This is a genomic window from Saccharomonospora piscinae (assembly GCF_005862235.1).
GTDB lineage: Bacteria > Actinomycetota > Actinomycetes > Mycobacteriales > Pseudonocardiaceae > Saccharomonospora > Saccharomonospora piscinae.
The window spans coordinates 861,685-1,088,574 of sequence record NZ_VCEK01000002.1; the positions used below are offsets into that span (position 1 = coordinate 861,685).

Consider the following 226,890-nt stretch of genomic DNA (forward strand, 5'->3'; position numbering starts at 1 on the left):
GCGCGGGACCGTGGCAGGCCACCGACACCGGTGTCGGTGTCGTTCTGGCTGTACGTGCTCGCCGGGTTGGTGCTGGTGGCCGCGTTCGGCTTCACGCTCACCCAGCAGGAGGACGTCTCCGAGGCGTTGATCGACCTCAACACCACCGACGGTCTCGACGAGGAGCAGATCCGTTCGGGTGTCACCACGTTGCTGTGGACCCTGTTCGTCGGCGCCGTGGCGTTCGCGGTGATGTTCGCGCTGTTCGGGTGGAAGGCCAGGGAGGGCACGCGGTCGGCGCGCACGACGCTGACCGTGCTGGCGGCGATCACCCTGCTGCTCCAGGTGCTGCTGTTCCCGACGAGCCTGCCGATGCTGGCCGCCTCGTTCCTGGCGGTGGTGGCGACCGCGCTGCTGTATCTGCCGAGTGTGGCCCACTACTTCCCCAGGGCGACGGGCGGAGGATCGCGGCGCTGAGCGAGTCGACCGACGTCCGCTACCACGAGCCCGGTGCGAGCGGCTGGGCCCTCACCTGGGGCCCGCTGTTCGCGTTGCTCGGCTACGGGGGCGAACTGCTGGCGGGTGGCCCCACGACTCCGCTGCTGTGGCTGCTGACCGGGGCCGGGCTGGGGGCGCTGTCGGCGCTGTGGGTGTACGCGCGACGCCGCTTCCTCCGCGTCCGCCTCACTCCGGCCGAGTTGTGGCAGGGCACCGAGTGCCTGCCGCTGGACCGGGTGGCCGGGCTGGACGAGACCGAGGCGCCGTTCGGGACGCGCGTGCTGGGCGGCGGCCTGAGCGCGCCCCGCCGCTACGCCGAGGTCGCGCTGCGGCTGGACGACGACTCGGTCGTCGTGGCGTGGGCCAAGGACGGGCGGGCCCTGCGGGAGGCGCTGCGTGCCGTCCTGCGAGATCGGGCATGAGAAACTGCCCGCCGTGACCGACGTCCCGCCCGCCCCGCCCGCGACCACCCGCGGCCAGGACCGGCTGCACCAGCCGCTGCGACTGGTCGTGGCCGTGGTGGAACTGCTGCTGGCCGCCGTGGCGGGCTGGGCCGCCACCCGGTGCTGGGACCTCGCTGTCGCCCCTCTCACGGTGCGCAGCGACGATGGCGCCACGCTGGTGTCCCGGGTGTACGAGGGCAACTGGGTGGGGTTGGCGTTCCTGCTCGCGGCCGTCGCCGGGGTGCTGCTGGTGGACGCTGCGCGACAGAGCGTGCTCGGAGTGCGCACACGGCGGCGGCGAAGGCGACGTGCGTCTCGCGGGACGCGGGCAGCCGACGCGCGGTGACGTGTCTTTGCGAGACTGGCGGATGTGACAGGAGCAGTCGAGCAGTCCAAGTCCTGGTTCGAGCGCGCCACGGCGGCCACGCCGGGCGGCGTGAACTCTCCGGTGCGGGCCTTCGCGGCGGTCGGCGGTACCCCGCGGTTCATGGTGCGCGGTGAGGGAGCGTACCTGTGGGACGCCGATGGCAGCCGCTACGTCGACCTGGTGTCGTCGTGGGGGCCGATGATCCTGGGTCACGCGCATCCCGAGGTGGTGCGGGCGGCGCGGGACGCGGCGTCGTCGGGGCTGTCCTTCGGCACCCCGACCACCGGTGAGGTCGAACTCGCCGAGGAGATCATCCGGCGGGTGGAGCCGGTGGAGCAGGTGCGCCTGGTGAACTCCGGCACCGAGGCCACGATGAGCGCCATCCGGCTGGCCCGCGGATTCACCGGCCGCAGCAAGATCATCAAGTTCGCCGGGTGCTACCACGGCCACGTCGACGCCCTGCTGGCGCAGGCGGGCTCGGGGGTGGCCACGCTGGGCCTGCCGACGACTCCGGGGGTCACCGGAGCCTCGGCGGCCGACACGCTGGTGCTGCCGTACAACGACATCGAGGCCGTGCGGGCGGCGTTCGCCGACAACCCCGGCTCGATCGCCGCGGTGATCACCGAGGCGGCGGCGGGCAACATGGGTGCCGTCGCTCCCCACGACGGCTTCAACGCCGCACTGCGCGACCTCGCGCACGAGAACGGCGCGCTGCTGATCATGGACGAGGTGATGACCGGCTTCCGGGTCTCGGCCGCGGGCTGGTACGGCCGCGAGGGAGTGGCAGGCGACCTCTACACCTTCGGCAAGGTCATGTCCGGCGGGCTGCCCGCCGCCGCGTTCGGGGGCAGGGCGGACGTCATGGAGCGGCTCGCCCCGACCGGACCCGTGTACCAGGCCGGCACGCTGTCGGGAAACCCCGTCGCCGTGGCCGCGGGGCTGACCACGTTGCGCCTGGCCGACGACGCCACCTACCGCGCGCTGGACACCCACGCGCGGCGGCTCGGCGACCTGCTGGGGCGGGCGCTGTCCGCCGAGGGCGTCGCGCACACCGTCGCGTACGCGGGCAACCTCGTCAGCGTGTTCTTCACCGAGAACCCGGTGACCGACTACGCCGGTGCGGCGGCGGCACAGACCTGGCGGTTCGCGCCGTTCTTCCACGCCCTGCTGGCCGCGGGCATCTACCCGCCGCCGAGCGCGTTCGAGGCGTGGTTCGTCAACGCGGCGATGGACGACGCCGCGTTCGAGGCCATCGAGGCGGCACTGCCCGCGGCGGCGCGGGCCGCGGCGGCGGCGGAGCGGCCGTGAGTTCCGTACGCAGAGGTACCCGGACCGTCGTCCACCTGTTGCGGCACGGCGAGGTACACAACCCGGAGGGCGTTCTCTACGGCAGGATGCCGGGCTACCGGCTGTCCGAACGCGGGCGGCAGCAGGCCCTGCTGGTCGCGCAGGAACTGTCGTCGCATGCGCTGACCCACGTCGTGTCCTCGCCGCTGGAACGGGCGCAGGAGACCGCGGCGCCCATCGCCGCGGCCCACCGGCTCGACGTGGCCACCGACGAGCGGCTGATCGAGGCCGACAACCAGTTCGAGGGACTGAAGGTCAGCGTCGGTGACGGGGCGCTGCGGCAGCCGAGGCACTGGTCCAAGCTGCACAACCCCGCGCTGCCGTCGTGGGGCGAGCCCTATCTGGAGATCGCCCACCGCATGCTGGGCGCCGTCCACGCCGCCCGCGCCGCCGCCGAGGGCCACGAGGCGCTGTGCGTGTCGCACCAGCTTCCCGTCTGGACGCTGCGCCGGTACCTGGAGGGCAGGCGGCTGTGGCATGACCCGAGGAGGCGGCAGTGCTCACTGGCGTCGCTGACCAGCCTGGTGTTCGCCGACGAGCAACTCGTCGACGTCGTGTACACCGAGCCCGCCGGCTCCACCGATCCCCGGGTGACCGGCGCATGAGCACGCGGGCGCGGCTGGGTGCCCTGCTGGCGGCCGTCGCCGTCGCCGCCGTCGCCGTGACGGGCTGCGCGACCGGCGACGACGCCGTGTCCCAGGGCGGCGACTTCAGTTTCGTCTCGCCCGGCGGCCAGACCGACATCTACTACGAGGATGAGCAGCGTCAGGACCTGCCCGAGGTGGCGGGCGAGGACCTGTTCGACCCGGACGAGCGCATCGCGGCCTCCGACTACGAGGGCCGGGTTCTGGTGCTCAACATCTGGGGCCAGTGGTGCAACCCGTGCCGCAGCGAAGCGCCCGAGTTGCAGAAGCTCTACGAGCAGACCCGGGACGCCGGGGTGACGGTGCTCGGCATCGACGTGCGCGACTACAACCGCGCCGCGCCCCGGGACTTCATGCGCGACCGCGGCCTCACCTACCCGTCGATCTACGACCCGTCGGGACGGTCGCTGGTGCATCTGTCCGGTTACCCGCGCAACATCGTGCCGTCCACTCTCGTCGTGGACCGCCAGGGCCGGGTGGCGGCGGTGTTCCTGCGCGAGCTGCTGGCCGCGGACCTGCGCCCGCTGGTGGACCGCCTCGCGGCGGAGGAACCTCCCGCCGCGTCGTGACCACGGGTGCGTTCAGGGATGTTTGTCCGGCCCGCACTGCTTCATGGCACGGCACGGATGAGATACCTTGAGCTTGTACTCCCCGGGTAAGCCTCTGCTGCGGCACACACCCGGGGTTTTCTCATCTTGGCTTGTGGTCGCCTGGCTCACTCGTCGTCCCGGCCCGTGGCCTTCACAGAAACCCCATTCCCTACTCTGAACGCCGTGGATGCGGTACAAGAGCTGGCGGTCTCCGGGCCGTTGCTGCTCGCCGCGGGCCTGTCGATGCTCGCGGGCCTGATCTCGTTCGCCTCGCCGTGTGTGGTGCCGCTGGTGCCCGGCTACCTCGCGTACCTGGCCGCCCTGGTCGGGGCCGACGCGCCCGCCGTGAGTGCGGACGAGGACCGCAAGCGCGGCCGGTTCGCCGTCGTGGGTGCGGCGGGGCTGTTCGTGCTGGGATTCACCGTCGTGTTCACGGGCACGGTCGGCAGCCTGGTGTGGCTGGCGGACGCGCTGTGGGTCAACCAGGAGTTGCTGCAGCGCATCGGCGGGGTGGTCATCATCGCGATGGCCTTCGTCTTTCTCGGGTTCGTCCCGCTGTTGCAGCGCGATGCCCGGCTGCACCCCGCGCCGAGGGCGGGCATCTGGGGCGCGCCCGTGCTGGGGGCCGTGTTCGGGCTCGGCTGGACGCCCTGCATCGGGCCCACGCTGTCCGGCGTGCTCATGATCGCCACCGCGAGCGGCGGTGCGGGCGCGCGGGGCTTTCTCCTGGTGCTGCTGTACTGCCTCGGGCTCGGTATCCCGTTCCTGCTGCTCGCCGCCGGGGCCCGCTGGGCCGTCGGGGCGACGGCGTGGTTGCGCCGCCACGGTCGCCAGGTGCAGATCTTCGGCGGGGTGTTGCTGCTCGTCGTCGGTGTGCTGCTGGTGACGGGCCTGTGGGCCGAGTTGGTGGGCTGGATGCGTGACGCCTTCATCTCCGACTGGAAGCTGCCGCTGTGACCCACACCGAGACCGCCAGTCGGCCCACCCCGCCACGGCCCAACCCGCACCGGACGCCGCTGCGGCGCGCCCTCGCCTTCGTGCGCAACACCTGGCGTGGTCTCACGTCGATGCGGACCGCGCTGGTGCTGCTGTTCCTGCTCGCGCTGGCCGCGCTGCCCGGCGCGCTGCTGCCGCAGTGGGACCTCAACGCCGAGAAGACCCGGTCCTACATCACCGAAAACGGCTGGTGGGGGCAGTTGCTCGACCGGTTGCAGCTGTTCGACGTCTACAGCAGTGTGTGGTTCTCGGCGGTCTACCTGCTGCTGATGGTGTCGCTGATCGGCTGCCTCGTGCCGAGGACGGGCGACTACGTGCGCGCCATGCGCGCGGGGCCGGTGCGCACGCCCCGGAACCTCTCGCGCCTGCCACACCACGTGCGCACCGAGGTGGCCGCCGCCCCCGACGACGTCGTCGCGACGGCGCGGCGCAGGCTGCGCGGCTGGCGGGTGGCCGAGCGCACGGAGGCCGACGGCGCGCGCACGCTCAGCGCCGAACGCGGCTACCTGCGCGAGACCGGCAACCTCGTCTTCCACTTCGGCATGCTGGGCATCGTCATCGCCTTCGCGGGTGGGGCGCTGTACTCGTACGAGGGCCAGGTCATCGTCCATGCCGACGGGCAGGAGTTCTGCAACTCCGGGATCTTCGCCTACGACTCGTTCAATCCCGGCCTGCGGGTGGACGGCACGGGCCTGACGCCGTTCTGCGTGCGGGTCGACGACTTCGAGCCCACGTACACCGACGCGGGCCAGCCGATCAGCTACGACGCCGACATCCGGTACCAGTCCGGCGCCGACCTGGAGTCGGGTACCTGGCGGGAGCACCACCTCGAGGTCAACGAGCCGCTGCGCACCGAGGGCGACCGCGTGTACCTGCTGGGGCACGGCTACGCGCCGACGTTCACGGTGACCTGGCCCGACGGCGAGTCGCGAACCCAGACGATCCAGTGGCGGCCGACCGACCAGACCACCCTGCTGTCGCAGGGGGCGACGAAGTTCGACCCGCCCGGGATCACCGACTCCGAGGTGCGCCGGGACAACCAGCTCGCCGTGACGGGACTGTTCGCGCCGACCGCCGCGCTGCACGGCAACATCCTGACGTCGGCGTTTCCGAACCTGACCGACCCCGCCGCCGCGGTGGACGTCATGCGCGGCGATCTCGGGATCGACAGTGGCCAGCCTCAGTCGATCTTCGAGATCGATCAGTCGATGGTCGACAGCGGCAGGCTGGAGCGCGTGGCCCGGGAGAACCTGCGCGTCGGCGAGAGCGTCACGCTCGACGACGGCACGCGGGTCAGCTTCGACGGCGTGCGGCGATGGGTGTCGTTGCAGGTGTCGCACGATCCGACACAGGGGTGGATGCTGGGCTTCGCCATCGCGATGTTCGTCGGCCTGGGGGCCTCGCTCGCGGTGAAACGCCGCCGCTTCTGGGTGCGGGTGACGCCGGCCGGTGACGCCGGAAATGATCTGCGACGCTCTGTAGTAGAGTTGGGCGGCCTGGCCCGCACGGACCAGGCCGGTTACGGCGAGGAGTTCTCCGCCCTCGCGCGGGACGTCCTCGACCGCACGCCCCGGGAAAGGAAGGCGCCCTGATGCCGGTGAACGAGACGCTGTCGCAGTACAGCGACTGGTCGTACACCACGGCCGTGGCGGTGTACGTGCTGGCGATGATCTTCTTCCTCGTGGAGCAGTCGTTCGGCAGGCACGGAACCGTAGCGGCCGAGCGCACCCGCACGCGGCAACTCGTCGGGGCCGGTGCGCAGGCGGGCTCGACCGTGGTGGGGGACGGGGCCGAGCCGCCCGCAGCCGTCAGGCCCGCCCGTTCCCGGGCCGAACGCATGGGCCGCACGGGACTGGCGCTGACCGTGCTCGCGGCGGCGTTGCACCTCGCGGCGCTGGTGCTGCGCGGGCTGGCCACCAGCCGCGTGCCCTGGGGCAACATGTACGAGTACATCATGGCGATCACGTTGTTCGCCGTGGTCACCTGGATCGTCATGGCCCGCAAGTACCCCGTGCGCCATCTCTCGGCGTTCGTGCTGCTGCCCGTGGTCATCCTCATGTTCGTCGGCGGCACCATGCTCTACGCGGTGGCCGCCCCGGTGCAGCCCGCGTTGCAGTCGTACTGGCTCGTCATCCACGTCGTCGCCGCCGCGGTGGCCTCGGGGGTCTTCCTGATCCCCGGCGTGGCCAGCGTGCTCTACCTCGTCCGCGCGGCCCACGACCGCGACTCCGGGCGGTTCACCCGGCTCGCCCCGAAGCTGCCGAGCGCCGACATCCTCGACCGCATCGCGTACCGGACGACCGTGTTCGCGTTTCCCGTGTTCACCTTCGGCGTCCTCTGCGGCGCGGTGTGGGCCGAGGCCGCGTGGGGTCGCTTCTGGGGCTGGGACCCCAAGGAGACCGTCGCGTTCGTCTCGTGGGTTGTCTACGCCGCCTACCTGCACTCGCGCGCGACGGCGGGCTGGCGCGGTACCCGCGCCGCCGCCATCAACGTGGTCGGCTTCGTGCTCACGGTGTTCAACCTGTTCTTCGTCAACCTCGTGTCGGTGGGCCTTCACTCGTATGCCGGAGTGGGCTGACGTTCTTCGCTCGCTGCGGCTACCGTCGCACCTGTGATGCGTGAGGGGGACACTCGGCAACCCATCGGAGGCTTGACGCGGTGACCGGACCCAACGAACGCGGCGGGCAGGATCATCCGCTCTATTCCGAGGCGAGTACGGACTCGACGCCCTACCCCGCCCAGGGCGAGCCCGGGTGGCAGGGTCGGCAACCGGCGCGGCCCGCGCCGCCGCAGGGCTGGCCGGGCGCGGCCGTGCCACCCTCGCAACCGCACCCGGCACCGCCCCCCGGCTCCCCCAGCTACGGCGGGCAGTACGGCGGGCCGCCCCTGCCGCAACCGCAGCACCCCGGCCACCCGTATCCGGGGCTCGACAGCGGGAACTACGTGCGGACGCCGAAGCGCGAGCCCAAGTCGGGGTGGCGCAAGGCCGTCTACCTGGCGACCGGCAAGCTCGTCAATCCCGGCGAGAGCCCGGCGGACCGGCAGCGGCGGGATCTGGTGCAGCGGGTCAACCAGCCGTTGCGCGGCTGCTACCGCATCGCGATGCTGAGCCTCAAGGGCGGCGTCGGCAAGACCACGACCACGACCACGCTGGGGTCCACCTTCGCGTCCCTGCGCGGCGACCGGGTGATCGCCGTCGACGCGAACCCCGACGCGGGCACGTTGTCGCAGAAGATCCCCATCGAGACCGCCGCGACGGTGCGCCACCTCCTGCGCGACGCCGACCGCATCACGCGGTACAGCGACGTGCGCGCCTACACGTCACAGGGCCCGAGCAGGCTGGAGATCCTGGCCTCCGACACCGATCCGGCCGTGTCGGAGGCGTTCTCGGAGTACGACTACCTGCGCGTGGTGTCGGTGCTGGAGCGCTTCTACAACATCGTGCTGACCGACTGCGGGACCGGTCTGATGCACTCCGCGATGAAGGGGGTGCTCGATTCGGCCGACACGCTCGTGCTGGTCTCGTCGGGCTCGCTCGACGGGGCGCGGAGCGCGTCGGCGACGCTGGACTGGCTCGACGCGCACGGTTACGGCGACGTCGTGGCGCGGTCGGTGGCTGTGATCAACTCGGTGCGGCCCAGGGCGGGGTCCGTGGATCTGGACAAGCTCGCCGCTCATTTCGCCGCGCGGGTGCGTGCGGTGGTGCGAATCCCGTTCGACCCTCACCTCGAGGAAGGCGCGGAGATCGACCTGGACCGGCTGGCCGAACCGACACGGCAGGCGCTGCGGGAACTCGCCGCGACGATCGCCGACGGGTTCGCGACACCGCCGCTGCGCTGAGCCGCCCCGCGACGGCGCTCAGCCGCTGGTGTCGTCGTCGGAATCCCGTTGCTTGCGCTGTTCCTCGCTGAGCCGCCGCAGGAAGTCCGGGTCGTCGTCGGGTGCGACGGTGGTCGTCGGCTGGCGAGTGGACGCCCCGACTCGGTCGGCGCCCAGCGTCCGCCAGAGCACGACCGCGACAGTGATGGCGCCGATCGCGGCGAGCAGGTAGATCATGCTCGCTCCTTCCCGGGTTTGCCGACCACACTACCGCACCAGAGGTTAACCCTTTTGTCCGTTGCGTCGTGCGGGGCGGGGGCGGCCACGCGGTCGGCCGCCCCCGGCATGCCCGCTCCTCGTAGGCGGCGCGGCTCAGTTCCGAGGGTGCGCGCTCGCGTCGGTGGTCAGTTCGGACAGGAGCTGGTTGACTTCCGCCTCGCGGAATCTCCGGTGGCCTCCAGGGGTCCTGATGGAGCCGATTCGCCCCGCCGTCGCCCAGCGCGTCACCGTCTTCGGGTCGACACGGAACAGTGCGGCGACCTCGCCCGGCGTCAGGAGCCGTCCTCCAGTGCTCGTGGTCACTCTTCGCCCTCCCTTGCAACTCGGAGGTCACAATCGTGTCACTTCACCTGCCGGGTACTCGAACGGTTGTGCGTGAGTAAAGAGGTAGTAAGGGACAAACGGCGTCGATTCGGGCGGGACGGGCGTGACCCGTGGCACGGCGTAGGCTCGGGAGTCGTGAGCGAACGCCCCACCGACACGCTGCCCCGCGACCTCGCGCTCTACGTACTCGCCCGGTTCGCGCTCGTCGCGGTGGTCGCCGCCGCACTGGTGCTGGCCGGGGTTCCGCTGCTCGTCGCGCTGGTCATCGCGCTCGTGCTGGGTCTGCCGCTCGGGCTGCTGCTGTTCCGTTCGCTCAACTCCAGGGTCACGGCGGGCCTCGCGGCTCGGAACGAGCGCAGGGCCACCGAACGCGCCCGGCTGCGCGCCCGGTTGCGCGGTGAGGAACTCGACAGCGGTGACGACTCCCGTGAGACTGGGGCGTCCGGCAAGAGCACCGACACCACCTCGGGGGACGAGTGAACGACACGTGGGTGCGGGAGGCCGTCCGCATCATCGAGGCCGATGCCAACCGCAGCGCCGACACGCACCTGCACGTCTTCCCGCTGCCCGTCGAGTGGGGCATCGACCTGTATCTCAAGGACGAGTCCGTGCATCCCACGGGGTCGCTCAAACACCGGCTCGCGCGGTCGCTGCTGCTGTATGGCCTGGTCAACGGCCAGATCGGCCCCAAGACCGTGCTGGTGGAGGCGTCCAGCGGGTCCACGGCGGTGTCGGAGGCGTACTTCGCCCGGATGCTGGGGCTGGACTTCGTCACGGTGGTGCCGCGCCGGACCAGCCGGGAGAAGATCGACCTCATCGAGTTCTACGGCGGGCGCTGCCACTTCGTCGACCGGGCGCCCGACATGTACCCCGAGGCGGAGCGCCTCGCGGCCGAGTGCGGCGGGCACTACCTCGACCAGTTCACCTACGCGGAGCGGGCGACCGACTGGCGCGGCAACAACAACATCGCCGAGTCGGTGTTCTCCCAACTGCGCTCCGAGCGGCACCCCGTGCCGTCCTGGATCGTGGTCGGCGCGGGTACCGGCGGCACCAGCGCCACGTTCGGCCGGTATGTGCGCTACCGCAGGCACGAGACGAAGGTCGCCGTGGTGGACCCGGAGAACTCCGCGTTCTACGGCGCGTGGGAGACCGGTGAGCGGGACTACCAGACCGGGATGCCGTCCCGGATCGAGGGCATCGGGCGGCCCAGGGTGGAACCGTCGTTCGTGCCCGAGGTGATCGACGAGATGATCCGGGTTCCGGACGCGGCGTCGATGGCGGCGATCCGGTTCCTGCGCGGGCACACCGGCCACTGGGCAGGCGGTTCCACGGGAACCAACCTCTACGGCGCGTTCACGCTGCTGGCACGGATGCTGGCCACCGGGCAGCGGGGCAGCGTGGTGACGTTGTTGTGCGACGGCGGCGAGCGCTACGCCGGGACGTACTACGACGACGCCTGGCTGGCCGAGCGCGATCTCGACATCGAGCCGTATCTGAAGGCGTTCGAGCGCTTCCTCGACACCGGGGTCTTCCCCGGCTGAGCGGGTACCCGGTCAGGCCGCGAACGCCAGCGCCGCGCCGGTGAGCACCGCCCAGGCCAGCATCGCGAACCCCGTGTCGCGCAGCACCGGGATCAGTCGCCTTCCCCGCGCCCCGCCCGCGACGGTCCGCACCGGCGTCACCAGCAGCGCGGCCGCGAGCAGTCCCGCCACGGCAGCGGGATGCGCCACCGCCAGTGCCAGCGTGATCGCGAACGGAACGGCCGCGAGCACGAGATAGAACCGCCGGGTGCCCCGCTCGCCCAGCCGTACCGCCAACGTGACTTTGCCGACCTCGCGGTCGGTGGGGATGTCGCGCAGGTTGTTGGCCACCAGCACCGCCATCGACAGGCAGCCGACGGCCACCGCGCAGCCCAGCGCCTCCCAGCTCACCCGCCCCGCCTGCACGTACACGGTGCCGAGTACGGCGGCGAGCCCAAAGAAGACGAACACCGAGACCTCGCCGAGGCCCGCGTAGCCGTAGGGTCGCGTGCCGCCGGTGTAGAACCAGGCTCCCGCCACGCACGCCGCACCGAGGGCCAGCAGCCACCACTGCCCGGACACCGCCACCAGCACCAGCCCCAGCACACCCGCCGCCGCCAGCGCCGTCAGCGCCGCAGCGAGCACGGTCCTGGCCGGTGCGGCGCCGGAGCCGACGAGGCGCAGCGGACCCACCCGCTGATCGTCGGTGCCCCGGACGCCGTCGGAGTAGTCGTTGGCGTAGTTGACCCCCACGATCAGCGACAGCGCGACCAGCAGCGCCAGCAGCGAGCGCCACCACGACAGCGCGTCCAGCTGTGCGGCGGCGCCCATGCCCGCCAACACGGGTGCGACGGCGTTGGGCAACGTGCGTGGCCGTGCCCCCTCGATCCACTCCGCGACTGTCGCCATGCGGTCATTCTTCGGCATCGCGAGCGCGGGGCGTGTCGAGGTCGGCGAGCAGGCGGCGTACGGCCGCCCGGTCCACCTTGCCAGGGCCGAGCTCCGGCAGCGTGTCCACGGGGCGCAGCAGCCTGGGCACGGCGGCCCCGCCGAGTTCGGCCCTGACCGCGTCGCGGAGCCGCTCGGGGCTCACCGCACCGGTGGTGACCACGGCGGCGGCCACGCGCTGGCCCCACTCGGGGTCCGGCAGTCCGACCACGCAGGCGGCACGCACGCCGTCCTGGCCGGTGAGCACGTCCTCAACGCGCTGGGCCGCCACCTTCACCCCACCGGTGTTGACGACGTCGTCCAGCCGGCCCAGGACGTCCAGCATGCCGTCCGCGGACACCCTGCCGACATCGCCGGTGGCGAACCAGCCGTCCCGGAACGCCGCCGCCGTGGGCTCGGGGGCGAGCCGGTAGCCGTGGGCCAGCACCGGTCCGGCGATCTCGATCCGGTCCCGCGGGCCGAGCCGCACCCGCACACCGTCGAGCGGCACGCCGTCGTACACGCAACCGCCCGCGGTCTCGCTCATGCCGTAGGAGGCCACCACGGCGATCCCGGCGCGCTCGGCCCGGAGCCGCAACGCACCCGGCAGCGCGGCGCCTCCGATCACGATGGCGTCGAGTGCCGCCGCTGCGGCCGCCGCCTCCCCGCCCGCGTCCAGCAGCCGGGCCAGCTGGGTGGGTACCAGCGCGGTGTAGTGCGGGCCCGGCGTCGTCAGCAGGTCCCGCACGGCGGCGGCGAAGGCGTCCGCCCGGAAGCCACGCGAGGTGTCGAGCACCACGGGCTCGGTCCCCGCGACCCGTGAGCGCACCAGCACCTGGAGCCCCCCGACGTAGCAGGCCGGGGTGGCCAGCAGCCACCGGCCGTCGCCGCCGAGGCGGGCGTGCGTGGCGCGGGCGGAGGCCAGCAGTGCCCGTGCCGACAGCAGCGTGCCCTTGGGCCGCCCGGTGGAACCCGACGTGGGAACGACCACGGCGGTGTCCGCCTCGACGGGCTCGCCGGGCCGGAGGGCGTCGCGAACCTCGCCCGCCGTGGGGCTGCGGGGGTCGAGCGGAAGCACGGCGGGGCCACCGTCGAGCGCGGCCAGGAGTGCGCGGCGCAGCTCGGCGACGGAGGCCGGGTCACCGCCTACCCAGACCACCCGCATTGCCGTCACCTCACTGGTCGGTGGGTCAGTAGTAGTACGGGTAGGGCGTCCAGTCCGGGTCGCGCTTCTGCAGGAACGCGTCCCGGCCCTCCACCGCCTCGTCCTGGAGATACGCCAGCCGGGTCGTCTCGCCCGCGAACACCTGCTGCCCGACCAGGCCGTCGTCGATCAGGTTGAACGAGTACTTGAGCATGCGCTGCGCGGTGGGGGACTTGCCCAGCACCTCCCACGCCCACTCCAGCGCCTCGCTCTCCAGCCGCTCGTGCGGTACCGCGCGGTTCACCGCGCCCATGGCGTGAGCCTCCTCGGCGGTGTAGGCGCGCCCGAGGAAGAAAATCTCCCGCGCGAACTTCTGCCCGGTCTGCCGTGCCAGGTAGGCCGAGCCGAACCCGCCGTCGAAGGAACCGACGTCGGCGTCGGTCTGCTTGAACCGCGCGTGCTCGGCCGAGGCCAGCGTGAGGTCGCACACGACGTGCAGCGAGTGGCCGCCGCCCGCGGCCCAGCCGGGCACCACCGCGATCACGACCTTCGGCAGGAACCGGATGAGCCGCTGCACCTCAAGGATGTGCAACCTGCCCGCCCGCGCCGGGTCGATCGTGTCGGAGGTCTCGCCGTCGGCGTACTGATAGCCGGACCGGCCGCGAATACGCTGGTCACCACCGGAGCAGAACGCCCAGCCGCCGTCCTTGGGGGAGGGGCCGTTGCCGGTGAGCAGGACGCAACCCACGTCGGAGCTCATCCGGGCGTGGTCCAGTGCGCGGTACAGCTCGTCGACCGTGTGCGGCCGGAACGCGTTGCGCACCTCCGGCCGGTCGAAGGCCACGCGGACGACGCGCTTGCCGGACCGGGTCCTCGTCGAGCGGTGGTAGGTGATGTCGGTGAAGTCGAAGCCTTCGACCTCGTCCCATTCCGCGGGGTCGAACAGCTCCGAAACCTGGGCTTCTCGCACGCCTGGGAGAATAGGCCGTGTGCTCTCACCCTTCGACACCGTGGCGCGCCTGTGGCGGCGAGGGCCGTCACACACCGGCAGCGAGGCCGAGGAGGTCGCCGGGTGAACCCGTCCACAGCGCAGGCCAGGGTCCTCGTGGACGAGCTGGTGCGCAACACCGTCTCCCACGTGGTGCTGAGCCCCGGCTCCCGCAACGCGCCGCTGTCGTTCGCGCTGCACGAGGCCGCGACGGCGGGCAGGTTGACGCTGCACGTGCGCATCGACGAGCGCAGCGCGGCGTTCCTCGCGCTCGGGATCGCCGCCCGCACCGGCCGTCCCGTCCCGGTGGTGTGTACGTCGGGCACGGCGGCGGCGAACTTCCACCCCGCGGTGCTGGAGGCCGACCGGGCCGGAGTGCCGCTGGTCGTGCTGACCGCCGACCGGCCACCCGAGCTGCGGGCGTCCGGGGCGAACCAGGTGATCGACCAGCGTGAGCTGTACGGCTCCGCCGTGCGGTATTTCGACGAACTCGCCGTCGCGGAACGCAGGTCCGGTCAGAACGCCTACTGGCGCAGCCAGATCTGCCGGGTGTGGAACGCGGCCTACGGCGAGTGGCGCAGCGGTCCCGTGCATCTCAACATCCCGTTCCGCGAACCGCTGGTCCCCGACGGCAGTGCCGGTGACGACGGTGACGGCGAGGACACCACGTGGCCCGAGTCGCTGGACGGCAGGCCGCGGGGCGCCCGCTGGACGGAGCTGCCGGACTTCGGGGCGCTGCCCTCGTTCGTCGTGCCGTCGGCCCGGCACGGCCTCGTCATCGCCTGCGACGCGGGTGTGCGGGCCGCGGGGGAGTGGGCGGAGCTGCACGGCTGGCCCGTGGTGTCGGAGACCGGTGGGCTGGGGATCGGCGGCACGACGGCCATCGCGGGCGGCGTGTGGCTGCTGGGGTTGGAGGAGTTCCTCACCGAACACACACCGGAGCAGGTGCTGTGCATCGGACGGCCGACCGTGTTCCGTCAGGTGCAACGGTTGCTGTCCAACACCGACGTCGAGGTCCTGCTCGTGCGGCCCGACTCGGACTGGCCAGCCCCGGCGCACAACGTCCGGCAGGTGGGGCAGTGGTTCGACGAACCCACCAAACCCGCCGATCCGGAGTGGCTGCTGAAGTGGCGCCGCGCCGACGCCGCCGCCACCGCGGCGGTGCGCGACACGCTGGCCGCGCAGCCGTGGCCCAGCGGACTGAGCGTCGCGAGCGAGCTGGCCGCGTGCCTGCCCGCCGACTCGCTGCTGGTGGTCGGCTCCTCCAACCCGACCCGGGACGTCGCGCTGGCCGGGGTGCGCAGGCCCGACGTCCTGGTACACCGCAACCGCGGGGTCGCGGGCATCGACGGGACGCTGTCCACCGCGATCGGGGCCGCCACGGTGCATCCGGGGCCGTCGTACGCGTTCGTCGGCGACCTGACCTTCCTGCACGACCTCAACGGCCTGCTCACCGGGCAGGCCGAGACCAGGCCGGACCTGACGATCGTGGTGCTCAACGACGACGGTGGCGGCATCTTCTCGCTGCTGGAACAGGGCGAGCAGCAGCACAGCGGCAGTTTCGAACGGATCTTCGGCACCCCGCACGGGGCGGATCTGTCGGCGTTGTGCGCGGGCTACGGCGTGCCGCACACGCTCGCGTCGTCGCGCGTGGCGCTGCGGGAGGCGCTGCGCCCGGAGCCGGGCCTGCGGGTGGTGGAGGTCCGGGCCGACCGCTCGGGCCACCGGGACCTGCACGCGCGGCTGCGCGCGGCCGTCGCCAGGTCGGTGGGCGCCCGATAGGGTGCTCCGCCCGCCTCGCCGACCAACGTCCGTGTTCGGAAAGTGCCGACGGCGCTACCTTTCGTGAGCATGCGTATTCGAACCCGAGCATGCCTGCGCGGTGCCGCGGCCGGGCTGGCCACCGTGTTGCTCGCCGGCACGGCGAGCGCGGCGCCCGCAAACCCCTCCAATCCCGGAGCACCCGGCGTCGGCGACCCTTACTACCCCGGTGACGGCAACGGTGGCTACGACGTCACCCACTACGACATCCGGCTGACCTACGAGCCGGACACCGACCGGCTGTCCGGAACCACCACGCTGCTCGCCACCCCCACCACCGACCTCACCAGCTTCAACCTCGACTTCGCCCTCGACGTGGAGTCGGTGCGGGTGGCCCACCGCCCCGCCGAGGTGACCCGGGCCGAGGACGACCCCACCGAGGTCGTGGTGACGCCCCGCCGCCCGCTGCGGGAGGGCACGCCGGTGCCGGTCGTCGTGCGGTACGCCGACACCCCGTCGGAGGTCGAGGTGGACGGCCGCACGGCGTGGAAGCGCACCGAGACGGGTGCGCTGGCGGTCGACCAGCCCCACATCGCCGAGTGGTGGTTCCCGTCCAACGACCACCCCACCGACAAGGCGACCTTCGACGTGTCGGTGGCGGTGCCCGACGACGTCTCGGCGCTGTCGAACGGGGTGCTCGCGAGCCGGACCCCGCAGCGGGCCGGATGGACGCGGTGGAACTGGCGCAGCACCCAGCCCCAGGCCACTTACCTCGCGTTCCTCGCCGTCGGCGACTACGACGTACGCCACGCCACCACCCCGAGCGGGCTGCCGATGACCAACGCCTACGACACCGGGCTCGCCGCCGCCGACCGCGCGGCGGCCGAGGCGAGTGTCGAACGCACCCCCGAGGTCGTCGAGTTCCTGGAGGAGTCGTTCGGCCCCTACCCGTTCGAGGCGCTGGGCGGGGTCGTGACGAACGGGCTGGGCTTCGCGCTGGAGAACCAGACCCGCTCGGTCTACGACGCGGGCTTCTTCCGCTACGGCTCCAACCTGTCGGTCGTGGTCCACGAGAACGCCCACCAGTGGTTCGGCGACTCGGTGGCGGTGGCGGGCTGGGACGACATCTGGCTCAACGAGGGCTTCGCCACCTACGCGGAGTACCTGTGGTCGGAGCACGCGGGCGAGGGCACCGCGGCCGAGCTGGCGCAGTACGTCTACGACTCGATCCCGGCCGACGACCCGTTCTGGCGGGTGACGCCCGGTGACCCCGGCGCGGAGCACCAGTTCCATCCCGCTGTGTACGACCGGGGAGCGCTGGCGGCCCACGCGCTGCGCACCGCCGTCGGCGACGACGTGTTCTTCGAGCTGCTGCGCACGTGGCTGGACGAGCGCCAGGGCGGCCACGGCAGTATCGAGGAGTTCGCCGCGCTGGCCGAACGGCTTTCCGGTGAGCGGCTCGACCCGGTGTTCGACACCTGGCTGTTCACCCCGGAAAAGCCCGGGTCCGGACCGAACGGCGCCGCGTCGCGCGCGACGGCGGGTGTCGCCGAACCGGAGTCCTACCGCGAGATCGCCTTCACTCACCGGCAGCTGGCACGCCACTGACGAGCAGGTCGATATGCTCGCCCTGTGACGAGCGGCGACCACCCCGAGCGAGGCACGGCCACCACGGCCGCCACGTTCACCGCCCGGCGCGTCCACGCGCTGCGGATCGGTGTGTGGACCGCGCTCGGGGTGGCGTCGGTCATCACGTTGCTGGGTGTGGTGCTCGTGCTGGGAGCACTGCGCAACGACCAGCTGATCGCCGACAATCGGGGCATGGCCACGGCGCAGGTGGAGCAGGTCATGTTCAACCGCACCCTGATCCGCTACGAGACCCCGGACGGCGTGATGCACAGTCCCGAGAACGGGGTGCTCTATCCCGACGGCCTCGTGGCGGGCCAGCTGGTGCGCATCGAGTACGACACCACGGACCCGGAGCTCGCGAAGATCGCCGGGCGCACGTGGCTGCTGACGTTGCTGCCCGTGTCGACCACCGTGTTGGCGACCTGGCTGATCGCCGCTCCGCTGGTGTGGTGGCAGCGGTCCCGGCTGCGCGCTCTGCGACCCCGGCAGGACGAACCCGGCCCCTGACGCCTCACGTGGCCAGCCAGGCCGCCACCTCCCCAGCCACGCCCGGCGCCGCGACCAGCAGTCCGTCGCCCGGCGTGGCCACCACCGCTCCGGTCTCGACGGCCAGCGCGAGCGCACCCGCCACCACGGGTTCGCGGTAGCGGGGCAGCACCGCCGCGGCGGCGCGCCCCAATGCCACCTGCGTCACCGCCGTCGCCGCCGAGCCCAGCACCCGCACCGCGGCACCGGCCCCGGTCGCACGCCGGACGAACTCGGCAGGACCCGGCACCGGAGGAACCCCGCCGTCCGCGAACTCGGTACACACGAGCGCCCCCGCGAGCGCGGTGCCACCGGCCGCGCCGCCGTGGTGGCGGGACACCCGCACCGGACCGTCCTCGGTGCGCACTCCCCGGCCCCGCGCGGCGGCGTAGCTCCGCCCGGCAGCCGGGTCGGCCACCACTCCCACGACAGGCCCCGTGCGGTCCACGAGCGCGAGACTGTAGGCGTAGCCGGGCAGCCCCGCGAAGTAGTTGGCCCTGCCGTCGAGGGCGGCGACCAGCCAGCGATACGGCGTGGACGGTGCGGGGTCGCCGGTGACCGGGATGCCGGGGAACTCGGCGGACAGCACCCGCCGGGTGTGGCGTTCGAGGGTGGCGCCGGTGTCGCGCACCCACGCGAACGGCGAGTCCCCGCCGTCGGCCCCGGCCGCGCGGCCCGCCGTCGCGGCGAGGACGTCGCCCGCGTCTCCCGCGAGCCGGACGGCGACCTCCAGGGCACGGGACACGAGGCCGTCATCGAGGGGCCGGGCCGGTGACGGCGAGGGAGGGGCCATGCCGGTCCAGCGTGGCCCGCACGGGTGTCCGCCGTGCGACACCGAGGTGACACCCCGGCGCGACCGGCGTGAACGTTGCGGCCCGCGTTCGCCCGCACGGGTGAACGCCGTGCTCGCCACCGTCGAGCGACGGCGTGGCAGTCTCACCGGAGACGCCGGACGGGCCGACTACACTCCCGGCATGGCCCGAGCGAGCCTCGACAAGGACCCAGCCGACGTCGCGGCGATGTTCGACGGCGTCGCCCACCGCTACGACCGCGCGAACTCCGTGATGACGTTCGGCTTCGACCGCCGCTGGCGCGTCACCACCGGCAGGGCGCTCGACGCCCGGCCCGGGGAGAAGGTGCTCGACCTGGCGGCGGGCACGGGCGTGTCCACGGAGGAGTACGCCAGGGGCGGGGCGTGGTGCGTGGCCGCCGACTTCTCGCTCGGGATGCTGCGCGGCGGCAGGCACCGGAACGTGCCGATGGTGGCCGCCGACGCGCTGCGGCTGCCGTTCGCCGACGGGGTCTTCGACGCGGTCACGATCACCTTCGGGCTCCGCAACTTCGTCGACACCCGTGCGGCGCTCGCCGAGATCGCCAGGGTGGTGCGACCCGGCGGCAGGCTCGTGGTCTGCGAGGTGTCGACGCCCACCTTCGGGCCGATCCGCTACGTCTACCGGCGGTTCGCGCTGCGGCTGATGACGTGGTTCGGCCGCAGGGTGTCGTCCAATCCGGACGCCTACTCGTACCTGTTCGAATCGATGCTCACCTGGCCGGCCCAGCGGCGGCTCGCCGAGATCATCGCCGACTCCGGCTGGAAGAGCGTCGAGTGGATGAACGTCACATTCGGCGTGGTGGCCATCCACCGCGCATGGAAGCCACACGCCGACTCGTAGACTCGCGGCATGACTCACGACGCCGAGGTCATCGTCGTCGGCGCGGGCCCGGCGGGCTCCACGGCGGCCACCTATCTCGCCCGCGCGGGCGTCGACGTACTCCTGCTGGAGAAGACGAGCTTCCCGCGCGAGAAGGTGTGCGGTGACGGGCTGACGCCCCGGGGGGTGAAGCAGCTCATCGACCTCGGTATCGACACGAGCCCGGAGGCGGGCTGGGTCCACAGCAGGGGACTGCGCATCCTCACCGGGGACCTGACGCTGGAACTCGACTGGCCGGAGCTGACCGCCTACCCGCCCTACGGCGTGGCGCGCACGCGCCAGGACTTCGACGACCTGCTCGCCAGAACGGCGGTGAAGGCGGGGGCGCGGCTGCGCGAACGCACCACGGTGACCGGCGCGATCACGGACGAGCGCACCGGCAGGGTCGTCGGCGTCGAGGCGAAGGAGGGCCCCGACCGCAGGCCGGTCCGCTACCGCGCGCCGCTGGTGCTGGCGTGTGACGGGGTCTCGGCGCGGCTGGCGCTGTCCGTCGGGATCGCCAAGCACGACAAGCGCCCCATGGGCGTCGCGGTCCGCCGGTACTACCGCAGCCCCCGGCACGACGACGCCTACATCGAGGGGCACCTGGAGCTGTGGGATCGCAGCGATCCCCGCGAACCGAAGCTGCTGCCCGGCTACGGCTGGGCCTTCCCGCTGGGCGACGGCACCGTGAACGTCGGGCTCGGCATGCTGTCCACGTCGAAGTCGTTCCGCAGCATCGACTACCGGTCGCTGCTGCGTTCGTGGCTCGACTCGACTCCGCAGGAGTGGGGATACCGCGAGGACAACGCCGTGGGCCGCATCGGTGGGGCCGGGATTCCGATGGGCTTCAACCGCACCCCGCACTACCGCGACGGGCTGCTGTTGCTCGGCGACGCGGGCGGCATGGTGAGCCCCTTCAACGGCGAGGGCATCGCGGCGGCGATGGAGTCGGCGCGTGCCGCGTCGGAACACGTGGTGCAGGCACTGGCCCGGCCCGAGGGGGCCTCGCGGGAGCGCGCGTTGCACGGGTACCCGCGCGCGGTCGCCGAGGCGATGGGCGGCTACTACCGGCTCGGCAACCTGTTCGCGAAGGCCATCGGACACCCGAAGGTGATGCGGGTGGCCACGAAGTACGGGCTCAGGGTGAAGCCGTTGATCCCGCTGGTGTTCAAGGGCCTGTCCGGTTGCTACGACCCGAAGGGCGGCGACGCCGTGGACCGGCTCGTGGCGACGCTGTCGAAGGTGACACCGACCCCGCGCTGACCGGCCGGCCAGCCAGTGGGAAACATCACAGTACGTCCGTACTGAAAGGCGCCCGCCGCCGGTCCGGAGTCGGCTTTGCCCAGCTCTGCCCGGTGCCCTCGCGATACGCGGGCAGTGCCCAACGTTCGTGAGCGCGCGCGGGTTCCTTCGGGGGGCTAGCGACAACGTGTGAGGTGCGTCTTACACTGCACCCATGTTTTGTGAAGGGCTTCACAACCGCGCAGCATCGTTTGTGAACTCTTTCACAAGCAGGGTCGGTTGCGTCGGGTGTGACAGAGGTGGTCGAGGACACAAGGTAAGGCGGTCCTTATCCACAGGGGTCCCAGGTAGGTCCCTTAGGGTCTCGCCACGGTGAGTGTTCAGGCAGTAGTCAGCAGTCTCGACCATGTCCGTTACGCAGCGGCGCGTGAAAGGATGGTGCCGCAGTGAACGCTGTGAACGCGGTGAGTACGCCGATGGCCGCGGTGGAGGTTCTCGCGCAGGATGGCGCGGACTCCGGCCTCGGTGTCTTCCTCCCGCTGGTGTTGCTGTTCGGGCTCGCGCTCGCGTTCGCGCTCTTCTCGGTGCTGCTGGGTCCGCTACTCGGCCCCAGCCGCTACAACAAGGCCAAGCTCTCCGCCTACGAGTGCGGCATCGAACCGTCGCCCCAGCCGCTGGTCGGCGGTGGCCGCATGCCCATCGCCTACTACGTCACGGCGATGCTGTTCATCCTCTTCGACATCGAGATGGTGTTCCTCTTCCCCTACGCCGTGTCGGCGGACTTCCTGGGGTTGTGGGGAGTCGCGGCCATCACGCTGTTCATCGCGACGTTCTTCATCGCCGACATCTACGTGTGGCGGCGCGGCGGGCTGGATTGGAACTGACGAACCATGGGTCTCGAAGAGAAACTCCCGAACGGAATCCTGCTGACGACGCTGGAGGGCGTGGTCAACTGGGCTCGTAAGAACTCGCTGTGGCCCGCGACGTTCGGCCTCGCCTGCTGCGCGATCGAGATGATGACCACCGGCGGCTCCCGCTACGACATCTCGCGGTTCGGCATGGAGCGCTTCAGCGCCACGCCACGGCAGGCCGACCTCATGATCGTCGCGGGAAGGGTCACGCAGAAGATGGCGCCCGTCCTGCGCCAGATCTACGACCAGATGGCCGAGCCGCGCTGGGTCATCGCGATGGGCGTGTGCGCGTCCTCGGGCGGCATGTTCAACAACTACGCGGTCGTGCAGGGCGTCGACCACATCGTTCCCGTGGACATGTACCTGCCGGGCTGCCCGCCGAGGCCGGAGATGCTGCTCGACGCGATCCTCAAGCTGCACGCGAAGATCCAGGACGAGCCCATGGGGCCGCGCCGTGCCGCACTGCGCGCGGAGAGCGGCCAGCAGACGGAGATCGTCCCGTCGTCGATCAAGTTCGCGAAGAAGTGATGGGCATGTCTGACGAGAAGCCACAGACCGGCGCCGAGATGTCGAGCGCCGAGCGCGAGAACGGGCTGCGCCCCGAGGGCTCGCGGCCCGCCGCGCCCGCCGAACCCGTGGTCGCGGGCCGCGAGCGCCGCGGCATGTTCGGCGTCTCCGGTACCGGGGACACCTCGGGATACGGTGGCCTGCGGCTGCCCGCCTACTCCCCGCCGCCCGCCGAGCGCCCCTACGGCGGCTGGTTCGACGACTTCGCCGACGAGTTCTTCGCGGCCCTGTCAGACAACGGGATTCCCGCCGAGTCGATCCAGCAGGTCACGGTCGACCGCGGCGAGATCACCTTCTACGTGCGGCGCGAGCACCTGGTGGAGGTCTGCCGCACCCTGCGCGACGACGCTGGCCTGCGGTTCGAGATGTGCGTCTCGGTGTCCGGTGTGGACTACGGCGAGGACGTCCCGCAGCGGCTGCACTCCGTGTACCACCTGCTGTCGATGACCTACCGCCGCCGCATCCGGCTCGAGGTCGCCGTCGACGTCGACGACCCGCACCTGCCGTCGGTCGTGGAGGTGTACCCGACCGCCGACTGGCACGAGCGCGAGGCCTACGACATGTTCGGCATCGTCTACGACGGCCATCCCGCCCTCACCCGCATCCTCATGCCGGACGACTGGGACGGCCACCCGCAGCGCAAGGACTACCCGCTGGGCGGAATCCCGGTGGAGTACAAGGGCGCGGAGATCCCGCCGCCCGACACGCGGAGGTCCTACTCATGACCACGAGCGACCGCATCGCCGACGCGAGCACCGGCACCGACACCACGGCCGAGGGCGCCGAGAGCGCCCGCTACGCCGACCACCGCGAGACCACCGAGGGCCGGGTCTACACGGTCAGCGGCGGCGACTGGGACGACGTGCTCTCCGACGCCACCCAGTCCGAGCGCATGGTCATCAACATGGGCCCGCAGCACCCGTCCACGCACGGCGTGCTGCGGCTCGTGCTGGAGATGGAGGGCGAGACCGTCACCCAGCTCCGCTCGGTCATCGGGTACCTGCACACCGGGATCGAAAAGAACTGCGAGTACCGGACGTGGACCCAGGGCGTCACGTTCGTGACGCGCATGGACTACCTCTCGCCGCTGTTCAACGAGATGGGCTACTGCATGGCGGTGGAGAAGCTCCTCGGGATCGAGGTGCCCCGCCGCGCGCAGCTGCTGCGCGTCATGCTCATGGAGATCAACCGCATCGCCTCCCACCTGGTCTACATCGCCACCGGCGGCATGGAGCTCGGCGCCACCACCGCGATGACGATCGGCTTCCGGGAGCGTGAGGAGGTCCTCCACCTGCTCGAACACCTCACGGGCCTGCGCATGAACCACGCGTTCATCCGGCCCGGCGGGCTCGCGCAGGACATGCCGGAGGACTTCCACGCCAAGGTCACCGAGTTCTGCAAGGTGATGGACAAGCGGCTGCCGCTCTACGACAAGCTGTTCACCGGGCAGCCGATCTGGCGCAACCGCCTCAAGGGCGTCGGGTTCCTGCCCGTGGACGCGTGCCTCGCGCTCGGGATCACCGGCCCCGTCCTGCGGTCCGCCGGGCTGGCGTGGGACCTGCGCAAGCAGGAGCCGTACTCCGGTTACGACGAGATCGACTTCGAGGTGCCGACCGCCACCGACGCCGACTGCTGGGCCCGCTACCTCCTGCGCGTCGAGGAGATGCACCAGTCGCTGCGGATCGTGCGGCAGGTGCTGACGATGCTGGAACCCGGTCCCGTCATGGTCGAGGACAAGAAGGTCGCCTGGCCCGCGCAGCTCTCGATCTCCAGCGACGGGATGGGCAACTCGCTCGACCACGTCCGCAAGATCATGGGTCAGTCGATGGAGTCGCTGATCCACCACTTCAAGCTCGTGACCGAGGGCTTCTCCGTTCCGCCCGGCCAGGCGTACTCGCCGGTCGAGTCACCGCGTGGCGAGCTGGGTTTCCACCTCGTGTCCGACGGAGGCACGAGGCCGCTGCGGGTCCACGCCAGGGAACCGAGTTTCGTGAACCTGCAATCGATGCCCGCGATGTCCGAGGGCGGTCTCGTCGCCGACGTCATCGCGGCCGTCGCCTCGATCGACCCTGTGATGGGGGGAGTGGACCGATGACCACGCCGTCGCAGCACCCGTCGGACACGCCGGAACACGGGGCGCGGCCCGCGGAGCGGACCTACGCCGCCGCGTCGCCGGACGTCGACGTGAAGGCCATCGCGCCGGAGTCCGACGACGAGATGCTGGTGGAGTCGCGGACCGCCGACGTGTTCGACGCCGACATCGAGGCGAAGGCCGCCGAGCTGGCGGCGCGCTACCCGCAAGCGCGCTCGGCGCTGCTGCCGATGCTGCACCTGGTGCAGTCGGTGCAGGGTTTCGTCAGCCAGGAGGGCATCGCGTTCTGCGCCCGGCAGCTCGACCTCTCCGAGGCCGAGGTCAGCGCGGTCGCGACCTTCTACACGATGTACAAGCGCAGGCCGTGCGGGCAGCACCTGGTGAGTGTGTGTACCAACACGCTGTGCGCCGTGCTGGGCGGCGACGCGATCTATGCGCGACTGTCCGAGCACCTGGGTTCCGACGGCGAGAAGCTCGGGCACGAGCAGACTGCCGGCGAACCGGGCGATCCCGGCTCGATCACGCTGGAACACGCCGAGTGCCTCGCCGCCTGCGACCTCGGGCCCGTGTTGCAGGTGAACTACGAGTACTTCGACAACCAGACGCCGGAGCAGGCGGTGGAACTCGTGGACGCGCTGCGGCGCGGTGAGAAGCCGCAGCCCACCAGGGGCGCGCCGCTGACCGACTTCAAGTCGGTGGAGCGTCAGCTCGCGGGCTTCTTCCCGGAGGCGGACGACGTGTTCCGGTCCGATGTGGACTCCCCGTCCCAGGCGGTGGAGACGCTGCGCGGCGCTCAGGTGGCCGCGGACCGAGGGTGGACGGCGCCGGTGATGCCGGAGAACGCACCACTGCCGGATCTGGAGGCGAAATGACGGCCGATTCCCTGACCCCGGTGCTGACGAAGCGGTGGCTCTCGCCGCAGTCGTGGCGGCTGGCGACCTACGAGAAGCTGGAGGGCTACACGGCGGTGCGCAAGGCGCTCGCCGGAACCCCCGAGCAGCTCGTGCAGCTCGTCAAGGCGGCGGGACTGCGCGGTCGCGGCGGTGCGGGCTTCCCGGCGGGCGTGAAGTGGTCCTTCATGCCACCCAACGAGGACAAGCCCCACTACCTCGTGATCAACGCCGACGAGGGCGAGCCGGGCACCTGCAAGGACATCCCGCTGATGATGGCGGACCCGCACTCGCTGATCGAGGGCTGCATCATCGCCTCCTACGCGATGCGGGCGCACCGGTGCTTCATCTACGTGCGGGGTGAGGCGCTGCACCCGATCCGCAGGCTGACCGCTGCCGTGCGGGAGGCCTACGACGCGGGCTATCTCGGTCGGGACGTGCTGGGCTCGGGGTTCGACATCGACATCACCGTCCACGCGGGAGCGGGTGCCTACATCTGCGGCGAGGAGACCGCGCTGCTCGACTCGCTGGAGGGGCGCCGCGGTCAGCCCAGGCTCAAGCCGCCGTTCCCCGCCGCCGCCGGGCTGTACGCCGCGCCCACCACGGTGAACAACGTCGAGACCATCGCCAGCGTGCCCTACATCGTCAACGGCGGTGCCGACTGGTTCCGCGAGATGGGCACGGAGAAGTCGCCGGGCCCGAAGATCTTCTCGATCTCCGGGCACGTCGAGCGTCCCGGCCAGTACGAGGCGCCGCTCGGCACCACGCTGCGCGAGTTGCTGGAGCTGGCCGGCGGCATGAAGGGCGGTGTGCCGCTGAAGTTCTGGACACCGGGCGGGTCGTCGACACCGCTGTTCACCGCCGAGCACCTGGACGTGCCGCTGGACTTCGAGGGCGCGGCCGAGGCGGGTTCCATGCTCGGCACCACGGCCGTGCAGGTGTTCAACGAGACCGTGTCGGTGCCGTGGGCCGTGATGAAGTGGACGCAGTTCTACGAGCACGAGTCGTGCGGCAAGTGCACGCCGTGCCGGGAGGGCACCTTCTGGCTGGCGCAGATCCTGGAGCGGATGGTCGACGGGCACGGCACCGAGGCCGACATCGACACGCTGCTCGACGTCTGCGACAACATCCTCGGCCGGTCGTTCTGCGCGCTCGGCGACGGTGCCACGAGCCCCATCACCAGCGCCATCAAGTACTTCCGCGACGAGTTCGTGGACCTGTGTGAGAAGAACCGGGCGAGCTCGCCCGAACTGGTGGGAGCATCATGACCATCGCACCCGAGGCGGCCTCGAAGGACGAGACCCCGGTTCCGGAGGGCCACGTCAAGCTCACCATCGACGGTGAAGAGGTCATCGCCCCCAAGGGCGAGCTGCTGATCCGGACGGCGGAGCGGCTCGGCACCGTGATCCCGCGCTTCTGCGACCATCCGCTGCTGGACCCGGCTGGCGCGTGCCGCCAGTGCCTGGTCGAGGTGGAGATGAACGGCCGTCCGATGCCGAAGCCGCAGGCGTCGTGCACGATGACGGTCGCCGACGGCATGGTCGTGAAGACGCAGCGCACGTCGCCGGTCGCCGACAAGGCACAGCAGGGCGTGATGGAGCTGCTGCTCATCAACCACCCGCTGGACTGCCCGATCTGCGACAAGGGCGGCGAGTGCCCGCTGCAGAACCAGGCGATGGCACACGGCAGGGCGGAGTCGCGGTTCCACGACCGGAAGCGGACGTTCCCGAAGCCGTTGCCGATCTCGACGCAGGTGCTGCTGGACCGCGAACGCTGCGTGCTGTGCCAGCGCTGCACCCGGTTCTCGGACCAGATCGCGGGCGACCCGTTCATCGAGTTGCTGGAGCGGGGCGCGCACCAGCAGATCGGCACCTCGGAGACCGCCGACGTGCTGGACCTCGCCTCGCGGACCACGGGCGGCACGCCGTTCCAGTCGTACTTCTCGGGCAACACCATCCAGATCTGTCCCGTGGGAGCGCTGACCAGCGCCCAGTACCGGTTCCGGTCGCGGCCCTTCGACCTCGTGTCCTCGCCGAGCGTGTGCGAGCACTGCTCGGTGGGGTGCTCGATGCGCACCGACTTCCGGCGCGGCAAGGTGATGCGCAGGCTCGCGGGCGACGATCCCGAGGTCAACGAGGAGTGGCTCTGCGACAAGGGCCGGTTCGCCTTCCGGTACCCGGGCTCGGCCGACCGTCTGCGCACCCCGCTCGTCCGCAACGCCGACACCGGCGAGCTGGAGCAGGCGTCGTGGACCGAGGCGCTGCGGGCCGCGGCCGACGGGCTCGCGAAGGCCCGCGACGGCCGGGGTGCCGGGGTTCTGCCGGGCGGCAGGCTCACGGTCGAGGACGCCTACGCCTACAGCAAGTTCGCCAGGGTGGCGCTTCGCACCCACGACGTCGACTTCCGCGCGCGGGCGCACTCGGCGGAGGAACTCGACTTCCTCGCCTCCCACGTGGTGGGCACGACGCCGGCCGACGGGGTCACGTTCCGCCAGTTGGAGGCCGCGCCGCTGGTGCTGTGTGTGGCCTTCGAGCCGGAGGAGGAAGCTCCGGTCGTCTACCTGCGGCTGCGCAAGGGCGCCCGGGACAGCGACACCAAGGTCGTCCACATCGGGCAGTGGAGCACGCCCGCGGTGCGCAGGACCTTCGGCGAACTGCTGGCGTGCGAGCCGGGTGCCGAGCCCTCGGCCGTGGACGGGCTCGCCGACGGCGCGCCGGACGTGGACGAGCTGCTGCGGGCCGAGGGGTCCGTGGTGCTCGTCGGCGAGCGCGCGGCCGAGATCCCCGGGCTTTTCTCCGCGCTGCACCGGCTCTCGGAGCGCACGGGCGCGCCGGTGGCCTGGGTGCCGCGCAGGGCCGGCGAGCGGGGTGCGCTCGAAGCTGGCGCGGTCCCGAACCTGCTGCCCGGCGGGGTGCCCGTGGCCGACGCCGAGTCGCGGGCCGCGCTGGAGCGGACGTGGGGGCTCGACGCCGGGACGCTGCCCCCGCGACCGGGCCGCGACACGGGCGCGATCCTCACGGCCGTGCGCAACGGCGACCTGGACGGCCTGCTCGTCGGCGGTGTGGAACTCGCCGATCTGCCCGATCCGGAGCTGGCGCGCGAGGCGCTGCGGCGTTGCGGTTTCGTGGTGAGTCTCGAACTGCTGCACAGCGAGGTCACCGAGTACGCCGACGTCGTGTTGCCGATCGCGCCGGTCGACGAGAAGTCGGGCACGTTCCTCAACTGGGAGGGCCGCCGCCGCGAGTTCTCGGTGACGCTCGACGGCACCGGGGCGCTGCCCGACTGCCGGGTGCTGGACACGCTGGGCGTCGAGATGGACGCCGACCTGTTCACCCAGACTCCGGCCGCCGCGGCCGGCGAGCTGGTGCGGGTCAGCGGCCAGCTCACTCCGGTGAAATCTCCCGGTCCCGACGTCCCCGCCGCCGCTGTGGTGAAACCCGGGCCGGGCGAGGCATTGCTCGCCACCTGGCGGCAGTTGCTCGACGTGGGCGCGTTGCAGGCCGACGAGCCGCATCTCGCCGGCACGGCGCGGCGCGTCGTGGCCCGGATCTCGCGGGCCACGGCCACCGCGCTCGGCACGCCGGGGACCGTGACCGTCTCGACCGGGCGCGGTGCGGTGACGCTGCCCGTGGAGATCACCGACCTTCCCGACGGCGTGGTGTGGCTGCCGGGCAACTCACCGGACTCGACGGTGCGCAACACGCTCGGCGTGGGGCACGGCGCCGTGGTCTCGATCGCTGCCGGAGGTGAACGGTGAGCCCCGCGATGGTGCCCTTCCTCGCGCAGGCGCAGGAGCCGATGACGCGGGCGGAGCTGCTGGCGGACGACCCGCTGTGGCTGATCCTGCTCAAGGCCGTCGTCGTCCTGCTGATCGGGCCGCTGCTGACCGTGCTTCTCATCGTGGGGGAGCGCAAGATCATCGGCCGGATGCAGAACCGGCCCGGCCCGAACCGCGTTGGCCCCGGCGGCTGGTTCCAGTCGCTGGCCGACGCGATCAAACTGCCGTTCAAGGAACAGATCATCCCGGACACGGCCGACCGGAAGGTGTACTTCCTGGCGCCGATCATCGTGGTGGTGCCAGCCCTGATCGGGCTCGCCGCGATCCCGTTCGGTCCCGAGGTGTCCATCTTCGGGGAACGCACGGTGCTGCAGCTGATCGAGCTGCCGGTCAGCGTGCTGCTGATCCTCGCCGGCGCGTCCATCGGGGTGTACGGCATCGTGCTGGCGGGCTGGTCGTCCGGCTCGCCGTACCCGCTGCTCGGCGGCCTGCGGTCCGCGGCCCAGGTGATCTCCTACGAGATCGCGATGGGGCTCTCGATCATCGGGGTGGCGCTGTACGCGCAGTCGCTGTCCACCGGCGACATCGTCGAGGCACAGGCGAGTGGGTGGTACTTCTACCTGCTGTTGCCCAGCTTCCTGATCTACGTGGTCTCGATGGTCGGGGAGACCAACCGCGCGCCGTTCGACCTCCCCGAGGCCGAGTCGGAGCTGGTCGGTGGCTTCCACACCGAGTACAGCTCGATGAAGTTCGCGATGTTCTTCCTCGCCGAGTACACCAACATGGTGATCGTCTCGGCGTTCGCGACCACGCTGTTCCTCGGCGGGTGGATGTTCCCGTTCGTCGGCCTCGACTCGCCGCTCAACCAGGGCTGGTGGCCCGTCCTCTGGTTCTTCGCCAAGATGGCGGTCGTCCTCTTCGGCTTCATCTGGCTGCGCGGGACGTTGCCTCGGTTCCGCTACGACCAGTTCATGAAGCTCGGCTGGAAGGTGCTCATTCCCGTCGGGCTGATCTGGGTCGTGGTGATCTCGGCGATCCGGGCCATCCGCACCGACGGCAACGTCTCCACCACGCAGATCATCATTGTCGGTGCCGTCGTCATCGCGGTGCTCGTGCTGCTCACCCTCCTGCTGCCGGAGAAGGAGGTGCCGTACGAGGACTCGGTGCCGGTCACCGGCAGCGACTACCCGCTGCCGCCGCTCGACCTCGCCGTGCCGAAGACGACACCGCGACAGAAGGCCCTGCGCGCCAGGCAACGGTCCGAACAGCAGGCCGTGCGGTCCGAGCGGGCCGAACCGGCGTCGGTCACCTCAGGTAAGGAGAACGCCGATGGGGATGTTTGATCCCATCAAGGGATTCGGTGTCACCTTCTCGACGATGTTCAAGAAGGTGGCCACCGAGGAGTACCCGGAGATCGGGGCCCCCGCCGCGCCGCGCTACCACGGCCGTCACCAGCTCAACCGTCATCCCGACGGGCTGGAGAAGTGCGTGGGTTGCGAGCTGTGCGCCTGGGCGTGCCCCGCCGACGCGATCTTCGTCGAGGGCGGCGACAACACCGAGGAGGCCCGGTACTCGCCCGGTGAGCGGTACGGCAAGGACTATCAGATCAACTACCTGCGGTGCATCGGCTGCGGGTTGTGCGTCGAGGCGTGCCCCACCCGGTCCCTCACGATGATCAACTTCTACGAGCTGGCCGACGACGACCGCCAGAAGCTGATCTACACGAAGGAGGACCTGCTCGCGCCGCTGCTCGAGGGCATGGAGCAACCGCCGCACCCGATGCGGCTCGGTGACGACGAGCAGGACTACTACGTCAGGGGCCCGGAGCTGGCTCGCACGCGTGGTGTGCCCTCCGGCGAGGCGGTCGAGACGTCCGAAGAGAAGGCAATGGGATGACTGGGATGACTGTGCCGACTGTGCCGACTGGGCCGTTCGAGATCACGGGGTCCGCCGCGTTCGCGACGGTGCAGCCGGTGCTCGCACAGGCCGAGGCCGCGGCCACCGTGTCCACCGGTGAGGCGATCGCGTTCTGGGTTCTCGGCCCGATCGCCCTCGCCGGCGCGCTCGGCATGGTGTTCGCCCGCAACGCGGTCCACTCGGCACTGTGGCTCGTGCTGACGATGCTCTCGCTCGGGTTGCTGTACCTCACGCAGCAGGCGCAGTTCCTCGGCTTCACGCAGATCATCGTCTACACCGGCGCGATCATGATGCTGTTCCTGTTCGTGCTCATGCTGGTGGGTCGTGAGTCGTCCGACTCCGTGGTGGAAGTGCTGCGCGGGCAACGCCTGCTCGCGGGCCTCGTCGGTGTGGGGGTGGCCGTGCTGCTCGCCGCCGCGCTGACCCGCTCCGTCGCGGAGGTCACCCCGGCGCAGCCGCTCGACCCGTGGAGCGCCGAGGGCGGCGGTGCGGGCGGCCTCGGCCGTGTCATCTTCAGCGACTACCTGTTCCCGTTCGAGCTGACCGCCGCGTTGCTGATCACGGCGGCGATGGCCGGCATGCTGCTGTCGTTCACCTCCCGCAACATCCAGGGCGGCAAGCGCACGCAGAAGGAACTCGTGCTCGCCAGGTTCCGGGGTGAGTACGAGCGGCCGTCCCCGAAGCCGGGGCCCGGCGTGTTCGCCACGTCGAACTCGGTGGCCACACCGGCACTGCTGCCCGACGGGTCCGTGGCGCCGGAGTCGCTGTCCGAGCTGATCGAGACCACGCCCACGGCGAAGTTGCAGGCGCACCGCGAGCGGATGAGCGGTGCGGAGCCGGGCCCGGACGCGCGGGCGCTCGTCGGCGGCGCTCCCGAAGCGGCCGGTTCCGACGGCGCTGACGGCGCTGCCGGCGCCGACCTGGACGATCCCGACGGCAAGGGCCGCGGCGGTTCCGACAAGGGGGAGGACGAGTCGTGACCCCGACGTACTACCTGCTGTTGTCGGCGTTGCTGTTCACGATCGGCGCCGTCGGCGTCCTCGTGCGCCGCAACGCCATCGTGGTCTTCATGTGCATCGAGCTGATGCTCAACGCCGTGAACCTGTCACTGGTCACGTTCGCGCGGATCAACGGCTCCATCGACGGTCAGGTGATGGCGTTCTTCGTCATGGTCGTGGCCGCGGCGGAGGTCGTCGTCGGGTTGGCGATCATCATGTCGATCTTCCGGACCCGCCGGTCGGCCTCGGTCGACGACACCAACCTGCTGAAGTACTAGCTACCAACCACAGGGAACTACCTTGATCGCATCATCGTGGCTGCTGGTCGCGTTTCCCGCGCTCGGCGCCCTCGTCCTGTTGGTCGGTGGGAACCGCACCAACGCGTGGGGGCACCTGCTCGGGTGCGCGACGGTCATCGCGTCGTTCGTCTACGGCTTGGCACTGTTCTTCAGCGAGTCGCTGTCGGAGGCCACCGACACCACGGTCTACTCGTGGATCCCGGTCGAGGCGTTGCAGGTCGACTTCGGACTGCGCGTCGACCCGCTGTCGGTGACGTTCGTCCTGCTGATCACCGGTGTCGGATCACTGATCCACATCTACTCGATCGGCTACATGTCCGACGACGCCGCCCGGCGCCGCTTCTTCGGCTACCTCAACCTGTTCGTCGCCGCCATGCTCGTGCTGGTGCTCGGCAACAGCTTCGTGATGCTGTACCTGGGCTGGGAGGGCGTCGGTCTCGCGTCCTACCTGCTGATCGGCTGGTACCAGGACCGGCCGTCGGCGGCCACGGCCGCGAAGAAGGCGTTCCTCATGAACCGCGTCGGTGACGTGGGGCTGGCGCTGGCGATCTTCCTGATGTTCAAGTACATCGGCAGCACGAGCTACGCCGAGGTGTTCGCGGGCATCGGCGACCTGTCGCCCGGTGTGATCACCGCGATCGCGTTGCTGCTGCTGCTCGGCGCGTGCGGCAAGTCGGGCCAGTTCCCGCTCCAGGCGTGGTTGCCCGACGCGATGGAGGGCCCCACTCCGGTGTCGGCGCTCATCCACGCCGCCACGATGGTCACGGCGGGCGTCTACCTGATCGCCCGCGCCGCGCCGATCTACAACCTCACCGAGGACGGCAGGCTGGTCGTCACGATCATCGGCGCGTTCACGCTGCTGCTCGGCGCGATCATCGGCTGTGCCTACGACGACATCAAGAAGGTGCTCGCCTACTCCACGGTGAGCCAGATCGGTTACATGATGCTCGCCGTGGGGCTGGGGCCCGTCGGCTACGCACTGGGCATCGCCCACCTGCTCACCCACGGCTTCTTCAAGGCGGGACTCTTCCTCGGGGCCGGGTCGGTCATGCACGCCATGAACGACGAGGTCGACATGCGCAAGTTCGGTGGCCTCGCGAAGAAGATGCCCATCACCGCGGGCACCTTCGTGATCGGCTACCTCGCGATCATCGGCTTTCCGTTCCTGTCCGGCTTCTACACCAAGGACGCCATCATCGAGGCCGCGTTCGGGCAGGAGGGCTGGCGCGGCTGGGTCTTCGGCGGCGCCGCACTGCTCGCGGCGGGCATCACCGGCTTCTACATGACCCGACTCGTGCTGCTGACGTTCTTCGGCAAGCAGCGGTGGCGGGAGACGACCTCGGCCGACGGCAGGGAGTTCCACCCGCACGAGTCCCCGGCGGTGATGACCGGGCCGATGATCGTCCTCGCGGTCGGCTCGGTGATCGCGGGCTTCCTGCTCATCTCCGGCGACACGCTCGCGGAGTTCCTGACTCCCTCGGTGGGCGCACTCGCCGAGTCCGAACACGGCGTCCTGCCGCATGCGCTGGTGCCCTGGCTGACGGTGGGCCTGTCCGGGCTCGGCGTGCTGCTCGCCTGGGCGCTGTTCGGCCGGCGCCCGACGCCGGTCGAGCGGCCCGAGCGCGTGTCGTGGCCCGTGCGGGCCGCCCGTAAGGACCTGTACGGCAACGCGCTCAACGAGACGCTCGTCGCCACGCCGGGGCTGTGGCTCACCCGCTTCTCCGTGTTCCTCGACAACCGGGGTGTCGACGGCGCGGTGAACGGGCTCGCGGCCTCACTCGGCGGCGGATCGAGCCGCCTGCGCCGCCTCCAGACCGGGTTCGTGCGGTCGTACGCGTTGTCGATGCTCGGCGGGTCGTTCCTGCTCGTCGCCGCACTGCTGTTGGTGAGGTTCTCATGAGTTGGCTCGTTGCCCTGATCCTGCTGCCGCTGGCCGGCGCCCTCGCGGTCGCCGGGCTGCGCTCGAACGACCGGGCGGCGACGCTGACGGCGTTGGGCGTGTCCGTGGCCGAGTTGCTGCTGGTCGTGCCCACCTGGCTGGCCTACGACCCCGGTGGGGAGCGCATCCAGCAGGTCACGTCGTTCGACTGGATCCCGGCGCTGGGCGTCCACGTCTCGTTCGGCATCGACGGCATCGCACTCGTGATGATCGCGGTGATCGCGCTGCTGGTTCCCGTGGTGATCGGCCTGCTGAACTCCACCGACCGGCTGCCCGAGGGGCGCACCGCGGGCGGGTTCCTGTCGCTGATCCTGCTGCAGCAGGCACTGACCGTCGCCGTGTTCGCCGCGACCGACGTGTTCCTGTTCTACGTGCTGTTCGAGGTCATGCTGGTGCCGATGTACTTCCTCATCGGCTTCTACGGCGGGCCGAGGCGGCAGTACGCGGCCGTCAAGTTCTTCCTCTACTCGTTCCTCGGCGGGCTGATCATGCTCGCCTCCGCCATCGGCGCCTACTCGCTGGCCTCCGAGGAGCTGGGCAGCGGCACGTTCGACTGGGCCACGCTGGTCTCGGTGGTCAGCGAGGCCCCGCTGGACACGCAGATCTGGCTGTTCCTCGGGTTCTTCCTCGCGTTCGCCATCAAGGCACCGCTGGTGCCGTTCCACACATGGCTGCCGGACGCGGCGGGGCAGGCACCGATCGCGGTCACCGTGCTGCTGGTCGGCGTGCTCGACAAGGTCGGCACGTTCGGGTTCCTCCGCTACAGCGTGCCGATGTTCCCCGACGCGAGTGCGCAACTCGCGCCGCTGGTTCTGGTGCTCGCCGTGCTCGGCGTGATCTACGGCTCGATCCTCGCGGCGGGCCAGCAGGACATGAAGCGGTTCGTGGCGTACGTGTCGATCGCCCACTTCGGATTCATCGCGCTCGGCATCTTCGCGTTCACGCCGCAGGCCACGGTCGGCGCGGCGACGTACATGCTCAACCACAGCCTCGCCACCGGCATGCTGATCCTCGTGGTCGGCCTGGTCGCCGCGCGCGGCGGCTCCACCCGGATCTCCGACTACGGCGGCATGTTCAAGGTGACGCCGATCCTCGGTGGAATGCTGTTGCTCGCGGGGATGTCCACCATCTCGCTGCCCGGGACCAACTCGTTCGTGAGCGAGTTCCTGGTGCTGCTGGGCGCGTTCGACTCCCGGCCCGTCTTCGCGATCATCGCGACGGTGGGCATGGTGCTCGCCGCCGCGTACGTGCTGTGGCTGTACCAGCGGATCATGACCGGGCCCGTCGGGGGCAATGCCCTGGTCGGGGTCGGTGGGGGCCCGGGTACGGCCGTGGCGCCCGAGGCCGGGGCCCGCAAAGCCATCCGTGACCTCTCCGGCAGGGAAATCGCGGTGCTCGCACCGCTCGTCGTGTTGATCGTCGGCCTCGGCTTCTACCCGGAGCCGGTGCTCGACACGGTGACGCCGTCGGTGGAAGCGACACTGCAAGCGGTGCAGGAAAGGTAATGCCAGCCGTGTTGAACCTTCATCTCGCCCAGCAGGGGCCGATCGAGGCGCCCGCCATCGACTACGCGGCCGTCATGCCGCTGCTGATCGTGCTCGGCGTGGCGTGCCTCGGTGTGCTGCTGGAGGCGTTCCTGTCACCCGAGCGGCGCTGGACGGCGCAGGTGACGCTGAGCCTGCTGGCCGTGGTCGGCGCCGGTCTCGCCCTGGCCCTCTACGTGCCCGACGCGCCCGAACGCGGCACCACGACGCTGAGCGGCACGCTGGCGATCGACGGACCGGCCCTGTTCCTCTGGGGCACGCTGCTAGCGCTGGCGGTGGCCGCGCTGCTGCTGATCGCCGACCGCACGGTCGAGCAGGGCGGGGCGTTCGTGGCCGAGGCGGGCATCAGCCCCGGCACCTACCAGGACGCCGAGCAGGCGGCGACCAAGCCGATGCAGACCGAGATCTTCCCGCTGACGCTGTTCGCGCTCGGCGGCATGATGGCGTTCACCGCGGCCAACGACCTGCTCACGATGTTCGTCGCACTGGAAGTGCTGAGCCTGCCGCTGTATCTGATGTGCGCGCTGGCGCGCAGGCGGCGGCTGCTGTCGCAGGAGGCGGCGGTCAAGTACTTCCTGCTCGGCGCCTTCGCCAGTGCCTTCTTCCTGTACGGCCTCGCGCTGCTCTACGGCTACGCCGGGTCGGTGCGGCTTTCCGACATCGCCAACGCCACGGCGGGCACCGACCGGTCGGACACGCTGCTGTTCGCGGGACTGGGCCTGCTCATGGTCGGCCTGCTGTTCAAGGCGTCCGTCGGTCCCTTCCACACGTGGACGCCGGACGTCTACCAGGGCGCGCCGACGCCGGTCACCGCGTTCATGGCCGCGTGCACCAAGGTCGCCGCGTTCGGCGGCATGCTGCGGGTGCTCACCGTGGGCTTCGAGTCGACGAACTGGGAGTGGCGCGGGGTGCTGTGGGGCGTCGCCATCGTGTCGATGGCGATCGGCGCGGTGCTGGGGCTCACCCAGACCGACGTCAAGCGCATGATCGCCTACTCGTCGATCGCCCACGCCGGGTTCCTGCTGGTGGGCACCATGGCGCTGACCGAAGAGGGCCTGTCGGGCACGCTGTTCTACCTCCTCGCCTACGGCTTCACGACGCTGGCCGCGTTCGGCGTCGTCTCGCTGGTGCGCGACGCGGGCGGTGAGGCCACGCACCTGTCGGCGTGGGCGGGCCTGGCGAAGCGGTCCCCGTTGCTGGCGGCGGTGTTCACGTTCCTGCTGTTCGCGCTCGCCGGCATTCCGCTCACGAGCGGGTTCGTCGGGAAGTTCGTGGTGTTCTCGGCGGCACTGTCCGACGGTATGGCGCCGCTCGTGGTGATCGGGCTGGTGTTCAGCGCCGTGGCCGCTTTCTTCTACCTGCGTGTCGTGGTGCTGATGTACTTCTCGAAGCCCGCGGACGACGGCCCCACGGTCAGCGTGCCGGGGACGTTCACCACCGCCGCTATCACGCTGGGCGTGGTGATCACGCTGCTGCTCGGGATCGCGCCGACGTTCGCTCTCGACTGGGCCGGTGCCGGAGGCTTCGCGATCGCGTCGTGACGAGGCGCGGCTGTCGGAGGTGGCGGCTAGCCTGCGGTCATGGTCCAGATCACGGTCACGCCGGACTGCGGTAACGCCCCCAGGAAACAGGTGCTGCGCGACTACGTCATCGCGCTGGTGGAGCACGACACGGAAGCGCTGCGCTCGGCCGTCGCCGACGATGTCGAGTGGGAGATCGTCGGAGCGCGCACTGTTCGAGGGTGGGCCGACTTCGCCGCCGCGGTGGAGTCGGCCTTCGAGCAGCGGCCGGAGACGGTGCGGTTGGACAGCATCCTCACGCACGGGAGCGAGGGAGCGGTCAGCAGCCGCATGATCTTCACTGGGCGAGGCGAGTTGCGCTGCTGTGACGTCTACCGGTTCAGCGGCCACAGCAAAACCGCGAAGATCAAGCGCAGCACGTCCTACTGGATCGAGCTGTGAGCGGTCCTCAGTCCAGGGTGGCGCGGAGCGCGGCCACTCTGGACGCCAACCGGGACGGGCTGCCGGGGAACACGGCGATGTGCTCTCCGGCCCGGTGCAACCCGACCCGCCCGATGTCGAGATCGAGGTAGCAGACCACGCCTTCCGCACTGACGCGCTCACCGCCGTCGGGCCGCCGTGCCACACGGAGGTAGCCGATTCCGTGTTCGGGCCGGGACAGCAGGTCGTGCAGCACGTGTGCCTCCTGCGCGTCGCCGTCCCGAAGTCGTTGCGCGGGGACGGTGAACGGCTCGAACTCCTCCGGCTCGTCCCAGCCGGGCAGCGTGTCGACCAGGAGGTCCGGCAACAGGTGCGCGGTGGCGGTGTCGAGGCGAACCCGTGTGTCGCACCGGACCGCGACGACCACCGACCGGCCGCGAGCGGCCACCAGCGCACTGTGTTCGGCCCGCGCCGAGCGCGTGTGGGCGATGTACTCGGTGTGCGGTCGGGCGAGGACGTGGAGCACGTCCTCGAACTCGGGTGTGAGCCGCTCGCCCCGCGTGAGTCCGGCGGCGGCGAGTTCGTCCAGCGTGCCCGCGGCGACGCGGGCGGCGGCGGACGGCGGAACGTAGCGAGCACCGCCTGCGAACACGGGGTGCGGGGTGTGGCAACCGATTCTCGACAGCGCGTCGAGCACCGTGTGCAGGGTCAACTCGGCCGCCACCCGACTACCTCGACGGTCGCTCACCGATGACCGGTGGTGCCGCCGTGGGCAGCGGGTCGCGGAACGTGTCGTCCGGGTCGGCCTCGCGCAGGTAGTCCGGGCGGCGGCGATCCTTGTCCTCGCCCGCACCGCGCGTGGCGCCCGCCGCGGGTATCCCGGCCGCGCCCCTGGGCGCGGCGCCCGTCGTGCCGGCCGGGGACGCAGTGCCGCCACGGGACGCGGCCGGCCGGCCGACCGCCCCCGCCCCGCTTCGGCGGCCCGGGGGCGGCGGCGAGCCGGTCCGGGGTGTGGTGGGTGTCCGACCCGGGGCGTCCGTGCGCGGGGCCGGGCGCGGAGGGGCGCCTCCCACGGCAGGGGCGGACGCGGGCGAGCCGGTGTGCTGTGCCGATGGCGCAGGCGCGGTCGGCCGTCCTGGTTGTTGCTGCTCGTGGGACGGATTGGTGACCACCGGCGACGAGGTGTGGGAGGCCGCCGCCTGCGTGCCGTCGGAGCGCTCCCGGGATGCCGGTAGTTCCGGCCGGCCGGCGTCCACCGCCGACCGGGACGAGGGCGCGCGGGAGTCGGGGGACGCGGAGGATTCGGTGTCGGCGGTGCCGGAGGCGGCCGGGCCCGTGCCGGGATCGGCGGCCCGCGCGTGCTCCTCCACCCGCGTGATCTCGATGCCCTCGCCGCGCAGTGGGGTGTAGTGCACCGGCACCGTGTCACCGTTGGCGGTGCTGGCCTGGTGGTAGGAGCGGAACGCGGCGACGTTGTGCCAGGCGTCGCGCTCGTAGCCGTCCAGCTTCGCCTCGAAGGAGTCGCCGCCGAGCAGATCCACGATCAGGTCTTCCTTGGTGGGTGCCGGTGGTTGCGGCGGTACGGGCACCACGCTGTCGCGGACGGTGCCGAAGGCGGTGATCTGGTCCGTCACGGCGCGGTCGGTGTCGCGCAGCAGCGCGCTGTCGGTTTCCACCGTGTGAGACAAGGGCCATGCAAGCAGTGCGGCTCGCTCACCAGCTCCGCCCTGCCAGCCGAGCCCGGTATCGGCGGTGGCTCGCACGTCGGCCGAGAGGTCCTCGAGCAGCCGTGTCAGTTGCTGCGCGGAAGCGGCGGCGGTTGCCAGGCTGTCGGAACCGTGGCCGCCGGTGACCTGCTCGTAGATCTGGGCCGCCGTGAGCGGAGTTTCGTTGACCATGACCCTCCCGCCGTCAGTCGGTTGCCTTGATGTTGTCGATCACGTCGGTGGCGACCTCGTGCGCCGCGTCGCAGGGATCTTTCCTACCGACGGAATGGTGACCGAGGTAGACGTCGACGTTGACGTAGTCGGAGTCGCTGGTGCCGACGGTGATGAGGCACTCGCCCTTATCTCGGTTGTCCAGGATGCCGTAGGAGATGGCGGGGTAGCCGCTCACGGATGGCGCTTCCAAGAAGTAGGCATGCTTGTAACTGTTCCGGTACAGGGCGGCCAAGCCGTCGTCGGTGAGCTGTGGGTAGGTGACCGCTATTTCGGCGTCGCTGCCCATATCGGCGTGCCAGGAGCAGGAAGGTCCGGCGATCTCTGATTCGCTGCGTTTGGTTTCCGCGTTCTCGCCGAGATATTCGATGATCTGGTCGGCGGTGAGCGATGAGCAGGGTTCGTCGAGCAGGGCGTCGATCTCCAAGGGATCGCTCACTGCGGGGACGCGGGGAGCGGTGCTCTCGGAGGAGAGTGCTGTCGGGATAGAGGTCGGGACGGCCGGTGTGGGCGCTCCACTGCTGGTGGGTGTCGAGCATCCTGTGATGAGCGCGGCGACGCTGACCAGCGCTATGGCGGCCGAGAAGTGCTTCATTCCAGCGCGCCCATTCGCGCCGTCTCGGCTGCAGCCTCGTCCTCGGCGCCGACGTACCCGCCAAGAGCTGCGCGGAGTCGGTCCCGCATGTCCACGCAGTACCCGAGGCGTTCCTCCAGTGCGAGCTGCAATTCCGCGCCGGAAGCCCGCACCTTCTCGGCGTGTCCGACACTTGCGAAGTCCAGCCCCGGCTCCTGCGCGGAAGCGATGTCACGCGCCGCTCGGATCGCTTCCCGGTAGTGGTCGGCGAAGTCGCCCCACTTGCGGACGAGCTGTTCGAGGACTTGGGTCTCGAGGGCGAACCCGTCGTCGTCGAGGGATGCTTGCGCGGCTGCGGTGCTGATGCGGGCTGCGCGGGCGAGAGGGGCGCCCTCCGTGTCCGGGGCGCCGGACGCTGTGGCATCCGGGGGTGGCCGGTAGATCGCTTCGCCACCCGGACGGGCTATTCCTCGAATCTCTCTCGCCACTATTGCCCCGCATCCAGTCTGCGTGAATCCCTTGTGTCGAGCGGAACGAAATTAGCAACATCGATCCCATCTCGCACCCCGTCCCATTCGATGTGATGAAAACGTAAGTGAATTCCTTGTTCCAATTTCGCGATTTCCGACCCGTGTTGACGTCACTGTTGCGTCACAGCGCTGCGTGACGCGGTGGCTAGCACGCTACCTCAGTGCATCCGGACGTGTCGCGAGTGTCACCGAGGGTGCTCTACCTGCGGGTCATCGGTGCGTGACCTCGGCCCATTAGGCTTGTGAGGACCGTGTGCCGAGGGTCGAAAGGGCGGAGCCGACGTGTCAGTGCGTGATGGCACCATCGACGAGTTGCGCGCTGCAGTCGGGCTGCAGATCGCGGACGAGCAGTTGCTGCGGACACTCGTCGCCGGGCTCGACGACGTGGAGGACGTGCTGCGCGGCGTGGTGAGCAGCGACGTCGCCGCCATCGACGAGGCCGCGCGTCACCTGGTCGACGCGGGGGGCAAGCGGTTCCGTCCCATGTTCACGCTGCTGGCGTCCCAGTTCGGGCCTGGAGGGCGGCACGAGGCCGTGGTCACCGCGGCCGCCGCGGTCGAGCTGGTCCACCTCGCCACGCTCTACCACGACGACGTGATGGACGAGGCCACGATGCGCCGGGGCGCTCCCAGCGTCAACGCCCGGTGGGACAACAGCGTGGCGATCCTGACGGGTGACTACCTGTTCGCGCACGCCTCCCTGCTGGTGGCGGACCTGGGCACCGACGCGGCGCGCATCATCGCGGAGACGTTCGGGGAGCTGGTCACCGGGCAGATGCGCGAGACGGTCGGCCCGCAGCACGGTGACGATCCCGTGGACCACTACCTCTCGGTCATCGGGCAGAAGACCGGATCGCTGATCGCGACGGCGGGCCGGTTCGGCGGCATGTTCTCCGGGGCCGGTGCCGAGCGCATCGAGGCGCTGCACCGCTTCGGCTCCATCGTCGGCACGGCGTTCCAGATCTCCGACGACATCATCGACATCGCCTCGCCCTCCGACACGTCCGGCAAGCCACAGGGCACCGATCTGCGGGAAGGCGTGCGCACGCTGCCCATGCACTACGCCCTGTCGGAGCGGGCGCCGGAACCCCGGCTCGTGGAGTTGCTGAGCGGCCCGCTGACGGACGATGACTCGGTGGCGGAGGCGCTGGAGTTGCTCCGTCGTTCGGGTGGCCTCGAACGCACCAGGGCGACACTGGCCGACTACGCTCGGCGCGCACGGGAGGAGCTCGCCGGACTGCCCGCGTCGCCGGCGAGGGAAGCCTGCGAGTCGGTCGCCGACTACCTCGTCGCCCGGACCCACTAGCAAGCCCAGCAGGAAGGCAGCCGTCATGTCGGTTTTCGGTCAGGTGTGGGTCTTCAGCGCGGTGGCGTTCGTGCTGGGTGCGTTCCTCTCCTGGCTCTTCCTCGCCCGTCCCGCGCAGCGCCGCGCCGCCGAGCTGCAACGCAGTCTGACCTCGGCGCCGTCGGCGGCCCGGTCCGGGCGGGCCGGTGGCGCAGAACGCACCCGGATCGCTCCGGCAGCCGGATCGCGGGAGGACGAGGACGACCCCGTCGCGCCGGCCACCCGGCAGGTCGAGCCCGCTTCGTCGGCGCCCGACTCCGCCACGCCGCAGGAGGTGACCGAACACCTCGCTCCCGCGCCGGGCTGGCTGGAGCAGGACAGCCTCCAGGGCCGGGGGGCTTCGGCCCGGCCGGAGGCGTCCCAGGTCGACGACATCGACGAGGACTTCTCCCGGCTCGACGCACTGGAGCCCGACTACCCGGAGTACGGCGACGAGGCCGACGCCGACGAGCCCACGCAGTATCGCGGCGCGTACGGCGGGCTCGGCACCGGTTCCTCCGAGGACGATCGGGGCGGACGTCGGGGCGGCAGCCTGTTCGAACCAGCGCCCGACGCCGATCCCGGTGATTCCGCGACCTACGCGTACGGCGACGGACCCGAGAGCGAGGACACTCCCGAGCCCGGGGAGCGCACCACCCTGCTGCCCAAGCGGCAGCCGGGCAGGTCGGCGGAGAGCTTCGACGCTCCCCGGCCGGTGGAGCCGTCGATGCGGCCCGTGGCGCGCCGGGGGCAGGACTCGGGCGGCGGCCACGGTGGTTCCCTGTTCGAACCGTCCGACACCCCGCCCCCCGTCCGGTCACAGGCGGGGGAGGGCGCGTTGCCGCCCGGCCCGTTCGGCCCCGGCTCCGCCATGCCGAAACCGGGTGGCGAACGACCGTCGGAGGACTTCACGGTGAAGGCGAGCGTCACCGCTCTGCGCTACTGCGCCGAGGGCTCGGAGCAGTACCCCCGCATGGTGGCCGAGGTGTGGTTCCGCACCCCGGCCGATGCCGAGCGGGTCGGGTTCCGCCCGCTGTCCTCCTGAACTGCCCGACCCGACTGGCGCCCTCCCGGGCCCGGACCTACCCGACGGTCCAGGTGTCCTTGCCGGTGATCAGTGCCTGAAGGTCGGCGGGCCTGCTCGCCGCCTCCTGCTCCACCTGCGCGCGGGCGAGGTCGTCGTAGGTGGGGCGAGTGACCTGCCGGAAGATGCCGGTGGCGGTGTAGCTGAGGGTCTCGTCGTTCAGCCGCGACAGTGCGAACGCGTACGAGCTGTCGGCGATGGTCGGGTCGTGGGTCACCACGTTGTCCTCACCGATCTCGGAGACCTTGCCCGCTTCCAGGCCACCCCAGCCGCTGCGGCCGACGCCGAACTCGCGTTCGGGGCCGAACCGGATCGGCTCGCCCGGCGAGAGCGGGATGATTCGGCGGGACGCCTCGTCGGCGTCCTTGAGGACGTCGAAGGCGCCGTCGTTGAAGATCGGGCAGTTCTGGTAGATCTCCACGAACGCCGAACCGCGGTGCTGGGCCGCCGCCGTCAGCACCTCGGTGAGGCCCTTGCGGTCGGAGTCGAGTGCCCGCCCCACGAAGGTGGCCTCGGCTCCCACCGCGAGCGAGATGGGGTTGAAGGGCGTGTCGAGCGAACCCAGCGGGGTGGACTTGGTGACCTTGCCCGGTTCGCTGGTGGGCGAGTACTGCCCCTTGGTCAGCCCGTAGATCTGGTTGTTGAACAGCAGGATCTTGAGGTTGACGTTGCGCCGCAGCGCGTGGATGAGGTGGTTGCCGCCGATCGACAGCGCGTCGCCGTCCCCGGTGACCACCCACACCGACAGGTCCGGCCGGGTGGTGGCCAGCCCGGTCGCGATGGCGGGTGCCCTGCCGTGGATGGAGTGCATCCCGTAGGTGTTCATGTAGTACGGGAAGCGGCTGGAGCAGCCGATGCCCGAGACGAACACGATGTTCTCGCGCTTGAGTCCCAGGGTCGGCAGGAAGGACTGCATGGTGTTGAGCACCACGTAGTCGCCGCAGCCCGGGCACCACCGGACCTCCTGGTCGGACTTGTAGTCCTTCGCCTTCTGCTTGTCGTCGGTCGTGGGTACCAGGTCGAGCCCGCCGAGGGACGGCAGGCCCAGGTCGACTTGGGTCACTTGACCACGACCTCCTTGTTCGCACCGGAAGTGCGGTCGGTGATGTCGGTGAACACGTGTTCCAACTCCTCCGCCTTGAAGGGAAGGCCGGCGATCTTGGTGTGGGAGTGGACGTCCACGAGGTACTTCGCGCGCAGCAGTGCCGCGAGCTGCCCCATGTTCATCTCGGGCACCACGACGGTGTCGTACGCGGCGAGCACCTCGCCGAGGTTCGCGGGGAACGGGTTCAGGTGCCGCAGGTGTGCCTGCGCGATGGGAACACCCTTGCCTCGCACGCGGCGGCAGGCCGCCCCGATCGGGCCGTACGTGGAGCCCCACCCGAGCGCGAGGACCCTGGCCTCGCCGTTGCTCGGGTCGTCGACCTCCAGGTCCGGCACGTCGATCCCGTCGATCTTGGCTTGGCGCAGCCGGACCATCGCGTCGTGGTTGTCGGGGTCGTAGGAGATGTTGCCCTTGCCGTCGGCCTTCTCCAGCCCGCCGACCCGGTGCTGGAGACCGGCTGTGCCGGGCACGGCCCACTCGCGGGCCAGGGTCTCCGGGTCGCGCACGTAGGGCCAGAACTCGCCGGATCCGTCGGCGGCGTTGGGTTCGGACGCGAAGCTCACGCGCAGGTCGGGCAGCGTGGTGACGTCCGGGATCAGCCACGGTTCCGAGCCGTTCGCGATGGCGCCGTCGGAGAGCAGCAGCACCGGGGTGCGGTAGGTCAACGCGATGCGCGTGGCCTCCAGCGCGGCGTCGAAGCAGTCGGACGGGGAGCACGGGGCCACGATCGGCACCGGCGACTCGCTGTTGCGGCCGTACATGGCCTGCAGCAGGTCCGCCTGCTCGGTTTTGGTGGGCAGGCCCGTGGAGGGGCCACCGCGTTGCACGTCGATCACCACGAGCGGCAGCTCGATCATCACGCCGAGCCCGACGGTCTCCGACTTGAGAGCCAGCCCGGGGCCGGAGGTGGACGTGACCCCGAGCGCGCCGCCGTAGGACGCTCCGAGCGCCGCGCCGATGCCCGCGATCTCGTCCTCGGCCTGGAAGGTGAGCACACCGAAGTTCTTGTGCTTCGACAGCTCGTGCAGGATGTCCGACGCCGGGGTGATGGGGTAGGTGCCGAGCAGGACCGGCAGTTCGGAGCGCTGGCCCGCCGCCACGATGCCGTACGCGAGTGCGGTGTTGCCCGTGATCTGGCGGTAGGTGCCCTGGGGTAGTTTCGCGGGCGCGACCTCGAAGGTGGTCTTGAACGCCTCGGTGGTCTCGCCGTAGTTCCACCCCGCGCGAAACGCCAGGATGTTGGCCTCCGCGATGGGCGGTTTCGCGGCGAACTTCTCCCGCAGGAACGCCTCGGTGCCCTCGGTGGGGCGGTGGTACATCCACGACAGCAGGCCGAGGGCGAACATGTTCTTGCAGCGTTCGGCGTCCTTCTTGCCGAGGCCGGTGTCGGCGAGGGCGCCCTGGGTGAGGGTGGACATCGCCACCTCGTACACCTCGAAGGCCGAGAGCGAGTCGTCGCCGAGCGGGTCGGCCTCGTAGCCGACCTTGCTGAGGTTGCGTTTGGTGAACTCGTCGGTGTTGACGATCACCATGCCGCCCCGGGGCACGTCGCCAAGGTTGGCCTTCAGCGCGGCCGGGTTCATGGCGACGAGGACGTCGGGCCGGTCGCCCGGGGTCAGGATGTCGTAGTCGGCGAAGTGGACCTGGAAGCTGGAGACCCCGGGGATGGTGCCCTGGGGTGCCCGGATCTCGGCGGGGTAGTTCGGCAGGGTGGCGAGGTCGTTGCCGAACGCGGCGGCCTCGGAGGTGAAGCGGTCGCCGGTCAGCTGCATCCCGTCGCCGGAGTCACCGGCGAACCGGATGACCACCCGGTCGAGCCGACTGACCTCGGTCGGCCTGGTGGCCGACAGTTCCTGTTCCCCCGTGACTTCACCGTCACCGCCGTTGCCGCCTTCGATTGTGCTCATGGGCCAGCAAATCCCTCTCTCCCGACTCCGGCGCGCGGCGCGCTTATACTTCGAGATTACTTGTCATTTTCGGGGCCCGTCGGGGCGTGTGATCCGACTTACCTGTAACCGGCGGTAACAGGGTACCTCCGTCTCAGCCTCTGGAATCACCGGCCGGGTCCGGCGGTCGTTCCAGCAACGTCGACAACACGACGGTGGACACGGTCCGGTCGATGATCTCCAAGCCTCGCAGGCGCTCCAGCGCGTCCTCCAGGTGGTGGATGTCGGCGGCGCGCAGATGCACGATCGCGTCGGCCGCGCCCGACACCGTGTACGCGGCCACGATCTCGGGCAACGGCTCCAGGTGTGCCCTGATGCGCGCGGGGGAGACGTTGCCGTGGCAGTGCACCTCGACGAACGCCTCCGTGCCCCACCCGAGCGCCTCCGGGTCGACGACCGCGGTGAAGCCCCGCAACACCCCGGTCTCCAGCAGCCGGTCGACCCGCCGCTTCACGGCGGGCGCCGACAGTCCCACCACCTTGCCGATCTCGGCGTAGCTCTGCCGCGCGTGGGCGACCAGGCACGAAACGATACGTTGATCCAGCGTGTTCACACGCAACGTTTAGCACACCAATGCGCAAGCAATGACAATTGATAGCCGGATTACGGTACGCATACATTCGAAGCATGCGCGTACCCATGCCCCGCCGCTACGTGATGTGCCCGCCGCGCCACTTCGCCGTCGACTACGCCATCAACCCGTGGATGGACCCCAACGCACCCGTGGACCCGGCCCTGGCCCTGCGGCAGTGGAGCGAGCTGCGGGACACCTACCGCAGGCTCGGCCACCTCGTCGACGAGGTGGAACCGCAGCCCGGCCTGCCCGACATGGTGTTCGCCGCCAACTCCGGCACGGTTGTGGACGGCCGGGTGCTGGGGTCGCGGTTCGCGACCCGGGAGCGGGCCGCCGAGGCCGAGCACTTCCGCCGCTGGTTCGTCGAGAACGGCTTCCGCGACGTCACGATGCCCCGCGAGGTCAACGAGGCCGAGGGCGACTTCGCCTGGACGGGCCGGGTGCTGCTCGCGGGCACCGGGTTCCGCACCGACCCGCGCGCGCACGCCGAGGCCCAGGAGGTCCTGGGAGTCCCCGTGGTGTCTCTGAAACTGCTCGATCCGCGCTACTACCACCTCGACACGGCGCTGTTCGTCCTGTCGGAGGCCACCGACGACCGGGCGGCGCACGTCGCGTACTACCCGGAGGCGTTCTCGCCCGGATCGAGGCGGGCGCTGGAGCGGCTGTTCCCCGACGCGGTCCTCGCCGACGCGGCGGATGCGAGCTGCCTCGGGCTCAACGCGGTGTCGGACGGCCGCAACGTCGTGCTGCCGGTCGAGGCGGGGGCACTGGCGGAGAAGGTGGCCGCGCACGGCTACGAGCCGGTGTTCGTGGACATCTCCGAGCTGCGCAAGGCCGGTGGCGGACCCAAGTGCTGCACCATGGAGATCCGCAAGTAGGGCGCACTCAACGCACCCGGCGGCGGCGGGCGAGCCTGCCCGCGGCGAGAGCGAGCGCGAACAGCGCCGCGCTCGTGAGCCCGATCGAGCCCGCCACCGACGAGTCCAGCGCCAGCGCCACCCGGTGACCCGCCAGCGAGCTGACCCACCCCGCCCCGACCGCGACCAGGAGCATGGGGGCGAGCCGGTGGGTCAGCAGGCGGGCGGTGGCGGCCGGCACGACGAAGAACGTGATCACCAGCACGGCACCGACACTGTCGAACGCGACGACCGCCGTGCCCGACACGACCACCAGCAGCATCCGGGCCGCCACCGCACCCCGCAGCCCGGACAGCTCGGCGAAGTCGGGATCGAAGGCCGCCGCCTGCAACGGCCGCCACAGCAGCACCACGAACAGCACCGTGCAGACAGCCGCGATGCCCGTGACCAGCAACGACGTCGGAACGGGTGCGCCGCCGACCTCGACGGTGCGCAGCGGCGCGAACGTGATGTCGCCGAACAGGGCCGAGTCGAGGTCGATGTGCGCGCCCGAGGCGTAGGCGCCGATGCCGAGCACTCCCAGCGAGAACAGCGCGGGAAACACCAGCGCCAGCGCGGCGTCGGAGGCCACCACTCCGGTTCGCCGCAACCACTCGGACCCGGCCACGCACGCGACCCCGAACGCGGTGGCTCCCAGGACGGTCGCGGCCGAGGCTCGCTCGCCGGTCAGCAGGAACACCAGCACGATGCCGGGCAGCACCGCGTGGCTCACCGCGTCCGGCAGCAGGGCCTGCCGCCGCAGCAGCAGGAAGCTGCCGAGCACCGCGCACGACGTCGACAGCAGTCCGGCCACGAGCACGATCAGCACGTCGTCCGGGGTCACCGGGCGCGCTCCGCACGTCGTGCCCTGCGCAGGCGCGCCAGGACTCCGCGGCGCGGTGCGCACACCACCGAGACCAGGGCCGCCGCCGTGGCGAGCAGCACGATCACCGGGCCCGCCGGCAGCTCGGCGCGGCCGGAGAGCACCCCGCCGAGCGCGCCGCACACCGCACCCACCGCCCCGGAGAGCGGCACCAGCGTCGCGAGCCGCCTCGTCACCTGCCTGGCCGCGACCACCGGGGCCACCAGCAGCGCCACCATGAGGATCGCGCCGACGGTGCGGACCCCGAGTACCACCGCGAGCGCCAGCAGCCCGGTGCTCGTCGTGTCCACCGCCCACGTCGGCACGCCCGCCACCGCCGTGAAGCCCGGGTCGAACGCGGCACTGCGCAGGAGCCGGAACCCCGCCGCCAGCACGACCAGCGCCCCGGCACCCAGCGCCAGCGTGAGAGCGATGTCGCGTTCCGACATGCCTGCAGGCTGCCCCAGCAGGTAGCCGGTGAGCCCGGCCTGGCCGCTGTCCCCGGTTCCGCCGATGTGGGTGATCAGCACGATTCCCGACGCGAGCGACACCGACAGCACGACTCCGATGGCCGCGTCGGGCCGCAGCCTTCCCGAGCGCTCCAGCATGATCATCGCGGCGGCGGCCAGCGCCGCCGACACCGCGGCGCCGAACAGCAGGACCTCGGGCACGGCCGCACCGGTGGCGAGGAACGCGACGGCGACACCGGCGAGGGTGCCGTGGCTCATCGCGTCGCCGAACATGCTGCGGCCCCGCAACACCGCCAGCGGCCCCAGCGCGCCTGCCACGAACCCCACGGCGGCGGTGCCGACCACGACGACGGCGTCGGGGTAGGGCAGCGGCAGCCACGCCAGCAGTTCGCCGATCACGAGTCGAGCACCAGCGGAGCCATGCCGTAGGCGCGTTCCAGGTGCGCGGCCGTGAGGACCCCGGAGACCGGGCCCGCCGCCACCACCTCACCGGCGAGCAGCACGGCGTGGTCGAACCGGCGCAGCACCGTGCGCAGGTCGTGGTGTACCGCGATCACCGAGGCGCCCCTGGCGCACAGCCCGGTCAGCACGTCCAGCAGCGCCGACTCCGTGCGCGCGTCCACGGCCGTGAACGGCTCGTCGAGAATGACCAGCTCGGCGCGCTGAGCCAGCGCCCTGGCCAGGAACACCCGTTGCCGCTGCCCGCCGGAGAGCTCGTCGAGCGGGCGGTTCGCGAGATCCACCACGCCGACCTGGTCCATCGCCTCGGCGACCAGTTCGTCGTCGGCCTCGCGCAGGCGCCGCCACCAACCCCGGTGCGGATAGCGGCCCATCTCCACGACCTGCACGGCCGTGATGGGGAAGTCGCTGGTCACCGCGTCCTGCTGCGGCACGTAGGCCACGCGGCGCCGCACCCCGGACAGCGGCTCGCCCAGCAGCCGCACCCGTCCCCGCACGGCCGGGATCAGCCCCAGGGCTGCCTTGACCAGTGTGGACTTCCCGGCTCCGTTGGGTCCGACCACCGCCGACAGGGTGGCCGCGGGCACGTCGACGCTCACGTCCGCCAGGACCGTCCGGCCACCGTAGGACGCCGTGACGCCCCGCAGGCTGAGTGCGGGCGTCGTCTCGCCGAGTCCCGAATCCGCCGCCCCGCGGCGCGACGTGGCCGTCATCGCAGTCCCTCCGCGATGCGCCGGGCGTTGGCCAGCAGCATGCCGGCGTAACCGCCCTCAGGGGTGCCGTCGGCGCCGGTGGAGTCCGAGTACAGCGGGGCACCGAGCCGCGCCTCGCCGCCCCGCGCGCGCACCGCGGCGAGGACGGCGTCCAGGGTGCGGCCCGGCATGCTCGTCTCCACGAACACCGACGGCACGCGCCGCTCGGCCACCACGTCGGCGACCCGGTCGAGGTCGGCGGTGCTCGCCTCCTGCTGCGTCGAGATGCCCTGGATGGCCACCACCTCCAGCTCGAAGGCCCTGCCGAAGTACCGGAAGGCGTCGTGGGAGGTCACCAGCACACGCCGCTGCTCGGGGATGTCCGCGAGTTCGGCGCGCACCTGGCCCGCCAGCTCCAGTACCCGCTCGCGGTAGTCCGCGCCGCGCCGCCGGTAGTCGTCGGCGTGCGCGGGGTCGAGGGCGGCGAGCCGGGCCGTGATCGCGTTGACGACGTGGACCCACAGGCGCGGCTCGAACCACACGTGCGGGTCGTACTCCTCCTCGGGCGCCGAGCCCGGCGGTGGCGACAGCAGGTCCTCCGGCGGGACGGCCTCACCCGCGTACAGCACCGGCGTCGACTCCGACACCGCGTCGAGCGTCCGCATCAGCGAACCCTCCAGGTACAGCCCGACGGCCACGACCGCGTCGGCGCGCCGCAGCTCCCGCAGGTCACTCGCCTTCGCCTGGTAGAGGTGCGGATCGACACCGGGGCCCATCAGCCGCACGGTGGAGACGTCGCGGCCTCCGACGGCCCTGACCGCGTCGTCGACGAAGGTGGTGGTGGTCACCACCCGCAACGCCGAGCCGGGACCGGCTCCCGCCGTCGCGGGGCGCAGCGCATGGGCGGCGGCAAGGGACACGGCGAGCGTGGCGGTGAGCACGAGCGCCACCAGGGCACGCCGGTCGCGGGCGCGAGCGCGCCCGCGCCCCAGCGCCAGCGAGCGCGCGTCGTCCAGGCTCACCGGTCCTCCTTTTTCGCCGTGCCGAAATTCAGGATAAGGACTACCCAACATCGCTGTCGAGGTGGGCCCGCCCGGCGGCGCCGTGGCCGATCCCGGCGGGTACCCGGCAGGGCACCCGCTCACCGCGGCCGCAGCCGCGACCCCCGGACCGGGCGAGGTGGGGCACACCCCGGAACACGCCCGCGACCGGCATCGTTTTCCTTGCGGGGAGGTCGGCCGGTCGAGCCGGACCAGACCCCGCGACTAGGAGGCAGAGCACGTGCACAGCCACCGCAACGGGTTGAAGACGGCGTTGCTGCTCGGTCTGCTCAGCGCCATGATCGTGGCGATCAGCGGACTGTTCGGCAGGGGCGCGCTGGTCATCGGCCTGCTCATCGCGCTCGCCGTCAACGGCTACGCCTACTTCAACTCCGACAAGCTCGCGCTGCGCGCCATGCGGGCCCGCGCGGTCTCCGAAGCGGAACAGCCCGCGATGTACCGGATCGTGCGAGAACTCGCCACGTCCGCGCGGCAGCCCATGCCCCGCCTCTACGTCAGCCCCACCCAGGCACCCAACGCGTTCGCCACCGGCCGTAACCCCCGCAACGCGGCGGTGTGCTGCACCACCGGCATCCTGCAGCTGCTCGACGAGCGCGAGCTGCGGGCGGTCCTCGGCCACGAGCTGTCCCACGTCTACAACCGCGACATCCTCATCTCCAGTGTCGCGGGCGCACTGGCCAGCGTGGTCAGCTTCCTCGCCAACATGGCGTTGTTCGCCGGGCTGTTCGGCGGCAACCGCGACGGCGGCAACCCCATCGCCACGCTGCTGCTCGTGTTCCTCGGGCCGGTGGCCGCCGGGATCGTGCGCATGAGCGTCAGCCGGTCGCGCGAGTACCAGGCCGATGCCTCGGGTGCCGAGCTGACCGGCGACCCGCTGGCGCTGGCGTCCGCGCTGCGGAAGCTGCAGCGGGGCACGCAGGCGCTCCCGCTCGCGCCCGAGCCGAAGGTGGTGTCGCAGTCGCACCTCATGATCGCGAATCCGTTCCGGCCCGGTGAGCGGCTCTCCCACCTGTTCTCCACCCACCCGCCGATGGACGAGCGGGTACGCAGGCTGGAGGAGATGGCCAAGCGCCCGTTCCGGCCCTGACCAGGAGCCGGGACCGCGCGCGGCCGGTTCGGCCGTGTCAGGCGTTCAGCCTTCGGCGCCCGAGTCCCGCGCCACGGCCATCACGTAGTCGCCGTAGCCGCTCTTGGCGAGTTTCGCGCCGAGCCGGTGACACTCGTCGGCCGTGATGAACCCCATCCGCAGCGCCACCTCCTCCAGACAGGCGATGCGGACCCCGGTGCGGTGCTCCAGCACCTGCACGAACTGGGCGGCTTCCAGCAGCGAGTCGTGAGTGCCGGTGTCCAGCCACGCGAATCCCCGGCTCAGCGTGGTCATGCGTGCCCGCCCCCGCCGCAGGTAGGTGAGGTTCACGTCGGTGATCTCCAGCTCACCCCGCGGTGACGGCGCGAGACTCCGCGCGATGTCGACGACCTCGTTGTCGTAGAAGTACAGGCCCGTGATGGCGAGATTCGAGCGCGGCGAGACCGGCTTCTCCTCGATCGAGAGCAGGGTGCCCTCGGCGTCCACCTCGCCGACGCCGTAGCGCTGCGGGTCCTTCACCGCGTAGCCGAACAGCGCGCAGCCGTCGAGGCCGGAGGACTGCTCGCGCAACAGACCGGAGAAACCCCGGCCGTAGAAGATGTTGTCACCCAGGATGAGCGCCACGTCGTCGTCGCCAACGAAGTCGGCGCCGATCACGAACGCCTCGGCCAGCCCGTTGGGGCTGGGCTGTTCCGCGTAACGCAGGTCGAGGCCCCACTGGCTGCCGTCACCGAGCAGGCGCCGGAAGTTCGGCAGGTCGCTCGGGGTGGAGATGACGAGGATCTCCCTGATCCCGGCCAGCATCAGCACCGACAGCGGGTAGTAGATCATCGGCTTGTCGTAGACGGGCAGCAGTTGCTTGGACGTCGCCTGGGTGATCGGGTGCAACCGCGTCCCACTGCCGCCTGCCAGCACGATGCCTTTCATGCCGGACACGGTATCGCGCCCCGCCGCCCCGCCATCGTGTCCGCAGCCCCCGTAGCCGTGTCCGCACTTCCCGTAGCCGTGTCCGCACCTCAGGGGGCGCGTGACGATCCGCGTACGGCATATACCCCCAGGGGTTTGCTAGGCTCCCCGGTGGAGGTGTTGGCGATGCAGATGAAACCCGAACTCGTGGGGGACGCGCTGACGCGGCTGCGCAGGGCGCAGGGGCAACTCGCCGCGTTGATCGAGGACATTGAGGAGGGCGGTGACTGCGCTCAGGTGCTGACCCAGCTCGCGGCCGTGTCCAGGGCCCTTGATCGCGCTGGTTTCCGGATCGTGGCCAGTGGTATGCGGTACTGCCAGCAGTCTCGCGACAACGACGAGGAGCCGGAGATGACGGAGCAGGAATTGGAGCGCCTGTTCCTGTCGTTGGCCTGAGAGAAGTTTCGGTACCCCCTGGGGTATCCACAACCACGTCGAAAGGCGAGCACGATGACACGCACTGAAACCCGCGACACCGACTCGGCACTGCCCGGCGGTCTCGCGGTCGAGATCGTCGAGACCTCGTCGCTGGGCGATCGCAGCTATGTCGCCTCGGACGGCGAGCTGGCCGTGGTCGTCGACCCGCAACGCGACGTCGACCGCGTACTCGCGGCGGCGGGACGGCTCGGCTCGCGCGTGGCGCTGGTGCTGGAGACCCACGTCCACAACGACTACGTCTCCGGTGGCCTGGAACTCTCGCGTCTGACCGGCGCCGAGTACGCGCTGTCGGCCGACGACGAGGTGCCGTTCGCGCACCGCGGGCTGAGCGACGGCGAGGTCGTCGAGGTCTCTCCGCGCCTGCGGGTGCGCGCCGTGGCCACGCCCGGGCACACCTTCCACCACCTGTCCTACGTCCTGGAGGGTGACGAGGGCCCGGTCGGCGTGTTCACCGGCGGTTCCCTCCTCTACGGCACCACGGGCCGCACGGATCTGCTGGGCGACGAGCACAGCGAGGTCCTGGCCCGCCACCAGCACGCCTCCGCGCGCAGGCTCGGCGACGAACTCCCCGACGGCACCCGGATCTGGCCCACCCACGGATTCGGGAGTTTCTGCTCGGCGGGACAGGCGGAGGGTGATTCCTCGACCATCGGCGACCAGCGCCGCTCGAATCCCGCGTTCACCCTGGCCGAGCACGAGTTCGTGGAGCAGACCCTCGCCGGTCTCGACGCCTACCCGGCCTACTACGCGCACATGGGGGTGCGCAACACCGCGGGACCGGAGCCGCTGGACCTGCGGGCGCCGACGCGGGCCGACGCGGACGAACTGCGGCACCGGCTCGAATCCGGCGAATGGGTCGTCGACCTGCGGTCGCGCAAGGCCTACGTGAAGTCGCACCTCGCCGGCACCGTGGGGCTCGGGCTCGACGGCCCGATGGCGACGTGGCTCGGCTGGATGATCGACTGGGGCGCTCCGGTCACCCTGCTCGGCGAGACGTCGGACCAGGTGGCGCAGGCACAGCGGGAACTCGCCCGGATCGGCATCGACCGGATCGCCGCCTCGGCCGCCGGAACGCCGGAGGAGCTGGCGGCCGACGCGGATCAGCTCCGCACCCTGCCGGTGGCCACGTTCGCCGACCTCGCCGCCGCCCGCGACGGCGGCGCGCGGGACCTGCCCGCCCCCGAGGTGGTGCTGGACGTGCGCACCACCAACGAGTTCACCGCCGCGCACGTGCCGGACGCGGTCCACATCCCGCTCTACGACATCGCGAGGCGGGTCGACGAGGTGCCACCCGGCGCGGTGTGGGTTCACTGCGGCAGCGGCTACCGCGCGACCGCCGCAGCGTCGGTGCTGGCCAACGCGGGCCGCACCGTGGTCCTGATCGACGACAAGTTCGACAACGCCTCCGACGCGGGCGTCCCCCTGGAATCCTGACCCCTCCCCGAGGAGCCCTTTCACCGATGACACAGATCGACACGACCCGGCTGCGCACCCTGCTGACCGGGAAGACATCCCTGCGGCTGATCGACGTCCGCAGCCCGGGCGAGTTCGCCGCCGAGCACATCCCCGGCTCGGCCAACGTCCCGCTCGACGTGCTCCGCGCGCGCCAGGACGAGTTGACCGTGCGCCACGACGACCCGATCGTGCTGGTATGCGCGTCCGGGGGCCGGGCCGAGCAGGCGAGGACGTTGCTGCACCAGGCAGGAGCCGAGCCGACCGTCCTCGCCGGTGGCCTCGGCCAGTGGGAACGCGACGGCGGTGACGTCCGGCGCGGGCGCGGCGCCTGGGCGATGGAGCGCCAGGTGCGGCTCGCGGCGGGCACGCTCGTGCTCAGCGGCGTGCTCGGCAGCATCGCCTACCGGCCCCTGAAGTGGCTCGCCGGGTTCGTCGGCGCCGGCCTCACCGTCGCGGCGGTGACGAACACGTGCGCGATGTCGCGCGTGCTGGCGCTGCTGCCGGTGAACCGCCGCGCGGCCGGCGCACCGGACGCGCACGTGGCCGAGGTGACGGAGCCCCGAAGCCCCCTGAGCCGATGACGGTGGTGCTGCCCGCGGCGCTGGCTGGCGCCGGTATCGGCGCCGTGCTGGGCGCGTTGGGCGCGGGCGGCGCCATCCTCGCCGTGCCCGCCCTGGTCTACGGGGTGGGCCAGCCGCTGGCGGTGGCGATTCCGACCTCGCTCGCGGTGGTGGCCTTGTCGTCGCTGGCCGCGTTGCTGCCGAAAAGCCGGCGCGCGGTGGTGCGGTGGCCGGTGGCACTGGTGTTCGGTGCCGCCGGAGTGCCCGCCACGTTCGCGGGCGCGGCGCTGGGCGGCCTGCTCCCGCAGCGCTGGCTGCTGCTGGCGTTCGCCGCGCTCATGGTGGTCGTCGCCGTGCGCATGCTGCGCGGCGGCGGCGACCACGCGGGTGCGTGCCGCACCAGCGACGGCAGCGTCAACTGGCGCAGCTGCCTGCCGAAGGCCGTCGCCGCGGGCGCCGCCGTCGGCCTCCTCACGGGCCTGTTCGGCGTCGGCGGCGGCTTCGTCATCGTCCCCGCGCTGGGCCTGTTGCTGGGCCTCACCTCCCACGAGGCCGTCGCGACCTCGCTGGTCGTGGTGGTGCTCAACTCCCTGTCCGGGCTCGTCGCGCACGCCGACGCCGTCGGCGACATCGACCCCGGCGTGTTCGCGGCGTTCGCCACGGCGGCTCTCGTGGTGGCCGCCGGGGCCGCCACCGTGTCGAGCCGCGTTCCCGCCCGCGTGCTGCGCACCGGCTTCGCCGTCGTGGTGCTCGCGGTGGCGGCGTTCGTGGCTGTCGCCGCCACCGTCGCTCCGGAGTCGCTGGGTTAGCGCCCGCCCGCACCGGCCTCGATCGTCGAGACCGAGAGCTGGTCGCGCACAGCGCCGCTCGCGCACCCCGTCCCCGGCGACTCGACGAACAGCGAGGCGGTCTCCTGCGGCGGGTAGATCCGCAGCCCGCGCACGTCCGTCGGGTGGCAGGTGGACTCGTCGTAGTTGCGCACCTGCGTGAAGCCGACATCGGCGTGGGCCACCTCGCCCGGGCGCAACGTCAGCGCCGCGCCCTTGCCGCCCGTGTGCATGGCGGCCTCGCCGACCTGGTGCCCGTCGTCGCCCGCGACGTACGACACGCCGGGGAACCCGTGCAGCACGCACGGCACGTCTCCGACGTTGGTGAACCGCAGCGGCCGGTACACCGTGCCCGCCGCGCCACCGCCCTCGCCCAGGGTCAGGGACAGATTGCCGGACGCGCAGTAGTCGGGATCCTGCGGTGGTCGCGGAGGAGCCTGCGTGCGCTCCGGTTCCGCCGATTCCGGCTCGGCGGCGGGCGTGCCGGGCGGCGCGGTGTCCGGGGTCGACCCGACCTGCGCCCTCAGCTCCGAGGGCGACTCCGACACCGGCTCGGCCACCGGTGCCTCCGACGTCGCGCCGGTGCCCTCGGCCGCGCCGGTGTCGGATGCCTCGGTCCCGCTGCCGCACGCGGTCAGCGCCAGCGCCGTACCCACCGCGACCAGCAGTCTGCGAACTCTCGTGTCACGTGTCATCACGGCCACACCCCCATCTACTCGTGGGTTCTGGCCGGAGGACGTCACAACCCCTCGACGGGGTTGCTCGCCGTGCCGACGACCCCCCGATCGGAGGCGGCTCGTAGGGCTGACCCCCTCGCGGGTCCGGGGGTCTGCGGGCGTGTGTGGCAGCTCCCGGAACACGATCATGAGTGGCGATCCCGATGTTCGACGAAGGACCACCATGACCGGCTCTGTCACCACCGCACCCACCGCCGCCGTCCCACGCCCCGTGCTGACCGCATCCCGAATGTGGCTGGTCGCCGTCGCGGCAGGCGTCTTCGAGACGGTCCTGGCGGTCGCCGACCTGCTCGCGGAGGGGACGGCCTCGCCCGGCGAGATCGTGGCGGGGGTGGGGGTGCGGCTCGTCGTCTTCGCCGTGGCCGTCTACCTCGTCGGGTGGCTGCGCCGAGGCCGGAACTGGGCCCGGCTCACGCTGGCGGCGATGCTGGGAGTGATCGGCACGGTGACGCTGCTGATCAACCCGATCCAGTCGCTGCTCCAGGGCCACGATCCCGTCGCCGCACTCGCGGGCCTCACTCTGGCGGAGTGGCTGTTCACGGCGAGCCGGATCGTGCACCTCGGCGCCGTGGTCGCCGCGATGGTGCTGATGTTCCGGCCCGCCGCCAACACGTACTTCCGCCGCGACCGTCAGCGGTAGTTCGTGAACTGCAGCGCGATCCCGAAGTCCTTCTCCTTCAGCAACGCGATGACGTCCTGCAGGTGGTCCTTCTTCTTCGCGGACACCCGCAGCTGGTCGCCCTGGATCTGCGCCTGCACACCCTTCGGGCCCTCGTCGCGGATGAACTTGGCGATCTTCTTCGCCTTGTCGGTCTCGATGCCCTCCAGGATCGTGCCCGCCACCTTGTAGATCTTGCCGGACACGGCGGGCTCACCGGCCTCGAACGCCTTCAGCGAGATGCCGCGCTTGACCAGCTTCTCCTTGAAGACCTCGACCGCGGCCTCCACGCGCTTGTCGGTCTCGGCCTCGATCACCACCGTGTGCTCGCCGGACCAGTCGATCTTGGCCCCGGTGCCGCGGAAGTCGAACCGGGTGGACAGCTCCTTGCCCGCCTGCTTCACCGCGTTGTCCACCTCCTGGCGGTCGACCTTGCTCACGACGTCGAAAGAGGGATCGGCCACGTCACACACCTCGTTGTTTCGGCAGTTGGGATGGCTCCACCCTAGTCACTGCCAACCCCGCCGACCGGGCAAGGAAGGTGTTCGCTATCCTGGACGCCGACCGGGACGACCGGTCCTGGCGGGTTACCCGAGTGGCCAAAGGGATCTGACTGTAAATCAGACGGCTCAGCCTACGGGGGTTCGAATCCCTCACCCGCCACAACAGCCGAAACGCCCCGCTGACCACCAGGTCGGCGGGGCGTTTGCCGTGTGAGGCCCGGACACGCCGCTAGGGTGCTCGCCATGCGACTGCACCTGGCCGCGCTGGTGGTGGACGACTACGACCCCGCCATCCGGTTCTTCGTCGATGCGCTGGGCTTCGAACTCGTCGAGGACACGCCGTCGCTCACGAACGACGGCCGCCCGAAGCGGTGGGTCGTCGTCCGGCCGCCCGGCGCGGAGACCGGCATCCTGCTCGCCCGCGCCGACGGCGCACGCCAGCAGGCCGTGGTGGGAGACCAGTTCGCGGGCAGGGTGGGGTTCTTCCTGCAGGTGGACGACTTCGACGCCGCGTACGAGCGGATGGTCGCGGCCGGAGTCGAGTTCGCCACGGAACCCCGCACCGAGGACTACGGGCGGGTGGCGGTGTTCCTGGACATCGCGGGCAACCGGTGGGACCTGCTCGGCCCCGCGTGAGCCCGGTCGAGCGCCGCTGTCACAACGCCGGTTCGGCGTCCGCCCAGGCGTGTTCGGCCTCCAGTTGCGTCGCCAGCGCCAGCAGGGTCGGCTCCCCACCGAGCCTGCCCACGAACTGCACCCCTAGTGGCAGGTCCTCGGCTGTGCGGTGCAGCGGCAGCGACATCGCGGGCCTGCCGGTGATGTTGGCCAGCTGGGTGAACGGAACGGGCGCGAGGTTGGCGAGGACCTGGTCGTTCCACGCTTTCGTCTTCGTGAAGGGGCCGGTGAGCCGGAGCCGCAGCAGGAGCTCACCGCCGAGACGCAACAGCGGCGGCGTGGCCAGTTCGCCGATGCGCACGGGCGGGCGTGCCAGCGTCGGGGTGAGCAGCAGGTCGTAGCGCTCGTGGAAGTCGGCGAGCGCGCGCGTGTAGCCGTTCCAGCGCGCCCGTGCCTCGGCGTGATCCACGGCGCGCACGGTGCGTGCTGACGCGGCGAGCAGGCGGTTGTCCACCTCGAACTCCCGGTCGCGGGCACCGGTGTCACGCTTGATCGTCGCGATGGTCAGCGCGGTCTGCGCCGACCACATCGTCATGAAGTCCCGGGCGAGCGCCACCCCGTCGATGTCCGGTTCGGCGGGCTCGACGTCGTGGCCGAGCTTGCCGAGCAGCGTGGCCGCGTGCTCCACCGCGGCGACGGCCTCCGCGTGGACGGGCGTGCCGAGGGGAGAGCGGGTGGTGAAGCCGATCCGCAGCTTCGGCGGTGTCCGGCCGGCGAGCTCGGCGTACGAGGTGCCGGGGACGGCGGCCAGGTACGGTCCGCCGGGGTCGGGAGTCCGCGCCAGCACGTCCAGCATCGCGGCGGTGTCGCGGACGGTGCGCGACACCACTCCGTCCGTGGCGGCGCCCGCCAGGTGCTCGTCGTGGTCGGGCCCCGCGGGCACCAGACCACGGCCGGGCTTGAGCCCGACCAGGCCGCAGCAGGCGGCGGGGATGCGGATGGACCCTCCGCCGTCGCTGGCGCCCGCCACCGGCACCACGCCCGCCGCCACCGCCGCAGCCGAACCCCCGGACGAGCCACCGGGTGTGTGGTCGAGGTTCCAGGGGTTGCGACTCGCACCGGTGGCCGCGGACTCGGTGATGCCCTTGGTGCCGAACTCGGGCGTGGCCGTCCTGCCGAACGGCACGAGCCCGGCGTCGAGCCAGCGCCGGACCACCTCGCTGTGCCGCGCGGCCGCGTGGCCGCGCAGGGCCCGGGTGCCGCTGCCGGTCGGCACGCCCGCGTAGTCCTGCTTGAGGTCCTTGAGCAGGAACGGAACTCCCGCGAACGGGCCCGACAACTCCGTGGCCGCCCTCCGCCTGGCGATCTCGTGCATCGGGTACACGATCGCGTTCAACCGCCCGTTGACCTGATCGGCCCGGAGCATCGCCGTCGCCAGCAGCTCGGCGGGCGACACCTCCCGCCGAGCCACCAGCTCGGCCAGGCCCACCGCGTCGTAGCGCCGGTACTCGCCGTACTCGATCGCCGCCATGCACACCGCCCCGCTCGAAGTTCCTCTCGACAGTGACAACGCGCCAGCCGTCCGTGCGTCACGTTCGACCGCTGCCGTGACAGTTCGTGAGTCGGCTCGATACCCGGGCTCACCTAATACCGGCCGCTGTGATCCCCGCCGTCGGGCTCTGGCACGGTGCGGTGGAGGACTTCGCGCTCCTCTGCCGGTGTCAGACCGGCGGCGCGAGGCCGATCGAGGCCGCGCGCTTGTTCATCGGCGAAAGCGGAGCGCACGGTGTCGGCCAGGGAGCGCGGTCGGAGTCCGGCGGCGAGCGCGGGGCGCGGGTCGTGGGCGACGAGGCCGTGTTTGTCGGCGGGCAGCCAGAGGGGCAGCGACCGTGGCCCGCCCCACGGGTTGACTCCGGCTTCGACCAGGACCTCCGGGGAGAAAGGCACCAAACGCAGATCGGCGGCTCCGACGAGTTCCGAGGCCTCGCGCAGTACCGCTCCGAGTTCGAGGACGGGGCCGACTGCGTCGTAGGTGCCCGCGAGGCGCTGTTCGCAGGCGGTGACGATCCAGGCGGCGAGGTCGCGGACATCGATGTGCTGGATCGGTGGGTGCGGTGTGTCGGGAACGATGGCCTGCCCGCCGCGGGCGAACCGGGCCGTCCAGTAGCCGAAACGGTCCATCTCGTCACCGGGACCACTGATGATGCCGGGGCGAACCACGAAGCTTCGGTCCGGACCCATCCGCTCTCGCACCGCGTTCTCACTGGCGACCTTGGTCCCGCCGTACCGTTCGACGGTGAGGTCGGACAGCGCGAAATGCTGCGTTTCCAGGACCGGCTCACAGAGCGGGGCCTTCGTGGTCTGGCCCGGAGTGCCGGTGTCGGCGTAGGCGTTGATGCTGGAGACGAAGGTCCAGTGCTCGACACGGTCGGCCAGTACGGCCAGGGCATCGAGCACCCAACCCAGCGCCCCGGTCGCCACGTCGACCACCGCGTCGAACCGCTCACCAGTCAACACGTCGACAGCACCCGGTTCGTCGCGGTCCAGGGCGAGAAGCCGAGCACCCTCGGGCACCGAACCCGAGCGGCCACGCGCCGCACACACCACGTCGTGACGGCGCGTGACGGCGTCGTAAGCGATCTGCCTGGACAGAAACGAGGTGCCGCCGAGCACGAGAAGACGCATGGAAATCATCCTGTGCGCCCCTCGTGACAGCGGACCACCCGCGTTCGCCGTCGGCGAGATCGCCAGAGGCGAACACGGCAGTGCGATTCACCGGTCGGGGTGTGGCCCGTCCTGATCGCCGTTCTCAAGATCCGACTGATCCGCCAGCGCACACCACAGGTGGTAGTCCACCGTGACGTCGCGGTAGGTCTGCCCGGCCCGCACCCGCTCCGGCAGGTTGTCGCGCTCGCTTCGGGACTCGCTGCGGTGGCCGGGGGAGCCGTGGAACGACACCGACGTGTCCGGGTCCTCGTGCCAGCGCAGCCGCCGGGCCGTCACGCGGGTGGTGAACGCGATATCCGGGTCCTCGCTCACGTCGGCCCCGGCCTGCGGCGTGGGGGGCGCGATCGCCTCCGGGGTTCCCGCTCGGTGCCGCGCGTCCGGCGCGGTGCGCGTTCCGGCTCGGGTTCCGACTCCTGCTCCGACTCGTCGGCCTCCTCGGTCTCGCCGTCATCGCCGTCCTCGTCGTCCGCGCTGTCTTCCGACCCGGCCAGGTCGTCGACCGCACCACTCGCGGTCCCGGCGATCCGCCGCGCACCGGCGGCGACGTCCTCCACGGCTTCGCCCGCGCTCCCGGCCGCCTCGCCCGCACCACGCCCGACGTCCTCGACCGCGCCGCCCGCGCCACGGCCCACCTCACCGACCGCGTCGCCCGCGCCGCGCCCGACGTCCTCCACCGCACGGCGGCCTCCCGCGCTGAGCTCGCCGACGGCGCCACCGGCCTCCCGCAGCACGGGTTCCGCGGCTTTCACCACGTGTTCGAGGATGTCGGGATTGCGGTCGATGGTGGTGAGCACCCGCTCGATGATCTGCGCGACGCGGTCGAGCCGCACCTTGAGCAGTGCCTCCGCCTGCACGCCGGTGATCCGCAGCGACACCCTGCCCAGGTCCACGTCGGCGCCCACGTGCAATTTCACCAGCTCCAGGACCTCGGCCTGGACGGAGACGCGCGCCCGCAGGTTCTCGACCTCCAGGTCGATCTCCTCCACGGAGAGGTTCGGCACGTCGAGCAGCACGTCCGGTGCCGTCTCCTCACCCGCCCCGGTCGTCGTCTCGGCGGGCTCGGGCTCGCGCGGCTCGTCGCTCTCGTTCCACTCGCTCACGCTGATGAGTACCCGCTGAAACCCGCCTACACGGCCTCTCTCACGGTGTGAGCCGGGGCGCGAGTGCGGCGGGGTCGGGCGGCCGCTCATGCCGGGGCACGCTCTCGGCCAGCGTCGTCGCCCACTCACACAACGCGGGCACCGCGATACCGTGCGGCGGCCGGTCGGCGAACGGTGCCAGGTTCTCCGCGCCCCGGTGCAGCAGCGACGCGGCCCCGTTGCGGTTGCCCCGCGCCGCGTGGGTCAGGCCGACGGCCAGTTGCGCCAGGCCGCGCCACAGTTCCCGTTCCTCGTCAGGTCCCGACTTCCACGCGTCCTCGAACACCTCGTGCGCGTGGAACGGTTTTCCCTCGTCGAGCAGCCGCTGGGCCTCCCGCAGCGTCTCGTCCACGGTGCGCGGCACGCCTTCGGGCTGCCGGGGCACGCCCTCCGCGCCGTACGGCAGGGGCCTGCCGAGACCGTCCCTCGGCCTGGCGTTGCGGGCGCGTCCCTCGTCGTCTCGGTCGCGTTCGGCCACCCGCCGAGTGTCGCACGGTGCCGGGCTCAGCCGGTCTCGCCCTTCGTGGCTTCGGAAGCCTTCACCTCCGGCGGCGTCACCGTAGACTCCTCCACCGGCTTCGCCTTACCCGTGAAGCTGATGTGCCCCTCGGCCTGCATCCGTTCGGTCATGTGCGGGTAGTGCAGCTCGAACGCCGGGCGCTCGGAGCGGATGCGGGGCAGCTCGGTGAAGTTGTGCCGCGGGGGCGGGCAGCTCGTGGCCCACTCCAGCGAGTTGCCGTAGCCCCAAGGGTCGTCCACCGTCACCGGGTCGCCGAACCGGTAGCTGCGGACCACGTTCCACAGGAACGGCAACATCGACAGGCCCAGCACGAACGCGCCGATCGACGACACCACGTGCAGCGTGGTGAACCCGTCGGTGGGCAGGTAGTCGGCGTAGCGGCGGGGCATCCCCTCGCCGCCCAGCCAGTGCTGCACGAGAAACGCGGTGTGGAAGCCGACGAACGTGAGCCAGAAGTGCAGCTTGCCCAGCGGCTCGTTCATCATCCGGCCGGTGAACTTCGGGAACCAGAAGTAGATTCCCGCGAAGGTGGCGAACACGATGGTTCCGAACAGCACGTAGTGGAAGTGCGCCACCACGAAGTACGAGTCGTGGACGTGCCAGTCCAGCGGCGGCGCCGCGAGGATCACGCCCGTCAGCCCACCCAGCAGGAACGTGATCAAAAAGCCGATCGAGAACAGCATCGGCGTCTCGAACGTGAGCTGGCCCTTCCACATGGTGCCGATCCAGTTGAAGAACTTGATCCCCGTGGGCACGGCGATGAGGAAGGTCGTCATCGCGAAGAACGGCAGCAGCACCGCGCCGGTGGCGTACATGTGGTGGGCCCACACCACGAATGACAGACCGGTGATGGCCAGCGTCGCGAACACCATCAACCGGTAGCCGAACAGCGGTTTCCGGCTGAACACCGGGATGATCTCGGTGATGATCCCGAAGAACGGCAGCGCCACGATGTAGACCTCGGGATGCCCGAAGAACCAGAACATGTGCTGGTAGAGGATCGCGCCGCCGTTGGCGGGGTCGAAGACGTGCGCGCCGACGAGCCGGTCGGCGGCCAGGCCCATCAGCGCGGCCGTGAGGATCGGGAACGCGATGATCACGAGGATGCTGGTGAACAGGATGTTCCACGTGAAGATCGGCATTCGCCACATCGTCATGCCCGGCGCCCGCAGGCACGCGATGGTGGTGATCATGTTGACGGCGCCCAGGATGGTTCCGAGCCCGGAGACCACCAGCCCGAACACCCACAGATCGCCGCCGATGCCGGGGGAGTACACGGAGCGCGACAGCGGCGTGTACGCCGTCCACCCGAAGTCGGCGCCGCCCGCCGGAGTCAGCAGCGAGCCGAGCACGATCAGACCGCCGAACAGGAACAGCCAGTACGAGAACGCGTTGAGCCGGGGAAACGCCACGTCGGGCGACCCGATCTGCAGCGGCAGCACGAGGTTGGCGAACGCGAACAGCACCGGCGTCGCGTACAGCAGCAGCATCAGCGTGCCGTGCAGGGTGAACATCTGGTTGTACTGCTCGGTGGACAGGAAATGCAGGCCCGGCTGCGCCAGCTCGGCGCGGATGACCAGCGCCATCACCCCGCCGATCATGAAGAAGACCATCGAGGTGACCAGGTACATCGAGCCGATCACCTTGTGATCGGTGGTACGCAGCAGGTTCAGCGCGGTCTGCCCCCGCTTCCGGGGGGAGGGGGCCGGTTGCTGGATTCGGGTCGGGCGCAAGCCGACCTGCGTGTCCACGGTAAGCACCTCCGCTGGCCACGGTGCGAACCCGAGCACCGCTCGGCTACGTCGAGCTGACCCGGGCGGTCACGACTTACGCTAGACCGCCCCCACCGGCCGCGCATGTCGGCGATCGGCGCCGCTCGCGACCGCGTTGTCGCTGGTCACTGCTGGTACGACTCGACCTCGCTGATCGGCCGGGGTGTCACCTGATCAGGGTCGGCACCGAACTCGGCGTTGGCCCGCCGCCTGCGCAGCAGATCCCAGCACTGGTCGAGTCGCTGCTGCACCAGAGTGAGCCGCCGCCGACCGTCATCGTCGAGTCCGGTGCCGGTGGCGCGCGCCCGCAGCTCCTTCTCCTCGGCGATGAGGTCGTCGATCCGGGCCAGGGTGTCGTCTCGCGTCATGGCTGCTCCTTCCACCCTCCGTGGTGCCCGTTGGTGAACCGGCCAAACTCCCGACACCGTGTCCGCAGCCTGCGTAGCCGTGTCCGCAGTCCGCGTAGCCGTGTTCGCACTTCGCGTAGTCGGCCCCCGGCAATTCACCGGGGGAATGTGGTATAGATCACTACTCCGGAGTGTGGGTCGGCTACCATATGCAACAAGGGCGGGACCGTGCGATTCACCCGCCTCGCTGTCCTGAGGTCGCGTGCGGTGACGTTTGTTAACACAGCGCTGATCTCATAGCCGCGATAAGCGGTCCTGATACGCCCTCCGGGGGTAAAGTGACCCGTCGTTCGTGGGTCGGGGCCAGATCGGTGCCTGCGCGTACGCAAGGAGGTTGCATGCCGGACGCATACGGCGACTCCGCCGGTGCCGGTACGGCGACGGGGGACGACATACCGAGAGCCGCCCCCACGCCGCCCGAGGACACCCAGCCCTCGGCCGAGGCGCGCGCGGACGAGCGCCGGTTCCGGATCTACACGATGGCGGTGCTCACCCTCGGCCTCGCCGCGGCGGGCGCGGTCTCGGTGTGGCTGCCTTTCGACGGCTCCTCGCATCTGTGGTGGATCGGCCCGCTGCTCGCCGTGGCCTTCCTCGGCGCGGAGCAGCTCGGTGTCAACGTGGACGTCCGCAGCGGCATCTCCTGGACCATCTCCTTCACCGAGATCCCGCTGGTCATCGGCCTGCTCGTCGCACCGTTCGAGGTCGTGCTCGCCGCGCACGTCATCGCGGGCGTCGCCACGCTGCTCGCGCGCAAGGTCACCGGCCGCGTCCTCTACAACGCGGGTGCGTTCCTGCTGGAGGTCACCAGCGCGTTCGCGGTCGCCGGCGTGGTGCGGCAGGCGCTCGGCAGCCCCGAGTACATGCCGTGGCTCGCCGCGCTCGCCGGGACGCTGACCGCGCCGCTCGCCAGCACCCTGCTGGCCATGGCGGCCGTGCGGGTGCTGCGCAGGCGGATGCGGGTGGGCACCGTCGTCCGGCTCGCGGGCCGCATCCTCGTGGTCGGCTTCGTCAACGCCTCCGTCGGCCTCACCGGCTATCTCGTCATCTCGAAGACGCCCGAGGCGTGGCCGATCGTGCTGGCCGTCAGCCTGGGGCTCGCCGCTCTCTACTGGGCGTACTCCGACCTGCTGCGCGAGCAGCGCGACATGGAGGCGCTGACCGACGTCAGCCTCATGGTCGCCCGCTCCGGCCAGCAGGCCGCGGCCCGGCCTGCGGGCAAGGTCGACGACATCGCCGACGACGTCGATCTCGACGAGTGGTCCACCATCGCCGAACGTATCCGCGACCAGCTCGCGGCGGCCCGCATCGTGCTGCGCCTGCGCCTGGAGCCGGACGAGCCCATGCGCACCGTCGTGGTGGGTGACGAGCCCGCGACACCGACGCCGGAACCCGGTTCCGACGACCCGCTGCTGCGGCTGCCCGGCTCCCACGTCCGGCACCTGCGAGCCACCGAGGCCAACCCCCAGATCAGGTCGGCACTGCTGGATCGCGGCGCCAGCGAGGCGCTGGCCGTGCCGCTGCGCAGCGCCAACCAGCTACTCGGCATCGTGGAGGCCCATGACCGGTTGTCGCGGTGGCGTGGCTTCGGCAAGTACGACGTGCAACTGCTCGGCACGATGGCGAGTCATCTCGCGACCGCGCTCGACAACCGCAGGCTGCTCGCCACACTGCGCCACGACGCGTACCACGATCCCCTCACGGGGCTGCTGAACCGGCCCGGCTTCCGGCAGGTCGCCGCCGAGCCGTTGCGCGAGGCGGAGCACTCCGTGGTGCTGCGCGTGGACCTCGACGTGTTCTCCACGGTCAGCGATGCCCTCGGCTACACCTGGGCCGACCGCATGTTGATGGCCGCGGGAAGGCGCATGCGCGACAGCCTCGGCCCGGCCGTGCCGCTGGCCAGGCTGGAGGGCGCGTCGTTCGCGGTGCTGCTCACCGACGGCGACGCCCGGCGCGCGCAGGAGGTCGCCCAGCGGTTGCGCGCGCATATCGCCGCGCCCTACCCGGTGGACCGCCTCACGGTGGAGGCCAACGCCGTCGTCGGTTACGTCGCCACCAGCGCCGGGGAGAACGCCGAACGCGTCGACGTCGACAGCCTGCTGCAACGCGCCGACATGGCGGTGCGGGCCACGCGCGGCGGCGAGGAGGTCAAGGCGTACGTGCCGAGCATGGGGCAGATCTTCCTGCGCCGGTTCCAGATGGTGACCCAGTTCCGCCAGGCCATCGAGGAGGGGCAGGTCACCGTCCACTACCAGCCCAAGGTGGCGCTGCCCGGCAAGCAGGTGCTCGGCGTCGAGGCACTCGTGCGGTGGCAGCATCCCGAGTTCGGCAGGGTCGATCCCGACGAGTTCGTGCCCGCGGTCGAGGCGGCCGGGCTGGTGGGTGTGCTCACCTCGTTCGTGCTGGACACCGCGTTGGACCGGGTGCGGCGCTGGCTCGACGAGGGGCTGCGCATCTCCGTGGCGGTGAACCTGTCGGTGCGCAATCTCGCCGACGCGGACTTCCCCTCGCGGGTGGCGGAGTCGCTGGAGCGGTTCGGCGTGCCCGGTGAACTGCTGACGCTGGAGCTGACCGAGTCCGGCGTGATGCAGGACCCCGAGCGGGCGTTGCCGATCCTGCGGGGACTCAGTGCGCTGGGGATCGAGCTGGCGGTCGACGACTTCGGAACGGGGTACTCGTCGCTGGCCTACCTGCGGCAACTGCCGGTCGATCAGGTGAAGATCGACAAGAGCTTCGTGTTCGGGATGGGCACCGACCTTGGCGATCTCGCCGTGGTGCGCTCGATCGTGGAACTCGGGCACTCGCTGGGGCTCACGGTGGTGGCCGAGGGTGTCGAGGAGGACCTGGCGCGGGATCAGCTGGAGGCGATGGGCTGCGATGTGGCGCAGGGCTACCTGATCTCCCGGCCGTTGGCGGAGGACCGGCTGGAAGCGTGGTTGCAGGCGAGGACGGTGCGGTCACTCGATCGCACCTCAGAAGCTGTGCTGACCCTGCTGACCTGAGGTTTTAGGGAGTGGACCCCCGGCTCCGGCCGGGTGAGGAGGTGCTGTACTCTTGTCTTCAGCCCAGTGAGGCAGGCCCCTTTAGCTCAGTCGGCAGAGCGTCTCCATGGTAAGGAGAAGGTCTACGGTTCGATTCCGTAAAGGGGCTCGACGTATGTACGAGGCGGTGTAGCTCAGTCGGTAGAGCAAGCGGCTCATAATCGCTGTGTCGCCGGTTCAAGTCCGGCCACCGCTACGCTGTTTCTATGAGAGAGTAAGGAGCCGTTGTGGCTGCCACCGACGTACGACCCAAGATCACGATGGCGTGCGAGGAGTGCAAGCACCGCAACTACATCACCAGGAAGAACCGTAGGAACAACCCGGATCGCCTGGAGATGAAGAAGTTCTGCCCGAACTGCGGGACGCACCGGGTGCACAAGGAGACGCGCTGAGACGCGCCGCCCCCTGAATTCGACGAAGCCGCCCCTGGCCATGCCGGGGGCGGCTTCGTCGTGTGTGGCCCCCCGCAGTGTAGTACACGGCACGTTGGAAAAAACCCAACGAACGGTCCTACCGTTTTTCACCATCCAGATTCACTCTGTCGTGGACCCATTTCCAACCCTGCGGAAGTGAGGACGACATGAGGAAGCTGATGAGGGCGACCGTCGCCGCGGGCGCGTGTGCGCTGGCGTTCGGTGCGGTGGCACCGGTGGCCGGGGCGACGTCGGGGCCGGAGATCGAGGGCTATTCGGCCGACGTCCAGTCCGAGGCGGTGTCCGCGCTCGGTGCCGAGCGCGGCATCACCGACACGGCCGCGTCGAGAATCCTGGACACTCAGGACGACAGCGTGCGTGCCCTGGATGCGGCGCTGGCCAAGCTCGGTGACCGCGCGGCGGGCGGGTATCTGGACGCCTCCGGCGCGCCGGTCGTGAACGTCGTGAGCGAGGTGGCCGCGAGCCAGGCGCGCACGGCCCAGGCCGGTGTGGTGACGCGGGTCGTTGAGCACTCGACCGCCGATCTGGAGGCCGCGCGTGACGCGTTGCCCTCGGTGGCGGACACCAGCGTCGCCACCGATCCGACGAGCAACCAGCTGGTCGTGACGGTCGGCAGCGACGCCCCTGCCGCCGAGGTGGCCGACCTGAGGGCTGCGGCGGACCGGCTGGGTGACGCGGTCCGTGTCGAGCAGGTCGCGGGCGGCTTCGACGCGGCGATCTACGGCGGCGAGGCCATCACCGGTGGCGGGAGCCGCTGCTCGGCGGGCTTCAACGCGAACTCGGGCGGCCAGAACTACATCGTCGACGCGGGTCACTGCACCGGCGCGGTGTCGCAGTGGAACGTCGGCCCGTCCGTCGGCGCCAGCTTCCCCGGCAACGACTACGGCCTCATCCGCAACGACACCGGCAGTGCGCCCGGCGCGGTGAGCCTGTACAACGGCTCGGCCCAGGCGATCAACTCGGCCGCGAACGCCTACGTCGGCCAGTCGATCTGCAAGAGCGGTAGCACCACGGGTCTGACCTGCGGCACCGTTCAGGCCACGAACGTGACCGTCAACTACCCGCAGGGTGCGGTGTACCAGCTGGTGCAGACGTCGGCCTCGGTCAACTCGGGTGACTCGGGCGGTGCGCTGTTCGCCGGCAGCACCGGCCTCGGCATCACCTCCGGCATGGGCGGCGGCAGCTCCTTCTTCCAGCCGCTGACCGAGGCGCTGAGCGCCTACGGCGTCACGCTGAACTGACGCTCCGGTCCCGGGTTGTGCCGCGAAGGCCACCTTCACTGCGCGAGACGCGGCGAAGGTGGCCTTCGCGGCGGCACACCCGCGCGGCCGGTACTCTGCCGGGCGTGCCACTGGATCCGAGTTTCGCCGGGCGCAGCTACCCGCCCACCACCACGTACGAGGTCAGCCGGGCCAAGATCGCTGAGTTCGCCGACGCCATCGGCGACGACAACCCGCTCTACCGCGACCCGGAGGCCGCGAAGGCGGCGGGCCACCCCGACGTGATCGCGCCACCGACGTTTCTCACCGTCGTCAACCTCGCCTCGATCAACTCGATCGTCGCGGACCCCGAACTCGGACTCGACTACTCGCGGATGGTTCACGGCGACCAGCGATTCACCCACCACCGCCCGGTCAGGGCGGGTGACGAGCTGCGGCTCACCACGCACATCGACGAGGTCTTCGCCCGGGCGGGCAACGACTTCCTCGTCATGCGCGCCGACGTCGAGACCACGGCGGGGGAGCCGGTGTGTACCACCAGGGCCCAGCTCGTGGTGAGGGGGGAATGAGCGTGCCGACCACTCCCGCGCTGACCGTGGGCGACGAGGTGCCGCCGCTGTCCGTGCGTGTGACGCGCGAGCAGCTCGTGCGCTACGCGGGCGCCTCCCTCGACTTCAACCCGATTCACTGGAACGAGCGGTTCGCCCACGAGGTCGGCCTGCCCGGCGTCATCGCCCACGGCATGCTCACCATGGCCCTCGGGGGCAGGCTCGTCACCGACTGGCTGGGTGATCCCGGCAGGCTCGTCGAGTACGGCGCCCGATTCACCCGGCCGGTGGTCGTGCCCGACGACGACACCGGCGCTCTCGTCGAGTTCACCGGCAAGGTCGCCGAGATCCGCGACGACGGCACGGCGCGCGTCGACATCACGGCCCGGTTCGACGGCAGGACGGTGCTGGGCAAGGCGCAGGCCGTCGTGCGTCCGTAACCGCTTCAGCAGCTTAGGCTCAGTTCCGGACGGCGTTCAGCACGGCGTCGGCCATGGCACGCTGTCCCCGCGCCGTCGGGTGTAGCGGGGCCGCGCCGGTCGTCGAGTCGAGCCCCTCGACCCACCGCTCGCCCTCGGGCGTGCACACGTGGTGGCCGCGGGTGGGTCCGGCCGTGTCGACGAACCGGGCGCCGTGCGCGTTGGCCTGCTCCTCCAGCACCCGGTTCAGCAGATCGAGACCCTCGTGCAGGGCCGCGAGGTCGGCGGGATCGTGGGGGAGTGTCCCGGCGCAGCGTGCGGGGTCGGCGGGCAGGATGCTCGGATATCCCACGACCAGCACCTGCGCGGCGGGTGCCTCGGCCGAGATCTGTTCCACCACCGACGCCACGGGTGACACGAGGTCACCGATGCGGTCGCCGACCTCGGCGCCCTCACCGCAGGAACCGCCCTCACCGGCGAGCTCGGCGCACTGGGTGGCGAGCTCGACGAGTCCGAGGTCGTTGCCGCCGATGCCCACGGTCACCAGCGTGGTTCGCGACGTCACCGCTGTGAGCTGCGGCGGGTTGGTGCCCTCGGCGGTCTCCTGCGGCGCCGTCAGGTGCTCGGTGGTCGCCCCGCCGCAACTGGCGTCGGTGAAGTCCTCGGCGGCCAGCTCGGTCGCCACCAGCCGGGGGTAGTTGTTGTCGGACCTGGCGCAGCCCGGCGGTGTTCCCACAGCGCGGCCCGCGCCGGGCGCCGACGTGTACGAGTCGCCCAGCGCGACGTACCGGACGGGCTCGGCGCCCTGCCCGTCCGGATCGTTGTCCGCTCGTATCGGGTCGCCGCCCGCGCAGGCCGAGACCAGCGCCAGGGCGGCGACCGCGGGCAGGATCGCTCGTGGGCGCACCTGTCGAGTTGTATCAGCCTTCGCGGCTCACGTCCTGCCGAAGCAGGTCGTTGACGAGGCCCGCCGCGTCGGCGGGGTGGTCGACGGTGGCGTACACCCGCCGGTTCGACCGCAGGGTCAGCACGAGCGCCTCGCCGGCACGGCACTTGAACGACACATCGCCCGACGGGTTCAACCGGACGCCCAGCCCACCGGTTCCGAACACCGAGAGCTGCTCCGTCGTCGCGGACGTGACCTCCGACAGCGGGATGGTGCGGTGCGGGTAGCCGAGCACGCCCATGCGGATGGTGACCGCCGAGGCGTCCACCCGGACCGCGACCCGGCAGATGCCCAGTGCCGCGAGCAACCCCACGCCGGTCGGCACCAGGTACACCAGCCACGGTGCCGGAGCGCCACTCAGCAGGATCGCGACGGCCGTGATCGCGGTCGTACCGAGCACACACAGCAGCGCGAGTCCGCCGTTGGTGGCCTCGCCGACCCAGACGGCCCGCTCACCGGGGGCCAGGCCGACGCTCTCCGTGCCGATCTCGCTGTCGGCCCGCCTCGGTGCCACGGCGGGGGCGAGAAGCCCGGCGATCACCCCGGCGAGCAGGCAGGACCCCAGCAGCAGCGGAACGACCAGCATCGGGCCCCCGGCCTGCTCCCACGAGCTCGTGTCGAGCGCCGCGACCACGGAGCCCAGCAGTCCCGCGGCGGGCACCACCGCGATGCCCGCCGCGAGCCCGGAGAACGCGCGGTGCGAGCCGCGGCCCGTGCGAAGCAGTGCCACGGCGCCCACGGCGGCCACGGCGGCGAGCGCGAGAGTGATCCCGGTCGCCCAGCCGGTCAGGGCGGCGAGATCGGTCGCATCGTCCGGATCGCCCGAACCGCCCCAGTGGGTCGCCACCACCTCGGGCAGTCGGGGCGCCCACATCGAGCGCAGAACGAGCACCGCCGCGACGAACGCGGCCGGGACGACGAACGTGGCCGTGACCACGCGTACGTAGGCAGCTTTCATGAGTAGGCCCTCCTGACGATCCCCACCAGTTCCTCCGCATCCACACCGGTGCGACGGGCCTCAGCGACGATGTCCTTCGCCATCGTGGCCAGTCGCGCATGTCCGTCGGCCTCTCCCGTGACCACGGCGCCGCGCCTGCGGCGGAGGTCGATCAGCCCTTCGTCTCTGAGCTGTGCGTAGGCGCGCAGGACCGTATGCACGTTGATCTCCAGTGACGCCGCCAGCTGACGCGCGGGCGGCAGGTGGTCGCCGGGAGCGAGCCGCTGTTCGGCCAGCGCGCGCCGGACCGAGGCGGTTACCTGTTCGTACAGCGGCACCGTCGACGACGGGTCGATGCGGATCAGCATAGTTCTAACTGTACTAGAACAATGAAAACTTAAACCAGGCGCTGCGCACGACGAAGCCCCCGTGGCCTCGGGGCGCACGGGGGCTCTGGGTTCTTGGGTTCGGGTGTCGTCCGCCTCGACCGAGGTCAGCGGGCCTCCGCCAGGAGGTCGGCCACGCGGGTCACGCCCTCGACCAGGTCCTTCTCCGCCAGTGCGTAGGAGAAGCGGAAGTAGCCCGGAGTGCCGAACGCCTCACCGGGCACCACGGCCACCTCGGCCTCCCGCAGGATCAGGTCGGCCAGCTCCACCGTGTCCTTCGGCCGCTGTCCGCGGATCTCCTTGCCGAGCACGGCCTTGACCGAGGGGTAGGCGTAGAACGCGCCCTCCGGAGTCGGGCACTCCACACCCGGGATCTCCGAGAGCAGCGACACGATCCTGCGACGGCGCGCGTCGAACGCCTCGCGCATCTCGTGGACCACGTCGAGCGGGCCCGCGACCGCGGCGAGCGCGGCCCGCTGGGAGATGTTCGCGACGTTGCCGCACAGGTGCGACTGGAAGCTGGCCGCCGCCTTGATCACGTCCTGCGGGCCCACGATCCAGCCCACGCGCCAGCCGGTCATGGAGTAGGTCTTGGCGACGCCGTTGAGGATCAGAGTCCGGTCGGCCATCTCCGGCACCACCGCGGGCAGCGACTCGGCCTTCACGTCGTCGTAGACCAGGTGCTCGTAGATCTCGTCCGTGATGACCCAGATGTCGTGTTCGGCGGCCCACCGGCCGATGGCCTCGACCTGCTCACGCGGGTACACGGCTCCGGTGGGGTTGGAGGGCGAGTTGAACAGCAGCACCTTGGTGCGCTCGGTGCGCGCGGCCTCCAGCTGGTCCACCGTCACCCGGTAACCGGTGGACTCGTCGGCCGTGACCTGGACCGGAACCCCACCCGCGAGAGTGATCGACTCGGGATACGTCGTCCAGTACGGCGCCAGCAGCAGCACCTCGTCGCCCGGGTCCAGCAGCGTGGCGAACGCCGAGTAGACGGCCTGCTTTCCGCCGTTGGTCACGAGCACCTGCGAGGCGGCACACTGGAAGCCGGAGTCGCGCAGCGTCTTGGCCGCGATCGCCTCACGGAGCTCGGGAAGCCCGGCCGCGGCCGTGTAGCCGTGGTTGCTCCGGTCGTGTACCGCCGCCGCGGCGGCCTCGACGACGTGGTCCGGCGTCGGGAAGTCGGGCTGGCCCGCGCCGAAGCCGATCACCGGTCGCCCTTCGGCCTTGAGGGCCTTCGCCTTCGCGTCGACGGCGAGCGTCGCGGAGGGCGTGATGCCCGCGATCCGGGCGGACACGCGGGGGCGGGAGCTGGCGGCGGTACTGTCGGATGTGGCCATGCCGACATTTTTTCACGCGGCCCGTCGTGCCTGGCAGTAGCCCTCCCGAACCACGCCGGGGGGCCAGGTCGGCACCGGATTCCGGATCGGCGAAACGCCGGAGTAGGGCGTGGTTGCGAGTGCCCCACAGGCTTGCCGTAGACTGCTGAACTTGGAACGTACGGAACGGACCCCACAGCGCCCTGCGGGGTCCGTGAAGGGCGTCCGTGTGAGTGGGTCACCGCTCGAAGGGGTGTAGCTCAACTGGCAGAGCAGCGGCCTCCAAAGCCGCAGGTTGCAGGTTCAAGTCCTGTCACCCCTGCGTTGACGTGTCAGGTGGAGCGGAGGAGTAGCTCGTGAGCGAGGACGGGGAGAAGGACCAGGAGAGGGCCGACAAGCGCCCTTCCCGTCCGGACACCGCCGCGGCTCGGCGCGCACGGCGTGCCTCCGCCAACCAAGCGGGTGCATCGAACGGATCCGGCTCCGCGTCGGACGCCGGGACGAACACGGGGTCCGCCAAGCGGTCCGCACCGCAGGGCAAGGCGTCCGAGCGGAAGCCGGCTGCCAAGCCCGACGGCAAGGGCAAGCCTACGCCGAAGCGGAACAACCGCACGGAGACCAAGCAGCGTTCGCCGTTCGCGCGGATCGGGCGGTTCGTCCGTGAGGTGTGGGGCGAGCTCCGCAAGGTCATCTGGCCGACGCGGAAGCAGATGGTCACCTACACCAGCGTGGTGCTGGTGTTCCTGGTGTTCATGGTGGCGCTGGTTGCCGGGCTCGACTACGTGTTCCTCGAGGGCGTGGACGTCGTCTTCGGCGACTAGGCCGACGGGAGCCGTGCGAGCCGGGCCGGCCCGCACTTCCTCGCGGGTCGCGGTGCCTCGCGGTGCCCGTGACCACACACGCGATCAACTGAGAGGACGGAACGTGACCTCCGAGAACGGCTCAGGAGCCGGTCAGGACCTGACCGGCGTCTCCGAGGAGCAGGTCCTCGCGGCCACCGGTGACGAGAACACGGACGCCGCGCAGACCGCCGAGGTCGCCGGCGCGGGCGAGGCCGTGGCGTCCCCGGAACCGGTGGAGCCGCTCGAGCCTGCGCAGTCTCCGGAGGCGTCGTCCTCCGCCGGGGAGCAGGCCGAGGACGAGGACCCCGTCGCCGCGCTGCGCGCGGAACTGCGATCGCTGCCGGGTGACTGGTACGTCGTGCACTCCTACGCGGGCTACGAGAACAAGGTGAAGAACAACCTCGAAACCCGTCGGCAGACGCTGGACGTCGAGGACTACATCTTCCAGGTCGAGGTGCCCACCGAGGAGGTCACCGAGATCAAGAACGGCCAGCGCAAGATCGTGCAGCGCAAGGTGCTGCCGGGCTACATCCTCGTGCGGATGGAACTGAACGACGCCTCGTGGAACGCGGTGCGCAACACGCCCGGTGTGACCGGATTCGTGGGCGCCACCTCGCGCCCGTCGCCGCTGAGCCTGAACGAGGTTCTGAAGTTCCTCGCGCCGGAGGTCGAGAAGCCCGCACCCGCCAAGCCGGGCAAGGGCGAGCCCGCCGCCGAGTCGCAGGCCGCCACCGGCGCGGTCGAGGTGGACTTCGAGGTCGGCGAGTCCGTCACCGTCATGGACGGCCCGTTCGCCACGCTGCCCGCCACGATCAGCGAGGTCAACGCGGACGCCCAGAAGCTGAAGGTCCTGGTGTCGATCTTCGGCCGGGAGACGCCGGTCGAGTTGTCGTTCACCCAGGTCTCCAAGATCTGACGGCCGAGACGGCTCGGTCGCAGGCAAGAGCCTCACGCCATGGCAGGGGCGCGAGGACGAGCGACATTGAACAGGAACGAGAATGCCACCCAAGAAGAAGAAGCTTGCGGCGATCATCAAGCTGCAGATCCAGGCGGGTGCCGCGAACCCGGCCCCGCCCGTCGGCCCGGCGCTGGGTCAGCACGGCGTCAACATCATGGAGTTCTGCAAGGCGTACAACGCCGCGACCGAGTCGCAGCGCGGCAACGTGGTGCCGGTCGAGATCTCCGTCTTTGAGGACCGGTCGTTCGACTTCAAGCTCAAGACGCCGCCCGCGGCGAAGCTGCTGCTGAAGGCCGCCGGCGTCGAGAAGGGCAGCGGCGAGCCCCACAAGACCAAGGTTGCCAAGGTCAGCTGGGACCAGATCCGCGAGATCGCCGAGACCAAGAAGTCCGACCTGAACGCGTCGGACATGGACCAGGCGGCCAAGATCATCGCCGGTACCGCGCGCTCGATGGGCATCACGGTCGAGTGACGATCGACGGCCCGGGCCGCTGTGGCCCCGCCGTCGGAACCCGTGGAAGGGCTACGCGCTGACCCGCACCACAACTGATCCGCCACGAACCACGAAGGACAGCACATGACCAAGCGCAGCAAGGCCTACCGCCAGGCCGCAGAGCTGATCGACCAGGATCGGCTGTACACGCCGCTGGAGGCCGCGAAGCTCGCCAAGGAGACTTCGAAGATCAAGATGGACGCCACGGTCGAGGTCGCCATGCGACTCGGCGTGGATCCTCGCAAGGCCGACCAGATGGTCCGCGGCACCGTGAACCTGCCGCACGGAACGGGCAAGACCGTCCGCGTCATCGCCTTCGCGACCGGTGACAAGGCCGCCGAGGCCGAGGCCGCAGGCGCCGACGCGGTCGGGTCCGACGACTTGATCGAGCGCATCCAGGGTGGCTGGCTCGACTTCGATGCCGCGATCGCGACTCCGGACCAGATGGCGAAGGTGGGCCGGGTGGCCCGCATCCTCGGCCCGCGGGGCCTGATGCCGAACCCGAAGACCGGCACGGTCACCCCGGCGGTGGGCAAGGCGGTCGCCGACATCAAGGGCGGCAAGATCAGCTTCCGGGTCGACAAGCAGGCGAACCTGCACGTGGTGATCGGCAAGACGTCGTTCGACATCGAGAAGCTGGTGGAGAACTACGCTGCCGCGCTCGACGAGGTGATGCGCGCGAAGCCGTCGTCCTCGAAGGGCCGTTACCTGAAGAAGGTCACCTTCACCACGACGATGGGCCCGGGCATCCCCGTGGACCCGGCTCGCACGCGCAACCTCCTCTCGGAGGAGGCCGCGGCCTGAGCTGCGACGGCGGTGCGACGAACTGACAGTGGGGCGGTCACCCGGACGGGGTGGCCGCCCCACTGTCGTCGGTGGGAAGCGTCCTCAGTTGTCCCCGCCGGAGGTGGCGGACGCGCTGGCACCGCAGGTCGCGGGCCCGGGCTCGTGGCCGGTGATCAGCCACTGGCCCATCTCGACCTCGCTGACGACGAACACCCCGAGCGCGGGCCCGCCTTGGACGGCGAAGTCGCAGGAGTCGATCCGGACGGTCGGTGCCGAGGGGTCGTACCAGCGCGGGAAGATCGACTCGGCGTAGTCGTTGACGTGCGTGACCTGCGCGTGCAGTGCGATGACCGCCTGCCTGCAGTCGGCGTGGCCGCCCGTGTTCTCGGCGAAGCGTTGCTGGATGCCGTTGTCGTTGTCGAAGTGCCCACAGGCTTCGGAGACGAGTGGCCGGTTGGTGCCCGGATCCTCCTGCGCGATCGCGTCGTAGACCTTGCGGACCGCCTCGAACGGTTCCTTGGCCAGGAGTTCCTCGGTGTGGTACTGACCGCCTCCCATGTTGGCGGCGGCCTCGGTGCTGTTGTCGTCGTCGGCGCCGAAGAGTTCGTTGAACAGCCAGGTGGCGAAGATCGCCAGCAGCAGGAAGAACACGAGCCAGCCGAGGACCTTCTTACCCAGCCACCGTAACCAGCCCGGCAGTCGCCGCCCGGGAGCCGCCGGAGGTGCCGGTACGACGTCCGCCCCGGTCGTGCGGTTGACCGCGCCGCCATGGGCCTGCTGGTAGCGCACGAACTCCTGGTACTGCTGGAACTCCTGGAACTCGCGAAACCGGCGTAGCTGTTCGGCATCGAGGTCGGCGGGAGGGGGCGCGCCCGTGGGTGTGAGGTCGGTCCCGGGCGGCGCGGGGGCGGCGTCGGGCGCGATCTCGGGTTCGGCGCCGGGCGGGACCGCCCCGGACGCCCCGGGTGTTCCGTCAGGTCGTTGCTCCACCACGTCACCCATGATGCCGCCTCGCCCACGTTTCGTGGTCGCCGAACCGCGTTTCGCCCGCGAAATGCGGTCGGTGGGGGTGGGTGGCCACCGTGCCGGGCGGGCCCGTATGCTGGTCGACGGTTCTACCGAAGACCGCTGGCCTCTTCCTCGCGTTCGCGGGGAAGGCGAAGGTCCCGCTGACGGCGGGCGGCCCGCGCAGGAGGAACGAGGCTCGTCGACGTGAGTCGCCGGATATCGTCCGGTCCACGTGTGAACGCCCCGCGCCTGCTGCGCCGGGGCGTTTTTGTCGTTCGGGGGTCCGGGCCGCCGGTGGTCACTCAGCCAAGAGAGGAGGCGACCATGGCGAAGCCCGACAAGGTGGAGGCTGTCGCCGAGATCGCGGACCGGTTCCGCAACAGCTCGGCGGCCGTCGTCACCCAGTACAGCGGCCTCTCCGTGTCCCAGCTCAGCGAGCTGCGCCGCGCTCTCGGCAACACCGCCAAGTACCGGGTCGCGAAGAACACGCTGGTCAAGCGCGCCGCCGAGGAGGCGGGCGTCGACGGACTGGACGACCTGTTCGTCGGTCCGACGGCGATCGCGTTCGTGGAGGGCGAGGCGGTCGACGCCGCGAAGGCCATCCGCAACTTCGCGAAGGACAACAACGCCCTCGTCATCAAGGGCGGCTACATGGACGGCAAGGCGCTGTCGGTCTCCGAGATCGAGACCCTCGCCGACCTGGAGAGCCGCGACGAGTTGCTCGCCAAGACGGCGGGTGTGTTGAAGGCGAAGCTGTCCCAGTCCGCCAGGTTGTTCGCGGCTCCGGCGACGCAGGTCGCCCGCCTGGCCGCGGCGCTGGAGGACAAGCGCCAGTCCGGGGACGGTGCCGAGCAGGCTGCCGAGAGCTGATCACCACCCACCCGACTCACCACCCACGAGTCCGCTACAAGGAAGGAACGCCATCATGGCGAAGCTGAGCACCGACGAACTGCTCGACGCGTTCAAGGAGCTGACGCTGCTCGAGCTGTCCGAGTTCGTGAAGAAGTTCGAGGAGACCTTCGACGTCACCGCCGCCGCCCCGGCCGCCGTCATGGCCGCCCCGGGTGGCGCCGCCGCCGCGGCCCCGGCCGAGGAGGAGCAGGACGAGTTCGACGTCGTGCTCGAGGGCGCGGGCGACAAGAAGATCCAGGTCATCAAGGTCGTGCGTGAGGTCGTCTCGGGTCTCGGCCTGAAGGAGGCCAAGGAGATGGTCGAGGGCGCTCCGAAGCCGATCCTGGAGAAGGTCGACAAGGAGGCCGCCGAGGCCGCCAAGGAGAAGCTGGAGGGCGCGGGCGCCAAGGTCTCGCTCAAGTGAGCTGACGCCAGCAGACTCCGCGAAGGCGGGTCGTTCGTCGTATGACGGACGACCCGCCTTTGTCGCTTCACCCCTGCCGTGGGTTAGTGTGCTGCGGACCACGAGCCAGGCCGGAGGCAAGCCCGGAAGACAACTGGTGAGTAACCTACGCGCCGCGGACTCGTTGCACAGTGTTGACGCGCGACGAACACACTCCGGGAGGTGCGATGGGTGCCGAGGTGGTCATCGAAGGTCTCAGCAAATCCTTCGGCCAGCACACCATCTGGCGTGACGTCACCCTGACGCTGCCGCCCGGCGAGGTGTCGGTGATGCTGGGGCCGTCGGGCACCGGCAAGTCCGTGTTCCTCAAGTCCATGATCGGACTGTTGAAACCGGACACCGGCACGTGTGTCGTCAACGGAGTGGACATCGTCAGATGTTCGGAACGCAAGCTCTACGACACGCGCAAGCTGTTCGGGGTGCTGTTCCAGGACGGCGCGCTGTTCGGGTCGATGAACCTGTACGACAACGTCGCCTTCCCCCTGCGCGAGCACACGAAGAAGTCCGAGACCGAGATCCGCAGGATCGTGCTGGAGAAGCTGGAGATCACCGGGCTTTCGGGCGCGGAGTCGAAGCTGCCGGGCGAGATCTCCGGCGGGATGCGCAAGCGGGCTGGGCTGGCCAGGGCGCTGGTCCTGGACCCGGAGATCATCCTCGTCGACGAGCCGGACTCCGGTCTGGACCCCGTGCGCACCACCTACATCTCGCAGCTGTTCATCGACGTCAACGCGCAGATCGACGCGACGTTCCTCATCGTCACCCACAACATCAACCTGGCGCGGACCGTGCCGGACAACCTCGGCATGCTCTACCGCAAGGAACTCGTGATGTTCGGGCCGCGCGAGGTGCTGCTCACCAGTGAGGAACCGGTGGTGAAGCAGTTCCTCAACGGCCGCATGGACGGCCCGATCGGCATGTCGGAGGAGAAGGACTCGGCCACCCTCGCCGCCGAACGCGCGATGTTCGAGGCCGGCCACCACGCGGGCGGTGTCGAGGAGGTCACCGGGGTGCCGCCGCAGCTCCAGCCGACGCCCGGCCTGCCCGTGCGGGAGGGCGCCCGCCGCCGCAAGGACCGTGTCATGCGGATGCTGCACACGCTTCCCGAGCCCGCCCGCGAATCGATCATCGCGTCGCTGTCACCGGAGGAACAGCGCCACTACGGGGTCGGGGGCGCGCACGCCGCGACCGAACCCGGGCTGGTGGGCGCGCAGCACGGCACGCTGCCCGCCACCGACGTCGCTTACCTGCCCGACACCGACGACACCACCCGGCGACTACCGCCGCACCAGGGACACTCATGAGTTCACCGGCCTCGACGGCGAGGATTCCCGGCATCGGGATGCTGCGGGAGACCGGCAAGCTGTTCGCGCTCGGCCTCGACGTGGCGCGCGGGGTGTTCCAGCGGCCCTTCCAGCTGCGGGAGTTCATCCAGCAGGCGTGGTTCATCGCGAGCGTGACGATCCTGCCGACGGCGCTGGTCGCGATCCCGTTCGGCGCGGTCATCTCCATGCAGTTCGGGTCGCTGGCGCAGCAGCTCGGGGCGCAGTCGTACACGGGAGCGGGCAGCGTGCTGGCGACCGTGCAGCAGGCGAGCCCGCTCGTGGTCGCCCTGCTGGTCGCCGGTGCGGGCGGGTCCGCGATCTGCGCCGACATCGGGGCGCGCACGATCCGCGAGGAGATCGACGCCATGGAGGTGCTCGGCGTCTCCGCCGTGCAGCGCCTCATCGTGCCGCGGGTGCTGGCGTGCATGTTCGTGGCCGTGCTGCTCAACGGCATGGTCAGTGTCATCGGCGTGCTGGGCGGCTACTTCTTCAACGTCGTGCTGCAGGACGGCACCCCGGGCGCCTACCTGGCGAGTTTCTCGGCGCTGGCGCAGCTGTCCGACCTGTGGATCGGCGAACTCAAGGCGCTGATCTTCGGGTTCATCGCCGCCGTCGTCGCCGCGTACCGGGGACTGCACCCACCGCCGGGCCCGAAGGGCGTGGGCGACGCGGTGAACCAGTCCGTCGTCATCACCTTCCTGCTGCTGTTCGTGGTCAACACCGTCATCACGTTGATCTACCTGCAGCTCGTTCCCTCGAAGTTGGACTGAACCGATGGCCCGCCTCATCCAGCACGCGAAGAACGTCGCAGGCCGTCCACTACGGACACTGGACCTGCTCGGCGACCAAATGTCGTTCTACCTGCGCGCACTGGCCTGGGCGCCGAGGGCGCTGCGCCGCTACTCCAAGGAGGTGCTGCGGCTGCTCGCCGAGGTGAGCTTCGGGTCCGGCTCGCTGGCGGTGATCGGCGGCACTGTCGGGGTCATGGTGGGGTTGACCCTGTTCACCGGTGTCCTCGTCGGACTCCAGGGTTTCTCGGCGCTCGACTCGATCGGCACCTCGGCGTTCACCGGGTTTCTCACCTCGTTCTTCAACACCAGGGAGATCGCGCCGCTCGTGGCGGGGCTGGCGTTGTCGGCCACCGTCGGAGCCGGGTTCACGGCCCAGCTGGGCGCCATGCGGATCTCCGAGGAGGTCGACGCGCTGGAGGTGATGGGCGTGCCGAGCCTGCCCTATCTGGTGACGACCCGCATCATCGCCGGTTTCGTGGCGGTCATCCCGCTCTACGTCGTCGGGCTGCTCAGTTCGTACGTGGCGTCGAGAGCCGTCGTCGTCTACCTGTACGACCAGTCGGCGGGAACCTACGACCACTACTTCGACATGTTCCTGCCACCCGAGGACGTGTTGTACTCGTTCGTCAAGGTTCTGATCTTCAGCGTGCTGATCATCCTGATGCACTGCTACTACGGGTACCGCGCCACCGGCGGTCCCGCCGGGGTGGGCATCGCGGTGGGCAGGGCGGTCCGGCTGTCGATCGTGACCGTTGCGGTGGTCAACTTCTTCATCGGCTTCGCCATCTGGGGTACCGACACGACGGTGAGGATCGCGGGATGAGCACGACTGTGGCGACGATCCGGCGCAGGCTGCTGGGCCTGCTGCTCGTGGGCATTCTGGTCGGCGGCATCGCGTTGAGCGTGGCGATCTACAACCGGGCCTTCAGCGACGACGTGACCGTGCGACTGCAGGCCGGTGCCATCGGCAACCAGCTCTCCCGTAACTCGGACGTCAAGGTTCGCGGGCTGATCGTCGGCCGCGTCGGCGACATCGACGTCACCCCGAGCGGGGCCGAGCTGACGCTGCACCTCGATCCCGAACAGGCCGACCTCGTCCCGGCCAACACCTCCGCCCGGTTCCTGCCGAAGACGTTGTTCGGCGAGCGCTACGTCGACCTCGGCATCCCGGAGGTGCCCTCGGCGGCGACGCTGGGCGACGGCGCCGTCATCACGCAGGACCGCACGGAGGACGCGGTGCGGCTGGAGCACGCGCTCGACAGCCTGCTACCGGTGTTGCAGGCCGTGCAGCCCGAGAAGTTGTCCAGCACCCTCACCGCGATCTCCACCGCTCTTGAGGGCCGGGGCGAGCAACTCGGCGACACCCTGTCCCAGCTGGGCACCTACCTCGGTGAGCTGAACCCGCACGTGCCGAAGCTGCAGGAGAACCTGCGGGAGCTGGCCCAGTTCTCCGGCACGCTGTCCGACGTCGCGCCCGATCTGGTGCGGACGCTGGACAACCTCACCACCACCAGCCGCACCATCGTGGACCAGAGCCTGCAGCTCGACACGCTGTACCGCACGGTGACGACCGCGTCGGCCGATCTCGACACCTTCCTCGACGCCAACGCCGCCAACCTCATCAGCCTGGGCGAGACGGCAAGGCCCACCGCCGAGGTCCTCGCCAAGTACGCCCCCGAGTACCCCTGTTTCCTCGGGCAGATGGCGGAGCTGGTCCCGAGGATCGACGAGTCCTTCGGCAAGGGCACCGACAAGCCGGGGCTGCACGCCACACTGGAGATCACCGTGGACCGGGGGCCCTACGAGGCGGGCCAGGACGAGCCCGAGTACGGCGACAAGCGCGGGCCGCGCTGCTACGCCATGGACGAGTACCCGGACCCGTTCCCGCAGCATCCACCGGACGGGCCGCTGCGCGACGGCAGCGAGTCGCCGCCTGCGGCGCGCTCGTCGGCGGCGGGGCTGAACGACTCGGCCGCGGCGGGGGGAGCGAGCCCCGCGGGCGGCAGCCCGGTGAACAGCGCGGGCGAGCACGCTCTCGTGGCGCAGTTCGCCGGTCCGCGTAACGGGCTGGAGCCGTCGGAGGTTCCCGCCTGGGGGTCGCTGCTGGTGGCCCCGCTCTACCGGGGAGCGGAGGTGACGGTGCAGTGAGGGGTCTCGTCGCACCGCTGACGAAACTCACCGTGTTCGTGGTGACCACGACGTTGTTCACCACGATCCTCGGACTGAGCATCGCCAACATGAACTCGGCGGACACCGAGACCTACCGTGCCCGCTTCACCGACGCCACGTCGGTGCTCGCCGGTGACGACGTGCGGATCGCCGGGGTCAGGGTCGGCCAGGTCGAGGGAGTGCGCATCGTCGACCGCCGCATCGCGGAGGTCGAGTTCGAGCTGGACCGCGACCGCACCCTGCCCGGCAACGCCGTCGCGGCGATCAAGTTCCGCAACCTGGTGGGCCAGCGCTACCTCGCACTGGAGCGCGGCGAGGGACCCGCGGGGGAGTCGATCGAACCGGGTGAGATGATCCCGCTGGAGCGCACGAGGCCCGCCGTCGACCTCACCGAACTGTTCAACGGGTTCAAACCGCTGTTCCAGGCCCTCCAGCCCGAGGACGTGAACACGCTGTCGTACGAGATCGTGCGCGTGTTGCAGGGCGAGGGCGGCACGGTCGAGAGCCTGCTCTCCCACACCGCGTCGCTGACCACGACGCTCGCCGAGAAGGACCAGGTCATCGGCGAGGTGATCGACAACCTCAACCTGGTGCTGCGCACGCTGAACGAGCGCACCCCGCAGCTGTCGCGCCTCATCGAACGGTTGCAGACGTTCGTGTCCGGGCTCGCGGGCGACCGCGAACCCATCGGGGAGGCCATCGAGTCGATCGGCGAGCTCACCGACACCACGGCGGGACTGCTGGAGGAGGCGCGGCGCCCGCTGCGCGAGGACATCGACGCGCTCGGCACCCTCGCGGGCAACCTCAACGACCACGAGGAGGTCGTCGAGGAGTTCATCCAGTACCTCCCGGAGAAGGTGGACCGGCTGGCCGCCACCGCCGACTACGGGTCGTGGCTGAACTTCTTCCTGTGCGAGGCCAACGGCAACATCAGCATCACCGGGCTCGGCGACCGGCCCGTGTCGTTGCCGATGCTGCCCGCGAACCGCGAACGGTGCCTGTCATGAAGAGCTTCTCGAAGCGCAACCCCGTCCCCATCGCCGTCGTCGGGCTGACGCTGATGCTGCTGGGCACGCTCGCGGCCCTCAACTCCGAGGACCTTCCGCTGGTCGGCGGCGGAACCACCTACCGCGCCGAGTTCAGCGAGGCCGCCGGACTCCAGACCGACGACGAGGTGCGGGTCGCGGGAGTCAAGGTCGGCGAGGTCACCGACATCGAACTGGACGGCGCGAAGGTCCTCGTGTCGTTCCAGGTGGCCGACGCCTGGCTCGGCGCCGACACCACCGCCGCCATCAAGATCAAAACCTTGCTGGGGCAGAAGTACGTGGCCCTCGACCCCGTCGGTGACGGCCCACTCGACCCCAGCGACACGATCCCACTGGAACGCACCGTCGCCCCCTACGACGTGATGGAAGCGTTCCGGGGACTGTCCGACACCGTCGACGACATCGACGTCGACCAGCTCGCACAGAGCTTCGACGCGCTCTCCCAGACCTTCGCCGACACCCCGGAGGACGTGCGGGGCGCGCTCGACGGCCTGTCGGAGCTGTCCGACACCATCGCCACCCGCGACCGGCAACTGTCCGAACTGCTGTCCGGCACCCGCCAGGTCAGCCAGACCCTCGCCGACCGCGACACCGAACTGGCGAGGCTCATGGAGGACGGCGAGAAACTGCTGGACGAGCTGTCCGCCCGCAAGGAGGCGATCACCGCCATGCTGGACGGCACCCGGGCTCTGTCCGCCCAGCTGCGCGGGCTCGTCGACGACAACGACGAACAACTGCAACCCGTGCTCGAACAGCTCGACCAGCTGACCGCCATGCTGCAACGCAACCAGGACTCGCTGTCCGACGGGCTGGAGAACTTCGCCCCGTTCGTCCGGGTCTTCAACAACACCATCGGCAACGGTCGCTGGTTCGACAACTACATCTGCGGCCTGCTGCTGCCCTCCATCGGGCCGCTCAACGAAGAGGGGTGCAACGCACGATGACCAGCACCCGGTTGGGACAGCAACTCTCCCGCGGCGTGGCCGTGGCCTGCGTACTCGGCCTCGTCGTCGCCGGCGGGCTGTGGTGGACCTTCAAGGACGCGGGACGCAAACACGTCACGGCCTACTTCACCGAGGCCATCGGCCTCTACGAAGGAAACGGCGTGCGCGTCCTCGGCGTCGAGGTCGGCGAGGTCACCGACGTCGAACCACTCGGCGACCGCGTCCGCGTCCGGCTGACCTACGACCGCGAGGTCGCCGTCCCCGGCGACGCGGGCGCGATCGTCGTCGCCCCCTCCCTGGTGTCCGACCGCTACGTGCAGCTCGCGCCCGCCCACACCGGCGGCCCCGTGCTCGACGACGGCGCCGTGATCCCGCTCGATCGCACCGCCGTGCCGCTGGAGGTCGACGACCTCAGCGAGAGCCTCAGCCGCGTCTCCCGAGCCCTCGGCCCGAACGGGGCCAACGCCGACGGCTCGCTGTCGGACGTGCTCGACACCGCCGCCGCCAACCTCGACGGCAACGGCAAGGCACTGCACGAGACCGTCACCAAACTCGGCCAGGCCGCGGGCACACTGTCCGGCAGCTCCGAGGACCTCTTCGTCACCGTCGAGAACCTCGCCGAACTGTCCGGCACCCTCGCCGCCAGCGACGACCACGTGCGCGGATTCGAGCGCCAACTCGCCGACGTCAGCGCGTTCCTCGCCGGAGAGCGGCAGACCCTCGCCGCCACCGTCACCGAACTCGGCGACACGCTGCAACTCGTCGACGACTTCCTGAACGACAACCGCGACCGCGTCAAGTCCAACGTGGACAAACTAGCCGACGTCACCCAGGTCCTCGTCGACCAGCGCGCGGCGCTCGCCGAGACACTCGACATCGCCCCCCTGGCACTCGGAAACCTCGCCAACACCTACAACGCCGCCTCCGGCACCCTCGACGCGCGGCCCAACCTCAACGAACTGACCGAGCCACCGGCCATGATGATCTGCGGCCTGCTCCGCCAGACCCCCGACGCGCTCGACGCGCTCGGCAACCTGTGCTCCGACGTGGCCGGGGTTCTGGAGGGCGCCGTGGAACTGCCGTCGCTGGCCGAGTCCGTGGCCGCGCTGAACAAGGGCGAACTGCCCGAGCTGCCACTGCCGCTGGTGGACCGCTTCACGGGAGGTGGGCGATGACCCGGCTCCGCACCGCCCTGACCGCCGTCGGCGCCGCCGCCCTCGTCGCGGCAGGCGGCTGCGCCGTCCCCGGCTTCAGCGGCGTCTACGACATTCCCATGCCCGGCGGCGCCGACCTCGGCGACGACCCCTACACGGTCCGCATCCACTTCCCCGACGTGCTCGACCTCGTCCCCCAGGCCGGGGTGCGCGTCAACGAGGTGCCCGTCGGCGCGGTGGAGGACGTGCGGCTCGCCGAGGACGGCTGGACCGCCGAGGTCGTCGTCGCCGTCAACCGCGACGTGGAACTGCCCGCGAACGCCGTCGCCAACCTGCGCCAGTCCAGCCTGCTCGGCGAGAAGTACGTCGAACTCGCGGCCCCGGCCGGCGAAGGCGACCAGATCGCGCAAGCCACCCTCACCGACGGCGCACTCATCCCCGCCGAACGCACCAACCGCAGCGTCGAGGTCGAGGAAGTCCTCGGGGCCCTGTCGATGCTGCTCAACGGCGGCGGCGTCGAGCAGCTCAACACCATCACGAAAGAACTCGGCGCCGCACTGGAGGGCAACGCCACCGACGTCAAGGCCCTGCTGCGCAACGCCGAGGAACTCGTCCGCGCCCTCGACGCGCAGTCCGGCGACATCACCGCCGCGCTCGACGAACTCAACCGGCTCTCGGCCACGCTGCGCGCGCAACGCGACACCATCGCCGTCGCCGTGGAGGACCTGGGCCCCGGCCTCGACGTCCTCGAACGCCAGCGCGACCAGCTCGTCACCATGCTCGGCGCGCTTGACGGCCTGTCCGAGGTCGCCGTCGAGACCGTGCAGGCCGGGCAGGAGGACCTCGTCGCCAACCTCGAAGCCCTCCTGCCCACCCTGCGCAAGCTCGGTGAGGCCGGCTCCGACTTGCCCCACGCGCTCGAACTCATGCTGACCTACCCGTTCACTGACGCGGCGGCCGAAGGGGTCAAGGGCGACTACCTCAACCTCTATCTCGACCTCGATCTCAACCTGAAGGAGATCCTCGCCAACCTGGGCCGCAGCAGGCAGAACCCGCTGCAGAACCTGCCCATCGTCGGCGACCTCACCAGCCCCCACGAATCCGATCCCGACGACACGTCGTCCGTGTTGCCGCTGCCGGGCGACGAGGACCATCCCGACACCGAGGACGCGGGTGACGACGACGGTGGCACCAGCAGCGGCCTCGGCGGCCTGCTCGAATCCATCACGGGAGGTGGCCGCTGATGCTCGTGCGCAAGACCAGAATCCAGCTCGTCGCGTTCCTCGTCATCTCCGTGCTCGCGATCGGGTACGCGCTCGTGCGCTTCACCGACGTCGAACGGGCCTTCGGCTCCGGCGGCTACACCGTCCACCTCGACATGAACTCCGCAGGCGGCATCTTCACCGGCGCCGAGGTCACCTACCGCGGCTACAACGTCGGTGAGGTCGGGGAACTGACCCTCACCGACGACGGGCTCAGGGCGGCGCTGCACATCGAACCCGGTGCCCCCGGCGTGCCGAGCGAACTGCACGCCGCCGTCGCCAACCGCTCCGCCGTGGGCGAGCAGTACGTCGACCTGCGCCCGGTGACCGACGAGGGGCCCTTCCTCGCCGAGGGCGACGTGATCCCGGCCGACCGGGTCAGCACGCCCATACCCGCCGAGGCCGTCATCACCGACCTCGACTCCCTCGCCTCGTCGGTGCCCACCGACTCGCTGCGCACCGTGGTCGACGAGTCCTACCAGGCGTTCCACGGCACCGGGAAGGACCTCCAGGCCCTGCTCAACGCCACCGACGAGTTCACGGCGACGGCCAGGCAGTACCTGCCCCAGACCGAGAAACTGCTCGACGAGGGCACCACCGTGCTGAAAACGCAGAACGACCTCGCCACCTCGATGCGCTCGTTCAGCGCCGATCTCAAGGACCTGTCGCAGACCCTCAAGGACTCCGACGCCGACATCCGCGAGCTCATCGCCGCCGCGCCCGAGACGGCGACGACGGTCAGCGGCGTACTCGCCGAGTCGGGCCCCGGACTGAGCTCACTGGTGGCGAACCTGCTCACTACCTCCAACGTCCTCGTCACCCGCACCGACGGTATCGAGCAGGCGATGGTCAGCTACCCGGTCGTGGCGGCAGGCGCCTACAGCGTCACCCCTGGCGACGGCACCGCCCACCTCGGGATGGTGCTGAACCTGTTCAACCCACCCTCCTGCACGAAGGGCTACCGGCCGCCCGACCAGTACCGCCCCGGCGACGAGACCGCACCCCGCGAGTCCTACAGCGACGCCTACTGCGCCGAGCCCGAAGGCAGTCCCATCTCGGTGCGGGGCTCGCAGAACGCGCCCTACAACGGGGTTCCGGTCGAACCCAGCGACGAGCAGGTGGCGGCCCACAACGACCGCGACACCGAGCAGCTGGCCGCCGTGCGCCGAGGACATCTCGGCCTGCTCGACGGCGAGGGCCTGACCATCACCAGCCTGCGCGAGCTACTCGGGCTGGGGAGCTGAGCACCGGCGTGGCAGCGACCCGGCTCACCACCACAACACCGCCCCCGACCTACCCTGGAGCGCCATGAGTTCGGACGACCAGCGCCCGCAGCCGGACGAGGACGACGAGCGGGATGAGCGGGGCGAGGGTGCCGAGGGTGCCGAGCCCGGCCCCGGCGACGGCCCGGGCCGCCGCGGCACGCCGCCGCGCCCCCTCGTGCTCGCCGCCGCCGCGCTGGCCCTGGCGGCCTTCGCCGTCGCCGTGGCCTTCGGTGTGCGGTGGGCCGGCGCCGCGCAGAGCGACGAGCTGGCGATCGCGCAGACCAGGGAGGACGTCGTGGCGGCGGCGGGCCACGCCGCCACGGTGTTCACCGAGTTCGACCACGAGCGGGCCGACGAACTCCTCGCGGAGCGCAAGCGGATCTCCAGCGAGAGCATGCGTCGCGAGGTCGAGGAGACCGAGCAGCAGTGGCGCGACTCGATCGCGCAGGCCGAACTGAAGACCACCTCCGTCGTCGAGGGCGTCGCCGTGGAGGAGCTCAACCTCCACGAGGGCAAGGCGCGGGTCCTCGCCGTCATCCGCGTCGACGTGGCCAACAGCGAGGGTGAGTTCAGCAAGATCCAGCGCCTGCAACTGAACCTGGAACAGGACAGGCAGGGCGATGAGCAGGACGCCGCCGAGCGGCCGTGGACGGTCTCGGCCGTCTCGGACGTCCGCTACGGCGCCAGCGGCTGAGCTCTTCACGCCACCCACGCGCTGCCCGCCCCGACCCCGCCGCACCTCCCGCCCGACGCAGTCAGGAGACCCGATGGCACCCCCACGTCGCCGCGTCCCCGGTTCGCAGCCCCCCTCGCCGACCCGGAGGCCGAGGGTCGCGGGCTCGCGTACCCCGTCACCCGCCAAGCGTGCTGCTAGGCCGGAGAGCCCGACCGAGCAGGCTGAGTCGACAGAGGCGACCGAGTCGGCAGAGGCGACCAAGTCCGCCGAGTCCGGCAAGTCCACGGAACCGGCGGAGCGGGTCGAGCCGACCGAGCAGTCCGACCAAGCCGAGTCCGCGGAGCCGACCGGAGAAGCCGAGCAGGCGGAGCCGACCGAGTCCGCCGACTCCGGCGACCGGTCCCGCGGCTCCCGCCTGCGCGGGCTGCGCGAGCCCGGGTACCCACTACTCGCGGCGCTCGTGGTGGCGGCGCTCGTCTTCGGCGGGCTCGCCGTCTTCTTCGAGTCCCGGCACAGCGCGGCGACGGAGGGTTCCGCCAACCAGGCGCTGGTGGACGTCGCCGCGACGGCCGAGGTCGAGCAGGCCATGAGCGACGCGGCGGAACGGCTCTTCTCGGTCGACTTCAACGACATCGAGAAGACGCAGCGGGCCGCCGACGAGCTGCTCGCCGACGACGACGTCCGGAGTACCTACGACGCGTTGATGGGGGACTACCGCACGCTGGCCAGCGAGCAGAAGGCGGTCGTCACCACCACGGCCGTCCGCAGCGCCGTGGAGGTGCTCGGTGACGACCGGGCGCGGGTGATGGTCTACGTTGATCAAACAGCCACCCGGTCGGGTGCCGAGGAATCCCAGGGCGGTGACGCGGCCATGTGGTTCGAGACCGAGCGCCGCGACGGTGCGTGGAAGGTGGTGAACATGGACGTCTACAGCGCGGATCAGCGGCAGCCGCCGCCCGCGGGTCAGTCGTCCGGTGCACGGCCCGCCCCGCCCGGAAACGGCTCGGCGCCGTCGTCGTCGCAGGCAGGAGAGCCGACCGAGGGTAACTGACACTGCGCCAACCGGTGGTCACCCGGCGAACGACGCTTGACTCAGCGTCCCCGGGGGTTCACGCTTACAGGCAACACGGCGCGTCGTGCGGGAGACGGGCCGGGGACGGGTAAGGGAGAGGCTTACTGCGAGGCTGGGCCCCGATTGTCAGACGATCGGGTGGGCCCCCTCGACAACTCTCTCGTTGCGGGCTAGACTGCTTCTTTGCGCTGCCCACTTTCAGGCTGCCCTTGTGCGGTAGCTAGGATGGTCGGCAACACCGCACCCTTGACAGTCCGCGTTGCGAGTTGCTAGCGCGGCTGCTCAACCAGCTTATGTCCCCGGAAGGACGCATCTTGGCAGTCTCTCCCGCGAACCAGGCCACTGCTGCGACCAACTCGATTCGACCGTCAACGGGTATTCCAGGAGCACCTAAGCGGGTCTCTTTCGGGAAGATTCGCGAGCCGCTCGACACCCCGAACCTGCTTGACGTGCAGATCAGGTCCTTCGAATGGTTCACCGGTTCGGAGTCGTGGTTCGAACGCGCCGTGAACGAGGGCGAGGAGAACCCGATCGGCGGTCTCGGGGAGGTCCTGAACGAGATCTCTCCGATCGAGGACTTCTCCGGCTCGATGTCGCTGTCCTTCTCCGACCCGCGCTTCGACGAGGTCAAGGCCTCCGTCGAGGAGTGCAAGGACAAGGACATGACCTACGCGGCGCCGCTGTTCGTGACCGCCGAGTTCGTCAACAACAACACCGGCGAGATCAAGAGCCAGACGGTCTTCATGGGCGACTTCCCCGTGATGACCGGCAAGGGCACGTTCATCATCAACGGTACCGAGCGGGTCGTGGTGTCCCAGCTCGTCCGCTCCCCGGGTGTGTACTTCGACCAGGCGGTCGACAAGTCCACCGACAAGGACGTCTTCAGCGTCAAGATCATCCCCAGCCGTGGCGCGTGGCTTGAGTTCGACGTCGACAAGCGCGACACCGTGGGCGTGCGCATCGACCGCAAGCGCCGCCAGCCGGTCACCGTGCTGCTGAAGGCCCTCGGCTGGACCACCGAGCAGATCCGCGAGCGGTTCTCGTTCTCCGAGACCCTGCTCGCCACCCTGGAGAAGGACCACACGGCGGGGCAGGACGAGGCGCTGCTCGACATCCACCGCAAGCTGCGGCCGGGCGAACCTCCCACGAAGGAGAGCGCCCAGGCGCTGGTGGAGAACCTGTTCTTCAAGAACAAGCGCTACGACCTCGCCAGGGTCGGTCGATACAAGATCAACAAGAAGATCGGCCTCGACCTTCCGTACGACACCGGCACGCTCACCGAAGAAGACATCGTCAGCACCATCGAATACCTCGTCCGGCTCCACGCGGGCGAGGAGGAGATGACCAGGGGCGAGGTCGTGGTCCCCGTCGAGACCGACGACATCGACCACTTCGGCAACCGGCGGCTGCGCACCGTGGGCGAGCTGATCCAGAACCAGATCCGGGTCGGCCTTTCCCGCATGGAGCGCGTCGTCCGCGAGCGCATGACCACGCAGGACGTCGAGGCGATCACGCCGCAGACGCTCATCAACATCCGCCCGGTCGTCGCGGCGATCAGGGAGTTCTTCGGGACCTCCCAGCTGTCGCAGTTCATGGACCAGCACAACCCGCTGTCCGGGCTCACGCACAAGCGCCGCCTGTCGGCGCTCGGTCCCGGTGGTCTCTCCCGTGAGCGCGCGGGCATGGACGTGCGCGACGTCCACCCCAGTCACTACGGCCGCATGTGCCCGATCGAGACGCCGGAAGGCCCCAACATCGGTCTGATCGGCTCGCTGTCCTCCTACGCGAGGGTTAACCCGTTCGGGTTCATCGAAACCCCGTACCGGAAGGTCGTCGAGGGCCGGGTCACCGACGAGGTGCACTACCTGACCGCCGACGAGGAGGACCGGTTTGTCAAGGCGCAGGCCAACGCGCCGCTCACCGACGACGGGCACTTCGCGGAGGAGAGCGTCCTGGGCCGCCGGAAGGGCGGCGAGGTCGAGCTGCTCGACCCGCTCGAGATCGACTACATGGACGTCTCGCCGCGGCAGATGGTGTCGGTCGCCACCGGCATGATCCCGTTCCTCGAGCACGACGACGCCAACCGTGCCCTCATGGGCGCGAACATGCAGCGTCAGGCTGTGCCGCTGCTGCGCAACGAGTCGCCGCTGGTCGGCACGGGTGTGGAGCTCACCGCCGCCGTGGACGCCGGTGACGTCATCGTCGCCGAGGACCCGGGCGTCGTCGAGGAGCTGTCGGCCGACATGGTCACGGTCATGCAGGACGACGGCACCCGCCGCACCTACGGCCTCTACAAGTTCCGCCGCACCAACGCCGGTACCTGCTTCAATCACCGGCCGGTCGTCGACGAGGGTGACCGTGTCGAGCGCGGGCAGGTCATCGCCGACGGGCCGTCCACGGAGGACGGCGAGATGGCGCTCGGCAAGAACCTGCTCGTGGCCGTCATGCCGTGGGAGGGCCACAACTACGAGGACGCCATCGTCATCTCGCAGCGCCTGGTGCAGGACGACGTGCTCACGTCGATCCACATCGAGGAGCACGAGATCGACGCCCGCGACACCAAGCTCGGTGCCGAGGAGATCACCCGGGACATCCCCAACGTCTCCGAGGACGTGCTGGCCGACCTCGACGAGCGCGGCATCGTCCGCATCGGCGCCGAGGTCCGCGACGGCGACATCCTGGTCGGCAAGGTCACGCCGAAGGGCGAGACCGAGCTGACCCCGGAGGAGCGCCTGCTGCGCGCCATCTTCGGTGAGAAGGCCCGCGAGGTGCGCGACACCTCGCTGAAGGTCCCGCACGGCGAGACCGGCAAGGTCATCGGTGTCCGGGTGTTCTCCCGCGAGGAGGACGACGAACTGCCCCCCGGCGTCAACGAGCTCGTCCGCGTCTACGTCGCCAAGAAGTCCAAGGTCCAGGACGGCGACAAGCTCGCGGGCCGGCACGGCAACAAGGGCGTCATCGGCAAGATCCTGCCGGTGGAGGACATGCCGTTCCTCGAGGACGGCACGCCCGTCGACGTCGTGCTGAACACCCACGGTGTGCCGCGACGGATGAACATCGGGCAGATCCTCGAACTGCACCTCGGGTGGCTGGCCTCCCAGGGCTGGCAGGTCGACGGCAACCCGGACTGGGCGAAGAACCTCACCGAGGAGCTGCTGGACGTCGAGCCGGGCACCAACACCGCCACCCCGGTGTTCGACGGTGCGCGGGAGCAGGAACTCACGGGACTGCTGTCCTGCACCAAGCCGAACCGCGACGGCGACCGCATGGTGCAGCCGGACGGCAAGGCCAACCTGCTCGACGGCCGCACCGGCGAGCCGTTCCCGTACCCCGTGGCCGTGGGTTACATGTACATCCTCAAGCTGCACCACATGGTGGATGACAAGATCCACGCCCGGTCCACCGGCCCGTACTCGATGATCACGCAGCAGCCGCTGGGTGGTAAGGCGCAGTTCGGTGGTCAGCGCTTCGGTGAGATGGAGTGCTGGGCGATGCAGGCGTACGGCGCCGCCTACACGCTCCAGGAACTTCTCACGATCAAGTCGGACGACGTCCTCGGCCGCGTGAAGGTCTACGAGGCCATCGTCAAGGGCGAGAACATGCCGTCGCCCGGCATCCCCGAGTCGTTCAAGGTGCTGCTGAAGGAACTGCAGTCGCTGTGCCTGAACGTCGAGGTGCTCTCCAGCGACGGGGCCGCCATCGAGATGCGCGACTCCGACGACGAGGACCTCGAACGCGCCGCCGCCAACCTCGGCATCAACCTGTCCCGCAACGAGTCGCCCTCCGTGGACGACGTCGTTCAATGACCCAGCCGCCCGGTGGGGACCAGAACCTGGTCCCTACCGGGTAGCCGAACCCCCCTCTAACCGATGGGGTCGGGCTTGCGCCCCGGACCCCCGAGAAGACCCCAAGGGGATGCAAGAACGTGCTGGACGTCAATTTCTTCGATGAGCTCCGGATCGGGCTCGCCACGGCCGACGACATCCGCCAGTGGTCCTACGGCGAGGTGAAGAAGCCGGAGACCATCAACTACCGCACGCTCAAGCCGGAGAAGGACGGGCTCTTCTGCGAGAAGATCTTCGGGCCGACCCGGGACTGGGAGTGCTACTGCGGTAAGTACAAGCGCGTCCGCTTCAAGGGCATCATCTGCGAGCGCTGCGGCGTCGAGGTCACCCGTGCCAAGGTGCGCCGCGAGCGGATGGGGCACATCGAGCTGGCCGCTCCCGTCACCCACATCTGGTACTTCAAGGGCGTTCCGTCGCGGCTGGGATACCTGCTCGACCTGGCCCCGAAGGACCTCGAGAAGATCATCTACTTCGCGGCCTACGTGATCACGAGCGTGAACACCGAGCTGCGGCACAACGACCTCCCGACGCTGGAGAACGAGATCAGCGTCGAGCGGAAGAACATCGAGGCCCGGCGCGACGCCGAGATCGAGGAGCGGGCCCAGAAGCTCGAGGCCGACCTCGCCGAGCTGGAGCGCGACGGCGCCAAGGCCGACGTGCGCCGCAAGGTCAAGGAGGGCGGCGAGCGCGAAATGCGCCAGCTGCGCGACCGCGCGCAGCGCGAGCTGGACCGCCTCGAAGAGGTGTGGACGACCTTCACCAAGCTCGAACCGCGCCAGCTCATCGTGGACGAGCAGCTCTACCGCGAGCTGTACGACCGCTACGGCGAGTACTTCACCGGCGGCATGGGCGCCGAGGCCATCCAGAAGCTGGCCAGCGAGTTCGACGTCGACGCCGAGGCCGACTCGCTGCGCGAGACCATCCGCAGCGGCAAGGGGCAGAAGAAGCTGCGCGCCCTGAAGCGGCTCAAGGTCGTCGCGGCCTTCCAGGCCACCGGCAACGACCCGCGCGGCATGGTGCTCGACGCCATCCCCGTGATCCCGCCGGAGCTGCGGCCGATGGTGCAGCTCGACGGTGGCCGCTTCGCCACCTCGGACCTCAACGACCTGTACCGGCGTGTCATCAACCGCAACAACCGCCTCAAGCGACTGATCGACCTCGGCGCCCCCGAGATCATCGTCAACAACGAGAAGCGGATGCTGCAGGAGGCCGTCGACGCGCTGTTCGACAACGGCCGTCGGGGCCGCCCGGTGACCGGGCCAGGTAACCGGCCGCTCAAGTCGCTGTCCGACCTGCTCAAGGGCAAGCAGGGCCGCTTCCGGCAGAACCTGCTCGGTAAGCGCGTCGACTACTCCGGCCGCTCGGTCATCATCGTCGGCCCGCAGCTCAAGCTGCACCAGTGCGGGCTGCCGAAGGACATGGCGCTGGAGCTGTTCAAGCCGTTCGTCATGAAGCGGCTCGTCGACCTCAACCACGCGCAGAACATCAAGTCCGCCAAGCGCATGGTGGAGCGGGCGCGCCCGCAGGTGTGGGACGTGCTGGAAGAGGTCATCAACGGCCACCCCGTGCTGCTCAACCGTGCTCCCACGCTGCACCGCCTCGGTATCCAGGCGTTCGAGCCGCAGCTCGTCGAGGGCAAGGCCATCCAGCTGCACCCGCTGGTGTGCGAGGCGTTCAACGCCGACTTCGACGGTGACCAGATGGCCGTGCACCTGCCGCTGTCGGCGGAGGCGCAGGCCGAGGCGCGCATCCTGATGCTGTCGGCCAACAACATCCTGTCGCCCGCGTCGGGTCGCCCGCTGGCCATGCCGCGACTCGACATGGTGACCGGCCTCTACCACCTCACCCGCGTCGACGAGAACGCCACGGGTGCGGGCTCGGCGTACTCGTCACCCGCCGAGGCGATGATGGCCTACGACCGCAAGCAGCTGTCGCTGCACGCGCCGGTGAAGATCCGGGTCCGGGACCGTCAGCCTGCCAAGGCCGACGAACCGGCCCTGCGCGAGCAGGGCTGGGAGCCGGGCCGGACGTGGACCGCCGAGACCACCCTCGGCCGGGTCCTGTTCAACGACCTGCTGCCCGCGGACTACACGTTCGTGAACGAGCCGCTGCCCAAGAAGCGGCAGGCCGCGATCGTCAACGACCTCGCCGAGCGGTACTCGATGACGCAGGTCGCGCAGACGCTCGACGGGCTCAAGGACGCCGGGTTCCACTGGGCCACCCGGTCCGGGGTCACGGTCGCCATCTCCGACGTGCTCGTGCCGCCGGAGAAGAAGGAGATCCTCGACCAGTACGAGTCCCGCGCCTCGCAGGTGGAGAAGCGCTACCAGCGTGGTCAGCTCTCGCACACCGAGCGCAACAACGAGCTCGTCAAGGTGTGGGGCCAGGCGACCGAGGACGTCGCCAAGGTCATGGAGGAGCACTTCCCCGACGACAACCCGATCTCGATGATCGTGAAGTCCGGCGCGGCGGGCAACATGACCCAGGTGCGGTCGCTGGCCGGTATGCGTGGTCTGGTGTCCAACCCGAAGGGTGAGTACATCCCGCGCCCGATCAAGTCGAACTTCCGTGAGGGCCTGTCGGTGGCGGAGTACTTCATCGCCACGCACGGTGCCCGGAAGGGTCTGGCCGACACCGCGCTGCGGACCGCCGACTCGGGTTACCTGACCCGGCGTCTCGTGGACGTGTCGCAGGACGTCATCGTGCGCGAGACCGACTGCAGCACCACCCGCGGCATCATGATGACCGTCGCGGACGTGCTGCCCGACGGCAAGCTGCTGCGGGCCGAGCACGTGGAGACCAGCGTCTACGCCCGCAGCCTCGCCTCCGACGCGGTGGACGAGCAGGGCAACGTCGTGCTCAACGCGGGCGACGACCTTGGCGACCCCGCCATCGAACGGCTCGTCCAGAGCGGCATCTCCCGGGTGAAGGTCCGCAGCGTCCTCACCTGCGAGTCCGCCATGGGCGTCTGCGCCACCTGCTACGGCCGCTCCATGGCGACCGGTCAGCTGGTGGACGTCGGCGAGGCCGTCGGCATCGTCGCCGCCCAGTCGATCGGTGAGCCCGGCACGCAGCTGACGATGCGGACGTTCCACCAGGGTGGTGTCGCCGGTGACGACATCACCACGGGTCTGCCGCGTGTCACCGAGCTGTTCGAGGCCCGCATCCCGAAGGGCAAGGCGCCCATCGCGGACGTCGACGGCCGGGTGCGGATCGAGGAGAGCGAGCGGTTCTGGAAGATCACGCTCATTCCCGACGACGGCAGCGAGGAGATCGTCTTCGACAAGCTGTCGAAGCGGCAGCGGCTCGCGATCGGTGAGAACGGGCCGCTGGCGGACGGCGACCACGTCAACGTCGGCCAGCCGCTGCTGGAGGGCACCGCCGACCCGCACGAGGTACTCCGGGTCATGGGGCCGCGCGAGGCGCAGATGCACCTGGTGGACGAGGTCCAGAAGGTGTACCGCGCGCAGGGTGTGTCCATCCACGACAAGCACATCGAGGTCATCGTGCGGCAGATGCTGCGCCGCGTGACGATCATCGACTCCGGCTCGACCGAGTTCCTGCCCGGTGAGCTGCCCGAGCGCACCAAGTTCGAGCACGTCAACCGGCAGTCGGTGGCCGAGGGCGGCGAGCCCGCCTCCGGTCGCCCGGTGCTGATGGGCATCACGAAGGCGTCGCTGACCACGGACTCGTGGCTGTCGGCGGCGTCGTTCCAGGAGACCACCCGCGTGCTCACCGACGCGGCCATCAACGGCCGCAGTGACTCGCTCGTGGGCCTCAAGGAGAACGTGATCATCGGTAAGTTGATCCCCGCGGGCACGGGCATCAACCGGTACCGCAACATCCAGGTGCAGCCGACCGAGGAGGCCAGGGTCGCCGCGTACGCGATCCCGTCCTACGACGACGGCTACTACACGCCTGACGTGTTCGGCACCGGCACCGGCGCCGCCGTGCCGCTGGACGACTACGACTTCGGTCGCGACTTCCGCTGACGGACGCCGACCCACTCGGAGTCGAACGACGGAGCCCCCGGGAGCCACCGAGCCCCGGGGGCTCCGTCGCGTCCGGACCCGACTGTTCAGTGTTGCTGAACTATGCTTCATGAACCATCGCTTGTCGTGAACCATCGGTGGCGGCGATCATCTGGTTTGTGATCACCCCCGACACCAAGGACTGGACCTGGGTGCTGCGTGCCCTGTGTCCCGAGTGCGGGTTCGACAGCCGCGCGATCGAGTCCGGCACCGTCCCCGCGCTGCTGCGGGACAACGCCGCCGCCTGGCGCTCACTGCTCGCCGAGGGCGAGGCCACCCGGCCCCGGCGACGGCCGGACGCGTGGTCGACGCTGGAGTACGCCTGCCACGTCCGCGACGCCTGTCGTGTCTACGACGAGCGCCTGACCCGCATGCTCACCGAGGACGGCCCGAGCTATCCCAACTGGGACCAGGACAGGACCGCCGAAGAAGACCGGTACTCCGAGCAGGACCCCGCCCGGGTCGCCACGGAACTCGTCCAGGCCGCCGAGCGGCTCGCGGCCCACTTCGAGCGAGTGTCGGGCGAGCAGTGGCAACGCACCGGGTCCCGCAGCGACGGCGCGCAGTTCACGGTCGACTCGTTCGCCCGGTACTTCATCCACGACCCCGTCCACCACCTCTACGACGTCACCGGAAACCGGGCAGTCTGACCCCGCTCGCCCGCTGGACCGCGTTTTGCCCGCGAAACGCGCACCCCGCCGCAAAGGGGGGCCCGGGGAGCCGGGTTGCCGGCTGAATCGCGTTTAGCCCGCTAAACGCGATCCCGGCAGGGGAAGGGGGCCGGGCCGCTTTCGGGCTTCGAGATGCCACACCAAGGTTGTGAGCTGAACGGCTGCATGATCTTGAAAAGTGTCACCGTCCCCGCGATGCTCTGCGCGCACACCTGTGCGAGATCGAGAGGACATCGCCATGCTCAGACGAATAGGCGGCTTACTCGCCGCGTTGCTGCTCGTCGTGACGGGAACGGCCGTGACGTCCACGGTCACGGCCGCGCCGGCGCACGCCGACAGCTGCTACACGTGGGACCGCACGCTGAAGGAGGGAATGTCCGGCTCCGACGTCCGCCAGCTCCAGATCCGTGTCTCCGGCTACCCGGGGTACCGTTCGGTGCTCGCTCTGGACGGCAAGTTCGGGCCGAGGACCGAGGCCGCGGTCGAGCGCTTCCAGCGGGCCTACGGACTCTCCGTCGACGGCGTGGCGGGCTCCCAGACCTTCAACAAGCTCTACCAGCTCCAGGACGCCGACTGCACGCCGGCCAATTTCTCCTACGGCGAGCTGAACAACTGCAACACCAGCTGGGCAGGCGGGGCCGTCTCCGCGTCCCAGGCCAGGCAGAACGCCCTGGTCTCGATGTGGAAGCTCCAGGCATTGCGCCACGCCCTCGGTGACAAGCCGATCCGCGTGACCAGCGGGTTCCGCAGCCACGCCTGCAACGACCGGGTGGGCGGCATCTCCACCAGCAGGCATCTCTACGGCGACGGCGTCGACCTCGGCAACCTGTCCCACTCGTTCTGCACGATCGCGAAGCGCGCGCGCTACCACGGCTTCAGCAACATCCTCGGCCCCGGCTACCCCGGTCACAACGACCACGTCCACGTGGCCGTCGGGTCCACCACCTGGTCGGCACCCAGCTGCGGGATCTGACACGACCCCCTGACCGCGACTACCGCAGTCCGCCTGCGAAACGCGACCACCCGGCGCGTTTCGCAGGCGGACTCACCGCGTCAGGGCGGTCAGCACCTCCGTGATGCGCGACGGGGTGAGCCGCCCCTGCCAGCTGTACGACACCATGCCGGCCCCCTCGTCCCGCACCGGATCCCCGATGTGCGGCCTGCGATCACGGGCCCAGTCGACGAAATCGGGATAGAACGCGAGCGGGTCTCCCGTCGCGGCCCGCGCTCCGTCGGCGTGAAAGCCGTCGAACGGGCGCCCTGACGCCGCCACGGCCACCACCGAGTAATGCTCGTACGCCGTGCGCGTGCGATGCTCAGCCGTCCGGGTGGTGTACGGCACCGAGAACTCCACGCCGTACACCGGGCGGTACTCGAAGGTGCCCACGAACTCGCAGTTGACGTCCGGCAGCCAGTGGTCCCACCCCACGGACCCGGCTCCGGGAAGCTCGCCCCCTTCCCGGGACTGCCACGGCTTCCTGCTCTTCGACCGCCAGCCGTGGCGGCGCGCCAGCCGGGGCAGCGTCACGAACCGGAACCAGAAGCCCCGGAGTGAGGCCCCGTAGAACACCGCCACCACTCCCAGGACCACCAGGACACCGAGCACCATTCCCAGCTCGTACGGCACGCTGCTGACCGTCCCTTCAGAAGTCGAGTTGCCGTGACGTCGTCGCGGCCGACTGGTCGTCGCCGATGTCACCGGCATCCTGCGCGGTACCGGCATCCTCCACGTATCCCGCGACGCTGTCGGCACTGACCTGCCCCGCGGCGGTGTCGCTCAGGGTGCCGCGCATCGACCGGCCGAATCCCTGCGTCACCCGCTCGCCGACCATGCCGCCGTCCGCGTTGTAGAGCCGCGCCGTCGCGCTGGCCCGGGTTCCGGCCTCGGCCGCCGCGTCGACCTCCATGCGCGCGAGCCCGGCCTGCATGCGCTTGGCGTCCATCGCCTCGCGGAAGCTGTTGCCCTGCCGCGACATCCACTGCTTCAACCGGGACAGCAGATCCTGCACCTTGTCGAGCAGTCTGCGCAGCTTGCCGACCTGCTGCGTGGCCCGCGACCCCGTCTGTGCGACCCGGACACCGGTCGCGGTTCCCGCCGCCGCGGTCGAGGCGCCCGCCGTGGGGACGGCGGCGGCCAGCGCGGGCACCCAGATCATGACGAGCCACGTGATCAACTCGGTCAGCAGAGCCTTGATGAACTCCTCGATGACCGTCATGATCATGCTGCTGATCTGGAGCAGCTGCGAGATGTTGCCAGCCTCGCCCGCGACGGCCCGAATGCCCTTGGCGAACTCACCGAGCTTCGCCGCCGCGGCCTCGGCGGCATCACCCTCCCAACCGGCGAGCGCGGCCATCGCGTCCTGGCCGAACTTGTCGCCGAACTGGACGATGCCCTCACCGATCGCGCTGAAGTTGCCCGCCGCGTTCGCCAGCGCGGGCCCGTCACCGCTCACCATGTGAATCAGATCCTGCAGCGGCTGGCAGACCGAGATGAGGAAGTCGAGTCCTTCCCCGACGAGCGTGCCGATCGGGTCGGTCGCGAGGCTCGAGGCCGTACCCATGCACGAGTTGACGAACCCGGTGCCCTCCGTGGCGAGGCCCTGGACCTCGGACAGCGACAGATCACCGTCCGACAGCGCCGACGCGCCGCTCTCGAAGATCTTGACGGCGTCCCCGCCGCCGAACGGAAGGGCCTCCACCACCGTCCGCCCGTAGGAGGTCTCCTCCTCGAGCTCGATACTGCCCAGTGGATCGTTGCTCATGGAACTGTGGTCTCTCCTCTGATCTCAGGCGCGGATATCGCGGATCGCGGTGCTGTGCAGTTCTCTGGCGATGTCGCGCAGCACGCGCTGGTGCGCCTCGTCCGTGCTGCGGTAGCGCCCCGCCGCCGCCCGGAACTTGTCCGAGGCCGACTGCAGACCGTTCTCCATGTCGGACATCAGCGACGTCAGATCACCGAGCATCTCGGAATACGACTGCTTCACGAAAAGCCCGACGATTCCCCACGATTCGTCACCGACATCGGCTTCCCGCACGAGGCCGCTGACGTCGGTCACGGCGGCCTTGTCGCCGGCCAGCTTCTCCGAATACGCCTCCAGGGCGTCCGGGTTGACGTTGAATCCGCTCACGAATGGTTCTCCTTGGAAACGTGGTGCTGAGGGGACCGAGGGGAGTGGGGGGACACGGCGCCCCCGTCCCGTCCGGCGAGGGTGCTGTGTTCGCTGTGTTCGCTGTGGTCGCCGAGGTCACGGCGTTCGCGGGCGGCCATCCACAGGAGCAACCCGCCCGCCGCGCCACCCGCCACACCGCCACCGAGCAGCGCGCCCGCGTCGAGCGGCCCGGCCAGCAGCGGATGCGGCCAGATCGGTGCGATCGTGACCTCTACGACGTCGCCCTCGTCCGGCACGGGGCCCTCCAGCCAGATCGCCTCGACGGCGTGGTGTTGCCCGTCCTGCGAGTACGTACCCGCGACGGTCGCGAGGTGCCGGTTGTTGTGCGGGCCTCCCGACTCGGTGCTGGCGGTGACCCGCAGCGCCACCGGGTCGTCACTCAGGTAATGGGCCACGGCGTTGATCGTGGCGGTGCCACCCGCGACGACCAGCCCGAGCCCGAGCCCGCCGAGCAGCAGCCACGGCCACACGATCGAGATCCGACCGTCCGCCCGCTGCCTGCGCAACCTGCCCGCCAGTGAGAACAGGAACGTCAGTGCCGCGGGGACCACGACGATCACCAGCAGTACACCGAGGAAGGCGCTCCACCCGATGGCGACGATCGCCCAGGTCAACGTGACCGCGATGCCGAGCAGCCAGCCCACGACGACCAGCACGGTCCCGGCCCGCTGTCGCGCGTGCCCCGATGCGACCTCCGATTCCGAGGCAGCGGTGTCGGGGCCGGGCACGAAACCCCGTACCCGTCTGCGCACGGTGACACCCAGCCGCCCGACACCGAATGCCAGCAGGTAACCGAGCACGATGAAGGCGGGCAGTAGTTCGTCGAACGTCATACGGGTGCTTGGTCAGCGGCCGTCGTCGAAGAGGTTCTTGAGGAAGTCGTCCCCGGCCGAGCCCGCGTCGGACCCCGGCGGTGGCGCGGTGGGGCCGCGCCCGGCACCGGCGTCGTCACTGTCGAGGAAGTCCTGGTGTGAGTAGTCGTCGTGGTACTCGTCCTCCGGTCGCACCGAACGACGGGCGGGACGCTCCTGCTCCATGCGCTCCCGCAACTCCTCGGGTGAGGTGCCGAACAGCTGCGCCTGGGTCTCTACGACCTGATCGGTGAGGTTCAGCTCTCCGCCCATGTGCTCGTCGACCACTCCGGCCTGCTGCCGTGCCGCCTCCGCCACGGCCTCCTGGATCGTCGAGAGCAGGGCCGAGGACAGCGCCTGTGGCTGCTGCGCCATGGCCCGCTCGTCGAGGCGGATGTCCTTGATCGACCCACCCGGACCGGCGACGACCGTGACGCTGCGGTCGGAGCTCGACACCGTGGCCTCGAGCGCGGCGATCTCACTGCGCATCCGCCCGACACCCGCGAGCTGGTCATCGACTTTCCTGAGTTTCGACTGGAACTGCTCGAACTGGGCGACGAGCCGCTCGAACTCCGCGGACACTGGGGCCTCCGTCACTACCTTGATCAATCGAACGAACACGGTCAGCGATCAATGATGAACCAGAACGGGGTCCGTTCGTGGCCGGTTCGGGTAAGCTGGGGAAAACGAGGCCACTCGTCCGGGCACCGATCGGCGGTCGTAGTCGACCCCCGATGTGGTAGCCGTTTATGTGGGCGGGTATCTTTGACGACCGTGCCCGGCAGCTGTCGGGCCCTCCGTGTGCCTTCAGGTCACGGCTGGGTACTCCGGTGCCCTGCTGCGGGCTGGTCACCGGAGTTCCACGGCAATCCCGATGGAAGTTGACGGGCCGTTCGCGGCCCCGACACGGGCCGACACGCCCGACCGCGGGGACCGGGGAGACAACGTAGAGCTAAGTAGGACGCAACAGAAGGCTGGTCCATTGCCCACGATCCAGCAGCTGGTCCGTAAGGGCCGCCAGGACAAGGCTGCCAAGCAGAAGACGGCGGCGCTCAAGGGGAGCCCGCAGCGTCGTGGTGTGTGCACCCGCGTGTACACGACCACGCCCAAGAAGCCCAACTCGGCCCTGCGCAAGGTCGCCCGCGTGAAGCTGAGCAACGGCATCGAGGTCACGGCCTACATCCCCGGTGAGGGTCACAACCTGCAGGAGCACTCGATGGTGCTCGTGCGTGGCGGCCGTGTGAAAGACCTGCCGGGGGTTCGCTACAAGATCATCCGCGGTTCGCTCGACACCCAGGGTGTGAAGAACCGCAAGCAGGCGCGCAGCCGGTACGGCGCGAAGAAGGAGAAGAGCTAATGCCCCGCAAGGGTCCGGCCCCGAAGCGGCCGCTGATCGCTGATCCGGTGTACGCATCTCCGCTCGTCACCCAGCTGGTGAACAAGGTGCTGCAGGATGGCAAGCGCTCCATCGCCGAGCGCATCGTCTACGGCGCCCTGGAGGGCGCGCGGGAGAAGACCGGCACCGACCCGGTCGTCACGCTGAAGCGAGCGCTCGACAACGTGAAGCCCACCCTCGAGGTGAAGAGCCGCCGTGTCGGTGGCGCCACCTACCAGGTGCCGATCGAGGTCAAGCCCGGCCGCTCGACGACCCTTGCGCTGCGTTGGATCACCTCGTACGCCCGCCAGCGGCGTGAGAAGACCATGATCGAACGCCTGCAGAACGAGCTGCTCGACGCGAGCAACGGCCTCGGGGCCAGCGTGAAGCGCCGCGAGGACACGCACAAGATGGCCGAGTCCAACAAGGCCTTCGCTCACTACCGCTGGTGATCGACAGCGGTGAACCGCGGAAACACCGTCGCCCGGTCCGATTGACCGAGCCAATGCCGGGTTCCACGTTCGAGACAGGGGAACATTCAAGTGGCACGTGAAGTGCTGACAGACCTGAACAAGGTCCGCAACATCGGCATCATGGCCCACATCGACGCCGGTAAGACCACCACCACCGAACGGATCCTGTTCTACACCGGGATCAACTACAAGCTCGGTGAGGTCCACGACGGCGCGGCCACGATGGACTGGATGGAGGAGGAGCAGAAGCGGGGTATCACCATCACCTCGGCTGCCACCACCACCTTCTGGACCGATTACCAGATCAACATCATCGACACCCCGGGTCACGTCGACTTCACCGTCGAGGTGGAGCGTTCGCTGCGTGTGCTCGACGGCGCCGTCGCCGTGTTCGACGGCAAGGAAGGTGTCGAGCCGCAGTCCGAGCAGGTCTGGCGCCAGGCGGACAAGTACGAGGTCCCTCGCATCTGCTTCGTCAACAAGATGGACAAGCTCGGTGCGGACTTCTACTTCACCGTCGGCACGATCGAGGAGCGCCTCGGCGCCCGCCCGCTCGTCCTCCAGCTTCCGATCGGTGCCGAGAGCGACTTCCAGGGCGTCATCGACCTGGTCCGCATGAAGGCGCTGACCTGGCGTGGCGAGGTCAAGAAGGGCGAGGACTACGCGGTCGAGGACATCCCGGCCGAACTCGCCGACCGCGCCGCGGAGTACCGCGAGAAGCTCGTCGAGGCGGCCGCCGAGACCGACGACGACCTCATGGAGAAGTACCTCGGCGGTGAGGAGCTGACGCAGGACGAGATCAAGTCCGCCGTCCGCAAGCTCACCATCGATCGCGAGGCCTTCCCCGTGCTGGCCGGCTCCGCGTTCAAGAACAAGGGCGTGCAGCCCATGCTCGACGCGGTGCTGGACTACCTGCCGTCGCCGCTCGACATGCCGCCGGTCGAAGGTCTGCTGCGGGACGGCGAGACCCAGGCCGTGCGCAAGCCGTCGACCGAGGAGCCCTTCGCCGCGCTCGTCTCGAAGATCGCGGTGCACCCGTTCTTCGGCAAGCTGACCTACATCCGCGTGTACTCCGGAAAGGTCGCCTCCGGCACCCAGGTCATCAACGCGACCAAGGAGCGCAAGGAGCGCATCGGAAAGCTCTTCCAGATGCACTCCAACAAGGAGAACCCCGTCGACGAGGCCCAGGCCGGCCACATCTACGCGGTGCAGGGCCTCAAGGACACCACCACGGGTGACACGCTCGCCGACCCGCAGAACCCGATCGTCCTCGAGTCGATGACCTTCCCCGAGCCGGTCATCAAGGTGGCCATCGAGCCCAAGACGAAGGCCGACCAGGAAAAGCTGTCCGCGGCGATCCAGAAGCTCGCCGAGGAGGACCCGACGTTCCGGGTCAGCCAGGACGAGGAGACCGGTCAGACGATCATCGAGGGCATGGGTGAGCTCCACCTCGAGGTCCTCGTGAACCGTATGAAGACCGACTTCAGGGTCGAGGCGAACATCGGTAAGCCTCAGGTTTCCTACCGCGAGACCATTCGCAAGACGGTCGACAAGCTCGAGTACACCCACAAGAAGCAGACCGGTGGTTCGGGTCAGTTCGCGCGGGTGATCGTCAAGCTGGAGCCGCTGGACACCACGTCGGCGGAAGGTGCGCTCTACGAGTTCGACAACAAGGTCACCGGTGGGCGCGTGCCCCGGGAGTACATCCCGTCGGTGGACGAGGGTGCGCAGGACGCCATGCAGTACGGCGTGCTGGCCGGCTACCCGCTGGTCGGTCTCAAGCTCACCCTGCTGGACGGTGCGTACCACGAGGTCGACTCCTCGGAAATGGCCTTCAAGATCGCCGGTTCGATGGCGCTCAAGGAAGCCGCGAGGAAGGCGGGCCCGGTACTGCTGGAGCCGATGATGGCGGTCGAGGTGACCACGCCCGAGGACTACATGGGTGACGTCATCGGTGACCTGAACTCCCGCCGTGGCCAGATCCAGGCCATGGAGGAGCGGTCGGGGACGCGCGTCGTGAAGGCGCTCGTGCCTCTGTCGGAGATGTTCGGGTACGTGGGCGACCTGCGGTCTAAGACCCAGGGTCGTGCCAACTACACGATGGTCTTCGACTCCTACGCGGAGGTTCCGTCGAACGTCGCGAAGGAGATCATCGCGAAGGCGACGGGGGAGTGAGCATCGCGTGAGTCCGTACTCACGCGGCGCGGAGCGACCCCGGAGTCGAGCCATGGCTAGCGCGAAGGCGACGGGGGAGTAAGAACCCGGAGCACCCAAAAGCGGGCGCGAAAGGGGCCTTCCCCTAAGGTCCGCACAACCGAGCAGAACGAATAGCCGATCGGCAGCCACGCTGGGTCGGCAGCAAGTAAGTCCAGGAGGACATTCCAGTGGCGAAGGCGAAGTTCGAGCGGAGCAAGCCGCACGTCAACATCGGGACCATCGGTCACGTCGACCACGGCAAGACCACGCTGACCGCGGCGATCACCAAGGTGCTTCACGACCGGTACCCGGAGCTGAACCAGTCGCGGGCGTTCGACCAGATCGACAACGCTCCCGAAGAGAAGCAGCGCGGGATTACGATCAACATCTCGCACGTCGAGTACCAGACGGAGAAGCGCCACTACGCGCACGTCGACGCTCCCGGTCACGCTGACTACATCAAGAACATGATCACCGGCGCGGCCCAGATGGACGGTGCGATCCTCGTGGTCGCGGCCACCGACGGCCCGATGCCGCAGACGCGCGAGCACGTGCTGCTCGCCCGTCAGGTCGGCGTGCCCTACATCGTGGTGGCCCTCAACAAGTCCGACATGGTCGACGACGAGGAGATCCTCGAGCTCGTCGAGATGGAGGTCCGTGAGCTGCTGAGCTCGCAGGACTTCCCCGGCGACGACGCTCCGGTGGTGCGCGTGTCCGGCCTCAAGGCGCTCGAGGGCGACGAGAAGTGGGCCGACAGCGTGCTCGAGCTCATGAACGCGGTCGACGACAACATCCCGGACCCCGAGCGCGAGATCGACAAGCCGTTCCTCATGCCGATCGAGGACGTCTTCACGATCACCGGTCGCGGTACGGTCGTCACCGGCCGGATCGAGCGCGGCGAGATCAAGCTGAACGAAGAGGTCGAGCTCGTCGGCATCCGTCCCGACGCCCGCAAGACCACCGTGACCAGCATCGAGATGTTCAACAAGATGCTCGACTACGGCCAGGCCGGCGACAACGCCGCCCTGCTGCTGCGTGGCATCAAGCGTGAGGACGTCGAGCGCGGTCAGGTCGTGACGAAGCCCGGCACCACCACCCCGCACACCGAGTTCGAGGGCTCGGCGTACATCCTGTCCAAGGACGAGGGTGGCCGGCACACGCCGTTCTTCAACAACTACCGTCCGCAGTTCTACTTCCGGACCACGGACGTGACCGGTGTCGTGACCCTGCCCGAGGGCACCGAGATGGTCATGCCCGGCGACAACACCGAGATCTCGGTGCAGCTGATCCAGCCGATCGCCATGGACGAGGGTCTGCGGTTCGCCATCCGTGAGGGTGGCCGTACCGTCGGCGCCGGCCAGGTCACCAAGATCGTCAAGTAAGTCACCCACCCCGGGTGCGGATGTCATGCGGCGATGTGGCATCCTATTAGGGTTGCTCGACGCGGGGCGGCCGATTTCGCAAGGACATAGGGCTTGTGAGAAATCGGCCGCCCCGGCGTGAGCGCCCCGGGCTCGCACAGGTGTGAGTCAGGAGTGTTCGGCCGGCTGGTCGGTGCTCCGTGGAAGAAGACCTAGCGGCACGACAACGTTCCTGCGGGAGCGGTCTGCGCAGTGGGTGCGACACGCCCGACCGCGTGGACCGGGAGCAGAGCGCTGACGTGCGGTAACAGCGGTACGAGACGATTCCTCGACTGCCCGGCGCCTGCCAGCGGCCGGTGCTCGGCGATCGAGGGCAGGCCGGAATGGCCGGCCCGAGGAGTCGATGTCGGGCCGGTCGAGGACGAGACGGTAAGGAACCATGGCGGGACAGAAGATCCGCATCAGGCTCAAGGCCTACGACCACGAGGCGATCGACGCCAGCGCGCGCAAGATCGTCGAGACGGTGACGCGCACCGGCGCCTCGGTCGTCGGACCTGTGCCGCTGCCCACCGAGAAGAACGTTTACTGCGTGATCCGTTCGCCGCACAAGTACAAGGACTCGCGCGAGCACTTCGAGATGCGCACGCACAAGCGTCTGATCGACATCCTCGACCCGACGCCGAAGACGGTGGACGCGCTCATGCGCATCGACCTCCCGGCGAGCGTCGACGTCAACATCCAGTAAGCGTTGGTCGAGCGGCGGAGATAGAGACTCATGTCTGAGAGGCAAGTGAAGGGCATTCTGGGCACCAAGCTCGGTATGACCCAGGTCTTCGACGAGAACAACCGGATCGTTCCGGTGACCGTCGTCAAGGCCGGGCCGAACCTGGTGACCCAGGTGCGCAACAACGAAAAGGACGGCTACGCGGCCGTGCAGCTGGCCTTCGGTGGCATCGACCCACGCCGGGTGAACAAGCCGGAGACGGGGCACTTCGACAAGGCCGGAGTGACGCCGCGGCGCTACCTCGCCGAGCTCCGCACGATCGACGCGGGCGAGTACGAGGTCGGCCAGGAGATCACCGCCGAGGTGTTCTCCGACGGTGCGGTCGTCGACATCACCGGCACCACCAAGGGCAAGGGCTACGCGGGTGTCATGAAGCGCCACGGCTTCCACGGCCAGGGCGCCAGCCACGGTAACCAGGCCAAGCACCGTGCTCCTGGCTCGATCGGTGGTTGCGCCACCCCGGGCCGCGTGTTCAAGGGCATGCGCATGGCAGGCCGCATGGGCAGTGACCGCGTCACCACTCAGGGGCTGACCGTCCACTCGGTGCGAGCCGACGACGGCCTCATCCTGATCAAGGGCGCGGTTCCCGGTCCCAAGGGCGGCCTGGTGTTCGTGCGCAGTGCCGCGAAGGGTGGTGTGAACCAGTGACCGCGACGGTCGAGTTGAAGACCCCTGCGGGTGAGGCCCAGGGCTCCGTCGAGCTCCCTGGCGAGATCTTCGACGTGCAGGCGAACATTCCGCTGATGCACCAGGTCGTTGTGGCCCAGATGGCGGCGGCACGCCAGGGCACGCACGACACGAAGACCCGTGGCGAGGTGCGTGGCGGTGGCCGCAAGCCGTACCGCCAGAAGGGCACCGGCCGGGCCCGCCAGGGTTCGGTGCGCGCGCCCCAGTTCGCGGGCGGTGGCACCGTCCACGGCCCGACGCCGAGGGACTACACCCAGCGGACGCCGAAGAAGATGAAGGCCGCCGCGCTGCGTGGCGCGCTGTCGGACCGTGCTCGGGCCGGCCAGGTGCATGTCGTCACCGAGCTCGTCTCGGCGGAGAAGCCCTCCACCAAGGCGGCCAAGTCCGCACTCGCGGCGGTGACCCAGGCCAAGCGCGTGCTGCTCGTGGTGCATCGCGACGACCAGCGCGACACGCTGTCGGCTCGCAACCTGCCGACCGTGCACCTGATCACCCCTGACCAGCTCAACACCTACGACGTGCTGGTCAACGACGACGTGGTGTTCACGAAGGCCGCCTTCGACGCGTTTCTCGCCGGTCCCGTGAAGGGCAAGCGCGCCGCGTCGGCGCCGAGCGCCGAAGGGAGTGACGAGCAGTGAGCTCCGTGGCCATCCCCGACCCGCGCGACGTCCTGATCGCGCCGGTGATCTCCGAGAAGTCCTACGGGCTGCTCGATGACCACAAGTACACGTTCCTGGTTCGCCCGGACGCCAACAAGACCCAGATCAAGATCGCGGTCGAGAAGGTCTTCGGAGTGAAGGTGATCAGCGTCAACACGCTGAACCGGTCGGGCAAGCGCAAGCGCACCCGCTTCGGCTACGGCAAGCGCAAGGACACCAAGCGCGCCATCGTGACGCTGTCGGCCGAGAGCAAGCCGATCGAGATCTTCGGCGGACCAGCCGCGTAAGGGACTGAGACGACATGGGCATCCGCAAGTACAAGCCAACCACCCCGGGGCGCCGGGGCTCCTCGGTCGCCGACTTCGCCGAGATCACCCGGTCTGAGCCGGAGAAGTCGCTGCTGCGCCCGCTGCACGGCAGCGGTGGCCGCAACTCGGGCGGCAAGATCACCACCCGGCACAAGGGTGGCGGCCACAAGCGCGCCTACCGGCTCGTGGACTTCCGTCGCAACGACAAGGACGGCGTCCCGGCCAAGGTCGCGCACATCGAGTACGACCCCAACCGCAGCGCCCGCATCGCTCTGCTGCACTACGCGGACGGGGAGAAGCGCTACATCATCGCCCCCGACAAGCTGAAGCAGGGCGCCCGCGTGGAGAGCGGTCCGAGGGCCGACATCAAGCCGGGCAACAACCTTCCGCTGCGCAACATCCCGGTCGGTACCGTGATCCACGCGATCGAGCTGCGGCCCGGCGGTGGCGCGAAGATCGCCCGGTCCGCCGGCGCACGGGTTCAGCTCGTCGCCAAGGACGGCCCGTATGCGCAGCTGCGCATGCCGTCGGGCGAGATCCGCAACGTCGACGTGCGCAACCGCGCCACCGTCGGCGAGGTCGGCAACTCCGAGCACTCCAACATCAACTGGGGTAAGGCGGGCCGTAACCGCTGGCGGGGCAAGCGTCCGACCGTTCGCGGTGTGGTCATGAACCCGGTCGACCACCCGCACGGTGGTGGTGAGGGTCGCACCTCGGGTGGCCGTCACCCGGTGAACCCGAAGGGCAAGCCGGAGGGCCGCACCCGCCGGAACAAGCCCAGCGACAAGTTGATCGTCCGCCGTAGGCGTACCGGCAAGAAGCGCTGAGTAGGGAGGTAGCCACAGATGCCACGTAGCCTGAAAAAGGGTCCGTTCGTGGACGACCACCTGCTCAAGAAGGTGGACACGCTCAACGAGTCGGGCAAGAAGACCGTCATCAAGACCTGGTCTCGCCGTTCCACGATCATCCCGGACATGCTCGGCCACACCATCGCGGTGCACGACGGCCGCAAGCACGTGCCGGTGTTCGTCACCGAGGCGATGGTCGGGCACAAGCTGGGCGAGTTCGCCCCGACGCGGACCTTCAAGGGTCACGTCAAGGATGACCGCAAGTCGCGCCGCCGCTGAGCGCGCACCGAGAAGGGGAAGTAACGATGAACGCGCGTAATGACGCGGTGGCCGAGGCAGAGGAGCTGCCCACGGCTTTCGCGCGGGCTCGCTTCGTCCGGGACTCGCCGACCAAGGTGCGCCGGGTGATTGAGCTGATCAAGGGTCGTAACGCCAGCGAGGCGCTCGCCGTGCTCCGGTTCTCGCCGCAGGCGGCCAGCAGCCCCGTGGCCAAGGTGCTCGCGAGCGCCATGGCCAACGCGGAGAACAACCTCGACCTCGACCCGGACACGCTCTGGGTCAAGAACGCCTACGCCGACGAGGGTCCGACGCTCAAGCGCATCCGCCCGCGGGCCCAGGGCCGCGCGTACCGGATTCGCAAGCGGACCAGCCACATCACCGTGGAGGTCGAGTCGCGTCCTGAGGCCAAGGCGAAGTCGACGAGCAAGAAGAAGGCAGGTGGCCGGTAGTGGGCCAGAAGATCAACCCGCACGGCTTCCGGCTCGGGATCACCACGGACTGGAAGTCCCGCTGGTACGCGGACAAGCAGTACTCCGAGTACGTCGCCGAGGACGTCAAGATCCGCAAGCTCCTGTCCACCGGGATGGAGCGGGCCGGCATCTCCAAGGTCGAGATCGAGCGGACCCGTGACCGGGTCCGGGTCGACATCCACACCGCTCGTCCCGGCATCGTCATCGGTCGCCGCGGCGCGGAGGCCGACCGGATCCGGGGCGCGCTGGAGAAGCTGACCGGCAAGCAGGTGCAGCTGAACATCCTCGAGGTCAAGAACTCCGAGTCCGACGCCCAGCTCGTCGCGCAGGGCATCGCGGAGCAGCTTTCGAACCGTGTCGCGTTCCGTCGTGCCATGCGCAAGGCGATCCAGACGTCGATGCGTTCGCCGCAGGTCAAGGGCATTCGCGTGCAGTGCAGCGGTCGTCTCGGCGGTGCCGAGATGTCGCGCTCCGAGCACTACCGCGACGGCCGGGTGCCGCTGCACACGCTGCGCGCCGACATTGACTACGGCTTCTTCGAGGCCCGCACGACGTTCGGCCGTATCGGCGTCAAGGTGTGGATCTACAAGGGCGAGCTGATCGGTGGCCTGAAGGCGAAGCAGGAGCGTGAGGCGGCGGCCGCCGCCGAGCGTGCCCCGCGTCGCGAGCGCCCCGCACGTCGTCGTTCCGGTGCGGCGGGCAACGCCGGGCAGGGCGAGGCGAAGGCTGCCCCGTCGCAGGGTCAGAGTGGTGCCCAGACCGACACCGACGCCGCGGCCGCGCAGGCCCCGCAGGTGGCGGCACCGGACGCCGCAGAGAAAACGGAGGGCTGAGGCGTGCTCATCCCACGCAAGGTCAAGTACCGCAAGCAGCACGCGCCGAAGCGTTCCGGCGCCGCCAAGGGCGGCACGAAGGTGAACTTCGGCGAGTACGGCATCCAGGCCATCGAGCACGGATACGTGACCAACCGGCAGATCGAGTCCGCTCGTATCGCCATGACCAGGCACGTCAAGCGTGGCGGCAAGATCTGGATCAACATCTTCCCGGACCGCCCGCTGACCAAGAAGCCCGCCGAGACCCGCATGGGTTCCGGTAAGGGCTCGCCGGAGTGGTGGGTGGCCAACGTGAAGCCCGGTCGGGTGATGTTCGAGATGAGCTTCCCGAACGAGACCGTGGCCCGCGAGGCGATGCGCCGCGCGATCCACAAGCTCCCGATGAAGTGCAGGATCGTGACTCGTGAAGGTGGTGAGTTCTGATGGCGAAGGCCGGAGGAGTGGCGGCGTCAGAACTTCGTGAGCTCACTGCCGAGGAGCTCGTGCTGCGCCTGAAGGAGTCCAAGGAGGAGTTGTTCAACCTCCGGTTCCAGATGGCCACCGGGCAGCTCGACAACAACCGCAGGCTGCGCACGGTGCGCGCGGACATCGCCCGCATCTACACCGTGATGCGGGAGCGGGAGCTCGGTCTGTCCGTCTCCCCCGAGGAGAACGAGAGTGAGGGTGCCGCATGACGGAGGCGGTGCAGAACAAGGAGTCCGGTCGTAACTACCGGAAGGTCCGCGAAGGTCTCGTCGTGTCCGACAAGATGGACAAGACGATCGTCGTGGAACTCGAGGACCGTAAGAAGCACCCGCTCTACGGCAAGGTCATGCGCACCACCAAGAAGGTGAAGGTGCACGACGAGCAGAACGCCGCGGGCGTGGGTGACCGGGTCATGCTCATGGAGACCCGACCGCTGTCCGCCACCAAGCGGTGGCGGCTCGTCGAGATCCGTGAGAAGGCCAAGTAATCAGGGGCAGCTGACAGCCCCGTTCGTTCCGCCAGGCTCGGCCCAGGCCGAGAACCGGCGCGACATACAGGAGTTGACGTGATCCAGCAGGAGTCGCGACTGCGAGTCGCCGACAACACGGGTGCCAAGGAGATCCTGACCATCCGGGTGCTCGGTGGCTCGGGGCGGCGCTACGCGGGTATCGGTGACATCATCGTCGCCACCGTCAAGGACGCCATCCCGGGCGCCAACGTGAAGCGTGGTGACGTCGTCAAGGCCGTCATCGTCAGGACGGTGAAGGAGAAGCGTCGCCCCGACGGCTCCTACATCCGGTTCGACGAGAACGCCGCAGTGCTCATCAAGAACGACAACGAACCGCGAGGCACACGCATCTTCGGCCCGGTTGGCCGCGAGCTGCGCGATCGGAAGTTCATGAAGATCATCTCGCTCGCGCCGGAGGTGCTCTGAATGAAGGTCAAGAAGGGCGACACGGTCCTCGTCATCGCAGGCAAGGACAAGGGCGCCAAGGGCAAAGTGATCAAGGCATACCCGGAGCGCCAGCGCGTGCTGGTCGAGGGTGTCAACCGGATCAAGAAGCACACCCGGATCACCCAGACCCAGCGTGGTGCTCAGTCTGGCGGGATCGTCACCCAGGAAGCCAGCATCCACGTGTCGAACGTGATGGTCGTCGACCCCGACGGCAAGCCGACCCGGGTGGGCTACCGCATCGGCGAGGACGGCAAGAAGGTTCGTATCTCGCGTAGGACGGGCAAGGACATCTGATGACGACCGCAGAGAAGACGTACCCGACACCGCGGTTGAAGACCCGGTACCGCGAGGAACTCGCCGGGCAGCTGCGCGAGGAGTTCGGCTACACCAACCCGCACCAGATTCCCGGTGTGGTCAAGGTCGTGGTCAACATGGGCGTCGGTGACGCCGCTCGCGACAGCAAGCTCATCGAGGGCGCGATCCGCGACCTGGCCACCATCACCGGGCAGAAGCCCGAGATTCGGCGGGCCCGCAAGTCGATCGCGCAGTTCAAGCTCCGTGAGGGACAGCCGATCGGTGCGCGCACCACGCTGCGCGGCGACCGCATGTGGGAGTTCCTGGATCGGCTGCTGACCATCGCGCTGCCGCGTATCCGCGACTTCCGCGGGCTGTCCGACCGGCAGTTCGACGGCAATGGCAACTACACGTTCGGTCTCACCGAGCAGTCGATGTTCCACGAGATCAACCCGGACTCCATCGACCGCCCGCGCGGCATGGACGTCACGGTCGTCACCAGCGCCAACACCGACGACGAGGGTCGCTCGCTGCTGCGCAAGCTCGGTTTCCCCTTCAAGGAGGCGTGATCAGATGGCCAAGAAAGGTCTGATCGCCAAGGCTGCCCGCAAGCCCAAGTTCGGGGTGCGCGCCTACACCCGCTGCCAGCGCTGCGGCCGGCCCCGCTCGGTCTACCGCAAGTTCGGCCTGTGCCGGATCTGCCTGCGGGAGATGGCGCATGCGGGGCAGCTCCCCGGCGTGAACAAGTCGAGCTGGTGAAGGCTCTCTGACGTCCCCTGCCACGCAGGGACCCACCCCACTTCGCCACAGGCCCCGCAAGGGGGAACCAGGGCGAGAAAGGTTGACAGGTCACCATGACGATGACCGACCCGATCGCAGACTTCCTGACACGTCTGCGGAACGCGAACTCGGCGTACCACGACACGGTCGTGCTGCCGCACTCGAAGATCAAGACGAACATCGCCGAGATCCTCAAGCGCGAGGGCTACATCTCGGACTACCGCACCGAGCCGGGCGAGAAGCACCGGAACCTGGTCGTGGAGCTGAAGTTCGGCCCGAATCGGGAGCGCAGCATCGCGGGCCTCCGCCGCGTGTCGAAGCCCGGCCTTCGGGTGTACGCGAAATCGACCAACCTGCCCAGCGTTCTGGGTGGCCTCGGCGTGGCGATCATCTCGACGTCGTCCGGGCTGCAGACCGACCGGCAGTGCAAGCGCAACGGCGTGGGCGGGGAAGTCCTCGCCTACGTCTGGTGAGGAAGGGGGACTGGCATGTCACGCATCGGTAAGCTGCCGATCACCGTCCCCGGCGGGGTCGATGTGAACATCGACGGGCAGCACATCACGGTCAAGGGGCCGAAGGGCACCCTCGAGCACACCGTTCCCGAGCCCATCACCGTCGAGCGCGACGAGGACGGCGCGCTGCAGGTGACGCGTCCGGACGACGAGCGCGAGAGCCGCTCGCTGCACGGTCTCACCCGTACGCTGGTGAACAACCTGGTCGTCGGTGTCACCAACGGCTACACCAAGCGCATGGAGATCCACGGCGTCGGTTACCGGGTGCAGGCCAAGGGGCAGGACCTCGAGTTCGCCCTCGGTTTCAGCCACCCGGTTCTGATCGAGGCCCCGGAGGGCATCACGTTCACGGTGGAGAGCCCGACGAAGTTCTCGGTCTCCGGTATCGACAAGCAGAGGGTCGGCCAGACCGCGGCCGTCATTCGCAAGCTGCGCCGCCCCGACCCCTACAAGGGCAAGGGCCTGCGCTACGAGGGCGAGCGCATCCGCCGCAAGGTCGGGAAGACGGGTAAGTGATCATGAGCGAAACGGTTACGAAGCGCAAGCCGGTCGGCAAGGACATCTCGACCCGCCGTCGCGCCGGCAAGATCCGTCGCCACAACCGCCTGCGCAAGAAGATCGAGGGCACCGCGCAGCGTCCGCGGCTGTCGGTGAAGCGGTCCTCGCGCCACCTCGTCGTTCAGCTGATCGACGACCTGGCGGGGCACACCGTGGCTTCGGCCTCCACACTCGAGGCGGACGTCCGTGCCCTCGAGGGCGACAAGAAGGCCAAGGCCGCCAAGGTCGGCGAGCTGGTCGCGGCCCGCGCCAAGGCGGCGGGCATCTCCAGTGCGGTGTTCGACCGGGGCGGCAACGCCTACCACGGCCGTATCGCCGCGCTGGCCGACGCCGCCCGCGAGGGTGGGTTGGAGTTCTGACATGAACAAGATTCTCGAGAACGGAAGGAACGCCTGATGCCGGGACGTACGCGGCAATCCGGCGGCCAGGGCGGACCCGGCGGCGACCGCGAGCGCGGTGGCGGCCGGGACCGCAGGGACCGCCGTGACGGTGGCCGTGGCGGGGCGGCCCAGGACAAGACCCCGCACCTCGAGCGCGTCGTCGCCATCAACCGCGTCGCGAAGGTCGTCAAGGGTGGTCGGCGCTTCAGCTTCACCGCGCTGGTTGTCGTCGGTGACGGCGACGGCCAGGTCGGCGTCGGCTACGGCAAGGCCAAGGAGGTTCCCGCGGCGATCGCCAAGGGTGTCGAGGAGGCGAAGAAGAGCTTCTTCCGCGTGCCTCGCATCGCGGGCACCATCCCGCACCCTGTGCAGGGTGAGGAAGCCGCCGGTGTGGTGCTCCTGCGCCCCGCCAGCGCCGGTACCGGTGTGATCGCCGGTGGCGCCGTGCGTGCCGTGCTGGAGTGCGCGGGCGTCCACGACGTGCTGTCGAAGTCGCTGGGCAGCGACAACGCGATCAACATCGTGCACGCGACCGTGCGGGCGCTCAAGGACCTGCAGCGCCCCGAGGAGGTGGCGGCCCGCCGTGGTCTGCCGCTCGAGGACGTCGCGCCGGCCCGGATGCTGCGGCAGCGTGCGGGGCAGGAGGTCTGACATGGCTCAGCTGAGGATCACCCAGGTCAAGAGCAAGATCGGGACCAAGCAGAACCACCGCGCCTCGCTGCGCACGCTGGGGCTGCGGAAGATCCGCCAGTCCGTCGTGCGTGACGACACGCCGCAGGTGCGCGGACTGGTGCACGCGGTCCGGCACCTGGTGACCGTGGAGGAGGTCAAGTAATGGCCATCAAGATCCACCACCTGAAGCCCGCGCCCGGCGCGAAGCGCGACAAGATCCGCGTCGGCCGTGGTGAGGGTTCGAAGGGCAAGACCGCGGGTCGCGGGACGAAGGGCACCAAGGCCCGGAAGAACGTGCCCGCCGGTTTCGAGGGTGGGCAGATTCCCATCCACATGCGGCTGCCGAAGCTGCGTGGCTTCAAGAACCGGTTCCGCACCGAGTACCAGGCGGTCAACGTGGCCGACCTCGCCCGCGTGTTCCCCGAGGGGGGCACGGTCGGCAAGGACGAGCTGGTCACGAAGGGCGTCGTCCACAAGGGCGAGCTGGTGAAGGTGCTCGGCAACGGCGACCTCGGCGGTGTGAAGCTCGACGTCACCGCTGACGCGTTCTCGAAGTCGGCGAAGGAGAAGATCGAAGCGGCGGGTGGCTCTGCCACCACGCTGTGAGGCCCGAATCGCCTCGTAGAGATCATTCGGAAAACGGCCCGCCCCTAGAAGGGGCGGGCCGTTTTCTGTGTTCCTGGCCCGCTGCGCGGGCCGCTGCCCCGACCGCGTTTAGCGGGCTAAACGCGGTCCAGCTGGGGACGGGTCACTCAGCCTGCCCAGAACGATCGTCGGGTCCTGGGGGCGTCCGTGGGTTACTCGGTAGTTGGCCCTCACTGCCGACGGCGCGTCTCGGGATGGTCGAGCGGGCGGCTGAACCGATTCCGCGTGGATTGCGCTCGCGGGGAGGAGGACCCGAATGGAACCTCGCAGAAACACCCGAAGGTGGCACCGACGACGCACTGCGCTCGCCCTGGCCGCTGCCTGTGGCGTCGCTTTGCCCATGACGATCGCGCCCAGCGCCGCAGCATCCGACGACAGTCACTGTGTGTACAGCGTGACAACCGGAGATTACGCCTGTTACGCGACATTGACCGACGCGACGTCACAGGGAGCGAAGCAGGAGACTTCGGCGCTCGCCGCTGCCGACATCATCGGCGCCACCGTGTTCGAACACCGCGACTACGGCGGATCGTCTCTGACGATCACGGTGCCCGAGCCCTGCCCGAAGAACGACAAGGTCGACTTCTGGCTGGACCTCGATGACTACTGGCAGAACCGGATCTCTTCGGTCCAGGCGTGGTCGACGTGCTGGGTCTGGCTGTATCCGGACTCCGGTGATCGCGCGGGGCCGTACAAGGACAACCACCCCGAGGTTGGCGCCTACATCAATGACCGCACCGTCACGGTCGGCCTGAGCTGAGGAGGAGAGCGATGGGACGTGGAAGGCGAATGCTGGCGGTGCTGACCGGCGCGGTCGCGTTACTCGGCGGACTGCTCGTGCCGGGCGTGGCCACAGCGGCCGACGAGCCGACCGTCCGGCAGTTGCTCGAACAGTGCGAACAGGGCAGAACCGACGTCTGCGAGTTCCACCCGTCGGGCGCGCCACACGTGTATCGAGGCACGTACGAGCTGGCCGGTGGCGCCCAGAACTGTTCGGAGGGCACGTCGACCCGGGTTATCCGCTGGGAGAGTTCGCAGTCGACGACGAACTCGGTCGGGGTCACGATCAACGCAGGCGTGACACTCGGCGAGGTCTTCGAGGCGGGCTACGAGTTGAGCTTCCAGCAGGAGTGGAGCTGGAGCACCAGCAAGGCCGACGAGATCCGGCACGAGCTCGGTCCGTACCAGGCGGTCGACATCTTCGCCGCGCCGATGCGCGAGCAGGTCACCGGAACGTACGAGATGCACTTCGGTGACCCGTACTACGGGCACTACTACTGGTACGTCCACAACGTGACGATCGACGGCCCGTCGAGCCAACCCGCGTGGGACGTCAAGGTCGAAGGCGTCGCCCCGGCCTGCTGACCCCAAGACCGCGTTCTGCCCGCTAAACGCGACCCGCCCCGGCCGCCCTGGCCACGTTGAGCGGGCAGAACGCGGTCGTCGGCCCCTCACCGTGCGGTGTGGCGGTGGACGAGTTGTCGCACTAGGTGCGGCGTTGGGCCGTGATGCTGTTAGAGTCAGACCGACGCTTGGGACACTCCTGTGCCCCGAGCGTATCTGGCTTGCCGCCAGTGACAGAGTGTCCAGCCGGTTCTACCGGCCAAAGCCGGTCGTCGGTTCGCCGACGACGCCGAGGAGGTCCCCCGCGTGCTCAGCGCCTTCCGCTCGGCTCTCGCGACGCCGGACCTGCGCAAGAAGATCCTGTTCACGCTGATGGTCGTGGCCGTGTACCGGATCGGTGCGGTCACGCCGGCGCCCGGGGTCTCCTATCCGAACGTGCAGGCATGCCAGGCGCAGGTCGAGGGTCAGGATCAGAACGTCTTCTCGCTGCTGAATCTGTTCAGCGGTGGGGCACTCCTGCAGCTGTCGATCTTCGCGACCGGCATCATGCCGTACATCACGGCGAGCATCATCGTGCAGCTGCTCACCGTCGTCATTCCTCGCTTCGAGGAACTGAAGCGGGAGGGCCAGTCCGGCCAGGGCAAACTCACCCAGTACACGCGCTATCTCACCATCGCGCTGGCGGTACTCCAGGCGACCGGTGTCGTGGCGCTGGCCGACCGGGGGCAGCTGTTCGTCAACTGTGATCAGCCGGTGTTGCCGGACAACTCGGTCTACTCGCTGACGCTGACGGTGTTGACGATGACCGCGGGCACAGCGGTGATGATGTGGCTGGGCGAGCTCATCACCGAGCGCGGCGTCGGCAACGGCATGTCGTTGCTGATCTTCCTGAACATCGCGGCGCAGATCCCGGCCGAGGGTGCCACCATCCTCAACACGCAGGGCGGGCTGACGTTCTTCTTCATCTGCGTGCTCGCGCTGGCGATCATCGCGAGCGTCATCTTCGTCGAGCAGGGACAGCGCAGGATTCCCGTTCAGTACGCGAAGCGCATGGTGGGCCGTCGCATGTACGGCGGAACGTCGACCTACCTCCCGATCAAGGTGAACCAGGCCGGTGTCATCCCGGTCATCTTCGCGTCGTCACTGCTGTACCTGCCCGACCTGATCGGGCAGCTCGTCGGCGACCCGAACCAGGCGTCGGGCTGGCAGCGGTTCCTGCAGAACTACGTGACCGATCAGTCGCACTGGGTACACATCCTGCTGTACTTCACGATGATCATCTTCTTCACGTACTTCTACATCTCCATCACGTTCAACGTGGACGACCGTGCCGAGGAGATGAAGAAGTTCGGTGGCTTCATCCCGGGTATCCGCCCGGGCCGGCCGACTGCCGAGTACCTCGGGTTCGTGCTCAGCCGTATCACGCTCCCCGGCTCGATCTACCTCGGTGTGGTGGCGATCCTGCCGAACTTCTTCCTGTCGGTGACCGGCGAAGGGAACAACCAGAACTTCCCGTTCGGCGGGACAGCTGTGCTGATCATGGTCGGTGTCGGGCTCGACACCGTGAAGCAGATCGAAAGCCAGCTGATGCAGCGTAATTACGAAGGGTTCCTCCGATGACGCGTGTAGTTCTCGTCGGCCCGCCGGGGGCTGGTAAAGGTACGCAGGCGACGGCGTTGTCTCAGCGGCTGAACATCCCGCACATCTCGACGGGGGACCTCTTCCGGACGCACGTAGGGGAGGAGACACCGCTCGGGCGGGAGGCCAAGCGCTACCTCGACTCCGGCGAACTGGTGCCGGACGCCGTGACCAACGAGATGGTTCGCGAGCGGCTGGGCGAGCCGGACGCCAAGTCGGGTTTCCTGCTCGACGGGTTCCCGCGCAACACCAAGCAGGCCGAGGTGCTGGGCGACATCCTGTCGGAGAACGAGGAAGCTCTCGACGCGGTGATCGAGCTGAAGGTTCCCGAGGACATGCTCGTCGAGCGTCTGCTCGGGCGTGGTCGGGACGACGACACCGAAGAGGTGATCCGGCGTAGGCAGCAGGTGTACCGCTCGGAGACCGCGCCGCTGCTGGAGTACTACTCGAACGTGCTTGTCACCGTCGACGGTGTCGGCGACGTGGACGAGGTGTCGTCGCGCGTCCTCGACGCGCTCGGCAAGCGCTGAGCGCCGGTCGGACACCGTTGAGCATGTTTCGGCGTCGGCGCATGATCGAGGTCAAGAAGCCTGCCGAGTTGGAGGCGATGCGGGCGGCGGGTCTGGTGGTCGCACGAACGCTCCGGCAGGTGAGTGACGCGGCTCGGCCCGGAGTCAGCACTGGTGAACTCGACGAACTCGCCGAGCAGACGATCCGCGATGCGGGTGCCGTCCCCTCGTTCAAGGGTTATCACGGCTTCCCAGCCTCGATCTGTGCTTCGGTGAACGAGCAGATCGTGCACGGCATCCCGTCGCGCACGGCAGTTCTCGCGGAAGGCGATCTACTGTCGGTCGACTGCGGCGCCATCCTCGACGGTTGGCACGGCGATTCCGCGGTGACCGTCGAGGTCGGCGAAGTGGCTGCCGTCGACCGGGCACTGTCAGAGGCGACTCGGGCCGCCATGCTCGCCGGCATTGGCGCGGTGGCCGCGGGAGGTCGGCTCACCGACATCTCGCACGCCATCGAGACGACCGCGCGTCGTGCGGCTGGCCGTGATGGTGTCGAGTACGGCATGGTCGCCGAGTACGGCGGGCATGGCATCGGGCGCGAGATGCACATGGAGCCGTTCCTGCCGAACCTCGGTAAGCCCGGTCGGGGCCCGAAGCTGAGCGTCGGGATGGCGTTGGCCATCGAACCCATGTTGACGGGTGGCTCAGCCGACACGGTCGAACTGGAGGACGGCTGGACGGTCGTCACGGCGGACGGGTCCCGCGCGGCTCACTGGGAGCACACGGTCGCCATCACTGCGGACGGCCCGTGGGTGCTGACGGCGCCCGAGGACGACATTTAGCGGGCTAAACGCGGTCGCGCGGTGTGCGGCAGGCTTCCGGTCGGCGCGGTCGGGCGCGTTTAGCGGGCTGAATGCTCACCACGCAACCCCGCCCTTCGGTGACCGCCCAGACGGGTGGCGGACCCCGTGGTCGGGCTTGACATTCGTTGCGTACACTGTTTAGTCGGCGTGCTCATCGCGCCGACCCCATCGTGCGCGCATGCGCGGGGTCGGGGTGACGTGTGTGCCGCCAGGCAAGCACTCGAACGCTCAAACCGATCACGAAACGCGGAGTACATGGCGAAGAAGGACGGGGCCATCGAGGTCGAGGGCCGTGTAATCGAGCCGCTTCCCAACGCGATGTTTCGCGTCGAGTTGGAGAACGGCCACAAGGTCCTCGCACACATCAGTGGGAAGATGCGGCAGCACTACATCCGCATCCTTCCTGAGGACAGGGTTGTCGTGGAGCTGTCTCCCTACGACTTGTCCCGTGGTCGCATCGTCTATCGCTACAAGTGATCACGGAGAGCGTGGCGGAAGGTGACTTCCGCCAGGGAGCGCGCAGCAACTCAGCACGAGCAGGAGAGCAGGAGACGTGAAGGTCAAGCCGAGCGTCAAGAAGATCTGCGACAAGTGCCAGGTCGTCCGTCGCCACGGGCGCATCATGGTCATCTGCGACAACCTGCGCCACAAGCAGCGCCAGGGCTGATCGCAGCTGTCGTCAGTGATCTGACAGCTGAACTGAGCACTCCCCGCGCCTACCGGTCCGCCGTCGGCGGGCCGGTTCACCCCCGGATCTTCGGGCCGGGGCCGGGACACCGTCCGCGAGAGCGGACGGACGACGGCGAGTCGTCCCGGGACGGGCGGGGAGCAGACCCGAAGAGAAGCGAACAGAAGGAGCACAAGCGCCAATGGCACGACTCGCTGGCGTCGATCTTCCCCGTGAGAAGCGGTTGGAGATCGCGCTGACCTACATCTACGGCATCGGCCGTACCCGCTCCCAGGAAGTTCTCGCCGCGACAGAGGTCAACGCGGACACCCGCGTGAAGGACCTCGGCGACGACGACCTCGCGAAGCTGCGGGAATACATCGAAGAGCACTACCGGGTCGAGGGTGACCTCCGACGCGAGGTGAACGCCGACATCCGTCGGAAGATCGAAATCGGGTGCTACGAGGGTCTCCGGTGGCGGCGCGGCCTGCCCGTGCGCGGCCAGCGCACCAAGACCAACGCTCGTACCCGCAAGGGCCCGAAGAAGACGGTCGCCGGCAAGAAGAAGGCGGGCAAGAAGTGAGCGTCCGCGGCAGCCGGGCCGTCCGCGCCGGTGCGGTTCAGCGCCGTAGCGCGGCGCGGATGTCGCCGAAGGCTCTCTACGCCCGTCCGATGGCGCTGCGCCAGCTGTACACCGACGCCGGCACGTTGATGCGGCGCGGACAGCGCGAAGCCGCGGCAGCTCACCAACAGAACTCGCGTTAACGAGGAGAACCACCCGACCATGCCACCCAAGTCTCGTACGACCGGGACCAAGAAGGTCCGGCGTAAGGAAAAGAAGAACGTCGTTCATGGGCACGCCCATATCAAGAGCACGTTCAACAACACCATCGTCTCCATCACCGACCCCAACGGTGCGGTGATCGCGTGGGCGTCCTCGGGCCACGTCGGCTTCAAGGGATCCCGCAAGTCGACCCCGTTCGCCGCCCAGATGGCCGCCGAGAACGCGGCTCGTAAGGCCGCCGAGCACGGCATGAAGAAGGTCGACGTGTTCGTGAAGGGCCCGGGCTCCGGCCGGGAGACGGCGATTCGCTCGCTGCAGGCCGCCGGTCTCGAGGTCGGCACCATCCAGGACGTGACCCCGCAGCCGCACAACGGCTGCCGCCCCCCGAAGCGGCGCCGGGTCTGAGGAACGGGGAGGAGTAAGAAACATGGCTCGATACACCGGCCCCGCGACTCGAATCTCGCGTCGGCTCAAGGTTGACCTCGTCGGCAACGACAAGGCGTTCGAACGTCGCCCCTACCCGCCCGGCCAGCACGGCCGTGGCCGGATCAAGGAGAGCGAATACCTGCTGCAGCTGCAGGAGAAGCAGAAGGCGCGCTACACCTACGGCATCCTCGAGCGCCAGTTCCGGCGCTACTACGAGGAAGCCGCCCGGCGCACCGGCAAGACCGGTGAGAACCTCCTGCAGCTGCTGGAGTCGCGCCTCGACAACGTCGTGTACCGCGCGGGGCTCGCGCGGACGCGCCGCCAGGCCCGTCAGCTGGTCAGCCACGGTCACTTCCTCGTCAACGGCGAGAACGTGAACATCCCGAGCTACCGGGTGTCGAAGTTCGACATCATCGACGTTCGGCCGAAGTCGCTGAAGACGCTGCCGTTCGTCGCCGCGAAGGAGGCCCTGGGCGAGCGCCCGATGCCGGCGTGGCTGCAGGTCGTGCCCTCGAACCTCCGGATTCTGGTGCATCAGCTGCCCGAGCGCGCGCAGATCGAGGTTCCGGTGCAGGAACAGCTGATCGTCGAGTTCTACTCGAAGAACTGATTCGTTTCCGGCTGCGGCCGGGACGGTCGGCGGCGGCGCCCCGAGTGCGCCGCCGCTCCGCCACACCTTTCGGCGTCATATGGCGGGCGCCGGTAGGAAAGGAAGAAGAACAGTGCTGATTTCCCAGCGGCCGGCCCTCAGCGAGGAGACGGTCAACGAAACGCGCTCACGGTTCACCATCGAGCCGCTCGAGCCGGGCTTCGGCTACACCCTGGGCAACTCGATCCGGCGCACCCTGCTGTCGTCGATCCCGGGGGCTGCGGTCACGAGCATCCGCATCGACGGGGTGCTGCACGAGTTCACCACCGTGCCCGGGGTGAAGGAAGACGTCACCGAGATCATTCTCAACCTCAAGGAACTGGTCGTCTCCTCGGAGGAGGACGAGCCCGTCACGATGTACCTGCGTAAGCAGGGCCCCGGTGAGGTCACCGCGGCCGACATCGTGCCGCCGTCCGGCGTCACCGTGCACAACCCGGATCTGCCGATCGCATCGTTGAACGGCAAGGGCAAGCTCGAGATCGAGCTGGTCGTCGAGCGCGGTCGCGGCTACGTGCCCGCGCTGCAGAACAAGCAGGCCGGCGCCGAGATCGGCCGGATTCCGATCGACTCGATCTACTCGCCGGTGCTGAAGGTGACCTACAAGGTCGAGGCCACTCGTGTCGAGCAGCGGACCGACTTCGACAAGCTCGTCCTCGACGTGGAGACCAAGCCGTCGATCACGCCGCGGGACGCGGTCGCGTCGGCCGGGAAGACGCTGGTCGAGCTGTTCGGGCTGGCGCGCGAACTGAACGTTGACGCCGAGGGCATCGAGATCGGGCCGTCGCCGCAGGAGGCGGACACCATTGCCGCCTACGCGATGCCGATCGAGGACCTCGACCTGACGGTGCGGTCGTACAACTGCCTGAAGCGCGAGGGAATCCACACGGTTGGCGAGCTGGTGTCGCGCAGCGAGGCCGACCTGCTCGACATCCGCAACTTCGGTGCGAAGTCGATCGACGAGGTGAAGATGAAGCTCGTCGGCCTCGGCTTGACGCTGAAGGACAGCCCGCCTGGATTCGACCCCACGGCCGCTGCTTCGACCTACGAAGGTGGAGCGGAGACCTGGGGCGCGGAGACCGCTCCGGAACTTCCGGACTCTGGCCATGACGACGGCCAGGACTACGCAGAGACGGAACAGCTGTAAGTGGTCTTGCGGCTGCGAAGCTGAACGAGGAGAACCGATGCCCACCCCGACCAAGGGACCCCGTCTCGGCGGATCGCCAGCGCACGAGCGGTTGATGTTGGCAAACCTGGCGACGTCGTTGTTCGAGCACGGCAAGATCACGACGACCGAGGCGAAGGCCAAGCGCGTGCGTCCGCTCGCCGAGAAGCTGATCACCAAGGCCAAGAAGGGTGATCTGCACAATCGCCGTCAGATCATGCGCGTCGTCCGTAACAAGGACGTCGTGCACAAGCTGATGGACGAGATCGGGCCGTTCTTCGTCGACCGCAATGGCGGCTATGTCCGCATCACGAAGACGCTGCCGCGCAAGGGCGACAACGCCGCGATGGCAGTGATCGAGCTGGTGTCGGAGAAGACCGTCACCGCTGAGGCCGAGGCTGCCAGGAAGACGAAGTTCGCCAAGGACTCCGCCGCCGAGGAGCCCAAGGCGGAAGAGCCCAAGGCGGAAGAGAAGGCCGACGAGGCCGCCGACGAGACCGCATCGGCTGCCGAGCAGGACGCTGAGTCGTCCGCTGAGGGCGCGGACAAGAAGGACGAGTCCTGACGGAGACGAGTCACCGCAACGAGCCCGCCGTTCCCGCCAGGGATGGCGGGCTCGTTCGTCTGCGCCTTGACGTGAGCTACGACGGCACAGACTTCTCCGGATGGGCACGGCAGCCGACACGCCGCACGGTGCAGGGCGTGCTTGAGGACGCACTGGCCAAGCAACCGCCGGGCGCGTCCGCGATCACCCCGGTGGTAGTTGCCGGCCGCACCGATGCTGGAGTCCATGCGACCGGCCAAGTGGTCCATGTGGATGTGACGCCTTTAGCGGGCGAAACGCGATCCAACGAGGCGCCGCGTGGCCAGGATGGGTTGCCGTGTCTGGAGCGGGCATGTCACCGGCTCAACCGCGTTCTGCCCGCGGATGTCCGAGTACTGAAGGCGACTCGTGCGCCAGCTGGATTCGACGCGCGCTTTTCGGCTGCGAAACGTCACTACCTTTACAAGGTGTCGGACGCCCCGTGGGGTGTCAGTCCCTTACTGCGGCGAGACACCTTGGGGTGGTCACGCCCACTGTCGGTCGACGTGATGAACGAGGCGGCATCCAGGCTGTTGGGCCTCCATGATTTCGCGGCGTTCTGCAAGCAGAGGCAGGGTGCTACCACCATCCGTGAGTTGGCCGAGCTTCAATGGACTCGCGTGAGCCAACACGAACTGCATCTCACGGTGTCTGCGGACGCCTTCTGCCATTCGATGGTGCGGAGCCTTGTCGGAGCCCTCCTGTGGGTGGGCGACGGACGACGTGATGCGGAATGGCCAGCAAGACTCCTGCGCGCACGGCAGCGTCACAGCGCCGTGGCGCCTGCTCACGGCCTGACTCTGGTGCGAGTCGACTACCCGGCCGATGATGAAATGGCGTTGCAGGCCGAGAAGGCGCGCAACGTCCGGGTTCTGCCGCTTCGCGAAAGCGACGAACGCGACTGAGCTTCGCGGATCTCGGACAAGATTCGTTCGTAGTCTCCCTGCAATTTCTCGGCCGTGACGATGACGAACCGCCAACCTTCCGCGGAGAGTCGTCTTCTTCGGATCTTGTCCCGTCTTGTTTGTCGCTTGGTGCGGTGCCACCGTCCGTCGTACTCGACAGCAGTCTGTGTTTCCGGTAGAGCGAGATCGAGCCTCGCCACTTCGTGTCCGTCCGCCAAGATTGAGTACTGTGGAATCGGGTTGAGTCCACTCGTTTTCAACAGCACTCGTAGGTCCGACTCGGGAAGTGACTCGGCTCGGGGGTCGACCAACGACAGGGCTGCCCGTGCCAACCTGATGCCGCGGTTGCGACGGTTTCGTAGTCGTTGACGCAACTGCGGCAACGAGACCAGGCCAGCGCGAATGAAAGCGTCCACATCGGGAACAGCGGTCCGAAGGCGGCGCACCCAGCTATGAACTCGAGGCGACAGTCGCAACATCAAATCGAGTGCGACACGCCAGGGGCGAGCAATGCGAATTACGTTCCAGGGCCGGGATTCCTCCTGTTTAATTGAGGTCCGGCGGACATGGATTCCCTTAATCGGGCCGAAGCGATACTTCTCCGGCACGACGAATTCCACTAGATCGTGGGGTTGTGCGAGTGGCACGCCCATCACCGTTGCAGCGGAACGCCCAGTTAGCACGGCTTGTTCCGGAGCGATAAGTGCTGCGCCGCGGCACCGGAGTTCATGAGTTACCGCCAGGTGTGCAGGCGCGTAAACGTCTTGGAACAGGCGACGGTATTGAGGTCCACGCAGTTGCGCGGAGGTCACGTAACCAGCTGCTCGAGCTACGGAACCGCGGAAGACGTCGTGTGTCATCGGTGCATTCATATGGCGAGGGTCCCGCAACGCTTAGCAATCCGCCTTTGCCGTTGCGGTGTTGTCCACAGGGGTCCCGTTGCAACCTCACCTGTCCACAACCCTGCGCCAACGAGTCACCTTGTCGCTGGGGGGCGTTCAGCCCGCTAAACGCCCCCCAGCGGGGGAGCGCGGTCAGTCGCCGCGGCGGATAGGGCCGAGGATCTGCTGTTCCTTGGCCGTGGTGACCAGGCGGAGCGGACGCCAGAGATTGCGCCCGAGGGCCACGACCTGATCGTCCTTCAACGTCGTCAGCTGGCGGGTCATCTGTGGCGGGAGTCGCCAGATGCGCGCGGCCAACTCCGCCTGCCCAGCAGGCAGTCGCTGCATCAGCACCAGATCGGCAGCGTTGGCGAGAGCGCCAGCCTGCGGGTGAAGATACGGCAGCACGTACACCGTCGTCTGCCAGGGCGAACGCGGTGGGAACAGATCTTGCGGAGTGGGGCCTCCGTCGTGAACGACCAGCAAAGGAGCGTCTTCCGACGGGCGAGGCAGTTCGACCGGCGAAAGGCGGCGAATCTGTACCAGCGGAGACGGTTGTCCGGTCGGTTGCTGGCCTGCCGCCGTGGACAAGACATGCCATGCCGTCGGCCGACCGGTCGCGACGACGACCCAGGCGCCGACCGCCATCGCGCGCATGGCGACCTGCCTCGACAGGTAGAGCCCCCCCACCAGAACGATCCTCGTCGGTGCGGAGCGCAGCGCGGCCACCGTGAGTGGCTCCCCTTGCAGGCCCGAGCCGAGCACGATTCCACCACGATCACCTGACGGACTGATCGCGTCGAGCAGCTCCGGGTCGACCACGAACTCCGGTGCGACACCGAACGCCTTGTTGACGTCGTGCACCCGCGCACTCATGCGGTACCTCCCATGGGCAATGTGGCGGCGAAACCCGCGGCCTGGCGCCCACGCAGCGGTGTCAACGTCACCCCGATGCGGGACGACACGCTGCTCAGCCGTTGATCACTCGTTTCGAGCTCACGCGGGTTCCGCGCGCTTACTCGGACCACGCCACGCAATCCGATGTGCCCTTCGTCTTCGGACGGAGAGATCGACATGGTGACGGTCGACGACAATGCCCTGACGCTCGTCAGCGCATTGAGGCTTGTGCTGATCTGCCCCTTCGGCCATGAGGTGATGGCGTAGCTGGCGTGTCCGATACCCGCCGCGGTGACCCCTGCCCAACGTTCGTGCATCCGCACGCGGTCGTCCGACCCGGCCACGCCGGTGAGTTCCGCGGCCGAAATGCCGGCACGCAACAGTTCGTCGGGGCTCAGCGGTCGCGTCGGCACCCCACGGGACTCGAGCGCGTTACGCACTCGGGAGAGCGCCCCGATCAGTGCCCGATGTGCGCCCACCACGCCGCCGCCGCGTTCCCGCACGGCAGTGGGGCACCGTTTGGGGTCCAGCCGCACCGAGATCCAGGTCGTACGCCGCGCGGCGGCCGGCAGCGGACCGAGGACCTCCAGATACGACGCCAGAGCCGGCGAGTCAGCAGGAAGCGCGGCGCTGCCGGGGTAGCAGTGCCACGTCATTCGGATGGAATCGAGCACGACGCCGCGGTCCTCGAGACACGGCGCCAGCGCCGAGAGCGGCAGGCTCGGCGCACCGCCGGCCTGGGTGATGAGCGCGGGCGTCGGCTCGACGAGAAGGACCGCGGTCCAGGTGCCGTCGTGGTAGGCGAAACCCACTTCCTGGTGTTCGTGGTCCTTGCCCTGTGCGACCACCAGGTCGGGTACGGCGAGCCGCAACAAGCTGACGCGGGCGTCGTCGGGCCCGATCACGGTCTCGTCCTCGTGGGCGGTCAACGTCTCCACGCTCGTCGGAGCCGGAGGCAGAACCACTCGATCGTGTGATCGGAGGGCGTAGCGGACGGTCAGCCCGGCCCACTGGGTGAACCACTGACCGCCCCACCGCAGGAACGCCAGAACGAGTAGTACCGCGGCCACGCCGATCGCGACATAGAGCAGACCATCGTCGATCGCGATGAGAATCAGCCCGATGGCGAGGCCGATCTCGAGTAGCACGAGGTTGGCCACGGGAAGTGGCCCCAGACTCGCGCCGAAGGTGCGCCGCCGCGCGGCAGGCGCTGTCCGCGGCGTGCTGCTGGGTGCGGAGGGGCGCGGCGCACCTCCGGAGTCACCAGCCCCACCAGCCCCACCTGGGCCGCCGGGGCCACCGGGACCTCCCGGCCCGCCTGGTCCACCCGGCCCGCCGGGTCCACCAGGGCCACCCGGCCCGGCAGGCCCCCCGGGGCCGCCGGAGCCTCCGCCCGGTCCCTGCGGGCGTGGACGAACGGGTCCACCCGGTCCCCCCGGCGCCACAGGCCGGGGCGGGACGCCACGCGGGCCCTGCGGTCCGGCGCCCCCACCGGGTCCGCTGGGACCTGCCGGCCGTGCGGGCCGTTGGGGCGGCGGTCCCGGAGGGCGCCCCGAGGGTTGCTGCGGCCCCTGGGGTCCCTGCGGTGGGCCTGGCGGACGTGGAGGAGTGGTGACGGACATCCGCTCGATCTCTTCCCCTCGTACCTGCAACTGAGCTGATAGCCGGTCCCGGCGAGAAGCACACTAGCCGGAGTTGGTAGAAACCCAACACCGAACGGTCCCCGTACGGCTATCCTGCGGAACCGTACCGCGAGTGGGAGAGCTGTAGGTCGAGAATGCCGTCAACACCGACAACCAAGTCGCAAGTCCAGGCATACCGATTCGTGCTGCGTCGCATGCAGTCCGCGTTGGTGCGCAAGGACGCCGTGATGCTGCACGACCCGATGCGGACGCACTCGCGGGCCACCATCGTCGGTGCCGTGCTGGCGTGTCTCGGCATGTTGGCGTTCATCATCATCGGGTTCTTCAAACCCGACCCGAAGGCGCCCGACTCGGGCATCGTGATCGGCAAGGAGTCCGGCAGCGTTTACGTTGTCGCAGGCAACCCGAAGAAGCTCATCCCGACGTTCAACCTCGCTTCCGCCCGCCTCATCCTGATGGGGCAGAACCAGAACGAGGGCAACGGGCAGCAGCAGGAAGGCGGTGCCGCGCAGGTCGTGGCGCCCGACGTCGTCTCGGATGAACAACTCAAGGGGATACCGAAGGGACGGCTGCAAGGGATCCCGGGTGGGCCGGACCTGCTGCCGTCGGAGAACCAGCTCGTGTCCACCAACTGGGCGGTCTGCGACCAGATCAAGACGGATCGTTCGCTCAACGACCCGGTTGCGCGCGAACAGGCCGTGACGGAAACCACCGTGATCGCCGGTGTCCGGAACCTGGGTCGCGAACTGGCGCAGAACCAGGCGCTTCTCGTATCCGCGGACGACGGGAAGTACTACCTCGTCTACCGGCAGCGGACCGACGCCAATCAGCTGAATGCCAACACCGTGCGAGCGGAAGTCGACCTCTCGCAAGGCTCGGTCAAGTCGGCGCTCAACCTCGACGAGCGCATGGCGCGGAAAATCTCCACCGGCCTGCTTAACGCGATCCCGTCGGTCGGGATCCTCGAAGCCCCCGCCGTTCCCGGAGCAGACCAGGACCCCACCGGGTTCGAGATCAACGGCCTCAAGGTCGGTGAGGTGTTCCGGACACAGCTCACCGAAAGCACCGAGTTCTACGTTGTCACCCAGACGGGTGTACAGCGGGTGTCTCAGGCCGTGGCCGACATGATTCTCTACGAACGGACCGTGCGCTCCGGGAGCGACGGGGCCGAAACGGTCAGCCCCGACGTGATGCAGAGCGTGCCGACTGTGAACCGCGGTGATCAGGGTTATCTCAACGTCGACTACTACCCCGACACGATGCCGACGGTCCTCGACCCCATGGAGCACCCCGTCGGCTGTCTCGGCTGGAGCATCAAAGGCCAGGGCGAGCAGCGCGACGCCTTCACCTCGGTGTACGTCTCCAGCGTGCTCCCTGTCCCCGGGGCCGGGAACGGTTCGCCCGAGGTCGTGAACATCGGTACGCCCTCGCCCGACAACATGAAGGTCGACAGCTTCTACATGCGGCCGGGGTTCGCCGCGGCGGTGCAGTCGGCCACGACCCAGGCCACGTTCGAACGTGGCAGCATCCAGCTGATCTCCGACCGCGGCGTGCGCTACGGCATTCCCAGCAGAGGGATCGCGGAGGGGCTGGGGCTCACCAAGCTCGACCCTGCGCCTGAGTCGATCATCAAGCTGTTGCCGGCCGGGGCGTCGCTCAACACGCAGGACGCGCAACGTACCTACGACACGGTGCCTGTCGAGGAACAGGCGGGCGCGGTCATCCAACCCGACCAGGCGGCGTCGGGGGGTAACTGAACCCGCTGGGGCGTGGCACGAGCAGGCCGGGTGGCTGACGAAAGCCACCCGGCCTTGTTGTGCGCTGGCCCGGTGTGGGGTGCGCGGTGCGCTGTCGCGTTTAGCGCGCTAAACGCGACAGCGGCCTAGGAGAAGCGTGCTGCCTGCGTGCCGACTGTCCGCGACTGGGGCAGCGTCCAAGTCCGCCCGGTGAGCGAGGGACCTGGGTAGTCATCGACCGATGTCGTCTGGACCCTTGTACGGTCACGTCGCGTTTAGCGGGCTGAACGCGACACGCCAGCAGGCAGCCGCCCCCGGGCTGGCGCGAGGCGCAGTTAGCCCGCTAAACGCGGCAACCCCACCCGGCCTTCAGGCGCGCGCGGTGTCGCCCTTCTGGTTGCGGCGGAGCGTGTGGACCACGAAGAGGGTGACCGCCAGCGCCGCGAGTGCGCCGCCGGAGCCGATGAGCGCCACGACCGTCGGCGTCCAGTTCCGGTTGTCCGGCGGGGGCATGTCGGACGGAAGGCTCTCCGCCCTGGCCGGCGGCATCTCCTCTTCCGAGGGCACGGTCGCCGTCAGAGCCGCCATGGGATCGATGACGCCGTAGCCCACGAAGTTGTCCCGGCCACCCGCCGCCGCCGGGTGCTGCGCCGTGAACTCGATGCGGTGCATCACCTCGTAGGCGTCGAGTTCCGGGTACTTGGCTCGCACGAGCGCCGCCAGACCGGCGACGTACGGGGCGGCGAAGCTGGTGCCCTTGATCGGCTGCGGTTCCCCCTGGTCGACCATCATGTTGGCGAGACCGTCGGAGCCCTCGGCCGGGTCGAGGGAGATGATGTCGGTGCCGGGAGCCGCCACGCTGACCCACGGTCCGTGCATGCTGAAGTCGGCGACGCCACCCGTGTTGTCGATGGCACCGACGGACAACACGTCGTCGGAGAACCACGGCGGCGTGACGATGGTCGTCGGGCGTTCGGAGAGCGCCTGGTCGTTCTGCTGGCATCGTGTGGACTCCGAGGCGTTGCCAGCCGCCGACACGATCACCATGTTGCGTTCGCGCACGGCGTAGTCGATGGCGGCCTGCAGCGCCTGCTCGTCCTCGGTGATGGAGCCGTTGCTTGGCCTGCAGTGGTTGATCGAGATGTTGAGGACGTCAGCGTCGGCGTTGGCCGCGTTGACGATGGCCTGCGCGAGGGTGTTCAACGTTCCCGCGCCCTCGCCGTCCTGCGTACGGCTGTCCTGCGACGGCCCGGTGCCGCGCGGCGATTCACCACCGCCCGCGCCGTCGCCGTCGCCGTCGCCGCCTGCGCCGCCCTCGTCTCCGGAGTCGTCGTCACCGCCGCCGCCTGCGCCGGAGTCCTCGTCGGCTGGCGTGAAGTTCTGGCTGGACTGCCTGATCGACAGAATCTGGGCGTCGGGTGCGACGCCCGTGAAGCCGATGTCCTCGGGGGTGTCGGCGGCGATGATGCCGGCCACCTCGGTGCCGTGGCCGTCGCAATCCTCCAGTCCGTTGTCGCTGGGGTCGACGTAGTCGCCGATGCCCTGCACCCGATCCTGGAAGTGCGCGTGCGGGCGGACACCCGTGTCGATCACGGCGACTTTCACGGGCTCGTTCTCACTGAAGGCGCCGACGTGCCCGGTGGTCGAACGCATCAGGTCGTGCACCTCGTCGAGGCGCAGGTACTGCTGACCCCACGGTGCGTTCTGGATGTCCTCGTTGTACTCGAGGTTGCGCCGCACGCAACCGGTCGACTGCTCGTAAGTCTTATCGGGCCCACCACTGTCCTGCGGCCGCTGGCCGGGGTCCACGGGTGGCGGTGTGGCGTAGTAGCCGCCGCTGTCCTGCCCGGTGGCGTCGTCCTGCGCGAACGCGGGCAGTGGCAGGAGCGTGGGGCCCGTGAGGCCGAGTGCCGCGACCATGGCCAGCGCCGAGTGTCGTCTCATCGTCCGGGCTGAACGCACGCTAACCCCCTGGAAGTCGTGGCGTGGTTGTCCTGCTGCATCACCCGAGGTCGAGGTGCCGCAGCGTGGAGTACAGGCCCATCACCGCGAGCGCGAGCGGCAGGATGGACGCGATGCAGATCGCTTCGATGATCTCGACGGTGCGCCGCATGGGAGGGGAGAAGCGCTGGTGCGGGAACACCACGCCGAGCACGAGCGCGCCCGCGCCGAGCAGCAGGATGGTTCCGAACACCCAGAGCAGGCGGCCGTCGGCGTTCTCCGTCCACATCCACCCCAGCAGGATGCCCGCCGCGGCCACCATCCCGGTGGTCAACAGCGCGACGGCCTGGCTGCCGTTGGCGTACGTGCGAGCACGCAGCAGCAGCACCAGGGTGGCCATCACGGCGGTGAGCACGCCCCAGATGTCTCCGGAGGTCGCCGTGATGACCGCGGCGACGGCGGTGACGGCGCCACTGCCGACCAGCAGACCGGTCATGTAGTTGTGGGCGACGCTGGTCCTGCGCTCGATGGAGGAATAGTCCGGATAGCCGGTGTCCTCCTTCAGCTCCTCCGCGGTTCCGGGCACGTGGGGCAGCGGTAGCTTCGCGAGCCAGATTGTGGCCCTGGGCAGCATCGAGATCCCCGCCAGTGCGATGGCGGTGGTCCCGGCCGCGATGCCGGGAGCGGGGTGCGCGATGAGGGTGGCCACCAGGAAGGCGAGCAGCCCGAAGACACCCGCGGTGGCGGCGGCGATGAAGGTGGTGATGCCGGTGCCCATCAGCAGGATGCACGCCGCGGAGACCACGACCACCAGCACGCTCGCGAGGAGCAGGCTCGCCCGCAGCGTCCCGCCGGGCACGATGTGGAAACCGCTGACGAACGCGAGGGGTAACCCTCCCGCCGCGGCGATCAACACACCGGTGGGCTTGGCGTCGTAGGCTTTGACCAGGGTGGCCCCGACCGCGACGCACGCGATGGTGGCGACCCCGGCGATGATGGCGACCGCGAGACCGTTACCGCCGTAGAGGGGGCCACCGAAGAACAGAGCCAGCGCCGCGCTGAACAGCGCGAGTCCACCGGCGATGTGCCCGATGCGCTGCGCCGTCTCCTTGGTCCAGGGGCGGAAACTGTCGGGTTCGGCTTCGGCGATGGCATCGACGACGTCGTCGTACAGCGGCGGCGGGGGGTTCTCGTTGCGTTTGCGCAGCTGCAGCAGTTCGCCGTCGACGATGCCGAGCGAGGCGAGGGTGCGGCTCGGGTCGAGCGGGGCGTCACCGAGCTTGGCGAGGGCCCATCCGCCGTGGCGGGCGCCGCCGTCGGGGGTCGTCTCCTTCGCCATCTCCAGCAGCATGGGCATGAGGTCGGCCACCGCCACGTCCGCCGGCAGCGCGACATCGATCCGGGTTCGCGGCGCGACCACCGTCACCCTGCTGAAAACCGTCGTGCCCGTTGCCACCTTTTCGCCCCCTACCTGGAGATTTCGCCGCAGGGTGTTTATACCGCGTCGCGGAAACAACCCGCCTGTGGGCCGGTAACCTTGCCGAACCGGCCCCATGGTGTCGTGATGCCGCCCTAGTATTAACGCACCCGGGCCACATGTGGGGGCAGTTCCGGCGAACGCGCCGGTGTGCGCGCCCTGCCCAGGCCGTCAGTCGCCGAGTCGAAGAGGGGTCCTTTCGGTGAGCACGCTGCAGTTCAAGCGGTCGCCACGGCTGGCTGCTCCCCGCCCACCGGGTGGCGAGGTGCATCTCGAGCCGCCGCCCGAGGTCCCGAGGACGATTCCCGGCAACATCATCATGAAACTGATGCCGGTGGTCATGATCGTGGCCATGCTGGGCATGGTCGTTTTCATGTTCACGGCCGGTGGCGCGTTGGGTCGCAGCCCGATGTTCTTGATGATGCCGCTGATGATGATGATGTCGATGGTCGGCATGTTCGCCGGTGGTGGCCGGGGCGGCCAGCAGAAGAAGGCGGAGATGAACGAGGACCGCAAGGACTACCTGCGGTATCTCGGACAGATGCGGGACAGGGCCCGCGAGGCGATGATCGACCAGCGTGCCTCGCTGGAGTGGGTGCATCCCGATCCCGGCGCGCTGTGGTCGATGGCCTCGACGCGCCGCATGTGGGAACGGCGGCAGAGCGACCAGGACTTCCTGCACCTGCGCGTGGGACGCAGCTCGCACCGGCTCGCCACCCGGCTGGTGCCGCCGCAGACCGGCCCCGTCGACGAACTGGAGCCGATCGCCACGCTGGCACTGCGGCGGTTCGTGCGCGCGCACTCGATCGTTCCGGACCTGCCCACCCAGATCACACTGCGCGGCTTCGCCGCTGTCGGGATGCAGGGCGACAAGCAGCTGACGCGCGGCCTCACCAGGGCCATGCTCGCGCAACTCGTCACGTTCCACAGTCCCGACGACATCCTCATCGGCTTCGCCACCACCGGCAGGGCGAAGGAGGAGTGGGAGTGGGCCAAGTGGCTGCCCCACGTCCAGCATCCCGCGCTGTCCGACGGCATCGGGCAACTGCGCATGATGAGCGGCTCGCTGGCACAGCTCGAACAGTGGCTCGACGAGGAACTGCGCGAACGGCAGCGGTTCTCGCGCAACGCCACCCCCGCACCCGACCAGCCCCACGTGGTCATCGTGCTCGACGACGCCGACGTCACCGGCGAGGAGCAGATCCTGCTGGAGGAGGGGCTCGTCGGCGTCACCCTCATCGACCTGTCCGACTCGATCGGCAACCTCGCCGCCCGCCGCGGCCTGCGCCTCGTGGTGGAGGAGGAGCGGCTGGGCGCCCGCAGTGCCGGCGGCGTCGAGTGGTTCGGCAGCCCGGACACGATGAGTGTGGTGGAGATCGAAGCCCTCGCGCGCAAGCTGTCGCCCTACCGCATGAGCACCGGGGCGGCCGAGGACAGCGAGGAGCAGCCGCTGCTGTCCAACCCGTCACTGCTCGAACTGCTGGGCATTCCCGGCGACCCGATGACGTTCGATGTGCAGCAGGCGTGGCGGCCGAGGCCGGTCCGCGACCGGTACCGGGTGCCGTTCGGCGTCGGAGAGTACGGCCAGCCGGTCGAACTCGACATCAAGGAAGCCGCGATGGAGGGCATGGGCCCGCACGGCCTGTGCATCGGCGCGACCGGGTCCGGTAAGTCGGAGTTCCTGCGCACGCTGGTCCTCGGCATGCTGGCCACGCATTCGTCGACCACGTTGAACTTCGTTCTCGTCGACTTCAAGGGCGGTGCGACGTTCCTCGGTCTGGACAAGTCGCCGCACGTCTCGGCCGTCATCACGAACCTCGCCGACGAGGTCACGCTCGTCGACAGGATGAAGGACGCGCTCGCCGGTGAGATGAACCGCCGCCAGGAGGCGCTGAAGACCGGCGGAAACTTCAAGAACGTCTGGGAGTACGAGAAGGCGCGCGAGAACGGCGCCGACCTCGACCCGTTGCCCGCGCTGTTCGTCGTGGTCGACGAGTTCTCGGAACTGTTGTCCGCCAAGCCGGACTTCATCGACCTGTTCGTGGCCATCGGCCGGCTGGGCCGGTCGCTGCAGATGCACATGCTCCTCGCCTCGCAGCGGCTGGAAGAGGGCAAGCTGCGGGGCCTCGACTCCCACCTCTCCTACCGGATCGGCCTCAAAACGTTCTCCGCGGCGGAGTCGCGGGCCGCGATCGGCGTGCCGGACGCCTTCGAACTGCCCTCGGTCCCCGGCGGTGGCTACCTCAAGTACGACACGTCGACACTGGTGCGGTTCAAGGCGTCGTACGTGTCGGGGCCCTACCGGCCCGCGGGGATCAAGACGGCCGCTCCGGGCGCGAAGGTCGTCCGTGCGGACAAGCGGCCGCAGCTGTTCGTGCCCGACTTCGTGGAACTGCCCAAGGAACCGGAGCCGGAACCCGAGCCCGTCGAGCAGCCGAAACAGCCCCAGTCGGAGGAGGCCGTCGAACCCAGCGAACTCGACGTGATCGTCGGTCGGCTGGTCGGGCAGGGGCCACCGGCCCACGAGGTGTGGCTGCCGCCGCTGAAGGAACCGAACTCGCTCGACACCCTGCTGCCGAACCTGAACCCCACCGAGGACCGCGGCCTGTCGCCCGTCGGCTTCTTCGGCAACGGCAGATTGCAGGTGCCGCTCGGCATCGTGGACCGGCCCTACGAACAGCGGCGCGACCCGCTGTGGGCGGACTTCTCCGGTGGAGCCGGGCACGGCGTCATCGTGGGCGGGCCCCAGTCCGGCAAGTCGACACTGCTGCGCACGCTGGTCATGTCCATGGCGTTGACGCACACGCCCGAGGAAGCGCAGTTCTACTGCATCGACCTCGGCGGCGGCACGCTCGCCGCGTTGAACGGACTGCCGCACGTCGGCGGAGTCGCCGTGGCGAGGCGCGAGCCCGACAAGGCCCGCCGGATCGTCGCCGAACTGGCGACATTGGCCAACGAGCGAGAGGCACGGTTCGGTGCGCTCGCCGTCGACTCGATGAACGACTTCCGGAACCGCAAACGCCGGGGCGACATCACGGCCGAACAGGACTCCTTCGGCGATGCGTTCCTCATCGTCGACGGCTGGCGTGCGCTGCGCGACGACTTCGACGAACTCGAACCGCAGATCACCAAGCTGGCCGTGCAGGGCCTCGCCTACGGCGTGCACGTCATCATCTCCTCGAACCGGTGGGCCGACATCCGGCCCGCGATCAAGGACATGCTGGGCACCCGTTTCGAGCTGCGGCTCGGTGACCCCAGCGAATCCGACATCGACCGGCGGGTGGCCGTGAACGTTCCCGCGGCCCGGCCGGGCCGCGGACTGACCCGCGACAAACTGCACTTCCTTGGCGGGCTTCCCCGCATCGACGGGTCGTCGAGCGACGCCGATCTCGGCGAGGGAGTCCAGGACGGCGTCAAACGCATCGCCGCGGCCTGGAAGGGCAGGCACGCGCCGCAGGTGCGGCTGCTGCCCGACGTCATGCCGTACGAGGAACTGCTCCTGCAGGACAAGCGTCGGGACAGCAAGCTGGTGCCCATCGGGGTCGACGAGGACGAACTCGCTCCCGTGTACCTCGACTTCAACGCCGACCCGCACTTCCTCGCCTACGCCGACGGCGAGTCCGGCAAGACGAACCTGCTGCGCCAGATCGTCCGCGGCATCACGGAGCGCTACTCCAAGCAGGAGGCGGTGCTGATTCTCGTCGACTACCGGCGCACCATGCTCGGATTCGTGGACGGCGACCAGCTGCTGGGCTACGCGGTCTCGGCCAACCAGCTCGACGGCATGATGAAGGAGGTCGCGGGCTCGATGGCCAAGCGCCTGCCCGGCCCCGACGTCACCCCGCAGCAGTTGAAGGACCGTTCCTGGTGGAGCGGGCCGGACCTGTTCGTGGTCGTCGACGACTACGACCTCGTCGCCACGTCCAGCAACAACCCGCTGCGGCCTCTCGCCGAGTACCTGCCCCAGGCCAAGGACGTCGGACTGCACGTCATCGCGGCGCGGCGTACCGGTGGTGCCGCCCGTACCGGGATGGACCCGATCATCGGCAAGCTGAAGGAACTGGCCATGCCGGGTCTCGTCATGAACGGGTCGAAGGACGAGGGGCAACTGCTGGGCAACGTGAAGGCCGGACCGATGCCCCCGGGCCGCGGGTACTTCGTCAGCCGCAAGGTGGGCAAGAAGCTCATGCACGTGTCGTGGATCTCACCGGAGTGACGGGAGCGGCGTGCGGCGCCCCACCAGGCAGCCGCACGCCGGCAGGGCTCGCATGGTGAGACCGGCCCGGGCCGTCTGACAGAGTGCTGGGCAGGAATCGACGACTGGCGGGAGCGTGTCGTGACACTGCGGGTGGCGGTGGACTTCGGAACATCGAGCACCTGCGTCGTCGCCTCGATGAACGGCCGGGAACCGCAACTCGTCGTCCTTGACGGGCAACCCATCATGCCGTCGGCGGTCTATGCCGCGCAGGACGGGACGCTGTTCGTCGGGCAGGAGGCGGAACGCCAGGCCGCCGTCGATCCGTCTCGGTTCGAGCCCACCCCGAAACGGCGCATCGACGAGGGCGAACTGCTCCTCGGCGACACCGTGCTCAGCGTGGTGGACGTCGTACACGCGGTCCTGCGGCGGGCCGTGTCGGAGGCACGCAGGCTCGCGGGCAACGCCGAGGTGACGCTGCTGGTCCTGACCCATCCGGCCGAGTGGGGCGCGGTGCGCACCCGGCTGTTGCGGCAGGCCGCCGGGCAACTGGCACACGAGGTGGCCCTCGTGCCCGAGCCCGTGGCCGCGGCCGTGTTCCACGCCGCGACGTTCGCGCCGGCCGAGGTGAACCAGGAACGCACGGTCGAGTTCAGCGGAAGGCCCGGCGACACCGTGGCCGTGCTCGACGTCGGTGGCGGGACCGTCGACGTGAGCGTGGTGCGGCGCGTGCCGTCCCACGCCCAGAGCCGATTCGACGTGCTCGCGACCCGGGGAGATCCCGGTTTCGGTGGTGCGGACATCGACCAGGCGCTGCTGGAACACGTCGGGTCGCTGGTGTCCAAGGCCGACACCGAGGCGTGGGACCAGCTCGTGCAGGGCAGGGAACTCGCGGACCGGCGGCGCAGGCGTGTGCTGCGGCAGGACGTGCGCGGCGCCAAGGAAACACTGTCTCGGCACGCCTACACCGACGTGCCGATGCCGCCTCCGTTCGCGGACGCCCACGTGACGCGGGAGGACCTGGAGCGGCTTGTCCGCTCGCCGCTGGGGCGAGCCGCGGAGTTGGCCAAAGCCACCATCGACGCCGCTGGAGTGCGCCCGAAACAGCTCACCGCGATCTTCCTCGTCGGCGGATCGAGCCGCATCCCCATGGTGTCGCGACTCGTGCATGAACGCACCGGAATCGTGCCGACCACTCTGGACCAACCGGAAACGGTCGTGGCCCGAGGAGCCCTCCGCGCGGTCCAGGTTCTCCCGGACCGCACGGGTGTGCTGCCGGGTACCGGGTCGGCGCGTTTAGCGGGCAGAACGCTGTCCCGGGGCGAGGCCCGCACCGCGGTCGTGTCGCGGCCCTCGGCGGCGACCCCGCTGTCGGGCACGCCACCTCGCGGGGCAGGGCGCCCACCGCCGGTGCCCGCGCGCGGCCCCGCGCCGGGCAGGCCGTCGGGTGTGCCCGCGATGTCGTTGCCCTCGGGGATCTCGGCTGCCCCGCAAGGGGGGCCGCCGGTCGCGCCGCCACCGGGTTCAGCGGGAGGCGCCTCGCGGCATCGGCGCGTGATGTTCGCGGCGGTGGCCACGGTGGCCGCCCTGGTGGCGACAGTGGTGGCGCTCACGCTCACGATCGCGACGAACGACGACGAGACAGCCGTCCAGGGGCGTACCTACGCGCAGTATTCGTACAAGTTCGTGGCACCACAGAATTGGACCCAGACAGGTGACAACGTTGACGACCGGCAGGTGGTCGTCAAACCACAGGAGGCGCAGACCAGCGCGGACGACGACCTCGTAGTGGTCCAAGAAATCGTTCTGCCCTACGACGGCGGGGCGCAACGAGAGCGTTTAGCCCGCGAACTGCGCGAGCAGACCGGCGCGAGCGCGGAGACGTACACGCAGTTCACCGAGCATCACCGGTACGCGGGCCGGGACGTCATCCACTACCGCGAGAAGAAGGCGGCGGCCACGGTTCACTGGTACGTGCTGGCTCACGGCACGGCGCAGGTGAGCATCGGCTGCCAGGAGGCGCGAATGCCGGCGCGTGTCCGTACGGCTTGCGAGCAGATCGTCGCGACCCTCGAGTTCACCAACTGACGCCCGCCGCTGGCGCCTTTAGCGGGCTAAACGCGGTCAGTTCCCCAATCCGGCGGCGAAAGGCGTTCACGCTCGCAACTACTTGGCCACTTTGGGCGACAACCAGGAACCGGGCATGGCACTGTCTCCGTCGTAGAGCCAGTACGAACGAGGTACGGCAACCACGAGCGAAGGGGGTAGGACCCGATGGCAGGCGGTTTCACCGGGACACCGGAGCAGTTCCAGCAGGCGTACCAGGACGTCGACCAGATCAAGGGGTCGATGGACCAGAACCTGAACCAGCTGCGCAGCAACATCGAGGCGACGCAGGCCGGCTGGCAGGGCGAGGCGGCGAAGGCGTTCCAGAACGTCATGAACGCTTTCGACGAGAAGACCCGCAAGCTGAACGAGGCGCTCGCCAACATTGGTGAGCTGCTGCAGCAGTCCGGTGTGAAGTACCAGCAGGCGGAAGAGGAGCAGAACTCCGCCATCAGCAACATCGGCAACACGCTCAGCGGTCTCTGAGTCACACCACCTCGACCCTCATTACGCTTTTCTGAACGGGAGGAACCATGCCGAACGGCATCGTTGTTGATTACGCCACCATCCACACGGCCTCCGAGGACTGCCAGCGCACCGGCTCGGAGCTGGAAGCGCTGTTCGAGGACCTTCGGTCTCGGCTGGCTCCGCTGGTCGACTCCTGGAGCGGTGACGCCATGGAGGCGTGGCAGCAGTGCCAGAACGAGTGGAACCAGTCGCTGGACGAGATGAAGCAGGTGCTGGCCCAGATCGCGACCGCGCTGCCGCAGATCGCCGACGGCTACCAGGCGACCGACAAGGGCATCCAGGGGATGTTCTGATCGGACTCGCACAGAGACCGGGCTCGCCGCTGGCGGGCCCGGTCTTTTTGTGCTCGCTCAGCGAGGTGCTCCGACCTCGTACTGAGGCTCGTCGTTGAGGATTCGAATGCTCACCGTCCTGGGACTGCCTGCCACGTCGACGGTGCAGTCGAATGTGTGCCCCGTGGTGATCTGCTGGTCGGCGGGGCAGCGAACGTTGGCGACATCATGCTCGCCGTAGCTGTCGGTCAGCACCGACGCGACGCCCTCGTGCAGGGCCGCTTGGTCGAGTACCTCCCCGGTGAACGCCCCGGTCAGCCACGCGGTGACACCACCGGCGCCACTCAGCACGACGAGCACGGCGGCGCCGATGACCCACGGCTTGCGCGACTTACCGCGTTTAGCGGGCGAACTGTTGTCGAAGGCACCGAAACCGCCGTACTCGGAGGAGAACGTGCCGCCGTAGCCCGGGCTGTACGGCGGGCCCGGTGCCTGCGAGTGGCCCTGCGGGCCGGGGTGCGGCGGCCCGCCGCTGCCGGGAGGCTGCGGCTGCCACCACTGGTGGGGCTGTCCCGGTGGCTGTGTCATGGGTCTCTTCCTCGTGCGCTCGAACGGGCGTGGGGCGGTCACTCGCGGCTGCTGGTGATCTCGGCCATTCCGTCGTAGAACTCGTCGACCTCCGCGTCCGTGGTGAGCGCGGTCACCTCGTCGTCAGGCGGTACGGAGGGAATCTCGTGCTCCGTCGGTGCTTCGAGGACCTCGTAATGCTGCTTGATCTCGACCTCGTTGCCGCCCTCGGCAAGCAGCCCGGTCATCTCGATCTCTTTCAGTTCACCTTCGGGGCTGAGCAGTATTCGCGTGTCGACCATCTTGTCGAGAAGTGGTTCGCCGATCTCGTCCACCAGCCAGTCGGGGATCACCACGATGCGTTCCTCCAGGAACACGCGCAGAGAGACGCCGGTCGTGAGTTCGGTGCTGCCGTCGGCGAGGCTCTTCGCGGTCTTGTCCACCGAGTTGTCCTGCATGGACCGGGTCACCGCGCTGAAGATCTTGCACACGGTGAGGTAACCACCCCAGAAGCAGATGTCCAGTCCCTCCGACTTGTCCGGCATGGACACCCAGGGCGTCGGCGCCAGTTCGGCGTAGTCCGGGCCCAACAGGACGTACTCGACGTCGCTGCCGGCCGGGAGGAAGTAGTCCCGGTAGTCGGCGGAGTCCCGGTTCGAGTGGTTCTTGTACAGGCGGTCGGCCGGGTTGCCGAGTTGGATGGCGGTGACGGTGCTGTCGGTCTTGAGTTCCCCGACGCGCATGAACGAACGCAGCCGACTCTTGCGCGGCTCGGTGTTGCCGAGATCGTCGTCCAGGCGTTCGAGTGTGGCGGTGAACTTGCCACCGACGTACTGGGCGACCTCGTCCCCGTCCGGGATAGGCTTACCGACGCGCCCGGCGGAGCAACCGGCGATCAGAACCAAGGAAGCACCCAGTGCGACGACTCTGAGTAGTCGATTTCTCATCGTTCATCCCCCTGGGTGACATCGCGGTCGGCGCTGCGGGAGAGACTAGTATGTCGTGGGGTCCGGGTACCCCGGGTTCACCCTCCTTTCGGCGACCGGGTATCTTCGTAAGTTGTTGTGCGCGCATGAGCTGCACGCGCCAAGCCAGCATGGACCCCACAAGCAAGTTGACGACGAGGTAGACCCTTGCCCACGTACAGCCCTAAGCCCGGCGATGTCACTCGTGCCTGGCACGTGATCGACGCCGAGGATGTCGTGCTCGGCCGGCTCGCGACCGAGGTCGCCATGCTGCTGCGCGGCAAGCACAAGCCCACCTACGCCCCGCACGTGGACACCGGTGACTTCGTCATCATCGTCAACGCCGACAAGGTGGCGCTCACCGGTAAGAAGCGCGAGCAGAAGTTCGCGTACCGGCACAGCGGTTACCCCGGCGGCCTGCGGAAGCGCTCGTTCGGCGAGTTGCTCGACACCCGCCCCGAGCGGCTCGTCGAGAAGGTCGTCAAGGGCATGCTGCCGAAGAACAAGCTGGGCCGCGCCCAGGCGAAGAAGCTCAAGGTCTACGCCGGGCCGGAGCACCCGCACACCGCGCAGCAGCCCCAGCCGCACGAGATCACCAAGATCGCTCAGGTGACCCAGTGAGTGAGGAACAGTCTGTGACCAGCACCGAGACCGAGGCCGCTGCCGACGCGGTCGTGACCACCGAGACGCCCGTCGCTCCGAAGCCGTCTCGCGCTGCCGGTGGCACCGCGCAGACGGTCGGCCGTCGCAAAGAGGCGGTCGTCCGTGTGCGCATGGTTCCGGGTAGCGGCGAGTTCACGCTCAACGGCAAGAGCCTCGAGCAGTACTTCCCGAACAAGGTCCACCAGCAGCTGATCCGTGAGCCGCTGGTCACCGTCGAGAAGCCCGAGGCGTTCGACATCCACGCGAACCTGGATGGTGGCGGCATCTCCGGCCAGGCCGGTGCGCTGCGGCTCGCTATCGCGCGGGCTCTTTCCGAGATCGACGGTGACGACCGTCCCGCCCTCAAGAAGGCTGGCTTCCTGACGCGGGACGCACGTTCGACCGAGCGGAAGAAGTACGGCCTGAAGAAGGCTCGCAAGGCGCCGCAGTACAGCAAGCGCTGACGCGACTCCCACTCCAAGCGCCCATCCGTTACTCGGGTGGGCGCTTGGCTTGTTTCCGGACCCGTTAGCTGGGCTGGCCGACCGCGTTCTGCCCGCGAAAGTCGCCTGGGTGGGCGGACCGCGTTTCGCGGGCGAAACGCGGTCCGGTGGCCCACAGGGGTCGGGGCGGGCATCGTGGAGTGGCTAGGTTGTTGTGGTCGGTTCGCTTGTGCTCGCGAAGACGGAGGTCGACGGATATGGCTCGCCTTTTCGGCACGGACGGGGTGCGGGGGCTCGCCAACGACGAGCTCACCCCCGAGTTGGCACTGGCCGTCGCCGCCAGCGCCGCCCGTGTGCTCGCTGCTCACGATCGCTCCCACCGCCCGGTGGCTGTCGTCGGGAGGGACCCCCGCGCGAGCGGCGAGATGCTGGAGGCCGCGGTCGTGGCCGGGCTGGCCTCGGCCGGCGCTGACGTACTGCGCGTGGGCGTGCTGCCAACCCCGGCGGTCGCGCACCTGGTGGGTGAGCTGTCCGCCGACCTCGGGGTCATGATCTCCGCGTCCCACAACCCGATGCCCGACAACGGCATCAAGCTGTTCGGTGACGGCGGACACAAGCTTCCGGACGGTATCGAGGACGAGATCCAGCACGGGCTGGAGGCCACCGGGCCGCGCCCGACCGGAGCACAGATCGGCCGGGTGTCGGATGTCCCGGACGCGGTCGACCGCTACGTCGCTCATTTGCTCGACGCGACGCCGACGTCGTTGGGTGGGTTGCGGATCGTTGTGGACTGCGCCAACGGGGCATCGGCGGCGGCCGCGCCGGAGGCGTATCGCAAGGCAGGCGCGGAAGTGATCGCGCTGCATGCCGAACCTGACGGTGTGAACATCAACGACGCCTGTGGCTCCACCCACCCCGAGGTGCTGCGGGCGGCGGTGCTGGAGCACGGTGCCGACCTGGGCATCGCCCACGATGGGGACGCGGATCGGTGCCTCGCGGTGGACGCCGACGGCGATCTCGTGGACGGGGATCAGATCATGGCGGTGCTCGCGGTCGCCATGGCGGAATCGGGTGAACTCGCCGGTGGCACGCTTGTGGCGACCGTCATGAGCAATCTCGGCCTGCACCTCGCCATGCGGGACCACGATGTCGCCGTCCGGGTGACTGCCGTCGGTGATCGTTATGTGCTGGAGGAACTGCGCGCGGGTGGGTTCTCACTCGGTGGCGAACAGTCCGGCCACGTGGTGTTGCCCGGTCACGCCACCACCGGAGACGGGCTGCTCACGGCTTTGCGTCTGATGAGCCGGGTCGCGGACACGGGCAAGCCGCTGCGCGAACTCGCCGCCGTGATGCGCCGGTTGCCGCAGGTCCTGCTCAACGTGCCGGTCACCGACAAGAACACGGTCGCCGATGAGCCACCGGTCAAGGCCGCAGTGGCCGCGGTTTCGGCCGAACTCGGTGACGAAGGCCGGGTCCTGCTCCGTCCTTCCGGCACCGAGCAACTCGTCCGGGTGATGGTGGAGGCCCCTGACGCGGAGACAGCACAAGCGGCCGCGGACCGGCTGGCCGGAGTCGTCGCCTCGGTCGGCTGAGCCCGCCAGTGCGCGTTTAGCCCGCTAAATGCGGTCAACCGCCCCGGCCGGTCGGGTGAATCGGTAACCTCGGTGCGTTGTCGGCGGCACCGGGTGGTCTCGCGGTGCGTCGAACGGAGACGTGTCCATCGAGAACGCGAGGGGGAATCGTGGCGGGCGGGCAGACAGTCGATCCGGGCAGGCTGGACGCGGCCGGGACGGCGTACACCCAGGTGAGTGACGACTTGGCTTCCGCTGGAAGCAAGCTCGAGGCCGGGGTGTCCACGGCGCAGGTCGGCCGGGCCTTCTCACACGTTGCCTCCACCTATTCGGACGTGATCGGGCGCTACCGGGACTGCGTCACCACCTACGGCGAGCGGGCCGGTGAACTCGGCGGCAAACTCTCGCAGGCCGCAAAAGCCTATGAGGACGGTGAGGCCGTCAGCCGCGACATGATCGCCTCGAAGGAGGTGTGACGGGTGGTCCTGCTCAACCCGATGCAGCGGCAACAACAGAAGCTCGCGGCGCACGAGGAGTTCTCGTCGCAGGAGCTGGACCACATGCGGCAGATACTCGACGACCCTGACGTGTCCGCAGAGGTCAAGAACAATTTCCTCTACGCGCTGTCGAACGCGGGGCGGCTCTCCGAGGAAGAGATCGGCCAGTACGCACCGGAGGTCGGAGCCGACCCCGTCGACGTTGCGTTCGGCGGCCGGGACTACAAGGAGAACCTCGAGAACGCACGCACGGCCCTCGGTACGGCCGAACGCCAGAATAACCAGGGCGACGTCAGCCGCGCGAAGGAGGCCGTCGGCCAGGGCGGCTACTCCACCTCCGACGAGGTTCTCGATCAGGCCGAGCCCGCGCTGCGGCTGTTCGACGACTTCTACCCCCGGTTCCAGCAGGCTCGGGAGTTGATCGGCGATCACACACCCGAGGACCCCGAACAGTACCGACCGGTGTCGCTGGGCGATGCCGCCGCGGAACAGGGCGAGGGCTCTGCCGCAACGTATCCGCACACCGGGATCGATCCGCAGAGCGTCCGCAGCGGTATCGGCGAGCTCCGCGGCATCGACTTCGCGGCTTTCCGGGCGGACGCCGACATGCTGACGGCGGCGCACGGCGACGTCGAGGGAGCGTCGGAGGCGTTGGACTCCGCATGGGGCGACGGCACCGCCGACTGGACCGGGGATGCGAAGGCGGCCGCAAAGCAGGTCAACGACGGTATGTCGAAGGCGGCGGACACACTCGCGCAGGCGCTGAGTGACGCGCCGGGGTCGTTGGGCGACTGCGTGGAGGTCCTGGAACGCAACGTCGTCAACTTCACGCAGCAGGTTCTTAGTCTGTACCAGGACGGGACGATCGCCGGGCTGTCGCCACAGCAGGTCGACGAGTACATCGCCAGCATGACCGCCTTGCCCGCGCAGGTGGAGGAAATGCGGGGGAAGTGGCTGTTCGGCGAGGTGGTCGAGGCCATGGAAACCCACCTGCGTGAGGCCGAAGCCAGCCTCACCGACTTCTGTTCGGATTATCGTGCCCGCGCCGACCAGTTCCATGCCCAGGCGGCGGAGTACGTGCAGTGCATCGACGGGGTGTACGCCGAGACCTTGGCGTCGCTCACGCAGCCGCTGGAGCCCGATCCGTTCGCTGAGGCGGACGCGGGTGACGCGGAGATCGGCCAGCCACAGGCGCCGGGCGGGTCCGGCCCCGGTGGGATGCCCGGCGGCGGCGCACCCGGTGGGGGAATGCCTGGCGGTGGCGCACCGGGCGGCGGGATGCCGGGCGGAGGAGGCCCCGGTGCGGGCGGCGGCGATGTCCCGAGCGCGGAGGATCTGATCCCGGACCAGCCCGGGGGCACGAACCCGGTGACCGGGGAGGACCTGGCGCTCGATCCAGAGACGGGGGAGCCGTATCCCATCGATCCCGAGACCGGTGACGCGATCACGGACGCCGGCGGCAGGGAACAGCTCACCGTGGAACAGGGCGGCAACCGGTTCACGATGACCGAGCCCGACGCCGAGGGGAAGATGGCCCTCACCGTCGAGGGAGGCGAGGGAGAACTCGGCGAGTACCGGCTCGACTTCGGTGCCGAGGACGGCGCAGCCGAGGGTGCCGACAGCCCGGGTGAGGACCCGTCCTTCGGCCCGGAGGGGGCTGGGGAGGCCGGCGAGCGGGTGTATCGGCCGGGCGAGGACGGCACGATCCGCATCGAGGACGGCGACCTGACGATCACGGCCGAGCAGCCCGACGGTCCTGACGGACCCACGCGCGTGACGGTGGCCGATGGTCAGGGTGAGCCGGTGAGCTACACGCTCGGCGGCGCCAAGGGTGCGGGCGAGCACGCGGGTGTCAACACTTTGCCCGCGGAAGGTGGTGCCGCGGGCGAGCCGGGGCGCTGGACGGATTCGGCGTCCGCACCGGGCGGTGCCGGTGGTGGCACTCCTGATGGCGCCGCGGGCACGCTCGGCGAGCACACCGCCTCCGACGCCGCGTGGCCGGAAGCAACGGAATCGCGGGAAGCGCGGGAATCGCCGGAATCGCCGGAATCGCCACAGCCCGCCGCCGCGGCGGCGCCCGCGGCCGCTTCGTCGTTGAGCGGCGATCTCGGCAGCGTCGCCGGAGGCGACACGGGTTCCGGGGGCGAGTCCGTGGACAGCGGCGATTCGGCTGGTGCGACACATGTCTCGGCGGTCAGTGACGGCGGCGGCTCCACCTCCGGCGGAGGTGGTGGGGGCAGCGCACTGGGTGGTGACCCGGATGCCGGGGCGCAAAGTCAGTCCACGCCCTCCGGCGCCAATCTCGGTACGGCCCCAGGTGGGGACGCCCCGACGGGGATGTCGCAGGGCGGCGGTGCGGCTCCGGCCTCCGGAGGCGGCATGGGCATGATGGGCGGCATGGGCGGTGGTGCCGGTGGGGGCCAGAGCGGTGACCAGGAGCGAGCCTCCAGCGCATACCGCATCGAGGGCAACATCTTCGACAGCATGACCAGCGCGGTGCGCATCAGCGGTTCGATCGGCGACGACGCGGCGGACGTACCTGTCCGATTCAGCCGCTGAGGAAAGGCGGACAGCCATGACGAACGCCCCGACACTCGCCGAGCGACTCGCCCAGCTGCAAGCCCGAACGGAAGCACGGTCCTCCCGGCTCGCCGAGAGCGCACGCCGCCAGTCCGAGGAGATCGCGCGCCGGGGGCGCGAACGCCGGGAGGCCGCGGAACGCCGGGTCGAGGAACTGCACCGCCGGGCGGAGGAGAAGCGCGAGCAGGCCAAGGACGCCAAAGAAGAACCGGCCGCGAAGAACCAGTGGCTACAACGCCCGGAATCGCGCGAGGCCACCTACCGCTTCACCGGTCAGGAGGAGGAGACGGAGCCCAGGCCCTCGGCGCCGCCGCCGCAGCCTCCCGCACCGACGCCGACATCGGCATTGGAAACGCCCCGGCCTCAGCCCACACCGCCGCCGCGGCGGGCGGCACGGCCGTCGAACGACTTCGACGACGACGACTTCTCCAACAACAACTGGTTGCAGTAGGCCGCGCTACGCGGGAGCCGGTGCGGGCCGTGCCGTCCGGTCGTCGTAGGTCACGGGAGCTGCCTTCAGGTCCGCGTCGAACAGCTCACGGTAGGTCTTGTCGCCGGTCAGCTTCGTCAGGAAGAACGCCGTGAACAGAGCACGAACCCGGCGCTGGACCGAGTGCTGCGGCTTGCCCTGGAGCAGGGCCTGACTCCAGTGGGTGCCCTCGGTCACGCCCAGGTGGGTCATCTTCGGGATCGTACGCAGCTGCACCGGGCCGGCCCACGCCTTGCTGATCGCCTCGGCGTTGCCGCTGGCCGGTGCGATCAGGTCGGAGTCTCCCGCGAGATGCAGCCCCGGTGCGGTGATGGTGAGAGCCGCTGTGGTGGCCGGGGGAATGGTCTGCGCCGCCGCGACCGTGGCGACGGCCTTGACCTCCGGCCCGGTGCCGTCGCCGGGAGCGGCGGCCAGAACTGCGGCGCCGCCACCGACCGAGTGTCCTGCGACACCCAGCTTGGTGCGGTCCACGCTGATGCCGTCGACGCCCAGGCGCAGCGTGGTCACGATCTCCAGAGTGCTGCCGAGATCGGCCGCGAACAGCCGGTGTGAGGGTAGCGCGCCGCGGTGGGTCGCGGGTGCGGCGGCCACGATGCCCCAGCTCGCCAGGTGGCGCAGCAGACCGTGGTAGCGGCCCGGCGGTTGTACCCAGCCGTGCCCGAAGGCGACGGCCGGAAGGTTCAGCCCTGTGCGCGGCGTGAACACCACGCCCGGGAGGCCGACGAGCGCCAGGTCGCCGCGCAGAACGTCGTGCGGGCCCTGGTGGGAGAGCTCTTCGAGTAACCGCTTCGCCGTGCTCGCCATGGCAGGAGAGTAGCCGACCGGGCACACCCCCAGCAGCGGCGCCCGGACCCCTCCTGCGCCCGCGGCGTGAAGCCGGGTGGAGCGCGTTTAGCCCGCTAACTGCGTCTGCCTCGCCCCGGTGAGGCGCAGTTAGCGGGCTAAACGCGCCTCACCGTGCCCGGGATGCGGCGGTTCTTCGTGTCGTTACGCTGAGGGGCGTGTGTGGAATCGTGGGATATGTCGGCCATCGGCAGGCTCTGGACGTGGTGCTCGGTGGTCTTCACCGCATGGAGTACCGCGGTTACGACTCGGCGGGAGTCGCGGTGCTCACTCAGGCCGACGGGCTCGTGGTGGAGCGCAAGGCGGGCCGGCTCGCCAACCTGGTGAGCGCGCTCGACGACGCGGGCCACGGCGCCTTCGCGGGCACTGCCGGCATGGGCCACACCCGGTGGGCCACCCACGGCGCCCCGATCGACCGCAACTCACATCCACACCGCGACACCGCGGGCCGGGTCGCGGTCGTCCACAACGGCATCATCGAAAACTTCGCCGCGCTCCGCGCCGAACTTGAGGACTCCGGCGTCGAGTTGAGCAGTGACACCGACACCGAGACCGCCGCGCACCTCATCGCCCGCGAGTACGACCACGGCAGCACGGCGGGAGATCTACCGGCCAGTGTGCGGGCGGTGTGCCGCAAACTCGACGGGGCGTTCACGCTCGTCGTCACCCACGCCGACCAGCCCGACCAGGTGGTGGCGGCCCGCCGGTCGTCACCGCTGGTGGTCGGAGTGGGCGAGGGGGAGACCTTCGTCGCGTCCGACGTCGCCGCGTTCATCGAGCACACGCGCGACGCGGTGGAGCTTGGGCAGGACCAGCTCGTGGTGATCTCGCGTGATGGTTACGACGTCACGGATTTCCACGGCGATCCCGCGCACGGTAAGCCCTTCACCGTCGACTGGGACCTGTCGGCGGCGGAGAAGGGCGGCCACGAGTACTTCATGCTCAAGGAGATCGAGGAGCAGCCCGACGCGCTGGCCAACACGCTGAGGGGGCACTTCCGGTCCGGCAGGATCGTGCTGGACGAGCAGCGCATGTCCGACCAGGACCTCAGGGACGTGGACAAGGTCTTCGTCGTCGCGTGCGGGTCCGCGTACCACTCCGGGCTGGTCGCGAAGTACGCCATCGAGCACTGGTGCCGCCTGCCGGTGGAGGTGGAGCTGGCCAGCGAGTTCCGCTACCGCGATCCGGTGCTGGACCGCGACACGCTCGTGGTCGCGGTGTCGCAGTCGGGAGAAACGGCCGACACCTTGGAGGCCGTGCGTCACGCGAGGGAACAGAAGGCGCGGGTGCTGGCGGTCTGCAACACGAACGGTGCGCAGATCCCGCGTGAGTCGGACGCCGTGCTGTACACCCACGCCGGCCCGGAGATCGGCGTGGCTTCCACGAAGGCGTTCCTCGCGCAGGTGGCGGCCAACTATCTGGTGGGGCTGGCGCTCGCGCAGGCCAGGGGCACGAAGTACCCGGACGAGGTGGCACGGGAGTTCGGCGAACTGGAGGCCATGCCGTCGGCCGTGGCGAAGGTGCTGGCCACGGTGGGCCAGGTCCGTGACCTCGGTAGCCGGATGGCCGACTCGCGTGCGGTGCTGTTCCTGGGTCGGCACGTGGGCTTCCCGGTGGCGCTGGAGGGCGCACTGAAGCTGAAGGAACTGGCCTACATGCACGCCGAGGGTTTCGCGGCAGGCGAGCTGAAACACGGCCCCATCGCGTTGATCGAGGACGAACTGCCGGTGGTGGTGGTGATGCCGTCGCCGAAGGGCCGGGCAGTGCTGCACGCCAAGATGGTGTCGAACATCAGTGAGATCCAGGCGCGTGGCGCCCGCACGATCGTGATCGCGGAGGAGGGCGACGAGCGGGTGCGGCCGTTCGCGGACGAACTGGTGGAGGTGCCCGCGGTGCCGACGCTGCTACAGCCGCTCGTGTCGACGGTACCGTTACAGGTGCTGGCGGCCGAAATCGCGCGTTCGCGCGGTTACGACGTGGACAAGCCTCGCAACCTCGCCAAGTCGGTCACGGTCGAGTAGCGGCACCGTGCGCGGCGTCTGGACCACGGCTGACGTGCGGTCGGCCGAACAGCGGCTGCTGGCCGTCACCCCGGAGGGCGCGCTGATGCGGCGTGCGGCGTACGGGGTGTCCGTGCGCGCCGCCGCGCTGCTGACGCGGTACGCGGGCCGGGTCGCCGGAACCCGCGTGGTGCTGGTCGCGGGGGCGGGCAACAACGGTGGCGACGCACTGTGGGCGGGATACTTCCTGCGACGCCGGGGTGTGGCGGTGACAGCCGTGCTGTTGCGCCCGGACAGCACGCATCCGGAGGGCCTGGCCGCGCTTCGGCGCGCTGGCGGCAGGACGGGCTCAGCGGAGTCCGTCGACGTGGCCGGAGCGGACCTCGTCATCGACGGTGTGGTGGGCATCTCCGCGCGTGGTCCGTTGCGGCCCGATGCCGAAGCGGTGTTCGCGCGGGTGTCCGCGCCCGTGCTCGCGGTGGATCTGCCGAGCGGCGTGGATCCCGACACCGGAGCGGTCACCGGCCCGGCCGTGCGCGCGACGGCGACGGTCACGTTCGGTGCGCTCAAACCCGTACACGTCCTGAATCCGCAGGACTGCGGTGACACCACGCTGGTGGACATCGGTCTCGGCGGTGAGCTGGGGGAACCGGAGCTGCGACAGCTGGACGCGGCCGACGTCGCCGCCGCATGGCCGCTGCCGGGGCCTGCGGACGACAAGTACACCCAGGGAGTCACCGGTGTGGCGGCGGGCTCGGCGACCTATCCCGGGGCGGCCGTGCTGGCCGCCGCGGCCGCCGTCCGTGCGACAGCGGGAATGGTGCGCTACGCCGGTCCCGCCGCCGACGTGGTGCGGTCCCACTGGCCCGAGGTCGTCGCCACCGGCTCGATCACCGATGCCGGTCGCGTGCAGGCGTGGGTGGTTGGCCCGGGGATCGGCACGGGACGGCAGGGCCGGGACCAGCTCGCGTACGCGCTGGCCCAGGGCGTGCCCGTATGCGCCGACGCGGATGCCATCACGCTCATCGCGGCGCACCCTGACGTGCTCGACGCCCGTGACCCGGCCACACCGTTGTTGCTGACTCCGCACGACGGGGAGTTCGCGCGACTGACCGGCTCGGCGCCCGGCCCCGACCGGGTGGGTGCGGTGCGGCGGGCGGCGCGGCGGCTCGGGGCGGTGGTGCTGTTGAAGGGGCACCGCACGCTGGTCGCCGAACCCGGCGGGCGGGTCGTCGTGAACCGGCCGAGGGGCGCGTGGCTCGCCACGGCCGGATCCGGTGACGTGCTCTCGGGCGTGATCGGGGCGTTGCTGGCGTCGGGGCTGGAGCCGTGGCTGGCCGCGGCCGTGGGCGCCGACGTGCACGCGCGGGCCGGCGAGCTGGCCGCCCGCGGAGCCCCCACCTCGGCATCGGGTGTGCTGGCGGCGATTCCCGACGCGATCAGGCAGGCCCGCGCGCTGGCGGCGTGACGGCCGTGAGCCTGGGTCGTTTCGCGGGCAGAATGTCGCCGGAGGGGCGGCGCCGCACGCGGCGGTAGAGCCACGGCCCGGCGAACGACGTCATCCACCTCAGCTCCGCCGCGACGGTGCGCGCGACCGACGGGGTGTGGGCTCCGGGGAGGGGCCGGGACCAGGTGCCGTCGCTGCCGGGGAGCCCGAGGGCGTCGGCGAAGGCGGCGGCGATGCGTGCGTGACCGAGCGGACTCGCGTGGATGCGATCGGCGTTCCACAACCGGGGGTCCGTGGTGACGGCGTAGCCGAAGGTGTCCACGACGACGACGCCGTGCCGGGCCGCTGCGGTGCGGATACCCGCGTTGAGGTCCAGTACCCGGTGCCGGAGGGGCCGCAGGACCGGCGCGAGGAGCGCGAGGTCGGGAAAAGTGACGGTCGCCACACATGCTCCCGTGGCCGTGAGCGCGGCGAACATGTCGGCCAGGGATGCGACGACCTTGTCGGCGGCGAACGAGGGCCGGATCAGGTCGTTCATCCCGGCCACGACCGTCACGAGATCGGGTCGCAAGGCGACGGCGGCGGCGAGTTGTTCGGCGCGCACCTGGTGCGCGCGGCGGCCACGGACGGCGAGGTTGGCGTAGCGCACGTCCGGTCCGACACCGGCAAGGTGCTCCGCGAGCCGGTCCGCGTACCCGCGCCAACCGCCGTCGCCGTCCGGGTCGCCGACGCCTTCGGTCTGACTGTCGCCGACGGCGACGTACCGCGCGTAGCCCATCGCGTCTCCTCGCCTCACCCGCCGCGACTATAGCCAGCGTGTGGCGGCCGTCGCGGGGGCCGTGTACCGCATTTAGCCCGCTAAATGCGGTACACCCGGCCGCGGCGGGCCCGAAAGTCGTTGCGGACGTGGACGGGGACGGTGCGCAGCAGTCAAGCTCGGAGCCATGACCAACAACGAGGTTCTGGTGGCGGGCGTCGACTCGTCCACGCAGTCGACGAAGGTGATGGTGTGCGACGCCCGGACGGGCGCGGTGGTGCGCAGCGGTCGCGCCGAGCATCCCGACACGACCGAGGTGGCGCCTGCGGAGTGGTGGTCGGCGCTGACCTCCGCGACGGATGGCCTTCTCGACGGCGTGTCCGCGATCGGTGTCGCGGGCCAGCAGCACGGCATGGTCACCGTGGACGACGACGACGAGGTGGTGCGGCCTGCGCTGCTGTGGAACGACACGCGCTCGGCGCAGGCGGCCACCGACCTCACTGCGGAACTCGGAGGGCCACAGGCGTGGGCCGAGGCGATCGGCTCGGTACCGGTGGCGAGCTTCACGGTGACCAAGTTGCGCTGGCTTGCCGAGCACGAGCCCGATCGGGCCGACCGCGTGGCGCGGGTCATGCTGCCGCACGACTGGCTGACATGGCGCCTCGTGGGCGGTGAGCCGGTCACCGACCGTGGCGATGCCTCGGGCACCGGCTACTTTTCGCCCGCTAAAGGCGAGTATCGCGCCGACATCCTCACCCGGGCGTTCGGTGGACGTCACCCGGAGTTGCCGCGCGTGTTGGAGCCCGCGGGTGTGGCTGGGTACACCTCGGACGGCACGCTCGTGTCCGCGGGAACCGGAGACAACATGGCGGCCGCGTTCGCGCTCGGGGCGGGTGAGGGTGATGTCGTTGTCTCCCTCGGCACGAGCGGCACGGTGTTCGGGGTGAGCGAGACCCCCGCCGCCGACCCGACGGGCACCGTCGCGGGCTTCGCGGACGCCACAGGGCGGTTCCTTCCACTGGCGTGCACGCTCAACGCGGCGCGGGTGCTGACCGCGACCGCGGGGCTTCTCGGCGTCGACCTGGCCGGGCTCGACCGCCTGGCGCTGGCCGCAGCCCCGGGCGCGGGCGGGTTGACGTTGCTGCCGTACCTCGACGGTGAGCGCACCCCCAACCTCCCGGACGCCGCAGGTTCGCTGTTCGGCCTGCGCCGCGCCACCATGACGCCGGAGAACGTGGCGCGTGCGGCGGTCGAGGGCATGTTGTGCGGCCTGGCGGCGGGGCTCGATGCGGTACGCGAGCACGGCATCACCGTCCGGCGCGTGCTGCTGACCGGTGGGGCGGCGCAGTCCGCGAGTGTCCGCGCCGTGGCTCCGATCGTGTTCGGGGTCCCCGTGGTCGTGCCCGAGCCGCGCGAGCACGTGGCGATCGGCGCCGCGCGCCAGGCCGCGTGGGCACGGGCCGCCACGGCGGAACCGCCCGCGTGGGGCGGAGACGGTTCCGCGGTGCGGCTGCCCGAACCGGACGCGGGTGACGCCGCCGAGGGCGAACGCCTTCGGGGCCGGTATGCCGAGGTGCGGCAGCGCGTGCACGGTGTTTGAGGGGCCGGTGGGTACATTGGCTGCATGAGCCGGGGCACTGTCACGAGTGTCCCGGCGCCGACGAGGAGGCACGTGATCATGTCCCGTGGGGTGTCCCCGTGAGGGGCACGTCGTCGCCCCGTGCCGAGGTGGTGGTGAACCTCGAAGCGGTGCGCCACAACGTCCGGCTGCTCGCGTCGCGCGCGGCGCGGTCGGGCGCCGAGACGATGGTCGTGGTGAAGGCCGACGGCTACGGCCACGGTGCCGCCCCGGTGGCGAGGGCCGCCCTCGACGCGGGTGCCACCTGGCTGGGAGTGGCCTCCGTGGAGGAGGCGCTGGCCCTGCGTGAGGCCGGGTTCACGGCGCGGGTGCTGAGCTGGCTCGACACTCCGGCCGCGGACTTCGACGCTGCCGTGACGCACGACATCGACCTGTCGGTCAGTTCCGCCGGTGAGCTGGCGCGGGTCGCGGGAGCGGCCGCACGGGCCGGGTGCCGCGCCCGCGTGCACCTCAAGATCGACACCGGGCTGTCGCGGAACGGATGTCCCCCTGACCTCTGGCCCGCGCTGGTCAAGGCCGCCGCGGCGGAGGACGCGATCGAGGTCGTGGGCATGTGGTCGCACCTCGCGTGCGCCGACGAACCCGGACACCCCTCCGTCGACGCCCAGGCCGAGCGGTTCGCCGCCGCGCACGCCGTGGCGATCGACGCGGGGCTGTCGCCGTTACGGCACCTGGCGAACTCCGCCGCGACGCTGACCCGGCCCGACCTGCACTTCGACCTGGTGCGGCCCGGAATCGCGGTGTACGGGCTGAATCCCGTGCCCCAGTCCGAGGACCTGACACCCGCGATGACGTTCCGGTCGAGTGTCGTGCTCACCAAGCGGGTGAGTGCGGGCGAGTCGGTGTCGTACGGGCACACCTGGACCGCATCCGCCGACACCACGTTGGCGCTGGTGCCGGTGGGATACGCCGACGGGGTGCCGCGCACGCTGTCGGGCCGGCTGAGCGTGTGGCTGGACGGGTCGCGGCGGCCCGTGGCCGGGCGGGTGTGCATGGATCAGCTCGTCGTCGACTGCGGCGACCACGAACCCGATGTCGGGGCCGAAGTGGTGCTGTTCACCACTGGTGAGGGCGGGACTCCCACAGCCACCGACTGGGCGAACACCATCGGCACCATCGACTACGAGATCGTCACCGGGATGTATCGGCCGCGTGTCCGTCGCCGCTACGTCGGTGCGGAGGGGGACGGTTCGTGATGTCCCGTTCCGGGGACGACGCCACCGTCGAGGGGCCGTTCGCCGGTTCGCGTACCGATCGCACCGCCACCGTGGCCGCCGACGACGGTGCGCCGCTGGCGGTGGAGGAGATCGAACCGCTGGACGGGCATCGCGCCGCCGTCACCGTCGTCGGCGTGCACGGCTTCGCGTTGTCGCGGCGCAGCTGGTATCTCCAGCGGCGTGACCTGGCGGGAACCCTGCTGCCCGGTGCCAGGCACGTTTACTACGACCACCGTGGTCACGGCCAGTCCGCCTCGGCGGACGCGCAGCGCAGCACGATCGAGCAGCTCGCCGTGGACCTGCACGCGGTCCTGCGTACCGCCGCGCCCGACACGCCCGTCGTGCTGTGGGGGCACTCGATGGGGGGCATGGTGATCATGGAACTGGCGCAGTCCTACCCCGACCTGTTCGCGGAGCGCATCCAGGGGGTCGCGTTGATCGCGACCGCGGCGGGGGAGATCGGTGCGCACGGCCTTCCCCGGTCACTGCTCTCGAAGTACAACCCGCTCATGCGCGGTGTCGGGGAACTGGCCGAGTGGCAACCAGGTCTGGTGGAGTTCGTCCGCGCGGCCGGCGGGCAGCTGACGAGGGCCGCCGTGCGCAGGCTCGCGTTCGGCGCACGGGACGTCGATTCGCACCTGGTCGACTTCATGCTCGACATGCTGGGTGAGGCGCCGGTGCGGCAGCTCTCCCACTTCGTCGACACACTCGGTAGTCACAACCGGTACGCGGCGCTGGCCGGGCTGAAGCACACCGACGTCGTGGTGATCGGTGGCGACGCCGACCGGCTCACCCCGTTCGCCCATGCGGAGCGCATCGCCGCCGAGCTGCCGCGCGCCCGGCTCGTCCGGGTCGAAGGGGCGGGGCACATGGTGCACATGGAGGAAGCGGAGGTCGTCAACCGGCACCTGGCCGATCTGGTGCGGCGGTGCGGCGGTGACGGCGCGGGAAAGACACGGAGGAACACGTGGTGGCGCAGCTGAGTGTCGAACTGCCGACGCCCGAGGACGCGATGCGATTCGGGCGCGAGCTGGGCCAACTTCTCGGCGCGGGTGATCTCGTGCTGCTGGCGGGACCGTTGGGTGCGGGGAAGACGACCATGGCGCGGGGCATCGCGGCGGGCATGGGGGTGTCCGGCCGGGTCAGTTCGCCAACGTTCGTGCTGGCGCGGGCCCACCCGGCGGGTGAGTCCGGGGTGGCGCTGGTGCATGCCGACGCCTACCGGCTCGGCGGTGATCTCGCGCAGCTCGACGATCTGGATCTCGACACGGAGCTGGAGCGCGCGGCGCTCGTCGTCGAATGGGGTGAGGGGATGGCCGAGCGGCTCGCGGAGGACCACCTCGTCGTCCGGCTCGACCGCCGCCCCGACGACGTCCGCGTGGTCACGCTCGAACCGCACGGCGCGTGGGCGGCCCGGGTCGCCGGATCGCGTTTAGCGGGCTAAACGCGATCCGCCCCGCCGCCGGCGGCGGCGGGGCGGGCCTGGCGGCGACTACTCGCCGCGTTTCGCGGGCGAAACGCGTTCGTGGCCCGTGACCGTGGCGTACTCCCGGGGACCGCGTTTAGCGGGCTAAACGCGGTCCCCGGCCCGCGGGCCGCTCGCCCGGCGCTGGTCGTAGGCTCGGAGGGTGCTTGTTCTCGCCATCGACACCGCCACGCCCGCGGTCACGGCCGGGGTCGTCGAGCTGGGTTCCGAGCGGGTCACCGTGCTCGCCGAGCGCGTCACCCATGACGCCCGCGCGCACGGCGAGCTGCTCACGCCGCACGTGCTCGACGCCGTGAGCCGGGCCGGTGCGACGTTGCGCGACCTGGCCGCCGTGGTGTGCGGCGTGGGTCCCGGCCCGTTCACGGGCCTGCGCGCGGGCATCGTCACCGCTGCCGCGCTGGCCGACAGCCTGGACGTCCCCGCCTACCCGGTGTGCAGCCTGGACGCCATCGCCTCCGACGCGGTCGCCGACGGTGCCGACGCGCCGTTTCTGGTGGTCACCGATGCCCGGCGCCGTGAGGTGTACTGGGCCGCCTACGACCGCGAGGGGCACCGTTCGCGCGGCCCCGAGGTCGCGGCGCCCGCGGCGCTCGACCCCGCGGCACGGCGCGTCGAGCACGCGCACCCGAGCCCTGCCGGGCTGGCGCGCACGGCGGCGACCGCGATCCGCGCGAGCGAGGCTCCCGCGCCGTTGACACCGCTGTACCTGCGCAGGCCGGACGCCGCCGTGCCGGGCGCGCGGAAGCGGGTGAGCGCGTCGTGAAGTTGGAGCCGCTCCGCCGCCGCCACATCCGAGCCTGTGTGGAGCTCGAACGCCTGCTGTTCTCCGGCGACAGCCCGTGGAGCGCGGGCGCGTTCCACGCGGAACTCGACGCGGGCGGACACTATGTCGCCGCGCTCGACGAGCACGACCGGCTCGTGGGGTACGCGGGCCTTGCGGTGATGGGCGCGCCGGGGGACTGGGAGACCGGCCTGCACACCATCGCCGTGCATCCCGACCACCAGGGCCACGGGGTCGGCACCGCGATGCTGCGGGCGCTGCTGGCGCGGGCCGACGAGCTGGCCGCGCCGGTGGTGCTGGAGGTACGGACCGACAACGACACGGCGATCGCGCTGTACGAGCGTTACGGGTTCGAGCGGGTGGGGTTGCGCAGGCGCTACTACCAGCCCTCGGGCGCCGACGCGTACACGATGGTGCGGCCGGCGCGCCGCACGCAGGAGGTGGCGGGCTGATGTCCCGGATCGTCATGGGTGTCGAGAGTTCGTGCGACGAGACGGGCGTCGGGCTGGTCCGCCTGCACGACGACGGCACGGTCGAGTTGCTCGCCGACGAGGTCGCCAGCAGCGTGGCCGAGCACGCGCGTTTCGGCGGGGTGGTGCCCGAGGTTGCCAGCCGCGCGCACCTGGAGGCGATGGTGCCGACGGTGCACCGCGCGTTCGACACGGCCGGGCTGCGGATGTCGGACGTGTCCGCCGTCGCCGTCACCGCGGGCCCGGGACTGGCCGGTGCGCTGCTGGTGGGACTGTCGGCGGCGAAGGCGTACGCCGCCGCGCTGGACGTCCCGCTGTACGGCGTCAACCACCTCGCCGGGCACATCGCCGTGGACACGCTGCAGCACGGTCCGCTGCCCGCGCCGTCGCTGGCGCTGCTGGTGTCCGGCGGGCACACGCAGCTGCTGCGCGTCGACGACATCGCCGGCAAGATCACCGAGATCGGGTCCACGGTCGACGACGCGGCAGGCGAGGCCTACGACAAGGTGGCGCGGGTGCTCGACCTCCCCTACCCGGGCGGCCCGCCCATCGATAGGGCGGCGCGGGAGGGCGCTCCGGACGCCATCGCGTTCCCGCGCGGCATGACGGGGCCGCGCGACGCCGCGTACGACTTCTCGTTCTCCGGGTTGAAAACAGCGGTGGCCCGCTGGGTGGAGGCGGCGCAGGCGCGCGGTGAGGACGTCCCGGTGGCCGATGTCGCCGCGTCCTTCCAGGAGGCGGTCGCGGACGTGCTCACGGCCAAGGCGGTCCGTGCGGCCACGGAGTCGGGGATCGGCACGCTCGTGATCTCCGGTGGTGTCGCGGCGAACTCGCGGCTGGCGGCACTGGCCGCGCAGCGGTGCGCCGACGCGGGCATCGAGCTGCGGATACCTCGGCCGAGGCTCTGCACCGACAACGGGGCCATGATCGCCGCACTGGGCGCACACCTGGTCTCGGCGGGGTGCGCGCCCAGTGCGCTGGAGGTGTCGGCCGACCCGGCGTTGCCGGTCAGCACCATCTCGCTGTGACAGCCGTGCCCGTCAGCGCGGCAGGACCTCGGTCAGCCCGGGATGGCGGTCGGCGACGCTGAACGACGCGCGGGTTCGCACGGGCGCGCCCGGCTCGGTGACGTAGTCGACGACGCGGAAGTCGGCCCGCAGCTCGTCGCGCGTGAGGCGCGTGCGTACGTAACCGCGCTGGGCGTTGAAGAACTTGATGTGCGGGTTGCGGCGCAGGTTAGGGTCCTCGCCGGGGTCGGAGTCGGCGCCGTTGCCGCCCGAGGTGATCGAGCTGGTCACCAGTTCGGTGCCGATCACGTCGCTGTCGGGGTCGGCGTAGTTCGCCTTCAACTCGTTCGCCCAGTGCGTGTGCACGTCGCCGGTGAGCACCACCGGGTTACGCACACCCGCGGCCAGCCAGCCCTCGCTGATCCGCTCTCGTGAACCCCGGTAGCCGTCCCACGCGTCCATGCTGGTCGCGCCCGACGCGTTCATCCTGCGGGCGAAGAACACCTGCTGCCCGAGCAGGTCCCAGCGGGCCCGGGACCGGCGGAACCGCTCCAGCAGCCACGCCTCCTGCTCGTCACCGGTGAGCGTCCGGGCCGGGTCGGCGGCGTCCTCGCAGACCTTCCATCCGTCGTCGCAGGCCTGGTCGTCGCGGTACTGGCGGGTGTCGAGCATGTGGAAGTTCGCCAGGGAGCCCCACGACACGGTGCGGTACAGCCGGATGTCCGGGCCCTGCGGCCGGTTGCGGCGGCGCAGCGGCATGTTCTCGTAGTAGGCCCGGAACGCGGCTGCCCTGCGCCGGAGGAAGTCGGGCTGCGGGATGTGCGGCTTCTCGTACACGTCGGCGGCCCAGTTGTTGTCGACCTCGTGGTCGTCGGGCACCACGAGCCACGGTGCGACGGCATGGGCGGCCTGGAGGTCGGTGTCGGCACGGTACTGGGCGTAGCGCTGCCGGTAGTTCGCGAGGGTCTCCGTCTCGGGCCCGCGGTGGTCGCGGACGTTGCCGTCGGGAGAGACGTACGAGTCGCGCGTGTACTCGTAGATGTAGTCGCCGAGGTGCAGCACCAGGTCGGGTTCGTCGCCGGCGAGGTGCCGGTAGGCCGTGAAGTAGCCGTGCTCGTACTGGGAGCAGGACGCGAAGGCCATGACCATCCCCGCGCCGAGGGTGCCGGGGGCGGGTGTCGTGCGGGTGCGGCCCGCGGGTGAGAGGTGCCGCCCGCACCGGAACCGGTAGAAGTACTCGTGGCCCGGGGCGAGCCCCGCGACCTCCACGTGGACGGCGTAGCCCGCGTCGGCGCCGGTGCGCTGGTGGCCGCGCCGCACGACGTGGCGGAACCGCTCGTCGCGAGCGAGTTCCCACTGCACCGTCACCGGGCGCCCGCCCATGCCGCCGAGGCCGTCCTCGGCCATCGGTCGCGGTGCGAGCCGGGTCCAGAGCACCACGCTGTGCGCCTCGGGTTCGCCGGAGGCCACGCCGAGGGTGAACACGTCGCCCTTCGGTGGCCGGCCGGGGCCGGTGCTGGCCGCGGCGGTGACGGGGGACAGCGTGGACACGGCCGCGGCGCCGAGGGCGGCGCCGCCCAGCAGCACGTGGCGGCGGCTCGGGTGTGTGGACGAAGGGTCGTTCTCGCCTGATACGGGCACGGATCGTCTCCCAACCTGGTGTCGATCAGCCTGAACCCGGACAGTGTGCCGCTGATGGGTGGACTCTGTCCCCCGGCAGGGTGATCGACGGATGAACTCTGTGGCCGCGTCGGAAGCGTCGTGGCCCAGCCCCACGTCACGGCGACCTCACTGACCTGGGACGCGAGCCGAGACCGACCCTGGTTGCGCGGCTAGCACTCAGCTGGCTAGAGTGCTAATTACACGGCGCCGCACACGCCCCGGCACCCGCGACGGCGGGGTGGTAGGAGCCGTATCCATTTACGTACCTGCCAACGCTTTGGAAGACCCGTGGAGGTCACACCGGTGAGCGTGAACATCAAGCCGCTCGAGGACAAGATCGTTGTCCAGACGAGCGAGGCCGAGGAGACGACGGCCTCCGGTCTCGTCATCCCCGACACCGCCAAGGAAAAGCCCCAGGAGGGCAAGGTTCTGGCCGTGGGCCCGGGCCGCATCGACGACAAGGGCAACCGCATCCCCGTGGATGTCAAGGAAGGCGACGTCGTCATCTACTCGAAGTACGGCGGCACCGAGGTCAAGTACAACGGCGAGGAGTACTTGATCCTGTCCGCCCGCGACGTGCTGGCCGTCATCAACTGACGACCGGCTCCGCGACGACACGCCCCGGGCCCCGCACACGCCGGGGTCCGGGGCGTTTCGCGTGACACCGGAGAAAGGTTTCTCATGCCAAAGCAGATCAACTTCGACGAGGACGCTCGTCGGGCGCTCGAGCGTGGGGTGGACAAGCTCGCGGACGCGGTCAAGGTGACGCTCGGGCCCCGCGGCAGGCACGTCGTGCTGGACAAGAAGTTCGGCGGCCCCACGATCACCCTGGACGGCGTCACGGTCGCCCGCGAGATCGAGCTCGACGACCCGTTCGAGAACCTCGGCGCGCAGCTGGCCAAGAACGTGGCCACCAAGACCAACGACGTGGCCGGTGACGGCACCACCACGGCGACCGTGCTGGCGCAGGCGCTGGTGCGCGTCGGCCTCCGGAACGTGGCCGCGGGTGCCAACCCGGCGGCGCTGGGACGCGGCATCGAGGCGGCCGCCGACCGCATCGTCGACCTGCTCAAGAACAAGGCCACACCGGTCAAGGGGCGCGACAACATCGCCCAGGTCGGCACCGTCACCTCGCGCGACGCCACCATCGGCGCGCTGCTCGGCGAGGCCGTGGAACGGGTCGGCGAGGACGGCGTCATCACCGTGGAGGAGTCCTCCACGCTCGCCACCGACCTCGACATCACCGAGGGTGTGCAGTTCGACAAGGGCTTCGTCTCCGCGCACTTCGCCACCGACGCGGAGGAGCAGCGGGCGATCCTGGAGAACGCCTACGTGCTGCTGCACCGGGAGAAGATCTCGGCGCTGTCGGACCTGCTCCCGCTGCTGGAGAAGGTGGCGGAGGAGAAGCGGCCGCTGCTCATCATCGCCGAGGACGTCGAGGGCGAGGCGCTGTCCACCCTGGTGGTCAACGCCCTGCGTAAGACGATCTCCGCGGTCGCGGTCAAGGCACCGTTCTTCGGCGACCGGCGCAAGGCGTTCCTGGACGACCTCGCGGTCGTGACGGGCGGCCAGGTCGTCGCGTCCGAGGTCGGGCTGAAGCTGTCCGAGGTCGGGGTCGACGTGCTGGGCACGGCCCGGCGCATCGAGGTCACCAAGGACGTCACCACGATCGTCGACGGTGCCGGAACCAAGGACGACCTCGACGCGCGCATCGCGCAGATCCGCAAGGAGATCGAGGCCACCGACTCCGACTGGGACCGCGAGAAGCTCCAGGAGCGGCTGGCGAAGCTCGGCGGCGGCGTGGCGGTCATCCGTGTCGGTGCGGCGACCGAGACGGAGCTCAACGAGCGCAAGCACCGCATCGAGGACGCCGTGGCCTCCACCAAGGCCGCTGTCGAGGAGGGCATCGTGCCCGGCGGTGGTTCGGCGCTGGCCCACCTCGCGAAGGAGCTGGACGACCTCGGCTTCACCGGCGACGAGGCCACCGGTGTGAAGATCGTGCGTGAGGCGCTGACCGCGCCGCTGCGCTGGATCGCGTCCAACGCGGGCCACGAGGGCGCCGTCATCGTGTCGAAGGTGCAGGACCAGAAGTGGGGCGAGGGGCTCAACGCCGCGACGGGCGAGCTCACCGACCTGCTCGGGGCCGGCATCATCGACCCGGTCAAGGTCACCCGCTCGGCGGTGGCCAACGCGGCTTCGATCGCGAGGCTCGTGCTCACCACCGAGAGCTCGGTGGTGGAGCGTCCCGAGAACGACGACGATGACGAGGCGGGCCACGGCCACGCCCACTGAGTCCGGACAGCGAAACGGGGCGGCACTCCGGCGGGGTGCCGCCCCGTTTCGTGAGCCACCCGCCTTACTCGCCCAGCACGGCGGGTGGCAGCTCGCACCGCGATCAGGCCCGCGGTGATCCGGTCACGTAGCGGTCAGGGTGAGCGCTCGCTTCTGTGACCGGATGATGGCCTCGCGATCGGCTTCGGACAGGCCGCCCCAGATGCCGTAGGGCTCGTGGACGGCCAGCGCGTGCTCGCGGCACAGCCGAAGAACCGGGCAGGTGTGGCAGATGGCCTTGGCGCGGGCCTCCCTCCTCGCTCGTGCCGGTCCCCTTTCCCCGTCGGGATGGAAAAAGGAACCGCTGTCCATTCCCCGGCACGCCCCCTCCAGTTGCCAGTCCCACACGTCGGCGTTCGGGCCAGGGAGTCTGCGCGTGTCTGCCATTCGTGACCGCCTCCGATATCCGGCACCACGCGGCCGGATTGTGCAGTTGTCGTAGTGCGACTACTCCATTTGGTGCAACGGCCGTAACGCTAGAAGTAGGTCCGAGGATTGTTCAAGGGGTTCGGATCAAATCAGCCGATAGGCGTGTCGCCGGACTGTGACCGGTAACACGGTGCTGAAAATGGGCCGCCCGTTTCACTCGGCAGAGTTTCACTGGGTGATCCGGTCGTATTCTCGACCGTGTTTTCGGCCTACCCGCTGTGCTTCTGCCCACCCGTCCGGGTCACGATGGGCGCGTGTCCAGTGCCGAAAACGTCCTGCGGGCCGCCGCTTTTGGTGCCAGGGACGTCCCCGAACCCGTGGGTGAGCGCGTCCTCGCCGCGGCGGCCCACCGCGCGGGCGTGCCTGCGCTCGAGCGGTGGCTGGCCGCCGTGGTGCTCGGCGCGCGAGGCCGATACGCGGCCGCCACGACGGTGCTGGAGCCGCTGACCCGGCACGGGGAACCGGTGGTGGCGTCGCTGGCCGCCACCGCACTGGCGTCGCAGCGCAGGCAGCTGGGCGGGCACGCGGTGGCCCTGGCACTGGACGGCCTCGGCCTGCGGCGTGCGCTCGATGGCCTTGACTCTCGCTGGGACGATCCGCCGGACCCCGACGGACTCGACGCGCGCGGCGCGCTCGCGGACGCGTTGACGGGGCTCGCGGCGGACCGGGTCGGAATGGGCCGGATGGCCGAGGCGGATGCGCTGCTGGCGCGCGCGGCCCGGGTCGTGACCGTGACCGACTGCCCCCGCAGCGCCGTGCGCCTCGACTGGGTGCGCGCTGAGTGCGCGCTGGCCTCGGGGCGGGCCGGTGACAGCATTTCGCCCGCTAAACGCGCCTGGGAGCGCGCGGGACGGGGCCGGGGTTCGCCACCAGGCCAAGTCGGGACTGGTCCTGGGGGCCGCGCTGGCGGCTTCGGGGGAGGACGGAAAAAGAAAACGGGCGGCCGAGATTGTCGGTGAGGTGTTGGCCACGGCGCGCCGCCACGGATGGCGTTCGCTCACGTGGCCGGCTCAATTGCTCCTCGCGGATCTACACCCTGAGTGCGCTGTTTGGAATCACTCCAGAGTTACCGAAGAGTTGACCGAACTGTTGCGGTCCACCGATCCGGTGGGACGTCGGCTCGCTCGTACCTCTCCGTGGGTGCCGATCTAGCCCGTTTCCTGGGAGATATGCCCCATGCCGACATCCGGGGGAAGATTGCTTCAAAAAAAGCCACCGGATCGTGTCAAGGTGGCACCTAAAGCGTCCGATAGGGGAAGGAGAATGTCACCCGGCTGCAGGAAGGAACCCCCTGTGACGACGGTCTTGATCTGCGACGACCGACGCAGTGTGCGCGAAGGGCTCACCCGCGTGATGTCCGCTGTCCCCGGCGTCAGTCGCATCGACTGCGTAGCGCACGGTGACGAGCTGCTCGCCCGGTACTCCCGGCAGCCGGTCGATGTCGTGCTCGTGGGCACCCAGCGTGCCGTGCCGACCGGCGTGGAGGCCACCCGGCGCCTCGTCTCGGCGAACCCGCAGGCCAACGTGATCGTGTTCGGCGCTCCCGACGACGCGGGCAGCATCGCCGCCGCCATCGCGGGCGGGGCACGCGGTTACCTCCGGTGGGATGCCTCCCGCCCGGAGCTGGTGGCCGCGCTCGCCCACACGCTGGCCAGCACCTCCGTGCCCGCGCCGCGCCAGCCCTCCGACCCCGGTGTCCAGCTCACCGAGCGGGAGCTGCAGGTGCTGCGGGGCATGAGCCAGGGCAAGAGCAACGGCCAGATCGGCCGCGAGCTCTACCTCTCGGAGGACACGGTGAAAACCCATGCCCGGCGGCTGTTCCGCAAGCTGGGTGTGCGCGACCGCGCCCAGGCCGTCGCGCACGGCTTCCGCCGCGGTCTCGTCGCCTGAGTGGGTCACCGCGTCCTGAGCCGACTTCCCCACCACCCCAGCACGCCACGCCGGTCACGCCGGTGTGGCGTGTCACATTGTGTGCGTGAGCGCTGTTGAGCGGCCGTCCCGCGGCGTCGGCGGCGACCGTCGGGGGACCGGGTGGTCGCGGCAGGTACGGTAGAGGTCATCGGCGTGAAGGCAACGGTTCCGTCAGCCACGCGCCGTTGTTTGTGCACACCGAGACGTAACACCGGGACTGTTGTCTGCGATGGCCAACGTGGGGGATGGACTGGACGAGTCAGTCGCCGCCGCTGTCGAGGGTGACCCCCAGGCGGTCGAGCGGCTCTTGGCAGCGATCCGTCCTCTCGTGGTGCGGTACTGCCGCGCCAGAGTTGGCAGGCAGGAGCGGTCGTTCGCTTCGGCGGACGACGTAGCCCAGGAGGTGTGTCTCGCGGTGCTCACGGCGTTGCCTTCGTACCGTGATCAGGGCCGCCCATTCCTGGCGTTCGTCTACGGAATCGCCCAGCACAAGGTCGCCGACGCGCATCGCGCCGCGTCGCGCAACCGCGCGGAGCCGGTCGCCGAGTTCCCCGACGAGGTCGAGGGCGACATCGGGCCGGAGCAGCGCGCGCTGCAGGGCGAGCTGAACGAGCGCATGTCGCAGTTGTTGCAGGTGCTGCCGGAGAAACAACGCGAGATCGTGGTGTTACGGGTGGTCGTCGGCCTGTCCGCTGAGGAGACAGCGGAAGCCGTGGGTTCGACTCCCGGGGCGGTCAGGGTCGCCCAGCATCGCGCCCTCGCGCGGCTACGTAAGGCGCTGGCCGCTGAGGAGGTGGTCTGATGACGGAACGCGACCGTATCGGCGGCGATGGCCAGAACAACGGTTCCGAGACCGAGGGGCCCGAGCCGGAGGCGGAGCAGTCCGAGCTGTCCGATCTGTCGGCCGTGCAGGCCGACGACGCCCTCCTCGACGCGCTCGGCGGTGCCGATTCCCAGGTCGCCGACGGCCTGGGCGACCAGGAGTTGAGCGCGCTGCTGCTGGCGTGGCGGCGCGATGTCGACAGCGAGGCCATTCCCGAGCTGGTGGACACGAACTCCGCCGTGACCACGGTGCGGACCGCGGTCGTGGCTCGCACTGCGCGGGGTCGGGGACGCAGGCGCATGCTGGTGCCCGTCGCGGCGGCGGCCGCCGTGCTGGCCATCGGTTTCACCGGGACCGCCTTGGCCGCCCGGGACGCCGAGCCCGGTGACACGTTGTGGGGCCTGAGCACCGTGCTCTATGCGGACCACGCGCGCTCGGTGGAGGCGGCGGCGTCGGTGCGCACCGACCTCGACGAGGCGTATCTCGCCATCGCGCAGGAGCGCTTCGAGGACGCCCGCCGTGCGCTGGGCGAGGCCGAGCAGGCGCTGCACGAGGTCACATCCGACGAGCTCGCGCAGTTGCGTGCCCGGCACAACGAGCTGCTGGCGCAGCTGGACCGGCCGGAACAGCCGCCCGCTGTGCCGCCCGTGTCGTCGACGGAGAACACGTCCGACTCCGAGGAGTCCGGGACGTCCACCCCGTCGGACACGGTGTCAGAGTCGTCCGAGGACGAGGAGCCGCCGCCGGAGCTCGACGAGACGTCGTCGATCCCCACCACCGAGCCGTCCGTGCCGTCGACCGAGCCGTCGTCGCCGAGCACGACCACCGAGGACAGCACCAGCGACGAGGAATCCGGCAGCAGCCGGTCCGGTACCTCGATCTCGGGTGACACGCCGACGGGCTGACGTCCCGCAGCCGGGCTTCGACGCGAAAACGCCCTCCCCCAGCTGGGGAAGGGCGTTTTCGCGTGCGTGCCGGTCAGTGGGCGTTCTCGGTGGCGGTGATGCCGTCCGCGAAGCCCCGGCAGTAGTCCCAGGTGACGTAGCGCTCCGGGTCGGGATCGAAGGCGGGCTCGTGGGGCCGCATCTGCCCGTCCGCCAGCAGCTGTTCGAGGCTGGCGCGGAGCAGATGCCAGTCATGGTAGTGCGGCTGCTCACATTCGCCACAGTCCACGACGATGCCCCTGACGCCACGCGGTTCCAGTAACGCCTGGTAGACGGTGAGATCCGACAGATCCGCGAGCAGTTCCGAGCGCTCGTCGGGGCCCATCGGCTCGGCCGAGGGCTCGTCGAGGGTCGCGAACTCCCTCGCGGGGTCGTTCGGGTCGTCGGCGAACGGGTCCGGGGGCAACACTTCGTGTGGCACGATCCTGCACGGTACCGGGCCGTCCCCGGGGTCCGTCCAGATACCATCGCTAACAGGTCCGCATATCCGCAGATGGTTCATCCCGCCGAGGAAGGTCAGCCCCGCCGATGACGAATGACACCGTGCCCGCAGGTCTGCTGTCCTCCGAGGAGCAGACCGGTGGCGCCCCGGACAAGTTCGCGATGCTGGGGTTGACGTTCGACGACGTGCTGTTGCTGCCCGCCGAGTCGGACGTGATTCCGAGCGGCGTCGACACGAGCACGAACCTGACGCGGCACGTGCGGCTCAACATGCCCCTGGTGTCGGCGGCGATGGACACCGTCACCGAGGCGCGCATGGCGATCGCGATGGCCCGCCAGGGCGGCATGGGGGTGCTCCAGCGGAACCTGCCGATCGAGGTGCAGGCGCAGGCCGTGGAGATCGTGAAGCGGTCCGAGGCCGGCATGGTGACCGATCCGGTGACGTGCTCGCCGGACGAGACGCTCGCCGAGGTCGACGAGTTGTGTGCCCGGTTCCGGATCTCCGGCGTGCCGGTGACCGACGCGGCGGGCACGCTGGTCGGCATCATCACCAACCGCGACATGCGGTTCGAGGTGGACTACAGCAAGCCGGTGCGGGAGGTCATGACGCAGGCGCCGCTGGTGACGGCCCAGGTGGGCGTCACGGCGGACGCGGCACTCGGCCTGCTGCGGCGAAACAAGATCGAGAAGCTGCCGATCGTGGACGGTGACGGCAAGCTCCGGGGCCTCATCACCGTGAAGGACTTCGTCAAGACCGAGCAGTACCCCGACGCGACCAAGGACACGGACGGCCGGCTCGTGGTCGGTGCGGCGGTCGGCGTCGGTGCCGACGGCTACCAGCGGGCCATGGCCCTGGCCGAGGCCGGTGTCGACGTGCTGATGGTGGACACGGCGCACGGGCACTCGCGGGCGGTGCTGGACACGGTGACCCGGCTGAAGAAGGACCTCGGCGACACCGTGGACGTGGTGGGTGGCAACGTCGCCACGCGCCGGGGCGCGCAGGCACTCGTGGACGCGGGCGCGGACGCCGTCAAGGTCGGCGTGGGGCCCGGTTCCATCTGCACGACCCGGGTGGTGGCCGGGGTGGGGGTTCCGCAGATCTCGGCGATCTACGAGGCATCCCGGGCGTGCGCGCCGGCCGGAGTGCCCGTCATCGGGGACGGCGGCATCCAGTACTCCGGTGACATCGTGAAGGCCATCGCGGCCGGTGCGTCGTCGGTGATGCTGGGCAGCCTGCTCGCCGGGACCGCCGAGGCGCCGGGTGACGTCGTCCTGGTCAACGGCAAGCAGTACAAGACCTACCGGGGTATGGGTTCGCTGAGCGCGATGCAGTCGCGCGGCAACGGGCGGTCGTACTCCAAGGACCGCTACGCGCAGGACGACGTGCTGTCCGAGGACAAGCTGGTGCCGGAGGGCGTCGAGGGTAGGACTCCGTTCCGGGGCCCCCTGGCGGGTGTGGTGCACCAGCTCGTCGGCGGGCTGCGGTCGGGTATGGGGTACGCGGGTGCCGACACCATCGCCGATCTGCAGCAGGCTCAGCTCGTGCGGATCACGTCGGCGGGGCTGAAGGAGAGCCACCCGCACGACGTCACGATGACCGTGGAGTCGCCGAACTACACGAGCCGGTAGGTCCGGCCCGGCGGCGCGCTGCCGCCGAGGGCGCCCACAATGGTGCCGAGCGGGCCGGCGGCTGCCGGTGCGCGCAACTGTCGAGAACGAAGGGGCTTCACGTGCGGGATCTGGTCGAGATCGGCATGGGCCGGACGGCACGGCGGTCGTACGGCTTCGACGACATCGACATCGTGCCGTCCCGGCGGACGCGGTCGTCGAAAGTGGTGTCCACCGCCTGGCAGATCGATGCCTACCGGTTCGACCTGCCGCTGGTGACGCATCCGACCGACGCGGTGGTGTCCCCGGACACGGCGGTGTCGATCGGCAGGCTCGGCGGTCTGGGCGTGCTCAACGCGGAGGGCGTGTGGGCGCGGCACGCGAACGCCGACAAGGCGCTGGCGCGGGTGGTGGATCTGGCTCGCAAGGGCGCCGGGTGGGACGAACTCGGTGCGCTGCTGCAGGAGCTGCACTCGGCGCCGATCCAGCACGACCTGCTGACGGAGGCCGTGCGCACCGTGCGCGACTCCGGGGTGACGGTGGCCGCGCGGGTCAGCCCGCAGCACGCGGCGGAGTTGACCCCGGTGCTGCTGAGCGCTGGGGTGGAGGTGCTGGTCGTCCAGGGCACGATCGTGTCGGCGGAGCACGTGGCGCGCGACGGCGATCCGCTGAACCTCAAGGAGTTCATCGCCGACCTCGACGTGCCGGTGGTCGCCGGTGGTGTCAGCGACTACCGCACGGCGATGCACCTGATGCGGACCGGCGCGGCCGGTGTGATCGTCGGCCACGGTCACACACCCGGGGTGACGAGCACGGACCGGGTGCTCGGCATCGGGGTGCCGATGGCGACGGCCGTCATCGACGCCGCCGCCGCGCGGCGGGACTACCTGGACGAGACGGGCGGGCGGTACGTCCACGTCCTCGCCGACGGCGGGGTGACGTGCAGCGGCGACATCGCCAAGGCCGTCGCGTGCGGCGCGGACGCGGTGATGCTGGGCGCGCCGCTCGCGGCGACGCGCGAGGCTCCCGGCCGGGGGCTGTACTGGACTGCCGCGGCCGCCCACCCGTCGTTGCCGCGGTCGCGGGTGGCGGCGGGGCCGAGCAGTGACGTCGATCTCGCCACGCTGTTGAACGGCCCGACGTCGGATCCCGAGGGCATGGTGAACCTGTTCGGCGCGCTGCGCAGGGCGCTGGCGAAGACCGGCTACTCGGAACTCAAGGAGTTCCAGAAGGTCGGCCTCGCGGTTCGCGCGTGACCTGTCGGTAACTTACCTCTGGTCAGTTGCGGTCGGCCGGTTTACGCTCCTAGGTGTGACTGGGCGTAACACCTATCCCGTGGACTATGACGTCGTGGTCGTCGGGTCGGGGTTCGGAGGCAGCGTCGCCGCACTGCGGTTGACGGAGAAGGGGTACCGCGTCGCCGTCGTCGAGGCGGGTCGCCGGTTCGCCGACGACGAGTTCGCCGCGACGTCCTGGGACCTCCGCCGCTACCTGTGGGCCCCGCGTCTCGGCTGCTTCGGTATCCAGCGCGTACACCTGCTCAAGGACGTCATGGTGCTGGCGGGCGCGGGTGTCGGCGGCGGCTCGCTCGTGTATGCCAACACGCTGTACCGGCCGCTCAAGCGCTTCTACACCGACCGGCAGTGGGCGCACATCACCGACTGGGAGTCGGAACTCGCGCCGCACTACGACCAGGCGTCGCGGATGCTCGGCGTGGTGACGAACCCGACGGTGACCCCGTCGGACGAGGTGATGCGCAAGGTCGCCACCGACATGGGCGTGGCCGACACGTACCACCCGACGCCGGTCGGGGTGTACTTCGGCGAATCCGGTCGCCGTGTCGCAGACCCCTACTTCGGTGGCGCGGGCCCGGACCGCACGGGGTGTACCGAGTGCGGCGCCTGCATGACCGGATGCCGCGTCGGCGCGAAGAACACGCTGGTGAAGAACTATCTCTACCTCGCGGAGCAACGCGGCGCGCGGGTGATCCCGATGACCACCGTGACCGCCGTGCGCCCGCGCGGCGACGGGGCGTTCGAGGTGGACGTGCGCAAGACCGGGACGACGTCCGGTCGCTTCAAGCACACGCTGACCGCCGCGCACGTGGTGTTCGCCGCGGGAACGTGGGGCACCCAGCGGCTCCTGCACGACATGCGGGACCGCGACGTGCTGCCGAGGCTGTCGGCGCGGCTCGGGGAGCTGACCCGCACGAACTCCGAGGCCATCCTCGGCGCGGGCCGGACCACGGTGGATCCCGACCACGACTACAGCCGCGGCGTGGCCATCACGTCGTCGATCCATCCCGATGCCGACACCCACATCGAGCCGGTGCGCTACGGCAAGGGAAGCAACGCGATGAGCCTGCTGCAGACGGTGGCCACCGACGGGGCGTCGGAGGTGCCGCGCTGGCGGCAGTTGCTGCGGTTCGTGCGCAGGCACCCGATGCAGACGCTCAAGCTGCTCAACGGCCGCCGCTGGAGCGAGCGCACGGTGATCCTGCTGGTGATGCAGAGCCTCGATAACTCGATCACCACCTACACGCGGCGCGGCTGGTTCGGCAGGCGCCGGTACACCTCCCGGCAGGGGCACGGTGCCCCGAACCCGACGTTCATCCCGGCGGGGCACGAGGCGAACCAGCGGACAGCGGAGCACATCGGCGGTATCGCGGGCGGCACGTGGGGCGAGATCGCCGACATCCCCCTCACGGCCCACTTCATCGGCGGCGCGCCGATCGGGACGAACGACGCCGACGGTGTCATCGACCCGTACCACCGGGTGTTTCACTACCCGAACCTGCATGTCGTGGACGGCACCGCGATCACGGCCAATCTCGGGGTGAACCCGTCGCTGACCATCACGGCTCAGGCCGAGCGCGCGTTCTCCCTCTGGCCGAACCGGGGCGAGCCCGACCCTCGACCGGCGCAGCACGAGCCCTATCGCCGGGTGGACCCGGTGCCGCCCCGCGACCCCGCCGTCCCGGCGCACGCGCCCGCGGCTCTGCGGATCACCCCGGGCGGCCGCTGAGAACGGTGGTGGTCTCGCGGGTGAGAGCCTGCGCGGCGGCGCGCACGTCCTCGGGCCGGTGCCGTGGCACGTCGCCGACCACGACCTCGTCCGCCGTCGCGGCGGTGAGCCGGTCGGCGGTCCGCAGTGCCTGCTCGACGTCACGGGTGAACACGGCCACGCGCCGGGCGGTGAGGTCGCTATCGCTCGGGTCGCCCGTTGTGTCCGTGCCGTCCGTGGCCGACACGGCGATCACGGGGCCGAGGACTCCACGGTCGCGCAGCGCGTCGGCACCGAGCCCGGTCAGCAGCGTCGGGGTCACCGCGGTGCCGGAGCGCGTCCCGCCGGTGACCACGGTCGCGCCACGGTCGGTGGCCTCGGCGATCCACGCCAGGGTGCGGGAGGCAGAGTCATCGTCGGGCAGCGGGCCGACCGAGACAGCGGCGTCGTACGGGTCGCCGGTGCGCTGGGCCTCGAGCGCCGCCGCGAGCGCGGCCACGAACGGTTCCGCTCGCGCGGGATGCACGAGCACGTGGCGTACCGGCGCGTAGCGCTGTCCCGCCCAGTCGGCGGCCGAGGCGGCGATGGCCGACGCCGCCGACTCCACCTCGGCCCAGTCGTCGAGGACCAGCGCCTGCGCGTGTCCGGCGGGCCAGGCGAGTGGGCACAGGCGGGCGTCCCCGGCGAGCAGGTCCGGCGCTTCGGTGGTGAGCACGGAGAGGGCGCCGGTGGGCAGCGGGCCGGCCGTGAGGACATCGGCCAGCGTCTCGGCCAGCGCGAGTGCCGACAGCGGCGCGCGGGGAGTGGGCGCGAGCACCACGGGGGTACCGACCGCGAGGGCCGCGGCGACCCCGCCGGCCGACGCGGCCAGCGGCCGGTGCGGCGCGACGAGCCCCAACGCGACCCCCCGAGGCACCCGCCGGGTGAGGCCCACCCCGCACGGCAGTGCGGCGCCAAAGGGCGCCGCGGAGGGCACGGACCGCGTTTCGCCCGCTAAACGCGCTCCGTGCCGCAGCGTCGCCACCGCGAGGGCCACCTCCTCCGCCGCCCGGGTCAGTGGGGCCGCGGCTTCCGCGGTCACCAGTTCGGCGAACTCCTCGGCACGCGCCTCGATCTCGTTGGCCAGCTGGTCGAGTGCGCTCGCCCTGGTGTGCGCGGGCACCGACCGCGTTTCGCCCGCTAAACGCGCCGCACCGGCCACGGCGCGCTCCACCTGCTCGTCCCTGGCGAGCGACACCGTGGCCACCTCGGTGCGGTCGTAGGGGTGCAGCACCGGGCGGGGCGCGGTGCCGGGCTCGGCGACCCCGGCGATCCACACGGGGCGCGGGCGTGGTGTGACGGCCTCCATCGGCTCCATGCGCAGCACCGTAACGGCCACCTGGCAGCGTCGCCCAGCGGTGGGCCTGCGACGATGGAAAGGCCCTCGGAGCAGCGAACCGGTGAGGAGTCCGACAGTGGCAGATGGTCCCGTGCTCGTGGTGGACTACGGCGCGCAGTACGCGCAGCTCATCGCTCGCCGGGTCCGCGAGGCGCAGGTGTACTCGGAGGTCGTGCCGCACACGACGCCCGTCGACGAACTCGTCCGGCGCGACCCCGCCGCGATCATCCTGTCGGGTGGCCCGGCGAGCGTGTACGCCGAGGGCGCGCCCGGGGTCGACCCGGCGTTGTTCGACACGGGCGTCCCGGTGTTCGGCATCTGTTACGGGTTCCAGGCCATGGCGCGCGCACTGGGCGGCACGGTGGAACACACCGGCACCCGCGAGTTCGGCCGCACGGAACTCGGCGTCAGCGGCGGCGCGCTGCACGAGGAACTCCCCGCGCGGCATCCCGTGTGGATGAGCCACGGCGACTGTGTCACGAAGGCGCCGGAGGGCTTCGCCGTGACGGCGGGCAGCGAGGGCGCGCCGGTGGCGGGTTTCGAGGACACCGGGCGCGGCCTTGCCGGGGTGCAGTACCACCCCGAGGTCGCGCACTCGCCGCACGGCCAGGAGGTGTTGCGCCGGTTCCTGCACGACGTCGCCGGTATCCGGCCGAGCTGGACCACGGCGTCGATCGTGGACGAGCAGGTGGAGCGCATTCGCGCCCAGGTCGGAGACGGTCACGCCATCTGCGGGTTGTCGGGCGGGGTGGACTCGGCGGTCGCGGCGGCGCTGGTGCAGCGCGCCATCGGAGACCGTCTCACGTGCGTGTTCGTGGACCACGGTCTGCTGCGGGCGGGGGAGCGCACGCAGGTGGAACGCGACTTCGTGGCGGCGACGGGGGTGAACCTGGTCACCGTGGACGCGGCCGACCGGTTCCTCACCGCGCTGGCCGGGGTCACCGATCCCGAGCAGAAGCGCAAGATCATCGGGCGGGAGTTCATCCGCGTCTTCGAACAGGCGGCGCGTGAGGTGAAGGCGCAGGGCGACGTCGAGTTCCTCGTGCAGGGAACCCTGTATCCCGACGTGGTCGAGTCGGGCGGCGGCACGGGCGCTTCCAACATCAAGAGCCACCACAACGTCGGCGGGCTACCCGACGACCTCCAGTTCGGGCTCGTGGAGCCGCTGCGCCTGCTGTTCAAGGACGAGGTGCGCCGGGTGGGGCTGGAACTGGGGCTGCCCGAGACCATCGTGCACCGGCAGCCGTTCCCCGGCCCGGGCTTGGCGATCCGCATCATCGGCGCGGTCAGCGCCGACCGGCTCACGACGCTGCGGGCGGCCGACGCGATCGCCCGCGAGGAGCTGACCACCGCCGGGCTGGACTCGGACATCTGGCAGTGCCCCGTGGTGCTGCTCGCCGACGTCCGCAGTGTCGGGGTGCAGGGTGACGGGCGCACCTACGGTCACCCCGTGGTGTTGCGGCCCGTGTCCAGCGAGGACGCGATGACGGCCGACTGGGCTCGGATACCCTACGACGTGCTCGAGCGCATCTCCACCCGGATCACCAACGAGGTGGCCGAGGTGAACCGGGTCGTGCTGGACGTGACCAGCAAGCCACCGGGCACGATCGAGTGGGAGTGAACGACAACAACTCCGGGGGTGAATAGCGGTGTGGATCGTCGGCGTGATCCTGCTGGTCGTCGCGGTGGGTGCCTTCTTCTACATGAAGCACACGCGCAGTGAGCTGCACGCCATGATCGGCACCGAGACGCTGTCGATCCCGGAGCTGGAGCGGTACCGGACGGCGTCGGACGAGCTGGGTTCGTCGGGGTCGTTTCGCAAGGCCTCGGAGGTGGTGGGTGCCGCGCACCCCCGGCCCGAAGGGTTGCTGACCGCGGAGCTGTCGAAGACCGAGTGTGTGTGGTTCAAGTACCGCATCGACCGGCACTACGAGGTCGTCGAGTACCGCGACGGCAAGCGGCACCGCCGCAAGCGCACCGAGCGGGTCGCCGAGCACACCTCGCAGCAGGGCTACGCGGTGATCGACGACGAGGGTCGCACGATCGGAGTGGACCCGGGTGGCACCGAACCGGACGGGCCGGAGCAGACGGTGAGCCGTTTCGAGCCGCACCAGGGCCGCGACAGCGGGATGGAGTTGTTCGGGTTCCGGCTGCCGCCGCTGCTGGGCCGGGGCGACACCACCATCGGCTACGACTACAAGGAGTGGGTGATCCGGCCGGGACGCCGCCTCTACGTCCTGGGCGAGGTCCACGACCGCATCGGCCCGCTCGTGATCGGTAAGCCCTCGGGCGAGGGGCACTTCATCATCTCGACCCGCTCCGAGGAGGAACTGCGCGACAGCCGGGTGAAGCGCCACAAGCTGCTGGCCGTGTCGGTCATCGCCAGTGCGGTGCTCGGTGTCGGGTTCCTCGTGGCGGGAATGGTCGGCTGAGCCGGTCGCGCGCCGTCAGCGCCTGTCGCGCCGGGGCCGCAGTGACGCGACCAGCATCAGCAGCCCCACTCCGACCGCCGTCCCGGCCATCGCCCACCGCAGGTCGATGTGGCCCAGCCAGCCGTCGGCGTCCGACAGCAGGTAGGCCGCCACGCACAGGGTGGCGAGTCCGGCCAGCAGACCGAACGGGTCGAGCGGGCGCGCGGCCCCGCAGCGCCGGGTTTCGTTGCCGTCAGTCACGCAGCACCTCCACGTTGCCCGCTCCCGCCCGCGCGGTCAGCGTGATGTCCAGTCCGCCGGTCCCCGCGGTGCCGGTGTCGACACCGCGGATCGCGGGGGTGTTCAGCCCCGCCCCTTCCCTGCCGAGGCAGTCCACGTTCCCCAGCGACGCCTCACAGGTGTAGGTGACGTCGGCGTCCCTTGGCACGAGCACGGTGATGCTGCCCGCGCCGTTGTGCAGGCTCGTCTCGACCGGTGCCGTCCCCGACAGTTCGGTGAGGTCGAGCCGGATGTCGCCCGCCGTGCGGTCGTACCGCGGCAGCACCTGCTCCGCCGACGACGGGGTGGCGTGGAGGTTGCCGAACCCGCCCCGGAAGTCCTCGGCCGGGAAGGTGCCCACCGCCAGCCCCAGCAGTGACAGCGGCACGGCGAGCCACAGCAGGCCCCGTCCTCCCCCGAGGAACGAGCCAGCCACCATCCCCGCGCCGAGCACCGCGAGCACGAGCCCCACCACGTGCGTCGGTGTGAACCACGGTTCGCCCCCCACCGCGAGCGCGGCCCCCACTCCGCCCACGGCCAGCGCCACGCCCAGCGTCGCGAAGCCGATCTTCGACTTGCGGCGTGGTGGTGGCGACGGCTCCGTCGGCGGTGGCGGGGCGGGTTCGGCAGCGCCGGCCAGCCGCCAGCCCTGCGGGTCCGCGCCCAGCGCGTCCCACTCGGCCGGCGCCTGTATCACGGGTGCTCCCCACACACCCTGCTCGGCGCTGCCGATCGCACTGCTGTACCCCGCTGTGTATCCCGTGGGTTCCGGTCTCCGGGCGTGCCCCCTGCCTCGGTGCAGCAGATACACCCCCGCGACGACGAGCGCGAGGCCGATGAAGGCCCCGCCGTCGATCCAGCTCCCCGCGAACGCCCACCCCGACAGTGGGACCAGAACCACACACAGCAGCAGCGCGAACCCCTTCGACATCGAGCTACGCCCCCGGCCCACCAGGCTTTCGGCCCCCGACGTCTCGTCGCCTTCCTCGGCGAAGAGCAGCCAGCCCAGCAGGTAGAGAGGTAGTCCGATGCCGCCGAACACGGTCAGAACGACGAACGCGACCCTGACCACGGCAGGGTCGACGCCGTAGCGGTTGCTGACCCCGGCCGCCACACCCGCGAGTTTGCGGCCGTGGCGAGGCCGCCTGGGCCGCGAGACCCAGAAGTCCTTCACCGTGTCCTCGAAGCCGTCGATGTGCTTCGAGGCGTTCGACGTCGTGTTCATGCCGACAGCCTGCTCCACGCTGGCCACCCCGCGCATCGGGGCAGAACCCTGAAACTGACCGGCCGCCGGGCTCTGGATCCGGGATCGGCTCAGGGGTTTCCCGGATGAACCCGGGTGCCGGGACGTGTGACGATGAACTGGTGGAGGAGCAGGTGAAGGACGAGCACGCGGGTGCGGAGTCAGGTTCGCCCGCGCCGTCGCGGTCCGGCTCCGCCCAGGCGGGCTCCGTCGAGCCCACGGGGGGCCGGCTGCCCGGCACCGAGCCAGCCTACGACGACGAGGTCCCGGTGATGCGCCGCAGGCGCACGGGCAGGGCGCTCGCGGGCGTGGCCGGCGGTCTCGCCGATCACCTCGGCGTGAACGTCCTGTGGGTTCGGGCGACGTTCGCCTTGCTCGCCGCGTTCGGAGGCATGGGCCTGTTCGCGTACGGCCTGCTGTGGGTGTTCGTGCCGCAGCAGTCGGAGGACAGCCGGGCCGTGCCGTTCGCGGCGAAGGAACGGCAGCAGGCGTACGGCCTGGTGGCGCTCGGTGTCGGTCTGACGTTCGCGGGCGGGGCGCTGACCGGCCTCTTCGGGGGCTGGGTGGGGCTTCCGGTCGCCGCGGCACTCGTCGGTGTGGCCGTGGTGTGGCGGGAGGCCGACGACTCGCAGCGCAGGCGCTGGCGCGCCGGGGCCCGCTCGGGTGTCGCGGAGATCCTCGACGGCGGGGGCGCGCGGGCCGTGGTGCGCGTGCTGGCCGGTGCGGCTCTCGTGATCGCGGGCATCGGGGTGGTCGTGCTCAGGGGCGGCAGCCTCGACCAGGTTCAGTTCGCCCTGCTCGCGGTGCTGGCGACACTGGTCGGCGTCGCGGTGCTGACGGTGCCGTTCTGGTTGCGGATGGTGCGCGATCTGGGCGAGGAACGCCGTGCCCGCATCCGCACCGAGGAACGCGCCGAGATCGCCGCTCACCTGCACGACTCCGTGTTGCAGACGCTGGCGTTGATCCAGAAGCAGTCCGAGTTGCCTCGCGAGGTCGCCAGGTTGGCGCGCGGGCAGGAACGGCAGTTGCGCCAGTGGCTGTACGGGCCGTCGGGTTACGGATCACCTCGCTCCGACGGCGGCGGGCGGCACACGACCCTGTCGGAGGCATTGGCCGAGGCCTGCGGCGAGGTGGAGGACCAGTTCGCGATCTCGGTGCAGCACGTGGTGGTCGGTGGTGAGGTGGAGGTCGACGAGCGGCTGGCCGCGTTGCTCCAGGCGGCCCGGGAGGCCATGGTGAACGCCGCCAAACACGCCGGTATCGACGAGGTCAGCGTGTACGCGGAGGTGGAGCCGACCTCGGTCGCGGTGTTCGTGCGCGACCGGGGACGCGGCTTCGATCCCGACGCCGTCCCCGGGGACCGGCATGGCCTCGCCGACTCCATCCGGGGCAGGATGGAACGGAACGGCGGGCGGTGCCGTGTGCGTACCGCGCCGGGTGAGGGCACCGAGGTGCAGGTGGAGATGCCGCGCAAGGCCGCGGACCGCAACGCTCAGGGGGCGACGTGACGACAGGTGAGCAGCAGCAGAGCCCGGTGACGGTGTTCCTCGTCGACGACCACGCGCTGTTCCGTGCGGGAGCGCGCACGGAGCTGGAGTCGGTCAGTGACGAGATCAGGGTGGTCGGCGAGGCCGGCTCGGTGGCCGAGGCCGTCGCGGGTATCCAGCGGGCCCGCCCGCAGGTGGTGCTGCTCGACGTCCACATGCCCGACGGTGGCGGGGCGGAGGTGCTGCGCAGGCTGCGCCCCGAGCTGCCGGAGGTCGTGTTCCTGGCGCTGTCGGTGTCCGACGCGGCCGAGGACGTCATCGCCGTGATCCGGGCGGGGGCCCGCGGCTACGTCACGAAGACGATCTCGTCGAGGGACCTGGTGCGCGCGGTGGTCCGCGTGTCGGAGGGCGACGCGGTGTTCTCGCCGAGGCTGGCCGGCTTCGTGCTCGACGCGTTCGCCGACCGTCCCGGTTCCGAGCCGATCAGCGACCCGGACCTCGACCTGCTGACGCCGAGGGAACGTGACGTGCTGCGGCTGCTCGCGCGGGGCTACGCCTACAAGGAGATCGCCTCGGAGTTGTTCATCTCGGTGAAGACGGTGGAGACCCACGTGTCGAGCGTGCTGCGCAAGACGCAGCTGTCGAACCGCTACGAACTCTCCCGCTGGGCCTCCGACCGGCGGCTGGTCTGACCCCAGCGGGGCGCCAGCACGGCCAGTACCAGCGCACCCAGCACGCCGAGGCCCGCCGACGCGACACCCAGCGCCTGCCCCGGCGGGCTCCACCGCAGCTCCAGCTCCCCGTCCCGCACGCCGGGTGGCAGGGTGACCGTCACCAGACCGGCGGGGCTCGCCTCCACCGGGACCTCGGTGCCGTTCACCGTCGCGTGGTAGCCCGGCCAGGCGAGGCGGGCGAACACCAACCGCTGTGGCCCGGCGCCGCTGTCCGCGACGGTGTAGCGCACCCATTCGGGGTTCGTGCCGTCGGCGGCGTCACCCGCGACGATCGCGCCGCTGACCGTCACGCCCGGCGAGGCCCAGCTCAGCGTGCCCTCGGGCCACGGCAGCGGCGCCTCCCGCCGCAGGACCGTCACCACATCGTCCCGTTCGGTGATCCGCCAGCCCGGACCGGCGGTGGCGTCCGGTACCAGCGCGTTCTGCACGACGACGGTCTCGACTCGCAGCAGGTCGGCCAGCGGCGCGCCGCCGTACCCGGTGGGCCGCCACAACGCGTCCCACGCCTCGGGGCAGCTCGTGGAACCCGAGTTGGTCAGGCAGAAGGTGTCCACGAAGTCACGGAAACCGAGCCCGGTGTAGGACACGAGTGACTCGACGCCCGCGGCGGCGTAGACGTTGCCGAACAGGAAGTACCGCCACGCGCCGTCCGGGTGCAGGCCCAGCGTCCGCTCGGCGGTCGCCATGTCGGCGACCTGCATGACCTCGCCCGGATAGCGGTCGGCGAAAGTGGTGCGCAGCTCGGACACCGAATGCGGGTAATTCAGCTGGGACACGTCGGTGTTGGCGGGAAACGCCGCGAGCTGGTATCCGAGTACGGCGGCCGTGCCCGCGCCGAGCAGCGCGGGTACCGCACCCGGCCGTCGCGGCCGTCGCCGTGCGACGGCGACGACGAGCGCCGCCAGCAACCCGACCAGCAGCACACCGCCGAGATGCCAGGGCCACGACTCCGGCGTCGCCGCCCACGCCAGGTAGCCCCCAAGCGCCACGAGCCCGGCCGTGACCGCGCCTCGCGCACGGCGCCGGTCGGTGCGCAGGCCCGAGGACAGCACCACCGCCAGCACCACGGCCGCGCCGAGGAAGCAGTACTCCAGGTGCCGGATCGGCCAGCGGAACAACCACAGCTTCGACGGCCCCAGCGCGGCAACGGCGAACACCGCCGTCACCACCAGCGGCGCGAGCAGCAGCCGCCAGCGCTGCCGCACCACCCGCCAGTCCAGCCACGGCACCAGCGGCAGGGCGAACCAGACGAAGAAGGCGGCGGGCACCGCGAGTCCGGTACCACCGAAAACCCCGATGTGGGGCAGATGCGTGGGGGTGCTGGCCGCGAGCAGGTCGGTCAGGCCGGGCACCAGGAAGCCGTCGTTGACGACGTCGGTGTCACTGCGCCACGTGACCTCGGCGCTGCCGAGCAGGGGCAGGAAGACCAGCGGTACCAGCAGCGCCGCGCAGACCCCCACGCCCAGCACCACCGCCGTTCCCCGAGCCCTGCGCCGCACGGCGAACTCCACCAGCAGCGCCGCGAGCACCACCGCCACGCCGAGTACGCCGTACGGGTTGCCCGCCGTCACCGCGAGCCCGGCCGCCACGAACGCCCACAACGGGTTGAGCCCGCCTCGCGCCGCCCGCCGTGCCGTCCACCACACGTGCGGGACGAACGCGAACGCGATCAGCCCGGCCGCCCAGGTGGAGGCGTCGAAGTACAGCAGATAACCGGAGAAGGGCAGCGCCACCGCCAGGCACGCGGCCGAGGGCCGGGCGGCGCCGTACTCCCGGCACACGAGGTACAGACCGAGTGCCAACAACACCAGGAACTCGGTCTTCACCAGCACCGAGGCCACTCCGAGATCCGGCAGGGCCGCCACCAGCAGGTAGTTGGCGACGTTCACCGGGTTGTACACCCCGAACAACGCCTCCCCGGCGAGGTTGCCGCCCATCCAGGAGTCGAGGTCCAGCAGGGGCGGCCAGTGGCCGGCCGCGATGCGCTCACCGAGCCGGTGCCACATCGGCAGGAACTGCGCCGCGCTGTCGTCCCAGAAGTAGAAGACGCGGTTGCGGATCAACGGCAGCTGCGCGAGCAGCGCCACCACCACGCACACCCCGGCCGCCGTCGCGAACCCTCGCGACCTGCGCGGTGGCGGCGTGCGTGGCGGGGAGACACCAGGGGCGTCCGGGGCGGTGCCGGTGGTGGTGCCGGTGCCCGTGCCGGGGTCGGTGGTGGTCATGACCGCACCTCCGGTTCCCGGCCGTCGACCGTGGGCCGGGTGCGTCGCTGGGTGAGAATGGACTGCGCGACGAGGAAGGTCACCGGAATCGCGACCGCCGCCGCCAGCAGCGGAGCGATCCGTTCGTTGACCGCGAACACCTCCACGAGCAGGTACAGCCCCGCCGAGGTCACGGCGAAGTTCGTGACGTTGGACAGCGGGAACAGCAGGAACGTGCGCAGGCTCGGCCGGGTGCGGAACGTGAACCGGCAGTTGAGGAAGTAGGAGCCCACCATCGCCAGCACGAACGCGACGACGTGCGCGGCGAGGTAACCCATCGTGGGCCGCAACAGCAGGTACAACCCCACGTAGGTCGCTGTGTTGACGGCACCGACCGCCGCGAACCGCACTAGTCGTCCGCGCACGGTGCCTCCGGCGCGTGACTGGACTCCTTCAGCAGGAAGTGCGGTCGACGTTTCGTCTCGTGATAGATGCGCCCCAGGTACTCGCCCAGAATCCCGACCAGCAGCAGCTGCATGCCGCCGAAGCCGATGATGCCGCACATGAGCGTGACGTATCCGGGCGCCGTGGTGCCGTGCACGAGAGCGCTCACCACGAGCCACAACGCATACCCGAACGCCGCGGCCGTACACAAGGCCCCCAGGTACACCGCCAGCCGCAACGGCTGGTGGTTGAAGGCCACGATGCCGTCGATGCCGTAATTCACCAGCGACCGCAGCGACCACTTGGTGGTGCCGTCGGTCCGCGCGACGTTCTCGTAGTCCACCACCGCCGTGTCGAACCCGATCCAGGAGAACAGGCCCTTGGAGAAGCGGTTGCGCTCCCGCAGCGACAGCAACGAGTCCACGGCGCGCCTGCTCAACAGCCTGAAGTCGCCGACCCCGTCGGTGAGTTCGACGTCCACCAGGCGGTTCATCATCCGGTAGTACAGCCGCGAGGCCGCCGAGCGGGTCCGGGAGTCGCCGGTGCGGGTGCGCCGGGCGACGACCTGGTCGTATCCCTTGTCGAGCAGGGCGACCATGTCGCCCAGCAACTCGGGCGGGTGCTGGAGGTCGGCGTCGAGCAGGGCCACCATGTCGCCCGCCGCGTGGGCCAGACCAGCCAGCATCGCCGCTTCCTTGCCGAAGTTGCGGCTCAGCGAGAGGTACCGGAACCGGGAGTCGGCACGTGCGAGGGCCCGGAGTTGGTCCAGCGTGCCGTCCACGCTGCCGTCGTCGACGAGGATGACCTCGAACTCGTCGGTGAGCGGCGTGAGGACGTGCAGCAGTGCCGCACGTAACCGGGGCACGCAGTCTTGCTCGTTGTAGCACGGGACCACGACGGAGAGGCGCATGTGTCCGCAGCTTTCGGTTCGGCCGACGCGCGGCGGGATCGGCTGAGCACGCGAACCGGGGCCCGAAGACCCCGGTGTCAACAGAGGTGCTTGCCGGACGGCCGCCGCCGGAAACCCCGACCAACCGATCGGGTGCCGTTCACCACCCTGCTGGTGGTGCGGGGTGGCTGACCGCGTTTAGCCCGCTAAATGCGGTCACCGGTCGGGGCGGCGGGGTGGCGGGTCGCGCGGAGCCCGTTGACTGGGTCGACGTGGCTGGATGGGTGGCTGACCGCGTTTAGCCCGCTAACTGCGGTTGCCGGTCGCGGGCGGCGGGGTTGGTGACCGCGTTTCGCCCGCTGAACGCGGTCAGAGCGCGAGGACGAGCACCACCACGATCAGCACGACGGCGACCGCGGCGAGGGCCCACAACAGCAGGGTCCTCGCCGACGGGGCCGGGGTGGACGCGGGCGCGGGCGCGGCACCGGCTCCGGTGCCGGGGCTCATCCCGGTTGCCCCGGCGGGGGCGACCCTCGGCGGGCGCGGCAGCACCGGCACGGTCGGCATGGCCGGCGCGGTCGGGGGCACGAACCCGGTCTGCCTGCCCCGGCTGACCGCTCGCAACGCCGTCACCGTGTCGCCGAGTGTGGGACGCAGGTCCGGTTCGGCGCGGAGCAGTTTCTCCAGCGCGCCGGTGAGCTGGCCGCCGTGCGAGGGCACCACCGGATCGTCGTCCCCCTCGTCGCCGAACGGCGGCGAGCCCTCGACCGCCCGGAACAGCGTCGCGCCGAGCGAGTACGCGTCCGACTGCACGGTCGGTGTGACGCCGCGCTTCACCTCCGGCGCGACGTAGGCGGGGTCCGGGGTGCCGCCCCGGAGACCGATGTCGGTCAGCTTCACGCCGCCGTCGTCGGCGAGCAGCACGTTGCCGGGTTCCACCGAGCCGTGCACCACCCCGGCCCCGTGCGCCGACGCGAGTGCCGCACCGAGCGCGGCCCCGAGGTAGCCCGCCTGTTCCGGCGTGAGAGTGCCGTGTTCGGCGAGGAAGTCGGCCATGGTCCGCGACGGCACGTACTCCATGACGAGCCACACGTCCTCGTCCTCGACCAGCGCGTCGTACACGCTGACCGCGCTCGGGTGGACCACCCGCATCGCGCGGTGCGCCTCGGCGAGTGCGGCCGTTCTCGCCTCGTCCGGCTGGCGGCCGGGGTCGAGGCAGGCCCGCTTGGCCGCGACCGTGCGGTGCAGCATCGTGTCGAAGGCCAGCCACACGATGCCCGCGCGGCTGTGTCCGATGGGTTGGTCGAGCCTGTACCGCTCACCGACGAGAGCGCCTTCCGCGTCCTTCACACGACCCCTTGTATCGCGATTCCAGTCAAGCGCACATCAACGGACTCCCGCTCAGGCAGTGCTCAGCCCGACGTCTCGCCGGTGCCACCCGGTGGTTCGTCCGGGGGGTCCTCGGTCGTCGACGGAGGCTCTTCCGTCTCGCTGGTGGTCTCAGCCGATGTGGTGGTCTGTTCCGTTGTGGTGGTGGACTGGGTGCTGGTCTGCTCCGACGATTCGTCGGGCGGCGGCTGGTTGCCGACGTCTCCGCCCGGGTTGGGATCCACAGGCTCGACCTCGGTGGTCTCCACCACTTCCTCGGTGGTGGACGTGGTGGAGCGCTCCGAGCTGTCGGACGTGCTGGGCGGCTCGATGCTGCGCGACGAGTCCGGTTCGGCGGGCTGCTGGCTGTCCCCGCCGTCGGTGAAGGCGCCGGCGATCCACATCACGAACACCGTCATCCCCGCCAGCACGACCACGCCGATGGCGGCGGGGATCTTCCAGTTGCCCCGCTGCTCATCCGCCGGCTCGGCGGGCGGAGGGCCCTCGTAGCGTCCGCGCTCGTCGTCCCGGTCGCCGTAGTCGCCGTAGTCGCCGTAGTCGTCGTCGTAACGGTCGTCGTAACGGTCGTCGTAGTCCGCGGCTGCCGCCGCGGGCACGGCACGGGTGGGGGAGGGTGCCACCGCGGTCGCGTCGTGGTCGTCGATACGGGGCTGCTGCGCCGTGGGCGGCTCGTCGTCGTAGTAGTAGCCGTCGTGGTCGTCGTACGGGTCGCCGTAGCCGCCGTAACCGTCGTCGTAACCGTCGTCGTACGAGTCACCGTCGAGCCTGCCGGAGTGGCCCGCCGCGGCGGCGCCGAGGACCCCGCCCACGGCGCCCGCGCCCGCCGCGCCCAGGACCGCCGTGCCCGAACCCCCTTCGCTGGGCCCGCCGAGCGGCGTCTCGCCCCGTGCGACGGAGTCGAGCAGGTCCTCACACTGCTGCGCGGTGGGACGGTGCGGCAGTTCGGGGTGCAGCATCACGGCGAGCACGCTGGTCAGCGGGCCCGACTGCCGGGGCGGGTTGATCTGGCCTGCCGCGACGGCGTGCAGCAGGCCGAGCGTGTTCTCGCTCAACCCGAACGGTGGCTGGCCCTCCGATGCCGCGTAGAGCGTGGAGCCCAGGGAGAAGACGTCGGACTCGGGGCCCGGGTCGCCGCCCACCGCCACCTCGGGCGCGAGATAGGCGGGGGTGCCCGCGATCATCCCGGTCTTGGTGACCGTGACGTCGTCCTTGGCCCTTGAGATGCCGAAGTCGGTGATCTTCACGACCCCGTTGTCGGCGAGCAGGATGTTGCCGGGCTTGATGTCGCGATGGACGATGCCGACCGCGTGCGCCTCCTTGAGCGCCGACGCGATCTGCGCGCCGATCCGCGCGACTTCCACGGGTGGCAGCGTGACGTTGCGCTGCAACTCCTGCGCCAGGCTGATCGAGGGCAGGTACTCCATGATCAGGCAGGGCTGCCCGTTGTCGTCGGTCACGACGTCGAACACCGTGATCGCGTTCGGGTGATGCAGCCGGGCGGCGATGCGGCCCTCCCGCATCGTGCGCTGGCGCGCGTCCTCGGCCTCGTGGTGCTCCAGGCCGGGTTGGAGCAGCAATTGCTTGATCGCGACCGTGCGGTGCAGCACCTCGTCGTGTGCCTGCCACACGGCGCCCATGGCACCGGTCCCGATCCGCCTGATGACACGGTAGCGGCCGGCGACCAGGCGACCCTCGTCGCTCACGCGACCTCCTTCGGGCTCGCACATACCGGAGTTCGTGTGCCGGCTAACCGAGACCGACCCGTGAGAGATTAGGCTGATTACTCAGTGCACACACGGGTGGCACGCTCGGGGAATCTGGTCCCACCCCGATCGAGGGCCACGGTAACGGGCTTGACAGGGCGATGAGCTTACAGGGTTCGGATGGACAGCAGCGTCGCATGGTTGATGACCGGCTGCGGTCCGTCACTGAAAGTCAGCAGCTGGGTGATGCGCAGTGGTGTCCCCGACACGGTCCGCAGGGTGACAACCACCCGCACCGATCCGTCGCCCTCCTCGTGGACGTGCTCCACCGTCACCGTCGACATCGAGCGCCAGGACGCGAGCAGCCGTTCCCGCTCGTCAGCGACCAGGTCCGGGGCGACGAGGCTCAGCGCGGTCTCGGGTGACGACAGCATCCGCTGATAGAAGTCCCGCACCACGGACGCCCGGTCGGCGCGTTCGGACCCGGACCCCGACGACGGCGTCCGGTCGGCCACCTCGCCGTCGCCGTGGGTATCGCCGCCGGAGGTGTCGTCGGCGGTGCCGGAATCCGATGTGATCGTCGGCGTGTCGAGTGTGTCCTCCCGGCCGGTGACCGCGGGAACGGCCATCGCGGGCTCCGCGGCGAGCTCGGATTGCTCGCCGGTGGGCGAGCCGGCCGATCCGGACGACGGCGGGGCGCTGTCGCCTGCGTCCGCGTGAGCTCCTGCGGGCACGGTGAATCCGCCGAGGGCGGCGGCGCCGGTGATGCCGCGCTCGCGTTGCTGGGTGCCGCCGCCGGAGTCGTCGCTGTCGGCGGCGATGGACGACGCCACGATCACGGAGATGACGAGCGCCGCCATCACCACCAGCAGAGCGATCAGTTTCGCTCGCCGGGCGAGGGCGCTCTCGGACTCACCCGGCGGCCGGCTGTCCGCCGGCTCATGCGGGTCGGTCGCGGGGTCGTCGGGGCGGACACCGTCCACCAGCTCGTCCATCGGGAGTCTGGTGCCGGTCGGGTCGTCGTCGACGACGACGGTGGGTTCCTGGCCCGGGTGGCGCCGGTCGTGCACTGCTTGCCCTCGCCTGGTGTGTCGCGGTCATGGCTGACTGGTTGTGGTGCGCGGGTCCTGCGACCCAGACAACCTGCTCGTTGAGGCGTTTACCAGGACCTGTCGGTGGACAGCACGAGGTACACGACGAACGGCGCGCGATGTCACTCGACCAGAGTAATTTTCAACCTCTTACCGAGTCGCACGTGCAGATGAATGTGCGGACTGTTCGTGCGAACACGGCGGGTCTGTCCCCGATCGGGCGAGCCCGGCCGAGGCCGTCACACGCTGTCGGCTTCGATCCGGTCGTCCTCGCCGAAGTCGAGCGTGCGGGTCTGCCGCTCGGTGGTGCCGTCCACGTAGGTCACCTCGACGGTGTTCACCGTGTAGCCCTCGTTGGCGTCGACGTAGACCTCGCGCACCTCGAAGTAAGCCACCTCGGAGTAGCGGTCGGCCAGTCCGTCGGCGCCTTCCGCGGCGAGGTCGCCGGTGGTCATGGCGTGGGCGGTCACCGGATCCTCGGTCACCGTGTTCAGGTAGTCCTGGGAGCGCTGCGCCAGCACGTCCGTGTCGTGGGGCGCCCACAACACCACCGGCGCCGCGTCCGTCCTCGCGGGCGAGACCGGCGGTTTCGCCGGCGCGGTGGTGGCCGGTGCGTTTTCCGGCGGAGCGGGATTCGATCCGGGCTCCGAGTCAGGGGGCGCCGCCGCCCCGTCCGCGTTCCCGGAGTTCCCGTCGCGCTGGGGGGCGGCGAACGCTTCCGCGGAGCGAGAGGGCTGGTCCTGTGGCCGCGAGGCCGTGGCGGTGTCGTCGATGGCGGGCCGGGTCGCCGCGCCGTCGCTGGGGGCGCCGGGGATCGGCAGCCGGGGGCCCTCGGTCTCGGGCCAGCCCTGCAGCGCTCGCGTCCCGTCCGTGCCGTCGGCGGGCTCGCCCACCAGGGCCGTGCCCACGAACAACATCGAAAGCACGGCGGCTCCCGAGGCCATGCTGGCGAACCACGCGGCCCTGCGCCAGGTGCGGGGTGGTGTCACCGAGGCGGGCACCGAACCCAGGTCGAAGCTGTCGAGCCCGGCCGAGGGGGCCAGATAGATGCGGGTGTCGTCGCCGTGCGGGAGCCGGAAATCGCCCGGCGCCGCCGTCAGGGTGACCTTGGTGCGCTGCGGGGCGGGGTGTTCGGGCGCGGTCGGGCCTTCCTCGTCCGGCACCGGAAGATAGCCGCTCGCGGTGGCGAAATCGGGTGCTCCACCCCGCGCGCGCACGCGGGGCAGTGGTTCGGTGCGGTCGGAACTGCTCGGAAGCGCCGTTCCGGGGACGGTGCGGTGCCTGCGCACCGCGGGACCGAGCCGCGCGAGCGGGACCGTGGCCGGTCCCGGGTCGGGAACGCGGTGTTCCGAGCCGACGGCGTCGATCGTGTCGGTGGCGCCGCCGTCACGCCCCGCACGGTCGGGTGTGCTGGTCATACCGGGTGGCCGCCTCCTCCCGCTGCCGGGGTGGCACCGAGCGGTACCACCGGGTGGCTGTCACCACGAGCGGCCACGCGAGTACGCCTCCCAGCGCTGCCCGCACGTGCCGTTGCACGTGCGCAGGCTCCGGAATTTCGCTTCGCGGCACCCCTCGCGTTCACCCACAGCAGAGTAGGAGCTTTTCGCGCCGCAGGTGGGCCGGGAGCGCGGACGGCCGCCCGATTCACTCGGTCGGGCGCACCCGCCGCGGGCCCGACGGCCCACCCGGCCCCCTGGGGGCGCCGGGCCCGACGAAGCCGCTCCCCGCGTGTCCGTCAGCCGCCGCTGCGGTAGCGCGCCTGTGTCGCCTGCAACGCCTTGGTCGCCACGGCGGCGGAGCCGGCGGCGAGCACGATGGCCAGGATGTCCATCACGGTGCCACCGGCGGTGAACAGCCACGCCACCAGCGCGCCCGCGGTGGTGGCGCCCGCCACCGGCCACCTGCTGCGCACGTAGGTCGCGATGGGGGCGCCACCGGCGCGCTTGGTGGCCGCACTGTTCAACATGGCCAGGTACCCGACGTGTGCCAGCGTGGCGAGCAGGCTCGCGATCGCGATCACGACGGCGATGATGTTCACGATGTCCATGAGACCAGTGTGCCGTCCTCGCGCCACTGTCCGGTTCCGGGGAAACCCCTGAAATCGGGCAGAGCGGCGAAATGGCGTCAGCGGCCCAGCCTGCCCCTGCCGAGATTGAGCAACGCCATCGCGAGCTGCCTGCCCTCCGGGCCCAGGTCACGGTAGCGGGCGAGAACGTCCATCTCCCGGTTGTAGACGATGCGCGGGCCGCCCGCGGCCATCCGGGCCGCGCCGATGGTCTTCGACACCTCGGCCCGGCGCTTGACGAGCCGCAGGATCTCGGCGTCGAGCCAGTCGATCTCCTTGCGGAGGTCGTCGATGTCCTCGGCGTTCCCGGTATCCGCGGTCTCGTCCGCCTCGCTCGCGTGGTCGGACGGGCTCGCACTGTGGGTCTGGGCGTTCATTCTGGCCTCTCCTCGGTCGGGGAAGTCCGATCGGGCCCGAAGCGACGAGAAGCCCCGGGTCCAGTGGACTCCGGGGCTGTCGTGACGGTGGGTGGCACTACGCGGTCACGGGAGCCGGAGTCCGGTTCCCGTAGAAAAATCGCGAGAAGAATCGAGCCGTGTGCCGCACGGCATCGAGTATGCCACACGATCGGCCTGTCGGAGGCCACCGGTAGCGTGGGAACCACGATGAACACGCTGTTCGACCTCCCCGGACCCGACTCCGGGCACACCGCCGCCCCCGTCCCGTCCGCTGCGTCCGAGCGCCGCGGCGCCACACTCGGCGAGCTGCTCGACGACCTGAATCCCGCGCAGCGCGCGGCCGTGGAACATCAGGGAAACCCGCTGCTCATCGTGGCGGGAGCCGGTTCGGGCAAGACCCGCGTGCTGACGCGGCGGATCGCCTACCTGCTCGCGGCACGGGACGTCCATCCCGGTCAGATCCTGGCGATCACGTTCACCAACAAGGCCGCGGCCGAGATGCGCGACCGGGTCGGCGAGCTGGTCGGGCGCCGCTCGGGGGCCATGTGGGTGTCGACGTTCCACTCCATGTGCGTGCGCCTGCTGCGGCGTGAGGCGAAGACGCTGGAGATGGGCTCCCACTTCTCCATCTACGACGCCGACGACAGCAGGCGGCTGATGACGCTCGTGGGGCGTGATCTCGAACTCGACCCGAAGCGCTACTCGGGCCGGGTGCTGACCACCCACGTGTCGAACCTGAAGAACGAGCTGGTCGATCCCGAGACCGCCGCGAGTGCGGCCGCGAGCGACTTCGAACGCAGGGCCGCCGAGGCGTACGGCGAGTACCAGCGCAGGCTCACCCAGGCCAACGCCATGGACTTCGACGACCTCATCATGCGGACGGTCGAGCTGTTCCGGGCGTTTCCCGACGTGGCCGAGCACTACCGGCGCCGGTTCCGGCACGTTCTCGTCGACGAGTACCAGGACACCAACCACGCGCAGTACACGCTGGTCAGGGAACTGGTCGGGACGGCGCCGACCGACTCGGGTGTCGCGCCGTCGGAGTTGTGTGTCGTCGGCGACGCCGATCAGTCGATCTACGCCTTCCGCGGTGCGACGATCCGCAACATCGAGGAGTTCGAGCGCGACTTCCCGGACGCCAGGACCATCCTGCTGGAACAGAACTACCGGTCGACCCAGACCATCCTGTCCGCTGCCAACGCCGTCATCGCCCGCAACACGGGCCGCAGGGACAAGCGCCTGTGGACCGACGCGGGTCACGGCGAGCGGATCGTCGGCTACGTGGGTGACAACGAGCACGACGAGGCCGCGTTCGTGGCCGGGGAGATCGACGCGCTGGCCGACAGCGGCGCGGCGGCGTACTCGGACGTCGCGGTGTTCTACCGCACCAACAACCAGTCGCGCGTGTTCGAGGAGATCTTCATCCGGCTCGGCCTCCCGTACCGGGTCGTCGGCGGTGTGCGGTTCTACGAGCGCAAGGAGGTCAGGGACGCGCTGGCCTACCTGAGGCTGCTGGCCAACCCCGACGACACGGTCAGCCTCCGGCGCATCCTCAACGTGCCCAAGCGGGGCATCGGTGACCGCGCCGAGGCCGTGGTGGCGACGCATGCCGAGCGCGAGCGGATGTCGTTCGCCTCGGCCCTGCGCGATGCCGTGGCCGGCCGGGTCGCGTTGTTGAACCCGCGCTCGCAGAAGGCCGTCGCCGCGTTCGTGGAACTCGTCGACGGGCTGCGGGAACTCGTCGACGAGGGCGCGGACGTCGCGGACGTGCTGGAGGCGGTGCTCGAGCGCACCGGCTACCGGGCCGAGCTGGAGGAGTCGAAGGACCCGCAGGACGCGTCGCGGCTGGAGAACCTCGACGAGCTGGTGACGGTGGCACGGGAGTTCACGGAGTTCGCCGAGAGCACCGCGAGCGTCGCCGAGGAGACCGGCGACGAGAACGCCGACGTCGAAGTGCCGGAGCCGGGCTCGCTGGCCGCGTTCCTCGAACGGGTGTCGCTCGTGGCGGACGCGGACTCGATCCCGGCGCCCGACGGCGCGGACGGTGCCGACGACGCCGAGCAGGACGACTCGGGTGTCGTGACGCTGATGACCGTGCACACGGCCAAGGGGCTGGAGTACCCGGTGGTCTTCTGCACGGGCTGGGAGGACGGGGTGTTCCCGCACCTGCGTGCGCTGGGCGAGCCGAAGGAGCTGGCCGAGGAACGCAGGCTGGCCTACGTGGCCATCACGCGCGCCCGGCAGCGGCTGTACGTGTCGCGGGCGTTGATGCGCACGGCGTGGGGCCAGCCGATGAGCAACCCGGCGTCACGCTTTCTCGACGAGATCCCGGCCGACCTCCTCGACTGGCGCAGGCGGGAACCGTCGGGAAGGCAGGACACCGGTTCGCCGAGGGCGGCCACGACGTGGGGGCGCGGGCCGGGCTCGGGTGCCGACTCGGCACAGGCCGGTATCGCGGCGAACGGGCTGCGCACCACCGGCTTCCAGGGCTTTCGCGGCGGGAGCAGGGGCGGCGACTGGAAGAACACCGTCGCGTTGAAGCTCGACGTCGGCGACCGGGTCAGCCACGACAAGTACGGGCTGGGCACGGTCGTCGCCACGGAGGGCGCCGGGCCGAGGGCCACGGCCACCATCGACTTCGGTACGGCGGGAACCGTGCGGCTCATGCTCATCGGCAGCGTGCCGATGGTGAAACTCTGACGGGTGAATCGCCCTTGTTTCTGTCGGACCCTCTCGCTACTCTTCGATCCGAACATATGTTCGAAGGGAGAGGGTCATGGTGGATCGCGCGGCTGCCGGTGCGGTGTGTGGTCGCGGGTCCGCCATGACACGACAGGCCGCCCGAGCGATCCGGGGAGCTCGGGCGGCCTGTGTGAACGCGGACGTCCGGCCTGTGCGGCCGGTGGCGCGAGTGTCAGAGATAGACGCCCTGGGCGGCGAGCCAGCCCTGCGGGTCGATCTTCTGGCCGTTCTGGTGGACCTCGAAGTGCAGGTGCGGCCCGGTGGACTGCCCCCGGTTGCCGATGACGGCGATCTGGTCGCCCGCCTCGACCCGCTGGCCCACGGCGACGGAGTAGCTGTCCATGTGGCCGTAGACGTGGATCGTGCCGTCGTCCATCTGGACCCGCACCCAGAGGCCGAAGCCGCTCGCGGGGCCCGCCTCGATCACGGTGCCGTCGGCGGCGGCCACGATGGGTGTGCCGATGCTGTTGGCGATGTCGATGCCGTAGTGGGTGCCACCCCACCGGGCGCCGTAGCCCGAGCTGAACACGCCCTGGGCGGGTGCGACGAACTTGGGGCGGGCGGCCTCGGCCGCCGCGGCGGCGGCCTCAGCGGCCTCGCGCTCCAGCCGCTCCTCGGTGATCTCGGCGCTGTCGGCCAGGCGCTGGGCCTCGGCGGAGGCGTCCGTGGGCTGGGCGACCTGAAGCAGCACGGGCGCGCCGGCGCGAGCGTTGCCGCCCATGCCGGAGGCACCGCCGGTGTTGAGCGAGGCACCCGCGTCACTGGCGTTGGCCAGCGGCGTCACGTCGGTGTGCCGCTGCGATCCGTCGTTGGTGTTCCCGGTGTTCTGCAGTGTCTGACCTGCGGCGGCGGCGGCGAAAGCGCCTGCCGCGACCGCGGCCACCATCACGCGGCCCCGCAGCGCCGACGAGGGCGCGGGAAGCCGGTGCGATCCCCGGGCACGAGTCTCCGCACTGTCCAGTGCTTCTTCGAGTGCCGGGGAAGGACTGTGACCGCCGGGGGAGCGGTGTCGAGCCAAGACAGCGCCTTCCGTTACTCGGGGGAGCCAGACCTGACCTCCGGGCGGGGGATCCCGGGTGAGCGGTGTCGGGGTACCGATCGTGGTCCGTGATCTGACCGTAATGGGGACTGCGGGACAGTAACGAAACGGTGGCGCTGTGGGCAAGACGCGGCTTCGGAACACGGGCGCTGTGGGGGCCGTCGGGTGGCCCGGCCGGTGCCATGACTCAAGGTGAGAAGGGGTTCAAGGGCGATCTGTGATGTGCGTTACATTCAGGCAACCGGAGGTTTGAGAGCGGCCCGTGCTGGTCGTGATCTCGCCGCTGCGAGCCCGCTCGCAGTGCTCGGGCACGCCCTGTTCCCGGCGGCTAGTCTCGTCGCCGGACACTGCGCGCGGCGCGGGCCGCTCTGGTGGGTGCGCCGCGTGACCGCACGCCGAATCGGGGGTGGATCATCGGATCGCGACGCGCTGCCGTGACGGACACCGCTCCGGCTGAGTCGGCCGGAGCAACGCCACCGTGGGACGAGCCCGGACCCGACCGGCGACTGCTGAGCTTCGCCGTGGCCATGGCGGTGTTCGGTGCCTGCCTGGCCGCGGTGGGGGCGATACTGCCCACGCTGGAGGGCGCCGCGAGCGGCTTCACGAGCGGCCCGGTGCTGCTGGTGACGGCGGCGCTGCCCGCCGTGGTGGCCGCCGTGCTGTTCGTGCGGTCCCGCACCGGCGGTGCCGCAGGAGTGCTGGTGGGCGCGGCGGTACTCGCGCCGGCCGCGTTGCTGTTCGACCTGGGCCTGCTCCAGGCACCCGGGATGGCCACCCGCCCCGAGCTGTACCTGCCGGTGAGCCTGTCGGAGCCCCGAGCGGGGTTCGGCCTGTGGGCCCTGCTGGCCGGGCACGGCGCGGCCGTGGTCGCGGGCGGCTGGGCACTCACCGCACTGCGGCGGGAGCCCGTGGGTGAGTCCGCCGGCCTGGCCGACGGTGACGGCGCCGGGGACGGAGCCGGGGACGACGGTGTTCTCGACCCGTGGCGCAGGCGGGCCGTGCGGGTCGCCGTGCCCTGCTCGGCGCTGGGCGCGTGCGGGCTGCTGATGGCGCCCTTCGGGTCGCGGCACCCCATCCTGCTCGACCCCAACGCCTTCGAACGGCCGCTCTTCGAGCTGCTCGGGCTGGTGTCGGCGGCCCTGCTGCTTCCGCTCGGGGCCGCGTTGCTGGCCGTCCTGCCCCGGGAGGCATCGGTGGTCCGGGGCGGCCTGGCCGGGCTCGCGCTCGCGGCTCTGGGTTTCGCTGTCCCGTCGCTGGCGGCGGCGCTGGCCATGCCGTCACTCGACGTCGCCCCGGGGCCCTGGCTGGTGCTGGTGGCCGTGGTCGGCCTGCTCACGGCAGTCGGGTGGGCGGTGCGGCCGGACTCGGTACGGGAGTCCTCGGCTCCGCGCGGGGAGGTGCGGCTGCCGGGCAGGCGGAGGCTGGAACTCGCCGCCGGGGCACTGGCACTCGGCACGGCCGTGGCGGCGATCGCCGGTGCGCTGCTGCCGCAGGTGGTCGCCACCGGAGCGGCCACCGCGCCCGAGAGTCCGGCGCGGTGGGTGCTGCTCGTCGCGGGAGTGCTCGTCGGTGTGCTGGGATCGGCGCTGTTCGTACCCCGCGTCGCGGCGGCGCTGCGACCGGCTCTGTCGGTGGCGTGGGTGGCGATCCCGCTGGCCGCCACCGCGGTGCTCGACACCGCCCTGGCCAGCGGCTATGCGCCGTCGTCGTTCTCGCCCGCGCCGGACGGTCCCGCCGGTTCCGTGCTCGGCCACTTCACCCCCGGGTCGGTGGAGTCGGGGCCGGGCGTGGTGTGGACGTGGCTGGCCCTGGTGGGAGCGGTCGTCACCGCCTGCTGTGTGGTCGTGGCGGGGGTCGTGGAACGCGAGGACGCCGGCGAACAGCTGCCCGAGCCGGAGACCGGCGGGCGGGTGACCGGTGCGGGGCTGCGGATGCTGACCCCGTTGACGGCGGCCGGGGTGTTGTCGGTGGCCGCCTTCGCGACCCCGACGGTCACGGCGCCGGACTACGTCGAGGCCGGACTCGTCTCCCATGTGGGGCCACCGACATGGGGGCTGGTGGCGGCGGTGCTCACGGTGTGTGGCGCTGTGCTGCTCGCCGCGCGCAGCAGGCCCGCGCGGGCGGCCGCGTTGCTGGCCGGTGCGGCGGGGGTGGTGGCGCTGCGGGCCGCCACACTGCCGCTGACGGCCGGTGAGGTGTCCGGCTCGTCGGCGGGGACCGGATTCTGGTTGGCGCTGGCGGCTCTGGTGGCGCTGGCCGCGTCGGCCGCGATCGCGGCGACGGAGGGTCGGCGCGGCGACGGCGCGTGACCGCGCCCACGCCACAACACGGCGCGGCGACGGTCACACTCTGACGGAGGTCACCCGGCCGGGTGGCCGTGGGTGACCACGGGATGCCGTCGTGCCCCGGCCGCCGCCTCGCGGGCGCGACGTTCGCCACACCGCCCAGCTCAGACGGGGTGCGGTGACCGAGTTCACCGGATGCCGACGGCGTCGCGCGAGAGCCGGTCGATAGGGTCAACGACGTCCGGCAGCACGGTTTTACGAAAACCACATTGGCGTGTCGTCAGGAGACTGAAGTAGTGGACCTCTACGAGTATCAGGCGAAGGAGATCTTCGCCGCCCACGGCGTTCCCGTACTGCCGGGAAGCGTGGTCGGTGAGGCCGAGCAGGCCCGCCGGGCGGCCGAGGACATCGGCGGCCAGGTGGTGGTGAAGGCTCAGGTGAAGACAGGAGGCCGGGGCAAGGCCGGTGGCGTGAAGCTCGCCGCCGACCCGGCCGAGGCGGTGGAGAAGGCCCGGGCGATCCTCGGACTGGACATCAAGGGACATGTGACGCGCCGGGTGCTGGTGACCGAGGCGTCCGAGATCGCCGAGGAGTACTACTTCTCGTTCCTGCTCGACCGGTCGAACCGCACCTTTCTGGCCATGGCCTCGGCCGAGGGCGGTGTCGAGATCGAGCAGCTCGCGGTCGAGCGCCCCGAGGCGCTGGCCAGGGTACCGGTGAACCCGCTGACCGGTGTCGATCTCGACACCGCGCGCGAGATCGTCGCGAAGGCGAACTTCCCCGAGGCGGTGCGCGAGAAGGCCGCCGAGGTGGTCGTGAAGCTGTGGGAGACGTTCCTCGCCGAGGACGCCACCCTGGTCGAGGTGAACCCGCTGGTGCGGGACCCCCAGGACGAGATCGTCGCGCTCGACGGCAAGGTGACTCTCGACGGCAACGCGGACTTCCGCCACCCGCAGCACGCGGACCTCGTCGACGCTGAGGCGGAGGATCCGCTGGAGGCCAAGGCGAAGGCCAAGGACCTCAACTACGTGAAGCTCGACGGCGAGGTCGGCATCATCGGCAACGGCGCGGGCCTCGTGATGTCCACGCTGGACGTCGTCGCCTACGCCGGTGAGCGGCACGGCGGGGTGAAGCCCGCCAACTTCCTCGACATCGGCGGCGGTGCGTCGGCCGAGGTCATGGCGGCCGGGCTCGACGTGATCCTGGGTGACCCGGACGTCAGGAGCGTGTTCGTCAACGTGTTCGGCGGCATCACCGCCTGTGACGCGGTGGCCAACGGCATTGTCGAGGCCCTGCGCATTCTGGGCGACGACGCCGCCAAGCCGCTGGTCGTGCGGCTCGACGGCAACAACGTCGAGGAGGGCCGCCGCATCCTCGCCGAGGCGGCGCACCCGCTGGTGACGCTGGTGGACACGATGGACAGCGCGGCCGACAAAGCCGCCGAGTTGGCTTCGGCAGGTGCGTGAGAGTCATGTCGATTTTTCTGAACAGCGAATCCAAGATCATCGTCCAGGGCCTGACCGGGTCCGAGGGCACCAAGCACGCCACCAAGATGCTGGCGGCGGGCACCAACATCGTCGGCGGGGTGAACGCCCGCAAGGCCGGGCAGACCGTCACGATCGGCGGCAAGGACCTCACCGTCTTCGGCACCGTGGCCGAGGCCATGAAGGAGACCGGTGCCGACGTCAGCGTGATCTTCGTACCGCCGAAGTTCGCGAAGGACGCGGTCATCGAGGCCGTCGACGCCGAGATCCCGCTCGCCGTGGTGATCACCGAGGGCATCCCGGTACACGACTCGGCCGCGTTCTGGGCCCACGCCTGCGCGCAGGGCAACAAGACGCGCATCATCGGCCCGAACTGCCCCGGCATCATCTCGCCCGAGCAGTCCAACGCGGGCATCATCCCGGCCAACATCACCGGGCGCGGCAAGATCGGCTTGGTGTCGAAGTCGGGCACGCTGACCTACCAGATGATGTACGAGCTGCGTGACATCGGCTTCTCCACCGCCATCGGCATCGGCGGTGACCCGATCATCGGAACCACGCACATCGACGCGCTGGAGGCGTTCCAGGCCGACCCCGAGACCGAGGTCATCGTCATGATCGGCGAGATCGGCGGGGACGCGGAGGAGCGGGCCGCCGACTACGTCAAGGCCCACGTCACCAAGCCCGTCGTCGGTTACGTCGCCGGGTTCACCGCACCCGAGGGCAAGACGATGGGGCACGCGGGCGCGATCGTGTCCGGCTCGTCGGGCACCGCGGCGGCCAAGAAGGAAGCCCTTGAGGCCGCGGGCGTGAAGGTCGGCAAGACCCCGACCGAGACCGCCGAGCTGGCGCGGGAGCTGTACAAGGCGCTGTAAGGGACTGTCTCCCTCACGTCGCGGGAACGGGGCCGGGCACAGGTGGTGCCCGGCCCCGTTCCGCGTCGGTGGCACTGTGTGTAAAAAGGGCAGCGAACACGGAAACCAGCCGCGGGGCCAGTGCGTCCAATATCCGGCCGGTGCCGAGGTACCCGCGTCGTGCCCCGCACCGCTCTCGCGCTTCGAGCTCGACATGACAGGAGAACACGGATGACCTTCCCGAGCGGCACGCCGGGTGGATTCCCGGGCCAGGGCCCGCAGCAGCCGCAGCAGCCACAGCAGTCGTACGCCGGTCCGGCACCGGCCTCGGGGCGTCCCGCGCCGTCGCTGCCGCAGATCCTCCTGCTGGCCACCGGTGGCCTCGGGGTGCTCAACCTCTTCCTGGCCTTCGCGAACGCCTTCGGCGGTGCGAGCTTCTACGAGCGCAGCCTCGGCTGGATTCCCGCGCTGCTGTTCGTGGCGGGAGCCATCGCGGTGGTCGGGTTCCTGCCCGGGGAGAGCAAGCCGGGGCCGTGGCCCGCCGTGCTGTCGGTGGCCGTCTTCCTGACGTTCCTGTTCACGATGTTCCAGCTGGGTGACTTGGGTGCGGGCGGCGTGCTCGTGCTGATCTTCGGGTTGCTGCAGACGGGCGCCGCGGTCGGGGCGTACCTGTTCGAGGCGGGCATCGTGAAGGCTCCGGCCCCGAAGCCGCAGGCACCGTATGGCCAGCAGCACTACGGCCCGCCCACCGGTGGTTTCGGTCAGCAGCCGCCGCCCTACGGCCAGCAGCACCCCGGGCCGGACTCGGGCGCCAACCCCTCGGCGCAGCCGACGAAGTTCGCCCAGCCCGTCGGGCAGCAGCAGCCGATGCAGCAGCCCACGCAGCAGCCCACGACGTACGCGTCGCAGCAGGGGCAGTTCTTCCAGCAGCCCTCGCAGCAGCAGCCGGAGCAGGGCCAGCAGCAGAACGACCAGAACACTCCCGGTCAGTCCGGGAGCTGACCCGGGCGCGCCCGGGTACTCGCCGGGGTGAGCCCGCTCCCACCCGCTCGGCCGCGGCGGCGTGGCGCCTCCGGCGGAGCGGGAGGGAGTGCGAAGGTGCCCGGCATGGGCAGGTTCACCGCGTCCGGGTTCAGGCCGCTCGTGCGGAGGCATGACGTGGCGCATGCCGGTGGGACGCGGGTCCTGCTGGGTGTGGCGCTCGGTCCGATCGTCACCGGCTACGCGGTCGTGGCGAGCGTGCTGGTGCTGGTGTCGGCACTCGCGCCCGGCGCCGACCTCTCCGTGGGCGGGGTGCTCGCCTCGGCGGCCCCGGTGTGGCTCGCGGCCTACCAGGTGCCGCTGACGGTGGACGGTGCCCCGCTGGGGGTGTTGCCGCTCGTGCCCACGATCGCTGCCTGTGTGCTGGTGTTCCGCACCGCCGCGTCGGCGTCGCGCCGGTTGGCGGCCGAGGAACAGCGCACCGGCGCCGGGTCCGCGCTCTCGCGGGTGGCGGGGGTGGTCGGCGCGGTCGCGGGGGCACACGTGTTGTTCGCCGGGGTGGCCCTCGCCCTGGCCGACGGGGCCGCGGTACGGGCCGGCCTCGTGTCGGCCACGCTCATGCCCGCCGTGCTGGCCGGGTCGGCCGCGGCGCTGGGGGTGATCGTGCCCTCGTCGGCCGGGTTGCTCGACCGGCTCGACCCGCTGGCGGTGCGGGGGGCGCGGGCCGGGCTGTTCGGATTCGGCGGGCTGGTGGTGCTGGGCCTGCTCGCGTTCGTGGTGTCGACCGTGATGTCGTGGTCCACGGTCGGGGACCTGTTCGCGGTGTACTCGCCGGAGCCGGGCAGCGCGGTGGGCCTGCTGCTGCTGTCGGTCGGATACGTGCCCAACGCCGCCGTGCTCGCGTCGAGTGTGCTCACCGGCGGGGGATTCGTGTTCGGTGAGGTGTCGGTGACCGCGTTCTCCATGACCGGCGGCCCGGTTCCGGCCGTGCCGATCCTCGCCGCACTGCCGGACGAGTACGCGGCGTGGTGGCCCGCGTTGCTGGTGTTGCCCGCCGCGGTGGGAGCGGTGGTGGGCTGGTCGTTGCGTTGGGTGGACGACCGGGTCCCGGTGCGGCTGCGGGCGGTGCTCGTGGCCGCGGTGGTCGCCGGGTTCTGTGCCGTCGTGGTGGCGGCGCTGTCGGGGGGCGCGCTCGGCGGTGGCGCGTACGGTCCGGTGTCGGTGCGCGCCGAGGTGTTCTCGCTCGCGGCGTTCGGGTTCGTCGCCGTGCCGGGCGGGCTGGTGGCGTGGCTGGCGGGGACGAGGGCGGGCCGTACCCCTCGGCAAGATCAACAGTCCGGCCTCTAGGGTGGGGTCACCAGGTCCGTTGCCGTGTGCCGCTCGGCGCACAGCTCGGGAGGAGAACCCCCTGCCTACCAGTTTGCGGCTGCCGGTGCCGGCGAGAACCGTCGTCCTCGCCTCCGGTTCCGGGACCCTGTTGCAGGCCGTGCTCGACGCTGCGGGCGAGGAGAGCTACCCCGCCGAGATCGTCGCGGTGGGCACCGACCGGAAGGGCGCGCGGGCGCTGGCCAGGGCGGAACTGGCCGGGGTGCCGTCGTTCACCGTGCGGATGGGTGACCATCCCGACCGCGCGGCGTGGGATAGGGCACTGACCGAGGCCGTCGCCGCCTATCGCCCCGATCTCGTCGTTTCCGCGGGCTTTCTCAAGATTCTCGGGCCGGAGTTCCTGGCCCGCTTTCCCCACCGGGTGATCAACACGCATCCGGCGCTGCTGCCCGCGTTCCCGGGTATCCGTGCCGTGGCCGACGCGCTTGAGCTCGGCGTGAAGATCACCGGGTCCACCGTTCACTTCGTGGACTCGGGTGTGGACACCGGGCCGATCATCGCCCAGGAGGCGGTGGTGGTGGAGCCCGACGACGACGAGGCGATGCTGCACGAGCGGATCAAGGCGGTGGAGCGCAGGCTGCTCGTGGACGTGATCGCGACACTGGGCCGTGCCGGATGCACGGTGGACGGACGGAAGGTGAGGTTCTCGTGAGCGAGACGACCCCGGGACGGCGTCCCGTGCGGCGAGCGCTGGTCGGCGTGTCCGACAAGACCGGGCTGCTGGAACTGGCGACCGGGCTGCACGCGGCCGGAGTGGAGATCGTCTCCACCGGCGGCACGGCGCGGGTCATCGCCGACGCCGGGGTGCCCGTGACGCCCGTCGAGGAGGTCACCGGCTTCCCCGAGTCCCTGGACGGCCGGGTCAAGACGCTGCACCCCCGGGTACATGCCGGGCTGCTCGCCGACACCACGCGGGACGACCACGTGGAGCAGTTGCGCTCGCTCGGGATCGCCCCGTTCGACCTGCTCGTCGTGAACCTCTACCCGTTCGAGCGCGCCGTCGCCTCGGGGGCGGGGCCGGACGAGTGCGTGGAGAACATCGACATCGGTGGTCCGGCGATGGTGCGGGCCGCGGCGAAGAACCACGCGAGCGTCGCCGTGGTGGTGGACCCGGCGCGGTACGACTGGGTGCTGGAGCGCGTGCGGGACGGCGGGTTCGCCGTCGCCGAGCGCAGGCGGCTGGCCGCGGCGGCCTACGCCCACACCGCGGCCTACGACGCGGCGGTGGCGTCGTGGTTCGCCACGGAGTACGCCCCGGCCGACGAGACCGCCGAGGCGGGGTTCCCGGACTTCCTGGGCGCCACGTGGCAGCGGCAGGCGGTGTTGCGCTACGGCGAGAACCCCCACCAGCGGGCCGCGCTGTACCGGGGTGCGCAGCCGGGTGGGCTGGCCTACGCCGAGCAACTGCACGGCAAGGAGATGTCGTACAACAACTACGTCGACACCGACGCGGCGCGCCGGGCGGCGTTCGACTTCACCGAACCCGCCGTGGCGATCATCAAGCACGCCAACCCGTGCGGGATCGCCACCGGCACCGATGTGGCCGAAGCGCACCGCAAGGCACACGCCTGCGACCCCGTGTCGGCCTTCGGCGGGGTCATCGCCGTGAACCGGCCCGTGACCCTGGAGCTGGCGGAGCAGGTGGCGGACGTGTTCACCGAGGTGGTGCTGGCCCCCGACTTCGACGCCGAGGCGCTCGACGTGCTGCGGCGCAAGAAGAACATCCGGCTGCTGACACTGCCGGAGGCGGAGTTCCCCGGCGGGACGGAGCTGCGGCCGGTGTCCGGTGGGGTGCTGGTGCAGACCGCCGACCGCATCGACGCCGAGGGTGACGACCCGGCGAGCTGGACACGCGCCACCGGCGAGGCCGTGGCCGACGACGTGCTGGCCGATCTGGCGTTCGCGTGGCGGGCGATCCGGGCGGTGAAGTCCAACGCGATCCTGCTTGCCCACGACCGGGCGACGGTGGGTGTCGGCATGGGGCAGGTCAACCGCGTCGACGCCGCCCGGCTGGCGGTGAGCAGGGCCGGTGACCGCGCGAAGGGCGCGGTGGCGGCCTCGGACGCGTTCTTCCCGTTCCCCGACGGGTTGCAGGTCCTGCTCGACGCGGGAGTGCGTGCGGTGGTGCAGCCGGGCGGGTCCGTCCGGGACGCCGAGGTGGTGGCCGCGGCGGAGGCCGTGGGCGCCACCGTCTACTTCACCGGAACGCGGCACTTCACCCACTGACAAGGACACCGAGGACACCTCGGACACCGAGGGCCTTCGTCACTCTTTCCGGCCCCCCGGCTTGACACTGCCGGGGGGCCGTCGTTTACTGAGGCTGTCGAACAGGCGTTCGATTGCCGTCTTCCCCGCGGCGTGAGATCAGCACAGTCGTGAGACCCGCACAGGCGTGTGTCCCACAGCCGACGTGTGCCCGAGGGGAGGTGAGCTGATGCCCGAGAGCGTGACCGGAACCGGTGCCGTCGCCCGGCTGGCGGCACTGCCGGGGGTGCGCACCGCCAGCGCGGTGGCCGACGCCGCCGAGCAGGCGAGGGCAGCCGGGCAGGTGTTGCCCGTGTCGCCCGCGCTCACCGAACTGCTTCCGCACGGCGGGTTGCGCAGGGGAACCACTGTCGCGGTGCGGGACTCGACCTCACTGCTGCTCGCCCTGCTCGCCGAGGCGACGGCACGGGGTTCCTGGGCGGCCGTGGTGGGGGCGCCCCGGCTGGGCCTGGTGGCCGCCGGTGAACTCGGGGTGGAACTGGGCAGGCTCGCGCTGGTCCCGCACCCGGGCGCGGAGTTCGCGGCGGCCACCGCCGCTCTGCTCGACGGGTTCGACCTCGTCGCCGTCCGTCTTCCCCCGGGAAGCGAGGCGCTGGCGCGGCGGTTGTCGGCCAGGGCCCGGCACCGTGGCGCCGTGCTGTTGTCCTTCGGGCCGTGGCCGGGTGCGGAGGTGGAGTTGCGGTGCCGCCCGGTGCGGTGGAGTGGTCCCGCCGACGGTCATGGCCACCTCGAAGCCAGAGAGGTCGTGGTGGAGGTCACCGGGCGGGCGGCCCTGGTCAGGCCCGTGCGCAGCACGCTGCTGTTGCCGGGGCCGGAGGGCACGGTCCGGACCGTGCCCGCTGTGCCCACGGTGCCCGCCGTGCCCACTCTGCCCGCCGTGACTGTCGCGCCGCCCGTCGCGGTGGCCGAGGCCGGTGCCGGATGAGCGCCGCACGGCCCCGCCCCGTCCCGCCCGAGCGGCGGTTGGTGGTGTGGTGCCCCGACTGGCCCGTGGTCGCGGCCCGCGCTGCCGCAGGGATGCCGGGCGTCCCCGGGCAGGCCGCAGATACAGCCGATGCAGCCGCGGTGTTCGCGGCGAACCGGGTGGTGGCGTGTTCGCCCGCCGCGAGACGGTCGGGGATCGGGCTGGGAATGCGGCGCAGGGAGGCACAGGCCCGCTGCCCGGAGCTGGCGGTGTTCGCGGAGGACACCGACACCGAGGCCCGGCTGTTCGAATCGGTCGCCTCGGCGGTGGAGGATCTCGTCGTCGGGGTGGAGGTCGTGCGACCCGGTCTGGTGGCCGTGCCCGTGGACCGTGCCACCGCCTACTTCGGCGGCGAGCTGCCGCTGGCCGAGCGGCTCGTGGACCACGTCGCGGCCCGTGCGGGCGTGGAGTGTCAGGTGGGGGTGGCGGACGGGCTGTTCGCCGCGACGCTGGCCGCGTACCGAGGAGCGTTCGTCGGCGCCGGGGCCGGTGCGGAGTTCCTGGCGCCGCTGCCCGTCACCGAGCTGAACCAGCCTGGCGCGGAGCGGTCGGAGCTGGTGGAGCTGCTGCGCCGCCTCGGGCTGCGCACCCTGGGGGCCTTCGCGGCGCTGGCCGAGCGCGACGTGCTCTCGCGGTTCGGGCGTGCCGGTCTGGTGGCTCATCGGCTGGCGCGCGGGCGGGACGAGCGTCCCCCGTTGCGGCGCACCCCGCCGCCGGAGCTGGCACTGACCGAGTCCTTCGACCCTCCGCTGGACCGGGTGGATACGGCGGCCTTCACCGCGCGAACCCTGGCCACGCGATTCCACACCGGGCTCGCGTCGCGCGGGCTGGCCTGCACCCGGCTCGGCATCTACGCCACCACCGAGAACGGGGAGGAGCTGGGCCGGGTGTGGCGCTGCGCCGAGCCGCTCACCGCCGACGGGGTGGCCGACCGCGTGCGCTGGCAGTTCGAGGGCTGGTTGCGGGCCGCGTCGGGCCGCCCCACGGCCGGGGTGGACCGGCTGCGGCTGGTGCCCGAGGAACTCGTGGCGGGCCGGTCGCTGCAACTGGGGTTGTGGCCGGGGGGCGGTTCCGCCGAACACACCCCGGAGTCCGATCGCGCGGCCAGGGCGCTGGTGCACGTCCAGGGGCTGCTGGGACCGGAGGGCGCCGTCACCGCCGTGCTGGACGGTGGCCGGGGTCCGGGCGAGCGGGTGCGTCCGGTGCCGTGGGGCGAGCGGCGCACCCCGGCGGAGGGGCACGACGCCCCGTGGCCGGGCCGGGTGCCCGCACCGTCGCCCGCCACCGTCCACGACCCGCGCGGGCCCGCTCGTGTGGTGACGGACGACGGCACGGCCGTGGAGATCACCGCGCGCAACGAGGTCACCGGGGCTCCCGCGCTGGTGGCCGTCGGGGACGACCCGCCCCGGCGGGTCCTCGGCTGGTCCGGGCCCTGGGTGGTGCAGGCGCGCTGGTGGGCGCCGGAGCACACGGGCGTCCACGCCCGCGTGCAGGTGGTGCTCGAAGGGCGGGACGACGCCGTGGCGGCGTTCCTGCTGCGCTGGGACGCGGAGTGCGACCCGGCGTGGAGTGTCGAGGGAACGTACGACTAGGGACGGCCGATCATGGGATGGAACAACCCGCCGGTGCCGTGGCGGGAACTCGAACGGGCGCTGTCCGGCCGGACGGAACCGTCCGACCTGCTCGGCGACGGCAACGACAGCCCCGCGTGGACGCGGCGGCGGCAGGAGTACGTGCGGCCGGTCGAGCTGGACTCCCAGCGGGGGGCCGACGACGCCGGGGCGGCCCGGCGGGTGCCCTACGCCGAGCTGCACTGTCACTCGAACTTCAGCTTCCTCGACGGCGCGAGCCACCCGGAGGAGCTGGTGGAGGAGGCGGCCCGGCTGGGGCTCGACGCCGTGGCCCTCACCGACCACGACGGTATGTACGGCGTGGCGCGCTTCGCCGAGGCCGCCCGCGAGGTGGGCGTGCGGACGGTGTTCGGCACCGAGCTGAGCCTGGGGCTGTCCGGGCCGCAGAACGGGGTCGCCGATCCCGAGGGGGACCACCTGCTGTTGCTGGCCCGGGGGCAGGACGGGTACGCGAGCCTGTGCCGGGCCGTGACGGCGGGGCAGCTCGCCGGGCACGAGGGGGGCGGCGGCCGGGCGGCCGAGAAGGGCCGTCCGGTGTACGACCTGGACACCGTCGCCGAGGAGGTCGCGGGCCACTGTGCGGTGCTCACCGGATGCCGCAAGGGGGCCGTCCGCCGGGCGCTCGCCGACGGCGGGCCGGACGTGGCGGCCCTGCGGCTGCGGGAACTCGTCGAGCGGTTCGGCCGGGACAACGTCCACGTGGAGCTGATCGACCACGGTCAGCCGGGCGACAGCGTCCGCAACGACGTGCTGGCCGGGCTCGCCGCCGAACTCGGGTTGCCGACGGTGGCCACCAACGTGGTTCACTACGCCACCCCGCAGCGCGGTGCTCTCGCGCAGGCGCTGGCCGCCATCCGTGCCCGCAGGGGACTCGACGAACTGGAGGGCTGGCTGCCCTCCGGCCCCACCGCACACCTGCGGTCGGGCGCGGAGATGGCACGCCGGTTCGCCCGTTACCCGGGCGCGGTGCAGCGGGCGGCCCTGCTGGGCACCGAGTGTGCCTTCGCGCTGCATCTCGTGGCGCCGGACCTGCCGCCGTTCGACGTGCCCGAGGGCCACGACGAGGCGAGCCTGCTGCGGGAGGCCACCTACGCGGGCGCCGCCGAGCACTACGGACCACCGAAGGACAACCCGAGGGCGTACCGGCAGCTCGAACACGAACTCGACGTGATCGAGCGGCTCGGGTTCCCCGGCTACTTCCTCATCGTGTGGGACATCGTGCGGTTCTGCCGCCGCAACGACATCCTCTGCCAGGGGCGGGGATCGGCGGCGAACTCGGCGGTCTGTTACGCGCTGGGCATCACCAAGGTCGATCCGGTGCGGTGGCGGCTGCTGTTCGAGCGGTTCCTCGCGCCCGACCGGGACGGCTACCCGGACATCGACCTCGACATCGAGTCCGACCAGCGCGAGAAGGTGATCCAGTACGTCTACACCAAGCACGGCAGGCTGCGCACCGCCCAGGTCGCCAACGTGATCACCTACCGGGCGCGGTCGGCGGTGCGGGACGCGGCGAGGGCACTCGGGCACTCACCGGGACAGCAGGACGCCTGGAGCAAGCAGATCGACCGCTGGGGGCCGTTGCGCCACGTCCACAACGCCGCCCAGCACGACCTGCCGGAAACCGTGCTGGAACTCGCCGCGTCGCTGGAGGACTTCCCGCGTCACCTGGGCATCCACTCGGGCGGCATGGTGATCTGCGACCGGCCGGTGAGCGAGGTGTGTCCCGTGGAGTGGGCCCGGATGCCGGGCCGCAGCGTGCTCCAGTGGGAGAAGGACGACTGTGCCTCCGTAGGGCTGGTCAAGTTCGACCTGCTCGGGCTGGGGATGCTGTCCGCGCTGCACTACATGGTGGACCTGGTGGCCGAGCACAAGGGTGAGCGCGTCGACCTGAGCAGGCTGGACCTGGAGGACGACGAGGTCTACGCGATGCTGCGCAGGGCCGACGCCATCGGGGTGTTCCAGGTGGAGAGCCGGGCCCAGCTGGCCACCCTGCCCAGGCTGGCGCCGAAGACGTTCTACGACCTGGCCGTGGAGGTGGCGCTGATCCGGCCGGGGCCCATCCAGGGCGGGTCCGTACACCCGTACATCCGCCGCTACACCGGCAGGGAGACCTGGGAACACGACCACCCGCTGCTGGAGAACGCGCTGGGCAAGACGCTGGGGGTGCCGCTGTTCCAGGAACAGCTGATGCAGATCGCCCTCGACGTCGCCGGGTTCACGGCGGCCGAGGCCGACTCGCTGCGCCACGCCATGGGATCGAAGCGGTCGAGCCGGAAGATGGAGCGGCTGCGGCAGCGCTTCCTCGACGGGGCCGCCCGCAACGGGGTGGAGGGCGAGCTGGCCGAACGCATCTTCTGGAAGATGAAGGCGTTCGCGAGCTACGGGTTCCCGGAGAGCCACGCGCTCAGCTTCGCCTACGTGGTGTTCGCCAGCGCGTACTTCAAGCGTTACCATCCCGACGCGTTCCTGGCTGGCCTGCTGCGGGCGCAGCCGATGGGGTTCTACTCTCCGCAGTCGCTGGTCACCGACGCCCGCAGGCACGGGGTGGTGGTGCGGGGCCCCGACGTGAACGCCAGCCTCCCGCACGCCACCCTGGAGCCGGACGGTGACCACGTCGACGGGCACGCCGTGCGGCTGGGCCTGGGGTCGGTGCGCACGCTGGGGGAGGGCCCGGCCGGGGAGCTGGTGGCCGAGCGTGAGCGGGGCGGGCCGTTTCGCGACATGGCCGACGTGGCGCGCCGGGTGCGGTTGACGACGCCGCAGGTGGAGGCGCTGGCCACGGCGGGCGCGTTCCGGTGTTTCGATCTCGACCGGCGCGGGGCGCTGTGGGCGGCGGGAGCGGTGGCGCAGGAGCGGCCCGGGAAACTGGCGGGCACCACTCCCACCGCGTCGGCACCGATGTTGCCGGGCATGGACCGGCTGGAGGTCGCGACGGCCGACGTGTGGGCCACGGGAGTGTCGCCGGACAGCTTCCCCACCGAGTTCGTGCGGGACCGGCTCGACGCGCTCGGCGTGGTGACGGCCGAGCGGTTACAGCACGTCGAGCACGGCAGGCGGGTGCTGGTCGGCGGTGCCGTGACCCACCGGCAGCGGCCCGGCACGGCGGGCGGTATCACGTTTCTCAACCTGGAGGACGAGACCGGCATGGTCAACGTCGTCTGCACGGCCGGGCTGTGGCAGCGCTATCACCGGCTGGCCCGCTCCAGTCCCGCGCTTCTGGTGCGCGGGATCGTGGAGCGGGCCGACGACGTGGTGAGTCTGCGCGCTGACCGGTTGCAGCACCTGCACCTCGGCGTGGCCACGCCGTCGCGGGACTTCCGGTGACGGCGAGGGGGCGTGCCGGTCAGTCCACCGGCGGTTCGCCCGGGTCCAGCTCGATCAGGTCACCGTCGGCGAGCAGGTCCTCGACCGAGGCGGGAAGCAGGTACGCGGCTCCACCGCCGGGCTGGTTGAACCACGGGATCGCGACACCGGCGAGTGCCCGGACGGGACGCTGCACCCGGTACACGTGGTACGAGCGGTTCACCCACTCCGGCACCAGGGAGCGCTCCTCGAACGGGGTGCCCGCCGCGTAGGTGAGGTTGCCGTTCGGGCCGCCGAAGCGGTCCAGCTCGCTGCCCACGGGCAGGTCCCGCATCTCCTTGCCCCGGAACAGCGTGAGCGGTGGCTCGCCCTGCATGGGCTGGATCGGCCACTGCTGGTTGCCCTTGCCGCCCTGCCCGCCGGGCGGGGCGGCGGCGCCGTTGGCTCCCGCGGCGGGCTCCGCCGTGCGGGGCGCCTCCCGCCGCGGTGGGGTCGGTGGAGCCGGCGGTGCGGGTGGGGGCGATCCCGGTGCCACCGGTGCGGGGGCGCTCGGAGGCGGTCCGCCCTGCTGTGGCCTGCGCGGCAGCGGCTCCTCCCGGGAGGGGGCGGGGGGTCGCGGCTGGTCCTGCGGTTCCGGCGGCCTCGCCCCCGTGGCGACGTCGGAGGACAGCGTGGTGGTGACGCGCTGGGGCGGGGCGGGCCGCTCCGGCGGTGGCGCGGGGGTCCGGGGCGGGGTGCCCAGTGCACCGGCGGCACTGCCTTCGGGGCCGGGCGCGGCCGGGTGCGCTCCGGCGCCCTCCGGTGCGAGCAAGACCTTGCCGAGCATGAAAGCCGCCGCGTCCTCGACGTCGCCGAACACGGCGGGGCTGGTCAACTGCTTGTCGTCGTACCAGCCGACCCGCCAGCCCTCGCCGACCTCCTCCAGCGCCCAGCCGTGATCATTGGGCTCTCCGAGGCGGTAGGCGCTGCCGGGCACACCCAGCTCCTCCAGCCGGTCCTGCAGGTCGTCCAGCACCGGCTGGTCGAACACGAGCGGAGCGGCCGAGTACTGGGTCGGCGGACCCTCGTCTTCGACGTCCTCGACGTCCTCGATGTCTCCGCCGCCGGGCTCGCGGTCCTCGTAACCCGCGTAGTCCTCGTACTCGTACTCGTCCTCGTATTCGTGGTCCTCGTAGTCGGGTTCCCGGTACTCGCGGTAGTCCTGCTCCCGCTCCGGGGGAGGCTGCGGCGGGGTGATGGTGGTGGGAGGTCCGTCGTCGAGCATCGCGGCCGGGGTGTAGGTCGTCGCCGCGTCGGCGGGCACGTCGGGCCGCTCGACAGTGTCGTGGCCGTCGTAGTCGTCGTAGCCGGGTTCGCGGTAGGCGGCTTCGGCGCGCTCGTCAGCGGGGCCGGGCTCGTCCGGCGCGACGTGCGGCGGCATCGCGATGCGGGTGCGTTCCGCGTCGCTCTCCTCGACAGGCGCTCCGCCGACGCGCTCGTCGTCGTGGTCCTGCGGAACGGTGGGCAACGGCGCGGCGATGCGTGTCCGTTCGGCGTCGCTCTCGGCGTGCTCCGGCTCGGCGGCGGCCTCCACATGCTCAGCGTGTTCGGCGTGCTCGGCCCCGCCCTGCTCGGTCGCGGGCGACGCCGGGCGCTGCGTGGGTTGTGGAGGTTGTGGAGGTTGCTGTGCCGGTGGCGGTTGCTGCGGAGGTGCGCCACGGGAGACGTGTGCCGCAGCGGCCTGGCGCACCGGGTCGGGCACGTCGGGGATGGCGAAGCCGTTCGCGCGGACGTGCTGCACCAGCTCGGGCTCGGGTGCGACGCCGTACTGCCTCAGGTAGTAGTTCACCGCGGCGGGCCAGATCCAGGTGCCGTCGCTGTGGAAGGCGATGGGCACGGTGCTCTCCGTGCTGTTCGACAGCCGGTCGAGGTCGTACCCACGGCCCGGCACCACGACCGGCGCGCCGTCGAGGTAGTCGAGCAGCCTGTCCTGCTCCTCGACGTCCAGCTCGGGCCGGTTCACCACGGGGCGTCCACCCGCGCCCGCGCCGTCGAACACCCTGGCCATACGGAAGCGCGGCCCGGGACGCTCGGGGCCGAGCCCGGCCATGCGGCGCATCAGCCAGTCGGGCACGTTCTCCTCGTTGCGGGGGAACATGCGCAGCTCGTCGGCGTACGCCTGCGGCGGGGGCGCGAGGTCCCACTGCGGTTCCTCGCGGTCGTACTCCAGATTGTAGCTCGACGGGTGGTCGAGCTGGTAGCGGGCGTTGAACCAGGTCCCCCGCCCCTCCCGGTACATGCCCGTGCGCAACCGGCCGAACAGGCCGGCGATGTCGTGGGTCGCGATCCACTCCTGGGTGGTTCCGTCGGCCGTGGCGACATCGCCGGTCAGTTCGTGGTACCTCCCCACGGCGCGGTACTCGACGGTCACCCGGCGCCAGTCGCGCGGGGCGGCCCGCAGCAAGGCGAGCCCGATCTGCTTGACCAGGGTGTCCTGCTCGGTTGCGTTCAGCTGGGTCGGTAGAGCCACGTCAATATCTTGACCAATGAACGCCGCGGATGCACGACTGATGTGCACATCGTCGCGGTCTTCCGGGCAACCTACGAGGCCTGACGGCGTGAGCCGAGTGCGGAGGGCCACATTTCACCGGATCGACGCAACCTCGGAACGGGTTCGCAACCAACAATGACCGCCAATGGCTACTGAACGTGCCCGCACGGGCCGCCCGCATCCCTCGACGGTCGCATTCCGGCGCGGGCTGGGCGCTCGGGAGGTGTGGGGGCTGCTCGTCGCCGTGCTGGCCGGTGTCGGGATGGCGGCGCAGAGCCGGGTGAACGGCGAACTCGGGCGCGAACTCGACGACGCCGTGCTCGCCGCGGTGATCTCGTTCGGCGGGGGCCTGGTGCTGTTGCTGCTGGCGCTGGCGCTGTCGCGGCGGATGCGTGCCGGGCTGGGCCGGGTGCGGACGGCCCTGCGTTCCGGCGGGCTGCGGTCGTGGCACCTTCTCGGCGGTTTCGCCGGGGCGAGTTACGTGCTCGGTCAGTCGGCCACGGTGGCGGTCATCGGCGTCGCGCTGTTCACGGTGGCCGTGGTCGCGGGCCAGACCGTGAGCGGGCTTGTGGTGGATCGCTTCGGGCTCGGCCCGGCCGGGGTGCGCAGGGTGACGTGGCCGCGCGGCGTCGGCGCGGCGCTGATGGTGGTGGCCGTGGCGGCGAGCGTGGGCGGCGGACTCGCCGGTGCCGAGCCCGCCCGGGTGTGGGCGCTGGTGCTCCCGGTCCTCGCCGGGGTCGGCATGGCCGTGCAGCAGGCGTTCAACGGGCGGGTCGGCGCCGCGGCGGGCAGCCCGCTGACGGCGGCGCTGGTCAACTTCACGGCGGGGACCTTCGCGCTGCTCCTCGCGTGGGCGGTGTCCCTCGTGGCGGGTGGCGGGCTGCCGGACACGCTGCCCCGCGAACCCGTGCTGTATCTCGGGGGCCTGGTCGGGGTGGTGTTCATCGCGGCGGCGGCCGTGCTCGTGTCGTGGATCGGCGTGCTGCTGTTCGGACTCGCCTCGGTGGCCGGGCAGCTCCTCGGTTCGGTGGTGCTCGACGTCGTGGTGCCGGCCACGGCGGCCGGGGTGGGGGTCACGACCCTGCTGGGTTGCGGTGTGGCGCTGGTGGCCGTCGTCGTGGCCTCGGTGGGCGGGCGCCGCGCGGGCGGGCGCGCTCTGAAAGAATCGGCGCCGTGACCGCGACGATTCTCGACGGCAGGGCCACCAAGGACGCGATCTTCGCCGAGCTGGCACCCAGGGTGTCGGCGCTGGCCGAGCAGGGGCTGCGGCCCGGGCTGGGCACGGTGCTCGTGGGCGACGATCCCGGCTCGCACGCCTACGTGCGGATGAAGCACGCCGACTGCGCGAAGATCGGGGTGGAGTCGATCCGCCGCGAGCTGCCCGCCGACGTGACGCAGGAGGAACTGCACGCCGTCATCCGGGAAGTCAACGCCGACCCCGCCTGCTCGGGCTATCTCGTGCAGCTCCCGCTGCCGAAGCACCTGGACACGGCCGCCGTGCTGGAGCGCGTCGACCCGGCCAAGGACATCGACGGGCTCACCCCGCTGAGCCTGGGGCGCACGGTGCTGAACGAGCCGGGATTCCTTCCGTGCACGCCGCTGGGGGCCATCGAGCTGCTTCGCCGCTACGACGTCCCGCTCGCGGGCGCCCAGGTCGCCGTCGTGGGCCGTGGCATCACCGTGGGCCGGACGCTCGGGCTGTTGCTGACCCGCAAGAACGTCAACGCCACCGTGACGCTGTGCCACACGGGCACGCGGGACCTGGCCACCGAGGTACGGCGGGCCGACGTGGTGGTCGCGGCGGCGGGCTCGCCGGGGCTCATCACGCCCGACATGGTGAAGCCGGGCGCGGCGGTGCTGGACGTCGGGGTGTCGCGCGTGGACGGCAAACTGACCGGTGACGTCGCGCCGGGCGTCGAGGAGGTCGCCGGCCACGTGGCCCCGAACCCGGGCGGTGTGGGGCCGATGACCAGGGCCATGCTGGTGTCGAACGTCGTCGACGCCGCCGAGCGGGCCGCGCGGAGGTGAGCACCGCGGTGGCGAATCAGCGGCGCGACGCGGTGCTGACCCACCTCGCGTTCACGGCCGTGCTCGCGCTGGTGGCGTTCGGCGTGCTGCGGATCGCGATGTACCACTGGCGCGAAGGCGCGGTGCTGATCGGGGGCGCGCTGCTGGTGGCCGCGGTGCTGCGGGCCGCGCTGCCGCACAACCGCACGGGGCTGCTCGCCATTCGCACCCGCACCGTGGACGTGCTGAGCTACGCCGGTCTGGGGCTGTTGATCCTGTTCGTCGCGCTGACCATCACCGGCGGGCCGTTGCGCTGAGCCACCCCGGACACACCAAGGCGCCCCGGCCATGACGGGGGGATGGCCGAGGCGCCTTCGGTGCGGGTCGCGACCTTACGCCGCGACGGGTTCGGGCCGGGGCCCTGGCGAGCTGTCGAGCTCGGGCGGGGTGTCGTCCTCGGCCGGAGTCGCGGCGGGGGTCCGCTTCCGGTCGAAGACGGTCGAGGCCACGGTCAGCGCGAGGCCGACCACGGCGAGCATGGCTCCCACCACGTTGGGGGACACGAGGCCGAAGCCACCCGCGATGGCGAGGCCGCCGAGGTAGGCGCCGATCGAGTTGGCGATGTTGAACGCCGACTGCACGGCGGCGGACACCATGGACTGCGCGCCACCGGCCTTCTCCATGATCCGGGCCTGCATCATCGGGCCGACCATGAAGGAGGTCATGCCCACCAGGAACAGCGTGACGGCGGCGCCGATCTTGCTGTCCGCTGTGACGGTGAAGGTCAGGAGCACGACGGCCAGTGCCGTCATCGCGCCGAACAGACCGGGCAGCGGGAACCGGTCGGCGAGCCTGCCGCCCAGCACGTTGCCCACCGTCATGCCGAGCCCGGCCAGCGACAGCAGGAGCGTGACGCTGGTGGCGTCGTAGCCGGAGACCTCGGTCAGCATCGGGGAGACGTAGCTGAGGCTGGCGAACCCGCCGCCGAGGCCGAAGGTGACGATGGCGAGCGCGAACCACACCTGGGGCTTGCGGAACGCGCCGAGTTCGCCGCGCAGCGAGCTGCGGGGGATGTGGTGCTGGCGGGGGACCAGCTTCGTGATGGCGGCGAGTGCGACGACGCCGATCAGTGCGACCACGCCGAACGTGGCTCGCCAGCCGAACTGCTGGCCGAGGAAGGTGCCACCGGGTACGCCGATGACGTTGGCCAGCGTCAGGCCGAGGAACATCATGGACACGGCCTTGGCCCTGCGTTGTGGCCCGACCAGGGTGGCCGCGACCACGGCCCCGGCTCCGAAGAACGCGCCGTGGGGGAGGCCGGCGACGAACCGGAAGAGCATGCCGATCTCCTGAGTGGGGGAGATCGCGAACAGGGCGTTACTGATGGTGAACACGCCCATCATGGACAGCAGCATGGTCTTGCGGGAGAGGCGTACCGCGACGGCGGTCAGTGCGGGTGCTCCCACCACGACGCCCAATGCGTACGCGGTGATGAAGTTCCCGGCCGCCGGGATGGAGATGCCGAGGTCACGGGCAACCTCCGGCAGCACACCCATCATGACGAATTCGGTGGTACCGATGCCGAAGGCACCGATCGCGAGCGCGAGCAGCGCGATGGGCACTCAGACTCCTTCGGGACGTGGGGATCGGGGGTGTCTTCGGGGAAGTCACGGAACGGATCTGTATCGATCAAGAACCATGACGACGCGACAGTGGATCCGGCAGTGGAGTGATTTCAAGAGAAGCGACGCCCGTGACGTCGTCGTCGCTCAGACCGGTCGCTCAGATCTATCTGTCGTCTAGTTTCAACCCGATAACGGTCCCGTGTCATCCCGTATGAAGGTGACGTCGGCCACCAAGGGGTTTATCGTGCCGGGACATGCTTTTCGCAGGTCGCGTGCAGAACGGAAACCCCGGGCGAGCAGTGGCGCCCGGGGTTCGGCCGCTCACTCCGCGTGCGCTTCGACCTCGCAGTCGGGGCCGGGGAACATGAGCCCCTCGTGGCCGTCCGCGAATCGCACGAGGTAAGGCGGCTCGCCGTGCTCGCCGCGCACCTCGATGATCTGGCCCTCCTGCTCGCCCGAGCCCACGGTCCGCCCGTGGACGCGGATCGTGTCTCCCACGGATGCTCGCATCGCGTACCACCTCCCCATCCCGAGCTTAGGAGCGTGTGCGACACCGGGCGAGTCGGCGATGCGGGGGTGTGACGACCGGTCGGCGGTGGCCGGAACCGGATATTACCGCTGGGTAACCCTGGTGCGCGCACGCGGCACGCCGGTCTACCAGTACGCTTGTACCGCTAGCCGACGAACCGCGAAGACCCGCGAGAGGAGCGTCCCCGCTCATGGCCAAGATCAAGGTCGAGGGCACCGTTGTCGAGCTCGACGGCGATGAGATGACCCGCATCATTTGGAAGTTCATCAAGGACAAGCTCGTCCACCCTTACCTCGACATCAATCTCGAGTACTACGACCTCGGTATCGAGGAGCGGGACCGCACCGACGACCAGGTCACGGTCGACGCGGCGAACGCCATCGCCAAGCACGGTGTCGGCGTCAAGTGCGCCACCATCACCCCCGACGAGGCCCGCGTCGAGGAGTTCGGGCTGAAGAAGATGTGGCGGAGCCCGAACGGCACCATCCGCAACATCCTCGGTGGTGTCGTCTTCCGCGAGCCGATCATCATCTCGAACATCCCCCGGCTCGTCTCCGGGTGGACCAAGCCGATCATCATCGGCAGGCACGCGCACGGCGACCAGTACAAGGCCAGCGACTTCAAGGTCCCCGGCCCCGGCACGGTGACCATCACCTACACGCCCGAGGACGGCTCCGAGCCGATGGAGCTGGAGGTCGCGCGGTTCCCCGAGGGCGGCGGTGTCGCCATGGGGATGTACAACTACCGGAAGTCGATCGAGGACTTCGCGCGCGCGTCGCTGCAGTACGGCCTCGACCGCGGCATGCCGGTGTACATGTCGACGAAGAACACGATCCTCAAGGCCTACGACGGCATGTTCAAGGACGTGTTCGCCGAGGTCTTCGAGAAGGAGTTCAAGGCCGACTTCGACGCCAAGGGTCTGACCTACGAGCACCGGCTCATCGACGACATGGTGGCGGCCTCCCTGAAGTGGGAGGGCGGTTACGTGTGGGCCTGCAAGAACTACGACGGTGACGTGCAGTCCGACACCGTGGCGCAGGGCTTCGGCTCGCTGGGGCTCATGACCTCGGTGCTGCGCACGCCGGACGGCCGCACGGTGGAGGCGGAGGCCGCGCACGGCACGGTGACCCGCCACTACCGCCAGCACCAGCAGGGCAAGCCGACCTCCACGAACCCGATCGCGTCGATCTTCGCGTGGACGCGCGGGCTGGAGCACCGCGGCAAGCTGGACGGCAACGCCGAGCTGGTCGGCTTCGCCAACACGCTGGAGCAGGTCGTCGTCGAGACCGTCGAGAGCGGGAAGATGACCAAGGACCTCGCGCTGCTGGTGGGTGGCGACACGTCGTACCAGACCACCGAGGAGTTCCTGGCGACGCTGGACCGCAACCTGGCCGCGAAGATCGCCCAGAGCTGACGCCCCCGGGCGTGTGCCGCGAAGGCCACCCTCGCTGCGGGAGACGCAGTGACGGTGGCCTTCGCTGCGTGAGACGCAGCAGGGTGGCCTTCGCGGCACACACGGGAGCCGGTCCGGCCTGGGAGGGCCAGTTGCGATTCGACACCACCGTGTTGCCGCCGCGCTGGATGCGGCGGCTGCTCTTCGCCGTGTTCGTCCTCGCCGTCGGCGTCTCCGCGTCGGTGTGGCTGTTCACCGACGGACCGTGGTGGGCCCAGACGCTCGCGACCGTGTTCCTGCTGGGTGTCACGTGGCCGCTGGTGACCCTGCACGGCAGGGTCACCGTCGACGAGCGGGCGCTGACGCTGGCGATGGTGCCTTTGCTGCGCCGTCGCGTCCCGCTGGACTCGCTGACAGCGGTCGAGCTGACCAGCGCCGATCCGTGGAACGACTTCGGCGGCTACGGCTACCGCCCGCTCGGTGACGGGCTCGTGGGGTTCGCCTTCGAGAAGGGCCCCGCCGTGCGAGTGACCACGCGGGAGGGCCGCACCTACGTGATCGCGGTCCCGGGCGCCGGGGCCCTCGTGGCGGTGCTGACGGACGGGTAGGCATGCGGCGGCAGACGGTACCGCGATGGCGCCGTTTCGGTACCATAACCTGCATGGCGATGAACTTGAGGCTCCCTCAGGAGGCAGAGAACGCCTTGCGAGCGGAAGCGCAGCGTTCGGGGCGCTCCCAGCAGGAGATCGTGCGTGCCGCGCTCGACAGGTATCTCTCGGCGGTGCCACCGCAGTCGTCAGCGGAGTCCGATCCATTGCTCCTGAGCGGCAAGGTACTTCCACCTCGGATTCCCTACTACAAGGTGACCCCGACGATGAGCCTGCCCGAAGGGATGAGCAGCAGCTTGGAGCTGCTGGACCGGGAGGACCGGTTCTGATGCGTGTCTACCTCGATACCAGCGCTCTCCTGAAGCGGATTTTCACGGAGAGAGAAACAGATGCGTTCGTGGAGGCGCTGGATCGCTGGCAGGCCGAACGGTCCTTGTTGGTCTCGTCCTCCTTGGCCTGGGTAGAGGTCGCAAGATCGGTCCGTGTTCGGCTTGAGGCACCCTTCGGCGATGTAGAGGCCCAAGTGGACCGCGCCTTGGTCGGAGTAGCCGAGTCTCCGATCTCGCCGGAAGTGATCAGTCTCGCTCGCCGAATCGGCCCGACGAAGCTTCGTTCGCTTGACGCGATTCACCTCGCCGCAGCACTGCTTCTCGATGCGGACCTCGTGGTGACCTACGACGACCGACTCGCCGAAGCCTGTCGGGACGTCGGTCTGCGCGCCACCTCACCCACGGCCTGAGCGCTACTAGGACCAGATCGTCACATGCACCGGCGGCCGGAACCGCGACGGCGGGACGCCGCTCCCGGGCGAGCGCATGAGCTGCATGGCGGCGGGCGTGCCCAGGAAGGAACGCAGCGACGCCGCGGCGGCTGAGCACCGCTGCCGGGCGGGAGTCGTGACGTGCCAGCACAGCGGCGCCGGCGTGGCCGGGGTGGCGAGCACCGTGAGTTCCTGCCGTCGCAGCAGCGGCGCCACCAGGTGTTCCACCGCCACCGAGACCCCGCCGCCGCTCGCGGCCGCCGACCACGCCGCCGCCTCGGTGGGAAAGACCTGCACGCGCCCGTCGGGCACATGCAGCCGCCGCAATAACGTCGCCGTGTCGCTGCCGGGGTCGGCGCCCGAGGGGCCCACCAGCCACGGCCACGCAGGCGGGTGCCCGCTCGCGGGCCTGCCGGGCGGGCCCACCACCACGAGTGCGCACCGGAACACGGGCACACTGTCCAGTTCCGCGTCGGCCAGGGCCGGACCGAGGGCGGCGTCGGCGAGCCGGTGATGCACCAGCACCGGCATCTGTGTGGTGGTGGCCAGCCCCGACGAGACGTCGACGGTGTCGCCGCCGCGCGTGCCGAACGCCGCGAGCAGCGGTCCCGCGACGAACTCGGCGAGGGTGCTGGTGACCGCCACCCGCAGTGGCTCGGGAGCCTCGCGGGTGCGGCGCACGGCCGCGTCGGCGTCGGCGCCGAGCGCCACCATGTGTGACGCGATGGGCAGCAGCCGCCTGCCCGCGGGGGTCAGGGTCATGCCCTGTGCCGTGCGCACCAGCAACCGGTCGCCGTGGTGGTGGCGCAGCGCGGCCAGCGCCTGCGACACGGCGGGCTCGCTGATTCCGAGCACCCGAGCGGCCTCGGTGACCGATCCCAGCCGGGCGACGAGGACGAAGGCACTGAGCTGGCTGAGAGTCATCGCGCACTCCCCTGCGTGAGGCGTGACGCCAGTCACTCACCAGGGTAGTCCCGCGTGGAATAAGGGGCCGGTTATGGCGGCATTGCCCACAGCGCCACCGAGGACGAGCCTCGCGGTATGCAGGTGCCCGCACAGTTCCAGTACGAGAAGGCGACCAGCGTCGAGCACGCCCTCACCCTGCTCGACCGCTACGGCGAGGACAGTGTGCTCGTCGCGGGAGGCCACTCGTTGCTGCCGATGATGAAACTGCGGCTGGCCCAGCCGGAGACGCTGATCGACATCAACGACGTGGCCGAACTGGGGCACATCGGCGTCGATCGCGACGCCGTGACGATCGGGGCGATGGTGCGCCACGCCGACCTGCTGGCCTCTCCGGTGATCGGCGAGCACTTCCCGATCCTCACCGACGCCGAGCGCGTGATCGCCGATCCGGCCGTGCGGCATCGCGGCACCGTCGGCGGCTCGCTGTGCCAGGCGGACCCCTCGGAGGACCTCGCCGCCGCGTTCGTGGCGCTGGACGCCGACGCGCTCGTGCGCGGCCCCGGCGGGGAGCGCACGGTGCCGGTGCGGGAGTTCTTCGCTGGGCCGTACGAGACGGTGCTCGACCCCGGCGAGCTGCTGGTGGCGCTGCGCGTGCCCATCCGCTCGTCCGCCTCGGCCTACGAGAAGGTGGAGCGCCGCTCCGGCGACTGGGCGGTGGCCTCGGCGGGTGCGGCGCTACGCCTCGACGACGGCCACGTCGCCTGGGTGGGCCTGGGCCTGACCGCCGTCGGCGCACCCGGCTTCGGCGCGCCCGAGGCCGAGCGCTTCCTCGTCGGTGGCGAGGCGAGCGAGCAGCGCTTCGCCGAGGCGGGCCGGATCGCCGCCGAGCACTGCAACCCGATGGCCGACCAGCGCGGGCCGGTGGACTACAAGCGCCACCTCGCCGCCACTCTCACCGCCAGGGCCCTGCGCAGGGCCGCGTCCCGGTGGCGCGGCCACCGCACCCACGAGGAGTCGTGACATGGACATCACCGTCACCGTCAACGGCCAGCCCTACACGCGCTCCGTCGAGCCCCGGCTGCTGCTGGTGCATTTCCTGCGCGACGAACTGGGTCTCACCGGCACGCACTGGGGTTGCGACACGTCCAACTGCGGCGCGTGCGTGGTGCTCATGGACGGGGTGCCGGTGAAGTCGTGCACCGTGCTCGCCGTGATGGCGGACCGGCGCGAGATCCGCACGGTGGAGGGACTGGCGAGCGCCGACGGACTCGATCCCGTGCAGGAGGGTTTCCGCGCGGAGCACGGGTTGCAGTGCGGGTTCTGCACGCCCGGAATGATGATGACCGCCCGCTGGCTGCTCGACCGCGACGGCACACCGTCGGACACCGAGATCCGCGAAGCCCTGTCCGGCCAGCTGTGCCGCTGCACCGGCTACGAGAACATCGTGCGCTCCGTGCGCTGGGCGGCCGAGCACGAGGCCGCGGCCCGCGCCGCCTCGGACGCGATCCCCGAGCAACAGGCGGGCTCCACCTCGCCACAACGGTCAGGTTCGGAGGTTGAGGCATGACCACCACCGGTGTTCCGGAGCAGCGCACGATTCCCGTCGGCCACGGCAGCATGCCGCGCAAGGAGGACGAGCGGTTCGTGCGCGGCCACGGCACCTACGTCGACGACGTGGTGCTGCCGGGCATGCTGCACGGCGCCGTGCTGCGCAGCCCGCACGCGCACGCGCGGCTCGTCTCGATCGACACCAGCGCCGCGATGGCGCACCCGAAGGTGCGGGCGGTGGTCACCGGGCAGACGCTGGAGGGCCTGAACCTGGCCTGGATGCCGACGCTGTCGCACGACGTGCAGGCCGTGCTCGCCACCGACAAGGTGCGGTTCCAGGGCCAAGAGGTCGCCTTCGTGGTGGCGGAGGACCGCTACGCCGCCCGGGACGCGCTGGAGCTGATCGACGTCGAGTACGAGCCGCTGCCACCGGTCGTCGACGCGCATCGCGCGCTCGACACCGACGCCCCGGTGATCCGCGACGACGTGGAGGGCCGCACCGACAACCGCGTGTTCGACTGGGAGACCGGCGACCGCGCCGCCACCGACGACGTGTTCACCCGCGCCGA

General features: G+C 70.3%; 227 protein-coding genes and 4 tRNA genes (2 of these 231 cut by a window edge). 165 read left to right on the plus strand and 66 right to left on the minus strand.

Features of this window, described 5'->3' with window-relative positions; all coding sequences use genetic code 11:
* The 10 genes from FFT09_RS09815 to FFT09_RS09860 form a co-directional block, all read left to right on the plus strand.
* Positions 1–456, plus strand: the 3' portion of a protein-coding gene (locus FFT09_RS09815) for a hypothetical protein (protein ID WP_138382464.1). The gene continues 102 nt to the left of window position 1, outside the view; only the last 456 of its 558 coding nucleotides appear in the window; its start codon lies beyond the left edge, outside the window; it ends in the stop codon at positions 454–456.
* Between the two features lie 74 nt (positions 457–530).
* Complete coding sequence (locus FFT09_RS09820; protein WP_244231290.1) at positions 531–899, plus strand: hypothetical protein; 369 nt, start codon at positions 531–533, stop codon at positions 897–899.
* Positions 900–912: 13 nt separating this feature from the next.
* The gene (locus FFT09_RS09825) at positions 913–1,266 is read left to right on the plus strand and encodes a hypothetical protein (protein ID WP_138382465.1); all 354 of its coding nucleotides are present in this window, start codon (positions 913–915) and stop codon (positions 1,264–1,266) included.
* Positions 1,267–1,290: 24 nt separating this feature from the next.
* Complete coding sequence (gene hemL / locus FFT09_RS09830) at positions 1,291–2,595, plus strand: glutamate-1-semialdehyde 2,1-aminomutase (protein WP_138382466.1); 1,305 nt, start codon at positions 1,291–1,293, stop codon at positions 2,593–2,595.
* The gene (locus tag FFT09_RS09835) at positions 2,592–3,239 is read left to right on the plus strand and encodes a histidine phosphatase family protein (RefSeq protein WP_138382467.1); all 648 of its coding nucleotides are present in this window, start codon (positions 2,592–2,594) and stop codon (positions 3,237–3,239) included. The genes hemL and FFT09_RS09835 overlap by 4 nt, the downstream gene beginning before the upstream one ends.
* Entirely contained in the window at positions 3,236–3,847 is a 612-nt protein-coding gene (locus tag FFT09_RS09840) for a TlpA family protein disulfide reductase (protein ID WP_138382468.1), read from the plus strand. The genes FFT09_RS09835 and FFT09_RS09840 overlap by 4 nt, the downstream gene beginning before the upstream one ends.
* 204 nt (positions 3,848–4,051) lie before the next feature.
* Positions 4,052–4,825 carry a cytochrome c biogenesis CcdA family protein gene (locus tag FFT09_RS09845; protein WP_138382469.1) on the plus strand — a complete coding sequence of 258 codons (774 nt, stop codon included), beginning with the start codon at positions 4,052–4,054 and terminating at the stop codon, positions 4,823–4,825.
* Positions 4,822–6,456, plus strand: a complete 1,635-nt coding sequence (gene resB, locus FFT09_RS09850) for a cytochrome c biogenesis protein ResB (RefSeq protein ID WP_167305356.1) — start codon at positions 4,822–4,824, stop codon at positions 6,454–6,456. Before FFT09_RS09845 ends, resB begins: the two co-directional genes overlap by 4 nt.
* Entirely contained in the window at positions 6,456–7,442 is a 987-nt protein-coding gene (gene ccsB / locus FFT09_RS09855) for a c-type cytochrome biogenesis protein CcsB (RefSeq protein ID WP_138382470.1), read from the plus strand. Before resB ends, ccsB begins: the two co-directional genes overlap by 1 nt.
* A gap of 80 nt (positions 7,443–7,522) precedes the next feature.
* The gene (locus FFT09_RS09860; protein ID WP_138382471.1) at positions 7,523–8,704 is read left to right on the plus strand and encodes a MinD/ParA family ATP-binding protein; all 1,182 of its coding nucleotides are present in this window, start codon (positions 7,523–7,525) and stop codon (positions 8,702–8,704) included.
* An 18-nt stretch (positions 8,705–8,722) separates the two neighbouring features.
* Here FFT09_RS09860 and FFT09_RS09865 read toward each other — a convergent pair whose 3' ends face one another.
* A complete protein-coding gene (locus FFT09_RS09865; RefSeq protein WP_081193176.1) occupies positions 8,723–8,920 on the minus strand; it encodes a hypothetical protein in 198 nt (65 codons plus the stop codon).
* Between the two features lie 135 nt (positions 8,921–9,055).
* Entirely contained in the window at positions 9,056–9,265 is a 210-nt protein-coding gene (locus FFT09_RS09870) for a BldC family transcriptional regulator (protein ID WP_024876434.1), read from the minus strand.
* Positions 9,266–9,421: 156 nt separating this feature from the next.
* Here FFT09_RS09870 and FFT09_RS09875 point away from each other — a divergent pair, with 156 nt between their 5' ends.
* The gene (locus tag FFT09_RS09875; protein ID WP_024876433.1) at positions 9,422–9,766 is read left to right on the plus strand and encodes a DUF4229 domain-containing protein; all 345 of its coding nucleotides are present in this window, start codon (positions 9,422–9,424) and stop codon (positions 9,764–9,766) included.
* On the plus strand, positions 9,763–10,827 hold the full coding sequence (gene cds1 / locus FFT09_RS09880) for an L-cysteine desulfhydrase Cds1 (protein ID WP_081193178.1): 1,065 nt from the start codon (positions 9,763–9,765) through the stop codon (positions 10,825–10,827). The genes FFT09_RS09875 and cds1 overlap by 4 nt, the downstream gene beginning before the upstream one ends.
* Positions 10,828–10,839: 12 nt before the next feature.
* On the opposite strand, the gene FFT09_RS09885 is transcribed toward cds1, so the two are convergent.
* The 3 genes from FFT09_RS09885 to FFT09_RS09895 are packed head-to-tail and all read right to left on the minus strand — an operon-like array spanning position 10,840 to position 13,847.
* A complete protein-coding gene (locus FFT09_RS09885) occupies positions 10,840–11,715 on the minus strand; it encodes a 1,4-dihydroxy-2-naphthoate polyprenyltransferase (RefSeq protein WP_138382472.1) in 876 nt (291 codons plus the stop codon).
* A gap of 4 nt (positions 11,716–11,719) precedes the next feature.
* Positions 11,720–12,898 (minus strand): o-succinylbenzoate--CoA ligase, encoded by a 1,179-nt coding sequence (gene menE, locus FFT09_RS09890; protein ID WP_138382473.1) that lies wholly within the window; start codon positions 12,896–12,898, stop codon positions 11,720–11,722.
* A gap of 25 nt (positions 12,899–12,923) precedes the next feature.
* Positions 12,924–13,847 (minus strand): 1,4-dihydroxy-2-naphthoyl-CoA synthase, encoded by a 924-nt coding sequence (locus FFT09_RS09895; protein WP_081193184.1) that lies wholly within the window; start codon positions 13,845–13,847, stop codon positions 12,924–12,926.
* A 102-nt stretch (positions 13,848–13,949) separates the two neighbouring features.
* Here FFT09_RS09895 and menD point away from each other — a divergent pair, with 102 nt between their 5' ends.
* From menD to FFT09_RS09910, 3 genes are all read left to right on the plus strand, one after another.
* Entirely contained in the window at positions 13,950–15,647 is a 1,698-nt protein-coding gene (gene menD / locus FFT09_RS09900; protein ID WP_138382474.1) for a 2-succinyl-5-enolpyruvyl-6-hydroxy-3-cyclohexene-1-carboxylic-acid synthase, read from the plus strand.
* Between the two features lie 69 nt (positions 15,648–15,716).
* Positions 15,717–17,234: a M1 family metallopeptidase gene (locus FFT09_RS09905; protein WP_081193541.1), complete on the plus strand. Its 1,518-nt coding sequence runs from the start codon at positions 15,717–15,719 to the stop codon at positions 17,232–17,234.
* A 24-nt stretch (positions 17,235–17,258) separates the two neighbouring features.
* Positions 17,259–17,762, plus strand: coding sequence for a DUF3592 domain-containing protein (locus tag FFT09_RS09910; RefSeq protein WP_138382475.1), 504 nt, complete (start codon positions 17,259–17,261; stop codon positions 17,760–17,762).
* 4 nt (positions 17,763–17,766) lie between these two features.
* Here FFT09_RS09910 and FFT09_RS09915 read toward each other — a convergent pair whose 3' ends face one another.
* A complete protein-coding gene (locus FFT09_RS09915) occupies positions 17,767–18,573 on the minus strand; it encodes an inositol monophosphatase family protein (RefSeq protein ID WP_138382476.1) in 807 nt (268 codons plus the stop codon).
* A gap of 181 nt (positions 18,574–18,754) precedes the next feature.
* Between FFT09_RS09915 and FFT09_RS09920 the strand changes: the two genes are divergently transcribed.
* From FFT09_RS09920 to FFT09_RS10000, 17 genes are all read left to right on the plus strand, one after another.
* Positions 18,755–19,453, plus strand: coding sequence for a demethylmenaquinone methyltransferase (locus FFT09_RS09920; protein WP_024876424.1), 699 nt, complete (start codon positions 18,755–18,757; stop codon positions 19,451–19,453).
* 9 nt (positions 19,454–19,462) lie between these two features.
* Positions 19,463–20,737: a geranylgeranyl reductase family protein gene (locus FFT09_RS09925; protein WP_081193190.1), complete on the plus strand. Its 1,275-nt coding sequence runs from the start codon at positions 19,463–19,465 to the stop codon at positions 20,735–20,737.
* 455 nt (positions 20,738–21,192) lie between these two features.
* Positions 21,193–21,600 carry an NADH-quinone oxidoreductase subunit A gene (locus tag FFT09_RS09930; protein WP_176218323.1) on the plus strand — a complete coding sequence of 136 codons (408 nt, stop codon included), beginning with the start codon at positions 21,193–21,195 and terminating at the stop codon, positions 21,598–21,600.
* A 6-nt stretch (positions 21,601–21,606) separates the two neighbouring features.
* Positions 21,607–22,155: a NuoB/complex I 20 kDa subunit family protein gene (locus FFT09_RS09935; RefSeq protein WP_024876421.1), complete on the plus strand. Its 549-nt coding sequence runs from the start codon at positions 21,607–21,609 to the stop codon at positions 22,153–22,155.
* Positions 22,155–22,919, plus strand: coding sequence for an NADH-quinone oxidoreductase subunit C (locus FFT09_RS09940; RefSeq protein WP_081193192.1), 765 nt, complete (start codon positions 22,155–22,157; stop codon positions 22,917–22,919). The genes FFT09_RS09935 and FFT09_RS09940 overlap by 1 nt, the downstream gene beginning before the upstream one ends.
* Positions 22,916–24,289 carry an NADH-quinone oxidoreductase subunit D gene (locus tag FFT09_RS09945; protein WP_081193194.1) on the plus strand — a complete coding sequence of 458 codons (1,374 nt, stop codon included), beginning with the start codon at positions 22,916–22,918 and terminating at the stop codon, positions 24,287–24,289. Before FFT09_RS09940 ends, FFT09_RS09945 begins: the two co-directional genes overlap by 4 nt.
* The gene (gene nuoE / locus FFT09_RS09950; RefSeq protein ID WP_138382477.1) at positions 24,286–25,158 is read left to right on the plus strand and encodes an NADH-quinone oxidoreductase subunit NuoE; all 873 of its coding nucleotides are present in this window, start codon (positions 24,286–24,288) and stop codon (positions 25,156–25,158) included. The genes FFT09_RS09945 and nuoE overlap by 4 nt, the downstream gene beginning before the upstream one ends.
* Positions 25,155–26,444, plus strand: a complete 1,290-nt coding sequence (gene nuoF, locus FFT09_RS09955; RefSeq protein ID WP_138382478.1) for an NADH-quinone oxidoreductase subunit NuoF — start codon at positions 25,155–25,157, stop codon at positions 26,442–26,444. Before nuoE ends, nuoF begins: the two co-directional genes overlap by 4 nt.
* Positions 26,441–28,933, plus strand: coding sequence for an NADH-quinone oxidoreductase subunit G (locus tag FFT09_RS09960; RefSeq protein WP_081193200.1), 2,493 nt, complete (start codon positions 26,441–26,443; stop codon positions 28,931–28,933). Before nuoF ends, FFT09_RS09960 begins: the two co-directional genes overlap by 4 nt.
* Positions 28,934–28,941: 8 nt before the next feature.
* The gene (nuoH, locus tag FFT09_RS09965) at positions 28,942–30,297 is read left to right on the plus strand and encodes an NADH-quinone oxidoreductase subunit NuoH (protein WP_176218324.1); all 1,356 of its coding nucleotides are present in this window, start codon (positions 28,942–28,944) and stop codon (positions 30,295–30,297) included.
* Positions 30,284–30,850 carry an NADH-quinone oxidoreductase subunit NuoI gene (nuoI, locus tag FFT09_RS09970; protein ID WP_024876414.1) on the plus strand — a complete coding sequence of 189 codons (567 nt, stop codon included), beginning with the start codon at positions 30,284–30,286 and terminating at the stop codon, positions 30,848–30,850. The genes nuoH and nuoI overlap by 14 nt, the downstream gene beginning before the upstream one ends.
* A gap of 5 nt (positions 30,851–30,855) precedes the next feature.
* Positions 30,856–31,851, plus strand: coding sequence for an NADH-quinone oxidoreductase subunit J (locus FFT09_RS09975; RefSeq protein WP_138382479.1), 996 nt, complete (start codon positions 30,856–30,858; stop codon positions 31,849–31,851).
* On the plus strand, positions 31,848–32,147 hold the full coding sequence (gene nuoK / locus FFT09_RS09980) for an NADH-quinone oxidoreductase subunit NuoK (protein ID WP_019814967.1): 300 nt from the start codon (positions 31,848–31,850) through the stop codon (positions 32,145–32,147). Before FFT09_RS09975 ends, nuoK begins: the two co-directional genes overlap by 4 nt.
* A gap of 22 nt (positions 32,148–32,169) precedes the next feature.
* Positions 32,170–34,068 carry an NADH-quinone oxidoreductase subunit L gene (gene nuoL, locus FFT09_RS09985; RefSeq protein WP_024876412.1) on the plus strand — a complete coding sequence of 633 codons (1,899 nt, stop codon included), beginning with the start codon at positions 32,170–32,172 and terminating at the stop codon, positions 34,066–34,068.
* Positions 34,065–35,612: an NADH-quinone oxidoreductase subunit M gene (locus FFT09_RS09990; protein ID WP_081193206.1), complete on the plus strand. Its 1,548-nt coding sequence runs from the start codon at positions 34,065–34,067 to the stop codon at positions 35,610–35,612. Before nuoL ends, FFT09_RS09990 begins: the two co-directional genes overlap by 4 nt.
* An 8-nt stretch (positions 35,613–35,620) precedes the next feature.
* Positions 35,621–37,192, plus strand: coding sequence for an NADH-quinone oxidoreductase subunit NuoN (gene nuoN / locus FFT09_RS09995; RefSeq protein ID WP_138382480.1), 1,572 nt, complete (start codon positions 35,621–35,623; stop codon positions 37,190–37,192).
* 39 nt (positions 37,193–37,231) lie between these two features.
* Complete coding sequence (locus tag FFT09_RS10000) at positions 37,232–37,612, plus strand: nuclear transport factor 2 family protein (RefSeq protein WP_138382481.1); 381 nt, start codon at positions 37,232–37,234, stop codon at positions 37,610–37,612.
* 7 nt (positions 37,613–37,619) lie between these two features.
* On the opposite strand, the gene FFT09_RS10005 is transcribed toward FFT09_RS10000, so the two are convergent.
* From FFT09_RS10005 to FFT09_RS10020, 4 genes are read right to left on the minus strand one after another with little or no spacing between them, the layout of a single operon-like run.
* Positions 37,620–38,315, minus strand: a complete 696-nt coding sequence (locus FFT09_RS10005) for an ESX secretion-associated protein EspG (RefSeq protein ID WP_138382482.1) — start codon at positions 38,313–38,315, stop codon at positions 37,620–37,622.
* 4 nt (positions 38,316–38,319) lie between these two features.
* A complete protein-coding gene (locus tag FFT09_RS10010) occupies positions 38,320–39,489 on the minus strand; it encodes a hypothetical protein (protein ID WP_138382483.1) in 1,170 nt (389 codons plus the stop codon).
* A gap of 13 nt (positions 39,490–39,502) precedes the next feature.
* The gene (locus tag FFT09_RS10015) at positions 39,503–40,123 is read right to left on the minus strand and encodes a DUF3558 domain-containing protein (RefSeq protein ID WP_138382484.1); all 621 of its coding nucleotides are present in this window, start codon (positions 40,121–40,123) and stop codon (positions 39,503–39,505) included.
* Positions 40,120–40,590, minus strand: a complete 471-nt coding sequence (locus FFT09_RS10020) for a hypothetical protein (RefSeq protein ID WP_244231291.1) — start codon at positions 40,588–40,590, stop codon at positions 40,120–40,122. Before FFT09_RS10020 ends, FFT09_RS10015 begins: the two co-directional genes overlap by 4 nt.
* Positions 40,591–40,914: 324 nt before the next feature.
* Between FFT09_RS10020 and FFT09_RS10025 the strand changes: the two genes are divergently transcribed.
* Positions 40,915–41,937, plus strand: coding sequence for a polyprenyl synthetase family protein (locus FFT09_RS10025; protein ID WP_138382485.1), 1,023 nt, complete (start codon positions 40,915–40,917; stop codon positions 41,935–41,937).
* 25 nt (positions 41,938–41,962) lie between these two features.
* Positions 41,963–43,000 carry a sunset domain-containing protein gene (locus FFT09_RS10030; protein ID WP_138382486.1) on the plus strand — a complete coding sequence of 346 codons (1,038 nt, stop codon included), beginning with the start codon at positions 41,963–41,965 and terminating at the stop codon, positions 42,998–43,000.
* A gap of 37 nt (positions 43,001–43,037) precedes the next feature.
* Here the strand turns inward: FFT09_RS10030 and FFT09_RS10035 are convergent, their stop codons facing one another.
* The 3 genes from FFT09_RS10035 to FFT09_RS10045 form a co-directional block, all read right to left on the minus strand.
* A complete protein-coding gene (locus FFT09_RS10035) occupies positions 43,038–44,102 on the minus strand; it encodes a 2-oxoacid:ferredoxin oxidoreductase subunit beta (protein WP_081193217.1) in 1,065 nt (354 codons plus the stop codon).
* Complete coding sequence (locus FFT09_RS10040; RefSeq protein WP_138382487.1) at positions 44,099–46,051, minus strand: 2-oxoacid:acceptor oxidoreductase subunit alpha; 1,953 nt, start codon at positions 46,049–46,051, stop codon at positions 44,099–44,101. Before FFT09_RS10040 ends, FFT09_RS10035 begins: the two co-directional genes overlap by 4 nt.
* Positions 46,052–46,184: 133 nt before the next feature.
* A complete protein-coding gene (locus tag FFT09_RS10045) occupies positions 46,185–46,643 on the minus strand; it encodes an Lrp/AsnC family transcriptional regulator (RefSeq protein ID WP_024876400.1) in 459 nt (152 codons plus the stop codon).
* Between the two features lie 74 nt (positions 46,644–46,717).
* On the opposite strand from FFT09_RS10045, the gene ddaH reads away from it, so the two are divergent.
* Positions 46,718–47,542: a dimethylargininase gene (gene ddaH, locus FFT09_RS10050; protein ID WP_341869005.1), complete on the plus strand. Its 825-nt coding sequence runs from the start codon at positions 46,718–46,720 to the stop codon at positions 47,540–47,542.
* 7 nt (positions 47,543–47,549) lie between these two features.
* On the opposite strand, the gene FFT09_RS10055 is transcribed toward ddaH, so the two are convergent.
* The 4 genes from FFT09_RS10055 to FFT09_RS10070 are packed head-to-tail and all read right to left on the minus strand — an operon-like array spanning position 47,550 to position 51,065.
* Complete coding sequence (locus tag FFT09_RS10055) at positions 47,550–48,404, minus strand: metal ABC transporter permease (protein ID WP_138382488.1); 855 nt, start codon at positions 48,402–48,404, stop codon at positions 47,550–47,552.
* The gene (locus tag FFT09_RS10060; RefSeq protein WP_138382489.1) at positions 48,401–49,291 is read right to left on the minus strand and encodes a metal ABC transporter permease; all 891 of its coding nucleotides are present in this window, start codon (positions 49,289–49,291) and stop codon (positions 48,401–48,403) included. Before FFT09_RS10060 ends, FFT09_RS10055 begins: the two co-directional genes overlap by 4 nt.
* Positions 49,288–50,064, minus strand: a complete 777-nt coding sequence (locus FFT09_RS10065) for a metal ABC transporter ATP-binding protein (protein WP_081193227.1) — start codon at positions 50,062–50,064, stop codon at positions 49,288–49,290. The genes FFT09_RS10060 and FFT09_RS10065 overlap by 4 nt, the downstream gene beginning before the upstream one ends.
* On the minus strand, positions 50,061–51,065 hold the full coding sequence (locus FFT09_RS10070) for a metal ABC transporter solute-binding protein, Zn/Mn family (protein WP_244231292.1): 1,005 nt from the start codon (positions 51,063–51,065) through the stop codon (positions 50,061–50,063). The genes FFT09_RS10065 and FFT09_RS10070 overlap by 4 nt, the downstream gene beginning before the upstream one ends.
* Positions 51,066–51,324: 259 nt before the next feature.
* Between FFT09_RS10070 and htpX the strand changes: the two genes are divergently transcribed.
* Complete coding sequence (htpX, locus tag FFT09_RS10075; protein ID WP_024876394.1) at positions 51,325–52,191, plus strand: zinc metalloprotease HtpX; 867 nt, start codon at positions 51,325–51,327, stop codon at positions 52,189–52,191.
* A gap of 45 nt (positions 52,192–52,236) precedes the next feature.
* Here the strand turns inward: htpX and rfbA are convergent, their stop codons facing one another.
* The gene (rfbA, locus tag FFT09_RS10080; RefSeq protein ID WP_024876393.1) at positions 52,237–53,118 is read right to left on the minus strand and encodes a glucose-1-phosphate thymidylyltransferase RfbA; all 882 of its coding nucleotides are present in this window, start codon (positions 53,116–53,118) and stop codon (positions 52,237–52,239) included.
* Positions 53,119–53,283: 165 nt separating this feature from the next.
* Here rfbA and FFT09_RS10085 point away from each other — a divergent pair, with 165 nt between their 5' ends.
* From FFT09_RS10085 to FFT09_RS10100, 4 genes are read left to right on the plus strand one after another with little or no spacing between them, the layout of a single operon-like run.
* Complete coding sequence (locus FFT09_RS10085) at positions 53,284–53,553, plus strand: metal-sensitive transcriptional regulator (RefSeq protein ID WP_024876392.1); 270 nt, start codon at positions 53,284–53,286, stop codon at positions 53,551–53,553.
* Between the two features lie 54 nt (positions 53,554–53,607).
* Positions 53,608–55,029 carry an MBL fold metallo-hydrolase gene (locus tag FFT09_RS10090; RefSeq protein WP_138382491.1) on the plus strand — a complete coding sequence of 474 codons (1,422 nt, stop codon included), beginning with the start codon at positions 53,608–53,610 and terminating at the stop codon, positions 55,027–55,029.
* Between the two features lie 26 nt (positions 55,030–55,055).
* Positions 55,056–55,631: a rhodanese-like domain-containing protein gene (locus FFT09_RS10095; protein WP_037335048.1), complete on the plus strand. Its 576-nt coding sequence runs from the start codon at positions 55,056–55,058 to the stop codon at positions 55,629–55,631.
* Complete coding sequence (locus tag FFT09_RS10100) at positions 55,628–56,419, plus strand: sulfite exporter TauE/SafE family protein (RefSeq protein WP_138382492.1); 792 nt, start codon at positions 55,628–55,630, stop codon at positions 56,417–56,419. Before FFT09_RS10095 ends, FFT09_RS10100 begins: the two co-directional genes overlap by 4 nt.
* Here FFT09_RS10100 and FFT09_RS10105 read toward each other — a convergent pair.
* Positions 56,416–57,132 (minus strand): DUF4232 domain-containing protein, encoded by a 717-nt coding sequence (locus tag FFT09_RS10105; RefSeq protein WP_138382493.1) that lies wholly within the window; start codon positions 57,130–57,132, stop codon positions 56,416–56,418. The genes FFT09_RS10100 and FFT09_RS10105 overlap by 4 nt on opposite strands.
* Before the next feature lie 205 nt (positions 57,133–57,337).
* Here FFT09_RS10105 and FFT09_RS10110 point away from each other — a divergent pair, with 205 nt between their 5' ends.
* A complete protein-coding gene (locus FFT09_RS10110; protein ID WP_138382494.1) occupies positions 57,338–57,814 on the plus strand; it encodes a hypothetical protein in 477 nt (158 codons plus the stop codon).
* On the opposite strand, the gene FFT09_RS10115 is transcribed toward FFT09_RS10110, so the two are convergent.
* Entirely contained in the window at positions 57,805–58,296 is a 492-nt protein-coding gene (locus FFT09_RS10115) for a YajQ family cyclic di-GMP-binding protein (RefSeq protein ID WP_081193237.1), read from the minus strand. The two genes, FFT09_RS10110 and FFT09_RS10115, sit on opposite strands and share 10 nt — an antisense overlap.
* Positions 58,297–58,413: 117 nt before the next feature.
* Between FFT09_RS10115 and FFT09_RS10120 the strand changes: the two genes are divergently transcribed.
* Both FFT09_RS10120 and FFT09_RS10125 read left to right on the plus strand, forming a co-directional pair.
* Positions 58,414–58,495, plus strand: a tRNA-Tyr gene (locus tag FFT09_RS10120).
* Between the two features lie 83 nt (positions 58,496–58,578).
* Positions 58,579–58,971: a VOC family protein gene (locus FFT09_RS10125; protein ID WP_138382495.1), complete on the plus strand. Its 393-nt coding sequence runs from the start codon at positions 58,579–58,581 to the stop codon at positions 58,969–58,971.
* 19 nt (positions 58,972–58,990) lie between these two features.
* On the opposite strand, the gene FFT09_RS10130 is transcribed toward FFT09_RS10125, so the two are convergent.
* The 7 genes from FFT09_RS10130 to FFT09_RS10160 all read right to left on the minus strand — a co-directional run bounded on the left by FFT09_RS10130 (position 58,991) and on the right by FFT09_RS10160 (position 65,476).
* Entirely contained in the window at positions 58,991–60,481 is a 1,491-nt protein-coding gene (locus FFT09_RS10130; RefSeq protein WP_208544390.1) for an amidase, read from the minus strand.
* Positions 60,482–60,594: 113 nt separating this feature from the next.
* Positions 60,595–61,635 (minus strand): NAD-dependent epimerase/dehydratase family protein, encoded by a 1,041-nt coding sequence (locus FFT09_RS10135; protein ID WP_138382496.1) that lies wholly within the window; start codon positions 61,633–61,635, stop codon positions 60,595–60,597.
* Positions 61,636–61,722: 87 nt separating this feature from the next.
* On the minus strand, positions 61,723–61,989 hold the full coding sequence (locus FFT09_RS10140; protein ID WP_138382497.1) for a hypothetical protein: 267 nt from the start codon (positions 61,987–61,989) through the stop codon (positions 61,723–61,725).
* Positions 61,986–62,777, minus strand: coding sequence for a hypothetical protein (locus tag FFT09_RS10145; protein ID WP_138382498.1), 792 nt, complete (start codon positions 62,775–62,777; stop codon positions 61,986–61,988). Before FFT09_RS10145 ends, FFT09_RS10140 begins: the two co-directional genes overlap by 4 nt.
* A 40-nt stretch (positions 62,778–62,817) precedes the next feature.
* Positions 62,818–63,294, minus strand: coding sequence for a DUF309 domain-containing protein (locus FFT09_RS10150; RefSeq protein ID WP_138382499.1), 477 nt, complete (start codon positions 63,292–63,294; stop codon positions 62,818–62,820).
* Between the two features lie 26 nt (positions 63,295–63,320).
* Positions 63,321–65,087 (minus strand): aa3-type cytochrome oxidase subunit I, encoded by a 1,767-nt coding sequence (gene ctaD / locus FFT09_RS10155; protein WP_081193247.1) that lies wholly within the window; start codon positions 65,085–65,087, stop codon positions 63,321–63,323.
* 146 nt (positions 65,088–65,233) lie between these two features.
* A complete protein-coding gene (locus FFT09_RS10160; RefSeq protein WP_024876378.1) occupies positions 65,234–65,476 on the minus strand; it encodes a DUF2630 family protein in 243 nt (80 codons plus the stop codon).
* A 377-nt stretch (positions 65,477–65,853) separates the two neighbouring features.
* On the opposite strand from FFT09_RS10160, the gene FFT09_RS10165 reads away from it, so the two are divergent.
* The 7 genes from FFT09_RS10165 to FFT09_RS10195 all read left to right on the plus strand — a co-directional run bounded on the left by FFT09_RS10165 (position 65,854) and on the right by FFT09_RS10195 (position 71,195).
* A complete protein-coding gene (locus FFT09_RS10165) occupies positions 65,854–68,514 on the plus strand; it encodes a putative bifunctional diguanylate cyclase/phosphodiesterase (protein ID WP_081193249.1) in 2,661 nt (886 codons plus the stop codon).
* Positions 68,515–68,589: 75 nt separating this feature from the next.
* A tRNA-Thr gene (locus FFT09_RS10170) sits at positions 68,590–68,662 on the plus strand.
* Between the two features lie 14 nt (positions 68,663–68,676).
* A tRNA-Met gene (locus FFT09_RS10175) sits at positions 68,677–68,749 on the plus strand.
* 31 nt (positions 68,750–68,780) lie between these two features.
* The gene (rpmG, locus tag FFT09_RS10180; RefSeq protein WP_024876376.1) at positions 68,781–68,945 is read left to right on the plus strand and encodes a 50S ribosomal protein L33; all 165 of its coding nucleotides are present in this window, start codon (positions 68,781–68,783) and stop codon (positions 68,943–68,945) included.
* A 188-nt stretch (positions 68,946–69,133) separates the two neighbouring features.
* On the plus strand, positions 69,134–70,228 hold the full coding sequence (locus FFT09_RS10185; RefSeq protein ID WP_138382500.1) for a S1 family peptidase: 1,095 nt from the start codon (positions 69,134–69,136) through the stop codon (positions 70,226–70,228).
* Between the two features lie 104 nt (positions 70,229–70,332).
* A complete protein-coding gene (locus tag FFT09_RS10190) occupies positions 70,333–70,776 on the plus strand; it encodes a MaoC family dehydratase N-terminal domain-containing protein (protein WP_024876374.1) in 444 nt (147 codons plus the stop codon).
* Positions 70,773–71,195, plus strand: a complete 423-nt coding sequence (locus tag FFT09_RS10195; protein ID WP_081193253.1) for a MaoC family dehydratase — start codon at positions 70,773–70,775, stop codon at positions 71,193–71,195. Before FFT09_RS10190 ends, FFT09_RS10195 begins: the two co-directional genes overlap by 4 nt.
* A 19-nt stretch (positions 71,196–71,214) precedes the next feature.
* On the opposite strand, the gene FFT09_RS10200 is transcribed toward FFT09_RS10195, so the two are convergent.
* The 4 genes from FFT09_RS10200 to FFT09_RS10215 form a co-directional block, all read right to left on the minus strand.
* Positions 71,215–72,081 carry an SGNH/GDSL hydrolase family protein gene (locus FFT09_RS10200; protein WP_244231293.1) on the minus strand — a complete coding sequence of 289 codons (867 nt, stop codon included), beginning with the start codon at positions 72,079–72,081 and terminating at the stop codon, positions 71,215–71,217.
* A gap of 13 nt (positions 72,082–72,094) precedes the next feature.
* Positions 72,095–73,078 (minus strand): DUF1648 domain-containing protein, encoded by a 984-nt coding sequence (locus tag FFT09_RS10205; RefSeq protein WP_138382501.1) that lies wholly within the window; start codon positions 73,076–73,078, stop codon positions 72,095–72,097.
* Positions 73,075–73,425 (minus strand): GntR family transcriptional regulator, encoded by a 351-nt coding sequence (locus tag FFT09_RS10210; RefSeq protein ID WP_024876370.1) that lies wholly within the window; start codon positions 73,423–73,425, stop codon positions 73,075–73,077. Before FFT09_RS10210 ends, FFT09_RS10205 begins: the two co-directional genes overlap by 4 nt.
* A 125-nt stretch (positions 73,426–73,550) precedes the next feature.
* Complete coding sequence (locus FFT09_RS10215; RefSeq protein ID WP_024876369.1) at positions 73,551–74,783, minus strand: pyridoxal phosphate-dependent aminotransferase; 1,233 nt, start codon at positions 74,781–74,783, stop codon at positions 73,551–73,553.
* Between the two features lie 228 nt (positions 74,784–75,011).
* Here FFT09_RS10215 and FFT09_RS10220 point away from each other — a divergent pair.
* From FFT09_RS10220 to rplA, 5 genes are all read left to right on the plus strand, one after another.
* A tRNA-Trp gene (locus tag FFT09_RS10220) sits at positions 75,012–75,084 on the plus strand.
* A gap of 34 nt (positions 75,085–75,118) precedes the next feature.
* Positions 75,119–75,583 carry a preprotein translocase subunit SecE gene (gene secE / locus FFT09_RS10225; protein WP_081193257.1) on the plus strand — a complete coding sequence of 155 codons (465 nt, stop codon included), beginning with the start codon at positions 75,119–75,121 and terminating at the stop codon, positions 75,581–75,583.
* A gap of 103 nt (positions 75,584–75,686) precedes the next feature.
* A complete protein-coding gene (gene nusG / locus FFT09_RS10230) occupies positions 75,687–76,520 on the plus strand; it encodes a transcription termination/antitermination protein NusG (RefSeq protein WP_138382502.1) in 834 nt (277 codons plus the stop codon).
* A gap of 82 nt (positions 76,521–76,602) precedes the next feature.
* Positions 76,603–77,034 (plus strand): 50S ribosomal protein L11, encoded by a 432-nt coding sequence (rplK, locus tag FFT09_RS10235; RefSeq protein WP_081193260.1) that lies wholly within the window; start codon positions 76,603–76,605, stop codon positions 77,032–77,034.
* Positions 77,035–77,139: 105 nt separating this feature from the next.
* The gene (rplA, locus tag FFT09_RS10240; RefSeq protein WP_081193262.1) at positions 77,140–77,859 is read left to right on the plus strand and encodes a 50S ribosomal protein L1; all 720 of its coding nucleotides are present in this window, start codon (positions 77,140–77,142) and stop codon (positions 77,857–77,859) included.
* Between the two features lie 84 nt (positions 77,860–77,943).
* Here the strand turns inward: rplA and FFT09_RS10245 are convergent, their stop codons facing one another.
* The gene (locus FFT09_RS10245) at positions 77,944–78,843 is read right to left on the minus strand and encodes a hypothetical protein (RefSeq protein ID WP_138382503.1); all 900 of its coding nucleotides are present in this window, start codon (positions 78,841–78,843) and stop codon (positions 77,944–77,946) included.
* 330 nt (positions 78,844–79,173) lie between these two features.
* On the opposite strand from FFT09_RS10245, the gene rplJ reads away from it, so the two are divergent.
* The 17 genes from rplJ (at position 79,174) to FFT09_RS10330 (ending at position 101,424) form a co-directional block, all read left to right on the plus strand.
* A complete protein-coding gene (gene rplJ, locus FFT09_RS10250) occupies positions 79,174–79,719 on the plus strand; it encodes a 50S ribosomal protein L10 (RefSeq protein WP_081193266.1) in 546 nt (181 codons plus the stop codon).
* Between the two features lie 55 nt (positions 79,720–79,774).
* Positions 79,775–80,164, plus strand: coding sequence for a 50S ribosomal protein L7/L12 (gene rplL, locus FFT09_RS10255; RefSeq protein WP_024876362.1), 390 nt, complete (start codon positions 79,775–79,777; stop codon positions 80,162–80,164).
* A 206-nt stretch (positions 80,165–80,370) separates the two neighbouring features.
* Positions 80,371–81,504 (plus strand): ABC transporter ATP-binding protein, encoded by a 1,134-nt coding sequence (locus tag FFT09_RS10260; protein ID WP_138382504.1) that lies wholly within the window; start codon positions 80,371–80,373, stop codon positions 81,502–81,504.
* A complete protein-coding gene (locus tag FFT09_RS10265; RefSeq protein WP_024876360.1) occupies positions 81,501–82,295 on the plus strand; it encodes an MlaE family ABC transporter permease in 795 nt (264 codons plus the stop codon). The genes FFT09_RS10260 and FFT09_RS10265 overlap by 4 nt, the downstream gene beginning before the upstream one ends.
* Before the next feature lie 4 nt (positions 82,296–82,299).
* Positions 82,300–83,139 (plus strand): MlaE family ABC transporter permease, encoded by an 840-nt coding sequence (locus FFT09_RS10270; protein ID WP_024876359.1) that lies wholly within the window; start codon positions 82,300–82,302, stop codon positions 83,137–83,139.
* On the plus strand, positions 83,136–84,464 hold the full coding sequence (locus tag FFT09_RS10275; protein WP_081193270.1) for an MCE family protein: 1,329 nt from the start codon (positions 83,136–83,138) through the stop codon (positions 84,462–84,464). The genes FFT09_RS10270 and FFT09_RS10275 overlap by 4 nt, the downstream gene beginning before the upstream one ends.
* Positions 84,461–85,492 (plus strand): MCE family protein, encoded by a 1,032-nt coding sequence (locus tag FFT09_RS10280; RefSeq protein WP_138382505.1) that lies wholly within the window; start codon positions 84,461–84,463, stop codon positions 85,490–85,492. The genes FFT09_RS10275 and FFT09_RS10280 overlap by 4 nt, the downstream gene beginning before the upstream one ends.
* On the plus strand, positions 85,489–86,475 hold the full coding sequence (locus tag FFT09_RS10285) for an MCE family protein (RefSeq protein ID WP_138382506.1): 987 nt from the start codon (positions 85,489–85,491) through the stop codon (positions 86,473–86,475). Before FFT09_RS10280 ends, FFT09_RS10285 begins: the two co-directional genes overlap by 4 nt.
* Positions 86,472–87,650 carry an MCE family protein gene (locus FFT09_RS10290; protein WP_138382507.1) on the plus strand — a complete coding sequence of 393 codons (1,179 nt, stop codon included), beginning with the start codon at positions 86,472–86,474 and terminating at the stop codon, positions 87,648–87,650. Before FFT09_RS10285 ends, FFT09_RS10290 begins: the two co-directional genes overlap by 4 nt.
* Entirely contained in the window at positions 87,647–88,873 is a 1,227-nt protein-coding gene (locus tag FFT09_RS10295) for an MCE family protein (protein ID WP_138382508.1), read from the plus strand. Before FFT09_RS10290 ends, FFT09_RS10295 begins: the two co-directional genes overlap by 4 nt.
* Positions 88,873–90,135: an MCE family protein gene (locus tag FFT09_RS10300; RefSeq protein ID WP_138382509.1), complete on the plus strand. Its 1,263-nt coding sequence runs from the start codon at positions 88,873–88,875 to the stop codon at positions 90,133–90,135. The genes FFT09_RS10295 and FFT09_RS10300 overlap by 1 nt, the downstream gene beginning before the upstream one ends.
* A gap of 64 nt (positions 90,136–90,199) precedes the next feature.
* On the plus strand, positions 90,200–90,850 hold the full coding sequence (locus tag FFT09_RS10305; RefSeq protein WP_138382510.1) for a hypothetical protein: 651 nt from the start codon (positions 90,200–90,202) through the stop codon (positions 90,848–90,850).
* Between the two features lie 73 nt (positions 90,851–90,923).
* Complete coding sequence (locus FFT09_RS10310; protein WP_138382511.1) at positions 90,924–91,883, plus strand: hypothetical protein; 960 nt, start codon at positions 90,924–90,926, stop codon at positions 91,881–91,883.
* A 335-nt stretch (positions 91,884–92,218) separates the two neighbouring features.
* Positions 92,219–95,710: a DNA-directed RNA polymerase subunit beta gene (rpoB, locus tag FFT09_RS10315; protein WP_024876350.1), complete on the plus strand. Its 3,492-nt coding sequence runs from the start codon at positions 92,219–92,221 to the stop codon at positions 95,708–95,710.
* A gap of 119 nt (positions 95,711–95,829) precedes the next feature.
* Entirely contained in the window at positions 95,830–99,741 is a 3,912-nt protein-coding gene (locus FFT09_RS10320) for a DNA-directed RNA polymerase subunit beta' (RefSeq protein ID WP_081193286.1), read from the plus strand.
* A gap of 158 nt (positions 99,742–99,899) precedes the next feature.
* A complete protein-coding gene (locus FFT09_RS10325) occupies positions 99,900–100,430 on the plus strand; it encodes a DinB family protein (protein ID WP_138382512.1) in 531 nt (176 codons plus the stop codon).
* A gap of 259 nt (positions 100,431–100,689) precedes the next feature.
* Entirely contained in the window at positions 100,690–101,424 is a 735-nt protein-coding gene (locus FFT09_RS10330; RefSeq protein WP_081193288.1) for a D-Ala-D-Ala carboxypeptidase family metallohydrolase, read from the plus strand.
* 72 nt (positions 101,425–101,496) lie between these two features.
* On the opposite strand, the gene FFT09_RS10335 is transcribed toward FFT09_RS10330, so the two are convergent.
* Genes FFT09_RS10335 through FFT09_RS10355 form a run of 5 tightly spaced genes read right to left on the minus strand, consistent with a single transcriptional unit; the run spans position 101,497 to position 105,054 of the window.
* Positions 101,497–102,078 carry a hypothetical protein gene (locus FFT09_RS10335; RefSeq protein WP_024876346.1) on the minus strand — a complete coding sequence of 194 codons (582 nt, stop codon included), beginning with the start codon at positions 102,076–102,078 and terminating at the stop codon, positions 101,497–101,499.
* Between the two features lie 16 nt (positions 102,079–102,094).
* Complete coding sequence (locus FFT09_RS10340) at positions 102,095–103,213, minus strand: hypothetical protein (protein ID WP_138382513.1); 1,119 nt, start codon at positions 103,211–103,213, stop codon at positions 102,095–102,097.
* Positions 103,214–103,237: 24 nt separating this feature from the next.
* On the minus strand, positions 103,238–103,579 hold the full coding sequence (locus tag FFT09_RS10345; RefSeq protein WP_081193292.1) for a type VII secretion target: 342 nt from the start codon (positions 103,577–103,579) through the stop codon (positions 103,238–103,240).
* Positions 103,576–104,454: a hypothetical protein gene (locus FFT09_RS10350; protein WP_138382514.1), complete on the minus strand. Its 879-nt coding sequence runs from the start codon at positions 104,452–104,454 to the stop codon at positions 103,576–103,578. The genes FFT09_RS10345 and FFT09_RS10350 overlap by 4 nt, the downstream gene beginning before the upstream one ends.
* Positions 104,455–104,466: 12 nt before the next feature.
* The gene (locus FFT09_RS10355) at positions 104,467–105,054 is read right to left on the minus strand and encodes a YbaB/EbfC family nucleoid-associated protein (protein WP_024876342.1); all 588 of its coding nucleotides are present in this window, start codon (positions 105,052–105,054) and stop codon (positions 104,467–104,469) included.
* A 400-nt stretch (positions 105,055–105,454) separates the two neighbouring features.
* Here FFT09_RS10355 and rpsL point away from each other — a divergent pair, with 400 nt between their 5' ends.
* From rpsL to truA, 39 genes are all read left to right on the plus strand, one after another.
* Complete coding sequence (gene rpsL / locus FFT09_RS10360) at positions 105,455–105,829, plus strand: 30S ribosomal protein S12 (protein WP_005443238.1); 375 nt, start codon at positions 105,455–105,457, stop codon at positions 105,827–105,829.
* Positions 105,829–106,299: a 30S ribosomal protein S7 gene (gene rpsG / locus FFT09_RS10365; protein ID WP_024876341.1), complete on the plus strand. Its 471-nt coding sequence runs from the start codon at positions 105,829–105,831 to the stop codon at positions 106,297–106,299. The genes rpsL and rpsG overlap by 1 nt, the downstream gene beginning before the upstream one ends.
* A 90-nt stretch (positions 106,300–106,389) precedes the next feature.
* Positions 106,390–108,495, plus strand: coding sequence for an elongation factor G (gene fusA, locus FFT09_RS10370; RefSeq protein ID WP_024876340.1), 2,106 nt, complete (start codon positions 106,390–106,392; stop codon positions 108,493–108,495).
* Positions 108,496–108,704: 209 nt separating this feature from the next.
* Entirely contained in the window at positions 108,705–109,898 is a 1,194-nt protein-coding gene (gene tuf, locus FFT09_RS10375) for an elongation factor Tu (RefSeq protein WP_024876339.1), read from the plus strand.
* A 418-nt stretch (positions 109,899–110,316) separates the two neighbouring features.
* On the plus strand, positions 110,317–110,622 hold the full coding sequence (gene rpsJ / locus FFT09_RS10380) for a 30S ribosomal protein S10 (RefSeq protein ID WP_003883485.1): 306 nt from the start codon (positions 110,317–110,319) through the stop codon (positions 110,620–110,622).
* A 30-nt stretch (positions 110,623–110,652) separates the two neighbouring features.
* Positions 110,653–111,309 carry a 50S ribosomal protein L3 gene (gene rplC / locus FFT09_RS10385; protein WP_024876338.1) on the plus strand — a complete coding sequence of 219 codons (657 nt, stop codon included), beginning with the start codon at positions 110,653–110,655 and terminating at the stop codon, positions 111,307–111,309.
* Positions 111,306–111,986, plus strand: a complete 681-nt coding sequence (gene rplD / locus FFT09_RS10390; RefSeq protein ID WP_138382515.1) for a 50S ribosomal protein L4 — start codon at positions 111,306–111,308, stop codon at positions 111,984–111,986. The genes rplC and rplD overlap by 4 nt, the downstream gene beginning before the upstream one ends.
* Complete coding sequence (rplW, locus tag FFT09_RS10395; protein WP_024876336.1) at positions 111,983–112,294, plus strand: 50S ribosomal protein L23; 312 nt, start codon at positions 111,983–111,985, stop codon at positions 112,292–112,294. Before rplD ends, rplW begins: the two co-directional genes overlap by 4 nt.
* Positions 112,295–112,308: 14 nt before the next feature.
* Positions 112,309–113,142 (plus strand): 50S ribosomal protein L2, encoded by an 834-nt coding sequence (gene rplB / locus FFT09_RS10400; protein ID WP_024876335.1) that lies wholly within the window; start codon positions 112,309–112,311, stop codon positions 113,140–113,142.
* Between the two features lie 18 nt (positions 113,143–113,160).
* Positions 113,161–113,442, plus strand: a complete 282-nt coding sequence (rpsS, locus tag FFT09_RS10405; RefSeq protein WP_024876334.1) for a 30S ribosomal protein S19 — start codon at positions 113,161–113,163, stop codon at positions 113,440–113,442.
* Positions 113,443–113,468: 26 nt separating this feature from the next.
* Entirely contained in the window at positions 113,469–113,891 is a 423-nt protein-coding gene (rplV, locus tag FFT09_RS10410) for a 50S ribosomal protein L22 (protein WP_037335032.1), read from the plus strand.
* Entirely contained in the window at positions 113,891–114,745 is an 855-nt protein-coding gene (gene rpsC, locus FFT09_RS10415; RefSeq protein ID WP_138382516.1) for a 30S ribosomal protein S3, read from the plus strand. Before rplV ends, rpsC begins: the two co-directional genes overlap by 1 nt.
* 3 nt (positions 114,746–114,748) lie before the next feature.
* On the plus strand, positions 114,749–115,168 hold the full coding sequence (gene rplP / locus FFT09_RS10420) for a 50S ribosomal protein L16 (protein ID WP_024876331.1): 420 nt from the start codon (positions 114,749–114,751) through the stop codon (positions 115,166–115,168).
* Entirely contained in the window at positions 115,168–115,419 is a 252-nt protein-coding gene (gene rpmC, locus FFT09_RS10425) for a 50S ribosomal protein L29 (RefSeq protein WP_005443256.1), read from the plus strand. Before rplP ends, rpmC begins: the two co-directional genes overlap by 1 nt.
* On the plus strand, positions 115,416–115,697 hold the full coding sequence (gene rpsQ / locus FFT09_RS10430; protein ID WP_024876330.1) for a 30S ribosomal protein S17: 282 nt from the start codon (positions 115,416–115,418) through the stop codon (positions 115,695–115,697). The genes rpmC and rpsQ overlap by 4 nt, the downstream gene beginning before the upstream one ends.
* 78 nt (positions 115,698–115,775) lie before the next feature.
* Positions 115,776–116,144: a 50S ribosomal protein L14 gene (gene rplN / locus FFT09_RS10435; protein WP_024876329.1), complete on the plus strand. Its 369-nt coding sequence runs from the start codon at positions 115,776–115,778 to the stop codon at positions 116,142–116,144.
* Positions 116,145–116,459, plus strand: coding sequence for a 50S ribosomal protein L24 (rplX, locus tag FFT09_RS10440; RefSeq protein WP_024876328.1), 315 nt, complete (start codon positions 116,145–116,147; stop codon positions 116,457–116,459). It begins immediately after the preceding gene.
* A complete protein-coding gene (gene rplE / locus FFT09_RS10445; protein WP_024876327.1) occupies positions 116,459–117,028 on the plus strand; it encodes a 50S ribosomal protein L5 in 570 nt (189 codons plus the stop codon). The genes rplX and rplE overlap by 1 nt, the downstream gene beginning before the upstream one ends.
* A 4-nt stretch (positions 117,029–117,032) precedes the next feature.
* Complete coding sequence (locus FFT09_RS10450; RefSeq protein WP_024876326.1) at positions 117,033–117,218, plus strand: type Z 30S ribosomal protein S14; 186 nt, start codon at positions 117,033–117,035, stop codon at positions 117,216–117,218.
* Positions 117,219–117,313: 95 nt separating this feature from the next.
* Positions 117,314–117,712: a 30S ribosomal protein S8 gene (rpsH, locus tag FFT09_RS10455; RefSeq protein ID WP_024876325.1), complete on the plus strand. Its 399-nt coding sequence runs from the start codon at positions 117,314–117,316 to the stop codon at positions 117,710–117,712.
* A gap of 15 nt (positions 117,713–117,727) precedes the next feature.
* The gene (gene rplF, locus FFT09_RS10460; protein WP_024876324.1) at positions 117,728–118,267 is read left to right on the plus strand and encodes a 50S ribosomal protein L6; all 540 of its coding nucleotides are present in this window, start codon (positions 117,728–117,730) and stop codon (positions 118,265–118,267) included.
* Between the two features lie 2 nt (positions 118,268–118,269).
* Complete coding sequence (rplR, locus tag FFT09_RS10465) at positions 118,270–118,668, plus strand: 50S ribosomal protein L18 (protein ID WP_024876323.1); 399 nt, start codon at positions 118,270–118,272, stop codon at positions 118,666–118,668.
* A gap of 36 nt (positions 118,669–118,704) precedes the next feature.
* Positions 118,705–119,340, plus strand: a complete 636-nt coding sequence (gene rpsE / locus FFT09_RS10470; RefSeq protein ID WP_024876322.1) for a 30S ribosomal protein S5 — start codon at positions 118,705–118,707, stop codon at positions 119,338–119,340.
* Position 119,341: 1 nt separating this feature from the next.
* On the plus strand, positions 119,342–119,524 hold the full coding sequence (rpmD, locus tag FFT09_RS10475) for a 50S ribosomal protein L30 (protein ID WP_024876321.1): 183 nt from the start codon (positions 119,342–119,344) through the stop codon (positions 119,522–119,524).
* Positions 119,524–119,967 (plus strand): 50S ribosomal protein L15, encoded by a 444-nt coding sequence (rplO, locus tag FFT09_RS10480; RefSeq protein ID WP_024876320.1) that lies wholly within the window; start codon positions 119,524–119,526, stop codon positions 119,965–119,967. The genes rpmD and rplO overlap by 1 nt, the downstream gene beginning before the upstream one ends.
* A 379-nt stretch (positions 119,968–120,346) precedes the next feature.
* Positions 120,347–120,766, plus strand: a complete 420-nt coding sequence (locus FFT09_RS10485; RefSeq protein WP_138382517.1) for a hypothetical protein — start codon at positions 120,347–120,349, stop codon at positions 120,764–120,766.
* A gap of 11 nt (positions 120,767–120,777) precedes the next feature.
* Positions 120,778–121,371, plus strand: a complete 594-nt coding sequence (locus tag FFT09_RS10490) for a hypothetical protein (RefSeq protein WP_244231294.1) — start codon at positions 120,778–120,780, stop codon at positions 121,369–121,371.
* 285 nt (positions 121,372–121,656) lie between these two features.
* Positions 121,657–122,970 (plus strand): preprotein translocase subunit SecY, encoded by a 1,314-nt coding sequence (gene secY, locus FFT09_RS10495; protein ID WP_024876317.1) that lies wholly within the window; start codon positions 121,657–121,659, stop codon positions 122,968–122,970.
* Positions 122,967–123,518 (plus strand): adenylate kinase, encoded by a 552-nt coding sequence (locus FFT09_RS10500; protein ID WP_081193302.1) that lies wholly within the window; start codon positions 122,967–122,969, stop codon positions 123,516–123,518. The genes secY and FFT09_RS10500 overlap by 4 nt, the downstream gene beginning before the upstream one ends.
* 41 nt (positions 123,519–123,559) lie before the next feature.
* Positions 123,560–124,339, plus strand: a complete 780-nt coding sequence (gene map / locus FFT09_RS10505) for a type I methionyl aminopeptidase (RefSeq protein ID WP_138382518.1) — start codon at positions 123,560–123,562, stop codon at positions 124,337–124,339.
* Positions 124,340–124,615: 276 nt separating this feature from the next.
* Entirely contained in the window at positions 124,616–124,837 is a 222-nt protein-coding gene (infA, locus tag FFT09_RS10510) for a translation initiation factor IF-1 (protein ID WP_005443304.1), read from the plus strand.
* Positions 124,838–124,913: 76 nt separating this feature from the next.
* On the plus strand, positions 124,914–125,027 hold the full coding sequence (gene rpmJ / locus FFT09_RS10515) for a 50S ribosomal protein L36 (protein ID WP_024876314.1): 114 nt from the start codon (positions 124,914–124,916) through the stop codon (positions 125,025–125,027).
* A gap of 202 nt (positions 125,028–125,229) precedes the next feature.
* Positions 125,230–125,610 (plus strand): 30S ribosomal protein S13, encoded by a 381-nt coding sequence (rpsM, locus tag FFT09_RS10520; RefSeq protein ID WP_024876313.1) that lies wholly within the window; start codon positions 125,230–125,232, stop codon positions 125,608–125,610.
* The gene (locus tag FFT09_RS23275) at positions 125,607–125,792 is read left to right on the plus strand and encodes a hypothetical protein (RefSeq protein ID WP_081193306.1); all 186 of its coding nucleotides are present in this window, start codon (positions 125,607–125,609) and stop codon (positions 125,790–125,792) included. Before rpsM ends, FFT09_RS23275 begins: the two co-directional genes overlap by 4 nt.
* Before the next feature lie 19 nt (positions 125,793–125,811).
* Positions 125,812–126,216 (plus strand): 30S ribosomal protein S11, encoded by a 405-nt coding sequence (gene rpsK / locus FFT09_RS10530; RefSeq protein ID WP_024876312.1) that lies wholly within the window; start codon positions 125,812–125,814, stop codon positions 126,214–126,216.
* Between the two features lie 22 nt (positions 126,217–126,238).
* Positions 126,239–126,847, plus strand: coding sequence for a 30S ribosomal protein S4 (gene rpsD / locus FFT09_RS10535; RefSeq protein WP_024876311.1), 609 nt, complete (start codon positions 126,239–126,241; stop codon positions 126,845–126,847).
* A 112-nt stretch (positions 126,848–126,959) separates the two neighbouring features.
* Entirely contained in the window at positions 126,960–128,030 is a 1,071-nt protein-coding gene (locus tag FFT09_RS10540) for a DNA-directed RNA polymerase subunit alpha (protein ID WP_024876310.1), read from the plus strand.
* A 37-nt stretch (positions 128,031–128,067) separates the two neighbouring features.
* Entirely contained in the window at positions 128,068–128,613 is a 546-nt protein-coding gene (gene rplQ / locus FFT09_RS10545; protein WP_024876309.1) for a 50S ribosomal protein L17, read from the plus strand.
* Positions 128,610–129,536 carry a tRNA pseudouridine(38-40) synthase TruA gene (truA, locus tag FFT09_RS10550; protein WP_138382519.1) on the plus strand — a complete coding sequence of 309 codons (927 nt, stop codon included), beginning with the start codon at positions 128,610–128,612 and terminating at the stop codon, positions 129,534–129,536. The genes rplQ and truA overlap by 4 nt, the downstream gene beginning before the upstream one ends.
* Here truA and FFT09_RS23280 read toward each other — a convergent pair.
* From FFT09_RS23280 to eccE, 3 genes are all read right to left on the minus strand, one after another.
* Positions 129,446–130,408 (minus strand): hypothetical protein, encoded by a 963-nt coding sequence (locus FFT09_RS23280; RefSeq protein ID WP_138382520.1) that lies wholly within the window; start codon positions 130,406–130,408, stop codon positions 129,446–129,448. The two genes, truA and FFT09_RS23280, sit on opposite strands and share 91 nt — an antisense overlap.
* Positions 130,409–130,570: 162 nt before the next feature.
* Complete coding sequence (locus tag FFT09_RS10560; RefSeq protein WP_024876308.1) at positions 130,571–131,293, minus strand: hypothetical protein; 723 nt, start codon at positions 131,291–131,293, stop codon at positions 130,571–130,573.
* Positions 131,290–132,474 (minus strand): type VII secretion protein EccE, encoded by a 1,185-nt coding sequence (gene eccE / locus FFT09_RS10565; RefSeq protein WP_208544391.1) that lies wholly within the window; start codon positions 132,472–132,474, stop codon positions 131,290–131,292. The genes FFT09_RS10560 and eccE overlap by 4 nt, the downstream gene beginning before the upstream one ends.
* A gap of 617 nt (positions 132,475–133,091) precedes the next feature.
* Here eccE and eccB point away from each other — a divergent pair.
* Entirely contained in the window at positions 133,092–134,714 is a 1,623-nt protein-coding gene (gene eccB / locus FFT09_RS10575) for a type VII secretion protein EccB (protein ID WP_081193312.1), read from the plus strand.
* Between the two features lie 348 nt (positions 134,715–135,062).
* Here the strand turns inward: eccB and mycP are convergent, their stop codons facing one another.
* Complete coding sequence (mycP, locus tag FFT09_RS10580) at positions 135,063–136,637, minus strand: type VII secretion-associated serine protease mycosin (RefSeq protein WP_138382521.1); 1,575 nt, start codon at positions 136,635–136,637, stop codon at positions 135,063–135,065.
* 58 nt (positions 136,638–136,695) lie between these two features.
* Positions 136,696–138,090, minus strand: coding sequence for a type VII secretion integral membrane protein EccD (gene eccD / locus FFT09_RS10585; RefSeq protein ID WP_024876303.1), 1,395 nt, complete (start codon positions 138,088–138,090; stop codon positions 136,696–136,698).
* A 223-nt stretch (positions 138,091–138,313) separates the two neighbouring features.
* On the opposite strand from eccD, the gene eccCa reads away from it, so the two are divergent.
* From eccCa to FFT09_RS10605, 4 genes are all read left to right on the plus strand, one after another.
* The gene (eccCa, locus tag FFT09_RS10590; protein WP_138382522.1) at positions 138,314–142,327 is read left to right on the plus strand and encodes a type VII secretion protein EccCa; all 4,014 of its coding nucleotides are present in this window, start codon (positions 138,314–138,316) and stop codon (positions 142,325–142,327) included.
* A gap of 120 nt (positions 142,328–142,447) precedes the next feature.
* Positions 142,448–144,394, plus strand: a complete 1,947-nt coding sequence (locus FFT09_RS10595; RefSeq protein ID WP_138382523.1) for a type VII secretion-associated protein — start codon at positions 142,448–142,450, stop codon at positions 144,392–144,394.
* Between the two features lie 186 nt (positions 144,395–144,580).
* Positions 144,581–144,898, plus strand: a complete 318-nt coding sequence (locus FFT09_RS10600) for a WXG100 family type VII secretion target (RefSeq protein WP_081193320.1) — start codon at positions 144,581–144,583, stop codon at positions 144,896–144,898.
* 47 nt (positions 144,899–144,945) lie between these two features.
* The gene (locus tag FFT09_RS10605; RefSeq protein WP_024876299.1) at positions 144,946–145,233 is read left to right on the plus strand and encodes a WXG100 family type VII secretion target; all 288 of its coding nucleotides are present in this window, start codon (positions 144,946–144,948) and stop codon (positions 145,231–145,233) included.
* Between the two features lie 57 nt (positions 145,234–145,290).
* Here the strand turns inward: FFT09_RS10605 and FFT09_RS10610 are convergent, their stop codons facing one another.
* Positions 145,291–145,800, minus strand: a complete 510-nt coding sequence (locus FFT09_RS10610; RefSeq protein ID WP_138382524.1) for a DUF4333 domain-containing protein — start codon at positions 145,798–145,800, stop codon at positions 145,291–145,293.
* A gap of 38 nt (positions 145,801–145,838) precedes the next feature.
* Positions 145,839–146,726, minus strand: a complete 888-nt coding sequence (locus FFT09_RS10615; protein ID WP_081193324.1) for a hypothetical protein — start codon at positions 146,724–146,726, stop codon at positions 145,839–145,841.
* Positions 146,727–146,912: 186 nt separating this feature from the next.
* On the opposite strand from FFT09_RS10615, the gene rplM reads away from it, so the two are divergent.
* The 6 genes from rplM to FFT09_RS10645 all read left to right on the plus strand — a co-directional run bounded on the left by rplM (position 146,913) and on the right by FFT09_RS10645 (position 152,928).
* A complete protein-coding gene (gene rplM, locus FFT09_RS10620) occupies positions 146,913–147,365 on the plus strand; it encodes a 50S ribosomal protein L13 (RefSeq protein ID WP_024876296.1) in 453 nt (150 codons plus the stop codon).
* Between the two features lie 14 nt (positions 147,366–147,379).
* On the plus strand, positions 147,380–147,850 hold the full coding sequence (gene rpsI, locus FFT09_RS10625; RefSeq protein ID WP_037335027.1) for a 30S ribosomal protein S9: 471 nt from the start codon (positions 147,380–147,382) through the stop codon (positions 147,848–147,850).
* Positions 147,851–148,086: 236 nt separating this feature from the next.
* Complete coding sequence (gene glmM, locus FFT09_RS10630) at positions 148,087–149,421, plus strand: phosphoglucosamine mutase (protein ID WP_024876294.1); 1,335 nt, start codon at positions 148,087–148,089, stop codon at positions 149,419–149,421.
* A 149-nt stretch (positions 149,422–149,570) separates the two neighbouring features.
* A complete protein-coding gene (locus tag FFT09_RS10635) occupies positions 149,571–149,876 on the plus strand; it encodes a type VII secretion target (RefSeq protein ID WP_024876293.1) in 306 nt (101 codons plus the stop codon).
* Positions 149,877–149,879: 3 nt separating this feature from the next.
* Positions 149,880–152,456, plus strand: a complete 2,577-nt coding sequence (locus FFT09_RS23060) for a WXG100 family type VII secretion target (RefSeq protein ID WP_244231296.1) — start codon at positions 149,880–149,882, stop codon at positions 152,454–152,456.
* A 16-nt stretch (positions 152,457–152,472) separates the two neighbouring features.
* A complete protein-coding gene (locus FFT09_RS10645; protein ID WP_081193326.1) occupies positions 152,473–152,928 on the plus strand; it encodes a hypothetical protein in 456 nt (151 codons plus the stop codon).
* Positions 152,929–152,934: 6 nt separating this feature from the next.
* Here FFT09_RS10645 and FFT09_RS10650 read toward each other — a convergent pair whose 3' ends face one another.
* Positions 152,935–153,771: a poly(ethylene terephthalate) hydrolase family protein gene (locus FFT09_RS10650; RefSeq protein ID WP_138382525.1), complete on the minus strand. Its 837-nt coding sequence runs from the start codon at positions 153,769–153,771 to the stop codon at positions 152,935–152,937.
* A gap of 197 nt (positions 153,772–153,968) precedes the next feature.
* Here FFT09_RS10650 and glmS point away from each other — a divergent pair, with 197 nt between their 5' ends.
* Positions 153,969–155,831, plus strand: a complete 1,863-nt coding sequence (gene glmS, locus FFT09_RS10655) for a glutamine--fructose-6-phosphate transaminase (isomerizing) (protein ID WP_081193330.1) — start codon at positions 153,969–153,971, stop codon at positions 155,829–155,831.
* Positions 155,832–155,838: 7 nt separating this feature from the next.
* On the plus strand, positions 155,839–157,278 hold the full coding sequence (locus FFT09_RS10660) for an NAD(P)H-hydrate dehydratase (protein WP_081193332.1): 1,440 nt from the start codon (positions 155,839–155,841) through the stop codon (positions 157,276–157,278).
* Here the strand turns inward: FFT09_RS10660 and FFT09_RS10665 are convergent.
* Positions 157,250–158,035, minus strand: coding sequence for an SGNH/GDSL hydrolase family protein (locus tag FFT09_RS10665; protein WP_081193334.1), 786 nt, complete (start codon positions 158,033–158,035; stop codon positions 157,250–157,252). The genes FFT09_RS10660 and FFT09_RS10665 overlap by 29 nt on opposite strands.
* A gap of 166 nt (positions 158,036–158,201) precedes the next feature.
* Here FFT09_RS10665 and xylB point away from each other — a divergent pair, with 166 nt between their 5' ends.
* The 7 genes from xylB (at position 158,202) to tsaD (ending at position 164,635) form a co-directional block, all read left to right on the plus strand.
* Positions 158,202–159,614 carry a xylulokinase gene (xylB, locus tag FFT09_RS10670; RefSeq protein ID WP_138382526.1) on the plus strand — a complete coding sequence of 471 codons (1,413 nt, stop codon included), beginning with the start codon at positions 158,202–158,204 and terminating at the stop codon, positions 159,612–159,614.
* Positions 159,615–159,712: 98 nt separating this feature from the next.
* Positions 159,713–160,849 (plus strand): alanine racemase, encoded by a 1,137-nt coding sequence (alr, locus tag FFT09_RS10675; protein ID WP_138382527.1) that lies wholly within the window; start codon positions 159,713–159,715, stop codon positions 160,847–160,849.
* Positions 160,849–161,853 (plus strand): alpha/beta fold hydrolase, encoded by a 1,005-nt coding sequence (locus FFT09_RS10680; RefSeq protein WP_081193340.1) that lies wholly within the window; start codon positions 160,849–160,851, stop codon positions 161,851–161,853. The genes alr and FFT09_RS10680 overlap by 1 nt, the downstream gene beginning before the upstream one ends.
* Positions 161,841–162,314 (plus strand): tRNA (adenosine(37)-N6)-threonylcarbamoyltransferase complex ATPase subunit type 1 TsaE, encoded by a 474-nt coding sequence (tsaE, locus tag FFT09_RS10685; RefSeq protein WP_138382529.1) that lies wholly within the window; start codon positions 161,841–161,843, stop codon positions 162,312–162,314. Before FFT09_RS10680 ends, tsaE begins: the two co-directional genes overlap by 13 nt.
* 184 nt (positions 162,315–162,498) lie before the next feature.
* Positions 162,499–163,119 carry a tRNA (adenosine(37)-N6)-threonylcarbamoyltransferase complex dimerization subunit type 1 TsaB gene (gene tsaB / locus FFT09_RS10690; protein WP_138382530.1) on the plus strand — a complete coding sequence of 207 codons (621 nt, stop codon included), beginning with the start codon at positions 162,499–162,501 and terminating at the stop codon, positions 163,117–163,119.
* A complete protein-coding gene (rimI, locus tag FFT09_RS10695) occupies positions 163,116–163,589 on the plus strand; it encodes a ribosomal protein S18-alanine N-acetyltransferase (protein ID WP_024876281.1) in 474 nt (157 codons plus the stop codon). Before tsaB ends, rimI begins: the two co-directional genes overlap by 4 nt.
* Complete coding sequence (gene tsaD, locus FFT09_RS10700) at positions 163,589–164,635, plus strand: tRNA (adenosine(37)-N6)-threonylcarbamoyltransferase complex transferase subunit TsaD (RefSeq protein ID WP_081193344.1); 1,047 nt, start codon at positions 163,589–163,591, stop codon at positions 164,633–164,635. The genes rimI and tsaD overlap by 1 nt, the downstream gene beginning before the upstream one ends.
* A 12-nt stretch (positions 164,636–164,647) precedes the next feature.
* Here tsaD and FFT09_RS10705 read toward each other — a convergent pair whose 3' ends face one another.
* Positions 164,648–166,255, minus strand: a complete 1,608-nt coding sequence (locus tag FFT09_RS10705) for an alkaline phosphatase D family protein (protein WP_138382531.1) — start codon at positions 166,253–166,255, stop codon at positions 164,648–164,650.
* 324 nt (positions 166,256–166,579) lie between these two features.
* Here FFT09_RS10705 and groES point away from each other — a divergent pair, with 324 nt between their 5' ends.
* Both groES and groL read left to right on the plus strand, forming a co-directional pair.
* Positions 166,580–166,873, plus strand: a complete 294-nt coding sequence (groES, locus tag FFT09_RS10710) for a co-chaperone GroES (RefSeq protein ID WP_024876278.1) — start codon at positions 166,580–166,582, stop codon at positions 166,871–166,873.
* An 84-nt stretch (positions 166,874–166,957) separates the two neighbouring features.
* The gene (gene groL, locus FFT09_RS10715) at positions 166,958–168,568 is read left to right on the plus strand and encodes a chaperonin GroEL (RefSeq protein ID WP_138382532.1); all 1,611 of its coding nucleotides are present in this window, start codon (positions 166,958–166,960) and stop codon (positions 168,566–168,568) included.
* A 123-nt stretch (positions 168,569–168,691) separates the two neighbouring features.
* Here groL and FFT09_RS10720 read toward each other — a convergent pair whose 3' ends face one another.
* Complete coding sequence (locus tag FFT09_RS10720; protein WP_024876276.1) at positions 168,692–168,994, minus strand: WhiB family transcriptional regulator; 303 nt, start codon at positions 168,992–168,994, stop codon at positions 168,692–168,694.
* Between the two features lie 296 nt (positions 168,995–169,290).
* Between FFT09_RS10720 and FFT09_RS10725 the strand changes: the two genes are divergently transcribed.
* From FFT09_RS10725 to FFT09_RS10740, 4 genes are all read left to right on the plus strand, one after another.
* Positions 169,291–169,995, plus strand: a complete 705-nt coding sequence (locus FFT09_RS10725) for a hypothetical protein (protein ID WP_341869006.1) — start codon at positions 169,291–169,293, stop codon at positions 169,993–169,995.
* Positions 169,996–170,329: 334 nt separating this feature from the next.
* The gene (locus tag FFT09_RS10730) at positions 170,330–170,926 is read left to right on the plus strand and encodes a response regulator transcription factor (RefSeq protein WP_012795974.1); all 597 of its coding nucleotides are present in this window, start codon (positions 170,330–170,332) and stop codon (positions 170,924–170,926) included.
* A 250-nt stretch (positions 170,927–171,176) separates the two neighbouring features.
* Positions 171,177–171,749 carry a sigma-70 family RNA polymerase sigma factor gene (locus FFT09_RS10735; RefSeq protein ID WP_024876274.1) on the plus strand — a complete coding sequence of 191 codons (573 nt, stop codon included), beginning with the start codon at positions 171,177–171,179 and terminating at the stop codon, positions 171,747–171,749.
* Positions 171,749–172,675: an anti-sigma-D factor RsdA gene (locus FFT09_RS10740; RefSeq protein WP_081193352.1), complete on the plus strand. Its 927-nt coding sequence runs from the start codon at positions 171,749–171,751 to the stop codon at positions 172,673–172,675. The genes FFT09_RS10735 and FFT09_RS10740 overlap by 1 nt, the downstream gene beginning before the upstream one ends.
* Positions 172,676–172,748: 73 nt before the next feature.
* Here FFT09_RS10740 and FFT09_RS10745 read toward each other — a convergent pair whose 3' ends face one another.
* Positions 172,749–173,135 (minus strand): DUF5319 domain-containing protein, encoded by a 387-nt coding sequence (locus FFT09_RS10745; protein WP_081193354.1) that lies wholly within the window; start codon positions 173,133–173,135, stop codon positions 172,749–172,751.
* Positions 173,136–173,242: 107 nt separating this feature from the next.
* Between FFT09_RS10745 and guaB the strand changes: the two genes are divergently transcribed.
* From guaB to FFT09_RS10760, 3 genes are all read left to right on the plus strand, one after another.
* Complete coding sequence (gene guaB / locus FFT09_RS10750; protein WP_138382533.1) at positions 173,243–174,784, plus strand: IMP dehydrogenase; 1,542 nt, start codon at positions 173,243–173,245, stop codon at positions 174,782–174,784.
* A gap of 101 nt (positions 174,785–174,885) precedes the next feature.
* Positions 174,886–176,019 (plus strand): GuaB3 family IMP dehydrogenase-related protein, encoded by a 1,134-nt coding sequence (locus FFT09_RS10755; RefSeq protein WP_024876270.1) that lies wholly within the window; start codon positions 174,886–174,888, stop codon positions 176,017–176,019.
* A gap of 55 nt (positions 176,020–176,074) precedes the next feature.
* Positions 176,075–177,787: a GMC family oxidoreductase gene (locus FFT09_RS10760; RefSeq protein WP_081193355.1), complete on the plus strand. Its 1,713-nt coding sequence runs from the start codon at positions 176,075–176,077 to the stop codon at positions 177,785–177,787.
* Here the strand turns inward: FFT09_RS10760 and FFT09_RS10765 are convergent.
* A complete protein-coding gene (locus FFT09_RS10765) occupies positions 177,768–179,123 on the minus strand; it encodes an aldehyde dehydrogenase family protein (RefSeq protein WP_138382534.1) in 1,356 nt (451 codons plus the stop codon). The two genes, FFT09_RS10760 and FFT09_RS10765, sit on opposite strands and share 20 nt — an antisense overlap.
* Before the next feature lie 97 nt (positions 179,124–179,220).
* Between FFT09_RS10765 and guaA the strand changes: the two genes are divergently transcribed.
* Together guaA and FFT09_RS10775 are read left to right on the plus strand one after the other, a co-directional pair.
* The gene (gene guaA / locus FFT09_RS10770; RefSeq protein WP_081193357.1) at positions 179,221–180,765 is read left to right on the plus strand and encodes a glutamine-hydrolyzing GMP synthase; all 1,545 of its coding nucleotides are present in this window, start codon (positions 179,221–179,223) and stop codon (positions 180,763–180,765) included.
* Between the two features lie 28 nt (positions 180,766–180,793).
* Positions 180,794–181,576: an E3 ubiquitin ligase family protein gene (locus FFT09_RS10775; RefSeq protein ID WP_024876266.1), complete on the plus strand. Its 783-nt coding sequence runs from the start codon at positions 180,794–180,796 to the stop codon at positions 181,574–181,576.
* Between the two features lie 15 nt (positions 181,577–181,591).
* Here FFT09_RS10775 and FFT09_RS10780 read toward each other — a convergent pair whose 3' ends face one another.
* The gene (locus FFT09_RS10780; protein ID WP_138382535.1) at positions 181,592–181,816 is read right to left on the minus strand and encodes a hypothetical protein; all 225 of its coding nucleotides are present in this window, start codon (positions 181,814–181,816) and stop codon (positions 181,592–181,594) included.
* Complete coding sequence (locus FFT09_RS10785) at positions 181,809–183,059, minus strand: PspC domain-containing protein (RefSeq protein ID WP_138382536.1); 1,251 nt, start codon at positions 183,057–183,059, stop codon at positions 181,809–181,811. Before FFT09_RS10785 ends, FFT09_RS10780 begins: the two co-directional genes overlap by 8 nt.
* 104 nt (positions 183,060–183,163) lie before the next feature.
* Between FFT09_RS10785 and FFT09_RS10790 the strand changes: the two genes are divergently transcribed.
* Together FFT09_RS10790 and FFT09_RS10795 are read left to right on the plus strand one after the other, a co-directional pair.
* Complete coding sequence (locus FFT09_RS10790) at positions 183,164–184,585, plus strand: ATP-binding protein (RefSeq protein ID WP_081193361.1); 1,422 nt, start codon at positions 183,164–183,166, stop codon at positions 184,583–184,585.
* Complete coding sequence (locus FFT09_RS10795; RefSeq protein WP_024876262.1) at positions 184,582–185,256, plus strand: response regulator; 675 nt, start codon at positions 184,582–184,584, stop codon at positions 185,254–185,256. The genes FFT09_RS10790 and FFT09_RS10795 overlap by 4 nt, the downstream gene beginning before the upstream one ends.
* Here the strand turns inward: FFT09_RS10795 and FFT09_RS10800 are convergent.
* The 9 genes from FFT09_RS10800 to FFT09_RS10840 all read right to left on the minus strand — a co-directional run bounded on the left by FFT09_RS10800 (position 185,214) and on the right by FFT09_RS10840 (position 195,460).
* Positions 185,214–187,523, minus strand: a complete 2,310-nt coding sequence (locus FFT09_RS10800) for a hypothetical protein (RefSeq protein WP_138382537.1) — start codon at positions 187,521–187,523, stop codon at positions 185,214–185,216. The genes FFT09_RS10795 and FFT09_RS10800 overlap by 43 nt on opposite strands.
* On the minus strand, positions 187,520–187,927 hold the full coding sequence (locus FFT09_RS10805; RefSeq protein WP_081193365.1) for a GtrA family protein: 408 nt from the start codon (positions 187,925–187,927) through the stop codon (positions 187,520–187,522). Before FFT09_RS10805 ends, FFT09_RS10800 begins: the two co-directional genes overlap by 4 nt.
* On the minus strand, positions 187,912–188,856 hold the full coding sequence (locus tag FFT09_RS10810) for a glycosyltransferase family 2 protein (protein WP_081193367.1): 945 nt from the start codon (positions 188,854–188,856) through the stop codon (positions 187,912–187,914). The genes FFT09_RS10805 and FFT09_RS10810 overlap by 16 nt, the downstream gene beginning before the upstream one ends.
* A gap of 348 nt (positions 188,857–189,204) precedes the next feature.
* Positions 189,205–190,185: a serine/threonine-protein kinase gene (locus FFT09_RS10815; protein ID WP_138382538.1), complete on the minus strand. Its 981-nt coding sequence runs from the start codon at positions 190,183–190,185 to the stop codon at positions 189,205–189,207.
* Between the two features lie 62 nt (positions 190,186–190,247).
* The gene (locus FFT09_RS10820; protein ID WP_138382539.1) at positions 190,248–191,927 is read right to left on the minus strand and encodes a serine/threonine-protein kinase; all 1,680 of its coding nucleotides are present in this window, start codon (positions 191,925–191,927) and stop codon (positions 190,248–190,250) included.
* A 167-nt stretch (positions 191,928–192,094) separates the two neighbouring features.
* A complete protein-coding gene (locus FFT09_RS10825) occupies positions 192,095–192,997 on the minus strand; it encodes a hypothetical protein (RefSeq protein ID WP_138382540.1) in 903 nt (300 codons plus the stop codon).
* Positions 192,998–193,257: 260 nt separating this feature from the next.
* Positions 193,258–194,436 carry a hypothetical protein gene (locus FFT09_RS10830; protein ID WP_138382541.1) on the minus strand — a complete coding sequence of 393 codons (1,179 nt, stop codon included), beginning with the start codon at positions 194,434–194,436 and terminating at the stop codon, positions 193,258–193,260.
* 317 nt (positions 194,437–194,753) lie between these two features.
* A complete protein-coding gene (locus tag FFT09_RS10835) occupies positions 194,754–195,065 on the minus strand; it encodes a hypothetical protein (protein WP_024876254.1) in 312 nt (103 codons plus the stop codon).
* Between the two features lie 77 nt (positions 195,066–195,142).
* Positions 195,143–195,460: a chorismate mutase gene (locus tag FFT09_RS10840; RefSeq protein ID WP_081193379.1), complete on the minus strand. Its 318-nt coding sequence runs from the start codon at positions 195,458–195,460 to the stop codon at positions 195,143–195,145.
* Between the two features lie 228 nt (positions 195,461–195,688).
* Between FFT09_RS10840 and pcrA the strand changes: the two genes are divergently transcribed.
* Positions 195,689–198,181 (plus strand): DNA helicase PcrA, encoded by a 2,493-nt coding sequence (gene pcrA / locus FFT09_RS10845; RefSeq protein WP_138382542.1) that lies wholly within the window; start codon positions 195,689–195,691, stop codon positions 198,179–198,181.
* A 214-nt stretch (positions 198,182–198,395) separates the two neighbouring features.
* Here pcrA and FFT09_RS10850 read toward each other — a convergent pair whose 3' ends face one another.
* Positions 198,396–199,109 (minus strand): M23 family metallopeptidase, encoded by a 714-nt coding sequence (locus FFT09_RS10850; RefSeq protein WP_024876250.1) that lies wholly within the window; start codon positions 199,107–199,109, stop codon positions 198,396–198,398.
* 587 nt (positions 199,110–199,696) lie between these two features.
* Here FFT09_RS10850 and FFT09_RS10855 point away from each other — a divergent pair.
* From FFT09_RS10855 to FFT09_RS10900, 10 genes are all read left to right on the plus strand, one after another.
* Positions 199,697–201,571 carry a hypothetical protein gene (locus FFT09_RS10855; protein WP_138382543.1) on the plus strand — a complete coding sequence of 625 codons (1,875 nt, stop codon included), beginning with the start codon at positions 199,697–199,699 and terminating at the stop codon, positions 201,569–201,571.
* Between the two features lie 272 nt (positions 201,572–201,843).
* The gene (gene sucC / locus FFT09_RS10860) at positions 201,844–203,013 is read left to right on the plus strand and encodes an ADP-forming succinate--CoA ligase subunit beta (RefSeq protein ID WP_138382544.1); all 1,170 of its coding nucleotides are present in this window, start codon (positions 201,844–201,846) and stop codon (positions 203,011–203,013) included.
* A 5-nt stretch (positions 203,014–203,018) separates the two neighbouring features.
* A complete protein-coding gene (gene sucD, locus FFT09_RS10865; RefSeq protein WP_081193385.1) occupies positions 203,019–203,906 on the plus strand; it encodes a succinate--CoA ligase subunit alpha in 888 nt (295 codons plus the stop codon).
* Between the two features lie 210 nt (positions 203,907–204,116).
* Positions 204,117–204,887: a DUF5336 domain-containing protein gene (locus FFT09_RS10870; protein ID WP_138382545.1), complete on the plus strand. Its 771-nt coding sequence runs from the start codon at positions 204,117–204,119 to the stop codon at positions 204,885–204,887.
* A 105-nt stretch (positions 204,888–204,992) separates the two neighbouring features.
* A complete protein-coding gene (locus FFT09_RS10875) occupies positions 204,993–206,213 on the plus strand; it encodes a cell division protein PerM (protein ID WP_244231297.1) in 1,221 nt (406 codons plus the stop codon).
* Between the two features lie 73 nt (positions 206,214–206,286).
* Complete coding sequence (gene purN, locus FFT09_RS10880; protein WP_024876244.1) at positions 206,287–206,904, plus strand: phosphoribosylglycinamide formyltransferase; 618 nt, start codon at positions 206,287–206,289, stop codon at positions 206,902–206,904.
* Positions 206,868–208,478, plus strand: a complete 1,611-nt coding sequence (purH, locus tag FFT09_RS10885) for a bifunctional phosphoribosylaminoimidazolecarboxamide formyltransferase/IMP cyclohydrolase (protein ID WP_176218315.1) — start codon at positions 206,868–206,870, stop codon at positions 208,476–208,478. Before purN ends, purH begins: the two co-directional genes overlap by 37 nt.
* A 208-nt stretch (positions 208,479–208,686) precedes the next feature.
* The gene (locus FFT09_RS10890; RefSeq protein WP_138382546.1) at positions 208,687–209,442 is read left to right on the plus strand and encodes a hypothetical protein; all 756 of its coding nucleotides are present in this window, start codon (positions 208,687–208,689) and stop codon (positions 209,440–209,442) included.
* Positions 209,439–211,073, plus strand: a complete 1,635-nt coding sequence (locus FFT09_RS10895) for a DNA polymerase Y family protein (protein ID WP_138382547.1) — start codon at positions 209,439–209,441, stop codon at positions 211,071–211,073. The genes FFT09_RS10890 and FFT09_RS10895 overlap by 4 nt, the downstream gene beginning before the upstream one ends.
* A 12-nt stretch (positions 211,074–211,085) precedes the next feature.
* Positions 211,086–214,436 (plus strand): error-prone DNA polymerase, encoded by a 3,351-nt coding sequence (locus FFT09_RS10900; protein ID WP_138382548.1) that lies wholly within the window; start codon positions 211,086–211,088, stop codon positions 214,434–214,436.
* 19 nt (positions 214,437–214,455) lie between these two features.
* Here FFT09_RS10900 and FFT09_RS10905 read toward each other — a convergent pair whose 3' ends face one another.
* A complete protein-coding gene (locus tag FFT09_RS10905; RefSeq protein WP_138382549.1) occupies positions 214,456–216,924 on the minus strand; it encodes a TNT domain-containing protein in 2,469 nt (822 codons plus the stop codon).
* 166 nt (positions 216,925–217,090) lie between these two features.
* Between FFT09_RS10905 and FFT09_RS10910 the strand changes: the two genes are divergently transcribed.
* The 3 genes from FFT09_RS10910 to FFT09_RS10920 are packed head-to-tail and all read left to right on the plus strand — an operon-like array spanning position 217,091 to position 219,269.
* The gene (locus tag FFT09_RS10910; RefSeq protein WP_081193399.1) at positions 217,091–218,122 is read left to right on the plus strand and encodes a DMT family transporter; all 1,032 of its coding nucleotides are present in this window, start codon (positions 217,091–217,093) and stop codon (positions 218,120–218,122) included.
* Positions 218,119–218,973: a bifunctional methylenetetrahydrofolate dehydrogenase/methenyltetrahydrofolate cyclohydrolase gene (locus FFT09_RS10915; RefSeq protein WP_081193401.1), complete on the plus strand. Its 855-nt coding sequence runs from the start codon at positions 218,119–218,121 to the stop codon at positions 218,971–218,973. Before FFT09_RS10910 ends, FFT09_RS10915 begins: the two co-directional genes overlap by 4 nt.
* A gap of 8 nt (positions 218,974–218,981) precedes the next feature.
* The gene (locus tag FFT09_RS10920) at positions 218,982–219,269 is read left to right on the plus strand and encodes a DUF3017 domain-containing protein (protein ID WP_420852701.1); all 288 of its coding nucleotides are present in this window, start codon (positions 218,982–218,984) and stop codon (positions 219,267–219,269) included.
* 75 nt (positions 219,270–219,344) lie between these two features.
* On the opposite strand, the gene FFT09_RS10925 is transcribed toward FFT09_RS10920, so the two are convergent.
* Both FFT09_RS10925 and FFT09_RS10930 read right to left on the minus strand, forming a co-directional pair.
* Entirely contained in the window at positions 219,345–220,574 is a 1,230-nt protein-coding gene (locus tag FFT09_RS10925; RefSeq protein ID WP_081193403.1) for an MFS transporter, read from the minus strand.
* Between the two features lie 324 nt (positions 220,575–220,898).
* On the minus strand, positions 220,899–221,087 hold the full coding sequence (locus tag FFT09_RS10930) for a DUF1918 domain-containing protein (RefSeq protein ID WP_024876234.1): 189 nt from the start codon (positions 221,085–221,087) through the stop codon (positions 220,899–220,901).
* A gap of 209 nt (positions 221,088–221,296) precedes the next feature.
* Here FFT09_RS10930 and FFT09_RS10935 point away from each other — a divergent pair, with 209 nt between their 5' ends.
* The 4 genes from FFT09_RS10935 (at position 221,297) to FFT09_RS10950 (ending at position 223,846) form a co-directional block, all read left to right on the plus strand.
* Entirely contained in the window at positions 221,297–222,520 is a 1,224-nt protein-coding gene (locus FFT09_RS10935) for an NADP-dependent isocitrate dehydrogenase (RefSeq protein ID WP_081193405.1), read from the plus strand.
* A 68-nt stretch (positions 222,521–222,588) separates the two neighbouring features.
* Positions 222,589–223,107: a hypothetical protein gene (locus FFT09_RS10940; protein WP_244231298.1), complete on the plus strand. Its 519-nt coding sequence runs from the start codon at positions 222,589–222,591 to the stop codon at positions 223,105–223,107.
* A gap of 53 nt (positions 223,108–223,160) precedes the next feature.
* Positions 223,161–223,436: a ribbon-helix-helix domain-containing protein gene (locus tag FFT09_RS10945; protein WP_167305357.1), complete on the plus strand. Its 276-nt coding sequence runs from the start codon at positions 223,161–223,163 to the stop codon at positions 223,434–223,436.
* Positions 223,436–223,846 (plus strand): PIN domain-containing protein, encoded by a 411-nt coding sequence (locus FFT09_RS10950; RefSeq protein WP_138382551.1) that lies wholly within the window; start codon positions 223,436–223,438, stop codon positions 223,844–223,846. The genes FFT09_RS10945 and FFT09_RS10950 overlap by 1 nt, the downstream gene beginning before the upstream one ends.
* Before the next feature lie 6 nt (positions 223,847–223,852).
* Here FFT09_RS10950 and FFT09_RS10955 read toward each other — a convergent pair whose 3' ends face one another.
* A complete protein-coding gene (locus FFT09_RS10955) occupies positions 223,853–224,791 on the minus strand; it encodes a LysR family transcriptional regulator (protein WP_138382552.1) in 939 nt (312 codons plus the stop codon).
* Between the two features lie 117 nt (positions 224,792–224,908).
* Here FFT09_RS10955 and FFT09_RS10960 point away from each other — a divergent pair, with 117 nt between their 5' ends.
* The 3 genes in view from FFT09_RS10960 to FFT09_RS10970 are tightly spaced (at most 1 nt apart) and all read left to right on the plus strand, a layout consistent with a single transcriptional unit that may run on beyond the window.
* Entirely contained in the window at positions 224,909–225,793 is an 885-nt protein-coding gene (locus tag FFT09_RS10960) for an FAD binding domain-containing protein (protein ID WP_024876228.1), read from the plus strand.
* Position 225,794: 1 nt separating this feature from the next.
* A complete protein-coding gene (locus FFT09_RS10965) occupies positions 225,795–226,340 on the plus strand; it encodes a (2Fe-2S)-binding protein (protein WP_081193411.1) in 546 nt (181 codons plus the stop codon).
* Positions 226,337–226,890, plus strand: partial view of an aerobic carbon-monoxide dehydrogenase large subunit gene (locus FFT09_RS10970; protein WP_081193413.1) — the start only. The gene runs 1,834 nt beyond the window's last position; 554 of the gene's 2,388 nt are visible here — the first part of the coding sequence; the start codon lies at positions 226,337–226,339; the stop codon falls past the right edge of the window. The genes FFT09_RS10965 and FFT09_RS10970 overlap by 4 nt, the downstream gene beginning before the upstream one ends.

Coding starts and splice junctions, on each gene's coding strand:
- FFT09_RS09925 (WP_081193190.1), top strand. CDS start 19,463: ATGACTCACGACGCCGAGGTCATCGTCGTCGGCGCGGGCCCGGCGGGC.
- FFT09_RS10665 (WP_081193334.1), bottom strand. CDS start 158,035: ATGGGCTACGCGCGGTACGTCGCCGTCGGCGACAGTCAGACCGAAGGC.
- nuoI (WP_024876414.1), top strand. CDS start 30,284: ATGGGGATGTTTGATCCCATCAAGGGATTCGGTGTCACCTTCTCGACG.
- FFT09_RS10735 (WP_024876274.1), top strand. CDS start 171,177: ATGGCCAACGTGGGGGATGGACTGGACGAGTCAGTCGCCGCCGCTGTC.
- FFT09_RS10285 (WP_138382506.1), top strand. CDS start 85,489: ATGAAGAGCTTCTCGAAGCGCAACCCCGTCCCCATCGCCGTCGTCGGG.
- FFT09_RS09940 (WP_081193192.1), top strand. CDS start 22,155: ATGGGCATGTCTGACGAGAAGCCACAGACCGGCGCCGAGATGTCGAGC.
- ddaH (WP_341869005.1), top strand. CDS start 46,718: ATGCGCGTACCCATGCCCCGCCGCTACGTGATGTGCCCGCCGCGCCAC.
- FFT09_RS10160 (WP_024876378.1), bottom strand. CDS start 65,476: ATGACGCGAGACGACACCCTGGCCCGGATCGACGACCTCATCGCCGAG.
- rplA (WP_081193262.1), top strand. CDS start 77,140: ATGACCAAGCGCAGCAAGGCCTACCGCCAGGCCGCAGAGCTGATCGAC.
- nuoH (WP_176218324.1), top strand. CDS start 28,942: ATGGTGCCCTTCCTCGCGCAGGCGCAGGAGCCGATGACGCGGGCGGAG.
- FFT09_RS10305 (WP_138382510.1), top strand. CDS start 90,200: ATGAGTTCGGACGACCAGCGCCCGCAGCCGGACGAGGACGACGAGCGG.
- FFT09_RS10890 (WP_138382546.1), top strand. CDS start 208,687: ATGCCCGAGAGCGTGACCGGAACCGGTGCCGTCGCCCGGCTGGCGGCA.
- FFT09_RS10135 (WP_138382496.1), bottom strand. CDS start 61,635: ATGCGTCTTCTCGTGCTCGGCGGCACCTCGTTTCTGTCCAGGCAGATC.
- FFT09_RS10300 (WP_138382509.1), top strand. CDS start 88,873: ATGCTCGTGCGCAAGACCAGAATCCAGCTCGTCGCGTTCCTCGTCATC.
- rplJ (WP_081193266.1), top strand. CDS start 79,174: ATGGCGAAGCCCGACAAGGTGGAGGCTGTCGCCGAGATCGCGGACCGG.
- FFT09_RS10895 (WP_138382547.1), top strand. CDS start 209,439: ATGAGCGCCGCACGGCCCCGCCCCGTCCCGCCCGAGCGGCGGTTGGTG.
- rpsE (WP_024876322.1), top strand. CDS start 118,705: ATGCCGGGACGTACGCGGCAATCCGGCGGCCAGGGCGGACCCGGCGGC.
- purH (WP_176218315.1), top strand. CDS start 206,868: ATGCACGGTGGACGGACGGAAGGTGAGGTTCTCGTGAGCGAGACGACC.
- rpsG (WP_024876341.1), top strand. CDS start 105,829: ATGCCCCGCAAGGGTCCGGCCCCGAAGCGGCCGCTGATCGCTGATCCG.
- FFT09_RS10485 (WP_138382517.1), top strand. CDS start 120,347: ATGACGATCGCGCCCAGCGCCGCAGCATCCGACGACAGTCACTGTGTG.
- FFT09_RS10350 (WP_138382514.1), bottom strand. CDS start 104,454: ATGACGTTCGACGAACTACTGCCCGCCTTCATCGTGCTCGGTTACCTG.
- rfbA (WP_024876393.1), bottom strand. CDS start 53,118: ATGAAAGGCATCGTGCTGGCAGGCGGCAGTGGGACGCGGTTGCACCCG.
- FFT09_RS10130 (WP_208544390.1), bottom strand. CDS start 60,481: ATGGCGGCGATCGAGTACGGCGAGTACCGGCGCTACGACGCGGTGGGC.
- FFT09_RS09935 (WP_024876421.1), top strand. CDS start 21,607: ATGGGTCTCGAAGAGAAACTCCCGAACGGAATCCTGCTGACGACGCTG.
- FFT09_RS10965 (WP_081193411.1), top strand. CDS start 225,795: ATGGACATCACCGTCACCGTCAACGGCCAGCCCTACACGCGCTCCGTC.
- FFT09_RS10930 (WP_024876234.1), bottom strand. CDS start 221,087: ATGCGAGCATCCGTGGGAGACACGATCCGCGTCCACGGGCGGACCGTG.
- FFT09_RS10875 (WP_244231297.1), top strand. CDS start 204,993: ATGGGCAGGTTCACCGCGTCCGGGTTCAGGCCGCTCGTGCGGAGGCAT.
- FFT09_RS10645 (WP_081193326.1), top strand. CDS start 152,473: ATGACGAACGCCCCGACACTCGCCGAGCGACTCGCCCAGCTGCAAGCC.
- rpsS (WP_024876334.1), top strand. CDS start 113,161: ATGCCACGTAGCCTGAAAAAGGGTCCGTTCGTGGACGACCACCTGCTC.
- FFT09_RS09840 (WP_138382468.1), top strand. CDS start 3,236: ATGAGCACGCGGGCGCGGCTGGGTGCCCTGCTGGCGGCCGTCGCCGTC.
- FFT09_RS10110 (WP_138382494.1), top strand. CDS start 57,338: ATGACCGGCTCTGTCACCACCGCACCCACCGCCGCCGTCCCACGCCCC.
- FFT09_RS10840 (WP_081193379.1), bottom strand. CDS start 195,460: ATGAACGCCCAGACCCACAGTGCGAGCCCGTCCGACCACGCGAGCGAG.
- pcrA (WP_138382542.1), top strand. CDS start 195,689: ATGAACACGCTGTTCGACCTCCCCGGACCCGACTCCGGGCACACCGCC.
- nuoF (WP_138382478.1), top strand. CDS start 25,155: ATGACGGCCGATTCCCTGACCCCGGTGCTGACGAAGCGGTGGCTCTCG.
- FFT09_RS10265 (WP_024876360.1), top strand. CDS start 81,501: ATGAGTTCACCGGCCTCGACGGCGAGGATTCCCGGCATCGGGATGCTG.
- rplF (WP_024876324.1), top strand. CDS start 117,728: ATGTCACGCATCGGTAAGCTGCCGATCACCGTCCCCGGCGGGGTCGAT.
- rpsD (WP_024876311.1), top strand. CDS start 126,239: ATGGCTCGATACACCGGCCCCGCGACTCGAATCTCGCGTCGGCTCAAG.
- rpsM (WP_024876313.1), top strand. CDS start 125,230: ATGGCACGACTCGCTGGCGTCGATCTTCCCCGTGAGAAGCGGTTGGAG.
- rplV (WP_037335032.1), top strand. CDS start 113,469: ATGAACGCGCGTAATGACGCGGTGGCCGAGGCAGAGGAGCTGCCCACG.
- rplE (WP_024876327.1), top strand. CDS start 116,459: ATGACGACCGCAGAGAAGACGTACCCGACACCGCGGTTGAAGACCCGG.
- FFT09_RS09930 (WP_176218323.1), top strand. CDS start 21,193: ATGGCCGCGGTGGAGGTTCTCGCGCAGGATGGCGCGGACTCCGGCCTC.
- rpmD (WP_024876321.1), top strand. CDS start 119,342: ATGGCTCAGCTGAGGATCACCCAGGTCAAGAGCAAGATCGGGACCAAG.
- FFT09_RS10085 (WP_024876392.1), top strand. CDS start 53,284: ATGCAGATGAAACCCGAACTCGTGGGGGACGCGCTGACGCGGCTGCGC.
- FFT09_RS10910 (WP_081193399.1), top strand. CDS start 217,091: ATGGCTACTGAACGTGCCCGCACGGGCCGCCCGCATCCCTCGACGGTC.
- rpsH (WP_024876325.1), top strand. CDS start 117,314: ATGACGATGACCGACCCGATCGCAGACTTCCTGACACGTCTGCGGAAC.
- groL (WP_138382532.1), top strand. CDS start 166,958: ATGCCAAAGCAGATCAACTTCGACGAGGACGCTCGTCGGGCGCTCGAG.
- FFT09_RS10260 (WP_138382504.1), top strand. CDS start 80,371: ATGGGTGCCGAGGTGGTCATCGAAGGTCTCAGCAAATCCTTCGGCCAG.
- FFT09_RS09975 (WP_138382479.1), top strand. CDS start 30,856: ATGACTGTGCCGACTGTGCCGACTGGGCCGTTCGAGATCACGGGGTCC.
- FFT09_RS10290 (WP_138382507.1), top strand. CDS start 86,472: ATGACCAGCACCCGGTTGGGACAGCAACTCTCCCGCGGCGTGGCCGTG.
- FFT09_RS10870 (WP_138382545.1), top strand. CDS start 204,117: ATGACCTTCCCGAGCGGCACGCCGGGTGGATTCCCGGGCCAGGGCCCG.
- ccsB (WP_138382470.1), top strand. CDS start 6,456: ATGCCGGTGAACGAGACGCTGTCGCAGTACAGCGACTGGTCGTACACC.
- FFT09_RS10065 (WP_081193227.1), bottom strand. CDS start 50,064: ATGACGGCCACGTCGCGCCGCGGGGCGGCGGATTCGGGACTCGGCGAG.
- FFT09_RS10015 (WP_138382484.1), bottom strand. CDS start 40,123: ATGAAGCACTTCTCGGCCGCCATAGCGCTGGTCAGCGTCGCCGCGCTC.
- rplC (WP_024876338.1), top strand. CDS start 110,653: ATGTCTGAGAGGCAAGTGAAGGGCATTCTGGGCACCAAGCTCGGTATG.
- rplX (WP_024876328.1), top strand. CDS start 116,145: ATGAAGGTCAAGAAGGGCGACACGGTCCTCGTCATCGCAGGCAAGGAC.
- FFT09_RS09960 (WP_081193200.1), top strand. CDS start 26,441: ATGACCATCGCACCCGAGGCGGCCTCGAAGGACGAGACCCCGGTTCCG.
- FFT09_RS10185 (WP_138382500.1), top strand. CDS start 69,134: ATGAGGAAGCTGATGAGGGCGACCGTCGCCGCGGGCGCGTGTGCGCTG.
- FFT09_RS10100 (WP_138382492.1), top strand. CDS start 55,628: ATGACGGTGGTGCTGCCCGCGGCGCTGGCTGGCGCCGGTATCGGCGCC.
- rplQ (WP_024876309.1), top strand. CDS start 128,068: ATGCCCACCCCGACCAAGGGACCCCGTCTCGGCGGATCGCCAGCGCAC.
- FFT09_RS10680 (WP_081193340.1), top strand. CDS start 160,849: ATGTCCCGTTCCGGGGACGACGCCACCGTCGAGGGGCCGTTCGCCGGT.
- FFT09_RS10610 (WP_138382524.1), bottom strand. CDS start 145,800: ATGACACAGCCACCGGGACAGCCCCACCAGTGGTGGCAGCCGCAGCCT.
- FFT09_RS10165 (WP_081193249.1), top strand. CDS start 65,854: ATGCCGGACGCATACGGCGACTCCGCCGGTGCCGGTACGGCGACGGGG.
- FFT09_RS10090 (WP_138382491.1), top strand. CDS start 53,608: ATGACACGCACTGAAACCCGCGACACCGACTCGGCACTGCCCGGCGGT.
- map (WP_138382518.1), top strand. CDS start 123,560: ATGATCGAGGTCAAGAAGCCTGCCGAGTTGGAGGCGATGCGGGCGGCG.
- FFT09_RS10790 (WP_081193361.1), top strand. CDS start 183,164: ATGAACCCGGGTGCCGGGACGTGTGACGATGAACTGGTGGAGGAGCAG.
- FFT09_RS10490 (WP_244231294.1), top strand. CDS start 120,778: ATGGGACGTGGAAGGCGAATGCTGGCGGTGCTGACCGGCGCGGTCGCG.
- FFT09_RS09945 (WP_081193194.1), top strand. CDS start 22,916: ATGACCACGAGCGACCGCATCGCCGACGCGAGCACCGGCACCGACACC.
- FFT09_RS10650 (WP_138382525.1), bottom strand. CDS start 153,771: ATGGCGAGCACGGCGAAGCGGTTACTCGAAGAGCTCTCCCACCAGGGC.
- FFT09_RS10000 (WP_138382481.1), top strand. CDS start 37,232: ATGGTCCAGATCACGGTCACGCCGGACTGCGGTAACGCCCCCAGGAAA.
- rplK (WP_081193260.1), top strand. CDS start 76,603: ATGCCACCCAAGAAGAAGAAGCTTGCGGCGATCATCAAGCTGCAGATC.
- FFT09_RS10030 (WP_138382486.1), top strand. CDS start 41,963: ATGTCGGTTTTCGGTCAGGTGTGGGTCTTCAGCGCGGTGGCGTTCGTG.
- sucD (WP_081193385.1), top strand. CDS start 203,019: ATGTCGATTTTTCTGAACAGCGAATCCAAGATCATCGTCCAGGGCCTG.
- FFT09_RS10950 (WP_138382551.1), top strand. CDS start 223,436: ATGCGTGTCTACCTCGATACCAGCGCTCTCCTGAAGCGGATTTTCACG.
- rplO (WP_024876320.1), top strand. CDS start 119,524: ATGGCCATCAAGATCCACCACCTGAAGCCCGCGCCCGGCGCGAAGCGC.
- FFT09_RS10310 (WP_138382511.1), top strand. CDS start 90,924: ATGGCACCCCCACGTCGCCGCGTCCCCGGTTCGCAGCCCCCCTCGCCG.
- rpsK (WP_024876312.1), top strand. CDS start 125,812: ATGCCACCCAAGTCTCGTACGACCGGGACCAAGAAGGTCCGGCGTAAG.
- nuoE (WP_138382477.1), top strand. CDS start 24,286: ATGACCACGCCGTCGCAGCACCCGTCGGACACGCCGGAACACGGGGCG.
- FFT09_RS10195 (WP_081193253.1), top strand. CDS start 70,773: ATGAGCGTGCCGACCACTCCCGCGCTGACCGTGGGCGACGAGGTGCCG.
- FFT09_RS10560 (WP_024876308.1), bottom strand. CDS start 131,293: ATGAGTGCGCGGGTGCACGACGTCAACAAGGCGTTCGGTGTCGCACCG.
- guaB (WP_138382533.1), top strand. CDS start 173,243: ATGACGAATGACACCGTGCCCGCAGGTCTGCTGTCCTCCGAGGAGCAG.
- FFT09_RS10095 (WP_037335048.1), top strand. CDS start 55,056: ATGACACAGATCGACACGACCCGGCTGCGCACCCTGCTGACCGGGAAG.
- FFT09_RS23280 (WP_138382520.1), bottom strand. CDS start 130,408: ATGAATGCACCGATGACACACGACGTCTTCCGCGGTTCCGTAGCTCGA.
- FFT09_RS10010 (WP_138382483.1), bottom strand. CDS start 39,489: ATGGTCAACGAAACTCCGCTCACGGCGGCCCAGATCTACGAGCAGGTC.
- rplL (WP_024876362.1), top strand. CDS start 79,775: ATGGCGAAGCTGAGCACCGACGAACTGCTCGACGCGTTCAAGGAGCTG.
- xylB (WP_138382526.1), top strand. CDS start 158,202: ATGACCAACAACGAGGTTCTGGTGGCGGGCGTCGACTCGTCCACGCAG.
- FFT09_RS10105 (WP_138382493.1), bottom strand. CDS start 57,132: ATGACACGTGACACGAGAGTTCGCAGACTGCTGGTCGCGGTGGGTACG.
- FFT09_RS10850 (WP_024876250.1), bottom strand. CDS start 199,109: ATGGTGGCCGCGGTCGCGGCAGGCGCTTTCGCCGCCGCCGCCGCAGGT.
- FFT09_RS10605 (WP_024876299.1), top strand. CDS start 144,946: ATGCCGAACGGCATCGTTGTTGATTACGCCACCATCCACACGGCCTCC.
- FFT09_RS10935 (WP_081193405.1), top strand. CDS start 221,297: ATGGCCAAGATCAAGGTCGAGGGCACCGTTGTCGAGCTCGACGGCGAT.
- FFT09_RS10785 (WP_138382536.1), bottom strand. CDS start 183,059: ATGAACACGACGTCGAACGCCTCGAAGCACATCGACGGCTTCGAGGAC.
- FFT09_RS10215 (WP_024876369.1), bottom strand. CDS start 74,783: ATGGCCACATCCGACAGTACCGCCGCCAGCTCCCGCCCCCGCGTGTCC.
- FFT09_RS10740 (WP_081193352.1), top strand. CDS start 171,749: ATGACGGAACGCGACCGTATCGGCGGCGATGGCCAGAACAACGGTTCC.
- mycP (WP_138382521.1), bottom strand. CDS start 136,637: ATGAGACGACACTCGGCGCTGGCCATGGTCGCGGCACTCGGCCTCACG.
- FFT09_RS10810 (WP_081193367.1), bottom strand. CDS start 188,856: ATGCGCCTCTCCGTCGTGGTCCCGTGCTACAACGAGCAAGACTGCGTG.
- FFT09_RS10600 (WP_081193320.1), top strand. CDS start 144,581: ATGGCAGGCGGTTTCACCGGGACACCGGAGCAGTTCCAGCAGGCGTAC.
- tsaD (WP_081193344.1), top strand. CDS start 163,589: ATGTCCCGGATCGTCATGGGTGTCGAGAGTTCGTGCGACGAGACGGGC.
- FFT09_RS09865 (WP_081193176.1), bottom strand. CDS start 8,920: ATGATCTACCTGCTCGCCGCGATCGGCGCCATCACTGTCGCGGTCGTG.
- FFT09_RS10720 (WP_024876276.1), bottom strand. CDS start 168,994: ATGGCAGACACGCGCAGACTCCCTGGCCCGAACGCCGACGTGTGGGAC.
- FFT09_RS10955 (WP_138382552.1), bottom strand. CDS start 224,791: ATGACTCTCAGCCAGCTCAGTGCCTTCGTCCTCGTCGCCCGGCTGGGA.
- FFT09_RS10835 (WP_024876254.1), bottom strand. CDS start 195,065: ATGGACATCGTGAACATCATCGCCGTCGTGATCGCGATCGCGAGCCTG.
- FFT09_RS10340 (WP_138382513.1), bottom strand. CDS start 103,213: ATGAGCAACGATCCACTGGGCAGTATCGAGCTCGAGGAGGAGACCTCC.
- FFT09_RS10450 (WP_024876326.1), top strand. CDS start 117,033: ATGGCCAAGAAAGGTCTGATCGCCAAGGCTGCCCGCAAGCCCAAGTTC.
- FFT09_RS09920 (WP_024876424.1), top strand. CDS start 18,755: ATGGCCCGAGCGAGCCTCGACAAGGACCCAGCCGACGTCGCGGCGATG.
- rpsQ (WP_024876330.1), top strand. CDS start 115,416: ATGACGGAGGCGGTGCAGAACAAGGAGTCCGGTCGTAACTACCGGAAG.
- FFT09_RS10500 (WP_081193302.1), top strand. CDS start 122,967: ATGACGCGTGTAGTTCTCGTCGGCCCGCCGGGGGCTGGTAAAGGTACG.
- FFT09_RS10800 (WP_138382537.1), bottom strand. CDS start 187,523: ATGACCACCACCGACCCCGGCACGGGCACCGGCACCACCACCGGCACC.
- infA (WP_005443304.1), top strand. CDS start 124,616: ATGGCGAAGAAGGACGGGGCCATCGAGGTCGAGGGCCGTGTAATCGAG.
- rpmC (WP_005443256.1), top strand. CDS start 115,168: ATGGCGAAGGCCGGAGGAGTGGCGGCGTCAGAACTTCGTGAGCTCACT.
- FFT09_RS10295 (WP_138382508.1), top strand. CDS start 87,647: ATGACCCGGCTCCGCACCGCCCTGACCGCCGTCGGCGCCGCCGCCCTC.
- FFT09_RS10945 (WP_167305357.1), top strand. CDS start 223,161: ATGGCGATGAACTTGAGGCTCCCTCAGGAGGCAGAGAACGCCTTGCGA.
- FFT09_RS10270 (WP_024876359.1), top strand. CDS start 82,300: ATGGCCCGCCTCATCCAGCACGCGAAGAACGTCGCAGGCCGTCCACTA.
- FFT09_RS10210 (WP_024876370.1), bottom strand. CDS start 73,425: ATGCTGATCCGCATCGACCCGTCGTCGACGGTGCCGCTGTACGAACAG.
- FFT09_RS10900 (WP_138382548.1), top strand. CDS start 211,086: ATGGGATGGAACAACCCGCCGGTGCCGTGGCGGGAACTCGAACGGGCG.
- FFT09_RS10960 (WP_024876228.1), top strand. CDS start 224,909: ATGCAGGTGCCCGCACAGTTCCAGTACGAGAAGGCGACCAGCGTCGAG.
- FFT09_RS10765 (WP_138382534.1), bottom strand. CDS start 179,123: ATGGAGCCGATGGAGGCCGTCACACCACGCCCGCGCCCCGTGTGGATC.
- rpsJ (WP_003883485.1), top strand. CDS start 110,317: ATGGCGGGACAGAAGATCCGCATCAGGCTCAAGGCCTACGACCACGAG.
- FFT09_RS10330 (WP_081193288.1), top strand. CDS start 100,690: ATGCTCAGACGAATAGGCGGCTTACTCGCCGCGTTGCTGCTCGTCGTG.
- FFT09_RS10615 (WP_081193324.1), bottom strand. CDS start 146,726: ATGAGAAATCGACTACTCAGAGTCGTCGCACTGGGTGCTTCCTTGGTT.
- FFT09_RS09885 (WP_138382472.1), bottom strand. CDS start 11,715: ATGGCGACAGTCGCGGAGTGGATCGAGGGGGCACGGCCACGCACGTTG.
- FFT09_RS09905 (WP_081193541.1), top strand. CDS start 15,717: ATGCGTATTCGAACCCGAGCATGCCTGCGCGGTGCCGCGGCCGGGCTG.
- FFT09_RS09990 (WP_081193206.1), top strand. CDS start 34,065: ATGAGTTGGCTCGTTGCCCTGATCCTGCTGCCGCTGGCCGGCGCCCTC.
- eccB (WP_081193312.1), top strand. CDS start 133,092: ATGCCGTCAACACCGACAACCAAGTCGCAAGTCCAGGCATACCGATTC.
- glmM (WP_024876294.1), top strand. CDS start 148,087: ATGGCTCGCCTTTTCGGCACGGACGGGGTGCGGGGGCTCGCCAACGAC.
- FFT09_RS10125 (WP_138382495.1), top strand. CDS start 58,579: ATGCGACTGCACCTGGCCGCGCTGGTGGTGGACGACTACGACCCCGCC.
- FFT09_RS10205 (WP_138382501.1), bottom strand. CDS start 73,078: ATGAAAGCTGCCTACGTACGCGTGGTCACGGCCACGTTCGTCGTCCCG.
- FFT09_RS10245 (WP_138382503.1), bottom strand. CDS start 78,843: ATGGGTGACGTGGTGGAGCAACGACCTGACGGAACACCCGGGGCGTCC.
- FFT09_RS10830 (WP_138382541.1), bottom strand. CDS start 194,436: ATGACCAGCACACCCGACCGTGCGGGGCGTGACGGCGGCGCCACCGAC.
- rplB (WP_024876335.1), top strand. CDS start 112,309: ATGGGCATCCGCAAGTACAAGCCAACCACCCCGGGGCGCCGGGGCTCC.
- FFT09_RS10040 (WP_138382487.1), bottom strand. CDS start 46,051: ATGAGCACAATCGAAGGCGGCAACGGCGGTGACGGTGAAGTCACGGGG.
- rplR (WP_024876323.1), top strand. CDS start 118,270: ATGAGCGAAACGGTTACGAAGCGCAAGCCGGTCGGCAAGGACATCTCG.
- FFT09_RS10275 (WP_081193270.1), top strand. CDS start 83,136: ATGAGCACGACTGTGGCGACGATCCGGCGCAGGCTGCTGGGCCTGCTG.
- menE (WP_138382473.1), bottom strand. CDS start 12,898: ATGCGGGTGGTCTGGGTAGGCGGTGACCCGGCCTCCGTCGCCGAGCTG.
- FFT09_RS09915 (WP_138382476.1), bottom strand. CDS start 18,573: ATGGCCCCTCCCTCGCCGTCACCGGCCCGGCCCCTCGATGACGGCCTC.